We start from the raw sequence: 230686 nt of genomic DNA on the forward strand, positions 1-230686 counted from the left end.
ACGTGAAGTCGGCATCCCGACCGAATGCAAATGAGCGTCGGGACTGGTTATATGTTTTGGTATAGGGAATACAGAGAAAATTTTGGGCGCTTAGCTCAGCTGGTTAGAGCGTGTGACTTACATTCACAAGGCCAGGGGTTCAATCCCTCTAGCGCCCACCATATATTAGTTCATAGTTGATGGTTCATTGTTCATGGGTTAATGGATTCGGTGATTTCTATGAACCTTGAACCATGCACTATGAACCAATATTTAGTTGCATTTAATAAGAAATTGGGTAAAATATAATTCCCGCTTGTAAGTACCGATAATTTCAGGGCCCGTGGTGCAGCCTGGTTCAGCACGTCAGATTGTCGATCTGAAGACCGCGAGTTCAAATCTCGTCGGGCCCGTTCTTCTTCATCACCCCCAACAGTTCCGATCACTCCAGTTAAAAAAGTAGGTTTTATGGAAAGATACTTAAGATGTGCCGCAGGATTTCTTATATTGTCAAGTATTTCACTGGTGCAAACAGGTGTCCTACGGTGTCTATCTAGGAGAATCTGGGGATAAAATAGCGGGGTTATTCTGCGTTTTATAAATCAATATCCCAATAATTCCGTTTTCTTTGTCGGGATTTATAATAAATTCTGCTTTTTCAAGTTTTTCTAACCCAGGAATAATTTTTTTAAATTTCTCATTTGAACAATACGTTTCGTAAGTCCCTTCGCGTAAAAAAATATAGTCTATCTCCGATATAAGCCCCGAACCGATATATCCGGTACGATCAAGGTAAAAAATGTTCGGCAGGTTCCTCAGTTTTGACTTATACAGCAAAGCCGGATAAATGTCTGTGCATCCGGTACCGACATATATTTTTGCGCCTTTGGTGCTGTGAGCGCTGATTAAATCCAAAATTTTATCGGTTCCCCGGTCATAATCTGCAGCCGGATAATAAAAATGCCTGGGGAACTCTAAGAATATCGGGTCATAATCATTCCTTAATTTAAATCCGCTCTCCCATTTGTAGGTTGGTATGTATTTTTTCCATTGTCCGGGTGTTACCGCGGTATTGGTTATAAAACTCGCAGTCAAGAATACAATAATAAAAATACAGGAAAATTTTCTAACAAAACTCGATTTCATTCCGTTTATTCCGATTGACGTTGCTATTGCTAAAGCGGGGAATATAGGGAGAAGGTAGCGCACCTCTTTAACAAACAGAAAAAAGAAAATAATGAAAGGAGTTATTATCCACAAAAATATAAGGTTTCTTAAATGTTTAGTCAGAAAAAATAAACTTATGAAGAAAAATAAGAACATTGGCAAAGTAATGGCATCTGCAAGCGCAATAAAATAATATATATTAGATGCCGGGGTAAAATTCTTATATCCAAGCATGACGCCCATCTCCGTAAGAGAAGATATGCCTGAGATTATTTTGCCTTTATTAATTATGACCCAGGGAGCACTTATCGTAATAATAATCATCATTGCCAGCAACAAATTCCTAATAAGTGATTTTTTCATGTTTTCAGAATATTTGTTCCACTTCGAACATATATTTATAAAAATGAACAATAGCACTCCGGATATAAAGGCCGGTGCCGTAAATTTAGTTAAAAATGATAATCCCAAAAAAATAGCAAAATAAATTATGTATTTAGTTTTGTTTAAATAGTTGCTTTTTAGCAGGAAAAATATTGATAATGTAATTAATGGGGTCAGGAAGACTTCCAGAAATAAATCTTTATATATAGTGTAAACATAAGGGTAAAAAGCGATAATAAAGACAGCAAATATCCCGGATTTCTTGGAGTGCAGCAGGCAAGCGGTCTTGTAAACCGCGAAAAACAATGCTAATGATGATATGGCCCCGTTTACAATCATTGCGGTCGATTCACATTTGCCAAATAAGATAAAGAAAGGAGAAATCAGATAATAAAAAAATGGGGGGTAAGGAAATGAGTATCCTATAAAAGCAACCGGGTTGGAAATTATAAGTAACGGGTTTTTCAAGCCTTCATAAGCCAGAAGCGAAAAAAAGAAGTGTATTGCAGGATCGCCGATTAGCTCAGCAGAATTTTTTTTTATCCATAAATAGTTGGATAAATTAAATATCAGCCATATAAAGGAAATAGGTGCGATCGAAAGCAAGTATTTTTGCGTTTTGGTGTTCATACAGCTTAATCGTTTATAGGCTTTTAAAAAAACAAAATTTATTATAATATATTACTATGGCGCTTATTATTAATTCAGAAGAATGTATAGTTTGCAATAATCCATACTTTAAGCTCATTTATGACCTCGGTCAAGCCAAAATTGTGAAATGCACGGCATGCGGATTAATGAAATCCCATCCGATATTAAGCGATATACAGGCAGCTAAATTATATAATGATAATTATTTCGAAAGTAAGAATCCGAGCTTAATAGGATATGGCAACTATTTTTCCCAAAGAGAAAATTATTTAAAGACTTTCTCAAGAAGGTATTCATTGATCAAAATGATAAGATCCAAAGGGGCGCTTTTGGATATCGGTTCGGGACCGGGGTTTTTTGTCGAGATAGCGCTGAAAAATGGATGGGATGCTTTCGGTCTTGATATTTCTGAGGCGGCAGTTAAATATGCCGAAAAAAGCATAGGGGATAAGCGGATATTCCTTGGTAACACAAAGGCATATTATTCTTCCGATAAGCAGAATGCATTTGATATTATAACCATGTGGGATTACATAGAACATTCCTTTGACCCGGCAGAGGATTTATCTTTGGCTTGGAAGATGCTGAAAGAAAATGGCATGCTGATTATTGAAACGCAAGACTCAGGAAGCTTAGCCGCCAGGATATTAAAGGAGCGGTGGTGGCATATGGCTAAGTATAGAGAGCACATTTATCATTTTTCAAGGGTAAATTTAAAAAAGCTGCTTGAGAATAATAAATTCACCGTCCAGTATTTTACTAACCGGCATTGCGGTAAGTATATTGATATTAACTTTATTATTGAAAGGATGCGCTTATTTGGCCCGGTATCAGCTAAATTAAGCAAGCTGCTTTTGCATAAAATAGGGAATCCGTCGTTTTATGTGAACCCTCTTGATGAGATGATAGTTGTGGCAAGAAAATTTAGCACGCAAAATGAATGCTCTGTTAATTTCATTACAGGATAACTTGGAGATAGGCGGGTTGAAATACCTTCACTATAACCTGCTTGAGAATAATCATAATTCATATTTGCTTTTTTCTCCGGGATTTGTACCCGGGCCTAAGAAGGCGCCTGGTTTGAAAAAATTCATTACCGGAGTTGACCCTGCTTTTATAGGCATAAGTTTGATGAGCCATGAATTTAAAAAAGCCGCTGAATTGACGGAGTATCTTAAAAAAGAGATAAGCGGTGTCCCCATAATTTGGGGAGGGGTACACCCAACAATATATCCCGAGAGCTGTTTAAAGTATGCTGATTATGTTTGTATTGGAGAAGGTGACAATGTCATTTTAGATATAGCAGAAGCCGTTGAAGGCAGGAAGAATATCAGGGGTCTAAATAACCTGGCCTATGTTGACAGAGGTGCTATCAAAAGAAATCTGCTTAGCCCTATTATCACGGACTTAGACAGGCTTCCAGAAGTCGATCGTGTTTTTAAAAATAGTTTTGTGCTTACAGAGAAAGGAATACAGGGGTTTTCAAAAAAACATTTGCAAATATATACCAGGTATTCTGGCAGGATGTACAATATTATGACTACTCGAGGCTGCCCATTTTCATGCACCTATTGTTGTAATAATTTCTTTTCACAGTTATATCATACAAAGATAGTAAGACGCAGGAGCGCGGATAACATTATTTCAGAGCTTGAAAGGAATGTTTGCAGAAACCCAGAAATAGAATACGTTAATTTTCATGACGATTGTTTTATAGAATGCAGCGAGGATTATTTAAAGGATTTTTGCGCAAAATATAAGAAGGCTATAGGCAGGCCGTTTATAATCAGGGCAATACCTGCGTATATAAACGAGAATAAGATCGGCGTATTAAAAGATTCCGGGCTTGCCTGGATCAATATGGGCTTGCAAAGCGGAAGTGACGACATACTGAGGGATGTCTATAAAAGGCGTTCATTAAAATCTGATTTTATCGCTGCCACAAACATCATAAAGAAATACGGCATTGCTGCTATCTATGATGTAATTCTGGATAATCCGTATGAAAGAGAAGAAGATAGCTTCGAAACAATGCGCATAATCTCATCCACCCCCAAACCATTTCATCTTGAGAGCTATTCGCTAGTCACTTATTACGGTACCGAATTATATAAGAGGGCAAAGCTTGATTATCCTGAATTTGCAGATAAATTTTTTGATAAAGATTTCCATTCTTTTAAGAAAAAACAAATTAATAAATTGATTAAATTAGCCAGTATTTTTAGCCCCAGTATTATGAACAGGCTTATTGAAATGTACAAAATCAAAAAAAATAATTTCCGGTTTAAAGTATTATTATCGCTTATATATGTATTCGGCATGCTGGTAATACTGCCGGTTAATTACATTAAGCTGATAAAACTATCCCAGGGGAAATCATATATAAGATCGCTTAATCATTTATCTGTTTTTATCAAGATAGGGATTTCCAGGCTCGTGAATAATTTTAGGATTGCCTGAGGGTTGTTTTAATGTTTATTCTCGAACGGGATTATTCCCGAAAGAAGGCTGTATCTTGACCCATTGTATCCTATAAACCTTCCAAAATACCTTCCTTTCTTCATCTTACCCCAGAGATCTGCATTAAAGGCAAAAGAGTTGTTTTCGATAACTGAAATGGCGCAAGGATAAAAATAAGGGTTAGATGAGTATTCAAAGATTTTTATTGTTTTCTGGCAGCCAATATTTGTTCTTGTTTTATTGTCTATGGTAAATACCGGAGGCAGGCGGCAAATAATATAATCAGATCCCTCGATTATATTTTTAGCTGGAAGCAGCCTGCTTATTGTTAACGCTGATTTCAAAATACCCCTCAGTAAAAAACTATAATGCTTACGGAGGTAATAGTTCTGGGAAGCTAAAGCAGATTCAATTGAGATTTTATAGTTTAATTTTGCACTTTGATTATGGTAATGTACGATTTCTGATTGGGGCAGATATACAAGCGAAAAACCCAAGTCCTGAGCCCTTTTAAACCAATCAGTATCTTCAAAATAAAGCCTGAAATTCTCATCGAATAAGCCTATTTTATTAATCCTGTCTCTACTGGTCATAAATGCAGCCCCCGAAAGCATATTAACCTGGACAGGATTTTCGGCGGTAAATAATCTTAGCAGTTTCTTCTGTAATATCTTATAGAAGGTTGAACCATAACCGATTAAGCCTAGTTGTTCATGTAACCTGGACAAAGGACTGGGCAGGAAATTGGAGCTCATCGCCACTTTTTGTTCGTCGTCTAACCACAATTTCGGCCCCACTGCGGCGACTCCGGGATACCGCAAGAGATAATCAGCCATAATAACTATTGAATCCCGGGCATATAACATGGTATCGGGGTTCAGGAATAATATAAGTTCACCTTTAGAATGCCTGTAACCAATATTGCTTGCCGCTGCAAACCCGTTATTAACATGATTAAAGATGATTTTCACTTCAGGGTAATTGATGCCTTTTAATTTTGCTATGTCATCGGGCGTAGAATCATTATCAACCACGATTATCTCTTTGTCAGGGATTGATAATCGGTTTATTGATGCAATGCATCTTAAAATATGATCTGCTGAATTATAGTTGACTATGATTATTGATAAGCTCGACATTTTATCTTAAAGAAATCCGGCCAGAAATTTTTTTAATTATTAATGTCAGAGAAATAACTATTACGTAAACCAGGAAAATAAAACGGTTGAAATGCTTTTTTACGTAGTTAAACCTGTCTCTATGCCAGAATTTAAACATATTTATTTTTTTAGTGCTTGCTCCGCATAAATGGATTATTTGACAGTCAGATAGAAAGTAAACCGCAAGGCCGTTTTCTTTTAATCTTTTACACCAGTCGACATCGCTAAAATATAAGTAGAAATTTTCATCAAATAACCCAATCTTTTTAAAGACCTCTTTTCTAGTCATAAGACAGGCTGCCGGAGGCTGGTCAATCCTGCAGGTGGTATTATGATCCCAGCCGTGCATGAAATATTTTTTTACAAACGGGTTGTTTTTGAATAATTCATTAAGTATCGTGCCATGGAAAAATATTGCTCCCGGTCCGGGAAAGTTCATGCATGATCTTTGTATTGTCTTGTCGGGATTAAGAAACTGGCATGATACAGCCGCAATCTGTTCGTTTTCCCTGAGAAACCCGTACATTTTATCTATAGCTTTATTTATGACTACCGTATCATTGTTAAGAAGGAGGATGATTTCTCCCCGCGCATTATCAATACCCATATTTACTGCTTTTGTGAATCCGAGATTATCATTATTTTGGATAAGTCTGATTTCAGGATAGAGCCCGGTTATTAATTTTACCGAATTGTCGCTTGAGGCGTTATCCACGATTATTGTTTCAAATGGCTGGACCTGACAGTTGTTATGTATGGATTTAAGGCAATCCAGGATATACTCTTCTGAATTCCAATTCGGGATAATGATGGATAATTTTATCATCGTTTAATGCCGTCTTAGACGGGAATAAATTTGTTCAATCTCTTGGCTGTGATGCACGATATCTTTTACAGGCTGGATATTGCTTTTGATTTTTTCCAGGATCTCCGGATTGTCTATTAAAAGTTTTATCTTTCTGTTTAATTCTTCCGCATCCCCTGGCTTAAACAATATGCCGTTTACCCCGTCTCTAATCACTTCGGGGAAAACCCCTGTTCTTGAACATATTGCAGGGGTCTTTGTATATAGGGCTTCATGCAACACTAAACTGAAAGTCTCAGGGCATAGCGAGGGTATAACTATGATATCTATCATGGATAATACGCTGCCGATAAGATTATGCTGGAATCCGGGGAAAACAAAGATATTATTTTTATGTAACGCCGCAATCTTCTCATTATATCTTATATCGCCTGTACCGGCTGAGCCGTAAATCCTTAGCTCTGCTTTATCATCCCCTATATCTTGGAATGCTTTTATAAGACAGTGAGCCCCTTTGTTATTGTTAAGATAACCAATAAAGCCAAATCTTAATTTAGGGCTTATTTGCTTTATATGATGGGTAGCCAGGAAATCGCTGTTTACTCCCAGTCCGGTTACGATTATTCTATTTCGTCCTACGCCATAAGATTCATATATATTCTTTACAATGTTTGACGGAGCGGTTATTGCTTCTGCGGAGTTTAACAAGCCTTTCATCATATCCAGCCTTTTTACTAAAGCAGTACGCATGGTTTTATTTTTTGCAACTCTAAATATAAGCGGTTTGATAAATTTAATGAACATACCCGGCAGGGCATGGGGGGTGTTTATTTTCGTGATTTTTAACAGCCTTATTGCACAGTAGTAATCTTTTAAGCATTCATTCAGGCATTTATCGATATTTTTCGGCCCGCTGCAAGAATCCCCTTTATCTGTAACCATATGGATCATTGGGCAAATGAACCAAAAATCGTGCAGCGTGACTACAAAAGGAATCCCGGCTTTTTGGATAATTTTTATTAAATTAACGGAAAGGTAGATAAGGTGTTGTATATGTATAAGGTCCGGATTTACTTCTTTTAAAAATGCCCCGAAACTCTTATCGATGTGTTCATTAATATAAAAATCCTCAAAATCATGGATTTCCGGACAATAATTTATGATTTCCCGGATTTTGACCGTTCCATCATAATAAGTCCTTTCGCGTAGTTGGTTTTTTCCGTATCCTCCAGACCTAACAAATATAAATACGGAATGATCCCTGGCAAGTTGTTCTGCGAGGTATTTGGTGTAAAGCTCCGTGCCCCCGGCTTCTAACGGAGGGTAACCGTTTGAAACAATCAATATTTTCATGTCATTTCTTTGTTTCATTATAAAGTACTGCTTAAGGATGGTCAAATGCATATTTATCTGCAAAACCCGAATTTTTTGAATTTATAGTTTATTAAAAAAGATGTATAATTGATTTGTGTTTACGCGCGTAAATAAGGCCATGAATTTAAGGTTTAATCTCAAAATCACGCTTATTAAAAGTTATTTTAATTATGTTTTAAGCAGAAAAAAAGGCTTAGAAGTAGGCGGGCCTTCGCCGGCCTTTGTATCTTGCCTGCCAGTTTATAAATCAATATCTTTGGTTGATAACGTAATATTTTCAGAGACAAACCTCTGGCGCAGCCAGGCAGAAGCTATCATCAGCGATAAAGCAATCGCGACAAAGTTCAGGGATCAGTTTATTCTTGAGGCGACAGATTTATCCAGTCTTAACGGAAGGAAATACGATTTTGTTTTATGCTCCCATACTTTAGAGCATATAGCCAATCCTATTAAAGCCTTAATTGAGTTTAAGTCGTTATTAAATAAAGGGGGAGTCATTGTCCTTCTTCTCCCGGATAAAAGGTTTACATTTGACCACCTTAGGCCATATACAAGTTTTGCCCATATTCTTTCTGATTTTATCCAAAACAAGAAAGAATCCGATTTAAGCCATCTCCAAGAGATATTAGATAAACACGATTTATCGAGAGACGCCGAAGCCGGCGATTTCAATAATTTTAGAAACCGGTCAATAAATAATACAGATAACCGCTGTCTGCACCATCATGTATTCAGTTTGAGCCTATTAAATGAACTCTGCCTTTATTTAAATCTAGAGCCGGTATTTAACCATGAAATTAACCCACATATTTTATCAGTAATGAAAAATAATTAAATGGTTGATAATAATAAAGTTAAAATCTGGTTTGCCAAGTCCATAGCAGGCTTTAATTCAATAATAAAATATACCTATATCTTCTTTTCAGAAATAATTTACTGCCTATCAAGAAAGCTGTTTCCCCGGGCCAGGCACCGGCCATCTGCCAGGATGATTAATCTGGTAACGGGTTGCACTAAATTTACTTGGTTTGTCGAAAGCGGAAAATTGGCAAAATTTTCTATAGAAGAGGCGTTATCGAGAAATAAGATTGATTACCTTAATTTCAACAATATGCTGGATTTCGGGTGTGGCTGCGGCAGGGTGATCAGCCATTTTTACAATCATGTAGGAGCCAAGATTTACGGCGTAGACATTAACAAATATCTTATTGATTGGTGTAAGGTAAATTTCGATTCGGCTGAATTTGATTTCGTGAAGCTGTCCTCGAGACTTCCTTACCCGGATAATAAATTTGATTTTATATATGCATTATCGGTTTTTACGCATCTTCCAGAAAACAGCCAGCTATTTTATTTTGCCGAGTTATGGAGGATTTTGAGGAAGGAACAATATCTTTTGGTGTCATTGCACGGTGATAAATACATACATATGCTTAACAGCAGTCAAGCCAGGGAATTTAATGATAGGGGAATAGCAGTCATAAATAGCAAAAAGCCTGGGTCAAATCTGTGTATAGCAATACACAGCCAGAGTTATCTGAGAGACAGATTATCAGAATACTTTCAGGTAGTTGATGTTGTGCGTGCCGGAGCCAAAGGAAACCCGGAACAAGACCTGTATTTATTGAAGAAAAACATTATTAATATATGAAAATAGCACTTTTTCATAATCTTCCTTCCGGCGGGGCACTAAGGGCCGCCTTTAACTTTGTAAAATATATTACAGGAGAAGGGCATATCTGCGATATTTTTACGGCTTCTTCAGCCGATACTGATTTCATGCCATTTAAAAGCATCGCCAGAAGCGTAAAAATTTTCCATGTAAAAAAAGGTATTTTTAATATCCGCTCATTGCTTCCTGGAGGCGTTTCCTTAAAATGCTTAGAAAATTTGCAAAAAAAAATTGCCCGTGAAATAGACGGGGGTAATTATGATTTTGTCTTCATTGAGCAGGATAGGTTTACATTCTCACCGTTCTTATTAAAGTATATCAACAGCCCCAATATTTATTATTGTCCGCAGCCGTATGGTTTTCATGAGGCTAAGATTATGGAGGTTTCTTCCAAAGCGGGGATAGCCGCGGATTTTAGAAACATAATAAAAAGGGCATTTTATAGTAATTGTTTATCCATTGACAGAGAAAATGCTCGGTTTGCTAAGCACATATTAACTAATTCTCATTTTTCCAGAAGCAATATAAATAAATGTTATGGCCGCCAGGCACAAGTTTGCTATCTTGGTGTAGATATGGAATTATTTAGGCCATTGAATTATGATAAGTCAAATTTTGTTATATCTGTAGGCAGGTGTACTCCGGCCAAAGGGTTTGATTTTATTATTAATTCCCTCGGTTTAATAAAAAAAGAATACAGGCCCGATCTTATTATTGTATCGGATATAATAGCAGCATTTTGGAAAAAGTATTTAATAAGGCTTGCTGCAAAAAATAACGTAAGTATTAAGATCAAAAGCAGGATCGGTGATTCAGAGCTTGTTAATCTTTATAACCGGGCAAGGTTATGCGTATATGCACCTTATCAGGAACCATTTGGCTTAGCTCCTGTTGAAGCAATGGCTTGTGGTACGGCTGTTGTTGCAGTCAGAGAAGGCGGAGTCGCAGAAAGTATAATTAACGGCAAAACCGGATACCTTGCTGAGCGCAATGAAAGTATTTTTGCTGACACAATTTTTAATGTTATTTCTGATTCCGGCCTTAGGGATAGGCTTGAAACCGCCGGCATCGCATCAGTAAGAGAACGCTGGTCAAGTATTCATGCAGGCAGAAGAGTCGTTGAGTACGCCCAGGCTGCCTTTAAATAAATAAGAGAACTATACCATGTCTATATTCAAGCCTTATATACCAAAAGTAAGCATTTGCATGCCTACTTACAACGGAGCCGAATATATTAACGAAGCCGTTAATTCTGTGTTGAATCAAAGTTTCGGGGATTTCGAGCTGATAATAGTTGATGATGCCTCGCGGGATAATACGCTCGATATTTTAAATAAATATAAGGACCCGAGGATTCGTCTTTTTAGAAACAAAAAAAGGGTCGGTCAGATTATGAATTATAATTTGAGCATTTCTCATTCAAGAGCAAAATATATAAAACCATTTCATCAGGATGATATCCTGGACAAAGAGAGTTTGTTGCTTAATACCCAGATAATGGATTCAAAGCCAGAGATAGGATTGGTTGTATCTCAAGCCTGCATTGTAGACAGCAATTCCGAAAAAGTGTCGTTAAGGCCGGTAACTTTTAAGCCGGGTATTATAGAAAAAAGAGCGATATTAAATAAATTCTTCTTTAATTTAAATTATAATTTTATCGGTGAGCCGTCTACGGTAATGTTAAGAAAAATAGCACTGCAAGAAATGGGGTATTTTGATGAGCGTATTCCCTCCAGCAATGATATAGAACTATGGAGCAGGATAAACACCAAATACAAATGCTACTATATTGATAAGCCGTTAGCATCAATCAGGTATCATAGCAAGCAGGAGATGCATAAATACAGGAAAAGCTTAAAGTTGGCAATATGGGATCATTGCAGGTTGTTCTCTGCGTTGTCAAAATATAACAATCTTACAGTATTTTATAAATCAGCTTTGCTGGCTGAATTTATTTTCAGATTACCCATATTAGTGTTAGGCAGGTCGATAAAAAAGATATTAAATATACCTGATGAAAAATTAATAATAAATAATTATCTAAACCCAAGAGAATAAGTTCAGATGCCAAAAATATCCGCTTCCATAATTATCCCCACTTTTAATAAAGCAAATATTTTAAAGATGGTCTTATCAGGTTATCTTGCTCAGGCTAAAGATACTCCTGATTTTGAAATAATTATATTGGATGATGCTTCAAAAGATAAAACAGGGGAAGTCGTGGCATGCTTTAGTGATAAGCTAAATATAAAATATATAAAACAAAGCCTCAACAGGGGGGCTAATTATAACAGAAATATCGGCATTGAGGCGGCAGTGGCAGAGTTGTTAATTTTTGCCGACCATGACCTTATTCCTTCTCCGGATATGGTCAAGCTGCATGTTTATCAGCATGAATTGGATCCCTCCGAGTCTTTAGCTGTGTTAGGCAATGTAAAAACCCATCCTGAGATATCCGGGCACAAATTGAGTTTTCTTTTTATGGAAAGGGCGTGGCACGGGATTGATAATGTTACCCGCCTGACATGGAGGTATTTTATAACCTGCAATTTATCTATAAGAAAAAAATTTATAGAAGAAAATGGCAAATTTGACGAGAATGTCATGCATAATGATGATGTTGAGCTTGGATATAGATTGTTTAAGCACGGATTAGAGATTAAATATAATCCGGAGATAGCCGGATATCATTATCATCCTCTTGATTTTGACGAATATATGAATATTGCTCAGAGGGATGGGGCAGCCGTTGCTTATTGGCTGAAGAAATCACCGCAGGCCAAGGGCCAACTTCTTGATTATGGGATTTTTTCCTGGAGTAATAGGCCTGGAAAACTTATCAAGCACGCGCTGGTCATCGCTGTTTTTAACAAATTTACTTTCCGTTTTATGCGCAAGCTGGCGTTGCTATTAACCCCGCACGGGAATATCGCCAGGTATTTTTATGGCGGAATATATCTTCATAGAAGAAGAGAAACAATAAAGAAATGTTTAAGGAATAATCAGACCTATGCCTAAAGTCGCGGTCATAGTCGTCAATTATAACGGGGCCAAGTTTTTAAAAGGGCTGATGAGCAGTATCGAGAGCCAAACAATAACTCCTTCAAAGCTCATATTTGTTGATAATGGCTCTTCGGATAACTCGCTAGAGGTCTTGAAAGACTATCCCCATATAACAATATTGAACAACAGGGCTAATCTTGGATTTTCTGTTGCTAATAATCAGGCATTAGGCAGTATTTCCTCAGATATAGATTACGTATGCTTATTAAATAACGACACGAGAATTGAGCGCCGCTGTATCCAAAACATGATTTTCTGTGCAGAGAGCAATGTAAGGATAGGCGCGGTTGCGCCGCGGATACTTTTCTATAATCCAGTACTGGTCTTAAATACAGATAAGCCCGCAGAGAAAATCGAGATTAAATCAATCATAATAGATGGAGATGAGCCTTATAAGATAATACAGGACAAACAGGTACGCAGCTTAGGAGAATTAAAATCATTAATGACCAAAATTTATGTTATGCCAAAAAGACCGGCTAAGACGGGGTCAATTGTGAAAATTGCTCTTGCTTCCGGCAATAAGCCGGTTGGGACGTTATTGCTTAATGGGAATAAGGCTGTTAAGCTCGAATATAAGCTTAAAATAACAGAGGCGTCTTTCGTACTGGATGAGCGATCTATACTGAACCAGAGATTCATAATAAATAATGCCGGTACTGATATCAGCCCTGCGGGATACCCTTTGGAATATGGTTTTGGAGAAGAAGATAGCGGAAAATATGATATGGCCAGGCATGTAAATGCATTTTGCGGTGCAGCGGTTCTAATCAAGAGGAAATTATTCAGCGATAAAATATTCGACGAGCGGTTTTTTGCTTATTATGAGGATATAGACTTATCAATCAGAATCAGGAAGAGCGGCTATAATATAATGTACTGTCCCGAAGCAGTTGCGTATCATTATCATACAGGAAGCAGCCTGACAAAAAAAGATGCGCTTAGTTTATTTAATAAAAGCAGGATAAAATTTTTATTCAAACATTACCCTTTCTGGTTCAGTTATATGGAATCGCTTAAATATGGCGTAAAGGCCTTCGTGTGCCGTAGTTAAATCCGGCTAAAAGGCGTATAAATATTATCATCGGCAGAGCGTTAATCCGCTAAATAAAAAACAGGCAATATGTTAACCCTTCTATTTTTTTTGATACCATGCTTATTTAGTTTTTCTATGGCTTTTTGGCAGCCGCTGATCAGCGATGAATTTGAGACTTTGGCATCAGCAAAGATGATGTCTGACGGTAGTTTGATCTATAAGGATTTCTTCCAGCACCACGGGCCGCTCTCTTATTTGTTATACCTGCCGGTTTTTAAATATATTAAAAGCATATTCCTGGCTCTTTTATTATCGAAACTGGTTGCCATATGCGTTCTTATCCTAATACTTTTATTGGTTTTTAAGATATCCGAGGCAATTACTAAAAGTAAATTTATGGGCTTGTTGGGAGTGCTTATGGTAATCGCTGACCCATTATGGGCTCAATATGGAGCGCAGGTGCGTCCGGATGCAATAATGACTGTTTTTGCGTTGGGTAGCTTGTATTTATTGCTTATTTACGATGAAGGCAAGCGTAATATGTTCTTATGCTGGGCAGGGGCCTGTTTTGGGCTAGCATTTTTTGCTAAACAGTCAGCAATAGTATCAATCTTTATCTTCGCGCTTATTTATTTACGGGGCAATTTTAGAAGATACCTGCATTACTTTTTGGGGTTTTTCATAGTTGCCCTGCCGGTTTTTGTTTACTTCTTTGCGGCAAAAGCGGTAAATAATTTTTTGCGCTATTTTATCTTATTTAATTTAAGAGCACATCCTACGGCTGAATTTAATATCAGCGAGAGGCTATGGCTGTTTTTTTCGCCATTGATACCAGCAGGTTTAAGGATCTCATATGGGTTAATCACTTTTATCTTTATTTATGCTGCTATAAGGGTTTACTTTGCAAAGGGTAAATCAGCCACGCGTTTTATAAACTCTCTTTTATTATCGTCATTAATCGGGATGTTTCTGACATTTCTATACAAGACCCCATATCCTCAATACTATTTGGCAATCCATTTAATGTTTATAATTGTTATTATTTTTCACTTAAACGAGGCCCCTAAAAAATTAAAAAAAGCGATGATGTTTTTTCTGGCGGGGGTAAGCATTGTATTCGCTTTCGTGAAATTTGAAGCTATGATTAGAAAAAATGATTTCCTTGCGCAAAGCAGATGCCTCTCTTCAATATCGGATTTACTAAGATCTAAAAAAGCTATCGGGCCGAGTTACATGGTTTTGGCCGGAAATCGTGCCGGGTTCTATTGGTATTATCCACCTATATTTTCCGATGTCGATTTGAAGCCTATGTTCAGAGCGTTAAAAGATGCCGATATTGTATTTTATGACCACTCGCTTTCTCTGCTGGCGCCGTTAGATTTTAAGAAAAAATTATTTACCGATTTTGAGTTTATTGGCAGGTACTCTCTGCCGTTTAATAATAATCTAAATTTTGATTATGTATCAGTATTCTCTAAAGATAGGGATTTGGCTGAAAAAATGATAAGCCAGGATCGTTTGGCTTGCTGGAATTATGAAGACGGCGAAAGGGGGCTTCTTAAAGATCCGCTTTATATCCCTGTTTATTTTAAAGCCAGGCTGTCCGGCAATGGCGATTTAATAAACCTTCGGCCCGGCAAGAACTCATTTAGTTATAAGGTTAAGCAGGAGTTATATCTGAGTATGTTTATAAGCGCAAATAAGATGTTTTTTGATAGAAGCACGAACATCTTATACAACCTTAAGCCAAATATAAAATATTCAATAAAAAAAGCAGGTATAGCTTTCGAATGCAGATATAGAGAGCCACTTTCCACAGATGGCTTATTAGGGCTAGGCTTAAGGACTCCCGGAGAAAACGGTGTAAATGTTAATGGGGTAATCAGTATTAAATTCAGCCGCTATCCAGATAAAATTAAAATCCAAGAGGTCCCGGATGGGTATAAGGTAATGTCAGCGTTTAATACTGATAGCCTAACTATAGATATTCATTGTTCGGAATCATTGTTAGGGCAGGCAAGCGATTAAAATTTATATAAGTCAATTTATTTGTCTGGAGGCCTAAATTATGTTAATATAATTACTCAATCACTTTATGTTTGGAGGAATTATGGCTACAATCGATGATTTTAAGAAGTTAGAGTTAAAAGTTGCTGAAATAAAAGAAGTTACAGATCATCCCAATGCAGATAAGCTATATGTCCTGACAGTAGATTTGGGGGATAAAACAAAACAACTTGTTGCGGGGATCAAGAGGTCTTACCAAAAAGAAGAGCTCATAGGTAAGCAGGTAATAGTTGTTGATAATCTGGAACCGGCGGTTCTAAGAGGTATCGAGAGCCAGGGGATGCTCTTGGCTGCTTCTGATGAAGACGGCGTAGCTATTATTTCCTGCCAGCGCAAAGTCAAGCTCGGCAGTATTGTTAAATAGCATATGAAAAATATTATAATCGGCGCAGGTTTATCGGGCCTATCCTGTGCATACAAGCTCAAGGACGCAATAGTTTTAGAAAAGGATATCGCTATAGGCGGTTTATCTAAAACCTTGTCTTTTGAAGGTTTTAGTTTTGATATTGGAGGGCATAGATTTTTACCGGGTAAGCCGGGTATAGAAAAATTTATCCTTAGCCTTCTTGACGGCGAACTGATCAAGATGGAACGTAAGAGCCAGATATATAAGAACAGAAGGTTTTTTAATTATCCTATAACTCCCGATATCGTTTTTCAGCTCAATCCTTTACAAATATTTGCTTCAGGCATGACCTTTTTATACCGTAAAGTAGCCGTCTTGGATGAAAATTCATTTAGAGAGAGGGTGATAAATAGATTTGGCGATTATCTATTCAATTATTTTTTTAAGGATTATACCGAAAAGGTATGGGGCAGGGATTGCTCTAATATATCGCTTGATTGGGTTGACGCTCGGATCGGCAATATGTCTTTATTTGACGTGGCTAGCTATATTTTTTCGAAGAAAAGCCGCCTTAAATCTTTCGCGGACATGTTTTATTATCCTAAAACCGGGATTGGTTCTATAGCGGGCAGATTGTCAAGCGGCATAGATGTAAGGACATCCAGCGCTGTCGTCGGACTGGGCTACTCGGGTGGCCATATAAATGAAGTTGTGACTGACGATAACAAACGATTGCCATGTGATAATCTTATTTCTACAATGCCTATAACAGAATTGGCAAGCATGCTTAATCCTCCTGCCGATGTCAAAAGAGCAATTGATGCCCTTAGCTATAGGGACCTGATCTGCGTTTTTATAATTGTTGAAAAAAATAATTATTCTGATAACCATTGGATCTATTTTCCGAACAAGGAGGTATTTGGGCGTTTGGATGAGCCCAAGAATTGGAGCAGGATATTATCTTCTCATCACCAAACTGGCCTTTGCCTTGAGATATTTACCGACAGAAACAGCGAATTGTGGCACAGGGATGATTTAGAGATCGCACATGCAGCCGTAAAAGATCTGCCTCTTATAAACGGAGTAGATATAAAAGACCATTATGTATTACGTGTCTTTGATGCTTATCCTGTATACGACCTCCATTATAAAAAGCATCTTGCCGTGGTCAGAAAATTCCTGTCCGGTTATAAAAACTTATATACATTGGGCAGGACAGGGGATTTTAAATATATGAATATGGATGATTGTATTGAGCAGGGGCTTAGCTTGGGGGAAAGATTACCCGGTTCCAGGGTCTTAGAGGAGGACCGTAAATGCAAATAAAACAGTTTATTCCTCGCGATGTTTGTTTGTCCTGTAAAGGCTGCTGCAGGTTTTTACGGGCAGATTCAGTATGGTCGCCATGTCTTTTAGATGAAGAAATCCAGGACCTGCTGGGCAAAAATATCCCGGCGGCCAATATTTCTATCAACAAAAAACTGCTTCTCGTGCAAGCTCCTGATGGCCAGGGGTATTTATGCCCTTTTCTAAAGATAAAAGATAATAAGTGCAGTATTTATAATTTCAGGCCGTTTGAGTGTCAACTGTACCCTTTTTTGCTTAACCTGCGCCATGGTAAGATCATTTTAACAGTAGACCTTAATTGTCCTTACGTAAAAGAAAAATTAAAAAGCAAGGAATTCAAAGAGTATGTTGATTATCTGAACGAGTTCCTTAATTCTCCTGCCCAATTGGAGATAATAAAGGATAACCCGCATATTCTTCAAACCTACGAAGAGGTCCTTGAGATAATCGAGCTTTCTCCTCCAGATGGAGCTAAATAAACTAAGCATAAAAGATAAGCCGTTATTCAGCAAGTTTCTGAAGATTAAAAGGCATGAGCTTTCAGTTTATGCTTTTGAGAATATTTATCCCTGGTCCAGCTTATTTGAAATTAAATGGGGTATAATTAAGGGCAGCCTGTGTGTCTTCTTTTACGATAAGACAGGGTGTTTCTTATATATTGAGCCGTTAGCAAAAAATATCGATTACAAGGTCGTGGATAAATGTTTTGAGATCATGGATAGCCACAACAGGAATAAAGCGGTGTCCCGTATTGAGAATATAGAGCAGGACAACTGTAAGTTCTTTCATGACGCAGGCTACCGCCTCCTGGAAAAACCATGTGATTTTATTTTTCAGAAAAACAGTATCGCCGGGCTCAGAGGTAATGCCTATAAGTCAAAAAGAGCGAGCTTTAATTATTTTATTAAGCATTATAAATTTCATTCGCGGGATTTGGGAATAGAAGATATTGGCGCCTGCCTTAAGCTGTATTCCTCATGGGCTAAAAACAGAAGGCTCAGAGTTGAAGACCGGGCTTATCATTGGATGATAGAAGATAGTTTTGCTTCCTTAAGGAGCGTATTGGAGAATTACCCATCTTTGGGTTATTCCGGCAGGGTAGTCGAGGTAGATGGTGATATCCGGGCATTCACAATAGGGTACATGTTGAATAGCGATACCTTCTGTATATTCTTCGAGATAGCGGATCTGTCAATAAAAGGCCTGGCACAGTTTATTTTTAGTGATTTTTGTGCAGGGCTTAAGGCATATAAATATGTCAATGCGATGGATGATTCCGGGCTGGATAATTTAAGAAAAGTTAAGTATTCTTACCGGCCTCTAAAGCTGGTACCTGCGTACATCGCCGTCAGGTAAGGGTATTTTTGTTCATAGCTATGGATATAAATGATATAGAATTTACAATTTTTGATACCGAAACAACCGGGCTTAACCCGCATTCCGGAGACAGGGTAGTTGAAATCGCCGCTGTCCGCATAAAGGGATTCCGGAAAATTTCAACATTTGAAAGCCTTATTAATCCAGGCAGAGGCGTATCTGAGGCGGCCTTTAATGTCAATCATATTGCTGAAAGCATGCTTCAAACAGCGCCGTTTCCGGAAAAAGTTTTTCCGGAATTCCTATCGTTCATAAAAAACAGTTGCATCTGTTCATATAATGCAAGTTTTGATATTGCATTTTTGGATAAAGAGCTTGGATTGCTCGGCCAAAGATTAGACGATAACGTTATTGTTATAGATATGCTGAAGATGGCCAGGCGCCTTTTGCCTGGTTTAGAGCGTTATGCCTTATGGTTTGTGGCAGACTATTTCGGCATAAAGCGCAAACAGGAACACAGGGCCTTAGCTGATGTGGAATTCAGCCTAGAGGTATTTTATAGGCTGATGAATATGTTAAAAGAAAGATCTATCGTAGAGATGGATAATTTTATGCATCTTTTTGGAATAAGGTCTGAGGCGGTTTCCGGGATAAACAACGAAAAAATCGCCGAAATACAGGAAGCAATTGATCTTGGTGTTGAAATAAAAATCAGATATATATCTGCGGTCAACGCTAAGGTTACAGAACGCAACGTCTTGCCGAAGCAGATTATACAGGATAAAGGGCAGGATTACCTGGTGGGGTATTGCAGCTTAAGGCAGGACCAGAGGACTTTTAGAATCGATGGCATACTGGATATCGAAATCTTATAAACTGGACTTTTCTTGCGCAGAGTTATTTTTGGCTCTGAGCCGGAAGAGGTCGCCGTTTTTCTTGGATAGCAGCCTTAATATGAATAATAAAGATGGGCGCTTTTCTTTCTTAGGTTGTGAGCCGTTTCAGTTTATCCAGGGAGATAAAATAAACCCTTTCCCGGCATTAAGGAAAATATTCCGCGATTACCGCATATCTGCCCCGGACATGAACGTGCCATTTTTCGCAGGAGCGGTCGGGTACTTTGCCTATGATTTGGGATTTGTTTTGGAAAAGAAAATTGCTTTAAATAAAAGAGCAGCAGGCAGTATCCCGCAGGTCTATTTTAATTTTTATAATACCATTATTGCGATAGACCACATTAAGAATGAATTCCATATATTATCGGTCGGTTTTCCCGGGAGAAACTACCGGATGCAGAAAAAAATAGCGACAGAGAATTTTAAGAATGCTTATAAAATGATACGGCGCGCTAAAGACGAGCGGGTTGACGATTGCCTTGGCATGAAACCAAAAAGAACAGATTTCCGTTCCGATTTTACTAAAAACAAATATATTGCGGCAGTCGTTAAAGCGAAGGATTATATTAAAAAAGGAGATATTTATCAGGTGAACCTTTCTCAGCGGTTGTCTTCTAAAAGCCGTGCCTCCGCGGTTAATATATATATGAATTTACGCAGGCTCAGCCCGAGTAATTTCTCTGCATATTTCGATACGGGAGATTTTCAGATTATTTCTTCTTCGCCGGAGAGATTCTTAAATTTATCCGGAGGACGTGTTGTAACAAAACCCATGAAAGGCACGCGAGCGCGCTCTTTAAATAGCGTAAAGGATATTAAGCTCAGAAATGAATTGATCCGCAGCCCTAAGGATAAGGCCGAGCTTTTAATGATAGTTGACCTGGAGAGGAATGATTTGGGCAGAGTTTGTGATTATGGTTCGGTAAAGGTCGATACTCTCAGGGAGATAGAAAAATATAATTCTGTCTTTCAGGCTACTTCCACAATAAGCGCTAAATTGCACCCTGGTAAAGACAGGTTTGATCTCCTGCAGGCATGTTTCCCAGGAGGTTCTATTACCGGTTGCCCTAAGATAAGGGCTATGGAGATAATCGATGAGCTTGAGCCGCTTGAGCGCTCCATTTATACCGGATGCCTGGGATATTTAAGTTTCTGCGGAAATATGGATTTTAATATTATGATACGCACCATACTTAAGCAAAAAGATAAGGTTTATTTGGGGGTTGGCGGAGGGATTGTAGCCGACTCAGAGCCTGTTAAGGAATATGAAGAAACTTTGGTTAAGGCCAAAGCTATGATTGAGGCTATAGCTTATGCAGGGTAAAATGACGGTCTTTTTTAACGGTAAATTTGTAGACAGGCATGATCTGAAGGCTTCGGTCCTGGATGAAGGGTTTCTTTATGGATACGGGCTATTTGAAACCATGCGTGCTTACAATAATAAAATATTATTATTAGACCAGCACATAGAAAGAATGTTTGTTTCTGCAGGATTGATATCTTTTGCAATGCCTTATTCATCGGCAAAAACCAGGGATATAGTGGAATCAGCCGTTCTAAAATCCGGCTTAAAAGACGCCTTTGTAAGGTTGTCATGCTGGAGGTCAAAGAAGATAAACAGCATATTAGTCATTGCAAGAAAATACAAACCCTACTCTTCGAGGGTGTATAAAAAAGGTTTTTCTGCTATAATCTCAAGGTTTACTAAAGACCAGGATTCAATGTTAAGCAGAATAAAAAGCAATAACTATCTTTTATGCAGGTTGGCTTTTATGGAAGCCTTAAGCCTTAAGTCCGATGAAGCAATTTTGTTGAACAACGACGGATTAATCTGTGAAGGCAGCAGGTCGAATATTTTCTTTGTAAAAAACAGACGGATTTATACGCCTTCTTTAGAATGCGGCTGTTTATCCGGCATAACGAGGGAATTGATTATAAAGATGATTCTTAGATCAGGGCTGGATGTCAAAGAGGGTAAATTCGGGATTAACCAGTTATATGCAGCAGATGAGGCTTTCTTTACCAATTCTTTGATGGGTGTTATGCCTTTAACTAAAATCGGCAAGCTCAGGATAAATAACTCTAATACCGGTAAGATAACCGAAAAACTCATTTCCGATTACGATAACTTATTAAAAAACGCATGACAATAATTAACCTTCCGTTTATTATGAAAAGTCCGGTGCTGGCTCTAGGCGCCAACAGCAAGAATAGAATCTGTTTTGCTAAAGGCAGTAAAGCATATTTAAGCAATATGCATGAGAATTTGGATAACATAGATGATCTATCCGAATTTGAAAAAAGTGCCAAGAGCGCATTAAGCAGAAAGCCAAAAATCATCGCCTGTGATCTGCACAGCGGATATTTATCCAGCAGATACGCTGATGAAATAAGCGAAGGCAATTTATTAAAAAAGCCTATCCAGCACCATCACGCTCATATTGCTTCATGCATGGCCGAGAACCAATTTAAAAATGAATACGTTATAGGTGTTGCTTTCGACGGCACGGGTTTAGGCGTTGACGGCAATATCTGGGGAGCAGAATTTCTTTTCTGTAATTATGCAAATTTCCAGAGGTTAATCCGCCTAGAATATATCCCGCTCCTGGGTTCGGAAAAGGCAATAACTGAACCGGCAAGATTAGCATATCTATGGTTGTACTTAATTTATAAAGATAGATTCTTGGATATAAAGATTAACCTGACCCAGGCTTTAAAGCCAAAGAAATGGGCGGTCTTTAAAAAGATGTATTCATCCGGCTTTAATTCTCCCAAAGCAAGCAGTATGGGACGTTTGTTTGATGCTGTCGCCAGCATAGTACTCGGCAAGCAAAAGGCAGAATTTGAGGCGGATTTAGCCATACAGCTTCAGAGGCTTGCTGAGAAAAGCAGTGATGTGCAGGCAGCTTATAAATTTTCATTTGTAAAACAGCCGCCTCTTTTTGTAATAGACCCAAGAGATATCTTTAAGGGTGTGGTTAAAGATACGACAAGCGGGCTGCCTGCCGGATATATTGCTAATCGGTTCCATTATACTATTGCCAGTATAATACTTGAGGGAGCAGAAAAAATAAGAAAGATAAAAAAGGCCAATAAAGTCGTGCTTTCAGGAGGGGTATTTCAAAATAGTCTTTTACTCCGCATGACTTTGGAATTATTATATAAGAAAGGCTTTAAAGTTTATACCCACAAGGCTTTATCCCCGAATGACTCAAGTATAGCCTTGGGGCAGGCAGTAATAGCTAACTTCAAGGAATAATATGTGCTTAGCAGTCCCAATGAGAATAAAGAAGATTAATCAAAATTTCGCCAAGGTTGAAATCTCCGGTCTTATACGGCATGTAAACGTGCAGATGCTACCCGGGTTAAAAAAGGGAGATTATGTAATCGTGCATGCGGGTTTTGCGATACAAAAAATAGACCCCCTGGAAGCCAAAAAAACATTAAAGGTGTTTAATGAAATATGTAGATGAATTCCGCAATAAAATACTTGTTGAGAAGATCGCATCAGGGATCAAGGCCTTGAATATCGACGCAAAAGTTAACCTTATGGAAGTCTGCGGAACGCATACTCAAAGTTTTGCAAGGTTTGGCCTGAATAAATTCCTGCCTGAAAATATACGGCTTATACCGGGACCGGGATGCCCGGTTTGCGTTTCAAGCCCGCAGTATATAGATAGGGCGATTAGCTTGGCCAAAGACAAAAACAATATAATTGTTACTTTCGGTGATATGCTGCGTGTCCCGGGTAGCGTATCATCTCTAGAAAAAGAAAGGATGCGTTTTGGCAATGTTATTGCCGTATATTCACCGCTGGATGCCTTAAGGATTGCCAAGGCGGATTCCGCAAAAAAAATATTTTTTCTTGCCGTTGGTTTTGAGACTACAGCCCCCACTATTGCTATAACAGCAATGCTTGCCAAGAAGGAGAAAATAAACAATATTTTCTTTCTATCTTCCCTAAAGCTGATGCCGCCTGCGATGAGGTTTTTGTTAAAAGATAAGAGGCTTAATATAGATGGTTTTCTTTGCCCGGGGCATGTCTCCAGCATTATCGGTCTTAAGCCCTATGAATTTATACCGCGTAAGCATAAAATAGGTTGCTGTGTGGCAGGTTTTGAGCCGACGGATATCTTAGAAGGAATACTTATGCTTTGCCGGCAGATCGCAGACAATAAGCCCAGGGTAGATAATCAATACAGCAGGGTTGTAAAAAATAACGGCAACCCTAAAGCCCGGAAAATTATCCACAATGTATTTGAAACCTGCGATGCGCAGTGGAGAGGCTTAGGCGTGATTACAAATAGTGGCCTTAAATTAAGAAAAAAATACTCGGGTTTAGATGCCGAGTCAATCATGCATTTTGAGAGAAGAACAGTGTTCCATCCGGAAGAGTTTGCTAAGGGATGCAAATGCGGCCAGGTTCTAAAAGGGCTGATTATGCCTAAAGACTGCCCGTTATTCTACGTGAAGTGCAAGCCGGATTCTCCCATTGGCCCATGTATGGTTTCCAGCGAAGGAGCATGCAATGCGTATTTCAGGTATAAAAGGCAGAAGTAAAATGCGTGGCAGCATTATTTTTATCCTTATCTTGTTTGGCGGAACGTTGTCGCTGTCATGCCAAAAGATAAGCGATTTTGATACAGCCAGGCATTATTCAGACCTTTCCGATATTTATTATCATCAGGCCGAACAAGGGTATAAGCGGCTTATAGAAAAAGAACCGGGTAACCAGGCAGTAAAGTTAGGCCTGGCAAAATTATACTATTCTCACGGCGAGTTAACCCTTGCTATAGATATACTGAAGAGCTTGAGCTTGCCGGAGGCAATGAAAATCCTGGCCATTTCTTATTATAAGTCAGGGGATTTTACCTTAGCCTTGGATGTATTCACTAAAAACAGTAAAAGTGCAGATGATGAATATTTATACTACTGGGGGTTAGTATGCGAGAACCTGAATCTTTTCGACCAGGCGCTTGATATATATTCGAAAGTAAGGGCCGGTGAGTTCTTACAACTGGCGCATAAACGTTTGCAACTAATCGAAAAAAGATCGCAAGCCGCAAATATAAAGGATTCCGACCCGAAATTATATAAAATACTTATACAGAAAGCAAATCCGGATAAATACCCCCAGGCAGGTGCGCTGATCCTGCTTTCTGATGAGAAAGTAAAAATAAAAGAAGATAACAGCCAGTTAGAGGACTTACATTACGTAATAAAGATTATTAATGAAAGGGGTAAAGAAACCTTTGCCGAGGCAAGCATTGATTATGATTCTACGTTTGAAAAAGTCGAGCTGGAATATGCAAGGACCATAAAGCCAGATGGTAGCATAGTCGGGGTAGGCAGCCGCCATATTCGGGATGTATCAAAGTATCTTAATTTTCCTCTTTATAGCAATTCCAGGGTCTTTATAATATCTTTCCCCGAGGTTTCAGAAGGGTGTATTCTTGAATACAAGGTTAAAATACATAGCAGTAAGCTTATTAACGATAAAGATTTTGTTATCGCTTACCCTTTGCAAGCTCAGGAACCTATAGCAGAGGCAAGATTCCAGCTTAGCACTCCTTTGCGGCTTAAGCCCAACATTACTAAAATAAACGAGCAATATAACAATTTCTCGGCTAACCTTAATCCGGAAGTCACCCAGGCAGGCAATACAATGATTTATAGCTGGGTTTTTAAGGATATCCCCCAGTTGATTCCGGAAAATAATATGCCGGCAGTTGTTGATATTAATCCTGCTATTCTGCTCTCTACTTTTAATTCCTGGCAAAACGTCCATGAATGGTGGTGGAATTTGGCAAAAGATAAGATCGCCGCCGATAAAGATATAAAGCGGCAGGTCCGTTTGCTTACTAAAAGGTGTAAATCTGCCGAAGCCAAGGCCAGGGCAATTTATAATTTCTGTGCGCAAAAGATCCGCTATGTTGCGGTTGAGTACGGCCAAGCCGGTTATGAACCGCACAGGGCAGAGGATATATACAGAAATAAATACGGTGATTGTAAAGACCAGGCTGTATTACTGGTGGCTATGTTAAAAGAAGCGGGTTTTGACGCCTGGCCGGTGCTTATTTCTACAAAAGGTTATTATAATCTGGATCCGGGCTTTGCTTCTTCTATGTTCAACCACTGTATAGCTGTATTGGAATTGCACGGTAAATTCATTTTTCTCGACCCGACTGCTGAAACCTGTTCATTCGGAGATCTGCCGGCAGTTGACCAGGAGAGAAAAGTTTTGATAATAAAACCGGACAAATACCAAATCGAGGATACTCCGTTATTTGACGCCGCACATAACCTGATTCAGCAAAAGATAACAGCCAGGATAAACAAAAATGAGGGAATATCGGCAGAGAAAATAGTTGATACCCGCGGTATATATGACCAGCTGCAAAGGGCCTGGCTCTTATATACTCCCCCTGAAATGATATTGGATGCGATTAAGGAACGAATGCAGGATATTTCAATAGGAGCTAAATTGATTGATTATAAAATCCTTAACGCAGATGATATTAACAAGCCGGTAGTATTATCTTATAAGTTCGAAGGCCCTGAGTACTTTACTCAGGCAGGCCCGCTTAGAGTTATGCCGCAGCTTGTAAGCCTTGATCCATCTCTTGTAGGCAAAGAAAAGCGTAAGTACCCCATAGAATTTCATATTTTAGACAAAAAAGAAATGGCATTTTATATTGAAATTCCGTATAACTTTGTTATAAAATATGTTCCTGAAAGTATTATTGAAGACAGCCCCTGGATGAAATTACAGGTTGAGTACAGGGTCAATAAAAACAAGATATATGCCCGGCAACAGGTCGAGCTTAAGAAAAGGATTATACCTCAAGAAGATTATAATAAATTCCAATCTTTTTATACTAGTGTTGCTAAGAAGATTAAACAAAGGATTATTTTGGAAAGGTTAAGATAAGCCCCAATGGCAAAAACAACTGATAATGAGCAAAACAGAAGAAGATATCATCGTATAAATACTGTATTACCGGTCCAATTCAGGCTTGTTTCATTTGAAGGCAGGCATTTTTTATCTGGATGGCTCCAGGGTTTTACCAGCAACATCAGCAAGGGCGGGATTTGTCTGGCTGTCAATAATCTTAATCCGGAGCTGGCGGCTTTGGTGATAAGCAAGGAGGTAAAAACCTCCATGGATATTGAGATGCCCGTATCAAGAAACCCTATATCTGCCTTGGCGCATATAGCATGGGTTAAAGAACAGATTTTGCCGACAGGTAATAAATACCTTATAGGATTAAGTTATGATGAAATAAACCCTGTCCACAACAGGCTGATAATGCGTTATGTTTGGCTTAAAAAATTATTTTTTCCGATTTCCGCTTCCGTAATACTGTTGCTTGGCCTAGGCTTGGTTGTAAACAGCATAATGACTGCCAGGCTAATGGAGGGCAATAAATTACTTGTTGCTGAGCTATTAAAGAATGTGAATGATTCAAATTCTGCCAGGGCCAAAATTAAAGAAATGGATACCGAGAAATTAAAACTGGAATCCGAGTTAAGCCGGCTTCATGTGATGATAGGGTCTTTGGAGGCCGAAAGAGATTCATTAAACAGAAAAAATAATAAGGTTGAAGAGTTGGCATCACGTATTGAAGAGGTGACCCGCCAGAAAGAAGCATTACAAAAAGAACTTGCAGCCCTAAATAGCACCCAGAGTGCCGAAGTTAAGAAACTGGATTTATTAAGCAAGGAAAAATTAAAACTTGAAAAAGCCAATGTTTCTAAAATGTACGACTGGATTAGCGTACATCAAAACCCGAGCAATGGCCTGGTTATGAGTTTTGAGGGCGATAGAGATATCCGCGGATGGTCGTTCATTTATGATCAGTCGCTGGCAGCGCAGGTTTTTATGATTTTTGCTGATTTTGACCGGGCAGCGATGATGTTGGATTTCTTCGATAGTAAAGCCCAAAGGATAGACGGCCTGTTTTTAAACGCCTATTATTTTAATGATGGTTCGCCGGCGGAATATACCGTTCATGCAGGGCCGAATATCTGGCTGGGTATAGCGGCATTGCAGTATACGCATAAGACAGGGGATACCAGTTTCCTGAGTATGGCTGAAGAGATAGCCAACGGCATAATGCAATTACAAAATGAAGACGAAGAAGGAGGGATAAGGGGCGGACCGAATTTCGGCTGGTATTCAACTGAGCACAATCTTGATGCCTATGCATTTTTTGATATGTTGCATATAATAACCGGAAAAGCTATTTATAAAACAGCCAGAGATAAAACATCTGCCTGGCTTAAAAAACATATTTATGATAAAGGAGATGTCCCCATAAGGCGCGGCAAAGGTGATTCGACGATCGCGACTGATACGTATGCCTGGGCAATAGCGTCATTCGGCCCTGAGACGCTGATAGATATGAAGATGGACCCGGACAAAATAATTGAATTTGCTGAAAATAACTGTGTGGTAGAAGTCCCCTTCTGCAGGTTAGACGGCCAAATAGTGAAAGTAAAGGGTTTTGATTTTGCTCCGGAAAGAGGCTTGGCAAGGGGAGGAGTGGTATCTGCGGAATGGACAGGACAGATGATTGTGACCATGAAGATTATGTCTGCGTATTATTCTTCAAAAGGCATACCGGAAAAAGCAGCCCTTTATGCAAATAAGGCTGACGAATATTTGTCTGAACTCAGCAAAATGATAATTTCAAGCCCTTCTCCTTCTGGCCAGGGAGAAAGCTGCCTTCCTTACGCAACTCAGGATTTCGTTGATACAGGACACGGCTGGATGACACCTAAAGGTAAAGATACCGGTTCATTATCCGGTACTGCCTATGCTATATTCGCTTACTATAATCATAATCCTTTAAAGTTCAAGAAGGATGGCCAGAAAAATTAAACTTTTCTATAAGAAACTTTTTTCCGAATTTGGGCAGCAGTATTGGTGGCCTGCAGATTCGGCTTTTGAGGTAATGATAGGGGCTATCCTTACCCAGAATACCAGCTGGTCTAATGTAGAAAAAGCGATAGCAAATCTTAAGAAGAATAAACTGCTCTCCCCTAAGAAACTCCGCGCTCTTTCCAGGAAGAGGCTTGCTATTTTGATCAGGCCAGCAGGATATTTTAATCTTAAAGCAGCAAGGATATCAGCTTTCCTTGATTTTATCTTCAAAAGATACCGCGGCCAAATAAGCAAGATGCGGGCACAAAAAACCAGTGTTTTACGAGATGAGCTGCTTGGGGTAAAAGGCATAGGCCCGGAAACAGCAGATTCAATGTTACTATATGCATTGAACAAGCCGGTATTCGTAGTTGATGCTTATACAAAGAGAATATTGCTTCGCCATGGCTTGATTTCCGACCAGTACACTTATGGGCAGATACAGGCTATGTTTATGAAAAACTTAAAACCAAGTTCAAAGCACTTTAACGAATACCATGCCCTTTTGGTAAAGCTGGGAAAAGAATTCTGCCTAAAGTCGAGAAAAAAATGTATGATATGCCCGTTAAGATAATAAAGCCGGTATTTCTCAGTATCGTAGTCTGTCTTTTATGCCAGGGCAAAGCTGTAAGCGCACCTTGCTATGGAGCCAGAATGCCTAAAAAGAACGAGTTCCACGCGGGAGCCTCTAATTACTCAATACTGAAAAGGTATTTGGAGAATGAACAAGGCAAAATAAGAAGTTCTCAGAATTTTTTTGACCTCTCTTACGGTTTATATGATTGGCTTTCTATCGATTTAAAAGGCGGCACAGGGAATATCAAACAGCATCCTGTGGGGGCCGATGAGCTTGATTATCCTTCGTCATTTGCTGGAGGGTATGGTTTCAGGATAAAGTTTTTTGATAGAAATCAATTTAAAGCTGTCTGCGGATTCCAGCATATCAGCGTGCATCCGGAAAAAATTCGCGTCGGTCAAACAGGGCATGCTGCAATACTGGATGATTGGCAGTTTTCAGTATTAATATCCAGGCAGGTAGCAAATATTGATCCTTATATCGGTGTTAAATTATCAAGGACAGATTATATACACAGGCAGGACGGCATAAGAGAGCGGTATATGTCAGACCTGACTAAGAATATCGGTCTTTTCTTAGGCATAGACCTGCCTATTACAGAAAGATGCTGGTTTAATATTGAGGCGCAGTTTGTGGATGTCCAGGCATTTGCCGGCGGCATAAAATATTCCTTTTAAGATGATAAATAAAAAAAGAGTCGTAAAATTATTGCGTGATTTAATCCGTATCGATTCGCAGAATCCGGGAAGCGATGAGCGCAGGATTGCATATTTCGTTAAGGGCCACCTTGACAAGCTTGGGTTTGTAACAAAAATATACGAGTTTAAGGGCAGGCGCTCTAATGTTATCGGGATTTTACGCTCCCAAAAGCCGGCAAAATCACTATTAATAACACCGCATTTAGACACTGTCCCCTATGGCAAGAAATGGAAAGTCAATCCATTCGCCGGTTCCATAAAAAACGGCAGGATCTACGGGTTGGGTGCTACAGACTGTAAGGGCAATTTGGCCTGTGCTTTAGAGGCAATAAGCAGCATTGTTGAAGAGAACGTAAAATTAGAATATAATTTGGTCTTTGCGGCTACTGCAGATGAAGAGTGCGGCTCAAGCCTTGGTTTATTGCCGTTATTAAATAAAGGCCTGCTTAGAAGTGATGCTGCTGTGATTCTTGATTCCGATGATTTCGGGATCGTAGTGGCACAAAAAGGATTGTTGCACCTGAAAATCAAGATTGAAGGCAGAAGGGCGCACGGCGCATATCCTTGGAGAGGCATTAATGCCATTGATCTATGTCTACAGGTGATTTCAGGTATAAAAAAGCATAAGTTTTCATACAAGAAAATAAAGTACCTCAGGCCGCCTACTGTAAATGTAGGCACGATAAATGGCGGGGATAAAGTAAATATTGTGGCAGACTGGTGTGAATTTGAGCTGGATGTAAGGTTTTATCCGGGCATGTGTTCAGAGAGAGTGGTAAATGATATAAAGAAAATAATAGGATCCGTTTGCCCTAAATATATCTTTCAGATAGAGGCACTGCAGCAGCCATTTCAAATCAGCACCAAGCACAGCCTGGTTAATCATTTGAAGTCCGCTATGCTTAAGTCCGGTATTAAACCTGAATTCGTCGGCTCCGAAGGGGCGACGGTAATAACCTTTTTACATGAAAAGGGTATACCGGTTATTGCTACCGGATTTGGCGTATCCGGTTGCGAACACACCTCTGATGAATATGTGACAATAAATAATTTACTCAAGGGAAGTTTAGTCATGGAATATTTTTTAAAAGATTTTAAATTCAACCAGCGATAATAAATATAAGGAGAGCAATAATGGCAAATAAAATAAAACTCTTAAAGAAACCAAAATTAAAAAACCCATACCTCATTGTGGCCTGGCCGGGTATAGGGGAGGTAGCCTTTAAGGCGGCTACTTATCTTGTTGAACAGCTTAAAGCCACCGAGTTTGCAGAAATGGAGGCGGAGGAATTTTTTTATCTTACCGGCAGCGTAATACGTAACGGGATAATGGAGACGCCGCAGCTTCCTTACAATAAATTTTATTACTGGAAAAACAAAACAGGAAGTAACGACCTGATAATTTTTATAAGCAATGCGCAACCCGACCTTTCCCGCGGGCAAGATTATTGCCAGGAAATAATTGACCTGGCCAAAAGTTTCAAGGTAAAAATGGTGATTGGCTTTGCCGCTATGCCCCAGCCCATAGAACACACCCAGCAGCCGGGTGTCCGTTTCGCCTGCACTTCCGCAAAATTGAACAATGAAATGAAAAAACACGGCTTTACTACTTTGCCAGAAGGCCAAATAAGCGGGATGAACGGTTTATTTTTGGGGATCGCTAAAAGGGAAGGCTTAGAGGGGGTTTCATTTTTAGGAGAGGTACCCCTTTATACCATCCAGATTGAAAACCCCAAGGCCAGCTATGCAATATTAGATGCGTTAAACAGGATTTTAAGGATAAGCCTCGATTTCACCGCTTTAATCGAACAGATGCACGCCGTAGATGAGGAAATAAACAAACTCTTAGACTATCTTAAAATCGGCACGCAGGCTTCAGGCCCGATTAATGAAGACGAGATTGAAAAGATAAAAAAGACATTAGGCCAGCTTACAAAACTGCCTTTTTCCGTGAAGGAAAAAATAGATAAGTTATTCAGCTTGGCAAAAAATGATATTGCCAAGGCCCAGGAACTAAAGAATGAACTTGATAAGTGGAACGTCTATAAGGACTATGAAGACAGGTTTCTGGACCTGTTCAGGAAAGATTCGGGTGCAGATAAAGAGAAGGACAATTAATCGTGATAAAAACAATAATATTTGACTTGGGCAGGGTGCTGGTAGATTTTAACCATCTGACTGCTGCCGATAAGATTTCAAAACTTTGCAAAAATAGCCCGCAGGAAATATTTGACCTTTTTTTTGATTCTCGCCTCACGGCAGATTTTGAGAGCGGGAAAATAAAGCCCCTTGAATTTTTTTCAGGAGTAAAAAATATTTTAAAGATTGATATCGGCTACGAGGAATTTAAGCAGATATGGAATGATATATTCTTCCGTACAGAAAGGAATATTGAAACATATGAATTAGCGCGTTATTTAAGAAGTAACTACAGGTTAGCCATGCTTTCCAATATAAATGTACTTCATTTTGAATATTTAAAAACCAGATTCCCTATTTTTGAAGCATTTCATGATTTAATGCTTTCTTACGAGCTGGGTTTAAGAAAACCAGACCCCCGTATTTATAAAAAAGCCATAGAGATAGTCGCAGCTAGCTATCCGCATGAGATATTCTATACGGACGACAGGCCTGAGTTAATTGAGAGCGCAAGCTTATTAGGCATAAAAAGTTTCGTATTTGAGAATACAGAAAAACTAAAAAGCGATCTTGCATCTTGCGGAGTGGTAGTTTAATCAAGGATGTAATCAGTTTTATGAAGTTATTAAAACTCAGAAGGGTTTATGATTCTTAAAAATGACAAGATAACTTTGGGCCACGGCGCCGGAGGAAGGCGCATGCACAGCCTTATAAGCGAACTCTTTCTCAAGGAGTTCAATAACCCTGTACTCTCTGAGTTAGGAGACAGTGCGTTAATTAATATCAAGGGCCGGATCGCTTTTTCCACAGATTCATTCGTTGTAGACCCGGTTATCTTTGAAGGCGGAGATATCGGTAAATTAAGCGTTTGCGGGACGATAAATGACCTTGTGGTGTCCGGGGCTATCCCTAAGTTTTTATCATTGGCTATCATAGCAGAGGAGGGCCTGGATATTCTATTGCTTAAAAGGATAGTTGCATCTATAAAAAAATCTTCCAAAGCAGCCGGCATTACGATAGTAACCGGTGATTTTAAAGTCGTGGAAAAGGGTGCCTGTGACAATATATTTATCAATACTGCGGGGATAGGGATTTCGATTTCCGGCAGATTATTAGCTGCCGATAGGATAGTAAACGGCGACAAAATTATAGTCACCGGGAATATAGCCGAACACGGCTTAGCGGTATTAAGCAGAAGGATGGGTTTTTCTTTAGAAGGCCAGATAAGAAGCGATTGCGCAGCATTAAACGGCCTTATATTGCCTGTTTTAAGAAGGTTCAATAGCATAAAATTTATGCGCGACCCGACACGCGGCGGCCTGGCTACGACATTAAATGAGATTGCCAAATTGGCAAATGTAGGCTTAGTCATAAATGAAAAGGATATACCTGTCACCAGCAAGGTAAATGCCGGTTGCGAATTGCTGGGCATGGATCCTTTGTTTATTGCCAATGAAGGTAAAGCTGTAATAATAGCTGAGAGCAGGCAATCTTTGAGAATTGTGGATATGCTGCGCAGGCACCCTTTAGGCAAGAATGCAGCGATAATAGGCAGTGTTGTTAAAAATCCGGCTCGAAAGGTTATAATAAAGACAATTACCGGTTCCAGGCGTGTATTAGATATGGCTCCGGATGAAATTACGCCAAGAATATGCTAGGGAGCAGATTAAAGCAAAGTTTTTGATAAAAATACCCCCAATTTTTAAAAAAACCTTGACAAACAAACAGCATTATGATTAAATTAATTAAATAGAAAAAAATTTTTAATTTTTTTTGGAGGAAGAATAAAATAAATTGAAAAAAATAGTGTAAAACCAAGGGCTCTGATTTTACGGAGCCCTTTTTTATGTTTTTAAAATGATATCCGTAGGATTAACATACGATTTAAAATCAGATTATACATTTAAAGAAGGCGACCCGCCCGACGCAAATGCCGAGTTTGACAGTCCTTCTACCGTTGACGTTATTGCAAATGCCATAAAGGCATGTGGGTTCAACGTTAAGAAGATCGGCAATGCCAGCAAGGTGCTGGAGAATTTCGGCAACCTCGATGTAGATATAGTGTTTAATATTTCAGAAGGCCTTACCGGGCGCAATAGAGAATCCCAGGTACCTATACTTTTAGAGATGGCCGGCATTCCTTATGTGGGTTCCGATGCTTTTACTCTGGCACTTACATTGGATAAGGTAATGGCTAAGAAGATCTTTACTGCCGGAAATATACCCACCCCGAAATATTTCGAAATAAAAACCGAGGAAGAATTAATAAACCTTGACCATTGCAGGTTCCCCTTAATAGTGAAGCCGCGTTTTGAGGGCTCCTCAAAAGGATTAAGTGAAAACTCAAGAGTTGCAAATGAAAAAGAGCTTAAAGCCCAAGCCAGCCGTATAATAAATATTTACAAACAGCCGGCATTGGTAGAAGAATTTATAAGGGGTAAAGAGTTTACTGTGGCTGTCGTCGGTAATGATAGTCCCGAGGTCCTGCCGGTTGTGCAGATAAAAATTGACGGCAACCTTGATTTAAAAGACCAGTTTTATACTTTTGCCCGTATAGCCAGCGATAAACTTGAGTACGTTTGCCCGGCCAAAATAAGCAAAAAACTCGAGAATAAAATTTCTGAACTGGCCTTGATGACTTATAATGCGGTTGAATGCCGTGATTTTGGAAGAATTGATTTCCGGGTTGATGAAAAGGATAATCCCTATGTCTTAGAGATCAATCCTTTGCCGTCACTTTCCACCGAAGATGTATTTATGCTTCTTGCGCAGAATAAAGGCATGACTTATGCCCAGATGATCGGGAAAATACTTAACGGTGCATTTAAGAGGTACGGAATCGTATAGATGAAAATTGCGCTTGCGTGCAATTTGAAGAAGAAGGACAAGACTAAGCCGGTAGATTATTTCTCGGAATTTGACTCCGAGGAAACAGCGCAGGCGATAATTTCTGCTTTGGCTAAAAAGGGCCATAGCGTTGATTTTGTAGATTTGAATTATCCCGATATTTTGTCATATTTTCGGAAAAACAGGGTTGACATGGTATTTAATATCGCCGAAGGAAGATTCGGTAAATACCGTGAATCAGAGGTACCGGCAGTTTTGGATTATTTAAAGATCCCTTATACCGGTTCAAGGCCGTTTTCTCTGGCATTGGCGCTTAATAAATCTCTGACAAAAAAGATACTTATTGCTGAAGGTATCCCTACTCCTAAATCACAGCTCTTTCTAAGAGGGGACGAGGAATTAAACCCGGAATTAAAATTCCCGTTGATTGTCAAACCTAATCGTGAGGGTTCGGGTAAAGGCATAGGTTTATCAAGCGTTTTTCTTAAAAGAGAGACGCTTTATGATAAGATTAGAGAGATAATAAAAGTTTATAACCAGGAGGCACTGGTCGAAGAGTTTGTTGACGGCAAAGAATTGACCGTTGGTATATTGGGTAATAATAACCCGACGATCTTGCCTATATTAGAAATAGATTTTTCTGATTGTGTTTCAAGCGGAGAATATTTTTACAGCTGGCGTATGAAAGAATTTCAGGGTAACAAAGATCTGGGGTTGACCCCGAAATTCTACTGCCCTGCAAGGTTAGACCAGGAAACGGCAAGCATAGTCAAGGCAGCTGCTTTAAAGACTCATAAAGCAATAGGGTGTTTTGATATATCGCGGACTGATATACGTTTAAATAAGGATAATACCCCTTATGTTTTAGAGATTAATCCTCTACCTGGGCTTAATCCCCGGGAATCAAACTTCCCGATGATGGCATATGCCGCAGGTATGAAGTATGAGGATATAATAGAGTCGATACTTATTAGCGCTTCAGAAAGAGAAAGGAGCAAAATTGGGCAACCAATTAGTAACCGAGAATAAAGCTGTAAATGAAGCTACCGCGCAGCCACGCTCTAGGAGATCGCAGGATTATCAGCAGATAAGCCTGTATAAAGACGTCAACCCTTTAGACTGGGAAGATTGGCATTGGCAACTCAAACACAGAATTTATTCCAAGGACGACCTTTCGCAAATAATAAAAATCACTTCAGAGGAAGAAGCGGCAATAAAAAAGGCTAGCGGCAGGTTATCTATGGCCATAACTCCTTATTGGGCTTCTCTAATCGACCCTGAAGACCCGGCATGCCCTTTAAGAAGGCAGGCAGTGCCAGTATTGGCGGAATCAGAAATCGGCCCGCATGAAATGACTGATCCTTGCGCAGAAGACAGGGATTCACCTGCCCCGCACCTGGTACACAGGTACCCGGACAGGGTCCTGCTTTTAGCAACCGAGCATTGCGCTATGTATTGCCGTCATTGCACCCGACGCAGGCTAGTCGGCGAACATCCTGAGTCTAAAACCGATTCCAGGTTCGATCAGGCGATAGAGTATATAAAATCCAACCGTAAAATCAGGGATGTGCTTATATCGGGAGGGGATCCTTTGGTTATGGAAGACGAAGATATCGAGGATCTGCTTAAAAAGATCCGCTCGATATCTCATGTAGAATTTGTCAGGATCGGCACGCGTGTGCCCGTGACCCTGCCTCAGAGGATAACGGAAAAATTAGTAAATACCCTTAAAAAGTATTCTCCTGTTTGGATGAGCATACATTTCAATCATCCTAAAGAGATCACTAAACGTTGCAAGATGGCATGCGATATGCTTGCCGATGCCGGTATACCGCTAGGCAGCCAGACAGTCCTGCTCAAGGGCATAAATGACAGGCCTTATATCATGCGTAAGCTTGTGCATGAACTCCTCAAAATAAGAGTCAGGCCGTATTATATATATCAATGCGACCCGGTAAAAGGCACTCAGCATTTCAGGACATCGGTCTCTGCCGGGATCAACATCATGGAGAAATTACGCGGGCATACCTCTGGATATGCTGTGCCGACTTATGTTATTGACGGGCCAGGAGGCGGAGGTAAGATCCCCGTCGGGCCTAATTATATCTTATCTCAGGCTAAAGGCAAGTTCGTCCTGAGAAATTACAAGGGCAAGATTTATACTTATTCAGAATAATAAGTTATTTGTCTCCAGCCACATCCATTCCTCTTAAAATACTATCTCCATATCTGTCCATTATATGGTGCTTTTAGCGCAGGATTATTAGTATGCCTGTTCATGATAGATTGTTAACCTATTAATAAATTTACAGAATTTTGCTGTTTAGAAGCGCTGGCTGATCTTTGCTAGGTTATGTGAACTGTGTTCTACGGGCTAAATCCACCCTTCTTTATTCCTTGACCCTTAAATAAGCCTATTATATAATTCATATATTGCTTGATAAATCAGCTATGATCTTTGTCCTGCCTGCACAAGCCTTCTTTTTAAATATTTTAAAAAAGGAGTTGCGATATGGATGCAAAGAACAAGAGGAGTATTATCCTTTTAGGGCATGCTCAATCCGGTAAAACCAGCCTTGCCGAAAGCATGCTTTATTTTACCAAATCCAGCAGCAGAAAAGGCACAATAAATGACGGCACCACTGTCAGCGATTATAGCAGCGATGAGATCGAAAGAAAAAGTTCAATAAACTTAAGTTTCATGTTCTGTGATCATAAAGGGGTAAGGATCCAGATTGTTGATGCCCCTGGTTATGCCGATTTCCAAGGGGAAGTGTTTTCTGGAGTAAGGGCGGTAGATAATGCCGTTATAATAGTTGATGCCTCTGGAGGGGTTGAGGTAGGGACAGAGAGGGCCTGGCAGCTGGCGGAAGAGTATGAGCTACCTGCCATTCTATTTATTAATAAGACAGATAAAGAAAACTCCGGTCCGGAAAAGGTATTGACAGATATCCGTCAGAGGCTTTCTCCCAAGGCAATGGTTATAAATTCTTTGGAAGACCCTGAACTGGTTGAGGCGATTGCAGAGAGCGATGATAAACTGCTGGAAAAATATCTTGAAGGCGCCAAGCTTACAAGTGAAGAATTGTCTTTAGGCCTTACCCTGGCAGTATCAAAAAGGAAAGTATTTCCCGTAATAGCAGGCTCAGCTTTGGCTGATAAAGGCATAGCAGAACTTTTAGATGCGGTTGTTAATTATTTGCCCAGCCCTTTAGAAAGAAAAGTAATGGCGCATGAGCCCTTAGGTAATACAGAAAAAGAAATCTCCTGTAAGCCCGATGAGCCGTTTTCTTCCTTTGTATTTAAAAGCTTTTCTGACCCGTATATAGGGCAATTAACGCTGTTAAGGGTTTTTTCGGGGGGGCTTGCTGCTAATACCGGATTTTATAATGTAAGCAAGAAGCTTAAAGAAAAAATCGGGCCTATTTATATGCTGCAGGGTAAAGAACAAAGGCCTGTTGATTCTGCTTCTTGCGGGGATATAGTTGCTATCGCTAAATTAAAAGATACCTTCACAAATGATTCTTTGAGCGATGAGAAGCACCCCGTAGTATTTGATCCGATTGTTTTTCCCGAACCGGCGATATCAGCATCGGTTAAGCCAAAGACCAGCCATGATGAGGAAAAGATCTCCATAGCCCTGCATAAACTGGCAGCTGAGGACCCCACTTTTAAGTCAACGCATGACCCTCAGACGAAAGAATTGATTATTTCCGGATTAGGGGACCAGCATTTAGATGTAATGGTCGGGCGCATGAAAAAAAGGTTTCATGTTGAGGTAGATGTGGGCACTCCCAAAGTTTCCTACAGAGAGACGATTTCTAAGTCGGCTAAGGTACAAGGCAAATTTAAGCGTCAGTCAGGCGGCAGGGGCCAATATGGTGACGTATGGCTTGAGATACAGCCGCTTGAGAGAGGCGCGGGTTTTGAATTCGTTGATAAGATTTTCGGCGGAGCAATACCGAGAAATTATATCCCTTCGGTTGAAAAGGGCGTATTACAGGCTTGCCAGGAGGGAGCAATAGCAGGGTATCCTATAGTTGACCTGCGTGTCATACTTTTTGACGGTTCCTATCATGAAGTAGACTCTTCTGATATGGCCTTTCAGATCGCCGGCTCCATGGCTTTAAGGAAAGCAATACTGGCGGCAGGCCCGATTTTACTGGAGCCTTTTATGGATGCAGAGATTGTGATCCCCGAGGAATATTTAGGAGCGATATCCGGTGATATGAATTCACGGCGCGGCAGGATCATAGGCATGGAGATAAAAGGCAAGAAGCAAATAGTAAAGGCGCAAGTACCGCTTTCAGAGATGTTTAGGTATGCTAATGATCTGCGTTCAATTACCGGAGGAAGGGGCGTTTATACTATGCGCTTTTCGCATTATGGAGAAGTACCGCATAAAGTATCCGCTAATATAATCGCACAATATCAGTCAACAAAGAAGCAGGAAGAAGCTACGGTTTGAGGAGCCCTACGTGAAAATATCTAACTTTTCAGTACCCAATATAAATATAGGTAAGCATAATATTAAAGACCAAAGGCTTGACCAGGTAGACAGTATTGTAAAAGCCAAGAAAAAAACGTATATACAGGTAGAGGTTATTGCCCCTGAGCTTATGCTCGAGGCAGATGCTATAATTGTTCCCCGTGATCTTACAAGCGACCTTATATTAAAGGATTTGGAGTTCACTGAGACCAGGCTTTCAAGGAGCGCCGACGAAAAAGAGAAGGCGCTGCTTGCTTTTATCAAGGCCCAGCTTGAGAAAGAAGTTTTTGTTTGTAACATGCAGCTGGATGCCGAACAGAAACAGCTTGTTTCAGGATACGGCTTGATTACAGGCAGGCCAGTAATCGTTGCAGAGAGCAGCGATTCGGATAACACCAACTCCTTTTTATCCAGGGCTGTTGCTGAAGGAGGCTTTATCAGCTTTTTTACTGCCGGAGAAAAAGATACCCGAGCATGGCTTATACGCAAGGGAACAACTGCCTGGCTTGCCGCAGGCGTAATCCATTCAGATATTCAGCGCGGATTCATACGCGCCGAGATAATAAGTTTCAATGATTTTATACAATTTGGCGGTGAGGTAAAAGCTAAACAGGCAGGTAAAATGAGGCTTGAGCAGAAGGATTATATTATGCAGGACGCAGATTTAGCAAATTTCCGTTTTAATAAATGAAATCGAAAGGAGAACATCAGCCATGGCCCAGGTGAAGCGCGCTTTAATAAGTGTTTCCGATAAAACAGGCATATTGGATTTTGCAAAAGAGCTGGACAAAATGGGTATCGAGATTCTTTCTACGGGAGGGACAGCTAAACTCCTGCGCGAAAACAAAATATCCGTGAAAGATGTTTCGGATTATACGGGTTTTCCGGAAATACTTGATGGCAGGGTTAAGACATTGCATCCTAAGATCCATGCCGGGCTTCTTGCATTAAGAGAGAACAGCCAGCATATGCTTACGTTAACTGACCTGGGTTTAGGATTGATAGACCTCGTAGTCGTAAATTTATATCCCTTTGAAAAAACAACCCAGAAGCCGGGTGTTACTATTGAAGAGGTAATCGAGAATATCGATATCGGCGGGCCGTCAATGCTTCGTTCCGCGGCTAAGAATGCCCATTCAGTAGTTGTGGTATGTAACCCCAGTCGTTATTCCCAGGTTATAAGTGAACTAAAGGCAAATAACGGCTCGATCCCGGAAGGGCTTATGCGCAGCCTGGGTGTAGAGGTATTCTTGCATACCAGCCGTTACGACAATGCGATATATAATTATCTGAGCAATTATTTTAGCGGTAAAACAGAAGATACCGCATTTCCTAGCGAAGTCAGTTTTACATTTGAGAAGATACAGGACCTAAGATATGGAGAAAACTCTCATCAAAAGGCAGCATTCTATAAGGAAAAAAACAAAAATAGGGGTATCATTAATTTAAAACAGCTCCAGGGCAAAGAGCTATCTTTCAATAATATCCTTGATTTAAACAGCTCATGGGAGCTTGTCAATGAATTTGAAAATCCGGCAGCTGTAATAGTCAAGCATAATAATCCCTGTGGCGTTGCGCAAGATTATAGCCTTTCCAAGGCATATCTTAGCGCATGGAAATGCGACTCACTTTCGGCATTTGGCGGGATAGTGGCATTAAACAGAAAGCTTGATTTAACAACTGCGAAATTGATTGCAAAGAGCGGATTCCTGGAATGTATAATTGCCCCAGATTATGATGAGCAGGCAAAAGGATATTTCAAGGATAAGAAAAATCTTAGGGTGCTTACGTTGAAGGATTCAGGCCCTATGCTTGATACCGATTTAAAAAGGGTCAGCGGAGGACTGCTTTTGCAGGATAAAGATGTAAAGACCATTGATTTGAAAGAGATTAAAATAGTTACTAAGAAAAAACCAAGCAAAGTTCAAATGCAGAGTTTAATTTTCGGATGGAAGGTGGCAAAGCACGTAAAATCAAATGCGATAGTCCTTACCAGGGGCAATAAAACCGTAGGCATAGGTGCCGGCCAAATGTCCAGGGTAGATTCTGTTACTATAGCTAAAATTAAATCATCAGGCCAGATAAAGAACTCTTGTCTTGCTTCTGATGCCTTCTTTCCGAAGGCAGATGCCGTGGTGCTGGCGGCTAAATCAGGAGTGAAGGCGATAATACAGCCGGGCGGCTCGATTTCGGACAAGGAAATAATAAAAGCCTGCGATAAATATGGTATTTCTATGGTATTTACCGGTATCAGGCATTTCAGGCATTGACAAGCCCGCTTTTTTAGTTTCCTGGCTGGAGAATAATCACAAGAAGTGACCTATCCCGAAGTTCTCAAGTATTTAGAATCCTTTATAAACTACGAAAAGATCCCGGTTTACCCGTATAAAGAATCTTGTAAACTTGAACGGGTCAAAGGCCTCTTGGATCTGATCGGTAATCCCCAGCATAAATTAAGGTGTGTGCATGTTGCCGGTTCCAAGGGCAAGGGTTCGACTTGCTCTTTTGCCGCATATATTTTAAGGGCCTGCGGTTTTCAAGTAGGGCTATATACATCTCCGCATTTGAATGATTTTAGAGAAAGAATCAGAGTCTTAAGTTATCAGGCGTCAGCTTTCAGCCGCCAGTGTGATTTTGAAGGGATGATAACTGAGCAGGAATTAACCGGGATAGTCACAGAATACAAAGCGGTTTTTGATGATTATTGCAGTAAATCGGAATATGGCCCGCTTTCTTTCTTTGAAGTCTATACTACGATAGCGTTTATTTATTATTTAAGGAAAAATGTGGATTTTGTCGTCCTTGAAACAGGGCTTGGAGGCAGGCTTGATGCTACTAATACGGTTTATTCTTTAGTCAGTGTAATCACCCCGATAAGTTATGAGCATACACAGAAATTAGGCAATACGCTTGGTGAAATTGCCTATGAAAAAGCTGGGATAATAAAAGGAATCAAGGAATCAAGGGGGCCGATAGTCATTTGTGCGCCTCAAGAAAAAGAAGTTACGGAAGTAATTAAGAAAAAATGCCAGGATACGGGGTCAAGGCTATACAGGGTAGGAGAGGATATCTTATATGGCCATAAGGCCGGGAAATTATGGATCAAAGGTATTTTCGGAGAATATCATGATTTGGAGATAAAGCTTGCCGGCGAACACCAATTAATGAATGCAGTTACTGCTGTTGCAGCAGTAGAAGCGCTGCATTTTCTTGGAATTCATTCCCGGCCTGAATGCATAAGAGAAGGGTTAAAAAACACTTCTTGGCCAGGAAGGTGCGAGGTGGTCTCCAGGAAACCTCTTGTTGTCTTAGACGGAGCCCATAATGAAGCTTCGGCAAGAGCTCTCAGGGAGACGCTGTTAAATAACTTTAAATTTAAACGCGTGATCTCAGTGATAGGAATGTCCAATGACAAAGATATAGCAGGATTCTGCAGGGAGCTTGATAAAATTAGCGATATTGTAATTTTGACCAAAGCGGATAACCCCAGGGCAGTTGAACCTAACGAATTAAGCCTGTTTTTTAGGACACAACACAAGTTTATTGCCTCCGATTTAAGATCCGCCAGACTTGAAGTTATCAATAACGCGGCTCAAGAAGACCTTGTAATTATAACCGGATCTTTATTTCTTGTTGGAGAGGCCAGGGTATTATCATGGGCAAGTTAAAATATACCTCTGATACTATAGCAGCTATTTCTACTTCGTCGGGTGATTCGGGTATTGGAATAGTGCGTATAAGCGGTAGCGATGCTATCGCAATTGCCGATAGGATCTTTGTTTCCAAGGATAAGAAATTGCCCAGCGGTTTTAAGACATATACTATCCATTATGGGTGGATAGTAGATAGTTCACAGTTAATAGTTCACAGTTCACAGAATAAAGAGAATGAGTTGCCTCGGAATAATATTGTGGATGAAGTCTTGCTTACTGTGATGCGTGCGCCCAGGTCTTTTACTAAAGAAGATATAATAGAAATAAATTGTCATGGCGGCCCAGTTGCTATGCGCGCAGTTTTAGATCTAGCCTTGGCTAATGGGGCAAGATTGGCTGAACCCGGCGAGTTTACAAAGCGCGCGTTTCTAAACGGCAGAATTGACCTGGCCCAGGCAGAAGCGGTGTTGGACGTTATCAGCGCAAAGACGGAGATGGCCCTTAGAGTAGGCGCCAGGCAGCTTGCCGGGGTTTTATCGGTCAAAATAGAGGACATAAGGAGCCGTATTTTAGAGATTTTGGCGTTGCTTGAGGCTAATATAGATTTTCCTGAAGAAGAGATTGGTTCGATTGATTTTGGCAGATTGTGCAAGGCAGCGGATGATATACGTTCACGCATATCCGGGATTCTCGACAGCGCAAATAAGGGTAAGATTATACGTGATGGAATAAAGGTTGTTATATGCGGCAAGGCTAATGTGGGTAAGTCTTCCCTTCTCAATGCATTATTAAAAGAAGAGAGGTCTATAGTCACTCATATTGCAGGTACGACCCGTGACACAATAGAAGAGATGATAGATATAAGAGGGATTCCTGTATGCATAGTTGATACTGCAGGGATGCTGAAACCCAGGGATGTAATCGAAAAGAAAGCTTTGAAGCGCTCGAGAAAATATATACAATCAGCAGATTTATTATTGCTGTTATTTGATGCGGGAAAGAAATTGGATAAGCATGACAGGATGCTTATTAAAAAGCTTTCCAAAAAAGAATGCATTGCAGTAATAAATAAAATCGACCTCAAGGCAAGGATCAGCAAGGAAGAGATAAAGAAGTATTTTGATAAAGTCATAGAAATATCAGTAAAGAAACACAAGAATATTAATATCCTTGAGGATACTTTTACAGAATGGGCTTTTAAGGGTTCTTACGGTGCAGAATCTGTGCTAATCAGCAACCTCAGGCACATCGAAGCCTTAAAAAGCGCAAATAAACTTGTTGCTGAAGCCAGGGAATTAATGGATAATAAATTATCCGCAGAGTTGATTGCGCAAAGCCTTAGAGAGGCTATTTCCCAGTTGGACTTGATATTGGGGAAGAATTTTAACCAGGATTTAATAGATAAGATATTCAATGATTTCTGTATAGGTAAGTAGGAGAGAAAATGAAAGAAATGAATAAAAAGAAGATCGAAGATGCGGTAAGGCAGATACTGGAGGCAATAGGCGAGAACCCGCGTAAAAAAGATCTATTGGATACCCCCAGGAGAGTCGCCGAGATGTATGAAGAGATTTTTTCCGGTATAAGCCAGGACCCGAATAAAGAATTAGAAGTTATACTGGACCAGAAACATCATGAAATAATACTTCTCAAGAATGTGCCTTTATACAGCGTATGCGAGCATCATCTCTTGCCTTTTATAGGCAAAGCGCATATAGCCTACATACCGCGCAAGGGCAGAGTAACGGGGTTAAGTAAATTGGCAAGAGTGGTGGATATTCTGGCAAGAAGGCCGCAGGTCCAGGAGAGGCTCACTACTCAAATAGTCGAGATCATTATGTCTAAATTGAGGCCTTTAGGAGCTATGGTAGTCATAGAGGCAGAGCATCTTTGTATGTCTATGCGTGGTGTAAGAAAGCCGGGTACACTTACTGTCACATCGGCAGTCAGGGGTATTTTTAAGGAAAACGAAAAGACTCGTGCAGAGACATTAGCGCTGATGAAAGATAGGTAATAAGCGCAGAAAGCCATATCCAGGAGGGTAAAATGAAGATAGAAGAAATTCAAATTAAGGCAAGGAGAGAATTTAATAATGCAATTTGCTTAATAGGCGTAATCCCGTTTTTGGTTTTTCTTTATTTATTGGTGGTGAAGGTCAGCTCGTTTAAAATACTCGTAGGCGATGTCGGTTATATAATGATTACCGCCATGGTTTTATTGCTTCTGGGTATTTTTATCGGCAGGAAGCTGCTTTGGGACCTGATATCTAATTTAATAGAGTTCAGCCGCCAGATAATGAATATGCAGCAGGAACTTGTAGAAAAGAAAAGATTGGCGGCGATAACAGAGACTGCCTTATCTTTGGGGCATGAAATAAATAATCCTCTTTTAGTAATAAGGGGTAATTTGGAAATGCTTGAAAGCGATATGTCTCAATCTTCTTTCGATAATTCAATAAAAGAAAGATTGGTCCTGATCAAAAGTTATTTTAACCGCATAGGAGAAGTTACCCAGAAGATGAGCCGGCTTTCAAATCCTGTTTTGACTGATGTTTATGGCGATACAAATATGATAGATTTGGGCAATTCCGAATAAAAAGGAGATACCATGAAATATTTGAGAAAAGACAAATTTAGCAAGCCTTTTACAGCAAGCGATATCCTGAATCTGGCGCTGGAAAAAGAAAAATCTTCCTATGAGTTCTACTCTAAGATTATAGAGCAGACAAAGAATGCATCCTTGCTTAAGCTTTTAAAACAGCTTAAAGATGCGGAGCTGGGCCATATACGCGCGATCAAGGCTTTAATCAGCAAGTAGCCTGAAACGAACTAAACACCCATTAAGCTAATTGAAAAGTTTTTGTCCGGAGATTTGACTTTTATCCCAAGGTTATGCTATATTTTACTTACTGCTGCCGTTAAACCTAAATAGGGGTTTTTATGGATAAACCTAAAGAAAAAACCGGATTATCTCTTCAAGAAAAGCTATTATCCTTCCAAAGTCTTATAAATAATTTCCCTATCCCAATATTTTACAAGGATTTAAAAGGCAATTATCTGGGTTGCAACCTGGCCTTTAAGCAATACCTCGGGTTGGATAAAAGCGATATTATAGGCAAGAGCGCATATGATATTTCTCCGGTTGATCTAGCGATTAACCATAAAGAGCGGGACCAGGAGTTATGTGAAAAAGGCGGGTCCCAGAAGTATGAAACAGCGGTTCTTGGCGCAGACGGCTTAAGGCATAATGTCGAATTCTATAAAGAGGTATTTTATGATGAAAAAGGGAATAAGGCCGGAATAATCGGGATAATATTTGATATAACCGAAAGAAAGAAGAAAGAAGAGTTATTAAAAGAGGCCCGCCAGGAATTAGAGATAAGGGTTAAGGTGCGCACTGCAGAGATAGCCAAGATAAACGAGGATCTGCGTAAAGAAATCAATGAAAGGAAACGCGCAGAAGAAGCTCTGCGGGAAAGCGAAGAAACATACAGGGCGCTTGTTAATAACTCGCTGTTTGGTGCTTTTATTATTCAAGATGAGAAGATCGTATTTGTTAACCCAAAAATGATGGAGGTTATGGGTTATTCCCAGCAGGAAGCGTTGAATGAGGATATTTTTGCATTTGTCCATCCCGAAGATAAAGAAAAGGTGAGAAATTATTATCACCTGCGTCTAACGGGAAAAGATGCCCCGAGTGTTTATGAAGCCAGGGGTATAGCTAAAGATGGCAAGGTGATCTATTGGCAAGTGCAGGCATCGTTGATAAATTACCGGAATAGGCCGGCGATTTTTGTGAACTTAGTAGATATAACGGCGAGAAAGGAATTCGAGGATAAGCTTGAAAAAAGCAAAGAAGAGATACGGATGTACCTGGATATTGCGAATGTCATAATATTGATTATAGATAAAGATTCCAAAGTAAGATTGATAAATAAAAAGGGCTGCAACGTACTCGGCTATAATGATTATAAGGAGATTATAGGCAAAGACTGGTTTAATACATTCTTGCCTAAGAAATACAGGAATAAGGTAAAAGAGGTCTTTGAGGAGCTGATGGCAGGCAAGGTTAAAGAATTCGGAGAGGCAGAGAATCCTGTTATAACCAGGGATGGCAAGGAAAAAGTTATACTTTGGCATAACAGCCTGATAAAAGATCCCGGAGGCAAGATAGTTGCCACTATCAGTTCCGGGCAAGATATCACGGAGCGCAAAGCCGTAGAAAAGAAAATTGCCCATATGAACCTTGAACTCAATAGGACCAACAAGAAACTTAAACAGCTGGCTTTGCTTGACCTGGGTACAGGCGTATATAACCACCGTTATTTAACCGAAATTATCGAAGCTGAATTCTACCGCGCAAGAAGATATGCGCATCCTTTATCTGCGATAATGATGGACGTGGATTATTTTAAATCCATAAATGATGTGTACGGGCATAAATTTGGAGACATGGTCTTAAAACAGCTTGCAACCCAGCTTAAGAAGATGGTGCGTAAATATGATATCATCGTCAGGTTCGGCGGCGAGGAGTTTGTAATAATCTCTCCGGGGGCAGATAGGTCCACAGCCTTGGTTTTAGCACAAAGATTATTAGATGCTGTCAATTTGTATAATTTCGGCAACAAAATACATTCAGTTAAAATACGCATGAGTGTGGCTGTAGTCTCATACCCGGAAGATAAATCAGTAAAGGGGATGGACCTTATTGATGAAGCCGCAGAGATTGTAAATAAAATAAAAGAAAAAGGCGGTAATGCCGTTTCCTGCTCCCTGGATTTAAAAAAGGTAAAAACCAGGGTTAAGGTTAATCACAAGGCGCATGATAATGTCAAGTCTCTGCAGAGAAGGGTCAACCTTCTTAATAAAAGGTCCAAGGAAAATCTGATTGAAGCCGTTTTTGCTTTTGCTAAAACAATAGAAGTCAGGGATCATGGCACTGGTGAGCATACTGAGAGAACAGTAGGGTATGCCACGCAGATAGCAAAGGCCATGAATCTGCCTCAGGAAGAAATCGAGCATATAAAACAGGCAGCGATACTGCATGATTTGGGAAAAATAGGCATAAGCGAGGACGTTTTAAACAAGAAAGATAAATTAACTAAGGAAGAATTTAAACAGATACAGAAGCATACCCAAATAGGCGTAGATATCATTCGCCCTATACAGTTCCTTCACCCCATAATCCCGCTGATACTTTACCATCATGAGAGATGGGATGGTAAGGGCTATCCGGGCGGTTTAAAGGGCGAAGAGATACCTGTAGGCGCAAGAATAGTCGCATTGGCAGATGTATACCAGGCTTTGACTTCGGACCGCCCTTACCGTAAGGCATTTTCTAAAGACAAAGCCATAGAAATCATCAAAAATGGCTCCGGATCGCATTTTGACCCGCAGATTGTAAACATATTCCTGAATTTAATCAATATCAAAGAGAAAGTAACTAAGAAAAAGCGCCATTAGTCCTTGCTTTTTTTATAAGTTAAAGTAGAATTAATTATAATAGTTTGTTAAAAAAGAGCTCAATTATGACCGACAAAATTTATGTTGATATCGGGTATGGCCAGGGCAGTTATTGTAAGGGTTATATTCTGGATATCAGTAAGGCCGGAGCAGGGATCGCCTGCAGTTGCAGTATCCCTAAAGGAGAAAAAGTTGATCTTTTGCCTGCCGAGGGTTATATTTTGCCTATGAAGGCAGAAGTTGTTTTCAGCGATAAACGTTCAGGCAGCCCTTATCCGTTTATTATCGGTGTAAAGTTTAATAAGCTGGATAAAGAGCAGAAGAATAAGCTTGAAAAGTTTATAGACGGCCTGGAGCAGAGAAAGATAAAACGCTTAAGTTTGACATAACTATGGAAACAAGGATTACCCCCAGAGTAGATATAAATATTACCATTATTTCAACCATCCCTGCTGACCAGCAGCAAAAATTTGCTCTCACTTGCGGATCAAGGTTTGAAGCACACGCGCTGGATATAAGCGAGATGGGAATAGGGATAGTATCAAAGTATTACTTACCGAAGAAACTCATCATAGAGATGGAGATAGACGGAACGCTCTTCGGCTTAAAGGATAAAATGATAACAATGGGGGAAATAAGGTATTGCGCTTTTGTCAGGACTCTGGGTTACAGGTGCGGAATAAAATTTGTTGACCCGCCGGAAGAATACAGAAAAGCAATCGCTAAATTTGTCTCCTTATATGAACGCAGGAAAGAACCGCGAGTAAGGCTAGCCGATTAAACCCACCTCTTAAATAATTCAGGATTAAATAAAATACCCGGTTAGATAATCATGTTTTTGGCGTCTTATATAGTGGTAATAAGACGTTAATGATAATTTAACCCATGCTTTCAAAAGTATTTACATCTTATACATATGGCACAGAAGCATCACTTCTTGAAGTCGAGGCTGATGTTTCCGGAGGGCTCCCTTGTTTTACTATAGTCGGCCTCCCTGATGAGTCTTTGAGGGAGAGCAGGGACAGAGTGAGGGCCGCGATAAGAAATTCAGGATATGATTTTCCCGTAAGCAGGATAACAATAAATCTGGCCCCAGCCTGCATTAAAAAAGAAGGTTCGTGTTTTGATTTACCAATTGCTTTAGGGATATTGGCTTCAAGCGGCCAGATACCCTTAGAACCCCTGGGAAGGTTTATGTTCCTTGGAGAGCTATCTTTAAATGGGTCGATCAAGCCGATAAAAGGAGCTTTGGCAATAGCTATGTTTTTAAAGAAGCTAAGCTCAGTGGATAATATAATCATACCTCCCGAAAATGCTTTTGAGGCAGCCTTAATAGAAGGGGTCAATGTTTACAAAGCAAGAGATTTAAAACAGGCAATAAACATATTATCTAATCCCGAGGTTATTGAACCCGTTAAGTCTGATTTGGATAAGTTTAATAAAAACAGTGATTACGGGCTGGATTTTTCTGAAGTAAAAGGGCAGTATTTCGCAAAAAGGGCTTTAGAAGTTGCAGCCTGCGGTTTTCATAATATTCTCATGTCCGGGCCTGCCGGTTCGGGAAAGACCATGCTTGCCAGAAGGTTGCCGACTATAATGCCATCCATGAGTAAAGAGGAGATTTTCGAGGTTACAAAGATCTATAGCGTACGGGGGTTATTGTCAATTGAAGACCCTTTGATTTCCAGGAGGCCGTTTCGTTCTGTGCACCACAGTGCTTCGGGAATTGCTCTTGTCGGTGGAGGCCAGGATCCTAAGCCGGGAGAAGTGAGTTTAGCACATAACGGAGTATTATTCCTTGATGAATTGTTGGAATTCCGCAGGGATGCCTTAGAGAGCCTTAGGGAGCCTTTGGAGGAAGGCAGGATTACCGTCGCCAGAGCAAATAATACGCTGACTTTCTTAAGCAGGTTTTTACTTGTCTGCGCTATGAATCCCTGCCCCTGCGGTAATTTCGGAAACCCGGGCATTCCATGTACATGCACTTCATCAAGGATCGCGCATTATAGGGGCAAGATGTCCGGGCCTCTGTTAGACAGGATAGATATATGTATTGATGTCCCAACGTTGCAATTTAACGAACTGGTTAAAAACAAACAAGCAGAGCCGTCTTCTGAGATAAAGAAGCGTGTTGAAGGCGCACGTTCTACGCAATTAGAGCGGTTTAAAAACGAAGGTATTTTTCATAATTCACAGATGAATGCCAAAATGATAAATAAGTACTGCTATCTAGAAAAAGATGCTGAAGGCCTGCTTAAAACAGCTGTTTCGGAGCTGGCTTTATCCGGCAGGGCTTATGATAAAATATTAAGGGTCTCACGTACCATAGCTGATTTAGCGCAAGCAGAGGCTATTTCTTCAGAACACATATCCGAGGCTATCCAGTACAGGAGAATTGAAAGGCATTGAGAAACAAGGCTGCGGTTAAACCAATGCAAAATACATTTTCATTATTAGTTTTATTCCGGCGCGGATGAGCTGGATATTTTTACTTTAACCGGATTCTTGTGTTTAGGGAACAAAAGGAAGCCTTTCAAAAACAACAAATTTATTGTCACGGCATAATGCGTAGTTGTATTTTTTAAGCAGCATATCAAAAATATTACTGATTACTGTCTCTGAGCCAAGGAAGTTTTCTTCATAACAAAAGAGTATAATTTTGTTGCACTTATTTTTACTCAACAGCTTAATGATCAATGATTTGACCCTATCCCAAGGCTTATCGCTAGAAATAAATATAACTACCGTAGATATCTCCCTGATTTGAGTAAAATCAAACCTAAAGTAATCACCGTGAAAGAAATTAGCGCGGAATTTAGGATTGTTTTTTGCAGCCAAAGATATATTCTCCTGGCTTAAATCTATGCCGTAAGGGATTATTTTTGAAGGGGAGAATAAATAGATAAACTTACAGAGTATCCCTGTACCGCATCCTAACTCAAAGTAATTTCCGCCTTCTATGTGCGGCAAAAGGGATAAGAAGATATTTATTATGTAAGGAAGGTCTTTTTTAGAATGCCCGTTCATTCTCCATTCTTTTTCGGAGAAAGAGCCTAAAAATCTTAACATTCTTATTTTTACGGCTTCGGATATCCTCATAACATTATTTTGGCACCATAACAAGTTACCAGTAAGCTATAACTATATCATATTTCTGTGTTCATAGGTAATCTTAAATAGACAGGTAAGCTTTTAATATTATGATAATAAATTTGATTTTAACATCTAAAGATGCTTAAAATCGGGTTTATACCAAAAAAGCCTTGCTTTTTAGGTTGTCTATTATATAATCTTAATAATAAAGGGAGCTCCATGAAACGAGTTAATGGCGTTTTTTTTGCTTTTTTGGCAGGAATAATCCTCTTTGCCGCTTATAGGTATGTCGCCCTTTTTGTTGAGAACAGGCAACTGCATAATACTTTAGCAGAAAAAGAACAGCAGATAGTATCTCTTAATGAGGAGAAGCAAAACCTCTTGCAAACACTGGAGAAAGAAAAAGAAGCCAGAGAAAAGCTCATTAAGGAAAGTGCAGGGCTAAGGGATTATCTAAGGGCTAGTAAACAGCGGCTTTCAAGATTATTCAGTGCTTATACTAAGAAAGAAAACGAATTAGATACTCTTAGCTCGCAATTTTCCATTCTCAAGGTTGAAAGAGACGCTCTGCAGGCCAAGAACACGGAAATTATCTCTGAAAACAGCCAGCTCACGGCAAAATTAAGCTCAATAGTAGAGTTAAAAAAGGCTATCAGGGAATTAAAAAGGCATAGGCGTTTGTCGCGGAAATTAGGTAAGGACGCGTCTGTTAACAAGCAAACAGATTCAGATGGCAACCAGGGGTTTGTAATAAAAGATGGGGTGCCTTCCGTAACTCAAAAGACCAGGGTGGAAGTATCGCCTGCGGCACAGGATAGTAGATGATAAAAGATATATTTTATGAATTTTTCAGTAACAAAATATTCATGACTACGCTTTCGGCCTGGGTAATCGCCCAGACTATAAAGGTCACAATCGGCGTGGTGCGTACAAGAAGATTTGATTTCCGGTGGTTCGTTGGTACCGGCGGCATGCCGTCAAGCCATGCCTGCGGGGCATCATGCCTTGCCACAGCCATAGGCTTGCAGTACGGTTTTAATAGTGTATTTTTTGCCTTAGCAGCTTCTTTTGCTGTAGTGGTGATGTTTGATGCGCAGGGAGTGCGCCGCTCTACAGGCAAGCAGGCGAGGATTTTAAACAAAATAATGGATGATATTTATTGGCAAGGAAGAATCCAAGAGATACGCCTACGTGAGTTAGTCGGGCATACCCCGGTAGAGGTAATAGCCGGTTTTTTCCTTGGCATTGCTATAGCATTCGTAGCCAAATAGGAGGATAGATACGTGAATAAGAAGTTAGTAATCAGTATATCTGTTGTTATAATCTTGATAATTGCGATTATTTTCTTGCTGGCCAGAAAAGGCTCAGGAACAACACTCGGATTTAGGGGCAGGATATCGCCCCAGGCAGCATCATTGATAGCCCAGGCAAACGGCTTTGAAGCGGATAAAGATTTTGTTCAGGCAAAACTGATTTATCAAAAACTTATAGCTGATTTCCCCAGTTCCAGGGATTTGGCTGGCTGGCAGAGAAAAATAGACAGCCTTAATGTTGGAGCCATTGCTTCACCTAACCAGGTGGAAGGCTGGAGCGTTGCTTACGAGATTAAACCCGGAGACAGTTTGTTCAAAATAGCAAAAAAGTTTAATACTACAGTAGAGCTGATAAGAAAATGTAATAATTTCGCCTCGGACAGGATTGTCCCTGGGCAAAAGATCAAAGTAGTTAATATGCCTTTTAAAATATTTGTAGACAAGTCTCAGAATATACTGCTTTTAAAATCGAATGACGAAGTAATCAAAACCTATATTGTTTCTACTGGCAAGAATAATAGCTCGCCCGTCGGTACATTTAAAATAACCACCAAACTAGAAAATCCTACCTGGTTTAAGGCAGGAGCCGTAATACCAGCTGACAGCCCCGAAAATATACTGGGTTCCCGTTGGATGGGCTTTGATTTGGCCGGATACGGTATCCACGGCACTACCGAACCCAATAACCTCGGCAAACAGGTTACACAAGGGTGCGTCCGTATGGCTAATAGCGATGTTGAAGAGCTGTATATGATCGTACCTGCCGGAACCGAGGTCACAATAGTAGATTAATCCTTATAAGATGAACGGACTAGATTTTGAAAAACCGATTATCGAGTTAGAGAAAAAGATCCAGGAGTTAAGAAGCTTTAATTCCGGCAAGAAAGTCAATATATCTTCAGAGATAAAGCAGCTGGAAGATAAACTCGCTCATCTTAAGAAAGAAACTTACAGTAATTTATCAGCTTGGCAGAAAGTGCAGATAGCCAGGCACCCTCAAAGGCCTTACACCCTGGATTATATAAGGATGATAGCCACCGATTTTATTGAGTTGCATGGTGACCGTTTATTCTCTGATGATAAGGCTTTAATCGCAGGGTTTGCTAAAATAGATAACTATAAAGTTATGGTTATGGGCCACCAGAAGGGCAGGGATACAAAAGAAAACCTTAAAAGGAACTTTGGTTGCGCTCATCCGGAGGGCTACCGTAAAGCCCTAAGGATCATGCAAATGGCAGAAAAATTCGGCTTGCCGGTTGTAATATTTATTGATACTCCTGGTGCATACCCAGGCATAGGGGCTGAAGAGCGGGGCCAGGCTCAGGCGATAGCTTTAAATTTAAGGGAGATGATGAATATAAATACCCCTTTAATTGCAACTGTTATAGGCGAAGGCGGTTCAGGAGGAGCCTTGGGCATAGGGATAGCCGACAGGGTTTTCGTGCTTGAGAATGCCTACTATTCAGTTATATCTCCTGAAGGGTGCGCTGCCATATTATGGAAAGACGGCTCAAAAGCGCCTCTTGCCGCAGAAGTGCTTAAACTTACTGCTCAGGATCTGTTGAGGATGGGATTGATCGACGATATAATCCCTGAACCTGTAGGCGGCGCCCATCGTGACCCGGGGAAAGCAGCAAAGGATATAAAAGACACACTGTTGAAAGCACTTAAAGAGCTAACCCAGGAAGATAATGCTCAGCTATTGAAAGAGCGCTATAAGAAATTTCGAAGTATCGGGGCGACAGAAAAATGATAGAACAGGAATTACTATTATTAGGCCTCCTTAAAGAAAGGCCGAGGCATGGTTACGAAATAAAGACTAAGATAATAGAGCTGTTGAAATATTTCGCCGGAATTGATATCAAATCCATATATTACCCTCTCAGAGTCATGGAGAAGAAGGGCCTTTTAACTAAGCATACCGATAAGCACGGGAAGCGTCCAGCCCGCATAATATATTCTCTTACCCCAAAGGGACAGCGCAGATTTGATGAGTTATTAGACAAAAGTTTCTTCCATTTTAAGAGGCCGCAGTTTAGTTCCGACGTGAGCCTGTATTTTTTAAATTATGCCCGGCCTGATACGGCAAAACGCAAATTAAGGGCAAGGCTTTTTATACTTAGGAAGATATCCAAAGAACTTAGCAATGTCCTCAAAAGCCAGGAATTAAGAAAACTTCCTGGTAACCTTTCTTTGATACTGAGGCATAATTTGGAGATGCTGGAAGCAGAGTCTCAGTTTTTATCCAGCCTGATGTCCGCAGTAAAAACTTGAATTCCCGCCCCCTTTTATTTTAGCCGATAAGTTATAGCATATTAACCCAAACAAATATTAAAAAAGCCGATTGACAGGCCCTATGAACAATGGGGTATGAACTACGAACTATTTTATATTGACAAACCAGATTCTAAGATATATACTTTACTTAGTTAATAGTTAATATACTTAACTATTTAGGAGGTAAGATATGCCTGATATATCAATCAACGAGTTTGCAGATAAAATAACGAAAATTATGCCGGTATTAGTCAGGGAGTTTTCCAGGCACAGCTCAGATGAATTAATGAAAGGCAAAGTCTCGCTGCCGCAGTTTTTAATTATGTGTTATCTTAACGAAGATAAAGAGGCTAAGATGAAAGATTTAGCCGCCTACATACATGTGACGACTGCCGCGACTACCGGTATAGTCCAGAGGCTGGTCAGGGAAGGATATGCCTTGAGGGTATATGAACCGAATGACAGGCGGATAATAAAGATCAGGCTCACTGATAAAGGCAGGGAGCTGGTAAAAAAAATCTCCGAGCAGCGCAAGAGGGCTGTAATAAGGGTATTCGGCAAAATCTCCGGTAGCGACCGGGGCCAATATTTAAAAATACTGGAGAAGATAAAATCAGCTGTTTTAAAGGACACAAGTTAATAAAATGAAAAAAAGCTTATTAGTTATATTAATATTACTATCAGTTTTCTCTATGTCATACGCGCAGGGCATGGATTTAACTCTGGATGATGTTCTTGTTATTGCACTTCGCGATAATCCAGATATACTGCTTGGCATCGAGGATGTTAAAAAGGCGCAGGCTAAAGTGCGGGAGGCAAAAGCATCTCTTCTGCCGAGTGTTAATTTCTCAGGGACATGGTCTGACACAAGGGGGCTTTATTCAAAAGACATACCTCAAAATGCGACTCAAACTACCTTGAAGCAGTATTTATTTAAAGGAGGCAGAATACTTAATTCTATCGCTGAGAGCAAATATAATCTTGATTCGTCTGAGGCTGCATTAGATGTAGCCAGGCTGGAAGTCGGGCTAAGCGCAGAAAAAGCTTTCTATACTTTATTGCTGGCTAAAGAATTGGTCAGCCTTAACAGAATAATAGTTGATAACACCCAGGAACATTTAAATTACATAAAAGAGCGCTATAATAGCGGAGAGGCATCTGAATCAGATATGCTTAACCTGGAATCTTCCCTAGATTCTGTTAAACAGGCTTATGAAGAAACAATAAGCCAGTTTGAGGCAGCAGACATTTTATTAAAGGATATATTAAATATCGATAGAGATACAAATATAAATCCTGTAGGAGAATTTAGTTATTCACCGCAGGAGTTAGCTTACGATGAAGCCTTTGTCAAAGCCATGAAAGACAGGCCGGAAATCAGGGAATACGAGGCTAAGGTAAAAGCGAATGAGAAATCAGTTGCCATAGCAAAAGGGGAGAGTTTGCCTACTGTTTATGCCTCATGGGATTATTATACCAAGTCCACATCATCCTTAAGTTTTTCCCCCACAAAAGGATGGCAGGATTATAATATCATAGGTCTTACCCTTTCCTGGCCGGTATTCGATGGGTGGGCGACTAAGGCCAAGGTCCAGCAGGCATTAGCAGATTTAAAGACAGCAAGAATAGAGAAATCACGTATGATAAGTGACATAATTTCTGAAGTCAGGACTTCATATTTATCGCTTAAGGATTCTATGCTGCAGATAAAAACATCAGAGTCACAATTAGCAGTATTTAAGGATAATCTTTCAACAGCTCAGGATAAATTCGAACAGGGGATTGTAAGTTCCCTGGATTTAGATGATGCCAAATTGAAACACGATATATCAATGTTTAATAAAAAACAATCTGTTTATGATTATTTTATGGCCAAGAGCAGTTTTGAGAAAGCAACAGGAGGAATATAATGTTTAACATATTGAGGAGACCTTTAATAATTTCGATATTTGTTTTGTTTATATGCCTGCAGTTTATCACCGGGTGCAGAAGTAAGCCGAAGCAGGAAAAAATAAACGGGATCATCCCGGTAAAAATCAATAAGATAGAGTTAAAGAGCGTTAACGAGTCTATTGATTATGTGGGCGATATAAAAGCCAGGGATGAAGCGCTTATTTATCCCAAGGTAAGCGGTAAGATAGCTGAGAAGAAAATTGCCGAAGGCTCTAACGTAAAAAAAGGCGAAGCGATTGTTTATATTGACAGGGATGAAGTAGGCCTGAAATTCCAGAGCGCACCTGTTGAAAGCACAATAGATGGAGTTGTCGGAAGGGTATATGTAGATATAGGAGAGAACGTAGACCAGCAGACGCCTGTAGCTTTGGTAGTCAATATGGATCAGGCAAAAATCAATCTTGACGTACCGGAAAAATATATATCCAGGATTTTGATAGAGCAGGAATCCAGTATAAAGGTCGATGCTTATCCGGATAAGGTATTTACCGGAAAAGTGACCAAGATCAGCCCAGTGGTAGACATTTCTACAAGGACAGCGCCCGTTGAAATTTTGGTGGATAACCCCGGACATGAATTAAAATCGGGGATGTTTGCCAGGGTAAACCTGGTAATAGACACAAAGGATAACGTGCCAGTGCTATTAAAGGAAGCGGTAATGGGTAAAGACCCCAATTTGTATGTTTATATCATCGAGAACGGTAAAGCCGTACTAAAACAGGTCACAACAGGCATCAGGCATGGGCCATTTTATGAGATTAAGACCGGGTTAAAGGAGGGCGATTCAGTCGTTGTGGTTGGCCAACAAAAGTTGTATGAAGGGGCAAGCGTTGCAATAGAGAGGGAATAATATGAAATTAGCTGAATTCGGAGTAAAAAGACCGGTCGCAAACCTGATGATTTTTACAGCTATTATTGTATTGGCCTTTTACAGCCTTACCAGATTAGGCGTAGATTCCTTTCCCGAGATAGAGCCCCCGTCCATAAGCGTTATATCTTCTTATCCCGGGGCAAATCCTGAAGATGTGGAGATCAAAGTTACAGAAGTGCTTGAGAACCAGCTTGCCACTACCCCGGGAATCGAAAAGATTACTTCGCACTCTTCAGAAGGTTCATCTGTTGTTACCTTAAAATTCAGCTGGGGCACAGATCTGGACGCTGCTTCTAATGATATACGAGATCGTATAGAGATAGCCAAACGTTCTCTCCCCGATATACCTGATGAGATGGACAATCCATTTATATTTAAATTCAACACATCCAATATTCCCATATTGTTCATGGGTATTACTGCCACACAATCTTATACCGAACTTTATGATTTGCTAGATGACAGGATTGCTGATCCTTTAAGGCAGTTGCCAGGTGTAGGCACTGTCCAGTTTCAGGGCGGAGGGTTAGAGAGGCAGATTAATGTATGGATAGACAGGGAAAGGCTCCAGGGGTATGGTTTTTCAATCCTTGATATTAAAAACGCAATCAAGGCTGAAAATATTACTCAGCCCGTCGGTAATATAAAAGTCGGACTCACCGATTATTCGATAAGGCTGCCCGGAGAATTTACAGACCCCGGGCAGATCAATTCAGTTGTATTAGGCAAGCGTAACGGCAAGATAATTTATCTGAGGGATGTAGCACGGGTAGAAGATGGTTTCAAGGAAGTGACCACTATTGCCCGCGTGGACGAGGGCCGGGCAATAATAATGATGGTCCAGAAGCAGAGCGGAACTAACACCGTAGAAGTAGCAGACAGGGTCAAGAAAAAGCTGGAAGAATTAAGGTATACATTGCCGCCAGATGTCAAGATGAGGCTGATGTTCGATAACTCCGAAGATATCAAGACCTCTTTGAGTTCACTTAAGGCCACAACCTGGTTTGCGATACTTTTAGTCATTGTTGTTGTATGGTTTTTCCTGAGGCAATTCGCAGCAAGCATGATTGTTGCTTTGACTATACCATTTTCGCTCTTGATAAGTTTCATATATTTATTTCTTAGCGGTAAGACTATAAATGTAATCAGCCTCTCTTCGTTAGCTATAGCCTCCGGAATGGTTGTGGATAATGCTATCGTTGTGGTTGATAATGTCTGGCGCCGCATAGAACACGGGCAAAGGACAAGCGAAGCATCCATATTCGGGACATCGGAAATATTTTTAGCAATCGCCGCCTCGACCCTTACTACAATAGTCGTGTTTATGCCGCTTTTGTTTCTAACCGGAGTAGTGGGGAAGCTCTTTGGCGAACTGGCAGCTATAATAATCGTAACATTGTCAGCCTCTCTTTTTACAGCAGTAACATTTAGCCCTATGCTTTGTTCCAAATGGCTAAAGCCGGATCACAAATCATTAAAGGCAGGATTATTTAACAGGATGTATGCAGTATCTGAGCAATGGTTTAAAAGCATGGAGAATACATACTCGAATATGCTTGCCTGGTGCCTTAAGTATAAGAAAATGGTAATTTCCATCTCTTTAGGGATACTTATCTTTGTAGGCTTACTTACACGTTTTGTAGGCAATGAATTTATACCTGAAGAAGATACGGGCGATTTGCGTATAAGCGCGCACCTTCCGATAGGAACGCGCGTTGAGGAGACCGATGGTTTAGCTAGAAAGATTGAGCAGATTTTTAAAGATGAAATCCCCGAAGCGAAATATTTTTACGTTAGGAGCGGCCAGCTTTCCGGCATCGGCAGGGCTTTTGGGAATGTTTCCGGTACGCATATAGTCTCAGCCGGCATCAAATTAGTCCCTAAGACAGAAAGAAAGCTTTCGGTTAAAGAGACAGCGGAAGTTGTAAGAAATAGGATCACCGCAATACCCGGGGTAATGAAAGTTGATATTACAACAGGAAACCCTATGGGTCGGCTGATTACCGGAGGAGGCAAGAGCATACAGGTAGAAATTATCGGCCATTCCTTTGAAGAAACAGATGCATTGGCTTTAAAGATCAAGGGTCTTATAGAAGGAATACCCGGTGCTGTAGAGGTGAGTATTTCCCGCGAAGCAAACCGGCCCGAGCTTAAGATTGATGTTGACCGCCAAAAATCTTCGGCATTGGGATTAGATATGAGCACTATAGCAGATACGGTTAACACTTTTATCCAGGGATCAGTTGCCAGTAAGTATAGAGAATCCGGGGATACATATGATATTTATGTAAGGGCAGATGATTTTTCGCGTTCGGACATAGAAGATATCAAGAACATACCTGTAGTGCCAGCAGATTCCGCATTTTCATTATCTTCCGGTAGCAACCCCAGGTTATCTCAGGATCTGAGAAAAACACAGATTACTTTGTCAAATATTGCTGAGATACGGCAGGAAAATATCCCGCAGGAGATAGAGCGTAAAAACCGGGAAAGAATAGTCAAGGTTGAATGTAATGCCTATCGCCGCTCGACTGGTAAGATAGTGGAAGATATAAATAAAGAACTTAAGAACATGATAATACCGGCAGGTATACAGGTTATTATCGGCGGTGAGGCTGAAGAACAGGCTAAAGCTTTTAAGGACTTGTTTTTGCTGCTGATATTGGGGATCTTGTTAGTTTATATGGTTATGGCTGCTCAATTTGAATCATTACTGGATCCATTTATTATAATGTTTTCCATACCTTTTACTTTCATCGGAGTAATCCTGGCATTTATTATCACCGGTACTAACTTAAGCGTTATAAGTTTTCTGGGTATAGTTATGTTGATGGGTATAGTCGTCAATAATGCTATAGTACTTATCAGTTATATAAATATTCTGCGCGCCAGAGGTTATTCTATGCATGAAGCAGTAACAACCGGCGGCAGGGACCGCTTAAGACCTGTGTTAATGACTACTATTACTACTCTCGTAGGCCTTCTTCCGCTGGCTTTATTTCAGGGGGAAGGGTCTGAATCCTGGCAGCCTTTAGGTATTACCATGATAGGAGGCCTTACCGTTTCGACGCTGATTACGTTATTGTTTGTCCCGACGCTTTATGCTATATTTGAATCCAGGGTCAAGAAGAATAAGAGGAAAACCAATGCATAATAAAATGTTGATGATAATATATAATGAGGCTTTGGATGAAGAAGTCATGGAATTATTCCAGGGTTGCCAAGTGCAAAGCTACACCAAAGTAACCGGCGTATTCGGCAAAGGCGTACTTTCAGGCCCTCATCTTGGGAATGATATATGGCCCGGGAAAAACAATATACTTTATATAGTGAGTGATGATGAACAGTCAAAGTGTATGCTCGGCCGTGTAGCAGAACTAAGGAAGAAACTCGGGCATGAAGGTATCAAGGCCTTTGTTCTGCCGGTAGAATATACCACCTGACATTAATAACCTTCCGTTATGTTAATAATCAAAAACCTGAAACTTTCAAAGCCGTATATTTTGGCTCCTATGGCAGGGGTAAGCGATCTGCCGTTTAGGATGTTGAACCGAAAGTTTGGCTGCGAGCTGGCTTTTATTGAGATGATTAACTGCCGTTCTCTAACTCACAAGAGCAAAAAAACCAAGCACATGCTATCAAGCAGCCAGAAAGACAGGCCTCTAGGTATACAGATACTTGGAAGCGATCAAAAGTTTATAATGCGTTCATTGGACGTGCTTGCTGATTATAAATACGATCTTTTAGACTTTAATGCAGCGTGCCCGGCAAGAAAAGTCGTGCGCAGGGGCGAAGGTTCTGCCTTGTTGAAAGAACCCAAGAAATTGGAAAAGCTGCTCTCCGCTTTAGTTAAGAATTCCGATAAGCCGGTGAGCGTAAAAATAAGGATAGGGTGGGATAAGAATTCAATAAATGCTGATGAGGTAGCTTGTATTGCTGAGCAGGCCGGCGTGAGTGCGGTCTTTATACACGGCAGGACTGCTTTGCAGGGATATGACGGAGATGTAAACTATCCAGCCATACTAAAGGCCAAATTAAAAACCAGGATACCTATTATCGGTAGCGGAGATGTATTTAGCGCAGAGCTGGCTAAGAAAATGCTTGCCGAAACAGGATGTGATTGCGTTGCTGTAGCCAGGGGTGCGATTGGCAATCCCTGGATATTTAAAGAGATAGATTCTTCTTTTGGCGTGTCAAAGATTTATAAACCTCCGAGCCCCGATGAAGTCTGTAAAGTCATGTTAGAGCATATGAAAATGTGTGTTGATTTTTACGGTGAGAGGGTCGGTGTGGTGATTTTCCGTAAATTCTTTTCTTGCTATACTAAAGGAATGCGTAAAGTAAGGCTGTTCCGCGAAAGGTTCTCTCGGGTAAAAACACTTATAGAGGCATCTCTCATAATTCAAGAAGCATTCTCTCCGGATCAACTAAGGAAAAGCCAGCGAAGGTAAGCTATTTTTTCTTGACAACAGTAAATTTTAATAGTAAAATTTTACTATATTTTAATTTCAGAATATAACATACTATTAATATTGAGGTTAAGTTATGGAATGGGATAAGAATACAGAAGATAAATTTAAACTTTTTATCTCAAAAATACCTATTTTTCACCGCGGGATAACGGAGATAGCAGTAAGAAAGAGGGCTGAAGAAAACGCGATTTCCAGGAAATCAGCAATTATCCAGGAACAGGATGTATTAAGCGCTTTTTTTTCGGATGTTCCTTCGCCTTTCTACAGCATGATGGTCAGGGTTATGGAACAGTCGGGGTTTGATTACAAGAAATACGGTTTTCCCAAGAGTACTAATCCGTTGGTAGGCAATAGCAGCAATAAACCAATTAAATGAAAATTGCAGTTGTCGGCTCGGGAGCAATAGGCGGCCTGGTAGCCGGTTATTTGAGCCTTAAGGGCAAAGATGTAGTTCTTATCGGCCGCAGCAATTCCGTTGCAGCAATAAACAGCAAGGGTTTGTTTATAAGCGGGGTAAGGGGAGATTTCAAGGTTAATATCCCTGTTAAGGATAAGCTAGTTTCGGATGTTGATTTAGCTATATTTTGCACAAAGAGCCAAGACCTGGAGCAATCGATATCACAGAACATAGATTTTATTAAGCAAGCCCAGATTCTAACGACTCAGAACGGCATCCGTTCAGAGGGTATTGCGTTAAAGTACGCGGATAAAGCAAGTATCATCTCCAGCATTGTCATGTTTGGCTCTACAAATTTAGAGCCGGGCAGGATTGTACATAATTTCGAGGGTAATTGGATACTCGGCAGGCCTTTTATAGAAAACGACCGTACGCTTATAGATGTTAGCCTGGTATTGAATGAAATATTTCCTACCGTAATAAGCCATAATATCAGGGCAATGAAGTTTTTAAAGATTTTTGTCAATGCTAATAATTGTATCCCGGCGATACTGGGATTAAGCATGCAGGAAGCTTTTAGTGACACGGATACCAGCCGGATCAGTGTTGCCATCTGGCGCGAAGGTTTTGATATTGTCAAGAGGTCGGGCATCAATCTTGTATCTTTGCCTGATTTTCCTCTTGAGCGCTTGACCGGCATTATCAGCATGCCGATGGAAAGCGCTGCTAAAGTGATCTCAGGTATAATGTCCGGTTTAAGCAAAGAGCCATTATACGGCTCTATACTCCAGAGTATAAAAAGAGGCAAGGATACGGAGATAGATTATATTAACGGTGAATTTGTAAAGCTCGCTGCTGAAAACAAGCTCGCCGCACCGTTAAATAAACGCCTTGTTGAAATGGTGCATATAGTCGAAAAAAACGGAAAATTTTTTAGCAGAGAGCAGTTGATTGAGGAAACGAAAGGTTTGTTAGCTTGATATGGAAAACATAAATTCGCCGTTCCCACGCCTCAAATTAACCGTGATGAATGTTTATGGGCATTGTTATCACGGATATAAGAAAGGTGACGAATTAATTTTAGAAGATTTTACCCATCCTCCAAAATTTTTCTGCCTAGGCCTGGCGCATGCGCTTTTTCCTGTCATATATGCATTAAGTTTCGGGGCAAAGTTTCCATTTAGAGATAACCAGCGTTCACTGCTGGTAACCTGTCCTGACGGAGGGAAGTTAGAATTTATGGCCGAGGTGCTTGATAAGCAGGGCAAAATTGAGAAGTTACCTAAAGCCCCTGATTTTAAAGGGCCTAACCCTAAAAAGATGGTTATAGAAGTAGTGCAGGCAAAAGGTAAATGTACCTTTGGTTATAAGGTAGGGGATAAATGGGAGACAAGCGGCTTGAAATGCATCCCCGGTTTTTGCGGCGCAGCTTTTCATTGTGCGTTTCCTGCGCTTTTTGCTTTAAATTTCGGCGCAAAGTTTTTATTTATGGAAAATCCGGATTCAATCGATACTGTTACTTGCCCGGATGGCGGCAATATAGTATTTAAGGTTTCGCGGGTTAAGGAGAATAAGAAATAATATGAAAAAGAGAAGGGTAGTTATTACCGGCGTAGGGGTAATTTCGCCTAACGGCATAGGCAAAGAAAATGCATGGAAAGCTTTCACCGGCGGAAAATCAGGAGTAAAAAGGGTTGATGGTTTTGATGTGTCGGTATTTAATACTAAGATCGCCGCCGAAGTGAGAGATTTCAATCCGTTTAAGCTTGGGTTGACTCATGAAGAAGCTACGCGCATGGATAGGTATGTCCAATTTGGAGTGGTTGCCGCAGATATGGCTTTTAAGGACAGCGGGCTTGTGCTTTTAAACGAGGACCCTGAGCGTATCGGGGTATGCCTTGCAAACGCTATATGCGGCACAAAGTATATGGAGGAAGAATTTGCCCTTGTCACCGAAGACGGAAAGAAGCCGATTGACCCTTCAAAGGTCAGGCCGGATCTTTATGATGCTGCAATGTTTAATACCCCTTCGATTGAAATATCTGCGAAATATAAATTGAGAGGGATCTGCGATACTTTATCTACGGGATGCACCGCAGGCACTGATTCACTTGGTTTCGGGCTTGAAACTATACAGGATAATGGACACGATATAATGGTCTGCGGAGCTGCAGAAGCGCCAATTACGCCGATAACATTCGGGGCATTCGATGTGGTCAGTGTCTTATCAGCCAGAAACGATGAGCCTGAACGGGCCAGCCGGCCGTTTGATAAAAAAAGAGACGGTTTTGTCCTGTCTGAAGGAGCAGGTATCTTGATCCTGGAAGAATTGGAGCATGCGCGCAGGCGCAATGCGAGGATCTACTGCGAAGTGTTGGGTTTCGGTACCAGCTGTAATGCCTATCATATGACAGACCTTCCTTCCGACGGCGCTGCCATGGCCAGATGTATAAGCCTGGCACTCTCCGACGCTTATTTAAAGCCCAAAGATATAGACCATATTAACGCGCACGGTTCATCGACGCGTATGAACGATATATTTGAGACAAATGCCTACAAGACCATATTCGGCGATTATGCATATAAACTACCCATCAGTTCCTTAAAGTCTATGATCGGGCATCCTTTGGCTGCTGCGAATGCGGTTGAGCTTACGATGTGTTCGCTGATGTTCCAGTATAATATTTTACCACCAACGATAAATCAAGAAGAGAAAGACCCTTTGTGCGACTTAGACTATATTCCTAACGTTGCGCGCAGCAAGAAAATAAACACAATATTAAAAACCAGCAGCGGTTTCTCGGGGATCCATTCTTCATTGGTATTAAGGAGATTCGATGAATAAGATCGCGATCACAGGATTAGGGATAGTCAGCCCTTCAGGGATAGGCAAGCGCCAGTTTTGGGCCAATGTTAAATCCGCAAGGTCATTTGTCAAAAAGATCACCCGTTTCGACGCTTCCAGGTACCCGTCGCATATCGCCGGCCAGATTGACGACCTTGATAAATACAGTAATTTTTCTGAGAGGCTGCTTAAGAAGATTGATGCATTTTCGCATATGGCTTTAGTCGCCTCTGAAATGGCGATGCAGGATGCCGGTATAGATATAAAGAATGAAGACCCGAACTTAGTAGGTATATTCTTAGGTAATGCTATCGGCGGCTGGCTTTATGCGGAGACCGAATTACGCGACCTATATATTGAAGGAAGGGAAGGAGTCTCTCCATATATGGCTTCAGCATGGTTTCCTGCTGCGCCTCAAGGTCAGGTCTCCATTTATTATGGAATAAAAGGTTTCAGTAAAACTGTCGTTGCTGACAGGGCAAGCTCTTTGATGGCTTTAGGCTATGCCAGGAGCACTTTAGCCAAGAATAAATTAAATATGATTATTTCCGGAGGCATGGAAGCACCGGTTACGCCTTATGCGCTTCTCTGTTGTAATACCTATGGAGCGCTCTCTAGAAATAATGAGCGTCCTGAAACTGCCTACAGGCCTTTTGACAGAGATAGGTCCGGTTTTGTTATCGGCGAAGGCGCAGGTATCGTAGTTATGGAGCCTATTGAACGGGCAAAAAAGCGAAATGCCAATATAATGGCCTTAATTTCAGGATACGGCACAACCTGTGACGGTTTTGACAGGATAAATCCATCTTCCGATGGCAGAGAGTTAGCCCGGGCGATAAATATGGCTTTGGAAGATGCGCAAATCAGCGCCGACGAAATTGATTATATAAGCTTAGATGGTTTAGGAGTAAGTTTATGGGATGATAGCGAAGTAAGGGCGATAAAAACCGTTTTCAAAGATAATGCGGCAAGAATACCCGCCAGCTGTCCTAAGTCGATGTTCGGTAATTTATTAGGCGCCTCCGGGGCAGTGGATTTGATAGCAACAGTTCTTAGCATGGAGAATAATTTGATCCCGCCTATACTTAACCTGGAAAACCCCGATCCCAAAGGTTTAAATTACGTACAGGGGCAGGCAAAGGACTATAAGGTCGGCAGGGCGCTGGTAATTTCACGCGGCAGGGGCGGGATTAACTCAGCGCTTGTTGTAGAGAAGCCGTAATAAGGCAAGCCAATGAAAATAACAACGGAGGATTTATGAAAATATTATTTGTTATGCCTAAGGTGGGTGCGTGGGCAACCCATGGAATACACAGGTCGCCAAACCAGCTTTATGCACATTGGGCTGCCTATGTGCGCCAGAGAGGTTATGAAGATGTGGCTGTAATTGACGGAAAAGCCGACCAGATTTCTATGGACCAGTTGATTGAGCTTGTCAAAGAGAGAAATCCGGATGTCGTGGTAATGGGGGAGCAGCTGCATGGTTATGGCGGATATGGTGTGTTACGCCATTTCAAAGATGCCGCAGCAGGAATAAAGAAGGCGCTTCCCGGCACAAAGATAATCCTCGGCGGGTTGTGGTATTCGGCAATGCCGGTCCCCACATTAGAAGAGAATCCGGGGGTCGATTTTGTGGTTATGGGGGAAGAGGAATCATTCGGAGATCTGATAGAAGCAATAGATAAAAATAAGCCAGTCAAAGACGTAGGAGGAGTGGCTAGCCGTATTGATGGTAAGGCTGTAATGGGGCCGCATAAGCCGTTATTGAAAGATTTGGATTTGTTGCCGTTACCGGCATACGATCTTTTTCCAATGGATAAATATGTGGGCCATACTTATTGGAAACCATTTGTTGATATGGTTACATCACGCGGGTGCCCTTCGGCATGCACATTCTGTTACGAGTGGGATCAGTATGATCCGCGCCACCCCGGGGATTTTCTTACCTGGAGGGCGAAATCACCTGAAAGGGTAATGGAAGAGTTGAATCTCTTGCATAATAAGTATGGAGTAAAAGTAGTGGTTATTCAGGACGATAATTTTAATGTTGACCCCGAGCGGGTGCAGAAATTTTGCGAACTTAAAAAAGCATCAAACAACCCTATTAAATGGGTCTCTTTGGGCCGGGCAATAGACTGGGTGAATTGCGAATCCATTCTGCCGTTAATGAAAGAAAACGGCCTGTTTATGGGTGTTTTCGGGATTGAGGTTACGACACAGTCGGAGCTTAAGAAAATAGCCAAAGGCATAACCATCGAACAGATCCAGAAAACAATCGATATCCTGCGTAAAAATGATATCGCCATTGTTGCCGATATAATGATGGGTTTTGATTATGATACCGAGGCAATCATAAAGCAGAGATTTGAGTTTACCGATGCTGTAGACCCGGATATCCTTTGGGTCGGCTATGTTACTCCTGCGCCTAATTCACCGATGTGGAGGATCTCTATGAAGAAGGGATGGATTGATCCAAAAAAAGTAGATTTTAGCACTTGGGATTTTTTGCATCCAGTTATACCTACCGACCACCTTAGTATCGAAGATCTGGGGAGGTTAGGATCATGGTGCATGCGCGAATTCTTCTCTAAACCAGGGAGGATCAACAGGATTATGGAAAGTAATTTTGATACCCTGGCTAAACTCTGCTTTCAGGATGTTATGGCAGGCATCAATAAATGGGAAGCAGCCGCGACTAAGGGAGAAGTACAGATATAAATTAGTTCATAGTTCATGGAAAACTGGGACACAAAGACACACGTCACAAGGTCACAAGAGAATCAAGTTCATGGTTCATGGTAATGATGGAGGATAAATAAATGGAGACGAAGGCAAAAATAAAGGAAGTTATAGTAAATCTGCTCAGGATCAAACCCGAAGAGCTTAAAGACGGAATGAGCCTGCAGGATAGTATCGGCGTTGATTCTACAGAGATGGTCGAAGCCGTAATTGCCCTTGAAAAGGCTTTTGGCGTAAAGTTAAGCGCTAAGGAAATAACAAAAAGCTTGACCCTGGATGAGATCAGCAGCATCGTCGATTCTAAAATAGGCAAATAATGAAGATAGTCGATTTAAGTTTACCAATTGATGAGAAGGCATTTGAAGTCCATCATGTTGATATTGAGCGCATAACTCATGCTGGAGGGGTGGAAAAGTTTAACCGTGTTATTATGGGCAAGACCTTGTCTGGGAAGATAAAATATGCCCTAGGCGTGCGCTTAGTAAAAAAAGAAGATTTGCCGGATAAGGAATTTTTATCGCTTGAGATAGTGCATGCGCCGGTACATGTAGGCACACACCTGGATTATTCCTTTCATTACGGCTCAAAGTCAGAAAATCGTCCCTCCAAAACCGCAGAGGAGATCCCTCTTGAGTGGTGTTATTCGGAGGGAGTCAAATTAGACCTGACCTACAAAAAGCCCAATGAAGTAATTGCAAGGCAGGATATTGAAGAGGCTCTGCGCAAAATAAATTACGCGCTTAAACCAGGTAATATCGTGTTTTTACAAACAGGGGCTGATAAATTATACGGTTCTCCCGGGTATTTTACTGATTATCCAGGAGTTGATATTTCAGCAATCGATTATTTGCTGGATAAGGGGATAAAAGTTTTTGGCACAGATACTATGGGCATTGACCGTCCGTATAGATTTATGCTCAAAGAATTTTTGGATACAAAAGACCCTAAAAAATTATACCCTGCCCATTTCTACGGCAGGATAAGAGAATTTATTCATATTGAACGGCTGGCGAACCTGGATAAACTTCCTGGCTTCGGATTCAAGGTATCATGTTTTCCGGTTAAGATTAAGAAAACCGGAGCCGCCTGGGCCAGGGTAGTTGCTTTTGTTTGAAAGGAGCAATTTATGAGCCTTCCTTTATGGAAAGATTTGGAAGGGATGATGGAATTCCCCAGAGAAGGAGTTTTTAGCAAGGTTTTAGTTAAAACTCCCGAATCTAATCATACCCTGATGTGCCTTGCGCGGGGTAGCGATATTTCAGAACATACATCTACGCGGGAAGCAGTGGTTACTGTATTAAAAGGCGAAGGTATTTTTATCCTTGAGGGTAAAGAAATAAAAATGAAGCCGGGAGTGTTTATATATATGCCGAAGAATGCCCCGCATTCATTAAGCGCAGATTCGGACTTAGCGATATTATTGAGTTTGTTTGGAAAATAATTAGTTCATGGTTCATGGTTTGCGGTCAGTAACCTTTATTACAGGAGGGATCCATGGGGCACACATGTAATTCTATAGTTATCAATGCTCCTTACGAGCTGGTATTTGATATCTCTAATGATATCCCGAGATGGACAGAGTTATTCGGCGGCGAATACAAGAAGGCAGAAGTTGTAAAAAAAGAAGCAAATAAAATCATATTCCGCTTAACTGACGATGAAGATAAGAGCTGGCAGTCGTGGAGGCTGTTATTTAAGGACAAATATTTTGCTTACGCAGAGCGCGAAGAACCGAAATTCCCTTTTAAGTTTATGAAAATAATCTGGCTTTATACGCCAAGGGGCAGGGGCGTTGAACTTACCTGGATACAGCATTTTGAAATGGATGAAAAAGCAAAATTTAACGACCAGCAGGTAGAAGGCTTTATTAATAAACATTCCAAAGATAACTTGGAGATTTTTAAGCGTATCATTGAAAAAGAAGCGGGCAAGTGAAGAAACTGACTTTTTTCCTCCTTTGTCTGGAGGGTGCAGTGTTATCATTCAATGTGGCGGCAACCGCGGCGATCGTGCCGTCTGTTGCTAAAGATTTTGCTCTTTCTCAATTCTTAGCAGGTAAAATAGTCTGGCTCTATATGCTCCCTTATGGGCTGGCGGCACTTATTTACGGTCCTCTAGTCAGGCTCATCGATGCAAAAAAGATAGAGTTGTTCTGCCTTTTCTTTTTTTCGCTGGCAAATTTGCTCGCAGGCCTCTCCGGGAGTATATACATGCTTTTTGCCTGCAGGTTGATGATGGGGATTTTTGGCGCATCTGTTATACCATTGGCTTTAATACTCATTGCCAGGCATATTGAACCGGATAAACGAGGCAGGCTTATCGGTATTTTTTTTAGCGCAACCTTTATCGCTTCGCTTTTAGGCCTGCTTTTAAGCGCTGTTATTCCCTGGAGGATGATTTATATTATCCCCGCAATTTTAGGGTTTATTACATGGGGGATTGTTTATTTTTATTTACCGAGCTTTAAAACGGACGTTTCAAAATTCCAGCTAAGTTATATTGCTGCCTTTAAGGACAAAGCAGTATTATTTATATTCCTTTATATATTTTTAGTGAGTTTTATTTACCATGGGATACAGCAGTGGCTGGGGGTATATTTCTCGACACAGTATTCGTTTACCCAGTTTGTGATAAGCATGCTTATCACGCTGACCAGTTTAAGCGGGATTTTTGGAGAAGTTATCGGCGGAAGGCTTGCAGATAAGCTTGGCAGAATAAAGACTATAGACATAGGCTTAATTCTGATGCTGATTATAGTTTTAGGGCTGATTGCCAGGACGAATTTATTTGTTTTGGCTTTACTTATGATTGCCTGGGGTTTTGGCTGGACTTTAAACCATGCAGGCCTGTCAACCGCCCTTACTGATTTACCGGATAAATTCTTAAATGAAGCTGCAAGCCTTAACAGCTCGGTCCGTTTTCTTTCAGGCGGCATAGGTGCAGCAGCCGGCGGCGCCCTGATGCAGAGAAGCTTTAATTTCGGTTTCATAGTCTTTGCTATCGGCCTTATAGCATTGCTTTTTTTAAGCAGGGAAATTATAATTTCAAAGTAGAGGAGGTAACAGATGTCAGATTTAAAGGGAAAAGTAGCAATTGTAACTGGGGCCAGCCGTGGCATAGGCAAGGCGCTTGCATCCACAGCAGCATCTTTGGGGATAAACTTGGCTATTGCAGCAAGAAACGAAGCGCCCCTGAAAGAGACAGCAGAAGAATTGTCAAAAAAATATAAGGTTCAAATCTTGCCTGTTGCCTGTGACGTTACAAAGCTTTCGGACCTTGAAAACCTGGTAAATAAAACAAAGTCTAAATTCGGTGGAATAGACATTCTTATTAATAATGCCGGAGTGTCGAGCCAATACCCTTTTGAGAAACAGCCGATCGAGGATTTTGAGAAGCTTGCGCATACCAATTATCTGGGTTATGTGCGCCTAATACGACTTGTGATAAATGATATGATAAATAATAAATACGGAGCAATAATCAATATGGTTTCAGGCTCAACATTGGTTGACCCTGTTCCAAGAAGCTTTATAGTCTACAGTTCATTAAAAGTCGGTTTGCGTGCTTTTTCAAAAGGTCTGTTTTGGGAGCTGCGTGATTACGGGATCAAAGTCACTTCAATATTACCGGGAGTGACCGATACTGATTTAACCGGTAAATTGGATAATATAACGGGGGACACATCGCGCCTTATGACAACAGAGGCTATTGAAAATGCCCTTAAATTTGCTTTAACTGTTCCGGCAAATGTATGTCCGCTGGAAATTTCAGTTATTAACCAGCAGACGCCGTGGGTTAAGCCGGTGATTCCGTTTAAGCAGGAGCATCCGAACAAATAGAATTAGTTTACAGTGCACAGCGCACTGTAAACAGAAAAAGGAGAAGAAGATGAAAAAAACAATATTGTTTGCTGTGGCGTTTGCCGTGTTTTTTACAGGGATTTCTTACGCGGAAAGCTTGTTGATCGATGATTTTGAGGGTGTTATTTCCGGCGGGGCGCAAGGTACGGTTGATTTTGGTTCAGGCAACGGTTCAAGCCTGAATGTAAGCGCTTCCACAGGCACAAAGTATTCTGGTAACCAATCTTTAGAGCTTAAATATGATGCGATTAGCGGTGGATATATGTGGGCTGCCCGCGGTTCCAGTTTAGACGCAGCTGGCGCCGGATGGTTGATTAAACCCGAAGATATTGAATGGGGTGGTTACAGCAAAATAAGTTTTTATATGTTCGGCAGCAATTCCGGGGCAATGGTTGCTTTTGATATAAAGGATAGCGGCAGTGAAATCTGGAGATTCCTGATTGAAGATAATTTTACAGGCTGGAAGCAGATAGTCTGCGAGTTTAATAAGTTTATGGCAAGGGATGATTGGCAGCCGCAGGATGCAGATAATAACTTGGAGCTTGATTTTCCTCTAAAGAGCTTTCAGTTTGAGGTTTTGCCTGAAGCAAAAGGCACGGTCTATTTTGATAAGGTTGAGCTGGAATAAATAATAATGGGGGGCACTTCTCTGGTCAATGAGAGAAACGGTCCCTGATGAGTTGAAGAAACGGACCTAAAGATATGGATAAGAAGGATATTCGTAATTTGAAAAAAAGGTATCTTATCTGGTTTTATAAAATGGCTAAAGAAGCCTTAGATAAGGTGGAGAGGAAGTTTACCCAGCTTGAGGTTGACGGTATCGTTCTTAGAGAGTTAAAGATGCTGGACAAGGGCAGAATGGTCCAAACTAAGATCGCTGAGTTTGAAAAATACATTGATAATAAGAAGAAGGACGGGATAGGCCTTAAATACAACGGCAAGGAATTGCGGGATGAGTATTTATATCTGGTTTTAAGGTTAAAGGCTGTAGAAAAAACAATAGTAATAGAGTTGGGCAAGAAGGCCCTTAGCGAAATAAAAAGCTTATATGAAGACGAAATGACTGAACGCATCATAAAAAGCACAGAGCATTAATATGATTATCGACGCACACAGCCACTGGTTGCCGGAAGAGATTATAAACAACGCCCATTTTTTCCATAAGGGATGGGGCGATATTGAATCCCAGCTTAAGATGATGGATGAAGCGGGGATTAAGAAGTCAGTGCTTACATATCCTACCTCTGATGCTCATCTTAAGCTTGGCAGCATCAGCGAGGTAGCGCATATCTATAATGATAATGTAGGTAAGATCATTAAGAGATATCCGGGAAGATTTATCGGCGCAGCGATATTGCCCGTCGACAACAGCCAGGATACCCTTGATGAATTAAAGCGCGCCAGGGAAAAACTTGGGTTTAGAGCGATTTCATTGGCTTCAAGTTATAACGGCCATTATTTGGATGAAAGTATATTCATCCCGGTTTATAAGACAGCGCAAAAAGAAAATATTCCTATCTTTATTCATTCCCAGATTGTGCATCCTATCGGGTTTGAGAGAGTAAATGACCCGCTCCTTACCCCGGTAATAGAATATGTCTTTGATTCCACGATATCTGTCGGTAAATTACTTATGTCAGGTATTTTAAAGGATTTTGCGGATGTAAAATTTATCTTCGCGCATTTTGCCGGAGTAATACCGTTTTTAAAACATCGTTTTGACACGACTTATGCTATGCTGCGCGGTATGGATTTCGTCAAAGATTTAGGGAGCGCACCTTCAGAATTGCTTAGAAATATATATGTTGATACAAGCGGGGATACTACAAAAGCAAATTTTGATGCCGCGCTTGAATTATTCGGGCCTAAGCATATTTTATGGGGAAGTGACTGGCCGGCTAAGAAGGATATAAAAGCAGGGATTAATGCGGTGAATAATTTGGAGATTACAGAAGAAGATAGGAAGGGTATTTTAGGTTGTAATTTATTGAGTATTTTTAATTCTATTGATTAAATTTAAGAAAGCTTAACGATCCGCTTTTGTTGCATAGCACGGAGAGAACTTAAAAAATAATCAAGGTAAGCATAATGTGTTAAGTCTTTCTTATCGTTAGCTAATATTAAGGAGAGCAAAATGAAAGATTTTCTGCAGAAAATAATGAAATCTTGGACTTGTAGACACGATATTTTTATATTATATATTCTTGTGCTATTGTCCTATATGGGTCTCCTATTGAATTTAAGACTCATATCACGTTTGGCAAATATTATCAATAGGATTTCAGTGGTATTAGACGCTTCCAGGATGAGGACCGAAGTTACATCAATACAATTATCAGAACTCACGCAAAAAATTGACTTGTTAAAGATCAGTTATGAAAATGTTATGACATTAGTTCATACATTCTTAATTATAATAGGTGCTCTTCTTATATTTGTAACAGTCAGTCAATTATTTAAGAAACAGTGATTTAATAATGAGCTGGATAATTCTATTAATAAGTAAAGTCGATGTTGGAGTCAGTAAGTGATCAAGTAAGCGAAAGGATACAATTATGCAGATGCAAAAAGAAGTCCATCTGACCGGTAAAGATTTAACACAAATGGTCCAGCTTAGGCCTGAAGATGTGGGAAAATATGCGATTGTGCCCGGGCCAAAAGACAGGCTCGATGTACTCATGAAAAAAATTGAGAGCCCGATAAAGAATTTCTCATTTATGGAATATACCATGTATACCGGGACTTACCAGGGGATAAAAATTACCGGGATCAACGGCGGAAGGTTTTCAACGGATACTGCAATTACTTCCGAAGTCATGTGCAATGCCGGAATAAAAAACATTATCAGGATCGGCACCTGCGGTGCACTGGATGAAAATATAAGAGTCGGCGATCTTTTCATCGTTGACGAAGTGATCCGGGGAGACGGCGTTACGCCGTATTATGTTGATAAAGATTTTAAGACGCAGGCTAATAAAGAGATAAGCGATGTTGTATACCATATTGCTAAGAGCAAAGGGCTTAATGTGCACCGCGGTACTGCCTGGACAACAGATGCGCTTTTACGCGAGACAAGGGAGATAGTCGAAGCAAAACGCAAGGAGGGCGCGCGTGCCGTAGATATGGTCTCTTCAACACTTTTAACGATCGCCCAGGTACACAATGTTAAAGCAGGTTCAATTCTGGCAGTAAGCGACAATGTTATAACAGGTGAGATGGGCTTTATGAATCCTTTGTATTACATGGCAGAGACAAATCTTATTAATATTGCTTTGGAGGCCGTAAAAGAGCTTGAAGCCGCTTCTTAATCAAGGAGGGACGGTTCTTAGATTAAAGCAGAAGTGTCCCTAATAAAAAGGATATGGCACATGAAATATTCACCACTATTTTGGCCAATCAGATTGCAGGGTAATAAAATAATTGTTTTGGATGAAACCCTGCTTCCGCACAAGCTGAACTTTATTACCGTCAGGGATTATAAAGACTCATGCCGCGTAATCAAACAGATGAAAACCCGCGCAATAGGCCAGGTCTTGTTAGTTTTCTATACCTTCTTGCTTATCCTCAAGCAAAATAACGCCAAGAAAAACACGTTGCCATTACTCAAGAAGATAGCTAATGCCTTAAATTCAACACGGCCTACACTTTCATTCAAATATATTACCGATATGGTCTTAAGCTGGGCCCAGGCAGATGGCAAACTCGAGAAAAAAATATTAAGCTTCCTGGAGATGCTTAAAAACATGCGTATAAGGCAAGCTAAAGACTTAAGTAAATTGATTAAGAATAATGACGCAATACTTACCCATTGTAATATCAGCGGGCTCTTAAGCCTTGCAGCGGATTTTTCTAGAAAAGAAAAGAAAAAGATCCGTTTTTATGTTACTGAAACCCGGCCATACTTACAGGGTTCGCGCCTGACTGCCTGGGAATTAAAGAACTCCGGTTTTGATGTTACGGTAATAGCCGACAATATGGTTGCCCAGGTAATGAAAGAAGGAAAAATATCAAAAGTTGTCGTCGGTGCAGACCATTTAGCGCGAAACGGAGATATCGCAAATAAAATCGGGACTTACCAGATAGCGTTGCTTGCCAAGCACTTTAAAATACCTTTTTATGCGGTTTGCCCTCCGGCATCTAACGCCAAGGCAGGGAGCGATATAAAGATTGAAATAAGGCCCGAAGATGAATTACTGGTTTTTAACGGGAAGAAAATCGCTCCTGAAGGCGTAAACGGTTATTATCCGGCATTTGATATTACGCCCGATAAATTGATCACTAGGCATATTTACATGGGGATTTAATATGAGTGAAATAGATTTAGCCAAAGAGCAGATAATCAAAACAGGGAAAAGATTATATGAAGCCGGGCTTGCGGTTGCAAAGTCAGGGAATTTGAGCATAAAGATAGACCCTAAAACTATCCTTATAACAGCTACTTCAACGGCTTTGGGTCAGCTGAGCCCGGAAGATATTGTTTCGGTAGAATTAGATAGCCTTAAGTGCAGCGATAGAAATAAACCCAGTTCTGAACTCCCCTTGCATAGCCTCATCTATAAGAATTCCGCAGCTTGCGTAGTATTACATGCGCACCCGCCGTTAATTAACGGTTATTTTGCGGTAAATGATAATCTTGAGGCAATGACTTTTGAAACCAGGTTTTATTTAGGTAATGTCCCGGTCATAAAACAGGATACCCCCACCGTTACTAACCCCGCACCCGTAATCGAGGCGCTGAAAAATAGCAATATAGTTGTCTTAAAAAACCACGGTGTGGTGTCTATTGCTGATAATTTTAAGGATGCACTTGCTTTAGTCGAGGCCCTTGAAGAAGCAATAAAATCAGCAGTGGTTGCCAGGCTGTTCAGCAAAGGCAACTTAAGCAATGCCGAAGAGGTCATTAAAGAAAGATTATCTTCTGATAAGGTATATCCTATGTTTTCAAAAGAGCATATACAGGCAATAGTCGATTTGGTCAATGATGACGATTTTATTGCCCAAAAGGGCAAGGAGCTTGATTTGACTGTAAACCTTGCAATAAAGCTTAACGAAACAAATCAGGCGTATAAATTTAATTTTGATAAAGGAAAGATAATCAGGCTGGACTGTGATGCGGATGCTCCTTTTGTAATTTCAGCTCCTGCGGCAGTCTGGGAACAGGTATTTTTAGGCAAGCTCGATTCATTTGTAGCTGTTACGCAGGGGAAGATGAAATTGGAAGGCCAATTGGGCCAGCTTTCAAAATGGTATGTGCCCTTTAGCCGGCTCTTCGAAATATTTAAGCAGGTGAAATTTAAATGAATACTAAATTATTAATAAACGGCCAGCTTATCGAGACGAAGCAAAAGGAAAGAATCCTGAACCCTTCAACAGGCAGGGTTATTGAAGAAGTTTCTCTTGCTTCAAAGGCTGAACTGGAGAATGCCCTTGAGTCAGCGCGCATTGCTTTTGACCGTGGCCAGTGGCCAAGGCTGGGGTATGATGAAAGAAGGGAATTCATCCTAAAGATTAAGCAGGGTATTTTGGATAATGCAGCAGAGTTGGCAAAGATAGAGACGCTTAACACCGGCAAGCCGATAAAAGAAACAACATTTATGGATATCCCGTCTTCGGCTAAGAGCTTTGAGTATATGGCGGATAATTTTGAGAAGTTCCTGAGTGAAGAGAAAATATCTATACAGCAAGAGGCAGAGTGCAGGCTTATGCGTTCGGCCCGCGGCGTAGCCGTATTGATAATCCCATGGAATTATCCTTTGTTAATCGCCTCCTGGAAACTCGCCTCTGCGCTGTGCGCAGGTAACACCGTGATTTTAAAACCTTCAAGCCTGACACCTTTAAGTGTTTTAGAATTAGCCAGGATCATACATGATATAGGCTTTCCAAAAGGAGCGGTAAATATTATAAACGCGCCAGGCGCCGAAGCCGGCCAGCTGCTTTGCGCAAGCAAGTCAGTTGATATGGTATCATTTACCGGTAGTAACGAGGTCGGCCGGCAGATAATCAATTATACCTCCACTAATGTCAAGAAACTGATAATGGAGTTAGGAGGTAAATCTGCCAGCATTATTATGGATGATGTGGACCTTGATGTTGCAGTAAACAGCAATCTATGTTCGATATTTCTGAATCAGGGCCAGATGTGCACGGCGATGTCACGCATACTCGTTCATGAAAAAATTTACGATAAGTTTGTTGAAACCTTTGTCAGAAAAACCAGGTCAATAAAACTAGGGCAGGGAGAAGATTTTCAGACTCAAATGGGGCCGTTGATCTCGATTTCACAGATAAAGAAAATCATTACTTATATAGATAAAGCAAAAAAAGAAGGGGCACACGTTTGTTGCGGAGGCAGGGCGCCGGAAGACCCTTCCTTAAAAAATGGGTTTTATTTTGAACCGACCGTTATTACTAATGTAAATGCGCACATGGAGGTATTTAAAGAAGAGGTCTTTGGGCCGGTTGTCTGTATTATGAAATTCTCTTCCATAGCTGAAGCGGTTGAAATAGCTAATAACAGTGATTTTGCTTTGGCAGCGTCTATTTGGACCAATAATAAGGAAGTTTCCGATGAGATAGCAAATAAGATAAACGCCGGCATTATCTGGATAAATACTTACGGTATGTTTTACAATCAGGCTCCTTACGGCGGTTTTAAGCAGAGCGGTTTCGGTAAAGAGCTTGGCCGGGAAGGTTTTCTTGAATATACCGGGCTTAAGAATGTCATAGTTGACCGGAACCCGCAAGGCAAGCCTCTGGTAAACTACTGGTATGGTTTTTGATGAAGCTTAAACTGAATTTATACCCGATAGCATCGGACTTAGAGGGTAAAATAGATGAAATCCTAAATAAAGCAGTTGAGAACCGTGCTAAGCTTATCGAAATAGCTTATGGCAAGGCGTCAGAGGATATTAAAAAAAGGATACTGAATTTTCTAAACCGTAAAGATAAGCGTATTCTTTACCACCGTCTTGAAAAATCAAAAGAGGGGTGGGGAAGGATATACATTCATTTTAGGTGGAAATAATTAACAAGGAGGCGGATGTGGGTAATAATTATTCCGGGCAAGAGAGGCGTAAGTTTAAAAGAGTTAAGATAAACCTGGTAGTAGTTTATCATCCTGACAGGCCTTTGGACGTGGTGGTCATGCAGGGGTCTAAAGAGGAAAGGGCTACTATGCTTGATATAAGCCAGGGCGGTATGTCAATCCTGGCAAAGACAAATATCCCCATTTCAACTAATGTATGGATAAAATTTACGCTTATGAGTTCGGACAAAGACCATGCCGATTTCTATGGCAATATGGAAGTGAAAGGGCAGGTGCGTTACGGCATAGCTGAGCCCGGCGGTCGATACAGGCTGGGTATAAGCTTTTTGGGTTTGAACGAAAAAGACAGTATAAACATCTCCAGCTTTGTAGAATCGTTAGAAAAAGGCAAAAAGAGTTAAATGGATATTATTAAAACACTGCAGGAGCGTATAAACACAGATGCCGATAAACCGGCTATAATTTTTCGAGGCGGCCAGATATCTTTTAAGGAATTAATAACCAAGGTATATTCTTTAGCAGACAGCCTCGCAAAAATCGGCGTTAAGAATTCAGATAAAGTAGCTATATACCTGCCTAATTGCCCTGAATATTTCATAAGCTACCTGGCGGCATGGTGTATGGGGTTGGCGGTTGTCCCCTTAGACTATATGCTTACCGAAGATGAATTGAATTCGTGTATTGGGCATTCAGAGGCAAAAGTGCTTATCGCCAGGCAGAAACCGGTGATATCACTAAATAATATAAAATCCAGAAACACAAAGCTTACCCATATTATTGTATCTAATCCTTCTGATAGCGGATTCCTTAAATTCGATGATATGTGTGTTACCTATAAGGCAGGCCCGAAAAAAGCTTATTCAGAAAAGGATTATGCGATTATTTTTTACACATCAGGCACTACCGGTAAACCCAAGGGTGTCCTGATAAATTACCGTCAATTAGGCGCTCCCGTACAATCAATGAGTTTTTTTACGGATTTAAACGACAAGGATATTGCCTTGTGCGCATTGCCCTTTTCTCACCTGGGAGGCCTGATTTATATCTTAAACTGTGTTTCTTTTGGCATTACGGTTGTGCTTATGGAGCGGTTTAGCCCGTTAGAGTTCCTCAAAAATATAGAGGCCTTTAAGGTGAGCTGCTTCTGGATAGTGCCCTCGATGTATTATGCCTTCCTTCAGTTAAAAGAATTTGAAAATATCGATCTTTCTTCGCTCAGATGGATAGTTACTTTCGGGGCCTCAAATTCCCCCGAGGCATTAAGAAGGTTCCATAAATATTGCCCGAGTGCTTATATTTTAAACGGCTGGGGCCTGACCGAAACGAACGCCCCAACTACGGTTCTGCCTATGGGCTCAAATAAAATCGAGAGTGTAGGCCGTCCTGCCCCGTGGATCGAAGTGAAGATATTTTCCGCAGAGGGTTTGGATACGCCGGACAAAGAATTGCCAAGAGGCGAAATAGGCGAAATTGTTGTCAAAAGCTGGGTGGTTACTGACGGATATTATAAAGATGAGAACCTTACGCTTCAGACGATCCGTAACGGATGGTTCCATACCGGAGACCTGGGCAGGTTTGATGACGATGGGCACCTATACATTGTCGGCAGAAAAAAAGAAATGATAAAAGTCGGGGGAGAAATAGTTTTTGAGCCCGAGGTTGAATCAGTGATTTACAGCCATCCGGATGTAAGCGAAGCAGCTGTTATAGGAGTAAGCGATAAACTAAGAGGCGAAGTACCCAAGGCCTTCATTGTCCTTAAAGAAGGCAGGCAGCTTTCAGAGGAGGACATAAGATTTTTCTTAAGACAGCATCTTGCGCATTTTAAAATCCCGCATTATTTCGAATATAAGGAAAGTCTCCCTAAGAACCGGACAGGCAAGATTGATAAAGAAGCGCTCAGGACAGGTTCTTATTGAATCCGGATGAACATAAATAATTTCAACCTTGAAGAGTTGGAGAAAGTGTTGCGCGAATGTGGTCAGCCTGTTTTTCGCGCCCGGCAGATTTTTGCCTGGGTACATAAGAGGAAAGTCTTTGATTTCGGAAAAATGTCGGATATGCCGTCAAGCTTAAGAGAAAAACTCAAAAATAAATATTCTATTCAGGATTTAAGCATAAGGAACATAACACGGTCAAGAGACGGAACGCAAAAATACCTTTTTTCTTTGAATGATGCCAATCTTATTGAAGCGGTGAATATCCCTGCGGCAGGCAGGGTTACGGGATGCGTTTCTACGCAAGCCGGCTGCAGGTTTGCTTGTAAATTTTGCGCAAGCGGAATTCAGGGATTTGTCAGGAACCTGGAATGTTCTGAGATAATTGAGCAGATTCTTGTCCTTGACAGAGATGCTTCCGGCGGCCTCACTAACCTCGTTTTTATGGGCACAGGCGAGCCGTTAGATAATTACGATAATGTTATCAAGGCGGCAAGGATAATAAATTCGCAATACAGCATTAATCTTGGCGCAAGGAAGATAACCATTTCAACTTCCGGTGTCATTGCCGGCATAGAGCGTCTCAGTAACGAAGGGCTGCAAATCGAACTATCGGTTTCTTTGCATGCTGCAGATGATAGGACAAGGTCAAGCCTGATGCCCATAAACAAGGTTTATCCTCTAAGTGATCTGATTAAAGCCTGCAGAAAATATACCGAGAAAACTAACCGGCAGATAACTTTCGAATACATCCTTATTAAGGGCATTAATTCTACATTGCAGGATGCGCTTAATTTAGTTAAAGTATTAAAAGGGTTATCCACAATCAAGGTTAATCTTATAGTATCTAATATCGTAGAAGAATCCGGACTTGAGCCGGCGGGCCTGAAAGATGCCGCTGCTTTTAAAGGGTGCCTTATTAAACACGGCATAAACGTGACGCTGCGTAAGCCGCGCGGACAGGATATTGATGCTGCCTGTGGGCAATTGAGGTTGAGATATGGGGAAGGATAGTTCACTGTTCATAGTTCATAGTTCATGGATTAAGGCGGCAAATTTTATCTTGGCCTTATTTTTATTCTTTGGGATCATCGGGTGTCAGAAGAGGGATATAAAGAATATTGATTCTAAGGGCACGAATATCATTTGTTTCGGGGATAGCATAACCTTTGGTTACGGCGTTGACCCGGATAAAAGCTATCCTGCGGTTTTAGCCGGCATAACGCAGTGGCAGGTCATTAACGCAGGGGTAGATGGCGATACTTCAACCGATGGCTTAAACAGGATTAACAAAGATGTTTTAGAAAAAGACCCCTTACTTGTTGTTATTGAGTTCGGCGGTAATGATTTTCTCAAGAAAATACCAAAAACGCAAACCGCTGAAAACGTAAATAAAATGATTGATCATATACATGGACGCGGCTCAATGGTAGCGTTGTTAGATATAAGTACAGGCATTTTACTTAGCGATTACCATAAGCTTTTGAAAGACATAGCATCAGAAAGAGGCGCTATTTTTATCCCAAAGATTTTAACAGGAATAATCACTAACCCCAGTATGAAGAGCGATTTCCTGCATCCTAATGAAAATGGTTACGCTGTTATCGCCCAACGTGTTTACCGCACAATTATCCCTTACCTGAATAGGAATTTTACTTTAAAGAGCATCGCCAGCAAATAAAAGTATCTCTTTATTTTAGCCGGTGTTTTTTGATATAATAATATTTAAGCATATACTTTTATAGTGATGAGAAATATCCTTCACACGCCAATCCCTGAGAAAAGATATCGGGCCAGGGCTTTTGCCCTGGTAGAGACGCTTCTTGCCACGGCGATAATGGTGTTTGGGCTTTGCGCGATACTGATAACCTACATATCCTGCCTTTTACTTATTACTACCGCTAAGAACATTAATATAGCTACTAATGCTACGTTAAGCCTGATGGAGGGGATACGCAGCAGCGATTTTACACAGATATCCGCTAATTATAACGGATTAAATTTTGTTTTAAACGATATACCTTTAAGCAGGGGAGTAGTTTATGTTGATGATACAAATGCCGAGCTTTTACAGGTGGATATAAGCGTGTGTTGGCAGCAGGGTAACAGGGTAATCGGAGAAGATGCAAATTTAAACGGTATGCTTGATCCGGGAGAAGATGTAAATGGTAACGGGATCATTGATTCCACGGTAAAGGCGACAACTTTAATAGCCAACAGGTGATATGAAAAGGGGCCTTACACTAATAGAAATACTTGTTGCTTCAAGTATCCTGATATTATTAATACTTGCTGTGTTTCAGGTAATGGAAGCAGGAAGGAGCGCAGTATTTACCGGGGATTTAACAGTGCAATTGCGCCAGGAGATAATCAGAACTTTTATGAGGATGGAAAGGGAGTTAAAAGAGGCACGCCCCGCGCTGGTGAGTTTAACAAGCGGCAATAGTAGTTCGACTATCACATTCAGTGTCCCTCAGGATATTAATGGCGACGGGACGGTTTTGGATGATTTTGGCGCTATTGAATGGTCTGCCGTTATTACATATGCTTTAAACGGTTCTAATCAAATAATCAGGACTTCATCCGGTGTTACTAATGTGCTTGCAAACGATATTGTCAGTTTACAGTTCAGCAGGCCGCTTTCCCCTGTTAATATCTTACAGATTGATATGACGGCGCGCAAGATTTCTTCTTCTGGCAGGCAGTTACAGGACGCCGGGCAAATGGTAATAGAAATGAGGAATTGATAAATGCAATATTTCTTCCCAAGGTTAGCAAATAAAAAGGGAGTAGCTTTAATTACTACATTCTTTGCAATTACCGTGCTGCTTATTTTTTGCGGGCTTTTTGTTATGGTAAGTATAAGCCAAAATATGGCCTCGGATAGGTTCAGAAGGAGAACGCGCGCTTTTTACCTGGCTGAATCGGGTTTAGACAGGGCAATTTTTTGGTTAAGGACGCAACCTTCTCCGCCCGTAGGAGACAAGATTGATCCGTGGGGGGGCGCGCAGAATTTAGGCGAAGGCAGCTATACAGTTTCTATCTTTGACCTGGGCATGGTGGGAGCCAATTCCAGTATCCGAAGGTACAGGGTAAGGTCTTCAGGGTCTTTTGGGAATATAACCCGCACTTTGACTAATTATGTACAGGTTGATAACTACGCCCGGTATCTCTGGTTTACGGATCGGGAGGTTTATGGAGGAGTAAATGTCTGGTTTTGGACGCAGGACAGGCTAAACGGCCCAACGCATACCAATTCTCACTTCAATATTTATGGCAATCCTGTTTTTGAAAGCGAGGTCCGCTCCGTAGACGACTATATAAGGTTTTATAATAACGGTATTAATGTTAATTTGCAGCAGACTTCCAATTCACCTTATGATGAACCAGTTTTTCTGGAAGGAGTTGACTTCGGAGTGCAGCCAACAACAATGCCTAACCAGGCTTTAAGCCTGCGCTCAGCGGCAAATAGCAGCGAAGGCATTTATTTAAGCGGCAATACAAAGGTGGTACTAAACAGCGACGGGACAATGAGTGTCACTAATTCCAAGAAAAAGTGGAAAGACAAAGATATGCCATTACCGGCAAACGGCGCCCTCTTTGTCAATAACGGTTCTTTGCATGTTTCCGGAACGCTTAATGGAAGGCTTACGGTCGGTTCCAGCAGTGATGTGGTCATCCCGGATAGCATTGTATACGCCGATGACCCAAAGCTTAACCCCAATTCCGATGATGTCCTCGGGGTTATTTCCGAAAGAGATATAGTTGTAAGTTATGACGCGCCTCACGATCTTGAGATAGACGCTTGCATGATGTCCCTGGGTACATCTTTTATGATGGAGGATTGGTGGGTAGGCCCGGCTAAAGGCACATTATCTGTTTATGGCGGTATAATTCAGGATGAAAGGGGTCCCGTCGGGACTTTTAACAGCCTGGCCGGGACAAAAGTAAGCGGGTACTCAAAAGATTATTCTTATGACCCGAGATTGCTGAGCAACCCGCCGCCTTACATGCCAACAACCGGCGATTATATAACTTTATCCTGGCAGGAGAATTAATATATGAAGCCAAAGACAATATATATTATTACTGCAGCTTTAGCAGCGGTTGTCTTTTCGCTGACTATGTCCATAAGTTTTAAGGATGATAATAAACAGCCTACATTGATGAAAAGGCAAGCCCGTGTCCATAGAACTGAATTTCCCGGTCCTTCATTTACAAGTCAGCAGTCTTATAGCGGGTTTACCTCGGTGCCCGGTATTACCGTTGTAAAACCTCCGAAAAAGAAAGAGCCTGTTGAGTCAGTAATAAATAATGAACCTTTATCGGATAAGCAAGATATCATTGATAAACAAAGCGTGGATGTTTCCCAAAAAGAGCCTTCCGGATCCCCGGACGAAAATAACGAAGAAGATAATAGCACCTCAGGTATTACCGAGCTAAATAAGCGCCCCCCGGAAAAAGAAGCCCGCGAAATGAATCAACATGGGATTATGATGTGGTAATTCTGCTACGCCCTAAGTAGGCTCAAGTAGGTAGGGCTTCGCAGCAATATAATGCCGAGAGAGGGAGTTGAACCCTCACGAGGTTGCCCTCACCAGTTTTTGAGACTGGCGTGTATGCCATTCCACCACCTCGGCATAAGTAGATTTGTTTTGAGGTAAGAATATTTACCAGGAAATGCTAGCTACGGCATTTGCTGATTTGCCTTACTTTTAGCTACAGCAAATCAATCCTGGGGCCTTTTAGCCCGAAGGATTTGGACCGTTTTACGCTCGTTTAGTGCCACTTCAAATTTTCCTTGTCGGAAAATAGTTATGTGGTGGCGCCGCACTCGCTGCCTCACTTGTCGCTCGGCTACGCTCGTTGCGGCATCCACCAATTTTTTCCTTACCGGAAAATTAAAATCCAAGGCACTGAACTCGCTACGGTCCTTGTCGGACCGTTTTACGCTCGTTTAGTGCCACTTCAAATTTTCCTTGTCGGAAAATTAAAATCCAAGGCACTGAACTCACTACGGTCCTTGTCGGACCGTTTTACGCTCGTTTAGTGCCACTTCAAATTTTCCTTGTCGGAAAATTTGAAGTGGAGCTGGAGGGATTTGAACCCTCGACCTATTGCATGCCATGCAAGCGCTCTCCCAGCTGAGCTACAGCCCCATTATTATATTTTGCGTTCGTCCCGAGCTACCTTCTCTTGTCTTATGTACCGAGGAGCAGCCCCATATTTAAAATTTAAAGCTCAGTATACACTCCCAGTCCCGACGCTCATTTGCATTCGGTCGGGATGCCGACTTCACGTATTTTGTGAACGTCGGCACTGAGCTACAGCCCCATATTGGCTTAAATTTAGTGTATTAAATATAACATTCGGCTATAGCATTGTCAATACCTTCTGGCTGCCAAACAAGTTCATGGTTGATAGTTCAAGGTTCATGGACTATGTTAGCGCTTATAGCTATTAAGATTATCTATGAACTATGAACCATGAACAATGAACTATAAACCAAGTAGCCCTTGACGCTCCTTACCCCCTGGGGTATAATGGGTGAAATTATGATATTAGGGGTCCATGTTTCTGCAGCAGGCAATATTTATGATTCGCTTGAGCGTGCCTATGGGTTAGGCTGTAATACTATGCAGATATTTTCGCGCAATCCTCAAAGATGGCGCGATAATTTTTTAGGGGAGCACGATTTCGATGAATTTCGTAAGGCTAAGCAAAAATTTAAAATAAACCCCGTCTTTATCCATATACCTTATTTGATAAACCTGGCTTCTCCTGAGCCGGGGCTTTACCGGGCTTCAATCCGCGCATATATTGAAGATATTGTTGAAGCAGATAAACTAGGCGCTGATTTTATCGTAACGCATATGGGCAGCCATAAGAAAACATCTGAAAGCCTCGGGATTAAAAGATTGACGGCTGCCCTGAATAAAATTGCCTTAGCAACAAAAGATTCCAAAGTCGGGATCCTGCTTGAAAATACATCCGGTTCCGGAAGCTGGCTGGGTTATGATTTTACGCACCACAAGCGGGTTTTTGATAATTTGAAGGACAGGCAGCGTTTCGGCATATGCCTTGATACCGCCCATGCTTTTTCTGCGGGATATGATATATCGAACAAGCCGGGGCTGGATGCGATGCTTGGGGAAATAGACAGGCTGGTTGGTTTAGGTTTGATCAGGTTGATACATCTGAATGACTCAGCTTCAAGACTTGGGCAGCACTTTGATAAGCACCAGCATATAGGGAAAGGCTATATCGGCATCCCGGGTATGAAAAATATCATTAACCATAAAGGGCTTAAAGATAAGCCCTTTATATTAGAAACCCCCAAAGAGTATCAATCTTCCGATATTGATAACTTGGAAACAGTGAGGAAACTGAGAAAATGAACAATGAAAAAAAATTTAAGATCATGATTGTAGACGATGAGCCTGATGTTATTGAATCCTTGAGTTCCAGGATCGCCAGGGAAGGATACGATGTTTCTTCTGCTTATGACGGACAGGAGGCATTAGATAAAATGGTAAATGACCTGCCCGATATAGTGCTGTTAGACCTGATGATGCCTAAGCTCAACGGCTTTGACGTGCTTAAGGAGATACGAAAAAAATATAAAGATAAATGGATACCGGTAATAATCGTGAGTGCCAAGACAGAGCTTGAATCGGTAAAACAATGCTACTCGCTTGAGGCAGACCATTATTTGACAAAACCATGTACAATTGAAAAAATATTGCAGGGCATAGAGACGATGATCTCATTGATACCGCTAAGAAGGAACGATAACAAGTAATATGGAATATGATTTTAAGGAAATAGAGAAGAAGTGGCAGGGATATTGGGATAAGAGCGGTCTATACCGCGCTGAATATTCTCCGGGCAATAAGAAATATTATTTGCTTGAGATGTTCCCTTATCCTTCGGGCAAGATACATATGGGCCATGTAAGGAATTATGCCATTGCCGACGTTGCCGCAAGGTTTAAGTTGATGCAGGGTTATAATGTCCTGCATCCGATGGGTTTTGACGCTTTTGGCCAGCCTGCAGAAAACGCTGCAATCAAGAACAAAACCAAGCCCGATGCCTGGACCCATAAATGCATAGACTGGATGCGCGTTGAGCTTAAGAAGATGGGTTTTTCTTATGATTGGGCAAGGGAGGTATCTACCTGCGACAGCACTTATTATAAGTGGAACCAATGGATATTCCTTAAAATGTTTGAGAAGGGCCTTGCTTACAAGAAAGCCTCGAATGTAAACTGGTGCCCGAACTGCGAAACCACACTTGCTAATGAAGAAGTGATAAGTGAAGAGTGCTGGAGATGCCATAGCAAAGTTGAGCAGCGTAAACTTGACCAGTGGTTTTTAAAGATCACCGGATATAAAGAACGGCTGCTTGAAGATCTGGGAAAGCTTAAAAATTGGCCGGAGCGCGTTATTGCAATGCAGTCTAACTGGATCGGCAGGAGCCAGGGCGTGGAGATTTATTTTAAAATTAAAGGCAATGATGATATCACGATACCGGTTTTTACCACCCGTGTAGATACTATATTCGGCGCCAGCTACGTAGTTTTAGCACCGGAGCATCCTTTGGTCGAGGATATTATAAAAGGCATAGCACATGAGCCAGAGATCAGGAAGTTTATCAATAAGGTAAAGAAAGAAAAAAAGAACATACTCTCCAAAGAAGATGTTAAAAAAGAGGGTATTTTCAGCGGCCGTTATTGTATCAACCCGGTGAATAATGAAACTATCCCTGTTTGGATCGGTGATTATGTTTTAATGGAGTATGGCACAGGCGCGATTATGGCAGTGCCGGCTCATGACCAGAGGGATTTTCTTTTTGCTAAAGAACATGGGTTACCTATGAGAATAGTTATAAACAGTCCACAGTCCACAGTCCACAGTCCACAGGAATTGACTGAAGCGTATGAGGGGGATGGTTTCCAGGTTAATTCTGGGCAATTTGATGGATTGGATAACCAAAAGGCAAAGTCCGAGATTGCAAAGTGGATGGAGGCAAAAGGGATAGGCAAAATCCAGACACACTGGAGGCTGCGCGATTGGCTTATATCAAGACAGCGATATTGGGGTACACCTATACCGGTTATATATTGTGAAAAATGCGGGATCGTGCCTGTCCCATATCATGACCTGCCTGTTGAATTGCCGGCTGATGCCCCTTTTACCGGTGAGGGTGGCAGCCCCTTGGCAAAAGTGAAAAAATTTGTAAATGTCAAATGCCCTAAATGCAATGGCTCTGCCAGGCGCGAAACAGATACCATGGCTACTTTTTTTGACTCGTCGTGGTATTTCCTGAGATTCTGTTCCCCTTCTTTTAATGAGGCGCCTTTTGATAAGCAGGAGGCTAGATATTGGATGCCAGTTGACCAGTATATCGGGGGAATAGAGCACGCTATTTTACATTTACTCTATTCACGCTTTTTTACTAAATTTTTCAAAGACCTGGGGATGGTGGAATTTGACGAGCCGTTTACATGCCTGCTTACACAGGGGATGGTCCTTAAAGAAGGCGAAGTAATGTCAAAGTCAAAAGGTAATATAGTTGACCCAGATTCGATTATAAAGAAATACGGTGCAGATGCCCTGCGGCTTTTTATACTTTTTGCCGCGCCTCCGGAAACTGAACTGGAGTGGGATGACAGGGGGATTGAGGGAGCATCCAAGTTCTTAAACAGGGTATGGCGCCTGCAGGATAACCTAAGGGATGGCCCGGCAGATAAATCAGGAGGGCTGGCCACCGCAAAAATACTGCATAAAACAGTTAAGAAAGTAACTGATGATATAAATCAGTTTAAATTTAATACCGCGATTGCCAGTTTAATGGAGCTGACAAATGTTTTATATCAGTCCGGGGCAGATAAAGAGGATTATTCTACGTTAGTTGTGTTGCTGGCCCCGATAGCCCCGCATTTTGCAGAGCAAATTTGGGAGAATTTAGGGAACAAAGAATCTGTATTTAAGGCAAAATGGCCGCAGTATAACCCGGATTATCTTTTTGATTCTGTTGTTGATATAGTAGTCCAGGTAAATGGTAAGCTGCGCTCTAAGCTCGCAGTCCCGTTTGATGTTAGAGAAGAAGAGTTAAAAGAATTAGTCTTGCGTGATCAGAAGGTACAACCCTGGATTAGCGGTAAGAATATCAGAAGTTTTATATTCGTGCCCAACAAACTTGTCAACATCGTAGTCTGATTTACCCCTGCCTGTTTTTCAATATATCCTTGATAATAAAGATCAATTTATTATAATCCAACGGTTTTTCGCAATATTCAGCAATCCCGCTTTTTGCCGCAATATGTTTGTCAATATCCTCTTTTTTCAGTGAAATCGCAATAATCGGTATATCCGTAAGTTTGGGTTCGGCTTTTATGTCTTTTGCAATCCTGAATCCGCTTTGGTCGGGAAGCATAAGGTCCAACAGAATTATATCAGGCTTGATTCCTCTGACCTTACCCAAGGCTTCTTCGCCGTTACCACATGTAAAAACTTCAAACCCTTCGGGTTTAAGAAGGTCCGTTATCTCGCGCACGGTGTTATTGTCGTCGTCGATTACAAGGATCCTGGGGGTGTCCATATAAATAATTATACCTAAAATATCTGGCGAATGCAAAGAAAAGGATATTTGGTTCATAGTTCATAGATCATGGTTCATAGATAATTTATGCTGACGCTTACATTTATCCATGCTAAGACAACCAACCATGAACCATGCTCTATGAACCAATCCCTGTTAGAAATAACATCTGTATGCGTCTTATATCAGGAGGGCAAAAATGTGCTTTTCTTAACCAAAGATGAAAAAAAGGCAATAATATTTATTGCGGCGCTTATCTTTATTGGGATCAGCAGTAAAATTTTATTAAAGAAGTGCCAAAAAATGGAAAGAATGTATTTTGTTTCTTCCGACGAGTTCAAGCTGGACATAAATAAAGCCAAGTATGAAGATTTATTGGGCATCAAAGGCATAGGGCCTTCTTTGGCTGATAGGATAATTGAATACAGGAATTTGCAGGGGGGATTTAAAAATATAGAGGAATTAAAAAATATCCATGGTGTCGGAGAAAATAAATTCTGCAGGCTGAAGGATTTCTTGAAAGCCGATCAATGAAATATATAAGTTTGTGGATAGCTTTGAGTTTCTGCCTTGGATTGGGCCTTGCTTTTAAGGTAAATCTTGGGCTTATCCAGTTTTATATTCCGGTTATTATATTATTTGGGTTTTGTTTCTGGTGTATAAATCACGATAGGATTTTTCTGTTAATCATTTTTTTCTTATTTATTTCACTAGGGGCCTTCGCTTTAGCGGCAGAGCATTTAAGGCCGGATGATGATGCAGCTAATTTTATCAGCCCAAGTTCCAGGGAAATAATTTTAGAGGGTGTTGTTGCCAGCCAGCCGACAGTATATCCGGGGAAGGTTTCATTTTTCTTTAACGTATACAGCATGAATGTTGATGGATACAGGTGCAAATGCAGCGGGAAATTCCTGGCGTATATGCAGCAAAAACCGGTTTCCTTTGGAGACAGGCTTTTAGTAGAGGCGCGCCTAATGGATAACCCGGATAGCCGCAAAAAAAGGTTATCAAAAATTTTTATCATTAAAAGCTGCCCGGCGCAGGAAAAAGCTGCCAGGGGTGTGTTTAATTTTATTTGGTTATCCAAGCTGAGAAGCAAGATAAGCCTGATTATCAACTCCAGGCTTTCTCCGGTATCGTCGGCACTGGTAAATGCAATGCTGCTGGGGTTAAAAGATGATTTACCGCTGCAGCTTAAGAAAATGTTTATAAACACCGGTACCGGGCACATAATTTCCATTTCAGGCCTGCATTTAAGTGTCATAGTGTTCGTCAGCCTGATATTCCTGAAGTTATTGAGATTGCCTTACGCATTGAGGACTTCTTTTTCCGTTATACTATTGATATTTTATTGCCTTTTTGCTGGAGCAAGTAGCCCGCTTATGCGCTCGACAATTATGTTTACGGTTACATTATTGGCTTATGTTTTAGAAAGGGAGCCGGATATCTTGAATTGCCTGTCACTGGCCGCTCTAGTAATCCTGGTGCTTTTCCCTTCAGAAATAGCTCAGCCAAGTTTTCAGTTCACTTTTATAAGTATGCTTGCCATGATAATACTGGTTCCGGCTATCAGATCATTGCCGATATTCGGGTATCTCTTAAAGAATAAATACCTTAAATTCCCGGTTTTATTAATTATCTCTTCATTATCTGTTTGGGCAGGGTTGCTGCCGCTAAGCCTGTATTATTTCAAGACCTTTTCTTTAATCGCGGTTGTGGCAAATGCAATAATCGTACCTTACGCGTCCTTAATTGTTATAAACGGATTAATATTTATAATTTCTGCTCTGTTGTTTAAAGACTTATCATGGGTCTTCGGCCTTCCCTTGGAACTTATGGTTTTCATTTTGGTAAAAATGATAGCCTTCTTTGACCGTTTCCCGGCAGGCCATTTCCACTTTACTTAGCCTGCTATCCGTAACTATGAACTATGGACCATGAACAAACCTACTTTGCCTACTTAGCAATTGACAAACATTCTGCTCTATGTTACTTTAATTTAATATGAAAAAGGCTTTTTTCTTTATTATAACCATTTCTGTTCTTGCTGTTTTCTTACCGCAGGATGCAGGCGCTTATTGGATTTGGACCCCCAAAACCGGTAAATGGGTCAATCCAAAGAACCAGGTCAAGGGCACGCCGCAAGAGCAGTTCAAACTTGCTAAAGACCTATATGATTCAGGGCAGTTAGCCGAGGCAGACAGGGAGTTTAAAAAGCTTATAAAAAGATACCCTAAAGCTTTTGAGGCTTCAGAAAGCCAGTATTACCTGGGTTTAATAGAAGAAAAACAGGGGAATCTTTACGAAGCCTTCACCGCCTACCAAAAGGTCATTGATAAGTACCCTTTTTCTGAAAGGATACAGGAGATAATTGAGAAGGAATATAAGATAGGCGAAGAGTTTATGTCAGGGTACAAGCGTAAAGGGCTTGGTGCCACTTTTGCGGTTGAAAACCCGGCAATAGAGATTTTTACAAAAGTAGTTGAAAACTCTACATACGGGCCGTTGGCAGCCAAAGCGCAATATAAACTGGGTTTGGTGCTTAAAGGGCTTATGCGTTATTATGATGCCGAGGAAGCATTTGATAAAGTCATTAATAATTACCCTGACAGCGAATGGGTCGAGGCCGCCAAATTCCAGATTGCAGAATGCCGGGCAAGCCTTTCCCGCGGGCCGGACTATGATTTAGGGGCTGCCAAGGATGCCAAGGACAGGTTTGAAGACTTTTTAATGGAGCATCCCGATGCGGAATTATCCAGGGAAGCTGAAAAGAATATCCAGGAGCTTAACGAAAAAGAGGCAGAAAGTAGTTATAATATAGCTTTCTTTTATGAGAAGCAGAGGGACTTTAAGCCAGCCATGATTTATTATCAGGATATAATTGAAAAATACCCAAATAGTATTTGGGCGGCAAAGGCTTTAGAGAGAATGAGGGTATTGGAAAGGAAGAAATGATAGGTCGCAGAAGACACACTATAAATTATGGCTTATTCATTAAATTTGCAATTTTTTCAACCATGCTATTCATGACCTTGGCGCTTACCGGATGCGGGTATACAACCCGGTCCATGATTTCGAATAAATACCGTACTATATATATTGCGCCTTTTCTCAATAAAATAGACATAACCAGGGATACCGATACCGCCAATAAATATAAATTATACAGGCCAAAACTTGAGACAGACGTAACCAGAAAGGTCGTCGATAAGTATTTGTTTGACGGTAACTTGCGCCCGGTGAATTCCGAAACTGCCGATCTCATTCTAAAGGGTGAGGTGGTTGATTTTCGCAAGGACCCTTTGCGTTACACAGAAAGCGATGAAGTCAAGGAATACAGGGTAAGCATAAGCGTAAATATCACCTTGTGGGACCAGAAAGAACAGAAGATGCTTTGGCAGGAAGGAAATTTTACCGGAGATAATACTTATTTTACCCAGGGCGCACTCAGCAAATCGGAAGCCACGGCTGTAAATGATGCCATTAATGATTTAGCCCGCAGGATAGTCGAGCGTACAGTTGAGCAATGGTAAGAATTGATAACGGGATTTATGTTTTTATAGGAGAAGATCCTTTCTCAAAGGATGCGCAGCTAGGCAGGATAAAAAAAGAATTCTTAAATAAGGAAACAGAACAGTTCAATACCGATACTTTCAGCGCCCGCGAAACCAAACTAGCCAATCTTCAAGAAAAATTATTATTCCTTCCCTTTAAATCCGATAAAAGGATCGTAGTTATAAGGCATGCCCAGCTTCTGGATAAAAGCATACAGGAGTTCATTATCTCTTATGCATCAAAGCCGCATACAAATAACCTGCTTATCCTGGATATAGACCGGTTTGAAGCAAAAGACAAGTTTATCCGTCAGGTCATCACAGGAGCCAAAGTCTTCCGTTTCAGGCAGGAGGATCGGGTTGACACTTTCAATTTAGTAAGGCAGATAGACTCAAAGCATCCTGGATATGCCTTGCGAACGCTTGGGTTATTGCTGGATAAAGGAGAAAAGCCCGAGCGTATCCTGGGGGGGTTAAGGTACTCCTGGGAGAATTACCGGGGTCCGCTTAAAGATAGGCGAAGGAAGCTTAAATTGTTGCTTGATTGCGATATAGAAATGAAAACGGGCAAATTGAAAGCTCAATTTGCCCTTGAAAAACTGGTTGTTAAGTTATGCGCTTTTGGAGATACGCTGCATTAAGCGTGATTTCTTGCGGCTAGCCATACTTTTATGGATTACATTCTTCTTGGCGGCCTTGTCAAGCTTAGAAAAAACCATGCTGAGAAGTTTCTTCGCTTCCTCAATGTTCTTTGCTGCTGCCAAAGAATTGAATTTTTTAAGGACTTTCTTTAATTCATTTTTTATCTTTAGGTTTCTCAGGCGCCTTTTGCTGTCTGCGCGTTTTCTTTTGATCGATGTTCTGCGTCTAGGCATATCAAATTCTCCTTTTGAATGATTTTAGTAAATATAACATAATTGAATAGAGGTGTCAATATTTAACATGGGGACAGAAAATACTCATGATTCAAACAGGCAGATAGCTAAATCAAGCGGGATAATCGGCCTTGCTACACTTTGTTCCCGCCTGCTTGGGTTTATCAGGGATATAGTAATAGCCAGGCTGTTCGGGGTGTATGTTTATGCCCAGGCTTTTGTAATAGCTTTCAGAATACCGAATCTTTTCAGGGATTTAGTGGCAGAAGGTGCTGCAAATTCTGCTTTTGTGCCTGTTTTTAGCGAATATAAGGTCAAGCATTCAAAAGAAGATTTTTGGGAGCTTGCGAATGTAGTTTTAAACCTGCTTTTAGTGGTATTAGCCGGAATAACAGTGTTAGGGATTACTTTCTCTCCGGCTATAGTACGTATTATAGCCCCCGGGTTTATAGCCGAACCGGACAAACTGGAAGCAACAATAAGGTTAAACAGGCTGATTTTCCCTTATATTTTGCTGGTAGGGTTATCTGCTTATTCGGCAGCTATTCTGAATTCACTCCGGCATTTTTCCGTGCCGGCTTTTTCGCCCTGCATTTTAAATATCTCCATAATAGTATTTGCTTTAATATTCGGCGAGAATATAAAAGGCCTAGCGCTTGGTGTTCTGATAGGAGGCCTGCTCCAATTAGCTATACAGATTCCCGTTTTATATAAGAAGGGGTTCCGTCTCAGGTTCCCGAAACATTTTAAGCACCCGGCTGCTTTTGAAATAGGCCATCTTATGCTGCCCAGGCTGGGTAGCTCGGCAATATACCAGTTAAATACTTTTATTGATTCCGTATACGGCTCTTTATCTTCAATTGTCGGAGAGGGGGGAGTAGCCGGGTTATATTTCGGCTACAGGCTTATACAATTCCCTATAGGTATATTCAGTAATTCCCTTGCGCAGGTAATATTGCCTACTTTTTCCACGCAGGCATTGGAAGAAGGGCTCCTGAATTTAAAGAAAACACTCTCTTGGGGGCTGCGGACGGTATTTTTTATAATGATCCCGGCTTCTGCCGGGTTCATGGTTTTATCACAGCAAATAGTCTTTACGCTTTTCCAGGGCGGGAAATTTGATGCCTATGCAACAGGCTTAACGGCAAGCGCGCTATTTTATTATAGTATCGGCCTTTTTGCTTACGCAGGCATAAAAATAATCCAATGTTGTTATTTTGCCTTAAAAGATACCGTAACCCCGGCCAAAGTTTCTATTCTTACTTTAGCCTTAAATATAATATTCAATACTATTTTTATGTTCCCTTTGAAATTAGCAGGTTTGGCTTTGGCTACCTCTTTATCCGGTATAATCAGCTTTCTGGTGCTGGGAATTATGTTGAGAAAGAAACTCGGAGGTTTCGGCCTTAAAGAAGTTGTTTTTTCTTTCACAAAGATTTTGCTGGCCAGCATTGCCATGAGCATGGCGCTGTTTTATTGTTCTAGATATTCATCTTTTGACGGGGCGATGCCGTTAAAATTGTTAAAGATATCGGGGATAGTGTTGATAGGAGCTGTTTTTTATTTGATTTTTTGTTTTTTATTCCGCGTAAAAGAGGCGCGGGATTTTTTCAGATGGGTTTTTGAACTCAAAAACAGGCATGGTTAACAAAAAAGAGCTAAGAGAGAAGATAAATGTATTCCCGGATACACCCGGGGTATATATCTTTAAAGATAGCCTGGGAAACGTATTGTATGTGGGCAAAGCCAAAGCGCTTAAAAAGCGCGTATCTTCTTATTTGCGTAAGAATATATCCGGCAAAACCCAGGCAATGATGCTTAAAGTCTGTGATGCCGAATATATAGGAGTAAATACAGAAAGCCAGGCAGAGATCCTGGAAGCGTCTCTTATAAAGGATAAGCAGCCCCCTTATAATATCAGCCAGAAAGATGACAAAAGTTTTCCGCGTATAAAGATAACCAATGAGGATTTTCCGGTTATCTCTATTTGCCGGAAGAAAACCATAGATAAAAATGATAATGCCGTATATTTTGGGCCTTACACTGATGCCGCATTCCTCAAGCAGGCGCTTAAATTAATACGTAAAATATTCGGTTTCCGTTCCTGCAAGAATATGCCTCATAAAATGTGCTTGTATGGAAGGATAAAGTTGTGCCCTGCGCCTTGCCAGGGCCGGATACCCAAACAGCAGTACAATGAGTTGATAGAACAGATAAAATTGTTTTTGAATTCTAAATACCAGGATTTATCTAACAGGCTTAGGCTTAAGATGCAGGAGGCGGCGGATTCTCATAATTATGAGGAGGCTGCTCATGTCCGCGATCAAATAGGGGCTTTGGCGGCTATCTCTAACTCGGATATACAGGATTTTACTTTAGATAATCTGGTTGAACTTAAGAGGGCGTTGGGCCTTAAGAAGACGCCTTACAGGATTGAAGCTTTTGATATCTCCAATATTTCCGGTAAAGAGGCATGCGGCTCGATGGTAAGTTTTTATAAAGGATCGCCTGATAAAAACAATTACCGCAGGTTCCGTATAAAGACTATAGATGCAATCGATGATTATGCCATGATAAAAGAAGTGGTAAGAAGGCGTTATGGGAGGCTTCTTAATAATAGCTTGCCTTTACCGGATTTGATCATTATTGACGGAGGCAAGGGGCATCTTCAGGCTGTTTACGAAGAGCTGGGTAAGCTCGCTGCACCTATTCCTTTAGCCAGTATCGCTAAAGCCGAAGAGAATATTTATGTCATGGAGAGTAAAGGCCCTGTAAGGTTGTCTAAAGACTCTGCCGCATTGAATATAGTGCGCAGGATACGCGATGAAGCGCATCGTTTTGCCCTCGCTTATCACCATATCCTGAGAAGAAAAAAAATAATCGGTAAATGATCAGCCCTTTTGCCAGAAAAGTTTATAAAGTAGTTTTGAGTATACCATTAGGCCAGGTGCGCACTTATAAATGGGTGGCCCGCGCCTCCGGCAGGCCTAAAGCATACAGGGCAGTAGGTTCAATCCTTAGAAAAAATCCCTATCCTTTAATAATACCATGCCATAGGGTAGTGAGTTCCGGCAAGGACATAGGCGGATATGCTTACGGCAAGAAGAATAAGGGGATACTGTTAAAACTGGAAAGACAAATAAGCAAATTAGTGCTATAATAAACCACTATTAATATTGAATTTTTTGGGAGGTGTTACATGCTGATAAAAGATTTTATAAAAGAGATGGTCGATAAAAAAGCATCTGATTTATTTTTCCGTGCCGGAGGCGTGCCGCACCTGCGCATAGACGGCAAGGTCATGCCTGTAGGAGACAAGGTATTAAGCCTTGAACAGGTCTTAAAAGCAGTGGATGATATTACTACTCCGAAACAGCGGGAGGCTTTCAGGCAGAAATTAGATATCGATTTTGCCCTTTACAGCGATGAGATGTCCAGGCGTTTCCGCGTAAGTATTTTTTTGCAGAGGAATTGGCCTTCGATTGTAATAAGGAATATTAACAATACGGTATCTAATTTTGAGGAGTTGTTCCTGCCTGCGGATATACTTAAGAAGCTTTGTTCGGAAAGCAGAGGGCTCGTGCTTTTGACCGGAAGTGCCGGAAGCGGTAAATCCACGACCATAGCAAGCATGATAGAGTATATAAACAGCAACACAAACAGGCATGTCCTTACCGTAGAAGAGCCGATAGAATATACATTTAAAGACAACCAGTCAATTGTAAACCAAAGAGAGCTTGGCCAGGATGTAAGCTCATATGCGGTAGCGCTGCGTTCTTTCAATCTGCAGAGCCCAGATGTGATTTTTATCGGCAATATCATGGATGTCGAGACTATGGCAGCTGCCCTTAGGGCAGCAGAGACCGGGGTCCTGGTTTTAAGTACCCTGCATACGGTAAATGCCGCGCAGACTGTGGAAAGAATAATCAATTTCTTTCCGCCGCATCAACACCAGCAGATAAGGATACAGCTTTCCTATTTGTTAAAAGGAGTTATTTCATTAAGGCTGCTCCCGCTTAATAACCAAGCCGGGCGAATACCGGCTTACGAAGTCATGCTTTTGACTCCGACGATAAGCAGGCTTATCAGGGAAGCCAAGACCTGGGAGATACCCCAGTTTATAGAAGAAGGCAATATTTTCGGGATGTCTTCTTTTAACCAAAATTTGGTCAGGTTGGTCAGAGAGGGCAAGATCACCGAAGAAAATGCCAAACGTTTCTCTGATAATGAAGAGGAGCTGGTGCTTTCTTTAAGGGGCATCAGGAAGACTTAATGAAAGTCAAAAAGTATAAGGAGTAATAATGTTAGACGAGTTAAAAGCAAGCCTGGCACAGATAGAAATAAAACTTCAGCAACTAAGAGGTTATCTTTGACATAGATAATAAGAAGCAGGAAATAGATGCTTTATCTAACCAGATGTCTTCAGCAAGCTTTTGGGATGACAGCATACAATCGGCAAAGACAGTCAAGCAGTTAAAGTTTTTAAAAGGCATAGTAGAGCCCTGGCAGGCTTCTTATAATAAATTCATAGAGATCAGGGAAATGGCCGGGATAGTTAGCAGCCAGGATAGTTCTTTTTTAAGCGAATTATCCGGAGAGACTGTCAAGCTTTCTGCGGAATTGGAAAGATTGGAGTTTAAGACACTCCTGGGCGAAGAGTTTGATAAAAATAACGCCATCCTCAGCATCAATTCAGGGGCAGGCGGCACTGAGTCGTGCGATTGGGCTTCTATGCTTATGAGGATGTATATCCGTTTTGCTGAGAAGCAGGGATATAGCGCTAAAGTAATGGATGTCCTTCCCGGAGACGAAGCCGGTATAAAAAACGTAACTGTGCTAATGACCGGTGATTACGCTTACGGTTATCTTAAGGCTGAACGAGGGGTTCACAGGCTGGTGCGTATATCTCCATTCGATGCCAACAAGCGCAGGCATACCTCTTTTGCGTCAGTAGATGTAATTCCTGAGGTAGATGAAGAGATTGATTTAAAAGTCAGCGAAAGTGATTTACGCATAGATGTATACCGTTCAAAAGGAGCAGGCGGCCAAAGCGTAAATACGACAGATTCGGCGGTGCGTATCACCCATGTGCCTACAGGCATAGTCGCCCAGTGCCAGAACGAAAGGTCCCAGCATCAGAACAAACAGATGGCCATGAAGATACTGAAAGCCAGGCTTTATGAATACGAGAAATCAAAAAAAGAGCAGGAATTATCCAAGTATTATGATTCTGACAAAAAGAAAATAGAATGGGGAAGCCAAATACGTTCTTATGTCATGCATCCTTATAATATGGTCAAGGACCATCGCACAGACTATGAGACAGGAGATGTCTCTAGTGTTATGGACGGAGAATTAGAAAAGTTCATAGAGGCATATTTAAGAAAAAAAAGAAGCAATGGCAATATATAAAAATGTTAGGATTCATCAAGAAAAGATCTTTAGAGAATAAAAAGAGGGTAATAAAACAACGTTATCCTTCTGCTAAAATAAATTTACACCCCGATATACCCAACCCATCGGTCAATAAAATCGTCGAGCTTGCCGCGATAGTCGAGCAAATCAACTCTCTGGAACCTGTGATATCCTCTCTCTCGGACACGGAATTGAAACACAAGACTTCGGAGTTTAGAGAGGCTATTATGAAATCATCTGAGGACTACGAAGCTAGAATAGCTGAGCTGGAAGACTTATTATCACAGGCCAGCATCCAGGAAGAACGCCAAAACTTAAAAGATAAAATCAAGGTTACGCGCAACAAAATATTTGCCGGCGTTCTGCCTGAGGCCTTTGCGGTCGTGCGCGAAGCTTCACGCAGGACTATAGGATTGCGCCATTTTGACGTGCAGTTACTGGGGGGCATAGTGTTGCATGAAGGCAAGATCGCAGAAATGGCAACAGGCGAAGGCAAAACACTGGTAGCTACACTGCCGGCATATTTAAATGCGCTCCTGGGTAAAGGCGTACATATAGTCACTGTCAATGATTACCTGGCAAGAAGAGACCGCGATTGGATGGGCCCCATATTTGAATTCTTAGGCTTGTCCGTCGGGGTGATCCAGCACGATATTTCTGATGAAGAAAGAAGGCATGCCTATTCCTGCGATATCACCTATGGTACCAATAATGAATTCGGGTTTGATTACCTAAGGGATAATATGAAATACAGTCTTGATGCGTTAGTCCAGAGGCCGTTTTATTTTGCCATAGTTGATGAGGTAGATTCTATACTTATCGATGAAGCGCGCACACCTTTGATTATTTCCGGTCCCGCAGAAGAATCAACGGACAAGTATTACATAATCGATAAGATCGTCCCGCGGTTAAGAGGCAGGAGGGTTTTAGAGAAAGAAGAGATTGAAGCAAAACATAAGGGCCAGGACCTTTCTAAGGGCTATGATTATATGGTCGATGAGAAAGCCCACACCGCGCATTTAACGGAAGAAGGCGAATCAAAAGTATGCAGCATGCTCAATATCGATAACCTGCATGAGATCAGCACTATGGAATGGCGCCATCATGTGATCCAGGCACTCCGCGCCCACAATTTGTATAAGAAGGACGTCGATTATGTTATTAAAGACGGGCAGGTGATCATAGTCGATGAATTTACCGGCAGGATGATGCCGGGGAGGCGCTGGTCAGACGGCCTGCATCAGGCAGTAGAAGCAAAAGAGGGCTTAAAGATCGAAAGGGAGAACCAGACACTGGCTACGATTACCTTCCAGAATTATTTCCGCATGTATGAGAAATTATCAGGCATGACCGGTACGGCATTTACCGAGGCAAATGAGTTTAAAAATATTTACCAGCTTGATGTCGTAGTATTACCTACCAATAGGCCTCTGATACGCAATAATTTTCAGGATAGAGTTTATAAGTCAAAAAATGAGAAAATGAAAGCCGTAGTTGATGAGATAGTTGAACTTTATAATACCGGCAGGCCGGTATTGGTGGGTACGATATCTATCGATAAATCAGAGCTTCTTTCGGAAATGTTAAAGAGGCGCGGGGTCGAACATCAGGTGCTCAACGCTAAGTATCATGAAATGGAAGCCCAGATCGTTGCCCAGGCCGGCAGGTATAAAGCAGTGACCATAGCTACTAACATGGCTGGCCGCGGCACAGACATACTGCTGGGAGGCAACCCTGAATTTATTGCCAGGAGTATAATAAACCAGAAATTTGAGCGCGCTGACCCAGGCTATGAGGAAGCTTATGGCAAGCTGCTGAATGAATATAAAATCAAAACACAAAAAGAGCATGAAGAAGTAGTTAAGCTTGGCGGGTTGCATGTCATAGGCACCGAGCGTCATGAGGCAAGGCGTGTAGACAACCAGCTGCGCGGCAGATGCGGCCGCCAGGGAGACCCCGGTTCTTCAAGGTTCTACGTTTCCTTTGAAGACGACCTTATGAGGCTTTTTGGCTCGGATAGAATATTGAATTTAATGGATAAACTTGGATTAGAGGAAGGGCAGGTCATAGATCACCCTTGGGTTTCCAAATCCATTGAGATAGCCCAGAAGAGGGTAGAGGAGCACAATTTTGAAATAAGGAAACAGCTCCTTGAATATGATAATGTGATGAATAAGCAGAGGGAGATTATTTACGGCCAGCGCAGGCAGGTTCTTGATGGTGCATCTATGAGGGACGATATACTCTCCGGCTCAGACAAAATACTTGATGAATTGTTATCGATATATTTGCCTGCTGAGCCCGGTGCGGAAACTGATATCGAGGGATTATCCAGCGCGATAAAGTCTAAATTCGGCCTTGATCTGGAGCCGGATTTACGGAGCATAGTCGATAGGGCGGTTTTAGCTGAAAAATTATCCGGGATTATCCGCAGCGCCTATGATGAAAAAGAAAAAGCAATCGGTGCTGATATGTTAAGGCACCTTGAACGCATGGTTTATCTCCAGATCACAGATGCCAAATGGAAAGACCACCTCTATGCGATGGACAGCCTAAGGGAAGGTATAGGGCTGCGTGCTTACGGACAAAGGGACCCGTTGATAGAATATAAACGTGAAGCATTTAATATGTTTAGCGAAATGATTTATAAGATTGAAGATGAGGCAGTTGAGATTTTATTCAGGCTCCAGCCAGCTAAACCAGCCACAGATTTTAAGGGTGTTTTTAAAGAGTCAAGCCAGCAGCTGTTGCATCCCGATAGTAAGTCTTTTAACCAGCAGCCGGAATCTTTAACACAAGATAGCCTTAGCAGTAGCCAACAAATAAGCCATCAGGCCCTTCCCAATAAATCTTCAGCAGAAAAAGTAGGCAGAAATGACCCCTGTCCTTGCGGCTCAGGGAAAAAATACAAGAAATGTTGCGGAAAATGATTCCCCAAAGGATAAACAAAATTTTTAATCTCGGCAAAAAAGGTTTTTTCTTAAGTATTCTTTCCGGTATTCTACTGGCATTTTCTTTTCCCTCTTTTAATCTCTGGATAACCGCCTGGGTGGCTTTTATCCCGTTGCTCTTGGCTATAAGAGGGAAAAATAAGGCGCAATCTTTCGTATCAGGTTATATCTCAGGGCTGGTTTTCTGGTCTATGACAGTTTATTGGCTGAGCCACGTTACTGTCCCGGGAGTCTTGCTGATGGTTTCTTACTTATCCTTATATTCGGCGTTATTTACTCTGTTTATAAAGCTATTTAGCCGGAATAAAAACTCAGGCGTAATAATCATCCCGGCATTATGGGTGATGCTGGAATATTTACGCAGCCACGCCTTTACTGGTTTTGGCTGGGCCCTTTTGGGATATTCCCAATATCAGAATATTTATATTATTCAAATCGCTGATTTATTTGGCGCCTGGGGAGTATCATTCCTGGTCATGGTTATTAATGTATGTATTTATAATTATCTTATATCAGATGCTAAGCCCGGGCTGAGAATAAGGAAACTTCTGTTAGCCGCATCCCTGCTTATCGCAGTTTTGTCCTATGGTTGCTATAAGTCCAAAGCAGTAGAACCCGGGGAAAATAAAAAAGGGATAAAGATTTCGGTTATCCAGGGCAACATTCCTCAAGAGCTTAAGTGGGATGTTAAATCCAGAGATATGATAATGAACAGGTTCCTTGGGTTAAGCAGAGAGGTGTTGCCTGATAATCCGGAAATAATAATTTGGCCTGAGGCTGCTATCCCGGTAGTTATCTCGGAAGAGCCATGGTATCTGGGTAGAGTAAGAAAATTTGCGGATGATAATAAGATCTTTATGCTCCTGGGTGCGGTTGATGCTGTAGGGGAGGCTTATTATAACGAAGCGATTTTGCTTTCTCCCGGCAAGGAAGACCACACCGTTTATAAGAAACTCCACCTGGTTCCGTTCGGAGAGTACATCCCTCTTAGAAAATACCTGAAATTTCTGGAGCCATTTGTGCCCATAGGTGATTTTACCGCAGGCAATGAATATACGGTATTTCCATCTCCGGTTAAATTCTCCGTATTAATTTGTTTTGAGGATAATATTGCTGAGATCTCCAGAAATTTTGTAAGACGCGGCTCAAGGCTTCTGGTCAATATCACAAATGACGCCTGGTTTAACCTTAGTTCGGCGCCGTATCAGCATATGCAATCATCGGTTTTCCGTGCTGTTGAGAACAGGGTTTATGTTATACGTTCGGCAAATACCGGGGTGTCCGGATTTATAGCGCCTACCGGAAAAATATTATCTTCTGTCAGCGATGCAGGCGGAAACAGGATATTTATCACCGGCTACGCAACCCATGAGATATTTACTTCTATAGATTACTTGAGTTTTTATACGCGATTTGGAGATTTATTTATAATTTTTTGTATTATGGCGATTTTATATGGTATAATCCCTCCCAAAATCCCGAAGAAATGAAAAAAACATTTATTATTATATTTATAATTTCTTTAATCTCTATTCCTGCGGCAATATATTTATTAGATAAAGAAACTTTTCTTTGCCCGATAGAGTATGGCTATGATTTTGTAATACGCAATGATTCTATGGGAGAGGGCCAATTCGGCGCCAAACGCAGCGGAGGCAGGCTGCATAATGGTATTGACCTATTTGCAGATATCTGGGCTCCGGTGCGGGCAAGTAATTGCGGTATAGTTGTAGCTTCTGAGTCGAGCCGTGGAATGGGTAAATTTGTCGTGATCAAACATCCTGGCTCTGTATCTACGGTATACGGGCATCTAAATGAGTTGTGTGTTAAAGAGGGGCAGTTTGTGCGGCAAGGAGATATAATCGGAAAAGTTGGTAAGACCGGTAATGCAAATTACCGTAGCATGGACGCACATCTTCATCTTGAAATAAGAAAGAACGGCTCTCCTCAGGAGCCGTTGGATTATCTGGAGTGATTATGCTGAATATAATATTACTGGGAATCACAAGTTTTCTTACTGATGTATCAAGCGAGATGGTCTATCCTTTGCTGCCTGTTTACCTGGTAACTGTTCTCGGTGCAGGTCCGGCAGTACTGGGATTAATCGAGGGCGTTGCAGAGAGCTTGGCAAGCATAACGAAGGTCTTCTCTGGATATTTTTCGGATAAATTGAAGTCCCGCAAGCCATTCACTATATTAGGATATTTTGCTTCCGCATTAGGAAAAGTTTTTTTATTTTTGTCAATAGGCTGGGGATTTGTTTTAGTCGGACGTCTGCTTGACAGGTTTGGCAAAGGGGTACGTACTGCTCCGCGGGATGCCTTGATTGCCGATAGCACATCGAAAGGTAAGAGGGGCTCTGCTTTTGGCCTGCACCGGGCCATGGATACATGCGGGGCAGCCGTAGGAGTCGTACTGGCTTATTTCTTGGTTTCTCATTATACGGGCAATTTTAAGCGGGTTTTCTTTTATTCTCTTATTCCTGCTTTTATCGGCGTGTTGGTGCTTTTTTTGGTAAAAGAGAAGAAAGAAAAGAGAGATGAGCAGCTCGGCAGGAAAAAAATATCTTTCAGCTGGAAAGGCCTGGATAAAAGGCTTAGGCTTTTCTTGATCTTCAGTTTTATTTTTACTCTCGGCAATTCTTCAAACCAGTTTTTGCTGCTTAAGGCCAAAGACATGGGCAGCCCTGTCACCAGCGTGATTATTTTATACCTTGTTTTTAATGTTATTCAGGCTGTGGTGATATATCCTGCCTCATGGTTATCTGATAAGATCGGCAAGAAAAAACTTCTTGTAGCCGGATATCTCTTCTACGGTTTAGTTTACCTTGGGTTTGCTTTAAACAATTCATTAGGCCATTTATGGATTTTGTTTGCCTTGTATGGGATTTATATGGGCCTGACTGAAGGAGTGGAAAAGGCGCTTATTGCGGATATTTCACCTGCTGGGCTTAGGGCAACTACGATTGGGCTGCATGCTACAATTATCGGGATAGGTTTATTGCCTGCATCTGTGTTAGCCGGTGTACTTTGGAAATTATTCGGCGCACAGGCTCCTTTTTATTTCGGATCGTTTATGGGAATATTGGCAAGCTGCGGATTCTTTTTTGTGCTGAAAGGCCTTTAGTTATTTTCCTTCGGTTCAAGATGCACAATCACGTCTGTAACCCCTTCGATATTTAATTTGATAACGCGTTCTATGTCGTAGCAGACTTTATGAGCTTCATCCATATGCATATCCGGGTCTACCTGTACGTGCAGGTCTATATAGATATCATCTGACCTTCCCCGTGTACGTATCTTATGACAGGACCTGACTCCTTTTATACGTAAAACCAGATCGACTATTTTTTTAGAGTCTATTATTGCTGCTGTATCACAGAGCACCCTGGAAGATTCCTGGATGATCCTGTACCCAGAGTAGGCTATAAATAAAGAAATCACCATTGTAACGATAGGATCGATTATAGGGAAGCCTAATTTTATAGCGGCTAAAGCTATAATAACAGATATAGAGGTGAATATATCTGTCTGCGTATGCATCGAGTCAGAAATGAGGATATCACTCTTCAATTTCAGGCCCTGTTTTTTCTCGTAAATCATGACAGCTAGATTTATGCTTAGAGTTGTCAGCATGACAATGAGAGCGCCAAGCCCGATATCAGGGATTACAGGGTTATTTATACGCAATAATCCTACCCTAAACAGATTGAATGCGACTATAAACAGGAAAGCGGATATCGCTAACGAGAATAAAGTTTCGTATTTCCTATGCCCGTAAGGATGGTCTAAATCTTTAGGTTTCGAAGCAAGATGAATTCCGATAAGCGCAATTATATTAGATGCCCCGTCTGACAGAGAATGAAAGCCGTCAGCGCTTATGCTGGAACATTTGCTTAAAGCGCCATAAACAATCTTGGCTAAAGCAACTCCCCAGTTAAAGGCAAGGATTATAATCAGTATCTTCTTGATCTCTGCGGTTCTTCTTGATAAATCCTGCTCCATATAGTAATTATAATTGCAGATTCAGGCTAATTCAATAAATATTACTTTTAGTCCGCGGTGCACGGAGCACAGTTCACTGAGCGTAGTTTATAGAAGTATGACCCACATATCCTCTGTGAACTATGAACCAATGTACTGCTTATTGAACTCATACTTTTTCCATGATAGAATACAATACAATGAGCAAAAATATTTATTGAGCCACTGATAGAATAACTGGAGGTAGCTATGCTGGAATTTAAAAGCGTTAAAATAATTAAACCCCAGGATTTAAATATCATATTAGGCCAGAGCCATTTTATTAAGACTGTGGAAGATATCTATGAGGTATTAGTCAGCAGTGTGCCGAATATAAAGTTTGGTTTGGCTTTTTGCGAGGCATCAGGCGCCTGTAAAGTAAGAAGCGAAGGCAATGACCCCGGATTAAAGAAACTTGCCATTGACAATGCGCTGGAATTGGGCGCCGGGCACAGTTTTATTTTATTTCTGGATCAGGCCTATCCGATCAATGTATTAAACGCAATAAAGGCATTACCTGAAGTGTGTTCCGTATATTGCGCATCCGCTAACCCCGTAGAAGTCATTATTGCTCAAACAGATTCGGGGCGCGGGATAATGGGTGTGATCGATGGAGCACAGCCAAAAGGCATTGAAACAGAGGAGGATATAAAGTGGCGTAAGGGCCTTTTGCGCAAAATAGGATATAAACTTTGAGCATTTATTAAAAAAGGTATTAATTATCAAGTTTGCTGTTATAATAACTGGCATGCGCACGTTTATGAAGAAAGATTTCTCAAGACAGTTCCTTTGCCTGGTATTTTTTTTACTGGTAGCTTATACAATATTCCTCCAATTCATTGCTCCGGTCCTTTATGGCGAAGACAGCTATTACCATGTGGCTGTAGCTAAATTCATAAGGCAATTCGGGCTGCATTATGATTTCCATTGGGCGCAATTTTCCACCTTTAAAGAATTTTTCTCTGATAAGGATTTATTATTCCATGTCCTTATATGCCCGTTTACTTATCTAACCGATAATATAGTCCTGGCAGGTAAATACGCAGTCATATTCTTTGATGTATTATTTCTTCTTGCCTATCTCTATATCCTCAGGAAGTATTTACCGGATTTTTTGGTTGCCTGTTTTTTGATCTTGCCATTTTTATCCGGAGTTTTTTATGCTTATTTTACGTTTTTGAGGCCGACAACTTTAGCTAATGTTCTATTTATATTCAGTATATATTTCCTGATAAATAAAAATCCCGTCAAACTATTCATAGCCACCGTACTATTTACGCTTTCGCACTTATTTTTTCCTCTAATATTCATATTCGCGTTGATAACAGAGGCTATAAGATATTTCTCTAAGAAGGAATTTTACCTTAGGAATATTTACAGCGTTTTATTGGGTATAGCCTTAGGCACGATTATACATCCTAATTTTCCGAATAATCTGCTATCATTTCATTTAAATGTTATTTTGGTGCCCTATTACTCTTTTTTAAATGTTCCGATAAGTTTTGGAGGCGAGCTAAGCAGCGGCCCCACCAAAAACGTGCTTCTTGAAGAGTTCGTCGTCTTTTTTTCTTTCAATATAATTATTTGGTTGTTGTTGGTGCGGCGCATAAAAATAAGCTTTTCTACCCTGGTTTGGTGGGCTTGCTCCAGTATTTTCATGGCCAGTTCATTCATAAGCAACAGATACTGGTATAATAATATTGTTTTATTCCTTGTATTTTTTGCTTCTTTTGTGAAAGATCTGTCAGATACCTTCCAACCGGGCAGAATAATTACAAAGTCCAGATATTTCATTTTATCGTATTTATGCGTACTTGTTTTATTCCTTAAGGTAGGCCTGGAGCCTATAGTGAAGCTTTTTGAGAGCCAAATAGTCCTAAACGGAGATTATGAAGAAGTAGGCAAATGGATGCTTAAGAACATACCTGCAAATGAAATGATTTATCATGCCTATTGGAGCGATTCGCCATACTTTATTGCGTTGAACCCTAAAAACAACTATTTAGTTGTTCTGGACCCGATGTATATGCTTTACAGATACCCCAAGGAATACATGCTTTATTCTGATATACTGAAAGGCCAGGTACAGCATCCTTATAAGGATATCCAGGGTACTTTTAAATCGAAGTATGCTTTTACGAGAAAAGAAGCCCCGTTTTATTCCCAGATGAATAATGACCACATGCATTTTAAGAAGCTGTATGATACTAATTGGTCGGCTGTTTTTGAAATACTTCCGCAAGCAGAGGAAACAGAAAAGGCTAACACAAAAAAAGAAATAAGAACCAAGAAAAAATAATTAATACTAAAATATAGGCAAAATTGATCAGGGTTTATTAAGTAATTTTGCCTTTTTAGCATAACTGCGATAATTAGAATGTTATCGAAAGACAGGCGTAAAAAAATAGGATACTTTATTTCTTGGCTGGCGCTTAATTTTTGTTCCTGGCTGGTTATGGTTATGCCGCGAAAGTTGCATTATATTTTCGCAGCCATGATTGCTTCTTTGGGATATAAATTTGCTAAAAAGCAAAGAATAATTGCCCAGGAAAGCCTTAAGCTTGCTTTTGGCAGCCAGAAGGATAGGCAAGAGATAGATAAGATTGTCAGAGATTGTTTTCTGGGCATTGCTAAATCAGGGCTTGAGCTGGTATATTTTATGAACAAGCCGAATTTACTTGCCGGATATGTTGAAATAACAGGTAAAGATAAACTAGACAAAGCTTTATCGAAAGGCAATGGGGTCATATTGGTAAGCGCGCATTTCGGCAACTTCCCGTTATTATTGGGGCGTTTAAGCGTAGAGGGGTATAAAACTGCCGGTATAATGCGCCCGATGCGTAACCTAAGAGTAGAAAAATTATTCATGGAGAAAAGGATAAGCTACGGCGTTAAAACCATACACAGCTACCCGCGGAATGTTTGTGTGAGCAGTTCTCTGCGCAGCCTAAGGGATAATGAGATCCTTTTTATACCTCTTGACCAGAACTTCGGTACTTCTGGAGTGTTCGTTAATTTTTTTGGCAGAAAAGCAGCGACTGCAACCGGCCCGGTTATCCTGGCGTCGCGCACCGGCAGCCCAATACTGCCATGTTTTATCATAAGGCAGGAAGATAACAGCCATAAGATTATATTTGAAGACCCTATTGTAATAGAGGAAAATAAGGTGGATAAGGAAGCTATAATCAAGTATGTGCAGAGAATAACCGACATTATTGAGTCTTATATCCGGAAGTACCCTGCGGAATGGGGTTGGATACACAGGAGATGGAAGAGCAGGCCGGAGAAGGAAGGAGGTGTTGAAAATGGCTGACGATATTAAACAGGAAGGCAAAAACTGTTGTTTTAGCTCGGGTAAAGTATTTTCAACAATTATTAAGGTGTTTTTGGGCTTTACGTTTCTGGTGTTGGGTATTTTGGCAGTAATCAAATGGTTACCGGCGCTTTGGACGATCATTACCGGTTGTATTGGGTTATTTTTGATCCTGGCAGGAATAGTTACTTTGGCAGTCGCCAAAGAATAAAGTATATCCTCCGATAAAAGGGTTAATAGGAAAAACACCTCCTGTTAGCCCTTTGCCTTTATCAATACATCTTTACTAAATGTAGATTAAGAGTATAATAGTTGCCAATATTAATTTTACAAATACGGAGATGATTATGGAGACTGTTTTAAGAAGAGAACTTATAGTAGATAGGAGAATTTGCAAGATCATTGGGGTGGGGTTTTTTGTCATGGCTACTGCCTTAGGCGCATTTGTGCGTATACCTCTTCCTTTTACTCCTGTCCCTATAACGATGCAGACATTCTTCGTCTTGCTTTCCGGGGCTTTCCTTGGTTCGGGTTTAGGGCTTACTTCGCAGGCCATCTACCTTGTAATAGGGTGCTTAGGACTGCCTATTTTCTCACAAGGTAATTTCGGTTTTGCTTATATTTTAGGGCCTACCGGGGGGTATATATTAGGTTTTATTATGGCCGCATATTTTATCGGCAGGTCACTGGATGCCGGCATCAATAAACCCTGGAGAGTATTCCTTTATTTTCTAACCGCAGATTTAATAATTCTTTCTTGCGGGAGCCTATGGCTCTCGAAGGTATTTAACATAAGTTTATTTAAGGCTTCTTTGCTTGGTTTCCTTCCTTTTGTGCCCGGAAATTTAATTAAAATATCCTTTGCCACTATTTTGTATGGCAAGCTGAAAAACCGCCTTGAGCAGATATTCTAGCCAAAACACGCTTTATAAAAAGGAGAAAGTATGAAGATAAAGGAGATAATGGTTAAGGATGTAAAAAGCATTGCTCCTGATTCTACTGCTCTGGAAGCCATGAATTTATTGTATCAACTCGAAATAAGCGGTTTGCCTGTGATTGATAAAAATAATAAACTTGTAGGTATGTTTACGGAGAAGAACATTCTTTCATTTTTATTGCCGAGTTATATAGAAAAGGTCGGCAGGTTTATTTATGAAGATAATCCGAAAGCCACAAAGAAAAAGCTTAACGAACTTGCCACGGTTAAAGTCGCACAATTGATGAGGAGCGATGTAATTACCGTCAGACAAGATGCAGCTTTGTGCGAAGTAGCAAGGTTGATGCTGACTCAAAAAGTACGCCGGGTGCCCGTGGTGGATAATTCCGGATCAGTCGTCGGGATAGTGGCAAGATGTGATGTCTTAAAGGCAATGTTCAGGATGGCAGGAGAGTAAAAGGCTTAAGAAAATGTTCAAAAAACTATTAACACTAATTTTTATTTCAACCAGTTTGGGTTTTATATCTTCAAGGCTAGGTTTGAATTACCATCAGGCCTTGTCCATAGGCATATTCTCAGCATCTATCCTTGGGACCTTGTTATTCTGGGATTTCCGCCTGGCTTTTGCATTTTGGGGCGTGTCAATATTAATGCTGACTAAGACCATTGACCTAGAGAATATGATTAAATTCTCTTCATTGGAAGTAATACTCTTTTTAGTAGGTATGATGGTGTTAGTAGGCCTCTTAAAAGATTCAGGATTCTTTGCCTGGATAGTGCAGCTTATATTGCGTGTCAGGAATATGACTGCGCAGCGGTTTGTAATCATGATCACGCTTATTTCCGCGATACTTTCTGCTATGACATCAGAGGTTGTATCCATAATATTCATGGTTGCCGCTATTCTTGAAATCTGCGATTATTTTGAAGTTGACCCTGTGCCATTTGTTATCATATCGGTTTTAGCTACCAATATCGGAAGCGCTTCTACTGTCTTGGGTAATCCCATAGGTATATTGATCGCCTCAAAAGCAGGTCTTACATTCGAAGATTTTATAATCAAGGCCTTTCCTCTTGCGATGGTGTGCTTATTTTTCACAATATTTTTGGTCTTATTTTGGTATAGGGACTCGATTAAAAGACTCAATAAGCACATAAAGGAGATGGGTGCTAATGAAATCCTTATAAGGCTTATTTCTGTCCCACCGGAAAAAGATTTAAAGACAGGGTTGATTATTTTCGGGGTAACTCTGTTTTTCATTGCCATGCACCACAGGATTGAGTTGCTCTTCAGCCTGGAACATAATACCGTACTTTTAATGATGCCGTTGCTTTCGAGCGGCGGGGTAATGATGTGGAAATACAATAAAGCCAGGGATTTTATAGAGAAGGATGTTGAGTGGTGGACACTTCTGTTTTTTATGATGCTCTTTGCTCAGGCAGGGACACTTAAGTATACCGGAGCCACGGATATTATAGCAGGCAAGCTTGCCCATATCGCCGGGCAGAATCATTTGTCTCTCATTGGTATAGTCTTATGGGTTTCAGCGATAGGCTCAAGCATCCTGGATAATGTCGTCTTAGTCGCAGCTTTCATACCTGTAATACAGAGTTTTCAGGAGATAAACTTACAGCCTTTATGGTGGGCGTTACTGTTCGGAGGGTGCCTGGGAGGCAATATTACAATCGTTGGCTCTACAGCCAATATAGTTGCTTTAGGCATCCTTGAGAAAGAACAGAATATTAGAATGTCTTTCTTGAAGTGGTTCTGGATCGGTCTTTCCGTTGGGTTGATTACGGTAGGGATAGTCTGGGTAGCTTTAATATTTTTACCGTTTTATAATTAAAGTTTATGGATAAATTAACCATCAACAGGAGGATGAAACTGTGAGAAAGGGAATTTTCTTAATTCTAATAGCTTTCTTATTTAGTGTCGCCTGCGCAAACCTGGTTTTGTCAGAGGAGCTTGCTCCGGAAAAGGCTGTAGAAGAGGTTTCTGCGCCTCAAATAGATTTTCTCTGGGGGCATGTAGTAAGTATAAATACTGAAAACGGTACGATTTTGATCGGATATAATGATATCGAAACAAACCAGGATAAGCAGGCAAATATAAGTGTTACCAAAGATACAGTTTTAGAAAATGTAACCGAGTTAAAGGAGATAGCCCCGGGTGATTCAGCAAGTATCGATTATACTCTTTCTCCTTCGCAAGACATGATTGCAAAGAGCATATGGATAGAGAAGCCCCAGCAGAATGAGAGCGAGATATCTCCGGGTGACCTGCAGAATAAAGATGAAGCGGTTGCCATCGAACCTTCGGAAGTTCCAGCAGATTAACCCTGTTTTTTAACATTTAATCAGGCAGGATTATATCATCCTGCCTTTTTTAACATGGCCGAAAATAAACTTTTTATATTTGATTTGGACGGAACATTGATAGACGCATATCCGGCGATAATAGATAGCTTTAATTTTACTATGGCAAAACTATGCTTACCATGCGTTTCACCGTCTATTATCCGAAAGAGCGTAGGAAGAGGCGACGAGAATCTCCTGCTTCCTTTCACAGGCAGGTTATTATTGAAAAAGGCTTTGTCAGTATACAGGAAGCATCATTCAAAAGCCCTGCTTAGCGGATCGAGATTGTTTCCTCAAACCAGAGAAGTGTTGCGGGGACTAAAAGAAAAAGGTTATCTGCTTGCAGTTGCAAGCAACAGGCCGACAAGATTTTCAGGGATACTCATAAAACACCTAAGAATAGACAGGTATTTTGATTACGTGCTTTGCGCAGACAAGCTTAAAAGAGGTAAGCCGGACCCGCTTATCCTGAATAAAATAATGAAGCGTTTGCATGTTAAGCCTTCAAATTCTTTCTATGTAGGTGACATGGTAATAGATGCGCAGGCAGGCAGGCGCGCGGGTGTTAAGTCTATAATCGTAACAACCGGCTCCAGCAGCAGGGCTGAGATTAAAAGAGAAAGGCCGTATAAAATTATTCGGCATATCGGCAGCCTTTTAAAGCTGGCGTAATATGTTTCTCTTGACATGGGGCGCTTTTAATATATAGTAAAAATGGTGATGATGTGAGGACAAAACTGATTTTATCGTTATTACTGGTCTTTGGTATTGTGGGATGCGCTAAACTCAATCCCTTTATCAAAGATAAATCCAAAAGGAATGCTTCGCTATCTCTACCTGATTATTCCGGCCTTAAGGCGAGTATGACAGTTGCCGATTTTGAGGTAAAGAATCAAAATACTGCTGCCGAGGTTGCTGCAAGCCTGCATCGGATGCTCGTAGAATCTCTGAGTAAAACGAACAGGTACGTTATTATTGATCCAAAAGTGCTTTCAGCAGTTAATGCCGCAAATGAGCAAACTGGCGCCTTGGCACCATCCGAGGGCACGCAAAAAAAGGAAGAGGCTGAGAAGCCGCCGGTGCCTGACTTGATAGTATCTGTAAATATAGTTGAATTTCAACCCCAGGCATCCGGGGGTGCTTCAGGCGTAGGCGGAGGCGGAGGAGTAGGTAGCGGTACGCTTGGAGCTCTTTTAGGGGCAGCCTTAAACAGGGCGCACATGATACTTGATGTAAGGGTAATTGAAAGGGAAACTTCAAAGATTTTAGCCAGCACTAAGATCCAAGCCCAAGCATCAGATACAAGTGGTCCGATCATGGAGAACCTGCTTGGTGCAACGACACTCGGTAATGGTTTAGGCGCATTTGCCAACACGCCCATGGAAAAAGTGATTAGGATCTGTCTTAGTGAAACAGTAAGATATATTTATGACACGGTTCCATTAAAATATTACAAACAATAAACTGATATGGGAAAACGTAAACGAAGAGGAAAACTTAACTGGCGCTCCAAGAGGGCCAATAAAGGCAAAAGACCCTGTTTGGGTTCGTAGTCTTTATTTTATAGCCGGATTTATCGTATTAAAATTCAGGCTGGTTTTATATGATGGTTTTAACCTTAAGCCTTATTAGCACAGTCATTGTCAGCCTAATATCTCTCATAGGGATTTTCACCTTATTTATAAATGAAAGGCTTTTAGGAAAAATCCTTTTTGGGCTGATTGGTTTTTCTGCCGGCTCGCTAATAGGCGGCGCCTTTCTGCATATCTTACCTGAAGTTTTAGAGCATACTCAAGCCAACAGAACATTCTCCTATGTCATCGCAGGCATGGTTATTTTCTTTATTATGGAAAAGTATTTTTACTGGCGGCATTGTCATGAAGGCAAGTGTGATGTCCACGCCTTTACTTATTTAAACATTATTGGTGATGGTGTGCATAATTTTATTGATGGTATGCTGATAACCGCCAGTTTCTCCGTATCCGCAGGTTTAGGATTAGTCACGACTACGGCTGTTATTCTTCATGAGATACCGCAGGAGCTGGGCGACTTTGGGGTATTGGTTTATGGAGGCTTTAGCAGAAAGAAGGCATTATTTTTTAATTTTATTTCTGCTCTTGCAGCGATAATAGGCGCTTTAGTTTCTTATTTTATTATTGGGGCCGTGGAAGGTTTCTCCAATTTTCTCCTGCCGCTTACGGCAGGAGGTTTTATTTATATAGCTTCTTCGGATCTAATCCCCGAAATCCACAAGGAAGGCAATTTTAGGCGTAGTATTCTAGCCTTTGGTTCTTTTATACTCGGTCTTGCAGTTATGGCACTGGCCCGTGTCTTTATCCCAGGATAACAATACCTGAGCACCCCCCCCATAATATTTCTAAAAAAATTCTTGACAAAATACAGTTATATGTTATTATTGAAAATGTATTTCAATAATATCTAGATGAAAAAAGAAGTAGAGATTTTCAATAATTATATAAACCGTCGTAGATTCAGGCATACTCCGCAAAGGATAAAGATATTGGATGTGTTCCTGGAAACCGAGGGACATGTTTCATTCCAGGAGCTGTATAGGCTGGTTAAGAAGAAGCATCCTGAAATCGGCCTTACCACAGTTTATAGAAGCATGAAGCTTTTTTCAGAATGTGGGCTCTGCAGCGAAATCGATTTTGGCGATGGCGTCTTAAGGTTTGAGCATAAGTATAATCATAAACACCATGACCACCTTATCTGTACAAAATGCGGCCAGCTTATAGAAGTGGTAAGCCCAAGGCTTGAAAAGATGCAGGAAGCAATGGCGAAAAAGCATGGTTTTGTTTCATTGAGTCATAAGCTTGAAATATTCGGGATATGTAGCTCTTGTTATGGTCTGAGGTCACCTGCCAGGTAAATTTTTTTTGTAATATAGTTGAAAATGATTATCAATAACATATAAACAAGGAGGAGAGATGAAAAAAACATACTTGTTACTTTTAACAGTAATTTTAAATACTGTTATATTTTCTGTTTCTGCTTATGCCGACAACAGAAGCTATGTGTGGACATACGAATACATGACTATGCCTAAGGGGCTTTGGGAGGCAGAGGTTTATGCAACAACCGAGATCAAGGATATAAACCGGTCGAATATTAACACTGTTAAACATTGGCTTGAGCTTGAATACGGCCTAACCGACAGGCTTGATCTGGCAGTATACCAGATGTGGAAGACAGGCAATAAAATCTCGGAGAATGATACCGAGTATGACGGGTTTAAGGTCAGGGCTAGGTACCGATTCGGTGAAAAAGGAAAATTTTTGCTGGACCCGTTAGTATATTTGGAGTATATACGTAACGATGATCTGCATAAACCCAATGTGGGGGAAGCCAAGCTTATCTTGGCACGCGATATCGGAAGAGTCAATATAAGCTACAACCAGATACTCAAAGCAAACCTTGAATCTGAGGGCCTGGCTGAATGGGAGTATGCAGCAGGAGGTAGCTATAAAATAAGCGAAACCTTTCGCTTTGGGCTTGAATCCAAGGGCAGTTATACAAAGGATAAAATTGCTGTCGGGCCAGTGGTTTCTTTCAGATTTGGGAAGAACTGGATGGCTTTAGGGTCTGCGTTTGGATTGAATGAGAGGACCGATGATCTGCAGGTTAGGTTGATTGTAGGAATCCCGTTTTAATAGTAAACTATATAGTATTAGGAAAGGAATTTATGCGTAAGATTGCCATATTCGGCTCTCCAAATGTCGGTAAATCCGTAATGTTTAGTAACCTTACGGGCAGTTATGCCATAGTTTCTAATTATCCCGGGACAACCGTTGAGGTTTCCCGTGGTAAAGCAAGGATAGGAGATGAAGAATTTGAAGTCATAGATACTCCGGGAGCGTATTCTTTACTTCCGGTTACAGAAGAAGAGAGAGTGGCGCGCTCGATATTGATAAACGAAAGGCCTTCTATCGTGCTGCATATGCTAGATGCCAAGAATCTAGAGCGTATGCTGCCTTTGACTTTACAGCTTTTAGAGGCGGGTATGCCAGTTATTTTAATATTAAATATAACCGATGAAGCAGAGGACGCAGGCATAAATATAGATGCAAACCGTCTGGAAAGAGATCTAAGCATACCGGTTTTAGCTACTGTTTCCACTACCGGCAAAGGACTGGATATTTTAAAGGGGAGAATAGAAGAATATGTTAAGAAACTTTTATAGAAAGATAGGTTATGATGATCCTCTGGAGTTGAGTTTATCCAGGCTGGAATCACTTTTATTATCGGACTATACCCTTTCTAAGCGCAGCATTTCTTTGCTTCTTCTGCAGGAAGATACGGAGATATTAGGCTTGGTCAAAGAAAGAGAGAAAGAGAGATTTTCAGAAATAACCACTATTATAGAAGAAACAAAAGCACATTATTCTCAGCCGCTTCTGCTTATCATTAGCCAGCGCCGCCAGGAAGAGGCAAGCCGTATAGCTAGAAGCGCCATCAGTCTTAAGGAAAAGCACAGACGCAGCATCAAGGGATATTTAAGTAAAATCATGATGAATCCTTTGACCGGAGGCCCTATACTTTTGGCAGTGCTTTATTACGGACTGTATAAATTTGTTGGAACTTTCGGTGCTGGCGTCTTGGTAGATTTTCTGGAGGAAAAGGTATTCGGAAATTTTATCAACCCGTTTATGATTAATATAATCACCCGCTATATACATTTTGAGCTACTACAGGATCTTCTTGTGGGGGAATATGGCATCATAACTCTTGGGGTCCGTTATGCCGTGGCAATCATATTACCGATTGTGGCGACATTTTTCTTTGCTTTTGCTATTGTCGAAGATACAGGTTATCTCCCGAGGCTGGCTATGTTAGTAGACAGGATGTTTAAGCGTATAGGCCTTTCCGGCAGGGCGGTGATACCTCTGGTATTAGGTTTCGGTTGTGATACGATGGCAACCATGGTAACACGGACGTTACCTACTAAACGTGAGCGGATTATCGCAACACTTTTGTTGGCTCTTGCTATTCCTTGTTCTGCACAGATGGGGGTAATCTTAGGGCTTCTTGGAGATAAACCGATTGGTTTGATTGTTTGGCTAGGGGTAATAATAGCGGTATTTATGTTTATAGGATATTTGGCGGCGAAAATAATGCCGGGAGAGATGCCTACATTTTATATGGAGATTCCGCCTCTTAGGCTTCCTAAGTTATCCAATATCCTGCGTAAAACATGGTTTCGTCTTAGATGGTATTTTCTTGAGATATTGCCTATATTCTTGATTGCCAGTTTCATTATCTGGTTGGGGCAGATTACCGGGGTATTTAATTTCCTAGTGAAGCTTCTTGGTTTTCCTGTACGCTGGATAGGCCTCCCTAATGAGGCTGCAGTTGCTTTTTTATTTGGATTCTTCCGCCGTGATTACGGGGCGGCAGGCCTCTATGATTTAAAAAAAGCAGGCCTTTTATCGGGTAATCAATTAGTAATAGCATGCGTTACACTTACCTTATTTTTACCATGTATCGCTCAATTGATGATAAATGTTAAGGAGCGCGGTATACGCATGGGGATAGCCATGTCTATATTCATTCTATTTTTTTCTTTTGGCACCGGATACATTCTAAATATACTCTTGACTCTGTTTAGCCTGCACTTATAATTAAAACAAGGAGATTTTATGTTATCGCAATCGGCGGAAGAAATTTTAGAGGCATTGGCGGTTCAGCAAGAACAGGGCAAAAAACCGCTGGATCTGGGAGCGTCTCGCGATGACCCTGCGATCGAAGAATTAGTGCGATTAGGGTTTGTGCGTAAGGACGGCACCCATATACATCTGTTAGAAAAAGGGGAATCTGCAGCCCAGGGTGCTTTACGCAGGCATCGTTTGGCAGAACGCCTTTTGGTTGATGTCTTTGATGTGAAAAAAAAGATAATAGATGAGGTAAGTTGCAAGTTTGAACATATCCTTCATGCCGGGCTTGAAGATAACGTCTGTACTATTTTAGGCCATCCCAGGGTCTGTCCGCACGGCAAGCCTATTCCTCCAGGAAAATGCTGCGGGAAGAAATATAATACTAAATTCCTGAGATTTGTTGCTCGCCTATCTGAATTGGAGGTGCATGATAAGGGAAATATCGCCTATCTTCAGAGTAAGAATGCCTCGCAAATGCAGAAACTCATCAGTATAGGCGCGCTTCCCGGAATATCAGTAACCTTAATACAAAAGTTTCCTTCCTATGTTTTTCAATTAGGCCAGAGCCAGTTTGCCATAGACAAGGAGCTGGCATCCGCAATTTATGTTCGCTTGACTAAGTAAGAGATAGCCTTATAATAAAATCCATGAAAGCAATAGGACTTATTTCCGGAGGGCTGGATAGTATATTGGCTGCAAGGATAATGAAGGATTCTGGTATTGAACTGATAGCTTTACATACCAGCAGCCCATTCTGTCTTTGCAACAAGAGAGGTTCTTCGGGATGTGTGCATAGTGCCCAGAAGGCAGCCGATGACCTTGGCATCAGGCTTATTAACATAAATGTTTCAAGAGAAATAATTGATATTGTAAAAAAGCCTAAATACGGCTACGGCTCTAATATGAATCCCTGTATTGATTGCCGTATCCTGCTTTTTAAGAAAGCAAAAGAAGCTATGAGCAGGGAGAATGCCTCTTTTGTGATTACAGGTGAAGTCCTGGGCCAGAGGCCAATGTCGCAAAAAAGAGATATTATGAAGTTAATAGACAGAGAGTCGGGCCTGGAGGGGTTAGTATTAAGACCATTATCAGCCAGGGTTATGGAGCCGACACTTGCTGAAGAGAAAGGCTGGATTGATAGAAACAAACTCTTGGCGATAAGCGGCAGGGGCAGGAAAGAGCAGATATCGTTAGCCCGCTCATTTGGAGTATATGATTATCCTTGCCCCAGCGGAGGATGCCTGCTTACAGACCCTCAGTTCAGCAGACGCTTAAAGGATCTGATTAAATACGGGAATATTGGTTTAAATGAGGTAAACTTGCTTAAGGTCGGCAGGCATTTCAGGATAAATGACAAGTTAAAGCTTGTTGTGGGGCGCAATGAAAAAGAAAACCAACAGTTGCTGAATTTAGCAAGCAGCCCGGATATGCTATTTTTACCACCCGATGATATTGCCGGCCCTATCTCCTTAGCCCGCGGGCAGATAGACAATGAATCCAGAGATTTCTGTTGCCGTATCGTATCCAGGTATTATGACAACCATGATAGCGGTCCTGTTAAGGTGGTATATAAATATTTTGGAGATTCCCAGGGCAAAGAATGCATAATTTCTCCTGCAGTTGATAAGGAAATTCAGGATATGAAGGTATAACTTTTATCCAGAAAAGATGAAAGAAGCTTATTTGTATGAAGTTATAAGTGGCGGGTATCTGCATTGTTATCTTTGTTCACATAATTGTAAAATTAAAGAAGGGAATTCCGGATTTTGCGGCGTCAGGAAGAATATCGCCGGCAAGCTTTATTCTTTAAATTACGGAAATCCGATAGCCATGCAGGTTGACCCGGTTGAAAAGAAGCCGCTTTATCATTTCCTCCCCGGTACAGACACCTTTTCTATAGCGACAATAGGATGTAATTTCCGCTGTGGATTTTGCCAAAATTGGCAGATCTCACAGGCCCGGCTCGATGATAAAGCCGCAGCCGAGGGTAAGAAATTAATCCTGCCGGAGGCAATTGTAAATTCCGCAATAAGAACCCGCTGCCCCAGTATATCTTATACTTATACTGAACCGACAATATTCTTTGAATATGCATATGATATAGCAAAGATTGCCAAGGAAAATAAGCTCTGTAATATTTTTGTAACGAATGGCTTCATGTCGAAAGATGCAATATTGATGATTAAGCCGTATCTTGATGCTGCTAATGTGGATTTAAAATTCTTTGATGATGAGATTTATAAAAAAGACTGTTCCGGAAGGCTCAACCCGGTACTGGATAGCATAAGGCTTATGAAGGAGCTGGATATATGGGTCGAGATAACAACCCTGATAATACCGGGCGAAAATGATTCGGAGGTTCAATTGAGCGGCATCGCCGGATTTATCTCCGGTATAGATAAAGGTATCCCCTGGCATATATCAAGGTTTTTCCCTAATTATGAGTTCGGTGACAGGCTGCCCACAGAAGAATCTGTTTTAAATAAGGCCAAGGAGATCGGCCTTGATGCCGGACTTAAATACATTTATTTAGGAAATCTGCAAACAGGGGATAATAATACTTATTGCCCGGGATGCAAAAAACTATTGGTAGAAAGAACAGGATTTTCTATGCTTTCAAACCGGATAAAAGTTGATAGGTGCCCCCATTGTAATTCAACTATTCCTGGAAAGTTTGTCCCTTAATAATATGAAAGTCAGCAAAAATAAACTCAGTTACACCCGGTCCGGAAAACCAGTAGTTTTATCCGGCAAGGCTTTGTTTAAAGGTAAGCTATTAAATTTACATAAAGCCAGCGTTAATCTGCCGACAGGATATGCGGCCGAGCTTGAGATTATAAAACATCCTGGCGCAGCCCTGGTCGTGCCGGTGTTGCCGGGAAATAAGATTGTAATGCTCAGGCAGTTCAGGCCTGTAATCGGTAAATATATCTATGAATTACCGGCAGGAACATTAGAGAAAGGCGAGAATCCTTTGTCTTGTGCCAGGCGTGAAATAGAAGAGGAAACCGGATATCACGCGGATAAATTCAAACGGCTGGGCACTATATTTCCTGTCCCCGGGTATTCTACAGAAAAGATTGAGATATTTAAAGCAACCGGGCTTAAGAAAAGAAGATTCTCGCCTGAAAGAGATGAAGTAATCTCTGTTTTTGTGGTTACTAAATTACAGATCAGAGAATTATTAAGGAAAGGCAAACTTGTCGATGCAAAAACTATTTGCGCGTTTTGTTTGTGCGGATGGATTTAAGTCCTGCGCTTTTTTATTGCAAAGACAAGCAAACCTGGTATATATTAATTGTAACTAACCGAAGAAAAGCATGAAAAAAGAGTTGATCGTAGTAGGCGACAGGGTTTTAATATTGCCCGATGATAACCAGGATAAGACCGAGACAGGCTTGTATCTTCCTCAAGGTGTGAGAGAAAAGGAAAAAGTCCAAAGCGGCATTGTTGTCAAAACCGGTCCCGGATACCCTATGCCTGAACCCGGGGCTGTTGATATTGAGCCCTGGCAATCTCCTAAGGTGGATAACAGGTATTTTCCACTACAAGCCAAAGAAGGAGACTACTGTATTTTTTTAAGGAGTGCCGGGATAGAGGTTGAGTATGAAGGCAAAAAGCATATAATCGTTGCTCACTCGGCAATACTGGTTTTACTTAGAAATAACGAAGTATTATAGAGATTTTTTATGCGTTTAGAGGAATAAAAAATGGATCCAAGATTAATTTCAATAACGGTTTTCATTCTAGCGTATCTATTTTTCGTATTATTACCTAACAAAAGGTCGTTGACTGCGGCTGTAGGGGCTTCTTTGCTTATTTTAACCGGAGTAATCCCTTTAAATAAGGTAATTACTTCAATAAACTGGAATGTCATGGGTATCTTTGTCGGCATGCTTTTTGTAGCAGACATATTCATGAAAAGCAGGGTACCGGCTTTTATCGCAGAGGTTTTTGTGAATAATTCCAAGAACACGGCCTGGGCTATATTGTTTATATGTGCGCTGGCTGGTTTTATTTCCGCATTCGTAGAGAACGTTGCTACGGTCCTGATAATTGCTCCGATTGCGCTATCTTTAGCGAGAAAATTAAAAATAAGCCCTGTAAACATGATGATTGCTATAGCTGTCTCTAGCAACCTGCAGGGCACAGCTACACTTATAGGAGATCCTCCCAGTATGTTGCTGGCCGGTTTTGCGAAGATGAACTTTATGGACTTCATAATCTATAAAGGCAAGCCAGGTATATTTTTTGCTGTAGAATTAGGAGGCATACTCTCTTTTATAGTACTGTATATGTTCTTCAGAAAACATAAGGAGAGAGTGAAGTTAGTTTCTGTAGAAAAAATAAATTCCTGGATCCCTACAATTATGCTGGTAATTTTAATAATGGCTCTTGCAATATCTTCTTTCTGGGATACCGGGTTTTCTTATCTTGCCGGTATAATCTGTATGATATTCGGCATTCTTTCTCTTATCTGGGATAAGTTTGTTAACAAAGCCGCTCTATTTCAATCAATAAAAAGCGTGGATTGGGATACTACAATTTTTTTAATAGGGATTTTTATTATAATCGGCAGCCTTACATTGACCGGCTGGATCGATACCATATCAACATCATTGTCTTCAATAGTAGGGGATAGGCTTTTCTTTGGGTATACCATTATAGTAGTTTTTTCCGTTATAATCTCCGGTTTTGTCGATAATGTTCCTTTTCTGGCTACAATGCTGCCTGTAGCTATATCTATGTCCAGTAAACTTAACATAGACCCGTCATTATTTCTCTTCGGCCTGCTTATAGGCGCTAGCTTAGGCGGAAACATTACCCCGATCGGGGCATCCGCTAATATCGTAGCATGCGGGCTTCTTAAGAAGGAAGGTTATAAAGTGACCTTCGGGGATTTCATGAAAATAGGCCTGCCTTTTACTATAGCTGCGGTTTTCGCCGGGTACCTATTCATCTGGTTTGTTTGGGGGAAGTAAAGATTTTTCTTGACATAGGGTAGGGGGGTATGGTATATTTGTACAAGGAAGGAGGTACCCTATGAAACAGATCACCACTCATGAAGAACAACTCGCCTTTTTAAGGAAGATCGAAGGCCAGATACGCGGTATACAGAAGATGATCCAGGATAAGAGGTACTGCGTAGATATAATCACTCAAATCCATTCTATCATTGGCGCGCTATACAGGGTGGAGGATGAAATATTAAGAAAACACCTTGATGGCTGCGTTGTCAGCGCTCTTAAAGGCAAATCAGATTCAGACAAACAAAAGAAAATAGAAGAGATCATGTCATTGATAACTAAATTCAGGCGGAGCCCCTGATATTATGTTGAAGAAGTTATTGATTATAATATTGCTTAGCATATTTATTCTTAACCATCCGGTTTTTGCACAGGGGATATTGTCCCTGGGGCCGCTTATCGAAGAAGCAAGGGAGAATAACCCTGGTATTCTGGCTGCCAAAAAGCGCTGGGAGGCTGCTTTGGCCCGGGTGCCTCAGGCAAAGTCTTTACAGGACCCGACTATTGGTATAGCTTTTGAGAAGATTCCGCGCGGAACGTTGAAGTTGAACAAAGTCATGGCAGATGACAGGATGCTTTCACTGCAGCAATTCTTCCCTTTTTTCGGTAAATTAACTTTGAAAGGCAAGATTGCCATGGTTGAATCTCAGATGTTTGCTGCCGAATATAAGAATAAGGAATTAGAAATCATAAACCTTCTCAAAAATGCATATTACGATCTATTCATGAAGCAAAAAGAAATAGAATTAAGCCGCCAGAGCCTCAGGTTATTGCAAAATATCGCCAATGTCGCCGAGGCAGGTTATACGGTTGGAGGCATCCCTCAAGAAGAGGTGTATAAAATAAATTCTGAAATAGCCCGTCTTAGTACCAATATTAAAAATTTAGACCAGGAAAAATCTGCCAAACAGACATTAATTAATTCCCTTTTAAATAGAGACCCTGAAATGCCATTAGGAGACCCTGATTTAAAAGAAGATGTCTTATTTGATAAGGATGTCAGGGCTTTATACCAGGCTACTCTTCTTAACCAGCCAGAGCTGGTTATCTTTTCTTATTCTATAGAGAAAAACAAATATTCTAAATCATTAGCCAAAAGAAGTTTTTTCCCTGATTTTATGGCAAGTATTGTCCAGCGGGGGATCACTTCCGGGATGCTCGGGCCGTGGGATTTGATGCTGGCTTTTAATGTGCCACTATGGTTTTGGACGAAACAGCGTTATGAGATTAAGGAGGCCATTGCCAATTTAGAAGAGGCAGAAGCCGCATATAAGGCAATGCAGAATAAGGCATTCAGCGAAGTAAAAGACCTGGCTGCGAAGATAGAGGTCTCCAAGAACAAAATCACATTGAATAAAACAAGCTTGATCCCGATGCTGGAAGCCTCCATTGAATCTTCGCTGGCGGCTTTTAATTCAGGCAAAGGTGATTTTATGATGCTTTTGGATAGCCAGAGAATGCTTATTGAAACAAAAATGGACTATTATAGAGCGCTGGTTGAATATAATATGAATCTAGCGGACTTAGAAAGAACTGTAGGCATTCAGCTACAAGAGGAGAAATAAAATGAATAGAAAGATGCTAGTTATTATTTTATCGTTGATTTTTGTTACTGCATACCAGATAGGTTCCCCGGCTTATTCTTTTGCCCAGCACCAAGGCCATACCGACGGAACTTCTTCTAAAAAAGGCAAGGGTCAGGAACCAGCGCCTATGAAAATATATCGCTGCCCGATGCATCCTCAAGTTGTATCTGATAAGCCTGGTAAATGCCCTATCTGCGGTATGGTTTTATCTGAGGTTATTGAAAGCGATACAAAAGCCGTAGAAACATCCGGAGAAGGCCCGGTCATTAAAATAAAGGAAAGCCAGGCTGAGCTTATTGGTGTTGTGACAGAACCTATTGTATCGGTTGGTTTGATGCGCATGATACCTGCGGTTGCCAAAATCGCTTTTGACCCGGAACTCTATCAGGCCCAGGCAGAATTTATACAGGCCAATAAGACTAAAGATGCCGTAAGCCTGAGTAGCTCTTCCGAAATCAGAGATAGGCTAGAAGCCCTGGTGCTTGCCGCTACTTCCAAGCTTAAGCTCATGGGTTTATCAGATTCGCAAATTGAAGAACTAAGAAATGAAGAAGAGCCCGATAGTGTTCTTTTGATGTCAAAAGGCCAGAGCTCTTATACTTGGGCATACTTGACTATTTATGAGCATGATTTAGGTTCAGTAAAACAAGGGGATCATGTTGTATTGAAAGCAATTGCTTATCCGGCAGAAGAGTTTAATGGCAAGATAGTCGCAATTGATCCTGTCTTAGATACGAATACGCGAAGCGTTCGTGCCCGTGTGCAGGTGGATAATCCGGAAGCAAAACTGAAACCCAATATGTATGCCGATGCTTTTATCCATGTTGACTTAGGCCAGAGGCTTGCTGTTCCAAGGGAAGCGGTATTGGATACAGGCGTAAGAAAAATTGTGTATGTTGAATTAGGCAAAGGGCAATTCAGGCCTCAAGAGGTACAGACAGAGTCAGAAGCAATTGCATTAATTGACGGTAAAGAACGTAAATTTTATCCGGTGTTGTCCGGGCTTAATGAGAATGATATTGTGGTGACAACCGGAAATTTCTTGATTGACTCGCAAAGCCAGCTTACCGGAGGAATGTCTGCCTTGTGGGGAGCATCAACAGAGATAAAGCAGGATCAGGTTGAGGGTGTTGCAGGAGAGGTAAAAACGCAACATCGCCATTGAAAGGCAAGATATGATAAATAAAATAATAAATTATTGTTTAAAGACCCCGTTTGTGGTTTTTGTTGCCTATTCGGCAGTGTTTTTTTGGGGTTTATGGGCAATTACTAATATACCGGTTGATGCGATACCGGATATCGGCGAGAAACAGGTAATAATATATACCGAATGGCCCGGCCGTTCTGCAAAAGATGTAGAAGATCAGGTTACGTATCCGCTTTCCGTATCCCTACGCGGTATCCCCGGAGTAAAGACCATACGCGCATCAAGCGCTTTTGGCTTTTCTGAAGTATACCTTATTTTTAATGACAATATAGATTACTATTGGGCCCGCTCCCGAGTTTTAGAGAAATTAAATCTTGCCTCCAGCCGCCTGCCAATGGGCGTTATGCCTGTTTTAGGTCCTGATGCCACAGGTTTGGGGCAGATTTTCTGGTATACCGTTGAGGGTAAAGGCTACGGTATTGACCAGTTGAGGAGCATTCAGGATTGGTTTATCCGCTATCAGCTTAATTCAGTTCAGGGTGTATCTGAAGTTGCTTCTATCGGAGGGTTCGTTAAGCAGTACCAGATCGATATCGACCCTAACAAGATGCTGGCTTACAACATTCATTTAGGCCAGATAATGGAAGCGGTTAAAAAATCGAATATAGATGTAGGAGCTAAGGTCGTTGAAAATAATGCTATGGAATATATTATCCGCGGTTTAGGGTTTATAAAATCCCTGGAGGACATCGAGAACATTGCGGTAGGCGAAATAAATGGCGTGCCTATTTATATCAAGAATATTGCCAATGTTCAGCTTGGGCCTGAATTCCGAAGAGGAGCGCTGGATAAAGATGGCCAAGAGGCAGTCGGTGGCGTGGTCATTATGCGTTACGGGGAAAACGCAATGCAGGTTATCCATCGTGTAAAAGAAGCCATAAAGGAACTGCAGAAAGGTTTACCCGAAGGAGTAAAAATAGTTCCCTTTTACGACCGGACAGACCTGATCCATCGCACTATAGGGACTCTTCGCGAAGCCCTCATCTTGGAAATTATTATTACCATGGCAGTAGTCGTGCCGTTCCTGGCTCATATCTGGGCAGGCGTAATCATTAGCATTACTTTGCCGTTCTCGGTTTTGATAGCATTTATTGCGATGTACTATTTAAAAGTAGATTCTAATATTACATCTTTATCCGGTATTGCGATTGCGATAGGAACACTGGTAGATATGGGTATTGTTATGACCGAAAATATTTACCGGCGTTTAATCGAATATAGCGATGATATTAAGAAAGGGGTAAAGTCCAGGCTGGATGTAGTATTTAAGGCATCTTCAGAGGTAGGTTCTGCGGTTATCACGGCAATACTTACTACGGTAGTATCATTCCTTGCTGTATTTGCACTCGAAGCCCAGGAAGGAAAACTCTTTAAACCACTTGCATATACTAAGACTTTTACCCTTTTGGCCTCTGTTACAGTTGCACTTACCTTGACTCCGGTCCTTTGCATGTATCTTCTAAAAGGAAGATTGCGGGCCCCGGAGGAAAACATATTGGTGAAGATACTACAGAGGAACTATGAGAAAGTCTTGCGTTGGTGTTTGAATCACAGGGTTACTTTCTTACTCATACCGGCAGTTTTACTTATAACCAGCATACCTTTTATATTGCCAAAAGATATTACTTCTTTGGCTGTTTTCCTGCTTATTGTTGTAGCGTTACTGGTATTTATTCTGCCTAAGAAGACAAAATCAGTAATCGCCTCTGTTTTAGTCGTGGTTATAAGCCTGGGCTGGTTCTGGTTTTCACCTCGCATAGGGCGTGAGTTCATGCCTCCATTTGATGAGGGTTCGATCCTGTTCATGCCGGTAATGCATCCTTCAGTATCCTTGACCGAAGCAATCCGCGTAATCCAGATACAGGACAAGATAATAAAATCATTCCCGGAGGTAGAATTGGTAGTAGGCAAGGTCGGCCGGGCAGAATCTGCGACTGACCCTGCTCCGGTTGAAATGTTTGAGACCATAATTACTCTAAAGCCGAAAAAAGATTGGCGTAAGGGTATGACAAAGGAAAAACTTATCCGCCAGATGGATGCTGCCTTACAAATCCCCGGGGTATCGAATATCTGGACACAGCCTATTGTTAACCGTATTGATATGTTAGCTACGGGTATCAGGACCTCTGTAGGTGTAAAGGTTTTTGGGCCTGACCTCAAAAAAATTGAGGAGATTGCAACAGAGATAGAGAAAGTCCTCAGGGCTGTACCTGGAGCCGTAGATTTATATTCAGAAAAGATTGTAGGTAAGCCCTATATAGAGTTTAAAATCAAAAGAGAGCAATTAGCCCGTTATGGCATATCCATACGCGAAGTTCAGGATGTTATAGAGATGGCCATAGGCGGTGAAAATCTCACTACTACTGTTGAAGGTAGGGAGCGTTACCCTGTTCGCGTACGCTATGCCAGGGAGCTGAGAGATAATATAGATGCCTTAAGAAGGGTCCTGGTATCAACAAAAGATGGTGCTCAAATCCCGATCAGCCAGCTGGTTGATATATATTTTGTTACCGGTCCGGCAATGATTAATTCGGAGAACGGGCTTTTGCGCGCCTATGTCTTGATGAATGTCCGCGGCAAAGATATGGTTACATTTGTCGAAGATGCGTCTAAAATCGTATCTGAAAAAGTAAAATTGCCTGCAGGGTATTTTATTCAATGGTCAGGCCAATTTGAAAATCAAGTCCGGGCCAAGAAAAAGATAGCCGTGCTTTTACCGGTCAGCCTGTTAATAAACTTTATGCTGATTTATATGAATTTCCGTTCCATAATAAAGTCGGTATTTATTTTTACGGCTGTTCCTGTGACATTGGCCGGTGGGATATGGCTTTTGGCATTTTCAGGATTTAATTTTTCAGTTGCTGTATGGGTAGGTTTTATCGCACTATTCGGGATCGCTGTTGACGATGGAGTATTGATTACAACGTATCTTGACGACGTATTTGGAGAGAGGAAAGATAAGATAAAAAACAGGCAGGACGTTGTTGAGGCGACTGTCCATGCAGGTTTAGGTAGGATCAGGCCGGCGTTTCTCACAACTATGACTACTATTGTTGCGCTTCTACCGATTATGTTCTTAAAAGGAACAGGCGCGGAAGTTATGCAGCCCATGGCTATACCTTCCATAGGCGGGATGGTTTTTGAGATGGTTACCTGGTTTATAGTTCCGGTTTTATATTCATGGCGCGAAGAAAGAAAGATAGCGAAAGCAAAACCTTTACTATCTAAACCTTAAAAAGGAGGTAAGATGTATATGGCAAGGATTTATTTTCTAAGTTTAGCTGTAGTTTTTGCATCGGTTTCTTTGGTATTTGCACAAATGCACGAGCACGCAGATATGCATAAGAATATGATGGAGCAAGCAGAACAAAGTAAGGCCGAGAATGTGGGAAATAAGATTTGCCCTGTAAGCGGGGAGAAGATAATTGAAGAATTCAAAGCAACATATGAATACAAGGGTAAGATTTACAATTTTTGTTGCGCTTCTTGCGTTGAAGAATTCAAAAAAGACCCGGAAAAATATATTAAAAAGATAGAGGAAGAGGAAAAAGCAGCTCTCAAAGAAGAGAACAAAGTTACAAAGCCGGATTCAGACACCCATAAGGGACACCAACACTAAAAACACAGTTATATGGCTAAGAGAATCAGTTTGTTAAATAAATCCATACTTCTAAGCATTATTATGCTATTAGTTGTTACTGTCATTTCTTTTGCTAAAGATCAGTCTGGGCTTAAAAAGGAGATCTATTCAAAATTAAAGTGTTGTAATTGCGCTGTATCTTTTGAAAAGTGCACTTGCGCTGAGGCTAATGAAATAAAACCATATGCAGACAAGCTTATTGCGGATGGATTTAGGCCAGAAGAGATTTTTTATAGGTTAGCTAAACGTTTCTCGTTGAAGATAATTACTGACCCTCAAATAAAACAACAGGTTGAAAAAAGGCTGATTAAAGAAATGAAAGGTATGTCCCCCAAGATAGCTGTCGAAAATGGGACAGTTAATTTAGGGGCTATCAGTAAAAAGAAAAATAAACTTTATAAAAGCAGCTACAAGCTGGTCAATGAAGGCAATGCTGCTTTAAGAATCTCAAACATAAAGACATCATGTCCTTGCGTAAGTGTTGCGCTTAAATCAAGAGATTCAGTCACTCCCTATTTTGGAGTGGGGGGTTCAGCAGTAGACTTAGGTGTAACCATTGAGCCGGGAAGCTCTGCAGATTTGATGATAATATTTGATTTGACACATCCGAGCGTAAGCAGGGGCAAGCTCATAAGATATATTTTTATAAACAGTAACGACCCTTTAACTCCTCAGTTTGAATTGGAATTAACCGCAGATATAATCAAATAGTATATTTGTTAAAGCATAGCCTATTTAAAAACAAAATAGGACCGTAAAAAAGATAAATTTTTTTCTTGACAAATGATACCATTATGGTATCATTTAACGAGAAAGGAGGTAATATGGATATAACTATCAGGTATATGCTTCGGCCGGTAGCTCACTGCAAAGAAGGTTGTAGTATTTTGTCCTGGGTATGACGTTAAATCGCCCGGCTCGCATTTGCCTGCCGGATGACACTCGGGATCAATCTGAGTGCTGCCCATTTAACCCCTGATAAATAAAAAGGAAAATATGAAATTATTAACCAGAGATACGGATTATGCGGTAAGGGCGCTTTGTTTTATAGCAAGAATGGATAATAAAGTTGTTCCTGTTCCGGAATTAGTCAGGGAGCTTGATGTCCCCAGGCCATTTTTGAGGAAGATCCTGCAGATACTGCACAAAAAGGGTATTTTGTATTCTTTTAAAGGTAAAGGAGGCGGATTCTCTTTGGCAAAACCTCCAGATAAGATATTAATTACCGATTTAATAAAGATATTTCAGAATTCTCTTAAATTAAATGAGTGCATACTGAAAAAAAGAATATGCCCTAATAAGGGCGCCTGTTCTCTAAGGCGTAAGATCGATGGTATTGAAAAGATTGTTGCTAAGGAGCTAAGTTCTATAACTGTAAAGTCATTAATCTAGAAAAGGAGTTAAGAAATGAGTAATAAAATGTTTTGCTATCAATGTGAGGAGACTGTAAACGGCAAAGGATGCACAATCGAAGGCATCTGCGGGAAAACCCATGTAGTAGCTAATTTACAGGACCTTCTTATTTATCTTGCTAAAGGTATATCTGTATATGCAAATAAGGCAAGGGAATTAGGCGTAAACAATGCAGAGGTAGACTTATTTGTAATTGAATCGCTGTTTTCGACTGTCACAAACGTTAATTTTGACCAAGATAGAATGATTGAATTGATAAAAAAAGCGTTCTATTACAGGGATGATATAAAGAATATGTTTTTCGGGGCATATAAAGCTAAGAACGCAAACAAAGGCTTTGAAGGGAAGCTCCCGGATGCTTGTATCTGGCATTGGGATGGCAGCGTAGACAGCCTTTACACAAAGGCAATAAGCGTAAGTATATTATCTGAGGCCAATGAAGATATACGTTCATTAAGAGAATTATTAGTTTACGGGCTTAAAGGGATAGCTGCATATGCAGACCATGCATATATATTAGGTAAAGAAGATAACGATATACTGGCTTTTGTCGAAGAGGGGCTTGCTGCTACGCTTGATAATACCTTAGGGGCCCAGGAGCTAGTCGGCTTAGTTATGAAAGCCGGTGAATATGCAGTTAAAACAATGGCACTTTTAGATAACGCTAATACGTCTGCCTATGGTAATCCTGAAATAACCCAGGTATTTACCGGCACTAAAGAAGGCCCGGCGATACTTGTTAGCGGACATGATCTGTTGGATTTGGAAGAGATACTTAAACAGACGCAAGGAACCGGTATAAATGTTTATACTCATGGTGAGATGTTGCCTGCAAATGCATATCCGAAATTAAAGAAGTATAGCAATCTTGTAGGTAATTACGGTACTTCCTGGTATAACCAGCAAAAAGAATTCGAGGCATTTAACGGGGCTATAGTAATGACTACCAATTGCCTCCAGAGGCCAAAAGATTCTTACAGAGACAGGATGTTTACCACAGGCTTAGTCGCATGGCCGCAAGTCCAGCATATTAAGGACAGGGTAGGCAGCGCTCAAAAAGATTTTTCTGCTGTAATTGAGAAGGCGCTTGCCCTGGGTGGCCTTGAAGAAACCCCAGGTAAATATATTACAATCGGTTTTGCCCACGTATCTGCTATCAAAGTCGCAGCAAAGATAGTAGATGCTGTTAAATCAGGGAGTATAAAGAGATTTGTGGTAATGGCTGGTTGTGACGGAAGGCACAAGGAGAGGAATTATTTCAGTGAGGTAGCAAGGCAACTTCCGGAAGATGCGGTGATATTGACCGCAGGATGCGCCAAATACAGATATAATATGCTGGATCTCGGAGATATAGGGGGAATACCCAGAGTTATAGACGCCGGCCAGTGCAATGATTCCTATTCTCTGGTTGTGATCGCCCAGGAGCTGGCAAAGGTATTCAAAGTTAAAGATATAAATGAACTGCCGGTTTCGTTTGATATAGCATGGTATGAACAAAAGGCAGTATGCGTGCTTTTAGCTTTGTTATATCTTGGAGTAAAAAATATAAGGCTGGGACCGAACCTGCCAGCTTTCATTTCTCCTGCTGTTTTAAAGGTGCTGGTTGAGAAATTCGATATTAAGCCCATCAGTACTCCGGAAAAAGATATAGAAGCTATGCTGGCGGCTAAATAAAATACGGGGGAAACTATGCAGAAAAGGAAAATAATAAAAATTGATGAAAATAAATGTACTGGGTGCGGCCTGTGCATACCGAATTGCCCTGAGGGCGCTATACAGATAATTGATGGTAAGGCGCGCCTCATAAGCGATTTGTTTTGTGACGGTTTAGGCGCATGTATCGGCCATTGCCCCGAGGGAGCTATAACTATAGAGGAGAGGGAAGCCCAGGCCTACGACGAGGATAAAGTGATGGAAAATATCGTAAAGCAAGGCCCGAATGTAATAAAAGCCCACCTCCATCATTTAAAAGCTCATGGCGAGGTAAATTATTATAACCAGGCTTTGGCTTTCTTGAAGGAACACAACATCAATATCCCTGTAGATAAGAAATGCGGCCCCGCTGGCCACGGGCCATCTGGTTGTCCTGGCTCAAGGATGATGGATTTGCGCAAAAAGAAAAAAACAGAACACGATGTAAGCTCTGCGGCAAAGCAGGAGTCTGAACTTGGCCAGTGGCCGGTGCAGCTTATGCTTGTGCCCAGCTATGCGCCTTATTTGAATAATTGCGATCTTCTGATAGCTGCCGATTGCGTTCCTTTTGCTTATGCTGATTTTCATCGCGACCTTTTGAAAGGCAAAACTTTGCTCGTGGGCTGCCCCAAACTTGACGATGTTTCAATATATCAGAATAAACTGGAACAGGTTTTTGCCAATAACGATATAAAATCAGTTACTTATGCCCATATGGAAGTGCCTTGCTGTTTTGGTTTGGTTAATATAATACAATCGGCGATAGAGAAATCAGGTAAAGCAATACCTTTTAAAGAAGCTGTCATAAGTATAAGCGGAGAGAGGCTAAGATGATGCTTGGGTGTCCTGGTTCAGGGCCGTTCAAGCAGCCAAAGCCCGAAGACCTAAAGTGTTCCAGGTGTAATGCTGAAATTGAGATCTGGAGCGATGAAGCCAAGGCTAAATGCCCGTCTTGCGGAAATATTGTATTACGCAAATTTTCCGGAAACACATGCCTTGACTGGTGTAAAGAAGCCCGTTTCTGCGTCGGAGATAAAGTTTATAAAAATTATATTCAGGGCAAGGCAGCATCCTTAAAACAGGGGATAGTCGAAGAGATGGAGCGTTATTTCGGAGATGATACAAAGAGGATAAGGCACGCAAGGAATGTTATGGGATTTGCTGAAATGATCCTCAAGGAACATAAAGCAGATTGGCATATCGTTATACCCGCTAGCCTATTGCATGATATAGGGATTAAGCGGGCTCAGGAGAAATACGGCTCAACCTCGGGGCATTACCAGGAGATAGAAGGGCCTGCAATCGCAGAGGCCATACTTAATAAATTGGGGGTCAAAAAAAGCGATATTGATGAAATTTGCCAGATTATTGCACATCATCATTCCCCGGGCATAGTTAATACTGAGAATTTTAAAGTCTTATATGATGCTGATTGGCTGGTAAATTTAAAAGACGAGTATGATATTAAAGACAGGCAAAAACTGATCCGGATTATCGATAGGGTATTTCTGACGGAAACAGGCAAAAGGTTAGCCAACGATACTTACGTTAACTTAAAAAGGAGTAATCTATGAAAGAAAAAGTTTTAGATGTTTTGACAAAAATCCGGCCTATGCTTCAGGCTGACGGAGGGGATGTGGAGTTGGTTGAGGTTACGCCGGAAAATGTCGTTAAGGTCAGGCTTAAAGGTGCATGCGGAAGCTGTCCCATGAGCCAGATGACTTTAAAAATGGGGGTTGAGAGGCTGTTAAAAAAGGAAATCCCTGAGATTAAAGAAGTAGTGGCGGTATAGTAAATTTATCCCAGGCGGTTAGTTAGCCGTATTAAATAAATAGTGTTTTTAAATAACCTTCCATGAACCACGAACTATGAACTATGAACTATGAACTATGAACTAATATGCTATACCCTTTGACTATTATCAGCCCGCTGTTATAATGGGACAGGATAGGCGGAGGTGTAATATGAAGACAGAGATAGCAAAGAATATTTATTCGGTAGGGGTGCTTGATTGGAATATGCGTTCTTTTCACGGGCACACTTATTCAACAAGCAGGGGCACGACTTATAATTCTTATCTTATAATCGATGATAAAGTTACCCTTGTAGACGGGGTCTTAGGTTCATTTTCAGGGGAACTGATTAATAACATAAGCGAGATTGTTTCGCCTGAGAAAATAGACTACATTATTGTAAATCACCTTGAAGCTGACCATACGGGGGCATTACCCGAGGTGATTAAGATTTGTCCTAACGCAAGAATATTTTGCTCCCAGAAATGTAAAGAAGGATTATATAAGCATTATTATGAAAATTGGAATTTTAATGTCGTAAAAACCGGGGATATCCTTAAGCTGGGAGAAAAAACACTGTCTTTTATCGAGGCCCCCATGATCCATTGGCCGGATAGCATGTTTACATATTGCCGGCAGGACGCCCTGCTTATGCCTAACGATGCATTCGGACAGCACTATGCAACCAGCCAAAGATTTGATGATCAGGTTGACCAATGCGAACTTATGGATGAAGCTGTAAAATATTACTCAAATATTCTTTGGCCGTTGAGTGCAATAATCTCCAAGAAAATAGAGGAGATTGAGAAAATGGATATCCCGATTAAGACAATTGCTCCTAGCCACGGGATAGTATGGCGTAGGGACCCAGCCAAAATAATAAATGCTTATAAAAAATGGTCTAAAAATGAATCAGAGCCCAAGGTTGTAATCATCTATGAGACTATGTGGGGCTCAACTGAGAAAATGGCAAGGGCCATATCGCAGGGGCTTATGGATTCAGGTGTTAAGGTCAAGATTTTCGATGTTGCAGTCTCTGACAGGACGGAGATGACAAAAGAAATGATGGAGAGCCGGGGCTATTTGTTTGGTTCTTCCACGCATGATAATGATATGCTCCCGACAATGGCGGGATTCATGGAATTCGTAAAGGGCCTGAAGCCTAAGAACAGGCTGGTTTCAGTTTTTGGTTCTTATGGCTGGGCAGGAGGCGCGGTAAAAGAGATTGAAGGAGTTATAAAAGAGACAGGCCTGAATATAAACCAACCTTCTTTATCAATCCAATATGTACCTGATAACAAGGCTTTAAAAGACTGCTACAATTTTGGCGTAAATTTCAGCAAGCTGGTCAAGTTTTAAGATTATGAGTTTAGAACATACACATCATAACCGGATTGTAAAGATATCCCGCCTGAGGCTGGCGATAGCATTTACCGGACTGGGCATGGTCATTGAAATTATCGGTGGTTTCATGTCCAATAGCCTTGCCCTTATTTCCGATGCCGGGCATATGCTTACCCATATGTTTGCTTTGGGGATGAGTTATTTCGCTCTGCTTTTATCCGGCCGGCCGGCTACTAAAAAACGTACTTATGGCTATTACAGGGCAGAGGTCTTAGCTGCATTTATAAACGGCATAGTCTTGATCCTGATATCGTTTTATCTTATTTACGAAGCCATCCTAAGGTTTATTTCTCCCGAACCAATAAAAATATCTGAAATGCTTCTGGTCGCCGTTATAGGTCTGGCAATCAACGGGACCAGTACTTTCTTGTTGGCAAAAGTCAGCAATCATGATCTTAACATAAGAAGCGCCTTGCTCCATGAAATAGGGGATATGATTTCGAGTGTCGCGGTAGTAGCTGCGGGCATCATTATTTTTTACACCGGTAATTATATAGTCGATCCCATTCTTTCTTTATTTATATGTCTTTTAATCATAATCTGGGCGGTTAAGCTGCTTATCGATTCGGGCAATATTCTCTTAGAATCGGCTCCCAAGCATTTGGATATAGACGCGGTAATCGCTGCTTTAAAATCGGAGATAAAGGGAGTCTATGAAGTCCACCATGTACATGCCTGGACAATTTCATCTTCTATGTATGCCCTTACGGCTCATGTGGTTATTGAAGATTGTAGTATCAGCCAGGCCAATGAATTACTTAAGCATATTAATAATTTGGTGAAGGAAAAATTTCATATAAGCCATACAAATATTCAATTCGAATGTTTAATCAAAAAGGAGGCCCATCATGGATAGATATAAGTGTACGGTTTGCGGCTATATTTATGATCCGGCAAAAGGCGACCCTGATAACGGGCAACCTGCCGGGACAAAATTTCAGGACCTGCCTGATTCTTGGGTCTGCCCGGAATGCGGGGTAGGCAAAGATATGTTTGAGAAAATATAAGGGATAGATATGCATCTCCAGGAAAGAAATGGCAAGCTTATAATTACTGATTTTAGTGAACCTGAAGCCTACAAAATCGCCTTAAAGATAGAGCAGGATGGCAAAGATTTCTACAAAAAGTTATTAGAAAAAGGCTTCTCCGAAGATATAGATAGTTCTTTAAATTTTCTGGTCGGCGAAGAGGCCAAGCATTTAAAAATATTTGAAGAAGCCTTGTTTAGCTTCAGGCAGGGGCACGAAGATAATTCCGATGAGAATGACCTTCTGACCAGTGTTGATTACGGCATATTCCAGCCGTATGCAAGCATAAAAGAATTAAATCAGATTATAACTGAACCAAAAAAGGCATTTGAGCTCGGGCTTTTAATTGAAAATAATTCAATACGGTTTTATAATGCGGTAAAAGCCCATATTGGCTCTCCAGGTACAAAGGATACTTTAGCGTTAATTATAAAAGAAGAAGAAAGGCATAAAGAGCTTTTGGAAAAAATGATAAACAAGATGTAGAAATGATAAATGCGGTTAAAAACCCAACCGAATTATCCCCCGAACAGATATTTGGCCAGTATAAAAATAAGATATACAGGCTTGCGCTTAGCATATCAAGAAACCCTCAGGATGCGCAGGACATTTTACAGAACACTTTCATCAAAATCATCGAAAAATTAGCAACTTTCAAGAATAGGTCCCGGCTTTCTACCTGGATATATAGGGTAGCATATAATGAAGGCCTTATGTTCATAAGGAGCAGGAAAAGGCGGTACGGAATAGCCAAAGATTCATTTTTCAAAGAATTTCCGGCAAGGCCGCTTTACATAGATTGGTCAAAATCATCATTGCGTCATTTATTAAACAGGGAGCTTAAAGATAAGATCGATGATATAGTCGAAAGTTTACCGATAAAATACCGGCTAGCGTTCCTTTTGCATGACATTGAAGATATCCCCATAAAGGATGCAGCTTTCATATTAGGGTTAAAAGGCAATTCTTTTAAGACAAGGTTGCATAGGGCGCATCTCCTGATAAGGGCAGGCATTACCGATTATCTTAAATCCCGCGACGTAAATAAACAAAGAGCGGTCAAAAAATGTGATAGAGCCATTGATTTTATATATGGCTACATAGAAGGCAGGATTGAACCCGGGTTGAGTAATAAATTCCAGAAACATATCGCCAGTTGTCCGGCCTGTGAAAAATTCCTTTTGACTTATAAAAAAGCCTTACTTATAACTCACGCATTACAATGTAAGGACTTGCCTAAAGAACTGCTTACCGCAATGCAGGATTTTCTAGCAAAAAAATGAAACTTTATATATTTCCGGGCATCTAAATTAAAAGAAGAAAAGGAGGAGTATAATGGTAAGAAAGATAACCAGAGATGAATTAAAAGGTATGATTGAATCAGGTGTGCGGTTTAAATTGGTAGATGTCCTGGTTAAAGAACACTTTGATGACGAGCATATAAAAGGAGCTATCTCCTTGCCTTTAAATGAATTAGAGCAAAAAGCCAGCAAATTGCTTAAAAGAGATGATTTGATTGTGGTTTACTGTGCCAGTTTTGAATGCCAGGCAAGCACTAAGGCTGCGGAAAAGTTGATGTCAATGGGTTATAAGAATGTTTTAGACTATAAAGGAGGGCTCAAGGATTATAAAGAAGGCGGGATGCCCTTGGAGGGCCAAAGGTTTAAAAGAGAAGGGCAATCTTGCCAAGCATGTTCTGCATGTTGAAGCTGTTTATTAAGGAGGTGGCATATGATGACAAGAAAAGATGGTTGTATGGTGTGCGGCTTTCAAGAGATTGATATTGGTTGCGGGTGTTTATATGCTCCCGTACTATGTTGTACCAGCAGGGCAAAAAGGAAAATAGCCCATAGAAAGAACAGACGTTCTTAAAGAATTGCTTTTATTGTTTGAGAAGTGGTATAATAAAGGCGCTTGCAGATAAAAGCTAAGGAGGAGGTGGTTTATGAGTTGCGGTAAATGTAAACCCAGAAAGAAAGCTAAGAAGAAGAAATAAGAAGAGAAGGATATTTTGAGGAGGCAGAATGCGTGTCTCCTCCGGAATAATAATAAAAAAATGGCTAAAAAAATCACTATTAAAGGAAATACTTTTAATCTTGTTGGCAGGGCAATAAAAATAGGTGACCCTGCCCCTTTTTTTAGGGTTACTTCCCAGGACCTCAATGAAGTAAACCTATCAGGCTTTAATGACAAAATAAAAGTTGTAACTTTCTTCCCTTCCCTTGACACGCCGGTATGCGATTTACAGGTAAAAGAGTTTAATAAACAGGCATTAAATCTATCCGGTGATATAATTATTTTAGCAATAAGCAAGGATCTGCCTTTTGCGCAGAAAAGATTTTGCTCATCAAATGATATCAATAATATCCAGGTCCTCTCCGACTACAGATTTTCCTCTTTCGGGATAAATTATGGGGTTTTGATTAAAGAGCTTAATCTGCTAGCCAGGGGAGTGGCAATAATAGACAAAACTGATATTTTACGTTATTTCCAGCTGACGGAAGAGCTTACCAGTGCGGTAAATTTTAATGATGCGCTCGGGTCTTTAAAAGAAGTTCTGGCAAGTCCGCAATCGCCAGCTAAAGGAAACGTCCTGAAAAATAAATGTGTACCCTGCGAAGTCGGAGGCCAGTCTTTGCCCCTTGCTAAAGTTAATGAGTTGTTATCTCAGATAAAAGGATGGCAGCTTTTAGAGGATAAAAAAATCGTTAAAGAATTTAAGTTCAATGATTTTATTGAGTCTAAATATTTTCTGGATTTAGTAGCCGTACTTGCAGAAGACCAGGGCCACCATCCGAACATGAGCCTTAATTACAACAGGCTTAAGATAAGCCTTACTACACATGCGGCAGGCGGTTTGACTGATAATGATTTCATTATGGCTAACCTCATCGATGGGCTAAATGCATAATACCATTTAAAAAGGAGGGAAGTGATGGCTGAATTTAAGGATTTACTGCAGACAGCAGATTGGAAAAAAGAGAAGCATGTTCCCGTTATCGAAGCTCAGGATAAAGTAAAAAAAGGCGAAAGCCTTAAGATTTCCGTAAGCGTAGGCAAGGAGATAGCCCATCCCAATACTACCGAGCACCACATAGCCTGGATAAAAGTATATTTTCTCCCTGAGGGGGAGAAGTTCCCTTACCAGATAGGAGAATGCTATTTTTCCACACATGGCGAATCCATCCAGGGCCCGAATACAAGTACAGTCTATAGTAATCCCGAAGCAACCATTGTTATGAAGACAGATAAATCCGGGTTGATCTATACGATATCGTACTGCAATATCCACGGGCTGTGGCAGAATAGTAAACAATTGATTGTTGGATAGGATTGCGATTAAATATAATCTGCAGAATATTGGTACCCAATGAAAGCATTTAATAAAAACATAGAGGATAAAGATTTTTCCATTTTGATCGGCGGTAAGGCCGGAGATGGCATAGACAAGGCCGGGCTTATAATCGCTAAAATAATCAACAGGCTGGGGCTGTATGTTTATATCTATAGGGATTATCCCTCTATTATAAGAGGGGGGCATACTTTCTCTATAATAAGAGCGTCAGCTAAAAGGATCTCCTGCCATAAGGATAATATTGATGTGCTTCTTGCCATAAACCAGGAGACATTCGATTTGCATAAGGAAAGATTAAACGGGGATGGCATAGTTATTTATAATTCAGACAATGTAAAGACCGCTTCTGCCGGTATGTATGGGTTTAACCTTGATGAAGTTGTCAAAAAAGAAAATGGCGAGCCTATAATGCGCAATACATGCATGTTAGGGATTTTGTGCAAGGCTTTAAGTATAAGTAAGGAGCTTCTGGAGGGGGTGTTGCAGGAGGAATTTTCAGGTAAAGGAGATATTAACCTAAAAATTGCTCTTAAAGGATATGAATTAGCTGAAGAACTGACCGGAATAAAGACAGATAAAAATGAAACACTCCCCGTTTTAACTGGCAATGAGGCCATTGGAATGGGCTTGATAAGGGGAGGGCTTGATGCTTATTTAGCTTATCCGATGACGCCGTCTTCAGGTATATTACATTTTCTCGCAGCAAAATCCGGAGATTTCTCTCTGGATGTCATGCATCCGGAAAGTGAAATATCCGTTATGCTTATGGCTTGCGGTTTTGCGTATGCAGGTAAAAAAGTTGCGGTAGGCACTTCTGGGGGGGGATTTTGTTTGATGACTGAAGGCTTAAGCTTCAGCGGTATAGCTGAGCTGCCTGTAGTGGTTATTCTCGGCCAAAGGACCGGCCCGAGCACTGGCCTGCCTACTTATACGGGGCAAACGGAAGTACATTTTGCAATCAATGCAGGGCACGGTGAGTTTCCAAGAGTGGTATTGGCTCCTGGAGATACAGAGGAGGCATTTTACTGGTCAGCATTAGCCTTGAATTTGGCATGGGAATTTCAGATACCGGCTATTGTTCTTTCCGATAAGATGCTTAGCGAAAGCAGTTATAACTTCGATATAAATCTTATACCTAAGGTAAACGAGTATGAACCGGTATTGTGGGATAGAAACGGAGAATACAAAAGGTATTTTAATTCAGATAATCCTGTATCTGGCTTAAGTTTTCCGGGCCAGAAAGGCGCGGTTATAAAAGTTAATAGCTATGAGCATGATGAATATGGCATTACTACGGAGAAGGCAGATATCACAGAGTCGATGCAAAAGAAACGCCAGTCCAAAGAAAGCCTCATAGCGAAAAAATTGTCTACCTATGAAACCATAGGTGTATATGGGGATAAGGGTTCAGATACCGTCTTGTTATGCTGGGGATCAAATAAGGGTGTCTGTAAAGAGTTGGCTGAAGAATTGCATTTAAGGATGATACATCCTAAAGTGCTTTGGCCTTTTCCTGCAGAAGAGTTTACGGCTTCTATAAGAGGGGCAAAAAAAATGATATGCGTAGAGAACAATATCACATCCCAGTTAAGCAGGCTTATAGAGACTTTTGGCAGAAAACCAGACGTAAAGATTTTAAGATATGACGGCAGGCCTTTTAGCCTCGACGGGCTTAGGAAGGAATTAAAGAAGGTTATTTAGAAAGAGGATATGGACCCCAAAATACTTAATACTTATGCTCAAAATACCTGGTGCCCGGGCTGCGGTAATTTTGCTATCCTAAACAGCATAAAATATGTGATTTCTTCTCTTGTCGATGAAGGGCATACTCTGGAAAATTTTGTCCTGGTATCGGGCATAGGCTGTCATGCCAAGATAGTAGATTATATTAATGTGAATAGTTTTTATTCCCTGCATGGCAGGGCTGTACCTCCGGCTGAAGGCATCAAGATTGCAAACGATAAGTTAAAGGTAATAGTTTTTTCCGGTGACGGCGATTCGTACGGAGAAGGAATAGAGCATTTAATATTTGCGGCTAAAAGAAATATAGACATAACGGTCATCGTCCATAACAACAGGGTTTACGGTCTGACTACGGGTCAATTCACCCCTACTTCCCCGCTTGGATACAGAGGGCGTTCTACTCCGCAGGGCACAAAAGAGCTTCCTTTAAATCCATTGGAGGTGATGCTTGCTTCCGGAGCGACATTTATTTCCCGCGGCACTTCCCACGGCTTGGAGTTATTAAAAAAACTGTTCAAAGAAGCCATATTACATAAAGGTTTTTCTATTGTTGATGTTTTACAAGTCTGTGTTACCTACTATAATATGTACGAGTATTATGATAAGAAAACATATGAATTGAGCCAGCACGATTACTCTGACTACGCAAGTGCATTAAACAAAATCAGGGAATGGGATTATAACCGCGATGCGAGCATACCATTAGGGGTGTTTTACAAAAAAGATATTCCCGACGGTGCCTTACCCGTCAAAAAAGGTGCGGATAAATCTCAGCGGCAGGATAACCTCAGAGGCCTGCTTAAAGAATATATCTGATACAGCTATGGCCAAAATCACAGATTCTATAAAAAATTTCTTCGAGAACCAGAATTTTGTGATTATTTCGACAATCGATAAAAACGGGACTTTACATAATTCCTGTAAGGGTATCATTGAAATAAGAGAGCACAGCAAAGTCTATCTTCTGGACCTTTATAAGGCCAGGACTATGGTTAATCTTAAGAATAATCCTAATATAGCCATTACGGCTGTTGACGAACATAAATTTAAAGGTTACTCTATTAAGGGCCAGGCAAGGATAATAAACATGCAGGATTGCCAGCCGCATGTTGTAAAGGCCTGGGAAGCCAAGTTAGCTTCAAGGATAAGCCAAAGAGTGATAAAAAACATGCTCAGCAAGAAAGAGCACCCCTTGCATCCGGAAGCGCTGCTTCCTAAACCGGAGTATGTCATTGAGGTGGTTATACACGATGTTATAGATCTTACGCCACACAACCTAAAATAGAGGAGAGAACATGGGTATATATGCAGGAAGCGAAGTAATTGAAATGGGTATACAGATAGAGAGGAACGGAAGGGATTTTTATGCAGGTTTAGCCAATAAGTCCAAAAATTTGTCTGCTAAGGAGATCTTTAAATACCTTGCAGAGCAGGAAGAACAGCACATTGAGGTATTTAAAAAACTTTTAGCTTCTACTACGAAATTGGAGCCTGTGCCTATTTATGCGCAGGAATATATTGATTATATGAAATTACTGGCTTCCCAGTATGTCTTTACCGAGAATAACACGGGTATGTCTTTAGCTAAAGGAATAAATAGCGATACAGAGGCAGTTGACCTCGGCATTGGTTTTGAAAAAGATTCAATCCTGTTATATGAAGCTTTGAAAAAAGCCGTCACTAGCAAGGATTTAGACATTATTGATGCGTTAATTTCGCAGGAGCAGGAGCACCTCAAGACCCTTATCAGCCTTAAAGATAAGTTAAAGAAAGGAGCGTAATAATGAGTAAACACGTTACGGTTTATAGCACTCCTACCTGCCCGTATTGCATAAGGGCAAAACAGTTTCTCAAAGACAATAATATAGACTTCCAGAATATAGATGTGTCGAGTGACCAGCAGGCGGCTGAAGAGATGGTGCAGAAATCAGGCCAGATGGGCGTCCCTGTCTTGGACATAGAAGGCGAAATTATAGTCGGATTTGACAAAGAAAAGATAAAACAATCCCTGGGTATTTAATATGCTTTATGATGTTATAATAATCGGGGCAGGTCCCGCAGGCATAACTGCAAGCGTGTATTCCGCACGTAAGAAAATAAGCACATTGGTAATAAGCAAGGATATCGGGGGGCAGGCAGCATGGAGCGGCGATGTGGAGAATTATACTGGCTACCAATTTGTTACCGGCCCGGAATTAGCTGCCAAGTTTGAAGAGCATATGCGTAAATATGATATAGCCCTTGAAGAGGGCCAGGAGGCAATAGAGATAGGCAAAGAAGGCAACCTAGTTTTTGTAAAGACCCAAAAAGAAACCTATAAAGCAAAAAGTGCGATCATTGCTTCCGGTAAGAGGTCAAGGGAATTAGGCGTCCCGGGAGAAAAAGAATACAAGAATAAAGGGCTTACTTATTGCGCTACATGTGACGGCCCGCTATTTGCGGGTAAAGATGTGGCAGTTATAGGCGGAGGGAATTCCGCTATGGATGCCGTTTTGCAGCTGATGAATATAGCCAGGCGTGTCCACATTATAAATATCGCGCCTTCTTTAAGCGGCGACGCTATAATGAAACAGAAAGTAGAGAGCGCTAATAACGTGACTATCTTAAATGATAGCCAGGTGCTTGAAGTGTTAGGGGAAAACCTGGTCAAGTCTATTACAGTTAAGAGCGGTAGTAATAAGAAAAACATCCCGGTGGAAGGGATTTTTGTAGAAATCGGGCTCATACCTAATTCTGATTTTGCAAAAACGGTCGAAAAAAACAAAAATGGGGAAATAAAAATAAATTGTTTTAATGAGACAAACCTCCCAGGTATATTTGCTGCAGGCGATGTAACTGATGTGCCTGAAAAACAAATAATAATCGCAGCAGGGGAAGGTTCTAAGGCAGCGCTCGGGGTCTTTAAATATCTGTCCCAGCATGAATTTTAAATTTCTACGCATTAATTCCGCATGTATTTAGTATAAACAATGGCAAGAAAAAGCAAAACAAGGTTTAATGAGCTTAAAGAGTTATTTAAGACCCTTCATGGGCCTAAAGGGTGCCTCTGGGATAAAAAACAGACTCATAAATCACTTATCCCTTATCTGAAAGAAGAAACGGCGGAGTTTATCGCAGCATTAAGGAGCAATAAGCCTCAGTGCATAAAAGAAGAACTGGGTGATATTTTATTACAAGTCATGTTTCATTCACAGATTGCTTCTAAAGAGGGATGGTTTGATATTGAAGACGTAGTCGCTTCATTGATAAGTAAGCTGAAAAGAAGGCACCCCCATGTGTTTTCAGGTGTTAAAGTCAAGTCAACGCACCAGATTATAAGAAACTGGAATAAGATAAAGATACTGGAAAAGTCGGGCAGGTTTTAGTACGCGAGAATTATTGACAACATATAAATAAGGTGCTTAAATAAAATATGCGGGGAGGTCGTTAAACGGCCTGAGAGTTCTGTCAAATAAACAGATTACCCGATGAACCTGAATCGCCTGCAATAAACATATTAGGCGATTTCTCTGAAGCTCCGTTAAGATCAGTTATATGTGAGCGAAGGGGAACTGGATAATGCCAGCGTTCCGAAGTTACGCTATGCGTAAGCCGGAACGTCCCGAATGTAACATCGGGACGTAGGGATACTTGAGATATAATTCAGCCCCTAGGCGTTGGCATAGGGGTTTTTTATTTTATGGGAGAGAGTATGTTTATAAAGATTAACGGTGTGAAGTCAGAAAGCAACAGGTATCTGACAGTTGCAGATTTAGTCAGCGACAAAAAATTTAATCCTAAAACAATTGTTATAGAGCTTAACCGCGATATTATTGATCCCAAAGATTGGCCCAAGACTGTTTTAAAAGAGGGTGATTCGCTGGAAATAATATCATTTGTTGGTGGAGGGTAGCAGAGATGGATGATTATTTGATGATAGGTGGCAGAAAAATAAAGAACAGGTTTTTCTTAGGCACAGGGAAATTCCCGTCCTATTCTTTAATGAAGGATGCGATTGTAAGCTCTGCAGCGGAAGTTATTACTGTTGCATTAAGAAGGGTGGATGATAGCTCAAGAGAGGATAATATCCTGGAATATATTCCCAAAGGGTCTATTCTTATGACAAATACTTCCGGGGCGAGAAATGCCGATGAGGCAGTGCGTATTGCACATCTGGCAAGAGCCGCGGGTTGCGGGGACTGGATAAAGATAGAGATAATAAATGATAATAAATTTCTTCTCCCGGACAACGCCGAGACCATTAAGGCAGCACACATATTAGCAAAAGAGAATTTTATCGTTATGCCGTATATTAATCCGGATTTGATGGATGCAAAAAGATTGCTTGATGCCGGAGCTTCTTCTATTATGCCCTTAGGCGCTCCCATCGGCACAAATAAAGGCCTACGCACTAAAGAGATTATAAAGATACTTATTGAAGAGATTGATTTACCTGTAATTGTTGATGCCGGTATAGGCAGGCCTTCTGCCGCAGCCGAAGCTATGGAGATGGGTTGTTCAGCTGTTTTGGTCAATACTGCAATAGCAACGGCAAATGATCCTGCCATGGCGGCAAGATCATTTTCTAAGGCTGTTGAGGCCGGAAGATTTGCATATCTCTGCGGGTTAGAAGGTGAAAAAGATTATCCTCAGGCATCATCGCCCCTCACAGGATTCTTAAGGTAGCCGGGTATGATAAAAAATTCATTTTACGATATTTATGAAAAATACAAGGCTTTTGATTTTGAGGGGTTTTTTGTTAACGTAAGAGATGACAGAATAACAAAAATTATAAATAAAGATTCTTTAAGAGAAGAGGATTTCCTATGCCTGCTTTCTGATGCTGCAACTGGATTTCTTGAGCAAATAGCGGTTAAGGCAAGGAATATAACAATAAAAAACTTCGGCAGGGTCATCTGTCTTTATGCGCCGTTATATTTAAGCAATTATTGTGAAAATGAATGTTTGTATTGTGGATTCAGCAATCGCAATAAAATAAAAAGGAAGAGGCTAAGCAAGGATGAGCTGGGAACCGAAGCCAAAGCAATCCGGGATACCGGCATACGGCACATTCTTGTTCTGACCGGTGAATCAAGGAAAATGAGCGCGCTTCCTTATATAAGCGAATGTATAGAGACCTTAAGAGAATATTTTACTTCCATATCAATAGAAATATATCCGCTTGAATCTGCAGAGTATAAGGAGCTTATTAATACAGGAGCGGATGGTCTGGCTATTTACCAGGAGACATATGATAGAACAAGGTACCAGGAGTTACATTCAGGCGGGCCAAAAAGCGATTATCTTTACCGTTTGGATGCCCCGGAGAGAGCTTGTATGGCCGGGATAAGAAGCGTAAGCATAGGCGCATTGCTGGGCTTGTCAGAATTTAGAAAGGATATTTTTTTTACAGGCCTGCACGCGAGCTATCTACAGAGAAAATTCCCTAGTGTTGAATTTAGCGTTTCTTTGCCGAGACTACAACCGCAAATAGGCGGTTTCAAGCCTTTTGTCCAGGTTAGCGATAAAGATCTTGTCCAGGCAATGCTTGCTTTAAGGTTGTTTATACCCAGGCTGGGTATAAATATATCTACCCGTGAAAATTCTCAGTTCAGGAGTAATATAATCGGCCTTGGGGTTACGCGTATGTCAGCAGGCTCAAAGACTGAAGTGGGGGGTTATTCTCAGAAACAGAAGACCGAGGGCCAATTTGAGATCCTTGATAAAAGCAGTGTTAGTGAAGTAAAGAATATGATCCGTGAAAGAGGTTACCAGCCGGTGATGAAGGATTGGCAGGTATTATGAATTTATTCGAAAAAGAATTAGCAGGATATTTTGGGCCGCATAAATTGAGGAAAATACAATCTGTCAGGGTCGGGATTGCCGGACTCGGAGGGCTTGGATCAAATTGTGCTTTTAATCTTGCGAGAAGCGGGTTTAAGAAGTTTGTGTTGTGTGATTTCGATGTCGTAGCTGTTAAAAACCTAAATAGGCAATTTTACTTTATGGAACAGGTCGGAATGCAGAAAACCAGGGCCTTGCAGTCAAATCTGCTAAGAATAAACCCGCATTTGGAGATCATAGTTAAAAACAATAGAATAGATGAGAAGAATATAAAAACAATATTTTCGGGGTGCCAAATAGTAGTTGAGGCATTTGATAGCGCGGCTTGTAAGAAAATGGCGGCACAGGCATTTATGAATTCGTCAAAATTATTAGTCTCCGCTTCGGGACTTGCCGGATGGGGCAGGAGCGATGATGTTGTTACCAGAAAATTGAGAGATAATTTTTACCTGATCGGTGATTTAGAATCAGAAGCAAGTAAAATATTGCCGCCATGTTCTCCGAGGGTAAATGTGGCAGCTGCAAAACAGGCCGATGTTATATTAAATTGGGCAATACAAAAAAAATATAAAAAAACTTGACAAATTTACAAAATGTTATATACTTTATCTACTTGATTATATAAGTAATGTTTCGGAGAATTTATGAAGCTATCAGCAAAAGTTGAATATGCTTACAAGGCTGTGTTAGAACTGGCAATAAGGTATGGGGATAAATCGCCTATTCAACTGGCAACTATCTCTGAAGCCCAGGGGATACCAAAGAAATTTTTGACCCAGTTATTCATCAGGTTAAAGAATGCTAACTTAGTTACCAGCGAAAGAGGGGTAGCCGGAGGTTATTATCTTACCAAACCTCCTTCACAGATAGCCTTAGCCGATGTAATAACAGCTATAGATGACAGCATTATGGCTTCTTCATCAAGGAAGAAACTTAACAAGATGAGAGAATCCGAAAAGATTATATTCCGAATATGGAGAGATATAAACGACCAGATAGCGACAAATTTTAAGCACATCACTTTTGATCAGATAGCCGCACAGGTCCGTAATGAGCAGTTAACTTACTATATTTAATTTACAAAATCAGACCCAATGTAGGGTATTTTTTTATTGTTTTAATGATTACTAACTTAATTATAATAATAATGTATCAATAACAGAAAGGAGAAGTAAGGTGAGCTTGTTAAATAACAACGATGATTTGAAGGTTTTAGTGGAGAAGCTAAATTTTAAAGAAAAGGTTGAGCGGTCTAAGGAGCTTATAAGGCAGGCGTATGCGCGTTACGGCGATGCTTTAGTGGTTGCTAACAGTCTGGGCAAGGACTCGGTAGCAGTCTGGGATCTTGCTAAGAAAGTAAACCCTAAGATCCGTGGGTTTATCGTCACAACTAGATTCAAGCCTGCTGAAACCGTTAAATTCATGAATGATGAAGTTTCCCGTTACCCGGAGTTAAAGGTTTATAAAAATGACTCAGAAATACAGGAGCGATTGTACCAGACTGATCCTGATAAATGCTGCGATATCCTGAAAGTTGAGCCTGTCAAACGGGCGATAGAGGAGATGGGGGTTAAGTGCTGGGTGACAGGTCTGCGCTGCACGGAAGGGCGCACCCGTACAGATTTTAAGGAAGTTGAGGAAAGAGATAAAGATTTAATTAAACTTAATCCGATATTAATCTGGAAAGAGCGGGAAGTCTGGCAGTATTTAGCGCTCTATCAAGTTCCGGTTAACCCGCTTTATGCAGAAGGGTATCGTTCTCTTGGTTGCGCTCCCTGCACCAGGATAACCAATGATGATAATGAACGTGCTGGTAGATGGATCGGTACCAGTAAATGCGGCGGTGAGTGCGGGATACATACACGGCCTTTAAAAAATATTGACGGAGGGGGAATTTGAGTATTATTGGTTTAGCGTTAATAATAATCTCAGTTTTTCTGGCTTTAAATATGGGGGTGAGCGGATTTTCTGTTTCTTTCGCGCCTTCATATGGCAGCCGCTTATTGAATAAGAAAAGAGCAGCTTTTCTATACGGCATATTTGTTTTTTTGGGTGGGGTTTTAATCGGCCCGCGTGTAGTTTATACTTTGGTAAATAAAATCTCGCTACAACAGGTTAATCCTGTATCCGGGCTATTAATTTTATTTTCTGCCGGGGTGATGATGTTTTTGAGCAATTTATTGAAAGTTCCGCAATCTACATCGTTTGTTGCTGTAGCCAGCTTCTTAGGAGCTGGTTTATTTTACAAGAAAGTAAACTGGCAGACCATAATACTCATTTTGGCTGTTGCGGTTATATTTTCTGCGCTGTCATTCATCATTACTCTTTTCATTAAGAAACAAATATATCCTCCGAAACCGGGGAATCTGAAACTCTATGAGAATTTTTATATTCATAGGAATAAATTCAAGAAATTTATAATTATTACAGACATATATTCAGCATTCGGGATAGGCACAAACAATGTCGCTAATGTTATAGCTCCTTTAGCTGCATCGATGCCCATAAATCCTATTTTGGCACTTGCAATAGCCGGGCCGCTTTTTGGTGTGGGAGCATATATTTCCGGAGAGAAGGTTATTAATACTGTTTCCCGGGAGATTGTTCCGATAGGAGAGATTTCTGCCACGATAATTTCATTTATTACAGCAAGTTTTGTTATTATTGCTTCTCTTTTGGGTTTACCGACACCGTATGTTCAATTCACAACGTTTTCTTTGCTAGGAATCAGCTGTGTAAAAGACGGACTAAAAGCGACCCTTAATAAGTCAATCGTAAAAAAAATATTGTGGGTATGGATTTTAATACCGATTGCCACGACATTATTAAGTTATATTTTACATTTTATTTTTTATAATCGTGTACGTTAAAGTAGGGAGAATGAATTATGCATAGCAAGGAAAATGATATTTATACCAATATTTTAGGTGCAATCGGCAGCACACCTTTAGTCATGCTTAATCGTATCATTGAGCCCGGGATGGCACAGGTGTTGGCTAAGGTTGAATCATTTAACCCTGGCGGTAGCGTAAAAGACAGGATTGCTAAGGCAATGATTGAAGATGCTGAAGAAAAAGGCTTATTAAAGCCTGGTTCAGTTGTAATCGAACCCACTAGCGGCAATACCGGGATTGGGTTGGCTATGGTCTGCGCGGTCAAGGGATACCGGTGCATCTTGACGATGCCCGATACAATGAGTCTGGAGAGGGTGTATATTTTAAAAGCGTATAATGCCGAAGTCGTTTTAACTCCGGGTAATGAAGGTATGGATGGGGCGATAAAGAAAGCTGAAGAATTGTATCGAAGACTTCCGAATGCCTATACGCCGCAGCAGTTTAAACATCTTGCTAATCCTAAGGTCCATCGCGAGACTACGGCCAAAGAAATACTTTCTCAAACTAAAGGTAAGTTGGATGCTTTTGTCGCCGGCGTTGGTACAGGAGGAACGATTACCGGAGTCGGAGAAGTGCTTAAAGACCATAATAATAAGATTAAGATTGTTGCCGTTGAGCCGGAGAATAGCGCAGTATTATCTGGGAGAAAACAGGGCCAGCATAAAATTCAGGGAATAGGCGCCGGTTTTGTGCCGGAAATATTAAATACGAAAATTATAGATAGAATTATCACTGTTACCGATCAGGAGGCTTACGATGCCACAAGGCAACTAGCCAAAAAAGAAGGAATATTCGGCGGCCCATCTTCTGGGGCCGCTCTGGTTGCGGCTTTAAAGATAGCGCAGGAGCTGGGCAAAGATAAAAGGGTAATCACGATATTTCCTGATACGGGAGAAAGGTATTTTTCTGTAACCCAGTATTTTGAATTTTAACCGAGGCTAAGGCGATGAATGAATTTTACTATCCCATAGCTCTAAAGATTAAGGGCAAGAGTGCGTTGGTCATAGGGGGGGGCAAGATTGCAGAACGCAAGATAACGACCTTGCTTAAGTTTAGGGTGCGTATTCGTGTAGTTGCACCAGATTTAACCCCAGTATTAAAAAAGCATTTTGAATCCGGATCTATCGTTTGGCGGCGCAGGGTAGTTAAGCCGCAGGATATTAAAAACGCTGATATTATTGTTGCGGCTACATCTGATCCAGTAGTTAACAAAAAAGTAAGCAGATGGGCTAAAAAAGAAAACATTTTGGTAAATGTCGTAGATGAACCTGAATTAAGTAGCTTTATTTCGCCGGCAATATTATCTGCATCAAGGGCTATTGTGGCCGTGTATACACATGGCAGGGATCCGGTATTGTCCCGGGATTTGAAGAATTTCTTGAAGGAGAATTGGAATGGATTTTTATCTTATAGGAGTAGATTACAGAAGCGCATCATTAGAGAAACGGGAAGAAGTTTATAAGAAGCGGCATCTTTTAGAGGCTTTCTTAAAGGACGGTTTTGGCGGCCGCGCTGCTGTCATTTTTACTTGCAATAGGATAGAAATTTATGGTGTTGCCGAAGGCCTTTCGCAGGCAGAGCAGGATGTTAAGAGGTTACATTTTTCTTACGGGAACTTTTTCGAAAATGGGTACAATAAGCTGGGCGAAAAAGAAGTTTTCTTACACGCTTTGCGCCTTGCTTCCGGCTTAGAATCACAATTGAAGGGAGAGGCCCAAATTTTGGATCAGCTTGAATCTTGGTGCTTGCAAGGGCCTCTTCCTTATGCTTTGCGGCAGTTGTTGTCCGAGGCGCTTATTTTGTCCGGCCAAATAAGGTTAAAATCAGGATTATACGGCCATGCGGATAATATCGCTGGTTTGGTTATCAGGCAATTATCAGTGTTGCCCATGCGAAAAGATAAATTCAAGATCGCTTTGTTAGGTACCGGTAAAGTAGCCGAACTTTTTTCCAGGTTACCTTTTGATAATATTTTCATCAGTTTTGTCGCGCATAAAAATTTATCCAAGGCAAGATATTTAGCAGGTGAATGCAGAGGTGGCGTCAGCTCTTTCGCAGATTTACCGTATCTGCTTTTAGATGTTGATGCGTTGGTAGCAGCAACTGCCAGCCCGCATTTCGTATTAAGAGAGGATCATTTTATCAGTAGCATAGAAAAACGCACCTCTCCTTTATATATATATGACCTGGCTTTACCAAGGGATATAGACCCGAAAGTAAGTAAGCTAAAAAATGTTATCTTGCGTAACCAGGATGATTTAAAGGCCGAATTTGAGGAACACAATAGGCGCTTAAACAGAAAAATCAGTTTAGCTGAACGGCTGATTGATGAAGTAGCTTACAATTGGCAGGAGAAGACATATGCTTAAGGTAATAAAAGCCGGTTCCCGGCCAAGCCGGCTGGCAATAGAGCAGGTCAAAGAAATACAGTCATTATTGCCTGAGGTTAGGCTCAAACAGGTATCAATAGATACAACAGGAGACCTTGATAAAAATACTCCGTTGTTTTTAAGGGAGGGTTCGGATTTTTTTACAAGGGAGATAGAAAATGCATTAATAATAGGCAAGATTGATGCAGCAATACACAGCGCCAAGGACTTAGAAGTTAATCCTCCGAAAGAGTTGGTTACTGCTGCGATAACAAAATCGATTAGTATATACGACTGCCTGGTTTCGCGCGGTAATTTGCCTTTGGATAAATTGCCAGGAGGCTCCATAGTGGGCACAAGCAGTTTTTCGCGTAAACAGGCTATCATCGGATATCGAAGCGACCTTAAGCCGAAGGATATACGTGGCAACATCGACGAAAGGTTGAAACAGCTGGAAGAAGGAAATTATGATGCTGTTATCATAGCCCATGCAGCGCTGCTTCGCCTGGGTTATCAGGATAAAATAGCGCAGGTTATTCCAACTAATATCATTAAACCCAATCCTTTACAGGGGTGCCTGGCTATACAGGTCTTAAGAACAAGAAGGGATTTACTGGAACTATTCGGGAGGCTGCATGCAAATTAGAAAAGGAAAGGTTTATATTGTCGGAGCAGGCCCCGGGGACTGGAAACTTATCAGCGTAAAGGGGCTGGAGGCGATAAAGAATGCCGAGGTTATCGTGTATGATTTTTTAAGCTCAAAGGCATTATTAAGATTCGCAAGGAGCAAGACTGAGATAATCTGCGCCGGTAAATCCGACGGATTGCATATTATGGAACAGGGCAGTATTAATAGGCTTATTTATAACAAAGCCAGGCATGGCAGGATTGTCGTAAGGTTAAAAGGCGGCGATCCTTTTCTTTTCAGTCGCGGGATAGAAGAGGCCTTATATCTAAAGAGGAAAGGAATAGATTTTGAGATTATACCCGGGGTCACTTCGGCTTTTGCCGCACCTGAAAGTTTTGGGATACCGCTATCAAGGAAAGGAAAGTATTCTTCAGTCGCTGTTCTGGCAGGCAGGAAAAGCAATAAGGCAGATCTCGATGCGCCTTTATGCGATACGCTTGTGTATTTAATGGGGGTGGCAAATATAAAAAATATCGTAAAGGCAGTTTTAAAGTCCGGCAGGGACAAGCTTACACCGTGCGCCTTCATTGAAAAAGCCACAACGAATGACGAAAGGATAATCACCGGTAATTTATCAAATATAATTGACAAGGCTTATGAATATTCTGTGAAACCTCCGGCAGTGCTGGTGATAGGACAGGTTGTAAAATATGGCAAGAGACTTATACCCAAAAAATATCGAAACTAAAGACCTGATTTATCCTTATTTTGTTATTGAAGGCAGATCAAGGAAGCAGGCTATTGATTTATTCCCGGGCGTATATAGATTTTCCGTAGATAAACTTTTAAGTGAGCTGGATAGTACGGTCAAGCTGGGGATAAATAAGATTCTTCTCTTTGGGATTCCAGATAAAAAAGATATTTATGGAAGCCAGGGATATAAAGAAGATAATATTGTCTCTACAGCTGTCCGGGCTATTAAGAAAAAATTCAGGAATATTACAATATTTACTGATGTTTGCTTATGTGCATATACAGAGAATGGACATTGCGGAATAACAAGGGCATCCCTCGACTCGGTTCGATTACGCTCACCACAAGCCGCTCGGGACTCCCTCGGCCTGAATAAAGTCGGAGGCCTTCGGTCGCAAGTCAGTATAGATAATAAAAAGACTTTGGAGGCATTAAGCAGGATCGCTTTAGCACATGCTAAGTCCGGTGCAGATTGGGTTGCCCCATCAGCTATGGCAAAGGAACAGGTTCTAAGTATCCGTAACGCACTGGATAGGTCCGGGTTTACAAAGGTAAAAGTCATGGGATATTCTGCAAAATTCGCTTCAAATTTCTACGGACCTTTTCGTGAAGCTGCAAATTCTGCTCCTCGTTTTGGAGATAGGCGCAGTTATCAACTGGATTATCTTGATTATGAAAAAGCAGCAGAAGAGATACAGGATGATATTAATGAAGGCGCAGATATGGTTATGGTCAAGCCTGCATTGAGCTATTTGGATATTATCAGGCAAGCGAAAGATAATCTTAATTGCTTCTCGAAAAACAGGATATCGCTGGCTGCCTATAATGTAAGTGGAGAATATGCCATGGTTAAATATGCTTCCAGGCGCAATATATGCGATGAAAGAAAAATAGTTACTGAAATACTTTCTTCCATAAAGCGTGCAGGAGCAGATTATATTATTACGTATCATGCCAAGGACGCAGCAAAATGGTTAAAAGAAAGTTATTAAGAGAGATGAGATATCTGGCTAAAGCTGGTGAGTTTCTTGCCGGAGGAGTTAACAGCCCCGTGCGCAGCTTTAATAAGATTGGGATAAAGCCGGTATATATAAAGCGTGGCGCCGGTTCAAAGGTATATGATTATAAGGGCAAGCGTTATATAGATTATTTACTTTATTGGGGCTCGATAATCCTGGGGCACAAGTATAAGCCGGTTATACGAGATGTAAAAAATTCGCTTAATAAAGGTTTTGGATTCGGTACCACAAATGACAGAGAAATAGAATTGGCAAGAATCATAAAGAAGGCAATTCCTTTCGCAGAAAAGCTGAGGTTCGTTAATTCCGGGACCGAAGCGGTAATGTCGGCGGTAAGGCTGGCAAGAGGTTTTACGAAGAGGGATATCGTCGTAAAATTCACAAATTCTTATCATGGGCATGCTGATTATTTGCTTGCTAAAGGCGGCTCAGGTTTGGCTACTCTTAGATTACCTTTTAGCAATGGCATACCCGATAATTATTTAAAAGATACTATTGTCATCAAGGCAGGCGATGAGGATGCCTTGAACAATATATTCAGGAAACACGGCGTGAAGATCGCTGCGGTTTTGGTGGAACCCGTGGGTGGAAATTATGGGGTTATTCCACCTGATATTAATTTTTTACAAAAATTAAGGCGTATAACCGATGCTTATAGGTCTGTCTTGATTTTTGATGAAGTTATCACCGGTTTTCGTTTTAGTTTTAGTTCTGTTGCGCAATCTTTTGGGATAAAGCCGGATTTGATCTGCCTTGGCAAGATAATTGGCGGAGGCCTTCCTATTGGAGCGTATGCAGGCCCAGCTAAAATCATGGATAATCTTGCTCCGGAGGGTAAGGTTTATCAGGCTTCCACATTTTCCGGCAATCCTATAGTGATGCAGGCAGGCATTAGCTCCCTAAGCGCGCTGGCTAAACTAAAAAGACTATATCCGATGCTGGATACGATGGCCCGTTTTTTATCCAGCCATATTGAGGATATAGCCAGTATCGAGGGAGTTGACTTAAGAATCCCTTATTTTGGCGGTATGTTTAGTTTCAACTTCAGAAATAGCAGTACATTCAGGGAGTTTTATAAGCTTATGCTTAAAAAGGGAGTGCTTTTTGCCCCTTCTGAATTTGAGGCCAATTTTATTTCATTTGCCCATTCCAAGAAAGATATCGAAGATACCATTTCTGCTTCCAGATGGGCGCTAAAAGAGTTAAGAAAAAGGAGAATGCGTAGATGGACATAGATTACGATGGATTAAAGAGGCGAGGTTTTCTTAGGCAGAGGCAGGATGGTTTCTTTGTCGTACGGACCCGTATGTCTAATGGCGTATATTCCAAAGACCAGATAGATAAAATAAACGAGATAGCCGTTAAATTCGGCAAAGGTTTTGTACATGCCACGACAAGGCAGGGCTTAGAAATCCCCTTCATCAGGTTCGAGGATATTGAGAGTGTAGAGGCGGAATTAAAAAAAGCCAGTTTAGATACCGGGACATCCGGGCCGCGCTTGAGGACAACAACGACCTGCCCGGGGACAGAATGGTGCAAATCCGCGCTTATTAATACTTTTTCGCTTTCAGGCAGGATTGAGAAAGAGCTTAACATAAGGTGTGCAATGGATTTGCCGCATAAATTTAAGATATCGATTTCCGGATGCCCTAATACATGCACCCGCCCGCAGGCCAGTGAAATAGGCATTCACGGAGAAGCGGATCTAAAATCATCCCAGCGGCGTATTGCTTATGCGGTTTATTTGGGAGGCTGCGGAGGCCGTACTCCCAGAACAGGCTTTAAGCTGGATAGATTGTTCAGCGAAGACGAAGTCCTGGTAATAGTTGAGAAAGTTGTAAGGTTCTTTAAAGATAATGCTAAACCGAGGCAAAGGTTAGCATTATTAATCGAAGAGTTGGGAAGAGAAGTGTTTTTAAAAACATCCGGGCTTAAAGAGCTGATTATACAACAAGGAGGGTAGATAAAAAATATGCCTGTTACTTTTAGCGGTAATTTTAAATACTGCGTATTTTCTGTTCTTGCTTATAAGGATAAGGTTGATTCTTGGTTTTCCTTTCCAATGCAGGTTAAAAAAATATTGTTAATTACCACTGTTTGAGGGATAATAAAAAATAAGCATTTTAAAAATAGGAGGAAATAATGAGTAAAAATGACAAAACATTGAAAGCAGAATCAATCCTTTTACACGGCGGACAGGAGCCTGATCCCGCAACCGGTGCACGAGCCGTCCCCATATATCAAACTACGTCTTACCAATTCAAGAGCACGGAACATGCTGCAAATCTGTTTGGCCTTAAGGAGTTCGGTAATATATATACGCGCCTAATGAACCCCACAACGGATGTTTTAGAAAAGAGAATGGCTTTACTTGACGGGGGAGTTGGAGCCTTAGCTGTTTCAAGCGGGCAGTCTGCTATTACCCTGGCGCTCTTAAATATCGCTCAGGCAGGCGATGAGATCGTTTCCGCAGATAATCTATACGGAGGGACATATACCTTATTCCATTATACTTTCCAGCGCCTTGGCGTGAAGGTGAGGTTTGTCAAATCAAACGATTTAGATGCTTTTCAGAAAGCGATTACTCCAAAAACCAAGGCCATTTATGCAGAATCTATCGGCAACCCAAAGCTGGATGTAGCTGACCTTGAAGGTATTTCAAAGGTAGCGCATAAGAATGGCGTACCTTTTGTCTTGGATAATACCGTATCGCCATATCTTTTAAAACCCATAGATTACGGGACAGATATAGTGGTATATTCCGCGACCAAATTCATAGGCGGGCACGGCACCTCGATAGGCGGCGTAATCGTTGATTCGGGGAAATTCGACTGGACTAACGGCAAGTTCCCTCTGATTTCCGAGCCCGACCCCAGTTATCACGGAATAAATTTTGTAGAAGCCCTAAAGCCGCTCGGAAATATCGCATATATTATCAAGGCAAGGGTTACACTTTTAAGAGATATAGGTACAGCCATGTCGCCGTTTAATGCTTTTCTTTTCTTGCAGGGGCTTGAGACTTTACACCTCAGGATAATAAGGCATTCGGAGAACGCCTTGGCGGTAGCTAAATTCCTGGAGAAACACCCAAGGGTGGCCTGGGTTAATTATCCCGGATTAGATTCGAGCCCGGAAAAGGCAAGGGTTAAGAAATACCTCTCCAGGGGCGCCGGTGCCATAATAGGTTTTGGGATAAAGGGGGGAGCTAGCGCCGGAAAGAAATTTATTGATTCACTTGAATTAGTTTCCCATCTTGCCAATATCGGCGATGCCAAGAGCCTGGCGATACACCCTGCGACTACCACACATCAGCAATTATCCGAGCAGGAGCAGTTAGATACCGGAGTAACTCCTGATTTCGTGCGCTTATCAATTGGCATCGAGAATATAGACGATATTATCAAAGACATAGAGCAGGCTTTAAATAAAAGTAAATAGAGCATATAGTTAGGAGGTTACAATAATGGCTAAAATATTTAATGATATCACAGAAACCGTAGGTAATACTCCTTTGGTAAAAATAAATAATATCACAAAAAATACAGGAGCCACTGTTTTAGCAAAGCTCGAGTTTTTTAACCCTCTTTCCAGTGTCAAAGACAGAATCGGGGTAGCTATGATAGAGGCAGCTGAGAAAAAAGGCCTGCTTAAAAAAGGCTCTGTTATAGTTGAGCCCACAAGCGGCAATACGGGTATTGCGCTTGCTTTTGTTGCCGCAGCCAAAGGCTACAAGTTGATTTTGACTATGCCGGATACTATGAGCGTTGAAAGGCGCCAGTTGCTAAAGATACTTGGAGCAGAGTTAGTATTGACAGACGGCACAAAGGGGATGAAGGGGGCAGTGGATAAAGCCGAAGAGATCGCAAAAGGCATGCCGAACAGCTTTGTCCCGCAGCAGTTTAATAATCCGGCTAATCCCGACATACACAGAAAGACCACGGCTGAAGAAATATGGTCAGATACACAAGGGGCCCTGGATATATTTGTTGCAGGAATCGGGACCGGTGGTACAATAACTGGTGTTGGCGAGGTATTAAAAAGCAGGAAACCGTCGGTAAAAATCATCGGCGTTGAGCCTATTGATTCTCCGGTATTATCCGGGGGCAAGCCCGGACCGCATAAGATACAGGGTATTGGCGCCGGCTTCATCCCGGGGGTACTTAATGTCAAGCTGCTTGATGAGATTATTAAGGTAAGACATGAAGACGCGGCATTTGTGGCAAAGGAACTTGCCAGCAAAGAAGGGATTTTTGTCGGTATTTCAAGCGGAGCTGCTATGTGGGCAGCTTTAGAGGTTGCAAAAAGGCAGGAATCAAGAGGTAAAACTATCGTAGTCGTCCTTCCGGACACAGGAGAAAGGTACTTGTCTACCTGGTTATACCAGGAATTTCTGAATTAACATGAAGAGCAAAGGGTTAGGAATAGTTAAAGAACAATATTTTGAATTCGCTGATAGTCCCCATGAACTTAAGCTTGAGTCGGGACAAAAATTGGGTCCGATCACTCTTGCATATGAAACTTATGGCCAGCTTAGCCAAAATTCGGATAATGCCATATTAGTCGCACATGCCCTTTCGGGAGACGCGCATGCCGCTGGTTTTCATGAAGGCGATAAAGAACCCGGCTGGTGGGATGCGATGATCGGACCAGGCAAAGCCCTTGATACTGATAAATACTTTGTAATTTGTTCTAATGTAATCGGAGGATGCAAGGGCAGCACAGGACCGTCCTCTATAAATCCTGAATCGGGGAAACCCTATGCTCTGGATTTTCCGGTAATAACTATTGCAGATATGGTAAAGGCCCAGAAGCACCTGATTGACCATCTGGGGATAAAAAAATTATTATGTGTCATAGGCGGGTCTATGGGCGGGATGCAGGCCTTACAGTGGGTTGCTTCATACCCTGAGAATGTATGTTCGTCAATACCTATTGCTACAGCCTTGAAACATTCGCCACAACAAATAGCTTTTGATGAGGTTGGCCGGCAGTCTGTGATGGCTGATCCGAACTGGGATAACGGCAATTATTACGGTAAGGCAGAGCCCGACAGGGGCCTTGCTGTTGCCCGTATGATCGGCCATATAACATATATGAGCGATCAGTCAATGGAAGAGAAATTCTCCCGGCGCCTTAAGGACAAGAATTATAGCTTTAAATTTACAGCTGATTTCGAGGTAGAGGGGTATTTAAAATACAGGGGAGAGAATTTTGTAAAAAGATTTGATGCAAATTCCTATCTGTATATAACCAAGGCTATGGATTATTTTGACCTTTCACAAGGGAAATTGTTCCCGCGGGATAAAAAAATTAACTTAAGATTTCTTGTCATAGCGTTTAAATCCGACTGGCTTTATCCTTCTTACCAGTCCCAGGAGATAGTGCGCCAGTTAAAGACAAGGGGCCTGGATGCAACATATTGTGAGATAAAGTCGACTTACGGCCATGATGCGTTTTTAGTGGAGATAGAAGAGCAAACGCGTTTGATCAAGCATTTCTTAAAAAAGACTTACAACGGTTAATAAAATGCAGGATAGTAAACTGAAATCAGCTTCTTTGGATCATAGGGTTATTTTTGACATAGTCAAGGACTCTGCGAAGGTCTTGGATTTAGGCTGCGGGGACGGAGAGTTAATGTATCTTTTATCCAGGGATAAAGGAGCTTCAGTCCAGGGCATCGAGCTTGATTATGAGGCAATCCATAAGTGCGTAGAGAAAGGCTTAAGCGTTTTTCACGGCGATATAGACAGCGGTCTTCATGAATATCCGAATAAATCATTTGATTATGTAATACTTGATCAAAGTTTACAGCAGGTTAAGAAAGCTGACTATGTCATCCATGAAGCATTGCGTGTAGGCAGGCAGGTAATAGTGGGTTTCCCCAATTTTGCATTCATAAAATCTAGGTTTATGATGTTTTTCTGCGGCAAGGCGCCGATAACCAAATCGCTTCCTTATCATTGGTATGATACCCCTAACCTTAAATTTTTGAGCATCTCAGATTTTAAAGGCTATTGCCGGGAAAAAAAGATAAAGATTGTTAAAGCGTATTATCTGGGTAAGAAAAGTTTAATCAGGTTATGGCCAAACCTTTTTGCGCTAAATGCAATTTTTGTCATTGAAAACGGCTCCGGATAAAACAGGGGAATAAATGTCTGTTACGGTAAAGAAGATAAGGGCCGGCAAAAAGTATATCGATGCCCTGGTAGTAAAACTCCAGAGCAAGAACTTGGTCCTGATAAGAGGTTCCCGTGGGTATATTATGTGCGGGTATCTTGACTTAGGTGCCGCCGAGAAATTTAAGGATACTGCAGTGGTTGTCAAAGGTGTTGAAGATATTGATGACGTATTAAAATCTAAGGTATATTCTTGCACGAGCGAAGCTTCAAAATTAGGCATATATGCAGGGCAACCGATAAAGGATATATTAGAAATCATCTGCTAAAAAGGGGTAACCGATGAAAGAAAAAGTTGAGAAAGCTCTAAATAAAGTGCGCCCGATGCTGGCTGCTGACGGAGGAGACGTAGCGCTTATCGATGTAACAAAGGACGGAGTGGTGAAGCTTAAATTGACCGGTAGCTGCGGGTGCTGCCCGATGAGCCAAATGACATTAAAGATGGGTATTGAGAGGATCTTGAGAGAAGAAGTCCCCGAAATAAAGGAAGTAATCGCAATATAAGTTTTTCTCTTCTTTGGTTTGCTTAGCCGTTATAAAATAAAAAGGCCTCTATCTTTCCATGCAAACAATAGCTGCAAAAATTAAAAAATTAGAAAAAATAATCAAAGACATGGATTCAGCGCTCCTTGCGTATTCAGGCGGACTCGATAGCACTTTTTTACTCAAGGTTGCTTCGAAGGTATTAGGCACCAGCCTTATTGCGGTGACGGCAAAATCCGAAACTTATCCCGAATACGAACTTAGGTCTGCTAAAAAAAGCGCACGTAAGCTGAAAGTCAGGCATATTATTATCAAGACCAATGAGCTGAAGGACCCCAGGTTCAGCGCAAACCCCAAGAACAGGTGTTATTTTTGTAAAAAAGAATTATTTTCGCTTCTCTTAAAACTAGCTAAGAAGAATAATACCAGATTTGTTATAGACGCAAGTAACCTGACTGATAAAAAAGATTACCGTCCCGGAAGCGTAGCTAAGAAAGAGCTGGGAATACGTTCTCCGCTGCAGGAAGCAGGCTTTACTAAAGACGATATCCGTTCTGCATCTAAGATGCTTGGCCTGGATGTATGGGATAAGCCGGCTTTTGCTTGCCTGGCATCCAGGATCCCTTACGGCGATTACATAACTCCAAAATTACTTAAACGCATTGAGTATGCCGAAAGCCTGATAAGAGGCCTTGGCTTTAGGCAGAACAGAGTCAGGGACTACGGCCGTCAGTGCAGGATTGAAGTGCCGCTTGAGGATTTGCAGAGATTATTAAAATCAAGGGATTTAGTGATAGGAAAATTTAAAAAGCTGGGTTATAATTACATAACGCTTGATTTAGAGGGTTATCGCAGCGGCAGCATGAATACAGTTTTAAAGAAGGATAAGTTATGAAAAGAACATATCTTGATTATGCAGCAACCACCCCGGCCGACAATGAAGTAGTAGAGGCGATGAAGCCGTATTTCTCTGAAAAGTTTGGCAATCCTTCCAGCATACATTCATTCGGGCAGGAAGCAAAGCAGGCTATAGAAAAAAGCCGCAGGGATTTGGCTGATTTCTTAGGCGCAAAACCGGAAGAGATAGTTTTTACTTCCGGAGGTACCGAGTCTGACAATTATGCGATTGAAGGCGTAGCCTACGCCTTGGAAAAAAAGGGCAACCATATTATAACCAGCGCAATAGAACACCACGCAATTACTGAATGCTGCAGTTTTCTGGAGAAAAGAGGGTTCAAGGTTACTTATGTAAAAGTCGATAAATACGGCTTACTTGATCCGTCAGATATCAAGAAAGCAATTACTGATAAGACGATATTGATTTCAGTCATGCATGCAAATAATGAAATCGGCACTATCCAGCCTGTCGCTGAAATAGGCAGGATAGCTCAAGAGAACAATATATGTTTTCATACCGATGCTGTGCAGACTGTCGGCCACATCCCGGTTAATGTCAATGATCTGGGAGTAGATATGTTATCGTTGTCAGCCCATAAATTTTATGGCCCAAAAGGCGTGGGGGCGCTATATATTAGGAAAGGCACGCGCATAAACAGGTTCTTGCATGGCGGTGACCAGGAAAATGGCAGGCGTGCTTCTACTCATAATACAACCGGCATAGTCGGTTTAGGCAAAGCCATAGAATTATGCAGCAGTAAAATGAATGCAGAAGCAAAATTTCAGGCCAAATTAAGGGATAAACTGATAAGAGAAATCCCCAAAAGGATACCCGAATCATATCTTAACGGGCATGATGTAAAACGGTTACCGAATAATGTCAATTTCTCCATAAAATACATTGAAGGCGAATCAATGCTGCTTAACTTGGACATGCTTGGGATTGCCGCTTCTACCGGTTCAGCCTGTACCTCTACTTCACTTGAGCCGTCTCATGTACTATTGGCTATAGGGTTACCGCATGAAATAGCTCACGGTTCAATAAGGCTGACTCTGGGAAGATGGACCAAGGAAGAAGACATTGATTATATTCTGGAGCACCTGCCGAAAATTGCTGCAAAATTGCGCGCAATGTCCCCTCTTTATGAGAAAAAATAATCATGCAGGATAAAATAGTCAATTTGCTAAAAAGAAGGTCTGGATATGTCTCGGGTGAAGAGATAGCCCATCATCTAGGAATAAGCCGCCAGGGCCTATGGAAACATATCCAGGATTTAAGAAACTCCGGATATGATATAGTCGCTATACCGCATTTAGGGTATGAATTAGTTTCTTTGCCCGACAGGCTGTTTGCCTCTGAAATAACCTCGGGACTTAACACTAAATTCATTGGCCGCAAGATATATTATTTTGATCATCTATCTTCCACTATGGAAGTAGCTCTCCAGCTTGGCCTGAAGAACGCTCCAGAGGGGACGCTTGTTTTGGCGGAAGGGCAGAGCAAGGGAAGAGGCAGGCTTGGCAGAAGCTGGATTTCTCCAAAATTCAAAGGCATATACCTCTCGGTTATTTTAAGGCCCAAGATTTCCCCCAATGCAATACCGGTGATAACCCTATTATCCGCAGTGAGTATTTGCGAAGCCATACATAATATTACCGGATTATCCTGCCAGATAAAGTGGCCTAATGATGTATTAATCGCAAACAAAAAAGTTTCCGGTGTATTAACAGAATTGAATGCTGAAGCAGACCAGACTTCTTTTGTAATTATCGGCGCAGGTATAAATGTAAACAATGATAAAAAAGACCTTATTGCTTCGGCTACTTCGTTAAAAGAGCATAAAAAAAGCCCGATTGACCGGGTCAAACTGCTTCAGGAGGTCCTCGCCAGGTTAGAGCATAATTACATAATTTTCCAGAAAGGCTCAAGCGCCCCGGTGCTGGAGCGCTGGCGTGAGTTCAGCTCTACATTGAACAGGAGGATAAGGATTAATTCTTACAGGCTGCATATAGAAGGCCAGGCAATTGATATTGACTCCGACGGCGCGCTTATGATAAGAGAGGATAGCGGTATCATAAGGAAAGTCACGGCAGGAGACATAACACATTGTAGATGATTGTAAACCAAGTTTAAATAATAAGTTGACAATTAGGTTTCTCTAATTTATAATCGCTCTTATGCTGAAATTAAAAGTAAGGGCGGTTTTTTTTAGTTTTATTTTGTTGTTTATCAGTTCATATGCCCGGGCTGATTTCAGCCAGGAACTTGAGCCCATTGTAATTACTAAATCCAGGGTTCACCTTCTGCATCCTTTCACCCTGAGCCAGGATGCCCAAGAAACAGCATTATTCGGCTCTTTCATCCAAGAACTGCAAAAGCTGCCTTTAGACCTTCAAAGCCGTTCTCCTCTGGGAACGGTACAAACTGATTTTTCTTTGCGAGGCTCAACATTCCAGGGTGTTTTAATGCTCTTAAATGGACAGCGAATAAATGACCCCCAGACAGCGCACCATAATTCCGATATCCCGCTCACTAAAGAGGATATCCAGGGCATAGAAGTAATCCCGGGAGTCGGGTCTTCTATTTACGGCCCCGATGCAATTGGCGGTGCAATAAATATAAACATAAAAGAGCCAGAGGCTAACCATACGGTTTTAGAGTCTGCCATAGGTAATTATCAATCCGGCTACGGCCTTTTTAGCCTTTCCCGCAAGAATGATACTTCAGGGATAAGGTTTTCATTACAACGCGATGAATCTACGGGATTTTATACTGATACGGATAGTAAAGCCTTTACTACGTCTTTATCCGCTAAACACGGTTTTGATAGAGGTAAGTTTAATTTTTTTATGGGATACCAGGAGAAAGAGTTTGGCGCCTATGATTTTTATACGCCTTATAGCGGATATTTATCAAAAGAGTGGACAAAAACCTATTTATTAAATACAGGCTCGGACTTTGATATGGATGGATTAATAATAAGGCCTAATGTAATATGGCGCAGGCACTATGATAAATTTGAGCTTGATAAAACTCATACCCGGAGTAACTATCTCAACCATCACCGCACGGATATGTATACGCCTGGTATATATTTCCAGAAAGAAACCCGTAATTTAGGCAAGTTGGGAGCGGGATTTGAATACGGCCAGGAGATTATTAATTCAACAAATCTCGGTAAACACGACCGTCAGCATAAAAGCGTATTTTTTGATGACAGTGTCAATTTGTTTGAAAATGTTTTATTCGGCTTATCGGCAAGAATAGACGATTATGATAGTTTTGATGAAGTTGCAACCGGTTCAATATCTATGCGTTATATCCTTGATAAAATTAATTCTTTTTCGCTTGGATTATCGAAAAGCACACGCATACCTTCATTTACTGAACTTTATTATAGTGATCCTGTGACGCTTGGCAACCCTGGGCTTTCGGCTGAGGAATCACTTAATTATCAATTAGGATATGATTTTAACAACGGAGCTTACCAGGCCGGGATGCAGGTTTTTTTCAGGGAAGAAGAGGATTTTATAGACTGGGTTAAGCGTTCGCCTCTCCAAGCTAAGTGGCAGGTTGAAAATATCTCCAATGCGCAGGTTTCAGGATTAGAGAGTTATTTTAATTCCAGGTTAAATGATTTAGTCAAGATTGAGTCTAACTATGCTTATATCAATAAGCGCATACAGGATGATGGTCTCTTGTATAAATACGGGCCTAATTATATGCGGCATTTGGTAAATATCTATTCTATCTTCGGCTTTGATTTCGGCCAGCAGGTAATCGGTTTCACCTACAAGAAAAAACCGGGAAGGCGCGGCTGGCTTATAATGAATACAGCCTTTAGCTATGATATTAACAGAAATTGCAAGCTCTTCTTTAAAGTATCCAACTTACTCAATGTCGAATACCAGGAAATCGCAGGCATACCTCAACCCGGCAGGTCATTTGAGGCAGGGGTGAGATTTAAGTGGTAGAAGTAGATTAGTCCACTGTTCACAGATTACGGTTCATAGAATATTTATGTGAACTGCACACCATGAACTGTGAACTATATAAATAATTGCATTTCAATCTATCGCTGATATAATATCCCTATGAAAAAGCTGCTGTTTTTTTCTATTCTTTCTTTAGCTTTTTTTGCCACCCGCGGCTTTGCAGAAGGAGGAGATATCGTGGTATTAGAAACCAACCAAGGCAGGATTGAAATAAAACTTATGCCTGATATAGCGCCTAAGGCATGCCAGAATTTTAGAACGCTTGTTGAAGAAGGATATTATAACGGCTTAATCTTTCATCGGGTCATCAAGGGTTTTATGATACAAGGAGGAGACCCTACAGGTACAGGTATGGGAGGGGTTTCTATCTGGGGTAAGCCTTTTGCGGATGAAGTGAGTATTAATGTTGCATTTGATAAGCCGGGGTTGGTCGCTATGGCTAATTCCGGGCCGAATACAAATATGAGCCAGTTTTTTATTACCACAGCCATGACCCCATGGCTTAATATGCGCCATACAATATTTGGCGAGGTAATTTCAGGTTATGATGTTGTCCAGAATATTGAGAATGTAGCTACAGACGCCTCTAATAAGCCTATCACCAGGCAAGTGATAACAAAAGCTTATTTGAAATAATGCCCGTCGTTTCTTAACCCTCTTCTAAGTTAAGCACCGGAAAATTTAAATGGCTAAAGTCATAGATTATTCCAGCGAGTTAAATAAAGCCCAATTACAGGCTGTTGAGTCTACCCGGGGGCCGTATCTGGTTATAGCCGGAGCAGGCAGCGGCAAGACAAGGGTATTGGTATATAGGGTCGCCTATCTGGTTGAAAACGGGGTAAGCCCGGAAGAGATACTCTTGCTTACTTTTACGCGCAAGGCTGCTGAGGAGATGCTCAGGCGCGCAAGTTTATTATTGGATAACCGTTGCCAGAGGGTCTCAGGCGGGACTTTTCATTCTTTCGCCAACCTGATGCTCAGGAGGTATGCCAAATTCCTGAGTATGCCGTCTAACTTTACCATATTAGACCAATCTGATGCCGAAGACGCCATCAATCTTATGCGTGCGCAGCTGGGGCTCAATAAGACAGAAAAGCGTTTCCCGCGCAAAAAAGCCGTTCATGAAATAATTTCAAAGAGCATTAATAAGGCACAACCGATTGAAGATGTGCTATATGAAGAATACCCTCATTTTATGGAATGGACGGAGGAGATAAAAAATATCAGGGACAGCTATAATAAATATAAGGCGTCTAAATTCCTTCTGGACTATGACGATCTGCTGATATATTTCAGGGACCTTCTTGTTAAGAATGAAGATATCCGTGTCAAACTTTCCAAAAGATTTAAATATATTATGGTGGATGAGTACCAGGATACAAATAAGCTGCAGGCTTTTATAGCCTGTTTATTAGCAAGCGAGCACCATAATATTATGGTCGTAGGTGATGATGCGCAGAGTATTTATTCTTTTAGAGGCGCCAATTTCAGGAATATACTCGATTTCCCGAAGATCTTCAAGGAAGCCAAAATCATTACCCTTGAAGAGAATTACCGTTCGACACAGAAGATACTCAATCTTACTAATGATGTCATACGTTATTCTAAGGAAGGGTTTGAAAAGAACCTCTACACCAAGAGAAAAGGCGGCTCAAAGCCTGTTTATATTGAGACAAGAGATGAGAACGGCCAATCAAAGTTTATCGCCGATAAGATACTTGAGCTAAGGGAAGAAGGCGTAGAGCTTAAAGATATAGCTGTATTGTTCCGTTCAGGATGGCATTCTAACGATTTAGAGATAGAACTTTCTTCAAGGGATATACCTTTTGCTAAATACGGAGGGCAGAAGTTTGTAGAGGCAGCGCATATAAAAGATATAGTTTCGTATCTGAGGATCATGCATAATGCAAGCGATGAAATAAGCTGGCACAGAATACTCCTTTTAATGAGAGGCGTCGGCTCAAAGACAGCTACTCAGATTATTAATGAGATATTGGTGCATAAACAGTATTCCGGGATAGATTCAAAGTTTACCAGGAAAATAGAAGACCTTAGGGCGCTCTTTGAGATATTTCACGGGTTAGATGATTGCTCTTTGACCAAACCCGCGGAGCTTATACGTATTTTTATGAAGCATTATGAGCCGCTGCTTAAGGAGAAATACGATGATTTTAATAAGAGGTTAGGCGATTTGGATTCTTTAATAAGGATAGCTTCCAGGTATGATTCGCTTGAGAATTTCCTTGTAGACTTAGCACTCGAGCCTCCGGAGAGAAACATAATAGAAGCAGGCTTAAGAGATAAAGATGATTCCGGAGTTACTTTGTCCACGATACATTCTGCTAAAGGCCTTGAATGGCATACTGTTTTCATAATCTACGTTGCTGAAGGGCACCTGCCTTCTTATTTAAGCCTTGAAGACGAAGAAGCTATAGAGGAAGAACGAAGATTGTTTTATGTCGCATCAACCCGGGCAAAAGAGAACCTGTTTTTGTTAAAACCGCATATTGACAGAGCCCCCAGGAATTATTTTGATAATGCAGGTTCTGTGATAACCGAGGTATCCCGTTTTTTGCGGGAGGCAGATATCATGGATAAACACCTTGATATATTAGAGATGCAGCACTATGCGGAGCATAACTACGCGACCGGCAAAAACGGAATGCTGGAGATGATGAAAGACTATTTTCGTTATATCGATGATATTTAACTTATAATATAAGATGAAGAAAAGAGTAGTGGTAGCCATGAGCGGGGGGGTTGATTCTTCAGTTGCTGCTGCCCTTCTTTGCGGCAAAGGCTATGAAGTTATCGGCCTTACAATGTGTTTCAATTTATCTGAAGAGGGTAAGAGGCGCAGGATCCCATGCTGCGGTATTGAAGGCATAGAGGATGCAAGAAGGGTCGCACACAAGCTTAAGATCAGGCATTACGTTGTTAATATGCAAAAGTATTTGAAAAGATACGTTATTGATGATTTTATCCAGGAATATTCTGCAGGCAGGACTCCTAATCCTTGCGTCAGGTGTAATCAATTCCTTAAATTTGATATATTGTTGAAGAAGGCACTTTCTTTGGATGCAGAATATCTTGCTACCGGGCATTATGCGCGCATCGAAAAAGTCACCAGCCGTCAGCCGTCAGCCGTCAGCTTTAAGCTAAGAAAAGGCAAAGATAAGAATAAAGATCAGTCTTATTTTCTCTATCGATTGAATCAGGCGCAATTAAAACACATATTATTCCCTTTGGGGGGCTATACAAAACAGGAAGTAAGAAGCTTGGCTAGAGATTTTGGTTTAGCTGTTGCTGATAAGGCAGGGAGCCAGGAGATATGCTTTTTACCGGATGATGATTACAGAGTTTTTATAAAGGGGAAAATTAAAGGCGATGCCACAGGGGATATTATAGATGGCAAAGGTAACATATTGGGCAGACATAGGGGTATAGCCTATTATACTATAGGCCAAAGGCAGGGTTTAGGGATTGCTTTAGGTTACCCTGCATATATAATTGGCATCGAAGCCAAAACTAACAGGATAATAATCGGGCCAAAAGCCCAGGCTTTAAGCAAGTCTTTTATGGTGAAAGAATGCCATTTTATAGCCGATTTCCCGGAAAAGAAGATTGCTGCAAAAGTCAAGATAAGGTATAATCACAAAGAGGCTCCTGCGGATATCTATCCTATGGGTGAAAAAATAAGAGTAGCTTTTAAAAAAGCGCAGTTTGCCGTTACTTGCGGGCAGTCGGCTGTTTTTTATGACAAGGATACTGTTTTAGGCGGCGGGATTATAGATTGCATTCAGGAGAGAAAGGAAAAATGAGCAAAATAAGTTTTAGAAATGACCTTCAGAAGAAAATAAAGGATTTAAAGAAGAAGCGTAATGCGGTTATTCTGGCCCACAACTATCAGTTGCCCGAAGTCCAGGATGTCGCTGATATAAGAGGGGATTCCCTGGAATTAAGCAGGGCTGCGGCAAAGACTGATGCCGAAGTGATAATTTTTTGCGGGGTCCATTTCATGGCTGAAACAGCATCTATCCTTTGCCCGGATAAAAAAGTGATCGTGCCTGATATTAATGCGGGCTGCCCGATGGCAAATATGCTGACCGCGCAGGATTTAAGAAAGCTAAAAGAAAAGCATCCTGGCGCAGTAGTAATAGGCTATGTTAATACATCCGCAGAAGTTAAAGCCGAGCTTGATGTTTGCAGTACATCCACAAACGCTATTGCCGTTGTAAACGCCTTCAAGGATAAGAAAGATATTATTTTTGTGCCTGATAAATGCCTCACCGATTATGTCTCAAGGAAAACAGGGAAAAAACTTATATCCTGGAATGGTTTCTGTCCCACTCATGTAAAGATCATGCCGGAAGATATCACAAGAGAAAAGAAATTCCATCCTAAAGCCAAGGTCATAGTTCATCCTGAATGCCTGCCTTCTGTGGTTGACCTGGCAGATGCTGTGTTATCAACGAGCCAGATGGCTAAATTTGCAAAAGATAGCGATGCTAAAGAGTTTATTATAGGCACGGAAGTCGGTTTAATTTACCGTTTAAAACAGGATAACCCCAATAAGGAATTTTATCCTGCTTCAGAGCGGGCAGTCTGCCCTAATATGAAGAGGACCACTCAGGAGAAGATACTTTGGGCTTTGGAAGAGTTGCAGACAGAAGTAAAGGTGCCTGATGTTATAAGAATGCGCGCAAAGAAGGCAATTGATAAAATGCTCGAAATAATCTAGTAATGCTTAAACTTTCTCCTTCCAGCCTTAACCTGTTCGTTGATTGTCCGAGATGTTTCTGGCTTTATGTAAATAAAAATATAAAAAGGCCGGGGCCTCCTGTGGCTTCTATTGCCAGCGGGTTAGACAGGGTCCTTAAGGCATACTTTGATACATTCAGGAAAAATGGAAACCTCCCGCCGTTTTTATCAGGCAAAATACCGGGGAAATTAATGCTGGATATGCCTAAGAAGGGCTGGTTGGATTTTTATGACCCTGAGCTTGAGGCAAAATTGGGCGGATATTTGGATGAATGCATACATCTGGACGATGGTAAATATGCGGTATTAGACCATAAGACAAGGGGCAGCGCGCCTCAAGAGGTCCACCGGTCTTATCAGCTTCAAATGGATGCCTATACTTTCCTCCTTGAACAAAATAATTTGCCGACAAACAGGACAGCCTATATTGTTTATTATATACCAGAGAAGATAGGTTCTTTAAAAGAAGTGAGTTTTGATTTTATTCTAAAAGAACTTAAAACTGACCCCGAGAGGGCTGAAGATATTTTCCATAGCGCCGTAAATACGCTTGCTTCTGCCATCCCGGAAGTAAATAAAAACTGTGATTTTTGTAAATGGCTTGATACATCAGGTGTAAAATGAACATAGAGGTTGTATACGAGGACGATTGGCTATTGATTATAAACAAGCCATCAGGGATGCTCACTATCCCTGCTCCCGGTAAAATAAATAATACCGCTACTGATATACTGAATAAAGATGCGCTAAACAAGAATAAGGCCTATCGCCTGCATCCATGCCACAGGCTTGATAAGGAGACCTCCGGCTTATTGATTTACGCAAAAGGAAAATCTACCCAGTCTAAAATAATGCGGATTTTTAAGGAAAGAAAGATAAAGAAGGCTTATCTTGCTTTGGTAAGCGGGAATTTATCCAGGCCTCAGGGCAGGATAAGTTTTCCCGTTGATAGCCAGAGTGCTGTTACCGATTACCGGGTTAAAGAGCACAGAAACGGTTATGATATAGTCCAGGTTTATCCTTTAACAGGCAGGAAGAACCAGATAAGGATACACTTTAAACGGATAAATCATCCGGTCCTTGGAGAAAGAAAATACGCTTTTGGAAAGGATTTTAAAATAAAGGCTAACAGACTTTGCCTGCATGCATCATCTCTTGAATTCGTGCATCCGGTAACCGGCAGGCACATAAAAGCAACCGCCCCCGTGCCCAAAGCGATGGAGTCTTTTATTAACGCGCATAACTAACATAATGAAAATATCCATAAAGTCTTTTGTCGTATTTCTGGCGCTTGCGGTAGTTTTATTTTTTGCCTGGTATAAATTTTCTTATCCGCGGTTTGTCTTAGTCGACCTTTCCGTAGATAAAACACAGGCAGTATCAATCGCTGAATCCTACCTGCGTTCAGAGGGTGTCAATCCGGAACATTATTCCACTTCGGTTGCCTTTAATTACGACAGGTGGGCCGACCGTTATCTGCAGAAAACCATCGGGTTCAATAATAGGAAAGATTTCATAGAGAAGGAAGGGTACGACCTTTTTTATTGGACAGTCAGATTCTTCAAAGAGTTCCAGAAAGAAGAATTTGATGTAAAACTAAGTTCTAAAACCGGGCAGATTATCGGATTCAGGCACCAGATCGAAGATATCGAGCCGAGAGCTGATTTAGGGAGCGATGATTCAAAGCGCATAGCTGAAAATTTTCTAAAAGAACATTACCAGATAGATTTAGGTGCATACGATATACATAAAGCGGAGGTTAAGAAATATGACGCCCGCCATGATTATATCTATTCCTGGGAAAAGTCAGGAGTTTATATCCCCTGGTCCAATGACGAGGGTGGCGCAAAACTGATAACGGGAGTAACCATCTCTGGGAAAGAAGTCCGTGAGTTCTCCGTGAAAGGCCTGGAGATACCGGAGAAATTCCAGCGTTACATCCAGAGGCAGCTTTTATTCGGCCAGCATTTATCAAGTTTCTCCTTTATCCTTCTAGTTATATTCCTTATTTTTTCCGTATATACAGTTGTTAGGAAGAAACATACAGTTGTTGTGCGCTCAACAAAGAAGCTGTACATATATATCGCCCTTGTCCTGGCAGGATTGCATTTGATTAATACCGCCAATAATTTCCAGGTCATATTGATGGATTACGATACAAGCGTAAGTATATTATCTTATCTTTGGCTTGCTATATCCAGATCGGTTATCTTTATTTTTATAATCAGCATATTGTTTATTTTCCCCGGCCTGGCAGGAGAAGCGCTAAAAAACGAAGATAACAGTTTAAATAAATCTACTTCCCTGTATTATTACCTAAAGACTACATTTTTATCCAGGGATGTTTGTGCTTCGGTAATGTTCGGTTATTTGATTTTTCTGATAATACTCGGCGCCCAGGCTGTTTTGTTTTTTCTTGGGCAGAGGTACATGGGGGTTTGGCAGGAGTGGAACAGCCTTACCCGGTTCTCAAATGCCTATATACCTTTTTTGAGCGCTTTTATAATCGGCATAAGCGCAGGCCTTAATGAAGAGATAGCATTCCGTTTATTCGGCATAAATTGGGTTAACAGGTATGTCCGCAGCATCCCGTTGGCTATTTTGGTAACTTCAGTATTCTGGGGTTTTGGCCATGCAAGTTATCCGATATTCCCTGTTTGGTTTAGAGGCATAGAGGTGACTATTATCGGCTTGTTCTTAGGGTTTGTGTATGTCAGGTATGGGTTGCTGACTGTTATAATTGCGCATTACTTAATTGATGTCTTCTTTGGCGTCTCAGCATATATCTTAGGCAGGAGCTCTTTTCTGCTTGCGGCTAGTTCAGTATTTGTTTTAGCCATACCTTTCATTTTCGCCTTGGCAGCTTTCATCTTTAACAGAAACGCCGAAGAAAAAAATATTGAGTTAGCTTTAGATAAAATTCAGAGTTATAATTTAGGGATTCTTGTTACGTATATATCGCGAAAAAAGCATGATGGTGTATCTGAAGCCCGGATAAAAGATGAACTTTTGGAGAATAACTGGGATTCAGATATAGTTGAAGCCGGGCTAAGAAAAGTTTTCGGCGGTAAATGATTTTATAACTTCACGGAGGCAGTTTTTATGTTAAAGTTTATAATCCTAGGGGTAATCCAGGGGGTGACAGAGTTTTTACCGGTAAGCAGTTCAGGGCATCTGGTGATATTACAGCATATATTCGGTGTTTCTGAGAAAGAGCTGGCAATAGCTTTAATCCTGCATCTTGGCACGCTGCTTTCTCTCGTTGTTTTCTTCTATAAGGAGATAATCGGGGCCTTAAGGGACAGGCAAAAGATCCTGCTGATTATAATTGTAACTGCCGCGACAGGGATAATTGCTTTATCTGCAAAGGACTTTTTTGAAAGCCTGTTTAACGATATAAAACCGGTAGGAATAAGCCTTTTTGTAACCGGGATTATGCTTGTGCTAACTAAATTTATTAACACAGGCATAAAAAGGGATTCGATATCCAAAAAAGATTCTTTACTGATGGGCATAGTGCAGGGGATAGCTATAATACCCGGTATTTCACGTTCGGGCTCAACAATCTCTGCTTTATTATTTAGAGGAATAGACAGGAAGGCCGCTTTCAGTTTTTCTTTTCTGGCTTCTATACCTGCTATTCTGGGAGCTTTTATATTGGAGTTTAAAGAAGTTGAATTTGGGATCAAAGGTGATGCCTTAAGTATGTGTGCCGGGCTCTTCTTCAGTTTTATTTGCGGGATAGCTTCGCTTTGGCTGCTCAAGAGGGTATTAATCAAGGATAAATTGCATTATTTCGGATATTATTGTATAATTCTTTCAATCGTCGTCTTAATGTATATAAAATGAGCGTATTAGTATTAGGTACAGTAGCTTTGGATACAGTAAAGACTCCTGCGGGCCTGCGTAAGCATATGCTCGGAGGCTCAGCTGTCCATTTTTCTATGTCAGCGCGCCTGTTTACCCGCGTGAATATGGTCGCGGTAGTCGGAGACGACTTCCCGGACAAGTATATGAATTTCTTGAACAGGAAAGGAATTGTTCTGACATCTTTGATTAAGAGCTACGGCCCGACGTTTAAATGGTCCGGAGAATATAAAGGAGATTTAAACTCTGCCTTAACCTTGAGCACCGAGTTGGGCGTGCTTTCAGCTTTTAAGCCCCGCGTTTCTTCCGAACAGAGAAAGATAAAAAATGTCTTTCTGGCAAACATCGACCCTGATTTACAGAGGCATTTATTGAGCCATATGCATTCTCCGAGGCTCACAGCCTTAGATAGCATGAATTACTGGATAAACAATAAAAAGCGTTCTTTGGTCAGGTTGTTAAAAAGCGTGGATATATTTGTAGCTAATGACCAGGAAGCGAGGGATCTGTCAGGCGATTATAATCTGGTTAAGGCTGCCAAGGGATTAAGGTCTATGGGCCCTAGAATGGTCTTGATAAAAAAGGGGGAACATGGCGTGTTGTTCTATTGTGATAAATTTATATTTTCGCTTCCGGCATATCCTACGAATAAAGTCATTGATCCGACAGGCGCTGGAGATACCTTTGCCGGAGGGTTTATGGGTTATTTAGCCAAAGCAAAAAGAATAAACGAAAAAGCCGTAAAAAATGCCATTGTCTACGGGACCATCGCTGCTTCGTTCAGTGTGGAAGGTTTCGGCGTAGATAAGACAGCCAATATCTCCAGGGCAGACCTTGATAAGAGGGCCCGGTTATTCCGCAAATACGTTTCTTTTTAGTAATTAACCGAGATAAAAAAATAGAGGAGAATACAATGTTATTAGAAGAGAAGATACTCAACGATTATAAAGATGCTTTAAAGAAAAAGGATGCGCCCAGAAGCAGCGCTCTTAGTTATCTTCGTTCCCAGCTTAAGAATATAGCCATAGACAAGAAAAAAGATGTCCTTGATGATAATGAGGTGGTTATAGTCATAAAAAAACAGATAAAAAAGCTTGAGGATTCCATTGAGCAGTTTAAGAAAGGCATGCGCCAGGATTTAGTCGAAAAAGAAAGCGCAGAGCTTGACCTCCTAAAGTCCTATCTTCCTCAGGAACTGGCAGCAGAGGAGCTTAAAAAAATAGTCGATGAGACGGTCAGTGCGCTCGGTGCAGTTTCTTTAAAGGATATGGGTAGAGTGATGAAAGAAGTGATTGAGAAGTCCCAGGGCAGGGCCGACAATAAACTGGTAAGCGACCTTGTAAGGGCAAAGCTCAGCAATCCCGCCTCTTAAGGCGCCTTTAAAACCGTCTTGACATAAGTCATATATTAAGTACAATAATAATATCGAAGTTCTTAGGTTGGGCAGCTCTCCCGCATTTCTGCCGATCATACCGTATAAACTTCTGAAAAATAAGGAAAATAAATTTATATGCATGAATCGCACCTTTTGAAGAATATTTTTCAGTTTCTGGAGAAAGAAGAAGACACTTCTCATAAAAAGATTAAAAAAATATACCTATCGATCTCCCAGTTTTCCGGCTTAAGCAGAGAGCATTTTATGGAGCATTATAGAATTGCCTCTTCAGGGACAAAATGGGAAGATTTGGAGATTGATATCAAAAGAGTGCCGTTTGGCCCGGAATTAGAGATTAACAGGCTGGATTTTGTTTAAATCATAAGAATTAATCAAATCGGAGGATAAAGGTGAAGTACGGTTCTATAAAAAAGGATGATTTAAATACCTGGATTACCCATCTTAAAAAGAAAGCTAAGTTATATGCGCCCAAGAAGAAAGAAAACCAGTTTGTTTTTAGGCCGGTTAAAGATATCAATGATATATCCCTTAAATACATCCCCACAATTTTACCTCCTAAGAAGTACTATTTTCCTCAGAAAGAAAAATTATTTAAATTTGGAGTAAACCCTTTCAAAACATCTAAGGCAATATCTGAGTTTGAAGAGTTTATCCTCTTTGGCGTGCATACCTGTGATATCGCAGGTATCCAGTGTATGGATGTTGTCTTCAGGGAGTCTCCGGAGGATCCGAATTATCTTAATAGAAAAGATAAGATGATTATAATAGGCATTGAATGTTTAGAATATTGCGATAAATACGCCAATTGCACATCAATGGGAACGCATGTTCCAAGAGGCGGTTATGATTTGATGATGGTTGACCTCGGTGATAATTTTATACTCCACGTCAATTCCGAGAAGGGTGAAAAGCTTGTTTCCGGGCTAGGCTATATCAAAGAAGCAGATGAGAAAGAGATGAGCCAGCTTGAGCGGGTAAGGGAAGCTAAAAAGAAAGTTTTTAAAGAAGAGTTTATCTCTTCCCTGCAGAAGGTGCATGAAGCATTCGGGAATAATTTTGCTTCAGGTGTATGGAAAGATGTAGGCAGGCGTTGTGTTGCCTGCGGTAATTGCACCGCAGTATGCCCTACCTGTTATTGTTTTGATGTCATGGATGATATGGAGCTTTCTCTTGCCAGCGGGACCCGCTATCGCGTATGGAATTCATGCCAGATGGATGATTTCGCCAAAGTAGCCGGCGGAGAAGATTTTCGCAAGGGCAGGGATTCAAGGCAGAGGCACAGATATTACAGAAAATTTAAATATCCGGTTGATAAATTTAACCGGTATTTTTGTGTTGGATGCGGAAGGTGCACCAGGACATGCATGGCGGATATAAACCTGGTAGAGACTGTAAATTCAATTCTAAGCGCTAAAGATATCGAATAAAAGGAGCATATGCTATGATTGATAAAGAAATTCTTCTGGAAAAGATGAAGACTTCTCCTTACAAGCCTATGAAGGGCCGGATTATCGAAGCAGAAATGCTTACGGATAAAGAGAAGTTCTTCCGTATTGAACTTGAAGGTAAGATTAACCTGGCACATGACCCGGGCCAATTTGTTATGGTTTCCATATTCGGGTATGGAGAGGCACCGATATCGGTATGCTCTTCTCCTACCGATAAAGGGTATTTTGACCTTACTGTCAGGAATGTAGGGGTTTTTACCGACAAACTGCATAAGCTTAATAAAGGTGACATGGTCGGCATAAGAGGCCCTTTTGGCAAAGGTTTCCCGGTAGATAACATGTTTGGATATGATTTAGTGGTTGTAGGCGGGGGTATAGGCATAGTGCCACTCAGGTCGTTAATAAGGTATATAATGCATAATAGGAATGATTTTGGCAACGTGCAGATTTTGCTTGGATGCAAAACTCCCAAGGAAATGCTTTTTAAAGAAGAGGCCAAAGAGTGGATGAAGAGAGCAGAGATAAAATTTAATTGCACCGTTGATAAGGCTGATCCTGAATGGAAAGGCAACGTCGGTTTGATAACTACGCTGATACCGGGAGTAGATATAAATCCGTCTAAGACTTATGCTGTCGTAGTCGGTCCTCCGATTATGTACAAATTCGTAATCGTTAAGCTTTTAGAAAAAAATATACCTGATCATCAGATTGTAGTTTCTTTGGAGAGAAGGATGCGTTGCGGTTTGGGTAAATGCGGGCATTGTCAGATAGAGGGAGTTTATGTCTGCCAGTCCGGCCCGGTTTTTAATTATAATCAATTAAGAGACTTTAAAGGAGAATGCCATGAAAAAGCAATCTAAGCCGAAAGTTGCTTTTTTTGATTTTACGGATTGTGAAGGTTGCCAGCTTCAGATAGCCAATACAGGACAAACCCTGCTGGATATCATGGAACTGGTTGATATCGTCAATTTCCGTGAAGTTATGTCTGAGGCAGGAGAGGATTATGATGTTGCTTTCGTTGAAGGCAGCATTTCTACTGACAACGACGTAAAAAGGATCAAAAAAATCAGAGAAAAAGCAAAAATCGTGGTAGCTTTTGGCGCCTGTGCTACTATCGGCGGAGTAAACGGTATCAAAAACAGATTTCCACTTGAAGTTGCCAAGGATAGGGTCTACGGAGATAAGGCTGATACTGTAAACACTATAAAAAATATGCCCTTACATGAGGTGATCAAAGTAGATTATTTTATTCACGGTTGCGTGCCGTATATACCTGAAATCGTGACTGTTTTAAAATGTATTCTTATGGGTAAACCGTATGTTTTACCCAATTATCCTGTCTGTGTGGAGTGCAAAATGAATGAAAACGTCTGCCGTTATGAAAAGGATCAGGAGTGTATGGGTCCGGTCACCAGGGCAGGGTGTAATTCATGGTGTATTAATAATGGGAACAGGTGTTATGGCTGCAGAGGGTTAGTAGACAGCCCGGCTGTTGACGCAGCAAAAGACATATTATCAAAATACGGCCTTAAGGTAGATGATATTTTGCAGAGTTTTACACTTTATAATGATTCAATGGGGGAGAAATATGACAAAGAGTTCAAATAAAATAGATTCCAAGAATGTAAAAGTAGATGTGCATTACCTGACAAGGGTAGAAGGGCATGGCAATATCGTAGTTGATGTAAAAGACGGTAAACTTACCAAATGCGAATTCCAGGTTATTGAATCCCCCAGGTTTTTTGAGTCCATGCTGGTCAAGAGGTCTATTTGGGAAGCACAGCATCTTACCAGCCGTATCTGCGGTATCTGCGCCTGCGGGCATAGCCTTGCAAGCGTAAAGGCAGGAGAGGACGCATTGGGCATTAAACCTTCGGAAGAAACAATCATGTTGCGCAAATTATTGCTCTATGCAGAGCAGATGGACAGCCATATCCTGCATATTTATATACTCGTCGCTCCTGACCTGCTTGGGGTTAAAAGTATAGTGCCGCTGGTTAAGACCCATCGGCCGGTTATAGAAATGGCTTTACGTATGAAAAGGATGAGTGATTATGCCGGAGAAGTCTTAGCAGGCAGGCATATCCATCCGATAAGTTACGTTATAGGAGGCCTTACACAACTGCCTTCCCAGGAAGGTCTTGAAAAACTATACAAAATGATGCTTGATGCGCGTAAGGATACCGAGCAGACTATAAAAATAATCAAAACCCTTAAGTTCCCTGAATTTCAGAGGCCCACGCAGTATATGTCTCTTTCTTCTAATGAAGAATATGCGATGTATGACGGTGACCTGGTAGTAAACAAAGGCTCTAAAACAAAAGTCAGGGATTACCGGAAGTTATTCAGCGAGCAGGTGAAAGATTATTCCCGGGCCAAGGTTTCTACGATAAACGGAAAGTCTTATGCCGTAGGTGCGCTCTCCAGGTTCAATAATAATTCTGATAAGCTAAATAAAAAAGCCAAAGAAGCCGCCAGGGAGCTTGGGTTAAAAGCGCCTTGCCATAATCCTTACCTTAATACTGCAGCGCAGTTAGTAGAATGGGTGCACTGCCTGGAAGAATCCATAATAATAATGGAGAAGATATTAAAGGACGGCATAAACGAAAATAAAGTGGTTGTCCCTTCATGGCCGAAGAGGAGCGAGCTTGATAAGATAAAATACAAGCCTAATACCGGGGCTGCCTGTGTGGAAGTGCCGCGAGGGTCTTTATTCCATGAATATACCATTGATGATACCGGACATATTACCGCGGCTAATTGCGTTATTCCGACAAATCAGAATATGGGTAATTTAGAAGATGATATGGCTAAATTAGTCCCTGAGCTTCTGGGTAAAAAAACGCAGGAAGAGATCACATTAGACCTTGAGATGCTTGCCAGGGCATATGACCCGTGTATATCCTGCGCAACACATCTTTTAGATGTCAAATTTGTCTAAAGTTTTTTCTGTAATAGGATTGGGTAATACTTTAAGGAGAGATGACGGAATCGGAATCGTGGTTCTAGAATCTCTCCTTCAGTTTTATAGAGAAGAGAATGTTGACTATCTTAATTTTGGTACGGCGAGCTTCAACCTGGTTAACAAGATAAAAGATTATAAGGCTGTTTTGCTTATAGATGGCATTGATGCCGGCCTGCTGCCCGGAGAGTTGAAAATATTTGACCTGCAGGATATATGCTATAATACAGAAGATTGCAATTCATCTACGCACGAGCTTAATTTGACCAGTTTGTTTGAGCTCAGCAGGAAGCTGGGGTTAAAGACAAAGATCTATGTCGCAGGAATACAGGTGCAAGATACCGGCTGGGGAGAAGGCTTAAGCCCCGCGGTCAATAATAACAGGCAGGATATTATTGAAAATATAAGTTTTTTCATAAAAGAAAATTTTGTGAACCATAGTTAAGGTTAAAGCAGCGCATAATATAAAATGTTTTCATCGTTAAGGGTAAGAAATTTTCAATTATACTGGGTGGGCATGTTTATATCGCTTATAGGCAGCTGGATCCAGATAACTGCGCAGAGCTGGCTTGTATTTGAATTGACTAAATCCGCGTTTCTGTTGGGCCTGGTGAGTTTCCTGAACCTTATACCGGTATTTTTCCTTTCTTTGTTCGGCGGCGTGTTGGCAGACAGAATAAATAAGCGCAACATCCTGATTATCACGCAGAATGCCTTTATGATATTAGCTTTTATATTAGGCTATATGACCCAGGCAGAGATAATCACGCCAAAACTTATAATGATAATTGCTCTGTTGAATGGTATTGTAATGGCTTTTGATGCCCCCAGCAGGCAGGCCATGGTGGTAGAGTTAGTCGGTAAAAGTCATCTTATGAATGCCGTGGCGCTCAATTCGCTTGCTTTTAATTCCAGCAGGATAATCGGGCCCGCACTGGCAGCAATCTTAGTGGCAGGCATAGGCATGTACGGGTGTTTCTATATTAATGGATTCAGTTTTATTGCTGTTATAGCAGCGCTTATGATGATAAAAAACGGCAAGCCGGATAAAATAAATACGGGTAATTCATTGCTTAAGGATATAAAAGAGGCGCTATATTATATAAAAGACAACAGGATTATGCTGATTTTGGTGGCGATCGTAGGCGTGATCAGTTTATTCGGGGTATCTTATGTTATTCTTATGCCAGTTTTTGCGCGCAATGTTTTAGGCTCGGGTGTAAAAGAATTCGGTAAACTTATGTCTGCGATAGGAGCTGGGGCTATTTTATCTACGCTACTTTTAGCTAAACTCGGGGATTTTAAAAATAAAGGCAAATTCCTGCTGTTCTCTTTGGTTATGTTTTCAGTTTCACTGATCTTGCTTTCGTTTACACGCCAGCATCTATTAGCTATAGCAGTGCTTGTTTTTCTGGGCTGGGGCGCGGTATCGGCTACAGCGATAATAAACACGCTGTTACAAGATATGGTTTCTGACAGATTAAGGGGCAGGGTAATGAGCATATTTATGTTTACTTTTGCGGGGATGATGCCATTTGGAAACTTAGTAACAGGGTATTTAGCTTCTGTCTGGGATGTCAGCAATGCGATTTTGTTCAGCGGTATCATTTGCCTGGTTTTTTCTGTTTATGCCGGTATTTTCTTCCCCAAGTTAAGAAGTTTGTGAATTATTAATTTGTAATTACGGCAAGAATATAGTAACATTATTTGAAAAAGGAGGAGGTAGATGAGGAATATTTTTATCTTGGTTATGGTTTTGTTTCTTATTTTGCCTTTGGCCGGCTGCGGCAAGAAGAATCCGGCTGATGAGGCGCAGGAAGCGATCAGTATTGAAGAGCTCGGAGATATAGCTATGCAGGAAAATGCAACAAAGGTCAATCCTACAGTTGCAACTGCCGAGCCGGTTAAGGAGGCAGTTCCCCTAACCAGTACCACAGCCGTTAACCCCGGAATTACTAAATTAGAGCCATTGCCGCCACCTGGCCCATATAGGCCGTCGATTCAGCAGATACAGACAGCCTTACAGGCAGCGGGTTTCTATAAGGGTGCTATAGATGGTAAATCCGGCCCGATGACTAAAAAAGCTATCAAGGATTTCCAGGCTGCGAATAACCTGCAGGTAGACGGAAAAGTCGGCCCAAAAACCTGGGCAGTTTTAGCCAACTATTTGAAAAGCCCTCAGAGCTGATTATTGCTGTTACGGCTTTGATTTTAGCCTTGAATTGGGCTTTTCCAGGCTGTATACTTTATATAGAGGTAAGCCGATAAAGGCAAACTTCCGCTTTGTAAAAGCGGGCGCAGAGTTAGCGCTTGCGCATCGAAAGATAAGGACCTCGCACTTTGTGCGAGCTCGCCAGACTTAAGGTTATAGTTGGCGAGGCAAAGCCACAGACCTAAACCCGCTTTGGAGGAAATGGGTAGGGTAGCTGGGTTGCCGAAGGACGGTAGAGCCAGAGAGTACCTCTGGCCTTTATCGGCGGTTTTTATCCCAACATTAGTTGGGATTTTTTATTGGGTAGTCCTGCCTATTATGTTATAATATAGCCCATGATTGAATTTCCCGGAGGTTTCTTATGGGGTGCAGCAACTTCTGCTTACCAGGTCGAAGGAAATAATATACATAGTGACTGGTGGCAATGGGAGAAATCCGGAAAACTGAAATTCCAATCTGGCAAGGCCTGCCTTCACTATGAACTTTATAAGGAAGATTTTAATTTAGCTAAATCACTTCACCATAACGCCCACCGCATTTCAATAGAATGGTCGCGTATAGAACCAGCAATAGGCCAGTTTAATGAAAAAGAAATCGACCATTATAAACAGGTAATCCTGGAATTAAGGCGCAATAATATAGAGCCAATAGTCACTCTGCACCATTTTACCAATCCTGCCTGGTTTACAGAATCCGGAGGCTGGCTGGATAAAAAATGCACCTCCCATTTTATAAAATATGTTGAGAAACTACTTTACGCATTTGGGGACAAAGTCAAATACTGGATTACAATAAATGAACCATTTATTTACTCTTACTATTCATATATCGAGGGAACTTGGCCGCCGCAGGTAAAGTCGTTTAGCAAGGCAAAAAAGGTACTTAATAATCTGGCTTTAACCCATATAAAGACCTATAGGCTTATCCACGAGTATTATAAAGCAAACCGCCTTGGTTTGCCTCTGGTCAGCATAGCAAAGAATATGCAGGCATTTATGCCTTGTATCCCAAGCCTGAAAAATATATTAGCCGCCTATTTGAGAGATAGGATTTATAATCACAATATGCTTGCCTATTTTTGCCGGAAAAGAACCCTTGATTTTATAGGCGTAAATTATTACTCCAGGAGTCTGGTTGAGGTAGGCGGCTTGAGTTTGAAAAACATACTTCTGGATACCTGCCAGAATAGCCATAGTAAACTTTTGAAAAATTCCCTGGGCTGGGACATATACCCTGAGGGGCTCTTCAAAATTCTCTGCGGTCTGAAATGTTTCGGGTTACCGGTATTAATTACCGAAAACGGGATCTGCACAGAAGACGATAACCTGAGGTGGAGCTTTATCCACGACCACTTGTATAATATCAATCTGGCCGTTAGACAGGGTGTCAAAGTCATGGGTTATATTTACTGGTCGCTAATTGACAATTTTGAATGGGATAAGGGCTTTGGCCCGAGATTTGGGCTTGTAGAGGTAGATTATGCTACATTAAAGCGTAAAGTCAGAGAAAGCGCTTATAAGTATTCACAGGTGTGCAAAACCAACAAGCTTGATTGATGGAGATTGAAGACAGAAACTTAATATTTGAAGATATACCTTTATTTTCCGGATTAAATAAGGAAGAGCTGGAATTTGTCAAGGAGCACTCCAGTTTCCTTGAGCTAACAAAAGGCCAGATAGTATATGAAGAAAATTCTCCTGCCGACGCTTTTTATTGTGTTGTCTTTGGCAGGGTGGTCATTTATACTTTGGATAATGATAAAAATAGGACCGTGCTTGAATATCTTCACAGAGGAAAATATTTCGGCATCATATCTCTCTTGACAGGTGATAACCATTCTGTTACAGCGCAGGCGCTTAATGATTGCCTGCTTTTAATGATAAAAAAGGATGACTTCGACCTCATTCTTAAAAATATCCCGCGCCTGGCTATAGATTTAAGCCTTTCTTTGTCGCGTAGGCTCAAAGATAAGGACTTGCATCAGAAGATTATATTTGAAACGACTGTTATATCGGTTTTTAGCTCGCATTCCCTTGCCGGCAAAACCGTATATTCGCTTAATCTGGCACTCAGCCTCAGTAAAGAAACAAAAAAGAAGGTAATGATCCTTGAGGTCTTTCCTGAAGACGGGATTCACAGCCTGCCGAATAAGTTTGAAATAACATCTGGCTATAAGCCATTTAATACAAGCAAGCTGATGTTGACCGATTCAAGCCAAATCGGGGGATATATACTGAAAAACAGATTTGGCATAGACCTGATGTGCGTTTATTATAAGCCGGAGGATAAGTATTTTCTGAAGCAGTTCGTTAAGATAATAAGCTTTCTGGTGAATGATTATAATTATATTATAGTGGATCTGCCTACGGACATGGATATAGCTGTTTTTAATATACTTAACCAGTCCGACCTTATCCATATTCTGACCTGCGGGCAAGAGGTTGATTTAGAAAAGACACGCCATCTTATTGATAGGCTGAAGTCCGAATTCCATTTTCTTGAGAACAAGATAAAGATCATCATCAATGAATATAAGTCCAGCAAGCTGAGTTATGAACAGCAGAAAGAATTCATAGGCGGGGATATATTTGCGACCCTGCCTAAAATGGAGTTTGGCTCTACCGAGAGAATGATACTGGATAATCCGTTTTCAGAATATTCAAAAGCAGTAAGGCGTATTTCGCGTAATCTCGGTGATTGCCAGGTTGGTTTGGCGCTGGGGGTAGGTTTTGCTTATGGCTTCTGCCATATAGGCGTATTAAAAGTAATAGAAGAAGAGGGTATCCCTATTGACGTCATTTCAGGCTCGAGCATCGGCGCCCTCATAGCCGCGTTATGGGCAACGGGAAGGAGCGCCGAGGAGATAGCCGAGATTATTGCCAGAGAGTTTAAGGAACCGAAGTTTATATGGCAGATTATAGACTTGACATTCCCAAGGCTCGGGTTTATAAAAGGGAATAAACTTTACAGGTTTTTCAAAAAATACCTTGGTAACAAGACTTTTCATGATATAAGGCTGCCTTTGTGTATTATCGCCAGCGACGTCAAGCGCAAAGAATCCAGGGTAATAAACAGCGGGTTGCTTATAGACGCAGTTATGGCTAGCTGTTCCATGCCGGGAGTTTTCACGCCATTCAGGCTCAAAGAGGAGCTATTGCTTGACGGTGGGGTGATAAACCCGTTACCAACAGAGATACTGTTTAAAATGGGCATGCGCAAGATTATCGCAGTAAATGTCACTCCTTCCAAGGAAGACGTCATAAAGCAATATAACAGCGTAAAGAACAATTTTGACGGTATGGCAGTAAAAAGTATCAAGAAAGCAGGTTTTAGTATAAGGAATTATTTAAAAGAGAAATTCAAGAATAACATACTGGACCTTATTTTCAGCAGTATAGAGATGATGCAGTCCGAAATGGCAGGTAAGGAAGCCCAGCTCGCAGATATCGTGCTTCATCCGGATACCAAGGGCCTTTATTGGCTGGAACTGCATAAGGTTGAAGATTTTGCAAAGAGGGGAGAACAGGAAGCCAGGGCAAATCTTGAAAAAATAAAACAGCTAGTAAATGAATAGCAAAAATACGGAGGAAGTATGAATAGGGGGAATTTAAAAAAGTTAAAGAGGCGTCTTTTAACGTTATTTGTTATATCGGTAGTTACTTCCTGCCTGGCAGGTTGCGCAGGGCTCAAGGAAGCAACCAGGGGCGTTATGGGCACATCGACAAAAATACTTGAAGAAGGTAAAGCAGAAGCAGTAAAGAAATCTTTTCAAATTGATTACAATTCCTGCGATGCCTCAATCAGGAAGACCTTAAAAAGAATAGGGGCTTATATTTACAGGGATGATCCGGAAAAAAGAATGATCGCCGTTTATCTTTCTTACGAGGATACTACGCCTGTGGGCATATTCCTTACCGGGATAGATGCAGCTAACACTCAGATAGAGGTATCTTCTCCGAGCAAATATGCAAAAGAATTCATCGCCCAAAAAATATTTTTTGCCATTGAGAACCCCAAAGAAGCAGAAGGAGAAACAAATGAGATCAAGTAAATGGAACATAGATAAATATATCACCGAATGCCATAGTATAGCCAGGCAGAAAGGCTGGTGGGATGCTCAGCGTAGTGACGGAGAACTCATTGCTTTAATGCATTCCGAGCTTTCGGAGGCCCTGGAAGCTATGCGCGGGCATGGCACCAAAGATAACATCGCCGAAGAGCTGGCTGATTGTTGTATAAGGATATTTGATTATTGCGGAGCAAAGAATATCGAGCTGGATAAAATGCTGAGAAAAAAGATAGAATACAATAAAACAAGGCCTTACAGGCATGGAAAGAAATTCTAGGGGTTTTTGGAGCGCTTACGAAGCCAAGCTATTTGATAAAAAAGTTAATGCCCGTATCGGCATTCCGGTTCTGCTGCTTATGGAAAATGCCGGCAGCGCAGTAGCTTATCATGCGCTGCGTATGCTTGGTAAAAGAAAAAAAGTTGTAATTTTCTGCGGGAAGGGGAATAATGGAGGGGACGGTCTGGTAGCTGGCCGTCATCTTGTTTCAATGGGTGTTAAGCCAGATATTTTTATGTTAGGAGGCTCGCATAATTTAAAGAGCGCTTCTTTGGTAAATTTTTTGATTTTAAAGAAATTAGGGCAAAAAATATCAGAATTAAACAGCAATAGTATAAGTCGCTTAAAAAAGACGATTTCATCTTACGATTTGATTATTGACGCCATCTTTGGCGTAGGCCTCAGGAATGAGGTTGGCGGCCTTTATGCCGATGTGATTGGATTAATCAATTCTTCCGGTTGCAGTGTTTTGTCAGTTGATTTACCTTCAGGGATGAATGCAGATACAGGCATGGCCATGGGGGATTGCGTAAAAGCCGACAGGACAGTAACTTTTATGATGAAAAAAGCCGGGATGTGTAATAAAATAGGGCTTAGTTATTGCGGTAAGATAATAGTAAGCAATTTAGGGGTACCGAAAACAACTGTTTAACAAGGAGGCAAAATGCCGTACGATACAAGTCTTGATGAGCAACTGTTCCAGAAGGAATGGGAATCGGAGAATACAAAGATTGTTATAAGCGTCCATTCCTATAATAAAGGCGCAAAGAAACTTCAGGTTACCAGGGAAGTCAAGGATAAAGAGGGAAATTTTATTTATGCCAAACTTGGAAGGATGTCTAAAGAAGAAGTCGAAGGCATAATGCCCCTCATTGAAGAAGCTTTAAAAAAGATGTAAGTATCTGGATATTTAGTTGTATCTGTAAAGCAGACTGTATGAAAAATAGATTAAAAAGGGATAGCTGGGGCTCAAGGCTCGGAGTTATTATGGCTGTTGCCGGTTCAGCCATTGGTTTGGGAAATTTTTTAAGGTTTCCTGCCAAGGCAGCTTCTAACGGCGGCGGCGCTTTCATGATCCCTTATTTTATTTCATTATTTTTATTAGGCATACCGCTTATGTGGGTAGAGTGGACCCTGGGGCGGTTCGGAGGGGGGTTTGAGCACGGCACAGCTCCGGGAATATTTCATAGCCTTTTAAAGAAAAACAGATTTATTAAATATTTCGGCGTCATAGGTATATTCGGCCCGCTGGTAATCTTTATTTATTATACCTACATAGAATCTTGGACCCTGGCTTATAGTTTTTTCTCGATTGTTGGGAAATACAGCCGCATAGCAGATCAGGGCGTTATGCAGAGTTTCTTAAGGGGTTTTCAGGGGCTTGAATCAAACATCTTTTTTAATAGCCTTGGGCCCGCATATATCTTTTTTCTCATAACATTTATCGTCAATATAAGCGTCATATATTATGGCATAAGGTCAGGTATAGAAAGATTGTGCAAGATCGCCATGCCTTTTTTGTTCTTCTGCGGGCTTATACTTATGGTGCGTACATTAACCCTGGGAGCACCGGATGCGCTTAAGCCTGACTGGAATGTTTCTAACGGCTTCGGCTTCTTATGGAACCCGGATTTTACGGCATTAAAATCCGCCAAGGTTTGGCTTGAGGCTGCAGGCCAGATATTTTTTACTTTAAGCGTAGGTATAGGTGTCATTTTAACCTACGCAAGTTATCTTTCTAAAGGAGACGATGTAGTTTTGTCCGGCTTGAGCGCGGCCAGCACTAATGAGGTGGCAGAAGTAATATTGGGTGCCAGTATAATCATACCGGCAGCCTTCACATTCTTTGGCCCTTATCAGATACAAGAGATAGCTAATTCAGGAGTTTTTAATCTTGGATTTGTCACAATGCCTTTGATAGTTAACCATCTTCCCTTATCCGAGTTGTTTGGGTTCTTATGGTTCTTTCTTTTGTTTATAGCCGGCGTTACTTCCTCGGTTTCTTTAGCCCAGCCTGCTATCGCTTTTCTTGAAGATGAGTTTGATATCGGCAGAAAAAAAGCGGTAGCAATATTTGGGGTAGTATCATTTTTATTATGCCAGCCGGCAATATTTTTCCTTAAAAACGGCGTTGTTGACGAATTGGATTTCTGGGGGGGGACATTCTTCCTGGTAGTTTTTGCCACTATAGAGGTTATACTTTTTGCCTGGATTTTCGGGATGGAAAAAGCCTGGGATGAGATTCATAAAGGCGCAGATATGAGGGTGCCGCAGGTTTATAAATTTATTATTAAGTACATTACCCCTTTATTTCTGTTTGCAATACTGGGGATGTGGTTTTGGCAGGAATGGCTGCCGATAATACTGCTTAAAGGTGTTTCTGCTTCTAATATGCCTTTTATAATCAGCACCAGGGCGGGGTTATTTATTATATTGCTTACTTTGATAATTTTAGTTAAGATAGCTTGGAGCAGGAAAATAACCGCGTCGGAGAATATAAGATGAATCTGGCCGGCTGGGTACTTTTAATTTTATCTTGGGGGACTATATTGTATCTGACAGTAGTCTGTTTTAAAAGAGTTTTGACAAAAAAGGTGCTTAAATGAAAAGGATATTTTGTTGTTTTGTCTTGGTTATGTTTTTATGTTCTGTTATTTCCGGATGCGCACCGCTTATAGTCGGTGCCGCAGTCGGCGGAGTAGCTATGTATGCTGTCAGCAAAGATACGATCCAGGGAGAGACCGACCGGGACTATGATTCTTTATGGAATGCCGCGCTGCTGGTATCGCGCATACGCGGGAATATCAAGAAAGACGATTATATGAAAGGGTATATAGAGGCAGAGATTGATTCAAGCAGGGTCTATATCCGGCTTAGCAGGGTAACGAGCTCTACCATTAAACTGCGGGTATCTGCGCGTAAATACCATTTTCCAAATTTAACATTAGCCCAGGATTTATTTGTCAGGATTGTCGAGGAAGCCAAGTGAGCAATATAGCTAATTTTGTTACCTTCCTGAGCCTTTTTTGCGGTTTTTTCTCAATAGTCTTTTCGTTAGAAGGCCATTTTACTTTTGCCTGCTGGGCAATAATATGTTCAGTAGTATTTGACGGGCTGGACGGCAAAGTGGCAAGGTTCATATCTAAATCAAGCCCTTTGGGCAAAGAACTGGATTCTTTAGTTGATGTGATATGTTTTGGCCTGGCTCCGGCAATCCTGGGTTACATCTTTGTATATAGAAATTTTTTCATCTGGGCATTTGTTTCTTTATTCATATATCTTTCTTGCAGCGTTATGCGCCTGGCGATATACAACATCATTTCAGGCCAACGGCATAATAATTATTTCCTTGGCTTGCCTACTACTGCTTCAGGAGGCGTTTTAGCTTCGTTTATTTTGATATATAGAAGATATGCAGATGCGCCTGCGCCGGTAACATTTCTTTTTCTTGTGGTTATCCTTTCAGTGCTAATGGTCTCTAGGATAAAATACCCGAATTTAAGCGCAATAAGAAAAATGACGGATAACTATGTGCGCCCTATTGCGGCAGTATTAATAGTTATTTTCTTGTTTTTAATATGGTTCTATCTGCGTTTTACTGTATTCCCGGCTGAAGTAATCATATTTGTTATTTTCTCAGGCTATTTAATATTTTCTCCTTTTCTTTATAAGAAATTTGTGTAAAATATATTAGTTCATGGTTCATAGTTGATAGTTCATAGATCATAGACGATTATTCATAGATTGCCGAGGTAGCTCAGTGGTAGAGCGCAGCCCTGAAAAGGCTGGCGTGGGGAGTCCGATTCTCCCCCTCGGCACTTTTTTAAGATACAGGATTAATGTCTCCCCACGCCAAAAGGGGTGTGGGGAAAAAGTTTCCCCACGTTTGGGGGAGAACAGTACGCCTGAGGCGGACGTTAGGAGGGGGCTTGCCCACTCCTAAGGAGTGAGTGTAAACGAACGACGCGTGGGGGAGTCCGATTCTCCCCCTCGGCACTTTTTTCTAAATACACACCTTTATCTTTAAATAAAATTAAAAATATTAAGGAGCTTAACATGTATAAAATAGTTTTATTGCGCCATGGTGAGAGCACTTGGAATAAGGAAAACAGATTCACCGGATGGACTGATGTGGACCTTTCGGATAAGGGCATTAAAGAAGCCGGAAAAGCCGGCCAGATCCTGAAGAAAGAAGGCTTTATTTTTGATATAGCTTTCACTTCTGTTTTAAAGAGGGCAATACGCACCTTGTGGATCGTCCTTGAGGAAATGGACCTTATGTGGATACCGGTTATAAATTCCTGGAGATTGAATGAGCGGCATTACGGTTCATTGCAGGGTTTAAATAAATCAGAGATGGCTGCAAAATTCGGTGATAAGCAGGTTTTGATCTGGAGAAGAAGTTACGATGTCCCTCCGCCGCCTTTGGAAGAAAATGATGAACGTTCTCCTAAAAAAGACCCGCGTTACAAGGATATGGATCCCAAAGATATACCATTGACAGAATGCCTTAAGGATACCGTTATCCGCTTTCTGCCATATTGGCATGAAACAATCGCCCCGTCAATTAAGTCAGGCAAGCGTGTTATAATAGCCGCTCACGGCAATAGCCTGCGCGCTTTAGTCAAATACCTTGATAAGGTTTCTGATGAAGAGATAGTGCATCTAAATATCCCCACTGGCATGCCTCTTGTTTATGAATTAGATAAGGATTTAAAACCAATTAAGCATTATTATTTAGGAGACCCTGAAGAAGTAAAGAAAGCAATGGAGGCAGTAGCTGCCCAGGGTAAAGCTAAGAAATAGAAGGCCATGGCAAATTTCTCTTTTGATATTGTTTCTGAGGTAGACTTGCAGGAGATGGATAATGCAGTAAATCAGGCGCTTAAAGAACTAAGCCAGCGCTATGATTTTAAGGGGAGCAAGGCAACTATCGAATACGACAGGAAAGAGAAAAAAATAATTTTAATCGCAGAGGATGATTTTAAATTGCGTTCTCTTACCGATATACTGGCTACCAGGATGGCCAAAAGAGGTATTTCGCTTAAAGCGCTTAAGTTTAATGACCCTGAAAAGGCCTTTGGCGACCAGATAAGGCAGACTTTAGAGATACGCATGGGCATAGACAAAGAGAAAGCAAAAGAGCTTACCGGAATAATAAAGAACCTTGGGTTCAAAGTGCAGGCGCAAATCGAAGGGGAAAAAATAAAAGTCAGTTCTGCAAAAAAAGATGAACTTCAGGCAGTTATTGTGCATCTGAAGGGCTTGAATTTCTCAATTCCGCTTAATTTCTGCAATTATCGTTGACCACACAAACCTTATTTAGGCAAATAAATAAAAAACCGCTTCAAAAGAAGCGGTTTTTTATGCTGCTATTTATACGCTAACTAATTATAGCTTAGTCACGTTAGTAGCTTGTTCACCTTTTGGCCCCTGGGTGATATCAAATTCTACCTCTTGGCCTTCAGCTAAGGTTTTATATCCCTCGCCCTTTATGGCGCTGTGATGGACAAAGACATCTTTGCCGTTTTCGGTAGTTATAAAACCGTAACCCTTTTGGTTCGAGAACCACTTTACTTTACCCTTTGACATGCTTAAATTTCACCCCCTTCGGCGCAATAAAAAAACCGCAAAGAATATATATGTGCTAGTTCTATTCTTTACGGTTTACATTTCTACTCATTTGCTTTTTTCGTTTACTAAAAAATTATAGCATTTTATTGCAGTTTGTCAATGGAATTTATTAGTTCATAGTTCATAGTTGATAGTTCATAGCTCACTGAACGTATTGCGTATAGCGTAGTGCGTATGGTGCCCTTGTGACTAGCTGCTCCCCATTCTATGAACCATGAACCATGAACCATGGACCAATCGACCAATTATTGACTAATAGTCAATTACTGATATAATTTAATAGTCAAAATACATATAATTATCCGGTTTTGTGCGTTTTAGCTGATAATCGTTGTTTGCCGGCGTAGCTCAGCTCCGACGTGCTCTTTTCATTCGCAGTCGGAGTCCCGACCTCCGTAGCTTGTTTAATTTGATGGAGCGTCGGGATTGGTAGAACAGCGTATATCTATGCCGATGTAGCTCAGTTGGTAGAGCAGCGCTTTCGTAAAGCGCGGGTCGGAGGTTCAAATCCTCTCATCGGCTTTCTTAAAATATGTCAAAATTCAGGGAAATAATAAATAATCGCAATTTTTCTCTGCTTTGTTTGAGCCAGATCATTTCGCAGCTTGGGGACAGGCTCGGGCAAATGGCTTTGATAGGCTTCATATACCTCAGGGCCCCTGGTTCAAGCGTGGAAATAGCCAAGATCCTTTCGTTCACGATCATCCCTGTTTTTTTGATAGGCCCGATAGCCGGTGTCTATGTTGACAGGTGGGATAGGAGGCGCACTTTATATATTAGCGACCTGCTGAGGGGTTTGCTGGTTTTGGCCATACCGCTGTTTTTGTTTTACCTAAAGAGCCTCATACCGATTTATATTATGGTATTTTTAATTTTTTGTGTTGGCAGGTTTTTTGTCCCGGCCAAAATGTCTATAATCCCTGACCTGGTAGACAAGAAGGACTTTCTGATATCAAATTCTCTAGTAAACACTACCGGTATGATTGCAGCTGTGCTTGGCTTTGGCGTCAGCGGAATCCTGGTTGAATGGCTGGGGGCAAAAAGCGGATTTTATCTTGATGCCTTAGGTTTTTTTATTTCAGGCTCTTTAATATTTTTTATTACTAAGAAGTCTTCGCCTGGTATAGGTATAAAGAGCGTAAGCAAGGATATAGTGGAGGCTATTCGCAAATCAGTTATCCAGGAGATAAAAGAGGGCCTGGTTTATTTTTTTAAGAGTAAGGAGATCCGGTTTACTGCATGGGTAAGTTTTGCTTTATGGGCTGCGCTTGGTTCTGTATATGTAGTGGTGATAGTTTTTGTCCAGAAAACACTCAATTCTGCTACCAAAGACCTGGGGCTTTTGATAATGTTCCTGGGGATAGGCCTATTTGCCGGGTCGCTTATTTACGGAAGATTCGGCCAGAAGATATCCCATTACAAAATTATTTTTATTTCTTTAATATTAAGTGGTATAATGCTGATGATTTTTGCTACCACCTTAAACCATTTTCCGTCATTCTTTGTAGCGGCGATTTTGTCATCTGCGTTAGGTTTTTTAATCGCCCCTATTATTATCGCCTCCAACACAATAGTGCATAATGCCAGCGATAATGAAATGATGGGCAAAATATTCAGCTCTTTAGAGATAGTCATGCATTTAGGCTTCTTATTGTTTATGTTTTTAAGCAGTATGCTTGCCGAGCACATTCCGGAAGTATATATACTTACTGCTGTCGGAGTCACTTTAAGTATTTTAGGTACGGTTACCTTGAAATTTCACAGTAGGATAAAATGGTTAAATTAAGAGAAAACAAAGAGCACACAGAACACTTAGGCATAGAAACAACCCCGCTTCCAAAGAAGGTTTATATACCATTGAGCCAGCATTTAGGCAAGCATTGCACTGCTATCGTTAAGCCTCAGGAGAGTGTATCTTTAGGGCAGGTTATCGGCAGGGCAGAGGCGCATGTCTGGGCGCCAATACATGCTTCTGTCGCAGGCAAGGTCTTAGCTATTGATGATTGGATGCATCCGGTTTTAGGCGTGGCCAAGGCAATAGTCATAGAGACGGATATGGAGAATAGCCGCCGGGATTATATATTACGTAGCGATAATGAGGTAAGCAGCTTAACCGAAGCGGACATAATAAAGGCGGTTTTTGATTCAGGCATTGTAGGTATGGGGGGAGCAAGCTTTCCTTCACATATAAAGCTCCATCCGGCAAAAGAAGTAGATACCCTCATTATTAACGGAGCCGAATGCGAGCCCTTCCTTAATTCGGATAACCGCCTGATGATTGAAAAAGCCGCACAGATAATTTTAGGGATAGGCCTTGTTGCAAAATGCCTTAATGTTAAACAGGTTTATTTTGCGATAGAAAATAATAAGCCCGAAGCTATAGAGGCTGTAGAAAAACGGTTGAATGGCACTTCTTACAAGCTAAAAGTGATAGAATCATTTTATCCCCAGGGAGGAGAAAAGCAGTTAATAAAGAATATCCTCAATAAAGAAGTACCCAGGGGAAAGCTCCCTTTTGATATCGGGGTCGTAGTGCATAATGTAGCTACGGTCTATGCAATATATGAGGCAGTTTATCTTAATAAGCCGCTCTACGAAAGAGTGGTGACTATTACCGGAGATTGCATTGCATCCCCTAAAAATTTGCTTGTAAGAATAGGCACTCCTATAAGGGATTTGGTAGATTTCTGCGGTGGCTTCAAGAAAGAGCCGAGTAAAATAATTTTCGGCGGGCCGATGATGGGGATTGCACAGGCTAATCTGGATGTGCCGGTGGTTAAAAGCACTAACGGAGTAATCTTTATGTCAGAAGCAGACAGGGTATCAAGTCCTGCGTCTGATTGTATCCGTTGCAGCAGGTGTGTGCAGCAGTGCCCGGTAAGCCTTATGCCGTGCATGATTGCAGTTGCTTCAGAGAATGAGAAATGGGAACTAAGCAAGATTTACGGGGTGCTTGATTGTATAGAATGCGGCGTATGCAATTATGTCTGTCCGCAGAAAATAAATATTGTGCAGTTAGTCAAATATGCAAAATTGAGGATGCCAAGATGAAAGAAATGCTTAAATATGGTGTTATCCTGGGTATTGTGTGCCTGGTTTCAAGCAGCGTATTGGCTGTTGTTAATGCCGTAACTGAGCCTAACATAGAAAAACAGCGCCTGAAGCAGGAAACAGGGGCATTAAGCCTGATTATGCCGGAAGCCAGCGTATTCAAGCCTCATACCAAAGAAGACAAAACAAATTATTATATAGCATACGGCCAGGATAATAAAATAAAAGGTTTTATAATCAAGGCCGAAGGTAAAGGATACTCTTCGGTCATTGAGATATTGGCTGGTTTGAATGAAAAGCTGGAGATAACTGATATTGTCATAATTTCTGCGAATGAGACGCCGGGTTTAGGGAGCAGGGTATCAGAACCTTCATTTATAGGCCAATTTAAAGGCAAGGACATCGCTTCCATTGATAATGTACAGGCCATAACCGGCGCAACTATATCCTCAAGCGCTGTAATAAGGGCGGTAAAGAACTACCTGACGCAGCTTAAGCCCGAGCTGGAGAAAGAACTTATTAATGCAAAATAGGCTTATAGTTTCCACTTCTCCGCATCTTCGCGGAGATGACAACACTTCAAAGATAATGTGGGCAGTATGTTTTGCTTTATTGCCTTCAGGTATAGCTTCAGTTGCTATATTCGGCATCTCTGCATTGAAAGTAATAGTAGCATCGGTTTTGAGCTGCGTGATCACTGAGGCCGCCGTTCAGAAGATGACGAAAAGAAAAGTAAGCGTAAGTGACGGCTCAGCGTTCCTTACAGGATTATTATTGGCATACAATCTTTCTTCTTCAGTGCCGCTATGGTTACCGGTTGTAGGAGGGATGTTTGCTATAATTATCTGTAAGCAGTTCTTTGGAGGTTTAGGGAAGAACATTTTCAACCCGGCTTTGGCTGCCAGGGCGTTTTTGCTTGCCTCATGGCCTAAACATATGACCAGCTTTGTAAAGCCGTTTGACATTGATGCGGTGACTTCTGCTACGCCGCTTGCTATGTTAAAAGAAGCAAAAGTAGATTCATTTTCACAGTTAGGCCTTTCTTACCTGGATTTATTCATCGGCAATAGAGGCGGGTGCCTGGGTGAAGTATGCATAATAGCACTACTTATAGGCGCAGCATACCTGTTATGGAAAGGTTATATATGGTGGCATACCCCGGCCAGCTTCATATCAACAGTGGCATTATTAAGTTTCTTATTCAGCCCTCAGGGTTTTATGAAAGGTGATATTTTATTCAGCATTATTTCAGGCGGCCTCATTTTGGGCGCATTTTTTATGGCCACTGACTATGTTACTACTCCTTTAACATCCAAGGGGCAGTTAATATTCGGTTTTGGCTGCGGCGTAATAACATTTATTATACGCAGGTTTGGAGGTTATCCTGAAGGGGTTTCTTATTCAATCCTGATTATGAATGCGGCAGTGCCTTTGATAGACAGGTATGTAAGGCCCAGGATTTACGGAGTAAAATGAAAAAGCTTATTAAGGAGTTAATGAAGGGTATAACAGTTGAGAATCCCACTTTTGGCTTGGTGTTAGGATTATGCCCAACGCTGGCAGTATCCACATCAGTCGTTAATGCAGTAGGTATGGGGGCTGCGGCTACATTTGTTTTGATCGGCTCCAATACGATTATTTCTTCTATCCGTAACTTTATACCCGATAAAATACGCCTTCCGGCATACATTGTCGTTATCGCTACTTTTGTTACGATATGTGAATTGGTCATGAAGGCATATTTGCCGGCACTTGATGCGGCATTGGGGATATTTGTGCCATTGATTGTCGTAAACTGCATAATAATGGCAAGGGCAGAGGCATTTGCTTCAAAAAACAAAATCATGCCTTCGTTATTTGACGGTATAGGTATGGGGATAGGTTTTACAATAGGCCTTAGTACCATAGCCTTGATTCGTGAGATTATAGGTGCCGGGAGCATCTTTGGGATTAAGGTTATCCCTGGATACGAGCCGGCTATAACTTTAATACTTGCCCCCGGAGCGCTCCTTACTCTCGGGATACTTATCGGGATAACTAATTTTATCAGGTTAAGAAAGGGAAGGCCTGCGATGAAGAAGGGAGGCTGTTGTTAAAATGGATTTTGGCAGAATTTTAACCATAGCGATCAGTATGGTTTTTATAAATAATTTTATTCTTTCGAAATTTCTAGGGTTATGCCCGTTTCTTGGCGTATCCAAAGAAACAAAGCCAGCCCTTTCAATGGGATTTGCCGTAATATTCGTTATGACATGTTCTGCAGCCATAACCTGGTTGTTATATAATTTTGTGCTGCTTAAATTTAATATTCCTTATCTTAGTACCGTTACATTTATATTGGTCATAGCTGCTTTTGTCCAGTTCATAGAGATGGTTATACGCAAGCATTCACCTCTTTTGTATAGGAGCTTGGGTATTTATCTGCCTTTAATCACAACTAACTGCGCTGTTTTAGGCGTTACTATACTTAATATCGATGATTTCTTTATAAAGGGGCAGGCTGTTGCCGGGAGCTTTGTTTATTCAGTAGCACAGGCATTTTTTGGAGGCATAGGGTTCCTTTTAGCATTAATCCTTATGTCCGGCATAAGAGAGAGGTTAGAACTGACTGAGAGCCCGAAATGTATGCAGGGGGTGCCGATTGCTTTTGTTATTGCTTCATTGATGAGCCTTGCTTTTATGGGTTTTGCGGGATTCTCCCGCTGAGTATTATAGAATTTACGGGGTTTCTTGATATGAAATTCCCGAAGGGAAAATTTTAGAATGAATATTTTAATACCTGTCTTGATAGTTACTATTTTAGGCCTTGTTTTTGGGATATTACTGGCTTTGGCTTCCAGGAGATTCTGCGTTGAGGTTGACCCGCGCCTGGATAAGATTTATTCAAAACTTCCCGGTGCCAACTGTGGGGCCTGCGGCATGCCCGGATGCATGGGCTTTGCTGAGGCATTGATCCAGGGTACATGTACAATAGACCGTTGTGCGGTTACCGAGCAGGAAGTCAGGAAAGAAATCGCTGAGATATTAGGCGTAGAGCATACTGTAAAAATAAAAAGAGCAGCGGTACTGCATTGTCATGGTGGTAACAAAAGGGTAAAGAATAAATTTGATTACGTAGGCATTCAAGACTGCATCTCCGCAAATATCGTAATGTCCGGGCCAAAGGCCTGCGTATACGGCTGTATTGGTTATGGTACGTGCGCCAAGGTATGCCCTTTCGGCGCCATTGAAATGAGCACCGAGGATTTACCGGTAGTCAATGAAGACAAGTGCACTGCCTGCGGCAAGTGTGTTGCGGCCTGCCCCAAGGGGTTGTTTTCTCTTGTAAGCGTTAGCAAGAATTTTGCCGTGCGTTGTAAATCGCTTGATATGGGTAAGAAAGTTATGGATGTCTGTTCAGTCGGCTGTATTGCCTGCCGGAAATGCGAAAAGGCCTGCCCCGTAAAGGCGATTAGAATAGAGAACAACCTTTCTATTATAGACTATTCTCTCTGCGATAACCGCGGCCAATGTTTTAAGGTCTGCCCGACTAAGAGTATAGCTATAAAAGAAAATAAATCCTGGCGGACAAAGGCACAAGGAGAGTAGTGTTATGATAAATATCGCAATTTTTGCTTCAGGAAGAGGTTCTAATTTTTCGGCTATAGCTAAAGCCGTAAAAACCGGAAAAATAAAAGCAAATTTGCGGCTTTTAGTCTGTGATAACGAAGAAGCGCAAGTAATCCGGAAAGCAAGGAGAGCGAAAGTTGAAATAGCGCTGGTTAAGCGCGAGCTTTTTGACTCAAAAGAAGATTTTGAAGCTAAGATCATCAAACATCTTAAAGAGAATAAAATCGGGCTCATAGTATTAGCCGGTTTTATGAGAATGTTAAGCCATGATTTTGTGAAGCTGTATAAAGGCCGTATTATAAATATACACCCTTCGCTACTTCCTTCTTTTAAGGGCGCACATGCGATAAAGGATGCTTTTGATTATGGGGTAAGGCTGACTGGCGTTACGGTGCATTTTGTAGATGAGAAGATGGACCATGGACCGGTGATATTGCAGGCGCCTGTAGAGATCAGGCCTAAGGATACATTAGCCTCGCTTGAGTCCCGCATACACAAGTTGGAACACCGGCTTTATCCCGAAGCAATAAATATGTTCCTGAATAAACGCATGGTAATTTCCGGCAGGAAGATCAGAATAGTTTATCGTTGAATTTCGCCCTGATGGCAGGCTGGTTCAGTATGGTTTTGTTGTTGGTCGCCAGGTTCACTAATTCCACCTCATTAAAATCCCTAAATTCATAGATCTTTATTGTGTTGATTACGACTTTAAGGATCTCATTCTCGATATCGGCGCCTTTTTCTACCTCTGGTTTCTGGAATTTAAGCTTTATGCGGTTGGTTATCTGCGTTAATATAAATTCCGGCATGCTGATTTCATAGAAGTTATATCCGGTGCCGTCTTTATTTCCGGTTACTTCGGGGATGCTCTCGATGATCTGGATTATCCTGTGCTGAAACTCTGTCCAGGAGATAAAATCATAATAGGCTTTCTTGAAGTCCAGCTGGTAAAATGTCTGCTGTAATATTATCCCATTTTTTGTGTCCGCGACAACCAGGCAGTAAAAATCCGGTGCCTTTGTTTTTTTATTATCTATGCTGAATATTATTCTTCTCAGCGTTTTCATTACATTAGTAATTTTATCCTGGATTTCCTTATTGAATTTATACTCATCAATCTTTTCTTTTTCCGGCACCTGCTGAATAAGGTATTCTAGCGTAATAATGTTATTCTCAATTTTACCTGTATTATTTTTTATTTCGAATTTTTCGATATATTTCTGTGGTTTGTCGGATTTTACAAATATATCTTCTACCGGGAGGTATACCCAGAGTGTTTGGCCGGTTAATTTGGCAGTGACCTGGGTTGAGTATTCCTTATTAAGGATATCTTGTAAGGCTCTTTCAACGTCTTTTTTTAAATAGGTGGGTTCTGTAGAAGAAGTGCATCCGGAAATGGCAATGGCAGAGATTATCGCGATAAAACAATTAAGAGCGAGCCTTGCCAAGCTCCTTGAATATCGATTCGATCTCATCGTAATTAAGTTCTTCTTTCTGGAATAATTCGTTTGCAAATCTGTCTAGAAGATTAATCTCGGCAGCAAGGAGTTCCTCTGTCTCTTTAAGGCAGGAGTGGAGTATATCTTGGACATCTTTATCCAGCTTGGCTTTGGTTTCTTCGGATAGTAACATGGGTTGCCCCGGCCGCGAAGCAAGTAGCGCTCCGAAATTTCCGACCATGCCTGATTTTCCCATGCCCCAGCGCCAGACCATATTATGCGCATTGCTTAAGGCGACCTGAAAATCACTGTCAACCCCGGCTGAAGTAAAGCCGAATTTAATTTTTTCTGCAGCATAACTTCCCAGCGCTATCTTTATCTCTGTCAGCAGATCTTTCTCGTCTTTAATAAAAGTTTCTTCCTTCTCGGGTATCCAGGTAGCGCCGCCGGTATTTTTCCGCGGGATGATAGTGGCTTTAAATACGTCTTTTGAAGGAGCAAGCAGGTATGTGACTATGGCATGCCCAGATTCATGGTAGGCTGTAAGGAGTTTTTCTTCTTTGCTCATTTTGATTCTTCGCTTGATGCCCAGGGTTATTCTTTCCCTGGCTTCCTCAATCTCATTCATGCCGATAAGGCTTTTCTTTCTTCTTACCGCAATAAGGGCTGCTTCCCTGATAAGATTTGCTACATCAGCCGGGGAATAGCCGACAGCTATTCTTGCTAAGCGCTGTATATGGATATCCCTGTTATCGTATTTTACTTTTTTCAGGTAATAATCAAATAATTTTTCTCTGTCTTCTAATCCGGGGAGATCAACGTGGATTTTACGGTCAAACCTGCCTGGCCTGATCAAGGCAGGGTCGAGGAAGCTTTCTGGGGCATTGGTTGCGCCTATGACTATCACATTTAGGTCCTTTTCCTTTAAGCCATCCATCTCAACCAGTAACTGATTTACGGTAGTATTAAATTCAGTCTGGCCGCCGAAGCCTTTATCGGTAGAACGCTGGGCTCCGACAGCATCTATCTCGTCGATAAAGATAATGCAGCCGCCTTCAAATTCCGCTAATTGCCGTGCCTGCTTGAATAAACTGCGTATTCTGCCTGCACCGACACCAACAAACATCTCTACAAATTCAGAACCAGACATCGAGATAAACGGTAATCCCGCTTCGGTTGCTATCGCCTTTGCAAGATATGTCTTTCCGCATCCGGGAGGGCCTATCATCAGTATGCCTTTAAGGATTTTCCCGCCTACTCTTTGGAGTTCTGCGCGGTCTTTAATTAATTTAACGACTTCCAGCGCTTCTTCTTTTGCTTCATCCATACCGATAACATCGGTCCAGGTGATGCCTAATTCTTTACCGTCAATGGATTTTTTCTGTTTTTGGGTAAAAGACTGTGCACCTTTTTTAAAATAAAGCCAGTACATGAGGAAGGTATATACTACGCCGAAGATAAGGGCAGTCACTATGGAAAGGTAAAGCTGAAGGGGTATCATGGCTAATTGGGACTGCCTTAAGTACGATTCTGATTCGTTCCAGGCCTTAATGCCGGTTATAATAAAAATAACCACTGATACACCGAAAACGCATAGTATGCTTACGAGAAGTATTTTTATCCAATGAAGCTTCCAGTAAAGTTTCAGCTTTTTAGAATCCATAATTACTCCTTTGTATCCTTATTAAATAACATATTAAAATGGCCAAGTCAATTCTTTTCTTGACCAGCTTACTTTTATATGTATAATATACTTTCCACCAACCACTACAAACAAATCAGAGGGAGAAATTGATATGGCAAAGATAGTTAAGGTAATAGCAAGGGAGATCCTGGATTCCCGGGGGAACCCGACCGTTGAGGTTGATGTTGTGCTGGATAACGGTATCTTAGGCAGAGCGGCAGTCCCCTCAGGGGCTTCAACCGGAGACAACGAGGCGTTGGAGCTGAGGGACGGAGATAAAAAAAGATACATGGGTAAAGGCGTGCTTAAGGCAGTAAATAACGTAAATAATGTAATATCTTCCAGGATAAAGGGATTGGAGCCGGATTATAAGAAGATTGATGAGGCTTTACTCAAGCTGGACGGAACAGATAATAAGTCAAAGCTGGGGGCAAACGCGATACTCGGGGTATCTTTAGCTGTTGCCAAAGCAGCTGCCTTAGATAAAAGCATACCTTTATATAAATATTTAGGGGGAGAAAAAGCTAATATACTGCCAGTTCCATTAATGAATATACTTAACGGCGGCTTGCATGCTGACAATAACCTGGATATACAGGAGTTTATGATAATGCCAATAGGAGCGCCTAAATTTAGTGAAGCTCTAAGGTATGCTACCGAAGTCTTCCATAATCTGAAGTCGATACTAAAATCCAAAAAGTTGTCTACTTCCGTAGGGGATGAAGGAGGTTTTGCGCCTAATCTGCAGTCTAACGAAGAGGCTTTGGAACTTATCATAGAAGCTATTGAGAAGGCCGGATATAGGCCTGGCAGGGATATATCCCTGGCTTTGGATTGTGCCTCGAGCTCTTTTTATAAAGACGGTGCATATACATTTGAAAACGCAAAAAAGACTTCCCAAGATTTAATATCTATTTATAAAAAATGGATAGAGAAATACCCTGTTGTCTCCATTGAGGACGGCCTCTCTGAACATGATTGGTCTGGCTGGAAGAATATGACCCAGGCACTCGGAAACAGGCTCCAACTGGTTGGAGATGATATTTTTGTAACTAATCCGTCTATATTCAAAAAAGGTATTGATGAAAAGATCGGAAATGCTATACTAGTTAAAGTCAATCAGATCGGTTCGCTCTCCGAGACCCTTGAGACCGTCAACATGGCTAAAGAAAACAAGTATAATTCCGTAATGTCGCATCGTTCAGGGGAGACAGAAGACGTTACTATCGCGCATCTGGCGGTTTCTACCGGATGTGGCCAGATAAAAACAGGGTCTTTGTCGCGTACCGACAGGATATGCAAATATAATGAGCTTCTCAGGATAGAGCAGGAATTAGGCAGTAATGCAGTATATTTTGGTACGCTCTGGAAGAAGTAATAATGTATGTTAAAGAAAGCATTTTGGTTGTTCGGTATCGCGGTTTTGCTACTGATAATCTTTCTTCCGGGCTACACCAAGCTTCAGGAATTAAGGGAGAGAAATAACGATCTCGAGAAAAAAATGCGGGATCTGAATATAAATAATTATTTACTTACGGAAGAACTGAAACGCGTAAAAAGCGATACTCTTTATCAGGAAAATGTCGCAAGGCAAAAGATGGGGGTTGTCCGTAAGGGTGAAGTACCGATAAAAGTAATACCGGAAGAAAGTAGATAAAGTAAGTTTGTGCATGGTTCATAGAGCGTAGTTCATGGATTTGATTAATTTATTCAGAACAGTGCTCTGTGCACGGTGAACCGTGAACTCTATAGATTCGCGGGGTGGAGCAGTCTGGTAGCTCGTCAGGCTCATAACCTGAAGGTCGTCCGTTCAAATCGGGCCCCCGCAATATTTTTAGAGTCCGTTCTCCCTCATAGATAAAACCAACATCCGCCAGAATTATCCTTGATTTTCTTAATATATTTTTCCCTTGAATTATTGATTTGATGAAGTAAAATATAACCTGTAAGTATTTGATCCCGGCAGTAGATAAATATTGCAGCAGGTTCATCCGGGATTCCATTCTTATGGAGGTGGGAATGGAAAATATGAAATCGCCCCAGAACTGCTGGCAATATTGCTCTTGTGTTAAGGCTATTAGAGAGCGCTGTGCTGTTTATAAAGAAAAATATGGGCAGAGATGCTGGTTTCTCGCAGGATGCTCTCCTATGCAGCCTAGAGAATTCAAGAATTGCTGGGAATGCCCCTGGTATGCTGAAATATCAAAAAGAGAAAAAGTCCGAAACCGGGTCAAACAGGAATAATATTTTTGAATATATGACTCCTCGCGATAAATTTAATACGGGAACTGTCTTAAAGCAGCCCCCGTATTTTTTTTATCGGCAGGCCGCAATATTTTTCTTGCTGGTTTTTATATCAGCAAATACCTGCACATATTCTTACGCCGAAACCGTGATTCTTAAATCCGGAAAACAGGTCAACGGAGACATCATTGAGAGGACAGATAAGCATATAAAAATTGATTTTGAGGGCGTGCCGTTGGTGTATTTTGTTGATGAAATTGACAGGATCGTCCCTGAACCTTCTCCGGAGCTTTTAAAGATAGAAGGCAGCCTTGACCGTAATGCAGACATAATCCGGCCGGAAGCACAGAGCCCTGAGGAGGAAGTTCCCGCTCAGGAATACGAGAATGAGGTTAACGCAATAGTACAGGATTCAATGTCATCTATAATGAGCGAATCAAACAGTATTATGCAGGGCTCAGGCAACAAGGCCTCACTGGAAGGGGTAAAGAAAAAATCCGAGGAAGCTTATAAAAAACTTCAGAACATGAAAGCGCCGGAAGGGGCCAGCCAGCAGCATCAGCTTTTGGCTGATACTTTCAAGCTTTCCTCTGAACTTATGAAAGCTGCAATGGATGGCGATCAGGCAAAGATAGCCGAAATAAACAGTAAATTGATGCAGCTTAGGCAAGAGATTACGTCACAGGCCGCGACAAGTAATGTACCGGATAGAAACAGTAACACCGGAAATAAAAAATAATTTTTTAATTCTATTGTGGAGAGATATTCTTTGGAGATAATGGAAAGTAAACAGATAAGGATTTCTTTGATATCACTGCTTTCGTTGATATTTTTTGGCTATAGTTTCTTGTTTTTTACTTTCTTTTTCCCTTTGAGAAGCTACCCCTGGTTTATCACTCTTAAATATTTGTTTTGTACTATTGTCAGCCTGCTAGGATTGATCGCTTCGATCTTTGTGTTTGACAATAAGAAATGGGCGCTGAAAATGATACTTGGCTCCTGTCTGGTTTTTCTCGGGTTTTGGCTTATCACGGATATCGGCCAGTTTATTGCCCTGGAGTCTTTGTTAAAGAGCCCGATAGCCAGGCTTTCGATAGTCCTGAATGAAAGAAAAGTAATCGTATATATATTTTGGTTACTACTTGCCTGGTTCTTATCTCTGCCTAAAATACGGGATGAATTCAAATAGTGCATAGAGATGAGTTCATGGTTGATGGTTCGTGGACATATGAATATTTCTATGAACCATGAACTATGAACAATGAACTAATATAATCCCCTTGACAATTTCTGGTTCATGGATAATATATAAATGATTGGTAAGGTAGAAAAAATTTATAGCAGCAAAACGTCTTCATAACATTTTATTTACAAACCTGCCTTATCAAGCCACCATAATTAACAAATAATTACAGCAAAAATATTTCTTTAGGAGAATTTCTATGGATGCGATTCTTTTCCTCAGGCTTCTGGATGACGAACGTGTTGCCCGGGAGATTGACAGGTACAAATGGATAGAGAGTGAAAGGCTAAAAAAGGATATAGGCAGGGAAAGGGCAGCTATGGAATGGATCAAGGCCTACGGCATGATTTGGCTTAAAATACACAAGCCAAATGACTATAGCTTTCTTATAGGCCGGGGAAAAACCGGTTATTTAGATAGCAGTCAAGCTAAACCTTTGACTGCGAAGATATAATAAGATTGCTTGCAGCATTATTGAAGGTCACCCGGGTTAAAATTAGCGTTTTTTGGCTGGCTGACAAGTTTATATACCTCTTTTAGTTAGGCAAAATCAGCATTTATAGCTATAGAAATTGATTTGCCAAAGATTTAAATTCTGATATAATAATTGCCTGCGGAGGATGCCTATGATTGAGCGTTATTGTCTGCCCCAAATGGGAAAAATATGGCAGGAGGATTTTAAGTTCAGGACGATGCTTGCCATAGAAATATTTGCCTTAGAATACCTTGCCTCTAAAAAAGCGGTCCCGCTTGACTCTCTAAAAAGAATAAAGAAAAAAGCAAAATTTGATATTAAACAGATAAAGAAAATAGAAGAAAAAACCCAGCACGATGTCGTTGCTTTTGTCAATTGCGTCGGAAGTTATATCGGGAAAGACGCAAAATACCTGCATATGGGGCTTACGTCTTCAGATGTGCTTGATACTACTTTAGGGGTACAACTTAAGAGTGCTTCTGATATTATAGTCGGCGGACTTAACAGGGTGCTTTTTGTGCTTTCCAGAAAAGCCTTGAAATATAAAGATATGGTTTGCATAGGCAGGACCCACGGTATACATGCTGAACCGACGACATTCGGCCTTAAGCTGGCGCTATGGTATGACGAAACCAAGCGTAATATAGAAAGAATGCGTTCCGCAAAAGAAGCAGTATCAACCGGAAAGATATCCGGAGCTGTGGGTACATATGCCAATATAGACCCGCAGGCAGAAGCTTATATCTGCAGGAAGCTCGGGCTCAGGCCGGCTAAGATTTCTACACAGATAATCCAGAGGGATATTTATGCCGAGTATATGTGCACATTGGCTATAATCGGAGCTTCTTTAGAAAAATTCGCCACTGAGATAAGGCATCTTCAGCGTACGGAAGTCCTGGAAGCAGAAGAGCCTTTTGGAAAAGGCCAGAAGGGGTCTTCTGCTATGCCGCATAAGAGAAACCCTGTTATTTGTGAACGTATATGCGGTCTCAGCCGTTTATTGAGAGGTAATGCGTTAGTTGCGCTTGAGAATGTGTCATTGTGGCATGAGCGCGATATCAGCCATTCTTCGGCAGAAAGGGTTATATTTGCCGATTCTACCCTGGCGTTGGATTACATGCTCCATAAATTCATAGAAGTAATCGATGGGCTCGTTGTGCATCCTGATAATATGCTGGCGAATATGGCTAAGACCAAGGGCCTGATATTTTCTCAAAGGGTGCTTTTAGCGCTTATGGCTAAGGGTCTTGCGCGCAGCCAGGCTTATGATATAGTGCAGAGGTGCGCGATGAAGACCTGGAAGGGCCAAAAGAGTTTCAGGGATAACTTACTTCAAGACAGCCAGCTCCTGAAACATCTCAACCCCAAAGAATTAGATAAGATATTTGACTTGGATTATTACCTCCGGCATGTTGATAAGATCTTCCATAATGTCGGGCTGTAATAATATATACAATATTGTTAATGCTTTACCCTGCCAGAAATAATAAGCGGTACCATTGAGCAGAAATTAAAAGCAGAGCAGGAAGTTGAGAGGGTGTCGTTTGTCCTTAGAATAAACCACTCTTTGGGAAATAAATAATACATTATTTTGCCTTTTAAAACTAATTTTTTCCTGCCTAATTTTACGGAGTTTTCATGTCTTGGAAAATTGAAATAAAAGATAAAGCCGAGGTATTTGATGCAATCGGAGAGGGTATTAAGCGGGATATCTTTGACCTGGGTATTTACGACGTTGAAGATGTAAAGTTTATACAGATATATATAATAAAGGACAGCATTACCCCTGATGATGTAAAGAAAATATGCGAGGAAGTCCTTTTAGACAGCGTTTCACAAGAGTACTCTTTTTCAAAAACCAGCCAAATAAACAATAGTTTCGGCAATAATACCCACGTAGTCGAAGTAGCCTATAATCCGGGAGTTATGGACCCGGTTGAAGAGTCCAGCCTTAAAGCAATCAGGGACATAGGAATATCCGCGGTAACTTCCATAAAAACAGCTAAAAAATATATCATCAAAGGCAGGCTTAATAACCATCAGCTGAAAATAATCTGTGATAAATTATTATACAATAAGCTTATACAGCATATAGTCCCGCGCATGGCAGAAGACAAAATCCCGGCGGAAGTAAAATATCAATTCAGATTAGTTACTGTCGGGTTGCTAAAAGCCGGTGATAAGAAATTAATGCAGCTTAGTAAAAGCGGGCAATTGTTTCTTAATATAAATGAGATGCGCGCAATTAAGGATTACTTCAGGAAGCTTAAACGCGATCCTACGGATTGTGAGCTGGAGACCATAGCCCAGACCTGGTCAGAGCATTGCTGGCATAAAACGTTCAGGGGTAAGATAGATTATAAACAGTCAACTGTGAACGGTGCACTGTGCACTAAAAAGATTGATAATCTCCTTAAATCAACGATAATGAAGGTCACCAAAGAGCTTAATAAGCCCTGGTGCGTATCGGTATTCAAGGATAACTCAGGTGTCATAAAGTTTGATGACGATTACAACATTTGTTTTAAAGTAGAGACCCATAACCATCCTTCAGCACTTGAGCCTTTCGGAGGGGCAAATACCGGTGTGGGCGGGGTAATCCGTGACCCGTTAGGCACCGGTATGGGCGCAAAACCTATCCTTAATACCGACGTTTTTTGTTTTGCCAGCCCGGATTATCCTTTCAGTAAATTACCGGCAGGTACGTTGCATCCGAAAAGAGTGATGAAGGGGGTTGTTTCAGGAGTCAGGGATTATGGTAACAAAATGGGGATCCCCACTGTTAACGGCGCCATCCTTTTTCATGACAGATTTGTGGGCAATCCATTAGTTTATTGCGGCACCGTCGGAATAATGCCTAAAGACAAAGCATTTAAAAACCCGAGGAAGGGGGATTTAATCGTTGTAGTCGGCGGCAGGACGGGAAGAGACGGCATACACGGTGCGACATTCTCTTCCGGCGAGCTTACCCATGAGTCTGAAACAATATCAAGCGGGGCAGTCCAGATCGGTAATCCCATACAGGAAAAAAAGATGGTTGATACTATCCTTAAAGCAAGGGATAGGGGTTTGTATAGCGCGATAACTGATTGCGGAGCTGGCGGGCTATCCAGTGCGGTCGGGGAAATGGGCCAAGACCTGGGAGCGGTTGTATATTTGGATAAAGTCCCGCTTAAATATAGCGGCCTCTCTTATATGGAGATATGGATCTCGGAGTCGCAGGAAAGAATGGTCCTTTCGGTGCCGAAAGAGAATATAGCAGAATTGATAGATGTTTTTACTAAGGAGAATGTGGAAGCAGCAGTTATCGGAGAGTTCCCGGGTGATGATAAATTAAGGCTTTATTATAACGATAAGAAAGTCTGTGAATTGGAAATGGGTTTTCTGCATGAAGGGCTGCCTAAAATAGAAAAGAAAGCCGTATTTAAACAGCATATTTACAGGGAACCGAAGCTTCGCTGTCCAAAGGATGTGACTAAAACTTTAAAACAGCTTCTTTCTCATTATGATATCTGTTCCAAGGAGTGGGTTATAAGGCAATATGACCATGAAGTCCAGGGGGGGTCTGTTGTTAAGCCTCTTATAGGCAAGTTTAACGACGGCCCGGCTGATGCTTCAGTAAACAGGCCTTTATTAAATTCAAACAGGGGCATTATTTTATCTAACGGGATCAATTTCAGGTTCGGCCTAATCGACCCTTACTGGATGGCTGCTTCATGCATTGACGAGGCATTAAGGCAGATAATCGCAGTCGGCGGATCACTTGGGAGGGTCGCATTATTAGATAATTTTTGCTGGGGCAATCCTGATAAGCCTGATAGGCTTGGAGGTTTAGTGCGCGCTGCTTTAGGATGTTATGATATTGCAAAAGGTTTTGGCCTGCCTTTTATATCGGGTAAAGACAGCCTGTATAACGAATTCACGGTCAATAAAAGATCCATCTCTATCCCGGGTACTTTACTGATTTCTGCCATTGCAGTCATGCAGGATGTATCAAAAGCCGTTTCGATGTACCTTAAGAAGCCGGGCAACCTCGTGTATATCGTAGGAGAAACTTTTAATGAGTTGGGAGGGTCACATTACTATGATATTCTTGGTTATGTAGGCAATACCGTACCGAAGGTAGATGTTATTAAGGCAAAGAAAACATTTGTCGCTTTAAGTAAAGCTGCCTCTAGCGGCCTGGTAGAATCTATCCATGATTGTTCTGACGGAGGCTTAGCCGTGAGTTGCGCCGAGATGTCTTTTGCTGGGAACCTTGGCATGAGAGTTTTCTTATCCGAGGCGCCGTTTAATAACAGCAAGGCAAGGCTTAGTAATGATTGTGTGCTTTTTTCCGAATCTAATTCCAGATTTATAGTAGAAGTGAGCCGCGAAAACCAAAAAGCTTTTGAAAAAACGCTTAAAGGCATTGTTTACGGCTTAATCGGATGCGTAACTAAAGAGGGTATATTGGAAGTCCATGGTTTAGACGGTAAAACATGTATCAGGGCATCTGTAGATGAGCTTAAGACGGCCTGGAAGGAGCCTTTGCAATGGTGAAAAATACTAAGCGCAAGAAAGACGAGCTATTGGATGATTCAGATGATTTTGTAAGGCAGGATACTTGGCGGGTGTTCCGTATAATGTCGGAATTCGTCGAAGGTTTTGAAGTATTATCCAAACTGGGAGAAGCTGTTTCGATATTCGGCTCAAGCAGGACAAAACCGGATAATAAACACTACAAATTGGCCGAGGAAGTCGCCTATCTTTTGGCAAAAGAAGGTTATGCTGTTATTACCGGCAGCGGCCCCGGGCTTATGGAAGCTGCCAACAAAGGGGCAAAGAGGGCATGCGGGTGTTCTGTGGGCTTAAATATTCAGATACCCAGCGAGCAAAAAGCAAATAAATATGTAGATACGCTTCTTGATTTTCATTATTTTTTTGTCAGAAAAGTGATGTTTGTTAAATATGCCAAAGCTTTTGTAATACTCCCCGGAGGTTACGGGACGCTGGATGAGTTCACCGAGGCCATTAATCTTATTCAGACCAAGAGGATATCCAAATTCCCCGTAGTCTTATTCGGCTCGGAATATTGGAAGGGCCTTCTGGATTGGCTTAAAAGCACTGTTTTAGCAAACGGTAACATAAGCAAAGAGGACCTGGATATTTTTGTTGTTGTGGATAAGCCCAAAGAAGTAGTCGATGCCATAAGGAAGTTTTATGCAAAAGCCTAAAGTCTGCGTATTAAGAAGCGCAGGTACCAACTGTGATTTAGAAACCGCTGCTGCTTTTGGAAAAGCAGGCGCTGTATGTGAATTAGTGCATATAAACGAGCTTATAGCAGGCAGCAGGAGCCTGCATAGTTTTCAGATATTGGCTATACCCGGCGGATTTACTTACGGTGATGACCTGGGCGCAGGCAGGGTTTTTGCCAATGAGCTGAGGTTTAAACTGCGCAAGGATATAGAGAATTTTATCTCAGAAGGAAAGGTCATAATAGGCATATGCAATGGTTTCCAGATATTAGTAAAAAGCGGGTTATTGGCAGGCGCTAAAGACTTTAAACAGCAGGCAAGCCTGATAATTAACGATAGCGCAAAATTTGAGGATAGGTGGGTTTATTTAAAGCCGTCAGCTATCAGCCGTCAGCTATCAGCTAAATGCGTGTGGACGCGTAATTTACCTGACAAGATTTATCTGCCGGTTGCCCACGGGGAAGGGAAATTCATAACCAGAGACAAAAATGTGCTTGATAACCTTTTTAAGAGCGGGCAGGTTGTTCTGCAATATTGCGATGAAGATACGCAGTTGGCAGACTATCCTTATAATCCGAACGGTTCAATAGAGAATATCGCCGGTATATGCGATGAAACGGGAAGGATCTTCGGGCTTATGCCGCATCCGGAGCGCCATATTGATCTATTGCAGCATCCAAGGTCATGGACTGAAAATGCAGCAGGAGTAAAAGAAGGCGATGGTTTGCAGATATTCAGAAACGGTGTTGAATATATAATAAATGAGCTTAGAAAGGGGAAATTTGAATGAGCGGTATATTCGGAGTAATCTCCAGGGACAGCTGTAGTGATGATTTGTTTTATGGCACTGATTATCATTCTCACCTCGGCACGCAGTTTGCGGGGCTGGCAGTTTCAACCGGGGAAATTCAACGTAAAATACATGATATAAAAGGCAGCCAGTTTAAAGCTAAATTCTTTACAGAATATAAAAATATGCAGGGGGCTATGGGCATAGGGGTGATCAGCTCTAAAGAAGAACAGCCCATATTGGTGCATTCCAGATTCGGTGCATTTGCCATAGTGACTAATGGATTTATTGACAATGCGGTTCAGCTAGCCGAGGATCTTTATAAGAAAGGGCAGTCCTTCAGTGAAGTAACCGACGGCTCTGTCAATACCACGGAATTAATTGCCAAATTAATAATAAGAGGAGAAAATATAATTGATGGCATAGAAAAGATGTTTAAGGCGATAAGGGGTTCCTGTTCCTTGCTTTTGTTGACTAAGGATGGGATCTATGCGGCCAGGGACCGTCTGGGATATAGCGCTTTGACTGTCGGGATAAAATCGGGCTCTTTCGCGGTCACTACAGAAACAAGCGCTTTTCATAATCTTGGATATAAAATAGACAAGAGCCTTGAGCCCGGAGAGATAATATTTTTAAACAAGCGAGGTATCACAACCAGAAAAAAGTGTTCGGATAAAAAACAAATTTGTTCATTCTTATGGATATATACCGGGTTTCCTGCTTCTTCCTATGAAGGCCACAACGTAGAGGCGGCAAGAGAAAGGTGCGGTCGCTGCCTGGCTAAGAATGATATGGTTGATGCGGATATGGTTGCCGGGATACCGGATTCAGGCACCGCGCATGCAATAGGTTATGCGATGGAATCAGGCATACCTTTACGCAGGCCACTGGTAAAATATACCCCTGGTTATGACCGTAGCTATACTCCGCCTTCCCAGCATATGCGTGATTTGGTCGCAAGGATGAAGCTTATTCCTATTCCCGAGATCATAAAGGGCAAGCGCATAGTTTTTTGTGATGATTCAATCGTCAGGGGCACGCAACTCAAGAATTATACTATTCAGAAACTCATTAATTGCGGAGCAAAACAGATCCATTTGAGGATCGCCTGCCCGCCGCTTATGTTCCCGTGCAAATTCAATTATTCCACCCGTCAGATAAAAGAATTAGCTGCCCGTAAGGCGATCAGAGCGCTTGAAGGCAAAGATACCAAAAATATAAAACGGTATCTTGATGAAGGATCATACGAATATAAAAGAATGGTAAAGTGGATTGCCAGGGACTTAAAGGTTGATACTTTAAGATATCTGAAACTGCAGGACATGATCCAGGCTATCGGTTTACCTGAGCAAAAAATATGCCAGTATTGCTGGACCGGCAAAGAGGGTTAACTTTTTTAAGCAGAGGAAAATATGGACGAATACGGTTTATTAAACGACCATCCAAAGGAATATTGCGGTTTGTTCGGAATAACCGGACATAAGCAGGCCAGCTGGCTTACATATCTTGGTTTGTATGCGTTGCAGCACAGGGGACAGGAGGCCTGCGGGATTGTATCGAACAACAACGGTTCCCTGCACGTACATAAAGATATGGGTTTAGTCGCTGATGTTTTCGACGGCCGTACTTTAAACAGTCTTAAGGGCGATACTGCCTGCGGCCATGTCAGGTATTCTACCACCGGTTCAAGTGTCTTGAAAAATTCCCAGCCGTTATTAATAGACTATGCCAAAGGTACAATGTGTATCGCGCATAACGGTAACCTAGTTAATTCCCTGGAATTAAGGTCATATCTGGAAAAGCGCGGTTCTATTTTTCAGACAACAACCGATTCAGAATTAATTATTCATCTTATGGCCAAGGCAAGATGCCGTGATTTGCAAGGAAGCCTTATGTATGCGCTAAAGCGGATAAGAGGGGCGTTTTCTTTGGTTATGATGAACAGAGATTCTCTTATTGGAGTAAGGGACCCATGGGGTTTCAGGCCGCTTTGTCTGGGCAAACTAAGAAATTCCTGGTGTCTGGCTTCTGAGACCTGCGCGCTTGACCTTATCGGAGCAAAATTCGTACGCGATGTAGAGCCGGGAGAAATCATCTTTATTTCGGATAATAAACTCAAGTCAGTAAAATTCAGCCCGCAGAAGAATAAATTCGCAATGTGTATCTTTGAACACGTTTATTTTTCCCGTCCTGATTCAATTGTTTTTGGCGAAACGGTGCATATGGTAAGGCGTAAGCTTGGCGAACAGCTGGCCAGGGAATATCCGGTGGATGCGGATTTTGTTGTCCCTGTTCCTGATTCCGGTTTTTCAGCCGCGATGGGTTATTCTCATGAGTCGGGTATACCTCTTGAAATGGGCATAATCAGGAACCATTATATAGGCAGGACATTCATACAGCCTGCCCAGGATATAAGGGAATTCGGGATAAGGGTAAAATTCAATCTGCTTAAAGATGTTTTAAGAGGCAAGAAGATTGTTATTGTTGATGATTCTATTGTCCGCGGAAATACTTCGAAGATCCGCGTCAGAAACTTAAGAAGGGCAGGCGTCAAAGAAGTGCATTTAAGGATTTCCTGCCCGCCGCACAGGCACCCTTGTTTTTATGGTATTGATTTTCACCGTTCCAGCGAACTGATCGCAAATAAATACGGCTCACTTGAACAGATAAGGAAATATTTAGGCGTAGACAGCCTGGGTTATCTCAGCCTTGAAGGGATGCACAAATGCCTTAAGAATCCCGAAAAATATTATTGTAATGCCTGCTGGACAGGCAGGTATCCGGTTAAAGCAGAGACAGGCCATAGCAAATTTTCTCTTGAGTCACGTTGCTGCGGCCAGGGAGAGATTAAATTATGAGACGAACAAAGAGCATAAACTATAAGTCTGCTGGAGTTGATATACACAAAGCAGAGAGTTTTAAAGAAAAGATAAAACCTTTGGCGAGGAAATCTTTTACCGGCGAAGTGATTAAGGATATCGGCGGGTTCGGTGCATTTTTCAGGTTCCCCCAAAAGGCCTACAAGAACCCGGTGCTGGTTTCTTCCTCTGACGGCGTAGGCACTAAGCTTAAGATAGCTGCGCTTGTCAATAAGCATGATACCATCGGTATAGATGCTGTGGCCATGAACGTAAATGACATACTTTGCACCGGGGCAAGGCCGTTGTTTTTTCTTGATTATTTAGCTTATAGCGACCTCAAGGAAGAGACCCTGCTGGATATAATCAAAGGGATAAATAACGGTTGCATTGAATCGGGGTGTTCTTTAATCGGAGGAGAAACTGCCCAGATGCCTGGCATGTATGATAAAGGTGAATATGATGTGGCCGGATTTTGCGTAGGGGCGATCGAAGAGGCCAATATAATCGATGGTTCAAGAATAGAAGAAGGGGATTTGGCTTTAGGCCTGGAATCAAGCGGACTGCATTCTAACGGTTTTTCATTGGTCAGAAAGGTTTTCTCCGAGGCAGAGCTTAAAAGGATGAGTAAAGAGCTGCTTGAACCCACGCGTATTTATGTAAAACCGGTGATTGCCTTGTTGGATAAATTCGGCTATGACTGTAAGGTAATCAGGGGCATATCCCATATTACAGGCGGTGCTTTTTATAACAAGATATCACGTATCCTACCGAGAAAATTTGATTTGAGGATTGACAAAAATTCCTGGGTTGTACCGAAAATCTTCAGGCTCGTTCAAAACAAGGGCAATGTCAGCGACAGAGACATGTACTCGACATTAAATATGGGTATTGGCATGGTATTATTTATTCCTAAAGCTGCTTTAAGCCAGGTTAAGGGCGAGTTGGAAAAATTCAGCTTGAAATCCTGGGTTATCGGGAAAGTCACCCCGGGAGCCAGGCAAGTGCATATAAATTAATTTTAAAAAAGGAGGAAAAATGGGCCCTTTGTTTACGATGACCATAGTATTCGCAGTTTTTATCTTTCTTTCCGGGATAAGGATAGTCCGTCCTACTCACCGCGGGCTGGTTGAGAGGCTGGGTAAATACAACCGTTTTGCCAACCCGGGTTTTAACTGGATAATACCGGTGATTGAGAGCCTTTATATGGTCAATATCACCGAGCAGATGGTTGATGCCGAGCCGCAGGAAATTATTACCAACGATAATTTAAATGCCCGTGTAGATGCACAGGTTTATTTTAAGGTCAAGCCTGATGAGGTAAGCGTAAAGAATTCCCTGTATAACGTTAATAATTATCAGTGGCAGATAGTCAATCTTGCCCGCACTACCTTAAGGAATATTATCGGCACGCTTACGCTTAAATCCGCTAACAGCGAAAGGGGTAAGATAAACGAAGAGCTGCATAAGACCCTTTGCGAAGAGACACAGAGCTGGGGTATTGAGATAGTGCGTACTGAGCTTAAGGAAATCGACCCTCCTAAAGATGTCCAGGAGACGATGAACAAGGTGGTAAAAGCTGAAAATGAAAAAATCGCCGCTATTGATTATGCAACAGCCACAGAGACTGCAGCTGATGGCCAGAAGAGGGCTGAAATTAAGAAAGCCGAAGGCATCAAGCAGGCCAGGATCCTTCAGGCTGAAGGCGAGGCTGAGGCGATCAAGCTGGTCAACGAGGCAGCTGAGCATTATTTTGTCGGTAACGCGCAGGTGCTAAGGAAATTAGAGGCAGTTGAGAAGTCGCTTGAAAATAACGCAAAAATAGTAGTCCCTTCAAATACAGAACTGGTCAACGTTATCGGCGAGATGGCAGGTGTATTGCCGCTTAGAAAAGAACAAAAAGAGAAATGAAGCTCATTAGGCTAAAGTCTGAGGTTTCTTGGAGCGAAATACTGAGCGTACACACTCCATCCGCACCTTCGAAGGTGCGGTTTTGTGACCGCGAACGTATAAATCACATTGCTGATTAACTATTAAACGATTAAGCTGTTCAACGCTTAAACAATAAAGTTATGCGAATATTAGTTATAGGTTCGGGAGGCAGAGAGCACGCGCTTGTCTGGAAAATAGCGCAGTCTAAATCGGTAGATAAGATTTTCTGTGCTCCCGGTAATGCGGGGATCGCGCAACAGGCAGAGTGTATCGATATTAAACCGGATGACATAACCGGGTTGTTGGATTTTGCCAGGAGGCAGAATGTTGACCTTACAGTAGTCGGGCCGGAAGTGCCTTTGTCGTTAGGTATAGCTGATGAGTTCAAAAAATATAAGTTAAATATTTTCGGGCCGAATAAAGCTGCTGCACAATTGGAATCAAGCAAGGTATTTTCCAAACAGATGATGGCCAGGTATCAGGTCCCGACTGCAGAGTTCAGGGTTTTTCAGGACTTAGATGAAGCAAAAAGGTTTATTTCTGTCAGGGGAGCGCCCTGCGTAATCAAGGCAGACGGCCTTGCGCAAGGCAAGGGAGTATTTGTCGCAAAGACGGTGGAAGAAGCAAACCAGGCAGCTTCTTTAATACTCAGGGATAAAATTTTCGGTAATTCCGGTAAGAAGATTATAGTCGAAGATTGCCTGGAAGGTCCGGAAGCATCCATATTGGTATTTACTGATTCAGAATATGTTATACCCCTTGCTTCAAGCCAGGACCATAAAAGGATATTTGATAATGACCAGGGGCCTAATACAGGGGGTATGGGCGCGTATTCTCCTGCGCCAGTGGTTGATAAGGCAATGTTCGATCTTATAATGCAGAAAGTAATATACAAGATGGTTAAAGGCTTATTAAATGAAGGTATCGAATACCAGGGTGTTTTATATGCCGGGATAATGATTACTAAAGATGGTCCAAAGACCCTGGAGTTCAATGTCCGTTTCGGGGACCCGGAGACACAGGCGATCCTGCCAAGGTTAAAAACCGACATTGTCGAGGTTATGTTGGCTTGCGCAAAAAAACAGCTTTCAAAAGTCAAGACATTGGATTGGGATAACCGTAGTTGTGTATGCGTTGTGTGTTCCTCAAAAGGTTACCCGGGGGCTTATGATAAAGGCAAAGAGATAAAAGGCATAGAAGAAGCTGAGAAAATAGAAGGGGTGAAGGTTTTTCATGCGGGAACAAAGTTTTTGCCGTCCACAGTCCACAGTCCACAGTCCACTTGCGTTACTGATGGAGGAAGGGTGCTGGGTGTCAGCGGCTTAGGAACCACGATTAAAGAAGCGATAAATAAAACTTATCAGGGAGTCTCAAAAATTCACTTTGATGGTATGCATTACCGTAAAGATATTGCCTCAAAGGCGCTATAACAGAGGAGGTATATTATGGCTAAAATCAGTATTATAATGGGAAGCCAGTCAGATTTAGAGACTGTTCAGGAAACAGTAAATATTTTAAAGGAATTCAAGGCCTCTTTTGAGATAAAAGTATTGTCAGCCCATAGGACCCCGCGTGAACTTGCTGCTTACGTAGAGAGCGCGCAAAAAAGAGGAGTAAAAGTTTTTATCGCTGCTGCAGGAGGGGCTGCGGCCCTGGCAGGTGTGATCGCTGCCCATACGATTTTACCGGTGATAGGCATACCCATAGAGACAAGCAGTCTAAAAGGCATGGATTCTTTGCTTTCTACCGTGCAGATGCCTGCGGGGGTGCCGGTTGCATCAATGGCTATAGGAAAGGCAGGTGCGCGTAATGCCGGCTTGTTTGCTTTGGAAATCGTTGCTTTGGAGGATAAGAATACCAGGGCAAGATTAGTTGCATATAAGAAGGAAATGAGGGATAAGATAAGGAACATAAAGATTAAGGTATGAGTATTAAGACAAAAATAGCCAGACTCGACCTGAACAGGCCGGATGATAATATATTAAAAGAAGCCGCTAATGTGATATTGCGCGGGGGCCTGGTAATAATACCTACCGAGACAGTCTATGGCATAGCCGCGAATATGTCTGATAAAAAGGCCTTATCCAGGCTGGCCCAGATAAAGAAACGCCCCGAAGAAAAACATTTTTCATTGCTGATAAACCATAAGGAAAGCGTCAACGATTTTGGCAGTAATATATCCACTAAAGCATACAAGATCATAGACAAGTTGTGGCCGGGGCCCTTGACTGTGGTGTTAAATTCAAGGGATGGCAGGACAGTAGGCATGCGTATGCCCGACCATGATGTCGCTTTAAGGATAGTAACCCTTGCCGGGATACCTTTGGCTTGCCCATCAGCCAACATTTCCGGCGCTCCTTCTCCCGTTGATTTCAATCAGGCAATAAAAGATATGGATGGGCATGTAGATTATGCCATAGATGCCGGGCCTACCAGGTTTCAGAGGGATTCTACCGTAGTTGACTTGACCGGTGAGGACGTACGGATATTAAGAGAGGGAGTAATCAGTAAGGACGTTATCGATAGAATAGCAAATAAGAAGACCGTATTATTTATATGCACGGGAAATTCATGCCGTTCGGTTATGGCTGAAGGATTATTAAAGCTTAAGCTGAAGGAAAAGAAGAGGGATGATGTTGAGGTGATTTCAGCCGGTATTATGATGCTCTCAGGTTTCGGGGCATCAGAAGAGACTATCCACCTGCTTAAGAGCCGGGGAATTGACGTCTCCAGGCATTTTTCCCAGCAGGTGACAAAAGCGATAATAAGGAAGTCGGATATAATCCTGGTCATGGAAAAGATCCATGAAGAAAAAATATTGCAGATGGTCCCGGAGGCAAGAAATAGGCTTTTCTTATTGAAAGAATTTGCTAAAATAAATGATAGTAACCTGGATATCCCTGACCCGATAGGAAAGGGAATGGAGTTTTACGAATCAACACTTGCGGTAATCAACGAAGCGGTAGAAAAGATAGCCGAGGTAATCTGATATGCTTAAAGAAAAAATAATAATAGGCTCTGACCACGCCGGGTTCCTGCTTAAAGAAAAAATAAAATCTTTTTTGCTGAGGAAAGGTTTTCAGGTAAATGACGTAGGTGCATTTTCAGAGGAGCGGTGCGATTACCCTGTTTTTGCACTTGCCGTAGCAAAAGCGGTATCTTGCGGGAAATACAAAAGAGGCATACTTATATGTAAATCCGGCATAGGCAATTCCATTGTGGCAAACAGATTGAGGGGCGTAAGGGCAGCCCTTTGCCATAATACGTTAGCCGCAAAATTGTCCCGCCGGCATAATGACAGCAATATCCTGGTAATGGGCTCAGCTTTCGTTAAGCCTGAGCTTGCTAAAAGAATGGTAGGCGCCTGGCTTAAAACAGAATTTATGAAAGGGCGTCATTTAAAGAGGTTAAAACTTATCAATAATATAGGGAAAGAATGTTTATGTTAAAAGGAAGATCATTAAAAAATACCGACCCAGAGATATATGATGCAATATTTAAGGAAGAGAATAGGCAGAAGGACAACCTTGAGCTGATCGCCTCGGAGAATTTTACCTCTTGCGCTGTTTTAGAGGCGCAGGGTTCTGTTCTGACGAATAAGTATGCCGAAGGATACCCGGGGCGCAGGTGGTACGGCGGCTGCCAGCATGTTGACGAGGCTGAAAGGCTGGCGATAGAAAGGGCAAAGAAATTATTTTCCTGCGAGCATGTAAATGTGCAGGCCCATTCAGGGACCCAGGCTAATATGGCAGTTTATTTTGCCGCCTTGAAGTTCGGCGATACTGTATTAGCCATGGATTTGTCCGCCGGCGGGCATTTAAGTCACGGGCATCCGCATAACTTTTCAGGCATGTTTTATAACGTAATAGGCTATGGCGTAAGCAGGCAGACAGAATCGCTCGATTACGATAACATATTATCTTTAGCCAAAAAGCATAAACCGCGCATGATACTTGCCGGCGCATCTGCTTATCCGCGGCTAATAGATTTTGTAAAGTTCCGTTCTATCTGTGATGAAGTCGGTGCGTATCTTTTTGTGGATATGGCCCATATTGCCGGGCTTGTAGCCGCAGGGATACATCCATCGCCTGTGCCGTATGCGGATTTCGTTACCTCTACCACCCATAAAACGCTTAGGGGCCCTAGGGGAGGATTTGTAATGTGCCGTAAAGAATTTTCCAAGAAAATGGATATGGAGATATTCCCCGGGATACAGGGAGGGCCGCTGATGCATGTTATCGCTGCAAAGGCTGTAGCCTTTAAGGAAGCCTCAACTGCCGCATTTAAATCTTACCAGAAACATGTAGTTGATAATTCAAGGGAGTTGGCGCTGGCTCTGCAAAAAAACGGGTTTCGTATCGTATCCGGAGGCACAGATACACACTTGTTATTAGTTGATCTTAGCAATAAAGGGGTAACCGGCAAAGATGCTTCTTACATATTAGAGGAAGCCGGTATCACCGTTAATAAGAACCTGATACCTTTTGATACTAAGGGTGCGGCTGTGACCAGCGGCATAAGGATAGGTACGCCGGCAGTGACTACCCGCGGCATGAAAAAACCGCAGATGCGAAAAATCGCACAGTTTATCTACGAAGCCATAGAATCAAAAGGCGATAAGATTGTATTGAATAGAATCAAGAAAGAAGTCATTTCTTTAACCAAAAAGTTCCCGCTGTATTCTAAATAGTTATGAAGAAAACAAAAAGACTTATCCATTACAGGCCGACATGGGACGAATATTTTATGGAAGTCGCAAGCCTTGTCTCCAAGAGGGCGACTTGTTTAAGGAGGCGGGTTGGGGCAGTCCTGGTAAAAGGCAAGAGGATACTGGCTACCGGTTATAACGGCGCTCCTTCAGGCCTGAGTCATTGTCTGGATGTGGGTTGCTTGAGAGAAAAACTCGGCATACCCTCGGGCCAGCGCCATGAACTATGCCGCGGCCTGCATGCCGAACAGAACGTATTGGTCCAGGCAGCACTATATGGGATTAGCACTCAAAACAGCACCCTTTATGTGACCAATCAGCCTTGTATTATCTGCGCTAAAATGCTGATTAATGCCGGCATCAAAGAAATAGTTATCAGTGATGGTTATCCTGATGAGATGGCACAGGACTTCTTAAAGAAGGCCAAGGTGAAGGTAAGGAAGGTAAAGCCGGTTCATAGTTCATAGTTGATGGGAAAAACTGTGTCTATGAACCATGAACCATAAACTATGAACTAATTTATGCGTTGTCCAAATTGCGGTTTTAAGGAAGATAAGGTTGTAGATTCACGGGCGACTTTAGAAGAATCTTCGATAAGGCGCAGGAGGGAATGCCTAAAATGCGGCAAGCGCTTTACAACTTATGAATACGTAGAAGAAGTCTCCCTGATGGTGATAAAAAAGGATGACAGGCGCGAGCCGTTTGACAGAAAAAAAATACTCAATGGTGTCTTGAAGGCCTGCGAAAAAAGGCCGATCAGTATCGAGAAGATGGAAGATATAGTTACCGAGGTGGAGCGCTCGATACAGAAAAAATTTGACCGCGAGGTCCCTTCAGCCAGAATTGGAGAATTTGTAATTGAAAGGCTCAAAAAACTGGATGATGTAGCTTATGTAAGATTTGCTTCCGTATACAGGCAGTTTAAGGACGTGGGGCAATTCATGCAGGAGTTACAGGATATGCTGGGGACAGGCAAGAATAAAAAGAAATTATCGCAAAGGAAACGTTAATGGTTGAGATGGAACTGAACAAGATTGTAATTGATGAAAAGCGGCATGACCAGCTTATTGTCCTGAAAGAGAAAGCAGGCACCAGAGTCCTGCCCATAGTTATAGGGCTTAATGAAGCCTCTGCCATAAAACTTAAGATAAGCGGTTTTAATCCTCCCAGGCCGTTAACTCATGACCTGCTGCATTCTACTATCCAGAACCTTCATGCAACCATCGAGAGGATAATAATAGATAAGCTGGAAGAAAACACTTTCCACGCTAAATTAGTCATTAAGGCTGAGTCCGGAGAGACTAAGACTATCGATTGCCGCCCGTCAGACAGTATCGCCCTTGCTGTAAGAGCCCATGCTCCGATTTTCGTCGAAGACGAAATAATCAATAAATCGGAGATCTTTAACAAAGACAATCAGTAATACAAACCGATGCCGAACCCATTTTTACATAAAGAAGATGCCTTACTATTCAGGAAGGTACTCCGGGAATCGCAAAAGCGTAAAATTGATGTTTTCCTGGTAGGAGGCTATATCAGGGACCTGTTCCTTAAACGTAAAAAAGCGAACCCGGATATAGATTTTTGTCTTAAAAACGGTTCTATAAATTTTGCCAGCGGATTGGCAAAGGATATGAAAGCAGCTTTAGTCATCCTGGACAAAGAACATGGTATATGCAGGATCGTAAAGAAACTGGCTAAGAGGGTATATACTTTAGATTTTTCTGATTTTCGCGCAGGCTCAATAGAAGAAGACCTCCTTCAGCGCGACCTTACTATAAACAGTATCGCACTAAACCTGAAGGATCTGTTTTCTTCCGGTTCTTTAGCCGATATGTTGATAGACCCAAGCGGTGGGTTGGGTGATTTAAGAAAGAAAAAGATCCGCGTCTTAGACCCCGCCTCTCTTGACGACGACCCCTTAAGGATATTAAGGGTATTCAGTTTTGCATGCATCCTCGGTTTTAACATAGAGAAAGATACTATCAGCATGGTCAGGCTCAAGAAAGCAAAGCTTAACTTTTCTTCCCCTGAGCGCATAAGAGATGAGTTATTTAAAATACTGGAAAGTAATAATACGTTTGCATTTTTCACTGAATTGGATAAATTAAGGATTCTTTCTAAGGTTTTCCCTGAAATTGAGTTGATGCGTGGGGTAAGCCAGGGTCCTTACCATCATTTGGATGTGTTAAAACACAGTTTTGAGACTCTGCGCCAGTTTGAAGCGCTGGCCGGTAAGATTACCAGCAGGCAGGTAAAAGAATATTTATTTCAGAATTTTAGTTCACAGAGGTCAAGATACGCCTTATTGAAACTCGCATCATTTCTCCATGACCTGGGCAAGCCTGAGGCAAAACGCAGGAAAGGCAATAGAATAAAGTTTTACGGCCATGAGCGTATCGGCAGGGATATGGCTGAAGCAATAGCCAGAAGAATAAGGCTTTCTAATGAGGAAACGGACATTTTAAAACGCATAATATTCTGGCATTTAAGGCCTGGATACCTGGCTGACCAGCAGGTTGTCACTGCGCGTGCGATTTTCCGTTATTTTAGGGATACCCAGAACGAAGCAGCATCGGTATTATTGTTATCCATGGCTGACCAGAGGTCTACCCGTGGCAGGCTTACTTCGGAAGAGTCGCGCAGGAGGCACGAAGAAGTATGCCGCAAGCTGTTGAGAGAATTTTTTAACAGGCAAAAGCAGGAAAAGCCGGTAAGAATCTTAAACGGCGATGACCTGATAAGCGTTTTTAAGCTTGAGCCCTCTCCGCTTTTTGCAGATATCTTATCTCATATTGAAGAGCTCCAGGCAATCGGCAAAATAAAAACCAGGCAGCAGGCAATTGATGAGGTAAAAAAATTTTTGAGGAGATAATATGGTATTGCTAAAGGGCAGGCTTATACAGCGTATCCAAAGGACCCCGTCAGTAGTATCCTTCAGGGTAAAGCCGGATACAGGCATAGAGTTTATCCCGGGCCAGTTTTTACGGGTTGTCTTTGACGAGTCAAACATTGAGAATAAAGATATGAATAAATATTTGTCTTTTTCTTCATCCCCATTAAGGCCGTATATTGAATTCACAAAAAGGATAACAGATAGTGCTTTCTCAAAAAAACTTTTTGGCCTTAAGATTAACGATCAGATAAATTTTAGCGGCCCTTTCGGCCAGTGTGTCCTTAAGGAGGATTACAAAAAAATTGCTTTTTTAACCGGCGGGATAGGCATAACTCCGGTAGTATCTATGATCGATTATATATGCGAGAAGAAGATGAGTATTGATACGGTGCTTTTTTATTCTAACCGTACCGAGGATGAGATCGCTTTTAAGCCGGAGCTTGATTCTTTCCAGAATAAAAATCATAATATCAAGATATTTTACACTATAACCGATTGCTTCCCGAAAGATAATAAATGCTTATACGGCTTTATCAATAAAAATATGATCTATCAGAAGCTTACGGATTTCAGGGAAAGGAAGATATTTGTTTTTGGCCCGGGCGGCATGGTCACGGCGATGAAAAACCTTTGCCTGGAGATGGGTTGCGACAGCCGGAATTTAAAGACCGAAACTTTCATAGGTTATTAAAGGAAACAGCATGATATTAATCAAGAATACGAAGGTTGAAGTTGTAAAGGCGGACATTACCCGGTTAAAAGTAGATGCAATAGTAAACGCAGCAAATAATAAGCTGGTCATGGGAGGCGGAGTTGCTGCAGCTATAAAGAGGAGAGGCGGCGTAGATATTGAAAAAGAGGCAGTAAGCCTCGGTCCTATCGAAATAGGCCAGGCTATAGCTACTTCCGCAGGAGCTCTTGACGCTAAGTATGTTATTCACGCTGCTACTATGGGTCTGGATTTTAAAACAAACGAACAGATAATCCGTTCCTCTTGCAGGAATTCCCTTAAACTTGCAGCTGAAATGAAAATTGAATCAATCGCTTTTCCCGCATTAGGCTGCGGGGTGGGGGGCTTTCCGCTGTTAGCTTGCGCCAAGATAATGGCCCAGGAAGCGCTTAAGCATATCAGGCAGGAGAATACCTCGCTGCGCCAGATAATTTTCTGCGCTTATAATGATGAGGACTATTCAGTATTTAATAAAGGCGTATCCGGCTACCTTGATTATGTTGTTAATAATTTAGGGCAGGGGCCATATATAACTGTTGACGCGATAATAGAAATAGATGATTCTATCGTAATTATCCAGAGGAGCAACCCGCCGTTCGGCTGGGCGCTTCCCGGAGGTTTCGTTGATTATGGAGAGAGCCTTGAAGACGCGGTTATCAGGGAAGCAAAAGAAGAGACGAATATGGAGATTACCCAGCTGAAACAATTCAGGACTTATTCAGACCCTGACAGAGATCCGCGTTTTCATACCATAGGGACTGTTTTTATCGCTAAGGCTAAAGGAAACCCGCGCGCCGGTGATGATGCAAAGGGGCTCAAAGTCATTCCTTTAAAAGATATAAAAAAGTTTGATTTTGCTTTTGACCACGGCAGGATAATCGAGGATTATATAAAAGCAAGGAGAGCAAAATAAGAAGCTTGTTTTTCAGCGGCATAATTTTCTTTTCAGCCTGTATGATTTCAAGTCTTGGCTGTGCTAAAAACACGCACAAGAAAGTCTGTATAAAGAATGCCTGTATATCGGCTGAAATTGCGGATACAGAAGGCAAAAGAACCAGGGGTTTAATGTTCCGGAAGGGTTTAGGCGGGGATGCAGGCATGCTCTTTGTTTATGAAAAAAATGTGCGTCCGTCATTTTGGATGAAAAACATGCGTTTTCCGTTAGATATAATCTGGATAGATAAGGACCATAGGATAGTTGATGTTGTTTCTGATGTTCAGCCCTGCACCGATGATTGCGCATTACTGGTTTCGGATAGAGAGGTGCAATTCATACTTGAGGTAGAGTCGGGATTTGTAAGAAGGCATAATATAAAGCTGGGAGAACTTGTTGAGTTTTAACCTTCCCGCAGTTGTTTTTCCGCATCCACAATATCACGGTTGATCACGCGTATTGTTTCATGGATTTTTTCTTTTAAGACATGTGAAATAGGGCAGGTGGCTATTTCTCTCAACACCTGTACGCTCATCCTGAAATAGCGTATAACTTCTCCTTCGTCGGTATCGGTCATCTGGAGGGTTTTGTTAAAGTTAGTTCCTCTTAACCAGGCTTCCATGCAGGCGCTTAAGTGAAAGAATGGCTGTTTGCTTACGGGATAGATTCTATAACGGCGTTCTTTTTCTTTTATCTTCTCAAAGATATCTTCGCATATATGCCTTATCCTTTTAGTGTTTTTTGATAAAGTAAGGATATGCTGGTTTTTCCTCGGCTCAAATACAACTCCCGCGGCAATGATCCCTAAGCCAAATTCATCCAGTTGCTCAAGGACCTGCTCCTCAAATAATTCAGAAAGCACCAATTCATACCCGTATACAGACTTAGCAAATTTCCCTTTTTCCGTGAGATGGCCGTCGTAGATATAGCCCATATCCTTAAGCAATTTTATCTTTGCGTCTATCAGCCTTAACGCCTCTCTTTGGTCATGGCTTTTGGATTGAAAATAATGGAATGAAAGCGGGTATACCCTGTGGACTTCGTCTTTATATCTTTCGTAAAGGTTTAATATGGTAGCGTAGGAATTATTCAGCTGGCTCCTTACTTCTTCAGGCCTGCCGTAAATGATGCGCTTCGTATCTTCGGGTGATATCCTGTTAGGATTTACGCGGCAGTAGACAAAACCCTCTTTATCTATTCCTCTTCTTCCTGCGCGGCCCGCCATCTGGTAAAAATCCCTGGTTTTTAAGTTCCTGAAGAACCTGCCGTAGTATTTGCGCAGGTCGT

The 230686-nt window shown here is 41.3% G+C and carries 244 protein-coding genes, 7 tRNA genes, 1 pseudogene and 1 riboswitch (1 of these 253 cut by a window edge); of the genes and pseudogenes, 238 read left to right on the forward strand and 14 right to left on the reverse strand.

Features of this window, described 5'->3' with window-relative positions:
- Positions 1 to 84: 84 nt before the first annotated feature.
- Both C4533_00165 and C4533_00170 read left to right on the forward strand, forming a co-directional pair.
- Positions 85 to 161, forward strand: a tRNA-Val gene (locus C4533_00165).
- Positions 162 to 316: 155 nt separating this feature from the next.
- Positions 317 to 392 (forward strand) — tRNA-Asp (locus C4533_00170).
- 136 nt (positions 393 to 528) lie between these two features.
- On the opposite strand, the gene C4533_00175 is transcribed toward C4533_00170, so the two are convergent.
- Complete coding sequence (locus C4533_00175) at positions 529 to 2160, reverse strand: hypothetical protein (GenBank protein RJP29444.1); 1632 nt, start codon at positions 2158 to 2160, stop codon at positions 529 to 531.
- Positions 2161 to 2216: 56 nt separating this feature from the next.
- Between C4533_00175 and C4533_00180 the strand changes: the two genes are divergently transcribed.
- Positions 2217 to 3149, forward strand: coding sequence for a class I SAM-dependent methyltransferase (locus tag C4533_00180; protein ID RJP29445.1), 933 nt, complete (start codon positions 2217 to 2219; stop codon positions 3147 to 3149).
- On the forward strand, positions 3118 to 4641 hold the full coding sequence (locus C4533_00185; GenBank protein RJP29446.1) for a radical SAM protein: 1524 nt from the start codon (positions 3118 to 3120) through the stop codon (positions 4639 to 4641). The genes C4533_00180 and C4533_00185 overlap by 32 nt, the downstream gene beginning before the upstream one ends.
- A gap of 8 nt (positions 4642 to 4649) precedes the next feature.
- Here the strand turns inward: C4533_00185 and C4533_00190 are convergent, their stop codons facing one another.
- Genes C4533_00190 through C4533_00200 form a run of 3 tightly spaced genes read right to left on the reverse strand, consistent with a single transcriptional unit; the run spans position 4650 to position 8010 of the window.
- Complete coding sequence (locus C4533_00190) at positions 4650 to 5780, reverse strand: glycosyltransferase family 2 protein (GenBank protein RJP29447.1); 1131 nt, start codon at positions 5778 to 5780, stop codon at positions 4650 to 4652.
- Position 5781: 1 nt separating this feature from the next.
- The gene (locus tag C4533_00195) at positions 5782 to 6627 is read right to left on the reverse strand and encodes a glycosyltransferase family 2 protein (GenBank protein RJP29448.1); all 846 of its coding nucleotides are present in this window, start codon (positions 6625 to 6627) and stop codon (positions 5782 to 5784) included.
- Positions 6628 to 6630: 3 nt separating this feature from the next.
- Positions 6631 to 8010 (reverse strand): glycosyltransferase, encoded by a 1380-nt coding sequence (locus tag C4533_00200; GenBank protein RJP29449.1) that lies wholly within the window; start codon positions 8008 to 8010, stop codon positions 6631 to 6633.
- A 64-nt stretch (positions 8011 to 8074) separates the two neighbouring features.
- On the opposite strand from C4533_00200, the gene C4533_00205 reads away from it, so the two are divergent.
- The 40 genes from C4533_00205 (at position 8075) to C4533_00400 (ending at position 50924) form a co-directional block, all read left to right on the forward strand.
- The gene (locus tag C4533_00205; GenBank protein ID RJP29450.1) at positions 8075 to 8815 is read left to right on the forward strand and encodes a methyltransferase domain-containing protein; all 741 of its coding nucleotides are present in this window, start codon (positions 8075 to 8077) and stop codon (positions 8813 to 8815) included.
- Positions 8816 to 9631: a class I SAM-dependent methyltransferase gene (locus tag C4533_00210; protein RJP29451.1), complete on the forward strand. Its 816-nt coding sequence runs from the start codon at positions 8816 to 8818 to the stop codon at positions 9629 to 9631.
- Positions 9628 to 10800, forward strand: coding sequence for a glycosyltransferase (locus C4533_00215; GenBank protein ID RJP29452.1), 1173 nt, complete (start codon positions 9628 to 9630; stop codon positions 10798 to 10800). Before C4533_00210 ends, C4533_00215 begins: the two co-directional genes overlap by 4 nt.
- A 16-nt stretch (positions 10801 to 10816) precedes the next feature.
- Positions 10817 to 11710, forward strand: coding sequence for a glycosyltransferase (locus tag C4533_00220; protein RJP29453.1), 894 nt, complete (start codon positions 10817 to 10819; stop codon positions 11708 to 11710).
- A 6-nt stretch (positions 11711 to 11716) separates the two neighbouring features.
- Positions 11717 to 12670, forward strand: a complete 954-nt coding sequence (locus C4533_00225; protein RJP29454.1) for a glycosyltransferase — start codon at positions 11717 to 11719, stop codon at positions 12668 to 12670.
- On the forward strand, positions 12663 to 13769 hold the full coding sequence (locus C4533_00230; protein RJP29455.1) for a glycosyltransferase family 2 protein: 1107 nt from the start codon (positions 12663 to 12665) through the stop codon (positions 13767 to 13769). The genes C4533_00225 and C4533_00230 overlap by 8 nt, the downstream gene beginning before the upstream one ends.
- A 69-nt stretch (positions 13770 to 13838) precedes the next feature.
- Positions 13839 to 15779, forward strand: coding sequence for a hypothetical protein (locus tag C4533_00235; protein RJP29456.1), 1941 nt, complete (start codon positions 13839 to 13841; stop codon positions 15777 to 15779).
- Positions 15780 to 15846: 67 nt separating this feature from the next.
- Positions 15847 to 16182 carry a methionine--tRNA ligase subunit beta gene (gene metG / locus C4533_00240; GenBank protein ID RJP29457.1) on the forward strand — a complete coding sequence of 112 codons (336 nt, stop codon included), beginning with the start codon at positions 15847 to 15849 and terminating at the stop codon, positions 16180 to 16182.
- Positions 16183 to 16185: 3 nt separating this feature from the next.
- Complete coding sequence (locus tag C4533_00245; protein RJP29458.1) at positions 16186 to 17490, forward strand: hypothetical protein; 1305 nt, start codon at positions 16186 to 16188, stop codon at positions 17488 to 17490.
- The gene (locus C4533_00250) at positions 17481 to 17990 is read left to right on the forward strand and encodes a YkgJ family cysteine cluster protein (protein ID RJP29459.1); all 510 of its coding nucleotides are present in this window, start codon (positions 17481 to 17483) and stop codon (positions 17988 to 17990) included. The genes C4533_00245 and C4533_00250 overlap by 10 nt, the downstream gene beginning before the upstream one ends.
- A complete protein-coding gene (locus C4533_00255) occupies positions 17977 to 18867 on the forward strand; it encodes a DUF2156 domain-containing protein (GenBank protein RJP29460.1) in 891 nt (296 codons plus the stop codon). The genes C4533_00250 and C4533_00255 overlap by 14 nt, the downstream gene beginning before the upstream one ends.
- 20 nt (positions 18868 to 18887) lie before the next feature.
- Positions 18888 to 19703 (forward strand): WYL domain-containing protein, encoded by an 816-nt coding sequence (locus tag C4533_00260; GenBank protein RJP29461.1) that lies wholly within the window; start codon positions 18888 to 18890, stop codon positions 19701 to 19703.
- Positions 19675 to 21048, forward strand: a complete 1374-nt coding sequence (gene pabB / locus C4533_00265) for an aminodeoxychorismate synthase component I (protein RJP29462.1) — start codon at positions 19675 to 19677, stop codon at positions 21046 to 21048. The genes C4533_00260 and pabB overlap by 29 nt, the downstream gene beginning before the upstream one ends.
- The gene (locus C4533_00270) at positions 21038 to 21871 is read left to right on the forward strand and encodes a hypothetical protein (GenBank protein ID RJP29463.1); all 834 of its coding nucleotides are present in this window, start codon (positions 21038 to 21040) and stop codon (positions 21869 to 21871) included. The genes pabB and C4533_00270 overlap by 11 nt, the downstream gene beginning before the upstream one ends.
- Positions 21868 to 22983, forward strand: coding sequence for a carbamoyltransferase HypF (locus C4533_00275; protein ID RJP29464.1), 1116 nt, complete (start codon positions 21868 to 21870; stop codon positions 22981 to 22983). The genes C4533_00270 and C4533_00275 overlap by 4 nt, the downstream gene beginning before the upstream one ends.
- Position 22984: 1 nt before the next feature.
- On the forward strand, positions 22985 to 23197 hold the full coding sequence (locus C4533_00280; GenBank protein RJP29465.1) for a HypC/HybG/HupF family hydrogenase formation chaperone: 213 nt from the start codon (positions 22985 to 22987) through the stop codon (positions 23195 to 23197).
- Complete coding sequence (gene hypD, locus C4533_00285) at positions 23181 to 24284, forward strand: hydrogenase formation protein HypD (GenBank protein ID RJP29466.1); 1104 nt, start codon at positions 23181 to 23183, stop codon at positions 24282 to 24284. Before C4533_00280 ends, hypD begins: the two co-directional genes overlap by 17 nt.
- Positions 24253 to 26655 carry a DUF3857 domain-containing protein gene (locus C4533_00290; GenBank protein ID RJP29467.1) on the forward strand — a complete coding sequence of 801 codons (2403 nt, stop codon included), beginning with the start codon at positions 24253 to 24255 and terminating at the stop codon, positions 26653 to 26655. The genes hypD and C4533_00290 overlap by 32 nt, the downstream gene beginning before the upstream one ends.
- A 6-nt stretch (positions 26656 to 26661) precedes the next feature.
- Entirely contained in the window at positions 26662 to 28608 is a 1947-nt protein-coding gene (locus C4533_00295; protein ID RJP29468.1) for a hypothetical protein, read from the forward strand.
- A complete protein-coding gene (locus tag C4533_00300; protein ID RJP29469.1) occupies positions 28592 to 29224 on the forward strand; it encodes an endonuclease III domain-containing protein in 633 nt (210 codons plus the stop codon). Before C4533_00295 ends, C4533_00300 begins: the two co-directional genes overlap by 17 nt.
- Complete coding sequence (locus C4533_00305) at positions 29200 to 29904, forward strand: hypothetical protein (GenBank protein RJP29470.1); 705 nt, start codon at positions 29200 to 29202, stop codon at positions 29902 to 29904. The genes C4533_00300 and C4533_00305 overlap by 25 nt, the downstream gene beginning before the upstream one ends.
- A gap of 1 nt (position 29905) precedes the next feature.
- Positions 29906 to 31039, forward strand: a complete 1134-nt coding sequence (locus C4533_00310; protein RJP29471.1) for a M20 family peptidase — start codon at positions 29906 to 29908, stop codon at positions 31037 to 31039.
- A 20-nt stretch (positions 31040 to 31059) separates the two neighbouring features.
- A complete protein-coding gene (locus C4533_00315; GenBank protein ID RJP29472.1) occupies positions 31060 to 32043 on the forward strand; it encodes a hypothetical protein in 984 nt (327 codons plus the stop codon).
- A complete protein-coding gene (locus C4533_00320; GenBank protein ID RJP29473.1) occupies positions 32043 to 32660 on the forward strand; it encodes an HAD family phosphatase in 618 nt (205 codons plus the stop codon). Before C4533_00315 ends, C4533_00320 begins: the two co-directional genes overlap by 1 nt.
- A gap of 48 nt (positions 32661 to 32708) precedes the next feature.
- Positions 32709 to 33722 carry a hydrogenase expression/formation protein HypE gene (gene hypE / locus C4533_00325; protein RJP29474.1) on the forward strand — a complete coding sequence of 338 codons (1014 nt, stop codon included), beginning with the start codon at positions 32709 to 32711 and terminating at the stop codon, positions 33720 to 33722.
- A 199-nt stretch (positions 33723 to 33921) separates the two neighbouring features.
- Positions 33922 to 34911 carry an ATP-grasp domain-containing protein gene (locus C4533_00330; protein ID RJP29475.1) on the forward strand — a complete coding sequence of 330 codons (990 nt, stop codon included), beginning with the start codon at positions 33922 to 33924 and terminating at the stop codon, positions 34909 to 34911.
- Entirely contained in the window at positions 34912 to 35940 is a 1029-nt protein-coding gene (locus C4533_00335) for an ATP-grasp domain-containing protein (GenBank protein RJP29476.1), read from the forward strand.
- Positions 35912 to 37087 carry a lysine 2,3-aminomutase gene (gene ablA, locus C4533_00340; protein ID RJP29477.1) on the forward strand — a complete coding sequence of 392 codons (1176 nt, stop codon included), beginning with the start codon at positions 35912 to 35914 and terminating at the stop codon, positions 37085 to 37087. The genes C4533_00335 and ablA overlap by 29 nt, the downstream gene beginning before the upstream one ends.
- A gap of 336 nt (positions 37088 to 37423) precedes the next feature.
- Positions 37424 to 39379: an elongation factor G gene (locus C4533_00345; GenBank protein RJP29478.1), complete on the forward strand. Its 1956-nt coding sequence runs from the start codon at positions 37424 to 37426 to the stop codon at positions 39377 to 39379.
- A 151-nt stretch (positions 39380 to 39530) separates the two neighbouring features.
- Positions 39531 to 40091, forward strand: coding sequence for a DUF933 domain-containing protein (locus tag C4533_00350; protein ID RJP29837.1), 561 nt, complete (start codon positions 39531 to 39533; stop codon positions 40089 to 40091).
- 22 nt (positions 40092 to 40113) lie between these two features.
- Positions 40114 to 41670, forward strand: a complete 1557-nt coding sequence (purH, locus tag C4533_00355) for a bifunctional phosphoribosylaminoimidazolecarboxamide formyltransferase/IMP cyclohydrolase PurH (GenBank protein RJP29479.1) — start codon at positions 40114 to 40116, stop codon at positions 41668 to 41670.
- A gap of 45 nt (positions 41671 to 41715) precedes the next feature.
- Complete coding sequence (locus C4533_00360) at positions 41716 to 43068, forward strand: bifunctional folylpolyglutamate synthase/dihydrofolate synthase (GenBank protein ID RJP29480.1); 1353 nt, start codon at positions 41716 to 41718, stop codon at positions 43066 to 43068.
- Positions 43056 to 44489, forward strand: coding sequence for a tRNA uridine-5-carboxymethylaminomethyl(34) synthesis GTPase MnmE (mnmE, locus tag C4533_00365; protein RJP29481.1), 1434 nt, complete (start codon positions 43056 to 43058; stop codon positions 44487 to 44489). Before C4533_00360 ends, mnmE begins: the two co-directional genes overlap by 13 nt.
- 8 nt (positions 44490 to 44497) lie before the next feature.
- Positions 44498 to 45067, forward strand: a complete 570-nt coding sequence (gene folE, locus C4533_00370; protein RJP29482.1) for a GTP cyclohydrolase I FolE — start codon at positions 44498 to 44500, stop codon at positions 45065 to 45067.
- Positions 45068 to 45099: 32 nt separating this feature from the next.
- On the forward strand, positions 45100 to 45648 hold the full coding sequence (locus C4533_00375) for a hypothetical protein (GenBank protein ID RJP29483.1): 549 nt from the start codon (positions 45100 to 45102) through the stop codon (positions 45646 to 45648).
- Positions 45649 to 45660: 12 nt separating this feature from the next.
- Positions 45661 to 45870: a hypothetical protein gene (locus C4533_00380; GenBank protein ID RJP29484.1), complete on the forward strand. Its 210-nt coding sequence runs from the start codon at positions 45661 to 45663 to the stop codon at positions 45868 to 45870.
- A gap of 122 nt (positions 45871 to 45992) precedes the next feature.
- Positions 45993 to 48515 carry a PAS domain S-box protein gene (locus tag C4533_00385; protein RJP29485.1) on the forward strand — a complete coding sequence of 841 codons (2523 nt, stop codon included), beginning with the start codon at positions 45993 to 45995 and terminating at the stop codon, positions 48513 to 48515.
- Between the two features lie 65 nt (positions 48516 to 48580).
- Positions 48581 to 48904 carry a PilZ domain-containing protein gene (locus C4533_00390; GenBank protein RJP29486.1) on the forward strand — a complete coding sequence of 108 codons (324 nt, stop codon included), beginning with the start codon at positions 48581 to 48583 and terminating at the stop codon, positions 48902 to 48904.
- A 2-nt stretch (positions 48905 to 48906) separates the two neighbouring features.
- The gene (locus tag C4533_00395) at positions 48907 to 49296 is read left to right on the forward strand and encodes a PilZ domain-containing protein (GenBank protein ID RJP29487.1); all 390 of its coding nucleotides are present in this window, start codon (positions 48907 to 48909) and stop codon (positions 49294 to 49296) included.
- Positions 49297 to 49400: 104 nt separating this feature from the next.
- On the forward strand, positions 49401 to 50924 hold the full coding sequence (locus C4533_00400) for an ATP-binding protein (GenBank protein ID RJP29488.1): 1524 nt from the start codon (positions 49401 to 49403) through the stop codon (positions 50922 to 50924).
- A 102-nt stretch (positions 50925 to 51026) separates the two neighbouring features.
- Here the strand turns inward: C4533_00400 and C4533_00405 are convergent, their stop codons facing one another.
- Entirely contained in the window at positions 51027 to 51584 is a 558-nt protein-coding gene (locus C4533_00405) for a class I SAM-dependent methyltransferase (protein RJP29489.1), read from the reverse strand.
- Between the two features lie 162 nt (positions 51585 to 51746).
- Here C4533_00405 and C4533_00410 point away from each other — a divergent pair, with 162 nt between their 5' ends.
- The 40 genes from C4533_00410 to C4533_00605 all read left to right on the forward strand — a co-directional run bounded on the left by C4533_00410 (position 51747) and on the right by C4533_00605 (position 85822).
- Positions 51747 to 52433: a hypothetical protein gene (locus C4533_00410; protein RJP29490.1), complete on the forward strand. Its 687-nt coding sequence runs from the start codon at positions 51747 to 51749 to the stop codon at positions 52431 to 52433.
- Positions 52430 to 52879, forward strand: a complete 450-nt coding sequence (locus tag C4533_00415) for a divergent PAP2 family protein (protein RJP29491.1) — start codon at positions 52430 to 52432, stop codon at positions 52877 to 52879. The genes C4533_00410 and C4533_00415 overlap by 4 nt, the downstream gene beginning before the upstream one ends.
- Before the next feature lie 12 nt (positions 52880 to 52891).
- Positions 52892 to 53713: a L,D-transpeptidase gene (locus C4533_00420; GenBank protein ID RJP29492.1), complete on the forward strand. Its 822-nt coding sequence runs from the start codon at positions 52892 to 52894 to the stop codon at positions 53711 to 53713.
- Between the two features lie 10 nt (positions 53714 to 53723).
- Positions 53724 to 54674, forward strand: coding sequence for an acetyl-CoA carboxylase carboxyltransferase subunit alpha (locus tag C4533_00425; GenBank protein RJP29493.1), 951 nt, complete (start codon positions 53724 to 53726; stop codon positions 54672 to 54674).
- Positions 54671 to 55195 (forward strand): PadR family transcriptional regulator, encoded by a 525-nt coding sequence (locus C4533_00430; protein ID RJP29494.1) that lies wholly within the window; start codon positions 54671 to 54673, stop codon positions 55193 to 55195. The genes C4533_00425 and C4533_00430 overlap by 4 nt, the downstream gene beginning before the upstream one ends.
- A 193-nt stretch (positions 55196 to 55388) precedes the next feature.
- On the forward strand, positions 55389 to 55838 hold the full coding sequence (locus C4533_00435) for a MarR family transcriptional regulator (protein RJP29495.1): 450 nt from the start codon (positions 55389 to 55391) through the stop codon (positions 55836 to 55838).
- Positions 55839 to 55842: 4 nt separating this feature from the next.
- Entirely contained in the window at positions 55843 to 57108 is a 1266-nt protein-coding gene (locus tag C4533_00440) for a TolC family protein (protein ID RJP29496.1), read from the forward strand.
- Complete coding sequence (locus C4533_00445) at positions 57108 to 58001, forward strand: efflux RND transporter periplasmic adaptor subunit (GenBank protein RJP29497.1); 894 nt, start codon at positions 57108 to 57110, stop codon at positions 57999 to 58001. Before C4533_00440 ends, C4533_00445 begins: the two co-directional genes overlap by 1 nt.
- A gap of 1 nt (position 58002) precedes the next feature.
- Positions 58003 to 61176, forward strand: coding sequence for an efflux RND transporter permease subunit (locus tag C4533_00450; GenBank protein RJP29498.1), 3174 nt, complete (start codon positions 58003 to 58005; stop codon positions 61174 to 61176).
- A complete protein-coding gene (locus tag C4533_00455; protein RJP29499.1) occupies positions 61169 to 61465 on the forward strand; it encodes a hypothetical protein in 297 nt (98 codons plus the stop codon). The genes C4533_00450 and C4533_00455 overlap by 8 nt, the downstream gene beginning before the upstream one ends.
- 18 nt (positions 61466 to 61483) lie before the next feature.
- The gene (dusB, locus tag C4533_00460) at positions 61484 to 62473 is read left to right on the forward strand and encodes a tRNA dihydrouridine synthase DusB (GenBank protein ID RJP29500.1); all 990 of its coding nucleotides are present in this window, start codon (positions 61484 to 61486) and stop codon (positions 62471 to 62473) included.
- Positions 62474 to 62567: 94 nt separating this feature from the next.
- A complete protein-coding gene (locus C4533_00465; protein RJP29501.1) occupies positions 62568 to 62870 on the forward strand; it encodes a hypothetical protein in 303 nt (100 codons plus the stop codon).
- The gene (locus C4533_00470) at positions 62867 to 63871 is read left to right on the forward strand and encodes a ketopantoate reductase family protein (protein RJP29502.1); all 1005 of its coding nucleotides are present in this window, start codon (positions 62867 to 62869) and stop codon (positions 63869 to 63871) included. The genes C4533_00465 and C4533_00470 overlap by 4 nt, the downstream gene beginning before the upstream one ends.
- Position 63872: 1 nt before the next feature.
- Positions 63873 to 64472 (forward strand): TIGR04076 family protein, encoded by a 600-nt coding sequence (locus C4533_00475; protein ID RJP29503.1) that lies wholly within the window; start codon positions 63873 to 63875, stop codon positions 64470 to 64472.
- A gap of 1 nt (position 64473) precedes the next feature.
- Complete coding sequence (locus tag C4533_00480) at positions 64474 to 65736, forward strand: beta-ketoacyl-[acyl-carrier-protein] synthase family protein (GenBank protein RJP29504.1); 1263 nt, start codon at positions 64474 to 64476, stop codon at positions 65734 to 65736.
- Positions 65729 to 66958 (forward strand): beta-ketoacyl-[acyl-carrier-protein] synthase family protein, encoded by a 1230-nt coding sequence (locus tag C4533_00485; GenBank protein RJP29505.1) that lies wholly within the window; start codon positions 65729 to 65731, stop codon positions 66956 to 66958. Before C4533_00480 ends, C4533_00485 begins: the two co-directional genes overlap by 8 nt.
- A gap of 35 nt (positions 66959 to 66993) precedes the next feature.
- Positions 66994 to 68454 carry a radical SAM protein gene (locus tag C4533_00490; protein ID RJP29506.1) on the forward strand — a complete coding sequence of 487 codons (1461 nt, stop codon included), beginning with the start codon at positions 66994 to 66996 and terminating at the stop codon, positions 68452 to 68454.
- Between the two features lie 101 nt (positions 68455 to 68555).
- Entirely contained in the window at positions 68556 to 68792 is a 237-nt protein-coding gene (locus tag C4533_00495; GenBank protein ID RJP29507.1) for an acyl carrier protein, read from the forward strand.
- Complete coding sequence (locus tag C4533_00500; protein ID RJP29508.1) at positions 68792 to 69589, forward strand: cyclase family protein; 798 nt, start codon at positions 68792 to 68794, stop codon at positions 69587 to 69589. The genes C4533_00495 and C4533_00500 overlap by 1 nt, the downstream gene beginning before the upstream one ends.
- 12 nt (positions 69590 to 69601) lie before the next feature.
- Positions 69602 to 69916: a cupin domain-containing protein gene (locus C4533_00505; protein ID RJP29509.1), complete on the forward strand. Its 315-nt coding sequence runs from the start codon at positions 69602 to 69604 to the stop codon at positions 69914 to 69916.
- Positions 69917 to 69969: 53 nt separating this feature from the next.
- Positions 69970 to 70410, forward strand: a complete 441-nt coding sequence (locus C4533_00510) for a polyketide cyclase (protein RJP29510.1) — start codon at positions 69970 to 69972, stop codon at positions 70408 to 70410.
- Positions 70407 to 71528 (forward strand): MFS transporter, encoded by a 1122-nt coding sequence (locus tag C4533_00515; GenBank protein ID RJP29511.1) that lies wholly within the window; start codon positions 70407 to 70409, stop codon positions 71526 to 71528. Before C4533_00510 ends, C4533_00515 begins: the two co-directional genes overlap by 4 nt.
- A 12-nt stretch (positions 71529 to 71540) precedes the next feature.
- Complete coding sequence (locus C4533_00520; GenBank protein RJP29512.1) at positions 71541 to 72314, forward strand: SDR family oxidoreductase; 774 nt, start codon at positions 71541 to 71543, stop codon at positions 72312 to 72314.
- A gap of 49 nt (positions 72315 to 72363) precedes the next feature.
- Complete coding sequence (locus C4533_00525; protein RJP29513.1) at positions 72364 to 72963, forward strand: hypothetical protein; 600 nt, start codon at positions 72364 to 72366, stop codon at positions 72961 to 72963.
- A 74-nt stretch (positions 72964 to 73037) separates the two neighbouring features.
- Entirely contained in the window at positions 73038 to 73430 is a 393-nt protein-coding gene (locus C4533_00530) for a hypothetical protein (GenBank protein ID RJP29514.1), read from the forward strand.
- Position 73431: 1 nt separating this feature from the next.
- Complete coding sequence (locus tag C4533_00535) at positions 73432 to 74349, forward strand: amidohydrolase (protein RJP29515.1); 918 nt, start codon at positions 73432 to 73434, stop codon at positions 74347 to 74349.
- Positions 74350 to 74469: 120 nt separating this feature from the next.
- A complete protein-coding gene (locus C4533_00540; protein RJP29516.1) occupies positions 74470 to 74805 on the forward strand; it encodes a hypothetical protein in 336 nt (111 codons plus the stop codon).
- An 85-nt stretch (positions 74806 to 74890) separates the two neighbouring features.
- The gene (locus C4533_00545; GenBank protein ID RJP29517.1) at positions 74891 to 75643 is read left to right on the forward strand and encodes a hypothetical protein; all 753 of its coding nucleotides are present in this window, start codon (positions 74891 to 74893) and stop codon (positions 75641 to 75643) included.
- 60 nt (positions 75644 to 75703) lie between these two features.
- Positions 75704 to 76639, forward strand: a complete 936-nt coding sequence (locus tag C4533_00550) for a hypothetical protein (protein RJP29518.1) — start codon at positions 75704 to 75706, stop codon at positions 76637 to 76639.
- A gap of 1 nt (position 76640) precedes the next feature.
- The gene (locus C4533_00555) at positions 76641 to 77636 is read left to right on the forward strand and encodes a hypothetical protein (GenBank protein RJP29519.1); all 996 of its coding nucleotides are present in this window, start codon (positions 76641 to 76643) and stop codon (positions 77634 to 77636) included.
- A complete protein-coding gene (locus tag C4533_00560) occupies positions 77633 to 79114 on the forward strand; it encodes an aldehyde dehydrogenase family protein (GenBank protein RJP29520.1) in 1482 nt (493 codons plus the stop codon). The genes C4533_00555 and C4533_00560 overlap by 4 nt, the downstream gene beginning before the upstream one ends.
- Entirely contained in the window at positions 79114 to 79359 is a 246-nt protein-coding gene (locus C4533_00565) for a DNA mismatch repair protein MutS (GenBank protein ID RJP29521.1), read from the forward strand. The genes C4533_00560 and C4533_00565 overlap by 1 nt, the downstream gene beginning before the upstream one ends.
- Positions 79350 to 79781, forward strand: a complete 432-nt coding sequence (locus C4533_00570; protein RJP29522.1) for a PilZ domain-containing protein — start codon at positions 79350 to 79352, stop codon at positions 79779 to 79781. Before C4533_00565 ends, C4533_00570 begins: the two co-directional genes overlap by 10 nt.
- Positions 79782 to 81299 (forward strand): hypothetical protein, encoded by a 1518-nt coding sequence (locus tag C4533_00575; protein RJP29523.1) that lies wholly within the window; start codon positions 79782 to 79784, stop codon positions 81297 to 81299. It abuts the gene before it with no gap.
- Positions 81300 to 81305: 6 nt separating this feature from the next.
- Positions 81306 to 82331 carry a 23S rRNA (adenine(2503)-C(2))-methyltransferase RlmN gene (gene rlmN, locus C4533_00580; GenBank protein RJP29524.1) on the forward strand — a complete coding sequence of 342 codons (1026 nt, stop codon included), beginning with the start codon at positions 81306 to 81308 and terminating at the stop codon, positions 82329 to 82331.
- Positions 82318 to 82998, forward strand: coding sequence for a hypothetical protein (locus C4533_00585; GenBank protein ID RJP29525.1), 681 nt, complete (start codon positions 82318 to 82320; stop codon positions 82996 to 82998). Before rlmN ends, C4533_00585 begins: the two co-directional genes overlap by 14 nt.
- Positions 82999 to 83064: 66 nt before the next feature.
- Positions 83065 to 83541, forward strand: coding sequence for a hypothetical protein (locus C4533_00590; GenBank protein ID RJP29526.1), 477 nt, complete (start codon positions 83065 to 83067; stop codon positions 83539 to 83541).
- A gap of 1 nt (position 83542) precedes the next feature.
- Positions 83543 to 84064 carry a hypothetical protein gene (locus C4533_00595; protein RJP29527.1) on the forward strand — a complete coding sequence of 174 codons (522 nt, stop codon included), beginning with the start codon at positions 83543 to 83545 and terminating at the stop codon, positions 84062 to 84064.
- A 3-nt stretch (positions 84065 to 84067) separates the two neighbouring features.
- Entirely contained in the window at positions 84068 to 85375 is a 1308-nt protein-coding gene (locus C4533_00600) for a DUF4900 domain-containing protein (GenBank protein ID RJP29528.1), read from the forward strand.
- 3 nt (positions 85376 to 85378) lie between these two features.
- The gene (locus C4533_00605) at positions 85379 to 85822 is read left to right on the forward strand and encodes a hypothetical protein (protein RJP29529.1); all 444 of its coding nucleotides are present in this window, start codon (positions 85379 to 85381) and stop codon (positions 85820 to 85822) included.
- A gap of 52 nt (positions 85823 to 85874) precedes the next feature.
- On the opposite strand, the gene C4533_00610 is transcribed toward C4533_00605, so the two are convergent.
- Positions 85875 to 85957: transfer RNA gene (locus tag C4533_00610), tRNA-Leu, on the reverse strand.
- 446 nt (positions 85958 to 86403) lie between these two features.
- Positions 86404 to 86476 (reverse strand) — tRNA-Ala (locus C4533_00615).
- Between the two features lie 384 nt (positions 86477 to 86860).
- Here C4533_00615 and C4533_00620 point away from each other — a divergent pair.
- The 3 genes from C4533_00620 to C4533_00630 are packed head-to-tail and all read left to right on the forward strand — an operon-like array spanning position 86861 to position 90538.
- Positions 86861 to 87715, forward strand: coding sequence for a deoxyribonuclease IV (locus tag C4533_00620; GenBank protein ID RJP29530.1), 855 nt, complete (start codon positions 86861 to 86863; stop codon positions 87713 to 87715).
- Positions 87712 to 88119, forward strand: coding sequence for a response regulator (locus C4533_00625; protein ID RJP29531.1), 408 nt, complete (start codon positions 87712 to 87714; stop codon positions 88117 to 88119). The genes C4533_00620 and C4533_00625 overlap by 4 nt, the downstream gene beginning before the upstream one ends.
- 1 nt (position 88120) lies before the next feature.
- Positions 88121 to 90538 (forward strand): leucine--tRNA ligase, encoded by a 2418-nt coding sequence (locus C4533_00630; GenBank protein ID RJP29532.1) that lies wholly within the window; start codon positions 88121 to 88123, stop codon positions 90536 to 90538.
- 1 nt (position 90539) lies between these two features.
- Here the strand turns inward: C4533_00630 and C4533_00635 are convergent, their stop codons facing one another.
- Positions 90540 to 90977, reverse strand: coding sequence for a response regulator (locus tag C4533_00635; GenBank protein RJP29533.1), 438 nt, complete (start codon positions 90975 to 90977; stop codon positions 90540 to 90542).
- Positions 90978 to 91007: 30 nt separating this feature from the next.
- Here C4533_00635 and C4533_00640 point away from each other — a divergent pair, with 30 nt between their 5' ends.
- From C4533_00640 to C4533_00660, 5 genes are all read left to right on the forward strand, one after another.
- A complete protein-coding gene (locus C4533_00640) occupies positions 91008 to 91454 on the forward strand; it encodes a hypothetical protein (protein RJP29534.1) in 447 nt (148 codons plus the stop codon).
- Entirely contained in the window at positions 91451 to 92827 is a 1377-nt protein-coding gene (locus tag C4533_00645; GenBank protein RJP29535.1) for a ComEC family competence protein, read from the forward strand. Before C4533_00640 ends, C4533_00645 begins: the two co-directional genes overlap by 4 nt.
- Before the next feature lie 97 nt (positions 92828 to 92924).
- Positions 92925 to 93875, forward strand: a complete 951-nt coding sequence (gene bamD, locus C4533_00650; GenBank protein ID RJP29536.1) for an outer membrane protein assembly factor BamD — start codon at positions 92925 to 92927, stop codon at positions 93873 to 93875.
- Positions 93872 to 94453, forward strand: coding sequence for a hypothetical protein (locus C4533_00655; GenBank protein ID RJP29537.1), 582 nt, complete (start codon positions 93872 to 93874; stop codon positions 94451 to 94453). Before bamD ends, C4533_00655 begins: the two co-directional genes overlap by 4 nt.
- Positions 94447 to 95115 (forward strand): hypothetical protein, encoded by a 669-nt coding sequence (locus tag C4533_00660; GenBank protein RJP29538.1) that lies wholly within the window; start codon positions 94447 to 94449, stop codon positions 95113 to 95115. The genes C4533_00655 and C4533_00660 overlap by 7 nt, the downstream gene beginning before the upstream one ends.
- Here C4533_00660 and rpsT read toward each other — a convergent pair.
- The gene (gene rpsT / locus C4533_00665; protein ID RJP29539.1) at positions 95086 to 95349 is read right to left on the reverse strand and encodes a 30S ribosomal protein S20; all 264 of its coding nucleotides are present in this window, start codon (positions 95347 to 95349) and stop codon (positions 95086 to 95088) included. The two genes, C4533_00660 and rpsT, sit on opposite strands and share 30 nt — an antisense overlap.
- Before the next feature lie 67 nt (positions 95350 to 95416).
- Between rpsT and murJ the strand changes: the two genes are divergently transcribed.
- The 9 genes from murJ to C4533_00710 all read left to right on the forward strand — a co-directional run bounded on the left by murJ (position 95417) and on the right by C4533_00710 (position 106841).
- Positions 95417 to 96997, forward strand: a complete 1581-nt coding sequence (gene murJ, locus C4533_00670) for a murein biosynthesis integral membrane protein MurJ (protein ID RJP29540.1) — start codon at positions 95417 to 95419, stop codon at positions 96995 to 96997.
- On the forward strand, positions 96990 to 98240 hold the full coding sequence (locus C4533_00675; GenBank protein RJP29541.1) for an excinuclease ABC subunit UvrC: 1251 nt from the start codon (positions 96990 to 96992) through the stop codon (positions 98238 to 98240). Before murJ ends, C4533_00675 begins: the two co-directional genes overlap by 8 nt.
- A complete protein-coding gene (locus C4533_00680; GenBank protein RJP29542.1) occupies positions 98237 to 98509 on the forward strand; it encodes an MGMT family protein in 273 nt (90 codons plus the stop codon). Before C4533_00675 ends, C4533_00680 begins: the two co-directional genes overlap by 4 nt.
- Before the next feature lie 39 nt (positions 98510 to 98548).
- Positions 98549 to 99622 carry a PilT/PilU family type 4a pilus ATPase gene (locus tag C4533_00685; protein ID RJP29543.1) on the forward strand — a complete coding sequence of 358 codons (1074 nt, stop codon included), beginning with the start codon at positions 98549 to 98551 and terminating at the stop codon, positions 99620 to 99622.
- 28 nt (positions 99623 to 99650) lie between these two features.
- Positions 99651 to 100761 (forward strand): peptide chain release factor 2 gene (gene prfB / locus C4533_00690; protein RJP29544.1). Its coding sequence is split into 2 segments (ribosomal slippage): positions 99651 to 99710 and positions 99712 to 100761, totalling 1110 coding nucleotides; the frame shifts between segments, so codons are not numbered across the junction.
- Positions 100762 to 100763: 2 nt separating this feature from the next.
- Complete coding sequence (gene secA / locus C4533_00695) at positions 100764 to 103694, forward strand: preprotein translocase subunit SecA (protein RJP29545.1); 2931 nt, start codon at positions 100764 to 100766, stop codon at positions 103692 to 103694.
- Positions 103679 to 105205 carry an apolipoprotein N-acyltransferase gene (gene lnt, locus C4533_00700; GenBank protein RJP29546.1) on the forward strand — a complete coding sequence of 509 codons (1527 nt, stop codon included), beginning with the start codon at positions 103679 to 103681 and terminating at the stop codon, positions 105203 to 105205. Before secA ends, lnt begins: the two co-directional genes overlap by 16 nt.
- Positions 105202 to 105690 (forward strand): M23 family metallopeptidase, encoded by a 489-nt coding sequence (locus C4533_00705; protein RJP29547.1) that lies wholly within the window; start codon positions 105202 to 105204, stop codon positions 105688 to 105690. Before lnt ends, C4533_00705 begins: the two co-directional genes overlap by 4 nt.
- A gap of 2 nt (positions 105691 to 105692) precedes the next feature.
- Complete coding sequence (locus C4533_00710) at positions 105693 to 106841, forward strand: MFS transporter (GenBank protein RJP29548.1); 1149 nt, start codon at positions 105693 to 105695, stop codon at positions 106839 to 106841.
- On the opposite strand, the gene C4533_00715 is transcribed toward C4533_00710, so the two are convergent.
- Entirely contained in the window at positions 106838 to 107719 is an 882-nt protein-coding gene (locus tag C4533_00715; protein ID RJP29549.1) for a cation transporter, read from the reverse strand. The genes C4533_00710 and C4533_00715 overlap by 4 nt on opposite strands.
- 231 nt (positions 107720 to 107950) lie before the next feature.
- On the opposite strand from C4533_00715, the gene C4533_00720 reads away from it, so the two are divergent.
- The 102 genes and pseudogenes from C4533_00720 to C4533_01225 all read left to right on the forward strand — a co-directional run bounded on the left by C4533_00720 (position 107951) and on the right by C4533_01225 (position 195242).
- A complete protein-coding gene (locus C4533_00720; protein RJP29838.1) occupies positions 107951 to 108433 on the forward strand; it encodes a hypothetical protein in 483 nt (160 codons plus the stop codon).
- A 64-nt stretch (positions 108434 to 108497) separates the two neighbouring features.
- Positions 108498 to 110036 carry a hypothetical protein gene (locus C4533_00725; protein RJP29550.1) on the forward strand — a complete coding sequence of 513 codons (1539 nt, stop codon included), beginning with the start codon at positions 108498 to 108500 and terminating at the stop codon, positions 110034 to 110036.
- A gap of 78 nt (positions 110037 to 110114) precedes the next feature.
- Positions 110115 to 111050: a hypothetical protein gene (locus C4533_00730; GenBank protein ID RJP29551.1), complete on the forward strand. Its 936-nt coding sequence runs from the start codon at positions 110115 to 110117 to the stop codon at positions 111048 to 111050.
- Positions 111043 to 111261, forward strand: coding sequence for a hypothetical protein (locus C4533_00735; GenBank protein RJP29552.1), 219 nt, complete (start codon positions 111043 to 111045; stop codon positions 111259 to 111261). Before C4533_00730 ends, C4533_00735 begins: the two co-directional genes overlap by 8 nt.
- 130 nt (positions 111262 to 111391) lie before the next feature.
- Complete coding sequence (locus C4533_00740; GenBank protein ID RJP29553.1) at positions 111392 to 111964, forward strand: biotin transporter BioY; 573 nt, start codon at positions 111392 to 111394, stop codon at positions 111962 to 111964.
- A 30-nt stretch (positions 111965 to 111994) separates the two neighbouring features.
- Positions 111995 to 112444: a CBS domain-containing protein gene (locus C4533_00745; GenBank protein RJP29554.1), complete on the forward strand. Its 450-nt coding sequence runs from the start codon at positions 111995 to 111997 to the stop codon at positions 112442 to 112444.
- Positions 112445 to 112457: 13 nt separating this feature from the next.
- Complete coding sequence (locus tag C4533_00750; GenBank protein ID RJP29555.1) at positions 112458 to 113834, forward strand: hypothetical protein; 1377 nt, start codon at positions 112458 to 112460, stop codon at positions 113832 to 113834.
- A 40-nt stretch (positions 113835 to 113874) separates the two neighbouring features.
- A complete protein-coding gene (locus C4533_00755; protein RJP29556.1) occupies positions 113875 to 114324 on the forward strand; it encodes a hypothetical protein in 450 nt (149 codons plus the stop codon).
- Between the two features lie 54 nt (positions 114325 to 114378).
- Positions 114379 to 115017 (forward strand): HAD family hydrolase, encoded by a 639-nt coding sequence (locus C4533_00760; GenBank protein RJP29557.1) that lies wholly within the window; start codon positions 114379 to 114381, stop codon positions 115015 to 115017.
- Between the two features lie 53 nt (positions 115018 to 115070).
- Positions 115071 to 115808 (forward strand): hypothetical protein, encoded by a 738-nt coding sequence (locus C4533_00765; protein RJP29558.1) that lies wholly within the window; start codon positions 115071 to 115073, stop codon positions 115806 to 115808.
- 143 nt (positions 115809 to 115951) lie between these two features.
- The gene (locus C4533_00770; GenBank protein ID RJP29839.1) at positions 115952 to 116692 is read left to right on the forward strand and encodes a ZIP family metal transporter; all 741 of its coding nucleotides are present in this window, start codon (positions 115952 to 115954) and stop codon (positions 116690 to 116692) included.
- A 96-nt stretch (positions 116693 to 116788) separates the two neighbouring features.
- The gene (locus C4533_00775) at positions 116789 to 117235 is read left to right on the forward strand and encodes a transcriptional repressor (protein ID RJP29559.1); all 447 of its coding nucleotides are present in this window, start codon (positions 116789 to 116791) and stop codon (positions 117233 to 117235) included.
- Positions 117236 to 117293: 58 nt separating this feature from the next.
- A complete protein-coding gene (locus C4533_00780) occupies positions 117294 to 118016 on the forward strand; it encodes a hypothetical protein (protein ID RJP29560.1) in 723 nt (240 codons plus the stop codon).
- Positions 118017 to 118048: 32 nt separating this feature from the next.
- Entirely contained in the window at positions 118049 to 118546 is a 498-nt protein-coding gene (locus C4533_00785; protein RJP29561.1) for a GTP-binding protein, read from the forward strand.
- Positions 118527 to 119984, forward strand: a complete 1458-nt coding sequence (locus C4533_00790; GenBank protein RJP29562.1) for a ferrous iron transporter B — start codon at positions 118527 to 118529, stop codon at positions 119982 to 119984. The genes C4533_00785 and C4533_00790 overlap by 20 nt, the downstream gene beginning before the upstream one ends.
- Before the next feature lie 18 nt (positions 119985 to 120002).
- Positions 120003 to 120641 carry a hypothetical protein gene (locus C4533_00795; protein ID RJP29563.1) on the forward strand — a complete coding sequence of 213 codons (639 nt, stop codon included), beginning with the start codon at positions 120003 to 120005 and terminating at the stop codon, positions 120639 to 120641.
- A gap of 23 nt (positions 120642 to 120664) precedes the next feature.
- A complete protein-coding gene (locus C4533_00800) occupies positions 120665 to 121669 on the forward strand; it encodes a hypothetical protein (GenBank protein ID RJP29564.1) in 1005 nt (334 codons plus the stop codon).
- Between the two features lie 16 nt (positions 121670 to 121685).
- Positions 121686 to 122702 (forward strand): AmmeMemoRadiSam system radical SAM enzyme, encoded by a 1017-nt coding sequence (gene amrS, locus C4533_00805; protein ID RJP29565.1) that lies wholly within the window; start codon positions 121686 to 121688, stop codon positions 122700 to 122702.
- A 4-nt stretch (positions 122703 to 122706) separates the two neighbouring features.
- Complete coding sequence (locus C4533_00810) at positions 122707 to 123267, forward strand: NUDIX hydrolase (GenBank protein ID RJP29566.1); 561 nt, start codon at positions 122707 to 122709, stop codon at positions 123265 to 123267.
- 70 nt (positions 123268 to 123337) lie between these two features.
- Positions 123338 to 123697 (forward strand): co-chaperone GroES, encoded by a 360-nt coding sequence (locus C4533_00815; protein RJP29567.1) that lies wholly within the window; start codon positions 123338 to 123340, stop codon positions 123695 to 123697.
- A gap of 30 nt (positions 123698 to 123727) precedes the next feature.
- Positions 123728 to 124999, forward strand: coding sequence for a TRAP transporter large permease subunit (locus tag C4533_00820; protein ID RJP29568.1), 1272 nt, complete (start codon positions 123728 to 123730; stop codon positions 124997 to 124999).
- Between the two features lie 61 nt (positions 125000 to 125060).
- Positions 125061 to 125345, forward strand: coding sequence for a transcriptional regulator (locus tag C4533_00825; protein ID RJP29569.1), 285 nt, complete (start codon positions 125061 to 125063; stop codon positions 125343 to 125345).
- Positions 125346 to 125349: 4 nt separating this feature from the next.
- Positions 125350 to 126609: a TolC family protein gene (locus tag C4533_00830; GenBank protein ID RJP29570.1), complete on the forward strand. Its 1260-nt coding sequence runs from the start codon at positions 125350 to 125352 to the stop codon at positions 126607 to 126609.
- A gap of 1 nt (position 126610) precedes the next feature.
- Positions 126611 to 127795, forward strand: coding sequence for an HlyD family efflux transporter periplasmic adaptor subunit (locus C4533_00835; GenBank protein RJP29571.1), 1185 nt, complete (start codon positions 126611 to 126613; stop codon positions 127793 to 127795).
- A 10-nt stretch (positions 127796 to 127805) separates the two neighbouring features.
- On the forward strand, positions 127806 to 131072 hold the full coding sequence (locus C4533_00840; protein RJP29572.1) for an efflux RND transporter permease subunit: 3267 nt from the start codon (positions 127806 to 127808) through the stop codon (positions 131070 to 131072).
- An 84-nt stretch (positions 131073 to 131156) separates the two neighbouring features.
- The gene (locus tag C4533_00845) at positions 131157 to 131456 is read left to right on the forward strand and encodes a YHS domain-containing protein (protein ID RJP29840.1); all 300 of its coding nucleotides are present in this window, start codon (positions 131157 to 131159) and stop codon (positions 131454 to 131456) included.
- A gap of 12 nt (positions 131457 to 131468) precedes the next feature.
- A complete protein-coding gene (locus C4533_00850) occupies positions 131469 to 132188 on the forward strand; it encodes a DUF1573 domain-containing protein (protein RJP29573.1) in 720 nt (239 codons plus the stop codon).
- Positions 132189 to 132473: 285 nt separating this feature from the next.
- Entirely contained in the window at positions 132474 to 132869 is a 396-nt protein-coding gene (locus C4533_00855) for an Rrf2 family transcriptional regulator (protein RJP29574.1), read from the forward strand.
- Between the two features lie 27 nt (positions 132870 to 132896).
- A complete protein-coding gene (locus tag C4533_00860) occupies positions 132897 to 134564 on the forward strand; it encodes a hydroxylamine reductase (protein RJP29841.1) in 1668 nt (555 codons plus the stop codon).
- Positions 134565 to 134579: 15 nt separating this feature from the next.
- On the forward strand, positions 134580 to 135416 hold the full coding sequence (locus C4533_00865) for a 4Fe-4S dicluster domain-containing protein (GenBank protein ID RJP29575.1): 837 nt from the start codon (positions 134580 to 134582) through the stop codon (positions 135414 to 135416).
- Positions 135413 to 136156: an HD domain-containing protein gene (locus C4533_00870; GenBank protein RJP29576.1), complete on the forward strand. Its 744-nt coding sequence runs from the start codon at positions 135413 to 135415 to the stop codon at positions 136154 to 136156. Before C4533_00865 ends, C4533_00870 begins: the two co-directional genes overlap by 4 nt.
- Positions 136153 to 136374 carry a NifU family protein gene (locus tag C4533_00875; GenBank protein ID RJP29577.1) on the forward strand — a complete coding sequence of 74 codons (222 nt, stop codon included), beginning with the start codon at positions 136153 to 136155 and terminating at the stop codon, positions 136372 to 136374. The genes C4533_00870 and C4533_00875 overlap by 4 nt, the downstream gene beginning before the upstream one ends.
- 172 nt (positions 136375 to 136546) lie before the next feature.
- Entirely contained in the window at positions 136547 to 137734 is a 1188-nt protein-coding gene (locus C4533_00880) for an MBL fold metallo-hydrolase (protein ID RJP29578.1), read from the forward strand.
- A gap of 4 nt (positions 137735 to 137738) precedes the next feature.
- Entirely contained in the window at positions 137739 to 138635 is an 897-nt protein-coding gene (locus C4533_00885) for a cation transporter (GenBank protein RJP29579.1), read from the forward strand.
- Positions 138628 to 138786 carry a rubredoxin gene (locus C4533_00890; protein ID RJP29580.1) on the forward strand — a complete coding sequence of 53 codons (159 nt, stop codon included), beginning with the start codon at positions 138628 to 138630 and terminating at the stop codon, positions 138784 to 138786. The genes C4533_00885 and C4533_00890 overlap by 8 nt, the downstream gene beginning before the upstream one ends.
- A gap of 9 nt (positions 138787 to 138795) precedes the next feature.
- Entirely contained in the window at positions 138796 to 139293 is a 498-nt protein-coding gene (locus C4533_00895) for a hypothetical protein (protein ID RJP29581.1), read from the forward strand.
- A 2-nt stretch (positions 139294 to 139295) separates the two neighbouring features.
- Positions 139296 to 140090, forward strand: a complete 795-nt coding sequence (locus tag C4533_00900) for a sigma-70 family RNA polymerase sigma factor (GenBank protein ID RJP29582.1) — start codon at positions 139296 to 139298, stop codon at positions 140088 to 140090.
- A gap of 52 nt (positions 140091 to 140142) precedes the next feature.
- On the forward strand, positions 140143 to 140514 hold the full coding sequence (locus C4533_00905; GenBank protein ID RJP29583.1) for a rhodanese-like domain-containing protein: 372 nt from the start codon (positions 140143 to 140145) through the stop codon (positions 140512 to 140514).
- Between the two features lie 349 nt (positions 140515 to 140863).
- Positions 140864 to 141367, forward strand: a pseudogene (locus tag C4533_00910) (thiol peroxidase).
- A 375-nt stretch (positions 141368 to 141742) separates the two neighbouring features.
- Positions 141743 to 142138 carry a hypothetical protein gene (locus tag C4533_00915; GenBank protein RJP29584.1) on the forward strand — a complete coding sequence of 132 codons (396 nt, stop codon included), beginning with the start codon at positions 141743 to 141745 and terminating at the stop codon, positions 142136 to 142138.
- Between the two features lie 60 nt (positions 142139 to 142198).
- Positions 142199 to 143863, forward strand: a complete 1665-nt coding sequence (locus C4533_00920; GenBank protein RJP29842.1) for a 2-oxoacid:acceptor oxidoreductase subunit alpha — start codon at positions 142199 to 142201, stop codon at positions 143861 to 143863.
- Between the two features lie 9 nt (positions 143864 to 143872).
- On the forward strand, positions 143873 to 144721 hold the full coding sequence (locus C4533_00925; protein ID RJP29585.1) for a 2-oxoacid:ferredoxin oxidoreductase subunit beta: 849 nt from the start codon (positions 143873 to 143875) through the stop codon (positions 144719 to 144721).
- A 7-nt stretch (positions 144722 to 144728) separates the two neighbouring features.
- Positions 144729 to 145190, forward strand: a complete 462-nt coding sequence (locus C4533_00930; GenBank protein RJP29586.1) for a pyridoxamine 5'-phosphate oxidase family protein — start codon at positions 144729 to 144731, stop codon at positions 145188 to 145190.
- Between the two features lie 10 nt (positions 145191 to 145200).
- Positions 145201 to 145686: a hypothetical protein gene (locus C4533_00935; GenBank protein RJP29587.1), complete on the forward strand. Its 486-nt coding sequence runs from the start codon at positions 145201 to 145203 to the stop codon at positions 145684 to 145686.
- A 2-nt stretch (positions 145687 to 145688) separates the two neighbouring features.
- Entirely contained in the window at positions 145689 to 145925 is a 237-nt protein-coding gene (locus C4533_00940; protein RJP29588.1) for a glutaredoxin family protein, read from the forward strand.
- 1 nt (position 145926) lies between these two features.
- Positions 145927 to 146835 carry an FAD-binding protein gene (locus C4533_00945; GenBank protein ID RJP29589.1) on the forward strand — a complete coding sequence of 303 codons (909 nt, stop codon included), beginning with the start codon at positions 145927 to 145929 and terminating at the stop codon, positions 146833 to 146835.
- Positions 146836 to 146874: 39 nt separating this feature from the next.
- Positions 146875 to 147270, forward strand: coding sequence for a hypothetical protein (locus C4533_00950; GenBank protein ID RJP29590.1), 396 nt, complete (start codon positions 146875 to 146877; stop codon positions 147268 to 147270).
- A 326-nt stretch (positions 147271 to 147596) separates the two neighbouring features.
- On the forward strand, positions 147597 to 147797 hold the full coding sequence (gene thiS, locus C4533_00955) for a sulfur carrier protein ThiS (protein RJP29591.1): 201 nt from the start codon (positions 147597 to 147599) through the stop codon (positions 147795 to 147797).
- Positions 147798 to 147802: 5 nt separating this feature from the next.
- Positions 147803 to 148570: a thiazole synthase gene (locus C4533_00960; protein RJP29592.1), complete on the forward strand. Its 768-nt coding sequence runs from the start codon at positions 147803 to 147805 to the stop codon at positions 148568 to 148570.
- Positions 148571 to 148576: 6 nt separating this feature from the next.
- On the forward strand, positions 148577 to 149689 hold the full coding sequence (gene thiH, locus C4533_00965) for a 2-iminoacetate synthase ThiH (protein ID RJP29593.1): 1113 nt from the start codon (positions 148577 to 148579) through the stop codon (positions 149687 to 149689).
- Positions 149686 to 150309 (forward strand): sulfur carrier protein ThiS adenylyltransferase ThiF, encoded by a 624-nt coding sequence (gene thiF / locus C4533_00970; protein RJP29594.1) that lies wholly within the window; start codon positions 149686 to 149688, stop codon positions 150307 to 150309. The genes thiH and thiF overlap by 4 nt, the downstream gene beginning before the upstream one ends.
- A gap of 63 nt (positions 150310 to 150372) precedes the next feature.
- Positions 150373 to 150804, forward strand: coding sequence for an Rrf2 family transcriptional regulator (locus C4533_00975; protein ID RJP29595.1), 432 nt, complete (start codon positions 150373 to 150375; stop codon positions 150802 to 150804).
- A gap of 79 nt (positions 150805 to 150883) precedes the next feature.
- Positions 150884 to 151627: a phosphoadenylyl-sulfate reductase gene (locus C4533_00980; protein RJP29596.1), complete on the forward strand. Its 744-nt coding sequence runs from the start codon at positions 150884 to 150886 to the stop codon at positions 151625 to 151627.
- The gene (locus C4533_00985; protein RJP29597.1) at positions 151624 to 152598 is read left to right on the forward strand and encodes an anion permease; all 975 of its coding nucleotides are present in this window, start codon (positions 151624 to 151626) and stop codon (positions 152596 to 152598) included. The genes C4533_00980 and C4533_00985 overlap by 4 nt, the downstream gene beginning before the upstream one ends.
- Before the next feature lie 17 nt (positions 152599 to 152615).
- Positions 152616 to 153554 (forward strand): cysteine synthase A, encoded by a 939-nt coding sequence (cysK, locus tag C4533_00990; protein ID RJP29598.1) that lies wholly within the window; start codon positions 152616 to 152618, stop codon positions 153552 to 153554.
- A gap of 14 nt (positions 153555 to 153568) precedes the next feature.
- The gene (locus C4533_00995) at positions 153569 to 154084 is read left to right on the forward strand and encodes a bifunctional precorrin-2 dehydrogenase/sirohydrochlorin ferrochelatase (GenBank protein RJP29599.1); all 516 of its coding nucleotides are present in this window, start codon (positions 153569 to 153571) and stop codon (positions 154082 to 154084) included.
- On the forward strand, positions 154017 to 154991 hold the full coding sequence (locus C4533_01000) for a hypothetical protein (GenBank protein RJP29600.1): 975 nt from the start codon (positions 154017 to 154019) through the stop codon (positions 154989 to 154991). The genes C4533_00995 and C4533_01000 overlap by 68 nt, the downstream gene beginning before the upstream one ends.
- Positions 154984 to 155637, forward strand: coding sequence for a hydroxymethylbilane synthase (gene hemC, locus C4533_01005; GenBank protein ID RJP29601.1), 654 nt, complete (start codon positions 154984 to 154986; stop codon positions 155635 to 155637). The genes C4533_01000 and hemC overlap by 8 nt, the downstream gene beginning before the upstream one ends.
- The gene (gene cobA, locus C4533_01010) at positions 155627 to 156367 is read left to right on the forward strand and encodes a uroporphyrinogen-III C-methyltransferase (GenBank protein RJP29602.1); all 741 of its coding nucleotides are present in this window, start codon (positions 155627 to 155629) and stop codon (positions 156365 to 156367) included. The genes hemC and cobA overlap by 11 nt, the downstream gene beginning before the upstream one ends.
- Entirely contained in the window at positions 156330 to 157364 is a 1035-nt protein-coding gene (hemB, locus tag C4533_01015) for a porphobilinogen synthase (GenBank protein RJP29603.1), read from the forward strand. The genes cobA and hemB overlap by 38 nt, the downstream gene beginning before the upstream one ends.
- A gap of 5 nt (positions 157365 to 157369) precedes the next feature.
- Complete coding sequence (locus C4533_01020) at positions 157370 to 158626, forward strand: aminotransferase class III-fold pyridoxal phosphate-dependent enzyme (protein RJP29843.1); 1257 nt, start codon at positions 157370 to 157372, stop codon at positions 158624 to 158626.
- Positions 158617 to 159354, forward strand: a complete 738-nt coding sequence (locus C4533_01025; GenBank protein RJP29604.1) for a hypothetical protein — start codon at positions 158617 to 158619, stop codon at positions 159352 to 159354. The genes C4533_01020 and C4533_01025 overlap by 10 nt, the downstream gene beginning before the upstream one ends.
- A gap of 179 nt (positions 159355 to 159533) precedes the next feature.
- Positions 159534 to 160829 (forward strand): O-acetylhomoserine aminocarboxypropyltransferase/cysteine synthase, encoded by a 1296-nt coding sequence (locus C4533_01030; GenBank protein ID RJP29605.1) that lies wholly within the window; start codon positions 159534 to 159536, stop codon positions 160827 to 160829.
- A gap of 25 nt (positions 160830 to 160854) precedes the next feature.
- The gene (cysK, locus tag C4533_01035) at positions 160855 to 161790 is read left to right on the forward strand and encodes a cysteine synthase A (protein RJP29606.1); all 936 of its coding nucleotides are present in this window, start codon (positions 160855 to 160857) and stop codon (positions 161788 to 161790) included.
- Between the two features lies 1 nt (position 161791).
- A complete protein-coding gene (locus C4533_01040) occupies positions 161792 to 162913 on the forward strand; it encodes a homoserine O-acetyltransferase (protein ID RJP29607.1) in 1122 nt (373 codons plus the stop codon).
- Positions 162914 to 162917: 4 nt separating this feature from the next.
- Complete coding sequence (gene metW, locus C4533_01045; GenBank protein ID RJP29608.1) at positions 162918 to 163529, forward strand: methionine biosynthesis protein MetW; 612 nt, start codon at positions 162918 to 162920, stop codon at positions 163527 to 163529.
- 13 nt (positions 163530 to 163542) lie between these two features.
- Positions 163543 to 163836 carry a DUF1805 domain-containing protein gene (locus C4533_01050; GenBank protein RJP29609.1) on the forward strand — a complete coding sequence of 98 codons (294 nt, stop codon included), beginning with the start codon at positions 163543 to 163545 and terminating at the stop codon, positions 163834 to 163836.
- Positions 163837 to 163849: 13 nt separating this feature from the next.
- Entirely contained in the window at positions 163850 to 164071 is a 222-nt protein-coding gene (locus C4533_01055; protein RJP29610.1) for a NifU family protein, read from the forward strand.
- Positions 164072 to 164138: 67 nt separating this feature from the next.
- Positions 164139 to 164945: an ATP-dependent sacrificial sulfur transferase LarE gene (larE, locus tag C4533_01060; GenBank protein RJP29844.1), complete on the forward strand. Its 807-nt coding sequence runs from the start codon at positions 164139 to 164141 to the stop codon at positions 164943 to 164945.
- On the forward strand, positions 164942 to 166105 hold the full coding sequence (nifS, locus tag C4533_01065; GenBank protein RJP29611.1) for a cysteine desulfurase NifS: 1164 nt from the start codon (positions 164942 to 164944) through the stop codon (positions 166103 to 166105). Before larE ends, nifS begins: the two co-directional genes overlap by 4 nt.
- A gap of 2 nt (positions 166106 to 166107) precedes the next feature.
- The gene (locus C4533_01070) at positions 166108 to 167064 is read left to right on the forward strand and encodes a biotin--[acetyl-CoA-carboxylase] ligase (protein ID RJP29612.1); all 957 of its coding nucleotides are present in this window, start codon (positions 166108 to 166110) and stop codon (positions 167062 to 167064) included.
- A 61-nt stretch (positions 167065 to 167125) separates the two neighbouring features.
- Positions 167126 to 168922, forward strand: a complete 1797-nt coding sequence (locus C4533_01075; GenBank protein RJP29613.1) for a TonB-dependent receptor — start codon at positions 167126 to 167128, stop codon at positions 168920 to 168922.
- A gap of 120 nt (positions 168923 to 169042) precedes the next feature.
- The gene (locus C4533_01080; protein RJP29614.1) at positions 169043 to 169579 is read left to right on the forward strand and encodes a peptidylprolyl isomerase; all 537 of its coding nucleotides are present in this window, start codon (positions 169043 to 169045) and stop codon (positions 169577 to 169579) included.
- Between the two features lie 49 nt (positions 169580 to 169628).
- Positions 169629 to 171653 (forward strand): ATP-dependent helicase, encoded by a 2025-nt coding sequence (locus C4533_01085; GenBank protein ID RJP29615.1) that lies wholly within the window; start codon positions 169629 to 169631, stop codon positions 171651 to 171653.
- A gap of 13 nt (positions 171654 to 171666) precedes the next feature.
- Positions 171667 to 172764, forward strand: coding sequence for a tRNA 2-thiouridine(34) synthase MnmA (mnmA, locus tag C4533_01090; GenBank protein ID RJP29616.1), 1098 nt, complete (start codon positions 171667 to 171669; stop codon positions 172762 to 172764).
- A complete protein-coding gene (gene nadA / locus C4533_01095) occupies positions 172761 to 173684 on the forward strand; it encodes a quinolinate synthase NadA (GenBank protein RJP29617.1) in 924 nt (307 codons plus the stop codon). Before mnmA ends, nadA begins: the two co-directional genes overlap by 4 nt.
- Positions 173685 to 173686: 2 nt before the next feature.
- Entirely contained in the window at positions 173687 to 174328 is a 642-nt protein-coding gene (locus C4533_01100; GenBank protein RJP29618.1) for a hypothetical protein, read from the forward strand.
- Positions 174325 to 174951 carry an RluA family pseudouridine synthase gene (locus C4533_01105; protein ID RJP29619.1) on the forward strand — a complete coding sequence of 209 codons (627 nt, stop codon included), beginning with the start codon at positions 174325 to 174327 and terminating at the stop codon, positions 174949 to 174951. The genes C4533_01100 and C4533_01105 overlap by 4 nt, the downstream gene beginning before the upstream one ends.
- 4 nt (positions 174952 to 174955) lie before the next feature.
- Positions 174956 to 176779 carry a CPBP family intramembrane metalloprotease gene (locus C4533_01110; protein RJP29620.1) on the forward strand — a complete coding sequence of 608 codons (1824 nt, stop codon included), beginning with the start codon at positions 174956 to 174958 and terminating at the stop codon, positions 176777 to 176779.
- 27 nt (positions 176780 to 176806) lie between these two features.
- Positions 176807 to 177553, forward strand: coding sequence for an undecaprenyl-diphosphate phosphatase (locus C4533_01115; GenBank protein RJP29621.1), 747 nt, complete (start codon positions 176807 to 176809; stop codon positions 177551 to 177553).
- Positions 177550 to 178449 carry a sugar kinase gene (locus tag C4533_01120; GenBank protein RJP29622.1) on the forward strand — a complete coding sequence of 300 codons (900 nt, stop codon included), beginning with the start codon at positions 177550 to 177552 and terminating at the stop codon, positions 178447 to 178449. Before C4533_01115 ends, C4533_01120 begins: the two co-directional genes overlap by 4 nt.
- A 35-nt stretch (positions 178450 to 178484) precedes the next feature.
- Entirely contained in the window at positions 178485 to 178943 is a 459-nt protein-coding gene (locus tag C4533_01125; GenBank protein RJP29623.1) for a GatB/YqeY domain-containing protein, read from the forward strand.
- Positions 178944 to 179081: 138 nt separating this feature from the next.
- Positions 179082 to 179324: a hypothetical protein gene (locus C4533_01130; protein RJP29624.1), complete on the forward strand. Its 243-nt coding sequence runs from the start codon at positions 179082 to 179084 to the stop codon at positions 179322 to 179324.
- 32 nt (positions 179325 to 179356) lie between these two features.
- Positions 179357 to 180394 carry a Ni/Fe hydrogenase subunit beta gene (locus C4533_01135; GenBank protein RJP29625.1) on the forward strand — a complete coding sequence of 346 codons (1038 nt, stop codon included), beginning with the start codon at positions 179357 to 179359 and terminating at the stop codon, positions 180392 to 180394.
- A 44-nt stretch (positions 180395 to 180438) separates the two neighbouring features.
- Complete coding sequence (locus C4533_01140; protein ID RJP29845.1) at positions 180439 to 181275, forward strand: oxidoreductase; 837 nt, start codon at positions 180439 to 180441, stop codon at positions 181273 to 181275.
- Entirely contained in the window at positions 181259 to 182023 is a 765-nt protein-coding gene (locus C4533_01145) for a cytochrome B (GenBank protein ID RJP29626.1), read from the forward strand. Before C4533_01140 ends, C4533_01145 begins: the two co-directional genes overlap by 17 nt.
- A complete protein-coding gene (locus C4533_01150) occupies positions 182004 to 183356 on the forward strand; it encodes a Ni/Fe hydrogenase subunit alpha (protein RJP29627.1) in 1353 nt (450 codons plus the stop codon). Before C4533_01145 ends, C4533_01150 begins: the two co-directional genes overlap by 20 nt.
- Positions 183340 to 183822 carry a hydrogenase maturation protease gene (locus C4533_01155; protein ID RJP29628.1) on the forward strand — a complete coding sequence of 161 codons (483 nt, stop codon included), beginning with the start codon at positions 183340 to 183342 and terminating at the stop codon, positions 183820 to 183822. The genes C4533_01150 and C4533_01155 overlap by 17 nt, the downstream gene beginning before the upstream one ends.
- A gap of 24 nt (positions 183823 to 183846) precedes the next feature.
- Entirely contained in the window at positions 183847 to 185043 is a 1197-nt protein-coding gene (locus tag C4533_01160; GenBank protein ID RJP29629.1) for an MFS transporter, read from the forward strand.
- A gap of 60 nt (positions 185044 to 185103) precedes the next feature.
- A complete protein-coding gene (locus tag C4533_01165; GenBank protein RJP29630.1) occupies positions 185104 to 185565 on the forward strand; it encodes a peptidoglycan-binding protein in 462 nt (153 codons plus the stop codon).
- Positions 185566 to 185636: 71 nt separating this feature from the next.
- Positions 185637 to 185816: riboswitch (cyclic di-GMP riboswitch) on the forward strand.
- 108 nt (positions 185817 to 185924) lie between these two features.
- Positions 185925 to 187145, forward strand: coding sequence for a glycoside hydrolase family 1 protein (locus C4533_01170; protein ID RJP29631.1), 1221 nt, complete (start codon positions 185925 to 185927; stop codon positions 187143 to 187145).
- A complete protein-coding gene (locus C4533_01175; GenBank protein RJP29632.1) occupies positions 187145 to 189163 on the forward strand; it encodes a hypothetical protein in 2019 nt (672 codons plus the stop codon). The genes C4533_01170 and C4533_01175 overlap by 1 nt, the downstream gene beginning before the upstream one ends.
- A gap of 18 nt (positions 189164 to 189181) precedes the next feature.
- Positions 189182 to 189640: a hypothetical protein gene (locus C4533_01180; protein ID RJP29633.1), complete on the forward strand. Its 459-nt coding sequence runs from the start codon at positions 189182 to 189184 to the stop codon at positions 189638 to 189640.
- 7 nt (positions 189641 to 189647) lie between these two features.
- Entirely contained in the window at positions 189648 to 189935 is a 288-nt protein-coding gene (locus C4533_01185; GenBank protein RJP29846.1) for a hypothetical protein, read from the forward strand.
- The gene (locus C4533_01190; protein RJP29634.1) at positions 189919 to 190587 is read left to right on the forward strand and encodes an NAD(P)H-hydrate epimerase; all 669 of its coding nucleotides are present in this window, start codon (positions 189919 to 189921) and stop codon (positions 190585 to 190587) included. Before C4533_01185 ends, C4533_01190 begins: the two co-directional genes overlap by 17 nt.
- A 12-nt stretch (positions 190588 to 190599) precedes the next feature.
- Entirely contained in the window at positions 190600 to 190833 is a 234-nt protein-coding gene (locus C4533_01195; protein ID RJP29635.1) for a hypothetical protein, read from the forward strand.
- Positions 190834 to 190871: 38 nt separating this feature from the next.
- Positions 190872 to 192440, forward strand: coding sequence for a sodium:calcium symporter (locus tag C4533_01200; GenBank protein RJP29636.1), 1569 nt, complete (start codon positions 190872 to 190874; stop codon positions 192438 to 192440).
- Between the two features lie 97 nt (positions 192441 to 192537).
- Complete coding sequence (locus C4533_01205; protein RJP29637.1) at positions 192538 to 192924, forward strand: DUF3568 family protein; 387 nt, start codon at positions 192538 to 192540, stop codon at positions 192922 to 192924.
- A complete protein-coding gene (gene pssA, locus C4533_01210; protein RJP29638.1) occupies positions 192858 to 193619 on the forward strand; it encodes a CDP-diacylglycerol--serine O-phosphatidyltransferase in 762 nt (253 codons plus the stop codon). Before C4533_01205 ends, pssA begins: the two co-directional genes overlap by 67 nt.
- Before the next feature lie 62 nt (positions 193620 to 193681).
- Positions 193682 to 193753: transfer RNA gene (locus C4533_01215), tRNA-Phe, on the forward strand.
- 238 nt (positions 193754 to 193991) lie between these two features.
- The gene (locus C4533_01220; GenBank protein RJP29639.1) at positions 193992 to 194741 is read left to right on the forward strand and encodes a 2,3-diphosphoglycerate-dependent phosphoglycerate mutase; all 750 of its coding nucleotides are present in this window, start codon (positions 193992 to 193994) and stop codon (positions 194739 to 194741) included.
- A gap of 6 nt (positions 194742 to 194747) precedes the next feature.
- Entirely contained in the window at positions 194748 to 195242 is a 495-nt protein-coding gene (locus C4533_01225) for a YajQ family cyclic di-GMP-binding protein (protein ID RJP29640.1), read from the forward strand.
- 84 nt (positions 195243 to 195326) lie between these two features.
- On the opposite strand, the gene C4533_01230 is transcribed toward C4533_01225, so the two are convergent.
- Positions 195327 to 195527: a cold shock domain-containing protein gene (locus C4533_01230; protein RJP29641.1), complete on the reverse strand. Its 201-nt coding sequence runs from the start codon at positions 195525 to 195527 to the stop codon at positions 195327 to 195329.
- Between the two features lie 491 nt (positions 195528 to 196018).
- On the opposite strand from C4533_01230, the gene C4533_01235 reads away from it, so the two are divergent.
- From C4533_01235 to purN, 9 genes are all read left to right on the forward strand, one after another.
- A tRNA-Thr gene (locus tag C4533_01235) sits at positions 196019 to 196091 on the forward strand.
- Positions 196092 to 196101: 10 nt separating this feature from the next.
- Positions 196102 to 197355: an MFS transporter gene (locus tag C4533_01240; protein RJP29642.1), complete on the forward strand. Its 1254-nt coding sequence runs from the start codon at positions 196102 to 196104 to the stop codon at positions 197353 to 197355.
- Positions 197343 to 198620, forward strand: a complete 1278-nt coding sequence (rsxC, locus tag C4533_01245; protein ID RJP29643.1) for an electron transport complex subunit RsxC — start codon at positions 197343 to 197345, stop codon at positions 198618 to 198620. The genes C4533_01240 and rsxC overlap by 13 nt, the downstream gene beginning before the upstream one ends.
- Positions 198536 to 199153, forward strand: coding sequence for an FMN-binding protein (locus tag C4533_01250; protein RJP29644.1), 618 nt, complete (start codon positions 198536 to 198538; stop codon positions 199151 to 199153). Before rsxC ends, C4533_01250 begins: the two co-directional genes overlap by 85 nt.
- Positions 199143 to 200096, forward strand: a complete 954-nt coding sequence (locus C4533_01255; protein RJP29645.1) for an RnfABCDGE type electron transport complex subunit D — start codon at positions 199143 to 199145, stop codon at positions 200094 to 200096. The genes C4533_01250 and C4533_01255 overlap by 11 nt, the downstream gene beginning before the upstream one ends.
- Positions 200093 to 200716: an electron transport complex subunit E gene (locus tag C4533_01260; GenBank protein ID RJP29646.1), complete on the forward strand. Its 624-nt coding sequence runs from the start codon at positions 200093 to 200095 to the stop codon at positions 200714 to 200716. The genes C4533_01255 and C4533_01260 overlap by 4 nt, the downstream gene beginning before the upstream one ends.
- A gap of 1 nt (position 200717) precedes the next feature.
- Positions 200718 to 201326 (forward strand): RnfABCDGE type electron transport complex subunit A, encoded by a 609-nt coding sequence (locus C4533_01265; GenBank protein ID RJP29647.1) that lies wholly within the window; start codon positions 200718 to 200720, stop codon positions 201324 to 201326.
- 57 nt (positions 201327 to 201383) lie between these two features.
- On the forward strand, positions 201384 to 202208 hold the full coding sequence (locus C4533_01270; GenBank protein RJP29648.1) for an RnfABCDGE type electron transport complex subunit B: 825 nt from the start codon (positions 201384 to 201386) through the stop codon (positions 202206 to 202208).
- A gap of 7 nt (positions 202209 to 202215) precedes the next feature.
- Positions 202216 to 202821 (forward strand): phosphoribosylglycinamide formyltransferase, encoded by a 606-nt coding sequence (purN, locus tag C4533_01275; protein RJP29847.1) that lies wholly within the window; start codon positions 202216 to 202218, stop codon positions 202819 to 202821.
- Here purN and C4533_01280 read toward each other — a convergent pair.
- Positions 202802 to 203677 carry a hypothetical protein gene (locus C4533_01280; GenBank protein RJP29649.1) on the reverse strand — a complete coding sequence of 292 codons (876 nt, stop codon included), beginning with the start codon at positions 203675 to 203677 and terminating at the stop codon, positions 202802 to 202804. The genes purN and C4533_01280 overlap by 20 nt on opposite strands.
- Positions 203658 to 205331 carry an ATP-dependent zinc metalloprotease FtsH gene (gene hflB / locus C4533_01285; GenBank protein ID RJP29650.1) on the reverse strand — a complete coding sequence of 558 codons (1674 nt, stop codon included), beginning with the start codon at positions 205329 to 205331 and terminating at the stop codon, positions 203658 to 203660. Before hflB ends, C4533_01280 begins: the two co-directional genes overlap by 20 nt.
- Before the next feature lie 133 nt (positions 205332 to 205464).
- Between hflB and C4533_01290 the strand changes: the two genes are divergently transcribed.
- The 26 genes from C4533_01290 to C4533_01415 all read left to right on the forward strand — a co-directional run bounded on the left by C4533_01290 (position 205465) and on the right by C4533_01415 (position 229806).
- Positions 205465 to 206730, forward strand: coding sequence for a phosphopyruvate hydratase (locus C4533_01290; GenBank protein RJP29651.1), 1266 nt, complete (start codon positions 205465 to 205467; stop codon positions 206728 to 206730).
- A 6-nt stretch (positions 206731 to 206736) separates the two neighbouring features.
- The gene (locus C4533_01295; GenBank protein ID RJP29652.1) at positions 206737 to 207009 is read left to right on the forward strand and encodes a hypothetical protein; all 273 of its coding nucleotides are present in this window, start codon (positions 206737 to 206739) and stop codon (positions 207007 to 207009) included.
- A gap of 98 nt (positions 207010 to 207107) precedes the next feature.
- A tRNA-Met gene (locus tag C4533_01300) sits at positions 207108 to 207181 on the forward strand.
- Positions 207182 to 207441: 260 nt separating this feature from the next.
- Positions 207442 to 208335 (forward strand): hypothetical protein, encoded by an 894-nt coding sequence (locus C4533_01305; protein RJP29653.1) that lies wholly within the window; start codon positions 207442 to 207444, stop codon positions 208333 to 208335.
- Positions 208336 to 208374: 39 nt separating this feature from the next.
- A complete protein-coding gene (locus C4533_01310) occupies positions 208375 to 208785 on the forward strand; it encodes a hypothetical protein (GenBank protein RJP29654.1) in 411 nt (136 codons plus the stop codon).
- Positions 208786 to 209038: 253 nt separating this feature from the next.
- The gene (locus tag C4533_01315; GenBank protein ID RJP29655.1) at positions 209039 to 209293 is read left to right on the forward strand and encodes a hypothetical protein; all 255 of its coding nucleotides are present in this window, start codon (positions 209039 to 209041) and stop codon (positions 209291 to 209293) included.
- A 172-nt stretch (positions 209294 to 209465) separates the two neighbouring features.
- Positions 209466 to 210758, forward strand: coding sequence for an adenylosuccinate lyase (locus tag C4533_01320; protein ID RJP29656.1), 1293 nt, complete (start codon positions 209466 to 209468; stop codon positions 210756 to 210758).
- Between the two features lie 194 nt (positions 210759 to 210952).
- Positions 210953 to 213856 carry a phosphoribosylformylglycinamidine synthase subunit PurL gene (gene purL, locus C4533_01325; GenBank protein RJP29657.1) on the forward strand — a complete coding sequence of 968 codons (2904 nt, stop codon included), beginning with the start codon at positions 210953 to 210955 and terminating at the stop codon, positions 213854 to 213856.
- Positions 213850 to 214530, forward strand: a complete 681-nt coding sequence (locus C4533_01330) for a TIGR00730 family Rossman fold protein (GenBank protein RJP29658.1) — start codon at positions 213850 to 213852, stop codon at positions 214528 to 214530. The genes purL and C4533_01330 overlap by 7 nt, the downstream gene beginning before the upstream one ends.
- Positions 214517 to 215341, forward strand: a complete 825-nt coding sequence (purQ, locus tag C4533_01335; protein ID RJP29659.1) for a phosphoribosylformylglycinamidine synthase I — start codon at positions 214517 to 214519, stop codon at positions 215339 to 215341. Before C4533_01330 ends, purQ begins: the two co-directional genes overlap by 14 nt.
- Positions 215338 to 216732 carry an amidophosphoribosyltransferase gene (locus C4533_01340; GenBank protein ID RJP29660.1) on the forward strand — a complete coding sequence of 465 codons (1395 nt, stop codon included), beginning with the start codon at positions 215338 to 215340 and terminating at the stop codon, positions 216730 to 216732. Before purQ ends, C4533_01340 begins: the two co-directional genes overlap by 4 nt.
- A gap of 21 nt (positions 216733 to 216753) precedes the next feature.
- Positions 216754 to 218199: an amidophosphoribosyltransferase gene (locus C4533_01345; GenBank protein RJP29661.1), complete on the forward strand. Its 1446-nt coding sequence runs from the start codon at positions 216754 to 216756 to the stop codon at positions 218197 to 218199.
- Positions 218196 to 219218 carry a phosphoribosylformylglycinamidine cyclo-ligase gene (locus tag C4533_01350; protein ID RJP29662.1) on the forward strand — a complete coding sequence of 341 codons (1023 nt, stop codon included), beginning with the start codon at positions 218196 to 218198 and terminating at the stop codon, positions 219216 to 219218. Before C4533_01345 ends, C4533_01350 begins: the two co-directional genes overlap by 4 nt.
- A 19-nt stretch (positions 219219 to 219237) precedes the next feature.
- Positions 219238 to 220110, forward strand: a complete 873-nt coding sequence (locus C4533_01355; GenBank protein RJP29663.1) for an SPFH/Band 7/PHB domain protein — start codon at positions 219238 to 219240, stop codon at positions 220108 to 220110.
- A gap of 161 nt (positions 220111 to 220271) precedes the next feature.
- Positions 220272 to 221561, forward strand: a complete 1290-nt coding sequence (gene purD / locus C4533_01360; protein ID RJP29664.1) for a phosphoribosylamine--glycine ligase — start codon at positions 220272 to 220274, stop codon at positions 221559 to 221561.
- A 15-nt stretch (positions 221562 to 221576) separates the two neighbouring features.
- Positions 221577 to 222059: a 5-(carboxyamino)imidazole ribonucleotide mutase gene (gene purE / locus C4533_01365; protein RJP29665.1), complete on the forward strand. Its 483-nt coding sequence runs from the start codon at positions 221577 to 221579 to the stop codon at positions 222057 to 222059.
- The gene (locus C4533_01370) at positions 222056 to 223120 is read left to right on the forward strand and encodes a threonylcarbamoyl-AMP synthase (GenBank protein RJP29666.1); all 1065 of its coding nucleotides are present in this window, start codon (positions 222056 to 222058) and stop codon (positions 223118 to 223120) included. Before purE ends, C4533_01370 begins: the two co-directional genes overlap by 4 nt.
- 1 nt (position 223121) lies before the next feature.
- A complete protein-coding gene (rpiB, locus tag C4533_01375) occupies positions 223122 to 223580 on the forward strand; it encodes a ribose 5-phosphate isomerase B (protein RJP29667.1) in 459 nt (152 codons plus the stop codon).
- Positions 223574 to 224821, forward strand: a complete 1248-nt coding sequence (locus C4533_01380) for a serine hydroxymethyltransferase (protein RJP29848.1) — start codon at positions 223574 to 223576, stop codon at positions 224819 to 224821. Before rpiB ends, C4533_01380 begins: the two co-directional genes overlap by 7 nt.
- Before the next feature lie 2 nt (positions 224822 to 224823).
- Positions 224824 to 225306, forward strand: a complete 483-nt coding sequence (locus C4533_01385; GenBank protein RJP29668.1) for a cytidine deaminase — start codon at positions 224824 to 224826, stop codon at positions 225304 to 225306.
- A 54-nt stretch (positions 225307 to 225360) separates the two neighbouring features.
- Positions 225361 to 225849 carry a transcriptional repressor NrdR gene (nrdR, locus tag C4533_01390; protein RJP29669.1) on the forward strand — a complete coding sequence of 163 codons (489 nt, stop codon included), beginning with the start codon at positions 225361 to 225363 and terminating at the stop codon, positions 225847 to 225849.
- Positions 225849 to 226262 carry a bifunctional nuclease family protein gene (locus C4533_01395; protein ID RJP29670.1) on the forward strand — a complete coding sequence of 138 codons (414 nt, stop codon included), beginning with the start codon at positions 225849 to 225851 and terminating at the stop codon, positions 226260 to 226262. Before nrdR ends, C4533_01395 begins: the two co-directional genes overlap by 1 nt.
- Positions 226263 to 226271: 9 nt before the next feature.
- On the forward strand, positions 226272 to 227714 hold the full coding sequence (locus C4533_01400; GenBank protein RJP29671.1) for an HD domain-containing protein: 1443 nt from the start codon (positions 226272 to 226274) through the stop codon (positions 227712 to 227714).
- A 1-nt stretch (position 227715) separates the two neighbouring features.
- The gene (locus tag C4533_01405) at positions 227716 to 228426 is read left to right on the forward strand and encodes an FAD-dependent oxidoreductase (protein RJP29672.1); all 711 of its coding nucleotides are present in this window, start codon (positions 227716 to 227718) and stop codon (positions 228424 to 228426) included.
- Positions 228427 to 228838: 412 nt separating this feature from the next.
- Positions 228839 to 229378, forward strand: coding sequence for an NUDIX domain-containing protein (locus C4533_01410; protein ID RJP29849.1), 540 nt, complete (start codon positions 228839 to 228841; stop codon positions 229376 to 229378).
- Positions 229379 to 229383: 5 nt separating this feature from the next.
- The gene (locus C4533_01415) at positions 229384 to 229806 is read left to right on the forward strand and encodes a DUF192 domain-containing protein (protein ID RJP29673.1); all 423 of its coding nucleotides are present in this window, start codon (positions 229384 to 229386) and stop codon (positions 229804 to 229806) included.
- Here the strand turns inward: C4533_01415 and C4533_01420 are convergent.
- A protein-coding gene (locus C4533_01420; GenBank protein ID RJP29674.1) for a DEAD/DEAH box helicase crosses the window boundary here: on the reverse strand, positions 229803 to 230686 show its 3' end. 991 nt of this gene lie beyond the right edge of the window; only the last 884 of its 1875 coding nucleotides appear in the window; its start codon lies beyond the right edge, outside the window; it ends in the stop codon at positions 229803 to 229805. The genes C4533_01415 and C4533_01420 overlap by 4 nt on opposite strands.

The organism is Candidatus Omnitrophota bacterium, assembly GCA_003598025.1.
Lineage (GTDB): Bacteria > Omnitrophota > Gorgyraeia > Gygaellales > Profunditerraquicolaceae > Profunditerraquicola.

Coding starts and splice junctions, on each gene's coding strand:
- C4533_00175 (RJP29444.1), bottom strand. CDS start 2,160: ATGAACACCAAAACGCAAAAATACTTGCTTTCGATCGCACCTATTTCC.
- C4533_00180 (RJP29445.1), top strand. CDS start 2,217: ATGGCGCTTATTATTAATTCAGAAGAATGTATAGTTTGCAATAATCCA.
- C4533_00185 (RJP29446.1), top strand. CDS start 3,118: ATGAATGCTCTGTTAATTTCATTACAGGATAACTTGGAGATAGGCGGG.
- C4533_00190 (RJP29447.1), bottom strand. CDS start 5,780: ATGTCGAGCTTATCAATAATCATAGTCAACTATAATTCAGCAGATCAT.
- C4533_00195 (RJP29448.1), bottom strand. CDS start 6,627: ATGATAAAATTATCCATCATTATCCCGAATTGGAATTCAGAAGAGTAT.
- C4533_00200 (RJP29449.1), bottom strand. CDS start 8,010: ATGCATTTGACCATCCTTAAGCAGTACTTTATAATGAAACAAAGAAAT.
- C4533_00210 (RJP29451.1), top strand. CDS start 8,816: ATGGTTGATAATAATAAAGTTAAAATCTGGTTTGCCAAGTCCATAGCA.
- C4533_00215 (RJP29452.1), top strand. CDS start 9,628: ATGAAAATAGCACTTTTTCATAATCTTCCTTCCGGCGGGGCACTAAGG.
- C4533_00220 (RJP29453.1), top strand. CDS start 10,817: ATGTCTATATTCAAGCCTTATATACCAAAAGTAAGCATTTGCATGCCT.
- C4533_00225 (RJP29454.1), top strand. CDS start 11,717: ATGCCAAAAATATCCGCTTCCATAATTATCCCCACTTTTAATAAAGCA.
- C4533_00230 (RJP29455.1), top strand. CDS start 12,663: ATGCCTAAAGTCGCGGTCATAGTCGTCAATTATAACGGGGCCAAGTTT.
- C4533_00235 (RJP29456.1), top strand. CDS start 13,839: ATGTTAACCCTTCTATTTTTTTTGATACCATGCTTATTTAGTTTTTCT.
- metG (RJP29457.1), top strand. CDS start 15,847: ATGTTTGGAGGAATTATGGCTACAATCGATGATTTTAAGAAGTTAGAG.
- C4533_00245 (RJP29458.1), top strand. CDS start 16,186: ATGAAAAATATTATAATCGGCGCAGGTTTATCGGGCCTATCCTGTGCA.
- C4533_00250 (RJP29459.1), top strand. CDS start 17,481: ATGCAAATAAAACAGTTTATTCCTCGCGATGTTTGTTTGTCCTGTAAA.
- C4533_00255 (RJP29460.1), top strand. CDS start 17,977: ATGGAGCTAAATAAACTAAGCATAAAAGATAAGCCGTTATTCAGCAAG.
- C4533_00260 (RJP29461.1), top strand. CDS start 18,888: ATGGATATAAATGATATAGAATTTACAATTTTTGATACCGAAACAACC.
- pabB (RJP29462.1), top strand. CDS start 19,675: ATGGCATACTGGATATCGAAATCTTATAAACTGGACTTTTCTTGCGCA.
- C4533_00270 (RJP29463.1), top strand. CDS start 21,038: ATGCAGGGTAAAATGACGGTCTTTTTTAACGGTAAATTTGTAGACAGG.
- C4533_00275 (RJP29464.1), top strand. CDS start 21,868: ATGACAATAATTAACCTTCCGTTTATTATGAAAAGTCCGGTGCTGGCT.
- C4533_00280 (RJP29465.1), top strand. CDS start 22,985: ATGTGCTTAGCAGTCCCAATGAGAATAAAGAAGATTAATCAAAATTTC.
- hypD (RJP29466.1), top strand. CDS start 23,181: ATGAAATATGTAGATGAATTCCGCAATAAAATACTTGTTGAGAAGATC.
- C4533_00290 (RJP29467.1), top strand. CDS start 24,253: ATGCGTATTTCAGGTATAAAAGGCAGAAGTAAAATGCGTGGCAGCATT.
- C4533_00295 (RJP29468.1), top strand. CDS start 26,662: ATGGCAAAAACAACTGATAATGAGCAAAACAGAAGAAGATATCATCGT.
- C4533_00300 (RJP29469.1), top strand. CDS start 28,592: ATGGCCAGAAAAATTAAACTTTTCTATAAGAAACTTTTTTCCGAATTT.
- C4533_00305 (RJP29470.1), top strand. CDS start 29,200: ATGTATGATATGCCCGTTAAGATAATAAAGCCGGTATTTCTCAGTATC.
- C4533_00310 (RJP29471.1), top strand. CDS start 29,906: ATGATAAATAAAAAAAGAGTCGTAAAATTATTGCGTGATTTAATCCGT.
- C4533_00315 (RJP29472.1), top strand. CDS start 31,060: ATGGCAAATAAAATAAAACTCTTAAAGAAACCAAAATTAAAAAACCCA.
- hypE (RJP29474.1), top strand. CDS start 32,709: ATGATTCTTAAAAATGACAAGATAACTTTGGGCCACGGCGCCGGAGGA.
- C4533_00330 (RJP29475.1), top strand. CDS start 33,922: ATGATATCCGTAGGATTAACATACGATTTAAAATCAGATTATACATTT.
- C4533_00335 (RJP29476.1), top strand. CDS start 34,912: ATGAAAATTGCGCTTGCGTGCAATTTGAAGAAGAAGGACAAGACTAAG.
- C4533_00345 (RJP29478.1), top strand. CDS start 37,424: ATGGATGCAAAGAACAAGAGGAGTATTATCCTTTTAGGGCATGCTCAA.
- C4533_00350 (RJP29837.1), top strand. CDS start 39,531: ATGCTCGAGGCAGATGCTATAATTGTTCCCCGTGATCTTACAAGCGAC.
- purH (RJP29479.1), top strand. CDS start 40,114: ATGGCCCAGGTGAAGCGCGCTTTAATAAGTGTTTCCGATAAAACAGGC.
- mnmE (RJP29481.1), top strand. CDS start 43,056: ATGGGCAAGTTAAAATATACCTCTGATACTATAGCAGCTATTTCTACT.
- folE (RJP29482.1), top strand. CDS start 44,498: ATGAAAGAAATGAATAAAAAGAAGATCGAAGATGCGGTAAGGCAGATA.
- C4533_00375 (RJP29483.1), top strand. CDS start 45,100: ATGAAGATAGAAGAAATTCAAATTAAGGCAAGGAGAGAATTTAATAAT.
- C4533_00380 (RJP29484.1), top strand. CDS start 45,661: ATGAAATATTTGAGAAAAGACAAATTTAGCAAGCCTTTTACAGCAAGC.
- C4533_00385 (RJP29485.1), top strand. CDS start 45,993: ATGGATAAACCTAAAGAAAAAACCGGATTATCTCTTCAAGAAAAGCTA.
- C4533_00390 (RJP29486.1), top strand. CDS start 48,581: ATGACCGACAAAATTTATGTTGATATCGGGTATGGCCAGGGCAGTTAT.
- C4533_00395 (RJP29487.1), top strand. CDS start 48,907: ATGGAAACAAGGATTACCCCCAGAGTAGATATAAATATTACCATTATT.
- C4533_00400 (RJP29488.1), top strand. CDS start 49,401: ATGCTTTCAAAAGTATTTACATCTTATACATATGGCACAGAAGCATCA.
- C4533_00405 (RJP29489.1), bottom strand. CDS start 51,584: ATGTTAAGATTTTTAGGCTCTTTCTCCGAAAAAGAATGGAGAATGAAC.
- C4533_00410 (RJP29490.1), top strand. CDS start 51,747: ATGCTTAAAATCGGGTTTATACCAAAAAAGCCTTGCTTTTTAGGTTGT.
- C4533_00415 (RJP29491.1), top strand. CDS start 52,430: ATGATAAAAGATATATTTTATGAATTTTTCAGTAACAAAATATTCATG.
- C4533_00425 (RJP29493.1), top strand. CDS start 53,724: ATGAACGGACTAGATTTTGAAAAACCGATTATCGAGTTAGAGAAAAAG.
- C4533_00430 (RJP29494.1), top strand. CDS start 54,671: ATGATAGAACAGGAATTACTATTATTAGGCCTCCTTAAAGAAAGGCCG.
- C4533_00435 (RJP29495.1), top strand. CDS start 55,389: ATGCCTGATATATCAATCAACGAGTTTGCAGATAAAATAACGAAAATT.
- C4533_00440 (RJP29496.1), top strand. CDS start 55,843: ATGAAAAAAAGCTTATTAGTTATATTAATATTACTATCAGTTTTCTCT.
- C4533_00445 (RJP29497.1), top strand. CDS start 57,108: ATGTTTAACATATTGAGGAGACCTTTAATAATTTCGATATTTGTTTTG.
- C4533_00450 (RJP29498.1), top strand. CDS start 58,003: ATGAAATTAGCTGAATTCGGAGTAAAAAGACCGGTCGCAAACCTGATG.
- C4533_00455 (RJP29499.1), top strand. CDS start 61,169: ATGCATAATAAAATGTTGATGATAATATATAATGAGGCTTTGGATGAA.
- dusB (RJP29500.1), top strand. CDS start 61,484: ATGTTAATAATCAAAAACCTGAAACTTTCAAAGCCGTATATTTTGGCT.
- C4533_00465 (RJP29501.1), top strand. CDS start 62,568: ATGGAATGGGATAAGAATACAGAAGATAAATTTAAACTTTTTATCTCA.
- C4533_00470 (RJP29502.1), top strand. CDS start 62,867: ATGAAAATTGCAGTTGTCGGCTCGGGAGCAATAGGCGGCCTGGTAGCC.
- C4533_00475 (RJP29503.1), top strand. CDS start 63,873: ATGGAAAACATAAATTCGCCGTTCCCACGCCTCAAATTAACCGTGATG.
- C4533_00480 (RJP29504.1), top strand. CDS start 64,474: ATGAAAAAGAGAAGGGTAGTTATTACCGGCGTAGGGGTAATTTCGCCT.
- C4533_00485 (RJP29505.1), top strand. CDS start 65,729: ATGAATAAGATCGCGATCACAGGATTAGGGATAGTCAGCCCTTCAGGG.
- C4533_00490 (RJP29506.1), top strand. CDS start 66,994: ATGAAAATATTATTTGTTATGCCTAAGGTGGGTGCGTGGGCAACCCAT.
- C4533_00495 (RJP29507.1), top strand. CDS start 68,556: ATGGAGACGAAGGCAAAAATAAAGGAAGTTATAGTAAATCTGCTCAGG.
- C4533_00500 (RJP29508.1), top strand. CDS start 68,792: ATGAAGATAGTCGATTTAAGTTTACCAATTGATGAGAAGGCATTTGAA.
- C4533_00505 (RJP29509.1), top strand. CDS start 69,602: ATGAGCCTTCCTTTATGGAAAGATTTGGAAGGGATGATGGAATTCCCC.
- C4533_00510 (RJP29510.1), top strand. CDS start 69,970: ATGGGGCACACATGTAATTCTATAGTTATCAATGCTCCTTACGAGCTG.
- C4533_00520 (RJP29512.1), top strand. CDS start 71,541: ATGTCAGATTTAAAGGGAAAAGTAGCAATTGTAACTGGGGCCAGCCGT.
- C4533_00525 (RJP29513.1), top strand. CDS start 72,364: ATGAAAAAAACAATATTGTTTGCTGTGGCGTTTGCCGTGTTTTTTACA.
- C4533_00530 (RJP29514.1), top strand. CDS start 73,038: ATGGATAAGAAGGATATTCGTAATTTGAAAAAAAGGTATCTTATCTGG.
- C4533_00535 (RJP29515.1), top strand. CDS start 73,432: ATGATTATCGACGCACACAGCCACTGGTTGCCGGAAGAGATTATAAAC.
- C4533_00540 (RJP29516.1), top strand. CDS start 74,470: ATGAAAGATTTTCTGCAGAAAATAATGAAATCTTGGACTTGTAGACAC.
- C4533_00545 (RJP29517.1), top strand. CDS start 74,891: ATGCAGATGCAAAAAGAAGTCCATCTGACCGGTAAAGATTTAACACAA.
- C4533_00550 (RJP29518.1), top strand. CDS start 75,704: ATGAAATATTCACCACTATTTTGGCCAATCAGATTGCAGGGTAATAAA.
- C4533_00555 (RJP29519.1), top strand. CDS start 76,641: ATGAGTGAAATAGATTTAGCCAAAGAGCAGATAATCAAAACAGGGAAA.
- C4533_00560 (RJP29520.1), top strand. CDS start 77,633: ATGAATACTAAATTATTAATAAACGGCCAGCTTATCGAGACGAAGCAA.
- C4533_00565 (RJP29521.1), top strand. CDS start 79,114: ATGAAGCTTAAACTGAATTTATACCCGATAGCATCGGACTTAGAGGGT.
- C4533_00575 (RJP29523.1), top strand. CDS start 79,782: ATGGATATTATTAAAACACTGCAGGAGCGTATAAACACAGATGCCGAT.
- rlmN (RJP29524.1), top strand. CDS start 81,306: ATGAACATAAATAATTTCAACCTTGAAGAGTTGGAGAAAGTGTTGCGC.
- C4533_00585 (RJP29525.1), top strand. CDS start 82,318: ATGGGGAAGGATAGTTCACTGTTCATAGTTCATAGTTCATGGATTAAG.
- C4533_00590 (RJP29526.1), top strand. CDS start 83,065: ATGAGAAATATCCTTCACACGCCAATCCCTGAGAAAAGATATCGGGCC.
- C4533_00595 (RJP29527.1), top strand. CDS start 83,543: ATGAAAAGGGGCCTTACACTAATAGAAATACTTGTTGCTTCAAGTATC.
- C4533_00600 (RJP29528.1), top strand. CDS start 84,068: ATGCAATATTTCTTCCCAAGGTTAGCAAATAAAAAGGGAGTAGCTTTA.
- C4533_00605 (RJP29529.1), top strand. CDS start 85,379: ATGAAGCCAAAGACAATATATATTATTACTGCAGCTTTAGCAGCGGTT.
- C4533_00620 (RJP29530.1), top strand. CDS start 86,861: ATGGGTGAAATTATGATATTAGGGGTCCATGTTTCTGCAGCAGGCAAT.
- C4533_00625 (RJP29531.1), top strand. CDS start 87,712: ATGAACAATGAAAAAAAATTTAAGATCATGATTGTAGACGATGAGCCT.
- C4533_00630 (RJP29532.1), top strand. CDS start 88,121: ATGGAATATGATTTTAAGGAAATAGAGAAGAAGTGGCAGGGATATTGG.
- C4533_00635 (RJP29533.1), bottom strand. CDS start 90,977: ATGAACCAAATATCCTTTTCTTTGCATTCGCCAGATATTTTAGGTATA.
- C4533_00640 (RJP29534.1), top strand. CDS start 91,008: ATGCTGACGCTTACATTTATCCATGCTAAGACAACCAACCATGAACCA.
- C4533_00645 (RJP29535.1), top strand. CDS start 91,451: ATGAAATATATAAGTTTGTGGATAGCTTTGAGTTTCTGCCTTGGATTG.
- bamD (RJP29536.1), top strand. CDS start 92,925: ATGAAAAAGGCTTTTTTCTTTATTATAACCATTTCTGTTCTTGCTGTT.
- C4533_00655 (RJP29537.1), top strand. CDS start 93,872: ATGATAGGTCGCAGAAGACACACTATAAATTATGGCTTATTCATTAAA.
- C4533_00660 (RJP29538.1), top strand. CDS start 94,447: ATGGTAAGAATTGATAACGGGATTTATGTTTTTATAGGAGAAGATCCT.
- rpsT (RJP29539.1), bottom strand. CDS start 95,349: ATGCCTAGACGCAGAACATCGATCAAAAGAAAACGCGCAGACAGCAAA.
- murJ (RJP29540.1), top strand. CDS start 95,417: ATGGGGACAGAAAATACTCATGATTCAAACAGGCAGATAGCTAAATCA.
- C4533_00675 (RJP29541.1), top strand. CDS start 96,990: ATGGTTAACAAAAAAGAGCTAAGAGAGAAGATAAATGTATTCCCGGAT.
- C4533_00680 (RJP29542.1), top strand. CDS start 98,237: ATGATCAGCCCTTTTGCCAGAAAAGTTTATAAAGTAGTTTTGAGTATA.
- C4533_00685 (RJP29543.1), top strand. CDS start 98,549: ATGCTGATAAAAGATTTTATAAAAGAGATGGTCGATAAAAAAGCATCT.
- secA (RJP29545.1), top strand. CDS start 100,764: ATGTTAGGATTCATCAAGAAAAGATCTTTAGAGAATAAAAAGAGGGTA.
- lnt (RJP29546.1), top strand. CDS start 103,679: ATGTTGCGGAAAATGATTCCCCAAAGGATAAACAAAATTTTTAATCTC.
- C4533_00705 (RJP29547.1), top strand. CDS start 105,202: ATGAAAAAAACATTTATTATTATATTTATAATTTCTTTAATCTCTATT.
- C4533_00710 (RJP29548.1), top strand. CDS start 105,693: ATGCTGAATATAATATTACTGGGAATCACAAGTTTTCTTACTGATGTA.
- C4533_00715 (RJP29549.1), bottom strand. CDS start 107,719: ATGGAGCAGGATTTATCAAGAAGAACCGCAGAGATCAAGAAGATACTG.
- C4533_00725 (RJP29550.1), top strand. CDS start 108,498: ATGAAGAAAGATTTCTCAAGACAGTTCCTTTGCCTGGTATTTTTTTTA.
- C4533_00730 (RJP29551.1), top strand. CDS start 110,115: ATGTTATCGAAAGACAGGCGTAAAAAAATAGGATACTTTATTTCTTGG.
- C4533_00735 (RJP29552.1), top strand. CDS start 111,043: ATGGCTGACGATATTAAACAGGAAGGCAAAAACTGTTGTTTTAGCTCG.
- C4533_00740 (RJP29553.1), top strand. CDS start 111,392: ATGATTATGGAGACTGTTTTAAGAAGAGAACTTATAGTAGATAGGAGA.
- C4533_00745 (RJP29554.1), top strand. CDS start 111,995: ATGAAGATAAAGGAGATAATGGTTAAGGATGTAAAAAGCATTGCTCCT.
- C4533_00750 (RJP29555.1), top strand. CDS start 112,458: ATGTTCAAAAAACTATTAACACTAATTTTTATTTCAACCAGTTTGGGT.
- C4533_00760 (RJP29557.1), top strand. CDS start 114,379: ATGGCCGAAAATAAACTTTTTATATTTGATTTGGACGGAACATTGATA.
- C4533_00770 (RJP29839.1), top strand. CDS start 115,952: ATGGTTTTAACCTTAAGCCTTATTAGCACAGTCATTGTCAGCCTAATA.
- C4533_00775 (RJP29559.1), top strand. CDS start 116,789: ATGAAAAAAGAAGTAGAGATTTTCAATAATTATATAAACCGTCGTAGA.
- C4533_00780 (RJP29560.1), top strand. CDS start 117,294: ATGAAAAAAACATACTTGTTACTTTTAACAGTAATTTTAAATACTGTT.
- C4533_00785 (RJP29561.1), top strand. CDS start 118,049: ATGCGTAAGATTGCCATATTCGGCTCTCCAAATGTCGGTAAATCCGTA.
- C4533_00790 (RJP29562.1), top strand. CDS start 118,527: ATGTTAAGAAACTTTTATAGAAAGATAGGTTATGATGATCCTCTGGAG.
- C4533_00795 (RJP29563.1), top strand. CDS start 120,003: ATGTTATCGCAATCGGCGGAAGAAATTTTAGAGGCATTGGCGGTTCAG.
- C4533_00800 (RJP29564.1), top strand. CDS start 120,665: ATGAAAGCAATAGGACTTATTTCCGGAGGGCTGGATAGTATATTGGCT.
- amrS (RJP29565.1), top strand. CDS start 121,686: ATGAAAGAAGCTTATTTGTATGAAGTTATAAGTGGCGGGTATCTGCAT.
- C4533_00810 (RJP29566.1), top strand. CDS start 122,707: ATGAAAGTCAGCAAAAATAAACTCAGTTACACCCGGTCCGGAAAACCA.
- C4533_00815 (RJP29567.1), top strand. CDS start 123,338: ATGAAAAAAGAGTTGATCGTAGTAGGCGACAGGGTTTTAATATTGCCC.
- C4533_00820 (RJP29568.1), top strand. CDS start 123,728: ATGGATCCAAGATTAATTTCAATAACGGTTTTCATTCTAGCGTATCTA.
- C4533_00825 (RJP29569.1), top strand. CDS start 125,061: ATGAAACAGATCACCACTCATGAAGAACAACTCGCCTTTTTAAGGAAG.
- C4533_00830 (RJP29570.1), top strand. CDS start 125,350: ATGTTGAAGAAGTTATTGATTATAATATTGCTTAGCATATTTATTCTT.
- C4533_00835 (RJP29571.1), top strand. CDS start 126,611: ATGAATAGAAAGATGCTAGTTATTATTTTATCGTTGATTTTTGTTACT.
- C4533_00840 (RJP29572.1), top strand. CDS start 127,806: ATGATAAATAAAATAATAAATTATTGTTTAAAGACCCCGTTTGTGGTT.
- C4533_00845 (RJP29840.1), top strand. CDS start 131,157: ATGCACGAGCACGCAGATATGCATAAGAATATGATGGAGCAAGCAGAA.
- C4533_00850 (RJP29573.1), top strand. CDS start 131,469: ATGGCTAAGAGAATCAGTTTGTTAAATAAATCCATACTTCTAAGCATT.
- C4533_00855 (RJP29574.1), top strand. CDS start 132,474: ATGAAATTATTAACCAGAGATACGGATTATGCGGTAAGGGCGCTTTGT.
- C4533_00860 (RJP29841.1), top strand. CDS start 132,897: ATGTTTTGCTATCAATGTGAGGAGACTGTAAACGGCAAAGGATGCACA.
- C4533_00865 (RJP29575.1), top strand. CDS start 134,580: ATGCAGAAAAGGAAAATAATAAAAATTGATGAAAATAAATGTACTGGG.
- C4533_00870 (RJP29576.1), top strand. CDS start 135,413: ATGATGCTTGGGTGTCCTGGTTCAGGGCCGTTCAAGCAGCCAAAGCCC.
- C4533_00875 (RJP29577.1), top strand. CDS start 136,153: ATGAAAGAAAAAGTTTTAGATGTTTTGACAAAAATCCGGCCTATGCTT.
- C4533_00880 (RJP29578.1), top strand. CDS start 136,547: ATGAAGACAGAGATAGCAAAGAATATTTATTCGGTAGGGGTGCTTGAT.
- C4533_00885 (RJP29579.1), top strand. CDS start 137,739: ATGAGTTTAGAACATACACATCATAACCGGATTGTAAAGATATCCCGC.
- C4533_00890 (RJP29580.1), top strand. CDS start 138,628: ATGGATAGATATAAGTGTACGGTTTGCGGCTATATTTATGATCCGGCA.
- C4533_00895 (RJP29581.1), top strand. CDS start 138,796: ATGCATCTCCAGGAAAGAAATGGCAAGCTTATAATTACTGATTTTAGT.
- C4533_00900 (RJP29582.1), top strand. CDS start 139,296: ATGATAAATGCGGTTAAAAACCCAACCGAATTATCCCCCGAACAGATA.
- C4533_00905 (RJP29583.1), top strand. CDS start 140,143: ATGGTAAGAAAGATAACCAGAGATGAATTAAAAGGTATGATTGAATCA.
- C4533_00915 (RJP29584.1), top strand. CDS start 141,743: ATGGCTGAATTTAAGGATTTACTGCAGACAGCAGATTGGAAAAAAGAG.
- C4533_00925 (RJP29585.1), top strand. CDS start 143,873: ATGGACCCCAAAATACTTAATACTTATGCTCAAAATACCTGGTGCCCG.
- C4533_00930 (RJP29586.1), top strand. CDS start 144,729: ATGGCCAAAATCACAGATTCTATAAAAAATTTCTTCGAGAACCAGAAT.
- C4533_00935 (RJP29587.1), top strand. CDS start 145,201: ATGGGTATATATGCAGGAAGCGAAGTAATTGAAATGGGTATACAGATA.
- C4533_00940 (RJP29588.1), top strand. CDS start 145,689: ATGAGTAAACACGTTACGGTTTATAGCACTCCTACCTGCCCGTATTGC.
- C4533_00945 (RJP29589.1), top strand. CDS start 145,927: ATGCTTTATGATGTTATAATAATCGGGGCAGGTCCCGCAGGCATAACT.
- C4533_00950 (RJP29590.1), top strand. CDS start 146,875: ATGGCAAGAAAAAGCAAAACAAGGTTTAATGAGCTTAAAGAGTTATTT.
- thiS (RJP29591.1), top strand. CDS start 147,597: ATGTTTATAAAGATTAACGGTGTGAAGTCAGAAAGCAACAGGTATCTG.
- C4533_00960 (RJP29592.1), top strand. CDS start 147,803: ATGGATGATTATTTGATGATAGGTGGCAGAAAAATAAAGAACAGGTTT.
- thiH (RJP29593.1), top strand. CDS start 148,577: ATGATAAAAAATTCATTTTACGATATTTATGAAAAATACAAGGCTTTT.
- thiF (RJP29594.1), top strand. CDS start 149,686: ATGAATTTATTCGAAAAAGAATTAGCAGGATATTTTGGGCCGCATAAA.
- C4533_00975 (RJP29595.1), top strand. CDS start 150,373: ATGAAGCTATCAGCAAAAGTTGAATATGCTTACAAGGCTGTGTTAGAA.
- cysK (RJP29598.1), top strand. CDS start 152,616: ATGCATAGCAAGGAAAATGATATTTATACCAATATTTTAGGTGCAATC.
- C4533_00995 (RJP29599.1), top strand. CDS start 153,569: ATGAATGAATTTTACTATCCCATAGCTCTAAAGATTAAGGGCAAGAGT.
- C4533_01000 (RJP29600.1), top strand. CDS start 154,017: ATGGATTTTTATCTTATAGGAGTAGATTACAGAAGCGCATCATTAGAG.
- hemC (RJP29601.1), top strand. CDS start 154,984: ATGCTTAAGGTAATAAAAGCCGGTTCCCGGCCAAGCCGGCTGGCAATA.
- cobA (RJP29602.1), top strand. CDS start 155,627: ATGCAAATTAGAAAAGGAAAGGTTTATATTGTCGGAGCAGGCCCCGGG.
- hemB (RJP29603.1), top strand. CDS start 156,330: ATGGCAAGAGACTTATACCCAAAAAATATCGAAACTAAAGACCTGATT.
- C4533_01020 (RJP29843.1), top strand. CDS start 157,370: ATGAGATATCTGGCTAAAGCTGGTGAGTTTCTTGCCGGAGGAGTTAAC.
- C4533_01025 (RJP29604.1), top strand. CDS start 158,617: ATGGACATAGATTACGATGGATTAAAGAGGCGAGGTTTTCTTAGGCAG.
- C4533_01030 (RJP29605.1), top strand. CDS start 159,534: ATGAGTAAAAATGACAAAACATTGAAAGCAGAATCAATCCTTTTACAC.
- cysK (RJP29606.1), top strand. CDS start 160,855: ATGGCTAAAATATTTAATGATATCACAGAAACCGTAGGTAATACTCCT.
- C4533_01040 (RJP29607.1), top strand. CDS start 161,792: ATGAAGAGCAAAGGGTTAGGAATAGTTAAAGAACAATATTTTGAATTC.
- metW (RJP29608.1), top strand. CDS start 162,918: ATGCAGGATAGTAAACTGAAATCAGCTTCTTTGGATCATAGGGTTATT.
- C4533_01050 (RJP29609.1), top strand. CDS start 163,543: ATGTCTGTTACGGTAAAGAAGATAAGGGCCGGCAAAAAGTATATCGAT.
- C4533_01055 (RJP29610.1), top strand. CDS start 163,850: ATGAAAGAAAAAGTTGAGAAAGCTCTAAATAAAGTGCGCCCGATGCTG.
- nifS (RJP29611.1), top strand. CDS start 164,942: ATGAAAAGAACATATCTTGATTATGCAGCAACCACCCCGGCCGACAAT.
- C4533_01070 (RJP29612.1), top strand. CDS start 166,108: ATGCAGGATAAAATAGTCAATTTGCTAAAAAGAAGGTCTGGATATGTC.
- C4533_01075 (RJP29613.1), top strand. CDS start 167,126: ATGCTGAAATTAAAAGTAAGGGCGGTTTTTTTTAGTTTTATTTTGTTG.
- C4533_01080 (RJP29614.1), top strand. CDS start 169,043: ATGAAAAAGCTGCTGTTTTTTTCTATTCTTTCTTTAGCTTTTTTTGCC.
- C4533_01085 (RJP29615.1), top strand. CDS start 169,629: ATGGCTAAAGTCATAGATTATTCCAGCGAGTTAAATAAAGCCCAATTA.
- mnmA (RJP29616.1), top strand. CDS start 171,667: ATGAAGAAAAGAGTAGTGGTAGCCATGAGCGGGGGGGTTGATTCTTCA.
- nadA (RJP29617.1), top strand. CDS start 172,761: ATGAGCAAAATAAGTTTTAGAAATGACCTTCAGAAGAAAATAAAGGAT.
- C4533_01100 (RJP29618.1), top strand. CDS start 173,687: ATGCTTAAACTTTCTCCTTCCAGCCTTAACCTGTTCGTTGATTGTCCG.
- C4533_01105 (RJP29619.1), top strand. CDS start 174,325: ATGAACATAGAGGTTGTATACGAGGACGATTGGCTATTGATTATAAAC.
- C4533_01110 (RJP29620.1), top strand. CDS start 174,956: ATGAAAATATCCATAAAGTCTTTTGTCGTATTTCTGGCGCTTGCGGTA.
- C4533_01115 (RJP29621.1), top strand. CDS start 176,807: ATGTTAAAGTTTATAATCCTAGGGGTAATCCAGGGGGTGACAGAGTTT.
- C4533_01120 (RJP29622.1), top strand. CDS start 177,550: ATGAGCGTATTAGTATTAGGTACAGTAGCTTTGGATACAGTAAAGACT.
- C4533_01125 (RJP29623.1), top strand. CDS start 178,485: ATGTTATTAGAAGAGAAGATACTCAACGATTATAAAGATGCTTTAAAG.
- C4533_01130 (RJP29624.1), top strand. CDS start 179,082: ATGCATGAATCGCACCTTTTGAAGAATATTTTTCAGTTTCTGGAGAAA.
- C4533_01140 (RJP29845.1), top strand. CDS start 180,439: ATGAAGACTTCTCCTTACAAGCCTATGAAGGGCCGGATTATCGAAGCA.
- C4533_01145 (RJP29626.1), top strand. CDS start 181,259: ATGAAAAAGCAATCTAAGCCGAAAGTTGCTTTTTTTGATTTTACGGAT.
- C4533_01150 (RJP29627.1), top strand. CDS start 182,004: ATGACAAAGAGTTCAAATAAAATAGATTCCAAGAATGTAAAAGTAGAT.
- C4533_01155 (RJP29628.1), top strand. CDS start 183,340: ATGTCAAATTTGTCTAAAGTTTTTTCTGTAATAGGATTGGGTAATACT.
- C4533_01160 (RJP29629.1), top strand. CDS start 183,847: ATGTTTTCATCGTTAAGGGTAAGAAATTTTCAATTATACTGGGTGGGC.
- C4533_01165 (RJP29630.1), top strand. CDS start 185,104: ATGAGGAATATTTTTATCTTGGTTATGGTTTTGTTTCTTATTTTGCCT.
- C4533_01170 (RJP29631.1), top strand. CDS start 185,925: ATGATTGAATTTCCCGGAGGTTTCTTATGGGGTGCAGCAACTTCTGCT.
- C4533_01175 (RJP29632.1), top strand. CDS start 187,145: ATGGAGATTGAAGACAGAAACTTAATATTTGAAGATATACCTTTATTT.
- C4533_01180 (RJP29633.1), top strand. CDS start 189,182: ATGAATAGGGGGAATTTAAAAAAGTTAAAGAGGCGTCTTTTAACGTTA.
- C4533_01190 (RJP29634.1), top strand. CDS start 189,919: ATGGAAAGAAATTCTAGGGGTTTTTGGAGCGCTTACGAAGCCAAGCTA.
- C4533_01195 (RJP29635.1), top strand. CDS start 190,600: ATGCCGTACGATACAAGTCTTGATGAGCAACTGTTCCAGAAGGAATGG.
- C4533_01200 (RJP29636.1), top strand. CDS start 190,872: ATGAAAAATAGATTAAAAAGGGATAGCTGGGGCTCAAGGCTCGGAGTT.
- C4533_01205 (RJP29637.1), top strand. CDS start 192,538: ATGAAAAGGATATTTTGTTGTTTTGTCTTGGTTATGTTTTTATGTTCT.
- C4533_01220 (RJP29639.1), top strand. CDS start 193,992: ATGTATAAAATAGTTTTATTGCGCCATGGTGAGAGCACTTGGAATAAG.
- C4533_01225 (RJP29640.1), top strand. CDS start 194,748: ATGGCAAATTTCTCTTTTGATATTGTTTCTGAGGTAGACTTGCAGGAG.
- C4533_01230 (RJP29641.1), bottom strand. CDS start 195,527: ATGTCAAAGGGTAAAGTAAAGTGGTTCTCGAACCAAAAGGGTTACGGT.
- C4533_01240 (RJP29642.1), top strand. CDS start 196,102: ATGTCAAAATTCAGGGAAATAATAAATAATCGCAATTTTTCTCTGCTT.
- rsxC (RJP29643.1), top strand. CDS start 197,343: ATGGTTAAATTAAGAGAAAACAAAGAGCACACAGAACACTTAGGCATA.
- C4533_01250 (RJP29644.1), top strand. CDS start 198,536: ATGCGGCGTATGCAATTATGTCTGTCCGCAGAAAATAAATATTGTGCA.
- C4533_01255 (RJP29645.1), top strand. CDS start 199,143: ATGCAAAATAGGCTTATAGTTTCCACTTCTCCGCATCTTCGCGGAGAT.
- C4533_01260 (RJP29646.1), top strand. CDS start 200,093: ATGAAAAAGCTTATTAAGGAGTTAATGAAGGGTATAACAGTTGAGAAT.
- C4533_01265 (RJP29647.1), top strand. CDS start 200,718: ATGGATTTTGGCAGAATTTTAACCATAGCGATCAGTATGGTTTTTATA.
- C4533_01270 (RJP29648.1), top strand. CDS start 201,384: ATGAATATTTTAATACCTGTCTTGATAGTTACTATTTTAGGCCTTGTT.
- hflB (RJP29650.1), bottom strand. CDS start 205,331: ATGGATTCTAAAAAGCTGAAACTTTACTGGAAGCTTCATTGGATAAAA.
- C4533_01290 (RJP29651.1), top strand. CDS start 205,465: ATGGCAAAGATAGTTAAGGTAATAGCAAGGGAGATCCTGGATTCCCGG.
- C4533_01295 (RJP29652.1), top strand. CDS start 206,737: ATGTTAAAGAAAGCATTTTGGTTGTTCGGTATCGCGGTTTTGCTACTG.
- C4533_01310 (RJP29654.1), top strand. CDS start 208,375: ATGGAAAGTAAACAGATAAGGATTTCTTTGATATCACTGCTTTCGTTG.
- C4533_01315 (RJP29655.1), top strand. CDS start 209,039: ATGGATGCGATTCTTTTCCTCAGGCTTCTGGATGACGAACGTGTTGCC.
- C4533_01320 (RJP29656.1), top strand. CDS start 209,466: ATGATTGAGCGTTATTGTCTGCCCCAAATGGGAAAAATATGGCAGGAG.
- purL (RJP29657.1), top strand. CDS start 210,953: ATGTCTTGGAAAATTGAAATAAAAGATAAAGCCGAGGTATTTGATGCA.
- C4533_01330 (RJP29658.1), top strand. CDS start 213,850: ATGGTGAAAAATACTAAGCGCAAGAAAGACGAGCTATTGGATGATTCA.
- purQ (RJP29659.1), top strand. CDS start 214,517: ATGCAAAAGCCTAAAGTCTGCGTATTAAGAAGCGCAGGTACCAACTGT.
- C4533_01340 (RJP29660.1), top strand. CDS start 215,338: ATGAGCGGTATATTCGGAGTAATCTCCAGGGACAGCTGTAGTGATGAT.
- C4533_01345 (RJP29661.1), top strand. CDS start 216,754: ATGGACGAATACGGTTTATTAAACGACCATCCAAAGGAATATTGCGGT.
- C4533_01350 (RJP29662.1), top strand. CDS start 218,196: ATGAGACGAACAAAGAGCATAAACTATAAGTCTGCTGGAGTTGATATA.
- C4533_01355 (RJP29663.1), top strand. CDS start 219,238: ATGGGCCCTTTGTTTACGATGACCATAGTATTCGCAGTTTTTATCTTT.
- purD (RJP29664.1), top strand. CDS start 220,272: ATGCGAATATTAGTTATAGGTTCGGGAGGCAGAGAGCACGCGCTTGTC.
- purE (RJP29665.1), top strand. CDS start 221,577: ATGGCTAAAATCAGTATTATAATGGGAAGCCAGTCAGATTTAGAGACT.
- C4533_01370 (RJP29666.1), top strand. CDS start 222,056: ATGAGTATTAAGACAAAAATAGCCAGACTCGACCTGAACAGGCCGGAT.
- rpiB (RJP29667.1), top strand. CDS start 223,122: ATGCTTAAAGAAAAAATAATAATAGGCTCTGACCACGCCGGGTTCCTG.
- C4533_01380 (RJP29848.1), top strand. CDS start 223,574: ATGTTAAAAGGAAGATCATTAAAAAATACCGACCCAGAGATATATGAT.
- C4533_01385 (RJP29668.1), top strand. CDS start 224,824: ATGAAGAAAACAAAAAGACTTATCCATTACAGGCCGACATGGGACGAA.
- nrdR (RJP29669.1), top strand. CDS start 225,361: ATGCGTTGTCCAAATTGCGGTTTTAAGGAAGATAAGGTTGTAGATTCA.
- C4533_01395 (RJP29670.1), top strand. CDS start 225,849: ATGGTTGAGATGGAACTGAACAAGATTGTAATTGATGAAAAGCGGCAT.
- C4533_01400 (RJP29671.1), top strand. CDS start 226,272: ATGCCGAACCCATTTTTACATAAAGAAGATGCCTTACTATTCAGGAAG.
- C4533_01405 (RJP29672.1), top strand. CDS start 227,716: ATGGTATTGCTAAAGGGCAGGCTTATACAGCGTATCCAAAGGACCCCG.
- C4533_01410 (RJP29849.1), top strand. CDS start 228,839: ATGGCCCAGGAAGCGCTTAAGCATATCAGGCAGGAGAATACCTCGCTG.